The sequence below is a fragment of the Acinetobacter sp. WCHAc010034 genome, from assembly GCF_001696615.3.
Lineage (GTDB): Bacteria > Pseudomonadota > Gammaproteobacteria > Pseudomonadales > Moraxellaceae > Acinetobacter.
In genome coordinates, this window is record NZ_CP032279.1 from 1,254,371 (window position 1) to 1,480,939 (window position 226,569).

General features: G+C 51.2%; 219 protein-coding genes, 4 tRNA genes, 6 rRNA genes and 3 pseudogenes (1 of these 232 running past the window's edge). 95 read left to right on the plus strand and 137 right to left on the minus strand.

Features of this window, described 5'->3' with window-relative positions; genetic code table 11:
• Positions 1-125: 125 nt before the first annotated feature.
• From BEN74_RS07560 to BEN74_RS19810, 3 genes are all read right to left on the minus strand, one after another.
• Positions 126-794, minus strand: a complete 669-nt coding sequence (locus tag BEN74_RS07560) for a lasso peptide biosynthesis B2 protein (RefSeq protein ID WP_068910625.1) — start codon at positions 792-794, stop codon at positions 126-128.
• A 1-nt stretch (position 795) separates the two neighbouring features.
• Entirely contained in the window at positions 796-2,157 is a 1,362-nt protein-coding gene (locus tag BEN74_RS07565) for an asparagine synthase-related protein (RefSeq protein WP_068910626.1), read from the minus strand.
• A 92-nt stretch (positions 2,158-2,249) separates the two neighbouring features.
• The gene (locus BEN74_RS19810; protein WP_265936591.1) at positions 2,250-2,378 is read right to left on the minus strand and encodes a hypothetical protein; all 129 of its coding nucleotides are present in this window, start codon (positions 2,376-2,378) and stop codon (positions 2,250-2,252) included.
• Between the two features lie 427 nt (positions 2,379-2,805).
• Here BEN74_RS19810 and BEN74_RS07570 point away from each other — a divergent pair, with 427 nt between their 5' ends.
• The 6 genes and pseudogenes from BEN74_RS07570 to BEN74_RS19690 form a co-directional block, all read left to right on the plus strand.
• Positions 2,806-4,503 (plus strand): ATP-binding cassette domain-containing protein, encoded by a 1,698-nt coding sequence (locus BEN74_RS07570; RefSeq protein ID WP_068910627.1) that lies wholly within the window; start codon positions 2,806-2,808, stop codon positions 4,501-4,503.
• Positions 4,504-4,596: 93 nt separating this feature from the next.
• Positions 4,597-5,769 carry an efflux RND transporter periplasmic adaptor subunit gene (locus BEN74_RS07575; protein WP_068910628.1) on the plus strand — a complete coding sequence of 391 codons (1,173 nt, stop codon included), beginning with the start codon at positions 4,597-4,599 and terminating at the stop codon, positions 5,767-5,769.
• Positions 5,766-7,703, plus strand: coding sequence for an ABC transporter permease (locus BEN74_RS07580; RefSeq protein WP_086374378.1), 1,938 nt, complete (start codon positions 5,766-5,768; stop codon positions 7,701-7,703). Before BEN74_RS07575 ends, BEN74_RS07580 begins: the two co-directional genes overlap by 4 nt.
• Positions 7,704-8,005: 302 nt before the next feature.
• Positions 8,006-8,708: pseudogene (locus BEN74_RS07585) on the plus strand (integrase core domain-containing protein); the annotation flags it as partial.
• A 227-nt stretch (positions 8,709-8,935) separates the two neighbouring features.
• Positions 8,936-9,232: a helix-turn-helix domain-containing protein gene (locus BEN74_RS07590; RefSeq protein WP_068910629.1), complete on the plus strand. Its 297-nt coding sequence runs from the start codon at positions 8,936-8,938 to the stop codon at positions 9,230-9,232.
• Between the two features lie 296 nt (positions 9,233-9,528).
• Positions 9,529-9,651 (plus strand): annotated as a pseudogene (locus BEN74_RS19690) (IS481 family transposase); the annotation flags it as partial.
• 31 nt (positions 9,652-9,682) lie between these two features.
• Here BEN74_RS19690 and BEN74_RS07595 read toward each other — a convergent pair.
• Together BEN74_RS07595 and BEN74_RS07600 are read right to left on the minus strand one after the other, a co-directional pair.
• Positions 9,683-9,943, minus strand: a complete 261-nt coding sequence (locus BEN74_RS07595) for a helix-turn-helix transcriptional regulator (RefSeq protein ID WP_068910630.1) — start codon at positions 9,941-9,943, stop codon at positions 9,683-9,685.
• A gap of 177 nt (positions 9,944-10,120) precedes the next feature.
• Complete coding sequence (locus BEN74_RS07600; protein WP_265936592.1) at positions 10,121-10,462, minus strand: transposase; 342 nt, start codon at positions 10,460-10,462, stop codon at positions 10,121-10,123.
• 455 nt (positions 10,463-10,917) lie between these two features.
• On the opposite strand from BEN74_RS07600, the gene BEN74_RS07605 reads away from it, so the two are divergent.
• A complete protein-coding gene (locus BEN74_RS07605; protein ID WP_068910631.1) occupies positions 10,918-11,583 on the plus strand; it encodes a TnsA endonuclease N-terminal domain-containing protein in 666 nt (221 codons plus the stop codon).
• Entirely contained in the window at positions 11,576-12,607 is a 1,032-nt protein-coding gene (locus tag BEN74_RS07610; RefSeq protein WP_228200407.1) for a DNA-binding domain-containing protein, read from the plus strand. Before BEN74_RS07605 ends, BEN74_RS07610 begins: the two co-directional genes overlap by 8 nt.
• Here the strand turns inward: BEN74_RS07610 and BEN74_RS07615 are convergent.
• A protein-coding gene (locus tag BEN74_RS07615) for an IS5 family transposase (RefSeq protein ID WP_416240761.1) occupies positions 12,568-13,319 on the minus strand; the annotation gives its coding sequence in 2 pieces (ribosomal slippage) (positions 12,568-13,085 and positions 13,085-13,319; 753 coding nt in all). The genes BEN74_RS07610 and BEN74_RS07615 overlap by 40 nt on opposite strands.
• A gap of 64 nt (positions 13,320-13,383) precedes the next feature.
• Between BEN74_RS07615 and BEN74_RS07620 the strand changes: the two genes are divergently transcribed.
• The 4 genes from BEN74_RS07620 to BEN74_RS07635 all read left to right on the plus strand — a co-directional run bounded on the left by BEN74_RS07620 (position 13,384) and on the right by BEN74_RS07635 (position 19,128).
• Positions 13,384-14,469, plus strand: a complete 1,086-nt coding sequence (locus BEN74_RS07620) for a Mu transposase C-terminal domain-containing protein (protein ID WP_228200408.1) — start codon at positions 13,384-13,386, stop codon at positions 14,467-14,469.
• Positions 14,462-15,475, plus strand: coding sequence for a TniB family NTP-binding protein (locus tag BEN74_RS07625; RefSeq protein ID WP_068910408.1), 1,014 nt, complete (start codon positions 14,462-14,464; stop codon positions 15,473-15,475). Before BEN74_RS07620 ends, BEN74_RS07625 begins: the two co-directional genes overlap by 8 nt.
• A 15-nt stretch (positions 15,476-15,490) precedes the next feature.
• Positions 15,491-17,950: a TniQ family protein gene (locus BEN74_RS07630; protein WP_086374364.1), complete on the plus strand. Its 2,460-nt coding sequence runs from the start codon at positions 15,491-15,493 to the stop codon at positions 17,948-17,950.
• A 566-nt stretch (positions 17,951-18,516) separates the two neighbouring features.
• A complete protein-coding gene (locus BEN74_RS07635; RefSeq protein ID WP_068910407.1) occupies positions 18,517-19,128 on the plus strand; it encodes a DUF805 domain-containing protein in 612 nt (203 codons plus the stop codon).
• Positions 19,129-19,304: 176 nt separating this feature from the next.
• On the opposite strand, the gene BEN74_RS07640 is transcribed toward BEN74_RS07635, so the two are convergent.
• A complete protein-coding gene (locus BEN74_RS07640) occupies positions 19,305-20,285 on the minus strand; it encodes an agmatine deiminase family protein (protein ID WP_416240773.1) in 981 nt (326 codons plus the stop codon).
• Between the two features lie 368 nt (positions 20,286-20,653).
• Between BEN74_RS07640 and BEN74_RS07645 the strand changes: the two genes are divergently transcribed.
• Positions 20,654-21,859 carry an acetyl-CoA C-acetyltransferase gene (locus BEN74_RS07645; protein ID WP_068910406.1) on the plus strand — a complete coding sequence of 402 codons (1,206 nt, stop codon included), beginning with the start codon at positions 20,654-20,656 and terminating at the stop codon, positions 21,857-21,859.
• Between the two features lie 10 nt (positions 21,860-21,869).
• On the plus strand, positions 21,870-24,014 hold the full coding sequence (locus tag BEN74_RS07650; protein WP_068910405.1) for a 3-hydroxyacyl-CoA dehydrogenase NAD-binding domain-containing protein: 2,145 nt from the start codon (positions 21,870-21,872) through the stop codon (positions 24,012-24,014).
• Between the two features lie 63 nt (positions 24,015-24,077).
• Here the strand turns inward: BEN74_RS07650 and BEN74_RS07655 are convergent, their stop codons facing one another.
• Positions 24,078-24,782 (minus strand): transglutaminase-like domain-containing protein, encoded by a 705-nt coding sequence (locus tag BEN74_RS07655; RefSeq protein ID WP_068910404.1) that lies wholly within the window; start codon positions 24,780-24,782, stop codon positions 24,078-24,080.
• Between the two features lie 201 nt (positions 24,783-24,983).
• Here BEN74_RS07655 and BEN74_RS07660 point away from each other — a divergent pair, with 201 nt between their 5' ends.
• Positions 24,984-25,325: a hypothetical protein gene (locus BEN74_RS07660; protein ID WP_068910403.1), complete on the plus strand. Its 342-nt coding sequence runs from the start codon at positions 24,984-24,986 to the stop codon at positions 25,323-25,325.
• A gap of 471 nt (positions 25,326-25,796) precedes the next feature.
• On the opposite strand, the gene BEN74_RS07665 is transcribed toward BEN74_RS07660, so the two are convergent.
• Positions 25,797-26,219: a GNAT family N-acetyltransferase gene (locus BEN74_RS07665; protein WP_068910402.1), complete on the minus strand. Its 423-nt coding sequence runs from the start codon at positions 26,217-26,219 to the stop codon at positions 25,797-25,799.
• A 9-nt stretch (positions 26,220-26,228) separates the two neighbouring features.
• Positions 26,229-27,449, minus strand: a complete 1,221-nt coding sequence (locus BEN74_RS07670) for a class I SAM-dependent methyltransferase (RefSeq protein WP_068910401.1) — start codon at positions 27,447-27,449, stop codon at positions 26,229-26,231.
• 102 nt (positions 27,450-27,551) lie between these two features.
• Here BEN74_RS07670 and trhA point away from each other — a divergent pair, with 102 nt between their 5' ends.
• Together trhA and BEN74_RS07680 are read left to right on the plus strand one after the other, a co-directional pair.
• Entirely contained in the window at positions 27,552-28,199 is a 648-nt protein-coding gene (trhA, locus tag BEN74_RS07675) for a PAQR family membrane homeostasis protein TrhA (RefSeq protein ID WP_068910400.1), read from the plus strand.
• A 20-nt stretch (positions 28,200-28,219) separates the two neighbouring features.
• A pseudogene (locus BEN74_RS07680) lies at positions 28,220-28,663 on the plus strand (MFS transporter); the annotation flags it as partial.
• 64 nt (positions 28,664-28,727) lie between these two features.
• On the opposite strand, the gene BEN74_RS07685 reads toward BEN74_RS07680, so the two are convergent.
• Positions 28,728-29,075 (minus strand): hypothetical protein, encoded by a 348-nt coding sequence (locus BEN74_RS07685; RefSeq protein ID WP_068910399.1) that lies wholly within the window; start codon positions 29,073-29,075, stop codon positions 28,728-28,730.
• Positions 29,076-29,242: 167 nt separating this feature from the next.
• Positions 29,243-30,253 carry a metallophosphoesterase gene (locus BEN74_RS07690; protein ID WP_068910398.1) on the minus strand — a complete coding sequence of 337 codons (1,011 nt, stop codon included), beginning with the start codon at positions 30,251-30,253 and terminating at the stop codon, positions 29,243-29,245.
• 103 nt (positions 30,254-30,356) lie between these two features.
• Here BEN74_RS07690 and BEN74_RS07695 point away from each other — a divergent pair, with 103 nt between their 5' ends.
• The gene (locus tag BEN74_RS07695; protein ID WP_068910397.1) at positions 30,357-31,991 is read left to right on the plus strand and encodes a phospholipase D family protein; all 1,635 of its coding nucleotides are present in this window, start codon (positions 30,357-30,359) and stop codon (positions 31,989-31,991) included.
• Positions 31,992-32,023: 32 nt separating this feature from the next.
• Here BEN74_RS07695 and BEN74_RS07700 read toward each other — a convergent pair whose 3' ends face one another.
• Positions 32,024-32,833, minus strand: coding sequence for a lysophospholipid acyltransferase family protein (locus BEN74_RS07700; RefSeq protein ID WP_068910396.1), 810 nt, complete (start codon positions 32,831-32,833; stop codon positions 32,024-32,026).
• Between the two features lie 424 nt (positions 32,834-33,257).
• Here BEN74_RS07700 and hflX point away from each other — a divergent pair, with 424 nt between their 5' ends.
• The 6 genes from hflX to BEN74_RS07730 all read left to right on the plus strand — a co-directional run bounded on the left by hflX (position 33,258) and on the right by BEN74_RS07730 (position 37,261).
• Positions 33,258-34,526, plus strand: a complete 1,269-nt coding sequence (hflX, locus tag BEN74_RS07705; protein ID WP_416240774.1) for a ribosome rescue GTPase HflX — start codon at positions 33,258-33,260, stop codon at positions 34,524-34,526.
• Between the two features lie 44 nt (positions 34,527-34,570).
• Positions 34,571-34,942 (plus strand): hypothetical protein, encoded by a 372-nt coding sequence (locus tag BEN74_RS07710; protein ID WP_068910394.1) that lies wholly within the window; start codon positions 34,571-34,573, stop codon positions 34,940-34,942.
• Positions 34,943-34,952: 10 nt separating this feature from the next.
• Positions 34,953-35,627, plus strand: coding sequence for an LrgB family protein (locus tag BEN74_RS07715; RefSeq protein WP_068910393.1), 675 nt, complete (start codon positions 34,953-34,955; stop codon positions 35,625-35,627).
• Between the two features lie 89 nt (positions 35,628-35,716).
• Positions 35,717-36,163, plus strand: a complete 447-nt coding sequence (locus BEN74_RS07720; RefSeq protein ID WP_068910392.1) for a DUF2147 domain-containing protein — start codon at positions 35,717-35,719, stop codon at positions 36,161-36,163.
• A gap of 145 nt (positions 36,164-36,308) precedes the next feature.
• The gene (locus BEN74_RS07725) at positions 36,309-36,758 is read left to right on the plus strand and encodes a DUF2147 domain-containing protein (RefSeq protein ID WP_068910391.1); all 450 of its coding nucleotides are present in this window, start codon (positions 36,309-36,311) and stop codon (positions 36,756-36,758) included.
• A 53-nt stretch (positions 36,759-36,811) separates the two neighbouring features.
• On the plus strand, positions 36,812-37,261 hold the full coding sequence (locus BEN74_RS07730; protein ID WP_068910390.1) for a DUF2147 domain-containing protein: 450 nt from the start codon (positions 36,812-36,814) through the stop codon (positions 37,259-37,261).
• Positions 37,262-37,413: 152 nt separating this feature from the next.
• On the opposite strand, the gene BEN74_RS07735 is transcribed toward BEN74_RS07730, so the two are convergent.
• The 11 genes from BEN74_RS07735 to rpe form a co-directional block, all read right to left on the minus strand.
• A complete protein-coding gene (locus BEN74_RS07735) occupies positions 37,414-38,262 on the minus strand; it encodes a symmetrical bis(5'-nucleosyl)-tetraphosphatase (protein WP_068910389.1) in 849 nt (282 codons plus the stop codon).
• A complete protein-coding gene (rsmA, locus tag BEN74_RS07740; RefSeq protein WP_068910388.1) occupies positions 38,263-39,078 on the minus strand; it encodes a 16S rRNA (adenine(1518)-N(6)/adenine(1519)-N(6))-dimethyltransferase RsmA in 816 nt (271 codons plus the stop codon).
• 19 nt (positions 39,079-39,097) lie between these two features.
• Positions 39,098-40,066: a 4-hydroxythreonine-4-phosphate dehydrogenase PdxA gene (gene pdxA, locus BEN74_RS07745; RefSeq protein WP_068910387.1), complete on the minus strand. Its 969-nt coding sequence runs from the start codon at positions 40,064-40,066 to the stop codon at positions 39,098-39,100.
• A gap of 187 nt (positions 40,067-40,253) precedes the next feature.
• Positions 40,254-40,736: a methylated-DNA--[protein]-cysteine S-methyltransferase gene (locus BEN74_RS07750; RefSeq protein ID WP_068910412.1), complete on the minus strand. Its 483-nt coding sequence runs from the start codon at positions 40,734-40,736 to the stop codon at positions 40,254-40,256.
• A 31-nt stretch (positions 40,737-40,767) separates the two neighbouring features.
• Positions 40,768-41,085: a quaternary ammonium compound efflux SMR transporter SugE gene (gene sugE / locus BEN74_RS07755; RefSeq protein ID WP_068910411.1), complete on the minus strand. Its 318-nt coding sequence runs from the start codon at positions 41,083-41,085 to the stop codon at positions 40,768-40,770.
• A 249-nt stretch (positions 41,086-41,334) separates the two neighbouring features.
• Positions 41,335-42,249 (minus strand): copper resistance protein B, encoded by a 915-nt coding sequence (locus tag BEN74_RS07760; RefSeq protein WP_068910386.1) that lies wholly within the window; start codon positions 42,247-42,249, stop codon positions 41,335-41,337.
• On the minus strand, positions 42,236-42,601 hold the full coding sequence (locus BEN74_RS07765; protein WP_068910385.1) for a hypothetical protein: 366 nt from the start codon (positions 42,599-42,601) through the stop codon (positions 42,236-42,238). The genes BEN74_RS07760 and BEN74_RS07765 overlap by 14 nt, the downstream gene beginning before the upstream one ends.
• Positions 42,588-44,462: a copper resistance system multicopper oxidase gene (locus tag BEN74_RS07770; RefSeq protein ID WP_068910384.1), complete on the minus strand. Its 1,875-nt coding sequence runs from the start codon at positions 44,460-44,462 to the stop codon at positions 42,588-42,590. The genes BEN74_RS07765 and BEN74_RS07770 overlap by 14 nt, the downstream gene beginning before the upstream one ends.
• A gap of 42 nt (positions 44,463-44,504) precedes the next feature.
• Positions 44,505-44,978 carry a hypothetical protein gene (locus BEN74_RS07775; protein WP_228200409.1) on the minus strand — a complete coding sequence of 158 codons (474 nt, stop codon included), beginning with the start codon at positions 44,976-44,978 and terminating at the stop codon, positions 44,505-44,507.
• A gap of 2 nt (positions 44,979-44,980) precedes the next feature.
• Positions 44,981-45,205: a hypothetical protein gene (locus BEN74_RS07780; RefSeq protein WP_162898160.1), complete on the minus strand. Its 225-nt coding sequence runs from the start codon at positions 45,203-45,205 to the stop codon at positions 44,981-44,983.
• Positions 45,206-45,401: 196 nt separating this feature from the next.
• Positions 45,402-46,088 carry a ribulose-phosphate 3-epimerase gene (gene rpe, locus BEN74_RS07785; RefSeq protein WP_068910382.1) on the minus strand — a complete coding sequence of 229 codons (687 nt, stop codon included), beginning with the start codon at positions 46,086-46,088 and terminating at the stop codon, positions 45,402-45,404.
• A gap of 184 nt (positions 46,089-46,272) precedes the next feature.
• Here rpe and BEN74_RS07790 point away from each other — a divergent pair, with 184 nt between their 5' ends.
• Positions 46,273-46,563 carry a DUF2218 domain-containing protein gene (locus BEN74_RS07790; RefSeq protein WP_068910381.1) on the plus strand — a complete coding sequence of 97 codons (291 nt, stop codon included), beginning with the start codon at positions 46,273-46,275 and terminating at the stop codon, positions 46,561-46,563.
• A 16-nt stretch (positions 46,564-46,579) separates the two neighbouring features.
• Here the strand turns inward: BEN74_RS07790 and BEN74_RS07795 are convergent, their stop codons facing one another.
• The 9 genes from BEN74_RS07795 to BEN74_RS07835 form a co-directional block, all read right to left on the minus strand.
• Positions 46,580-47,620, minus strand: a complete 1,041-nt coding sequence (locus BEN74_RS07795) for a M48 family metallopeptidase (RefSeq protein WP_068910380.1) — start codon at positions 47,618-47,620, stop codon at positions 46,580-46,582.
• A 15-nt stretch (positions 47,621-47,635) separates the two neighbouring features.
• Positions 47,636-48,745 carry a YjgN family protein gene (locus BEN74_RS07800; RefSeq protein WP_068910379.1) on the minus strand — a complete coding sequence of 370 codons (1,110 nt, stop codon included), beginning with the start codon at positions 48,743-48,745 and terminating at the stop codon, positions 47,636-47,638.
• Positions 48,746-48,846: 101 nt separating this feature from the next.
• A complete protein-coding gene (gene fghA / locus BEN74_RS07805) occupies positions 48,847-49,686 on the minus strand; it encodes an S-formylglutathione hydrolase (protein WP_068910378.1) in 840 nt (279 codons plus the stop codon).
• A gap of 42 nt (positions 49,687-49,728) precedes the next feature.
• A complete protein-coding gene (locus tag BEN74_RS07810; protein ID WP_068910377.1) occupies positions 49,729-51,114 on the minus strand; it encodes a C13 family peptidase in 1,386 nt (461 codons plus the stop codon).
• Positions 51,115-51,238: 124 nt separating this feature from the next.
• Positions 51,239-52,057 (minus strand): class I SAM-dependent methyltransferase, encoded by an 819-nt coding sequence (locus tag BEN74_RS07815; RefSeq protein WP_068910376.1) that lies wholly within the window; start codon positions 52,055-52,057, stop codon positions 51,239-51,241.
• On the minus strand, positions 52,051-52,875 hold the full coding sequence (locus BEN74_RS07820; protein ID WP_068910375.1) for an undecaprenyl-diphosphate phosphatase: 825 nt from the start codon (positions 52,873-52,875) through the stop codon (positions 52,051-52,053). Before BEN74_RS07820 ends, BEN74_RS07815 begins: the two co-directional genes overlap by 7 nt.
• A gap of 12 nt (positions 52,876-52,887) precedes the next feature.
• A complete protein-coding gene (tsaB, locus tag BEN74_RS07825; protein WP_068910373.1) occupies positions 52,888-53,553 on the minus strand; it encodes a tRNA (adenosine(37)-N6)-threonylcarbamoyltransferase complex dimerization subunit type 1 TsaB in 666 nt (221 codons plus the stop codon).
• A gap of 132 nt (positions 53,554-53,685) precedes the next feature.
• Positions 53,686-54,219: a gamma carbonic anhydrase family protein gene (locus tag BEN74_RS07830; RefSeq protein WP_068910371.1), complete on the minus strand. Its 534-nt coding sequence runs from the start codon at positions 54,217-54,219 to the stop codon at positions 53,686-53,688.
• A 47-nt stretch (positions 54,220-54,266) separates the two neighbouring features.
• Entirely contained in the window at positions 54,267-54,866 is a 600-nt protein-coding gene (locus BEN74_RS07835) for a CoA pyrophosphatase (RefSeq protein ID WP_068910409.1), read from the minus strand.
• Between the two features lie 124 nt (positions 54,867-54,990).
• Between BEN74_RS07835 and BEN74_RS07840 the strand changes: the two genes are divergently transcribed.
• Positions 54,991-55,539: an NUDIX hydrolase gene (locus BEN74_RS07840; RefSeq protein ID WP_068910369.1), complete on the plus strand. Its 549-nt coding sequence runs from the start codon at positions 54,991-54,993 to the stop codon at positions 55,537-55,539.
• A gap of 176 nt (positions 55,540-55,715) precedes the next feature.
• Here BEN74_RS07840 and BEN74_RS07845 read toward each other — a convergent pair whose 3' ends face one another.
• The 6 genes from BEN74_RS07845 to BEN74_RS07870 all read right to left on the minus strand — a co-directional run bounded on the left by BEN74_RS07845 (position 55,716) and on the right by BEN74_RS07870 (position 64,011).
• Positions 55,716-57,740 (minus strand): hypothetical protein, encoded by a 2,025-nt coding sequence (locus BEN74_RS07845; protein WP_068910367.1) that lies wholly within the window; start codon positions 57,738-57,740, stop codon positions 55,716-55,718.
• Positions 57,741-57,761: 21 nt separating this feature from the next.
• Positions 57,762-59,072: a putative pilus assembly protein FilE gene (gene filE / locus BEN74_RS07850; RefSeq protein WP_068910364.1), complete on the minus strand. Its 1,311-nt coding sequence runs from the start codon at positions 59,070-59,072 to the stop codon at positions 57,762-57,764.
• Between the two features lie 13 nt (positions 59,073-59,085).
• The gene (locus tag BEN74_RS07855) at positions 59,086-60,750 is read right to left on the minus strand and encodes an OmpP1/FadL family transporter (RefSeq protein WP_068910363.1); all 1,665 of its coding nucleotides are present in this window, start codon (positions 60,748-60,750) and stop codon (positions 59,086-59,088) included.
• A 12-nt stretch (positions 60,751-60,762) separates the two neighbouring features.
• On the minus strand, positions 60,763-61,881 hold the full coding sequence (locus BEN74_RS07860) for a hypothetical protein (RefSeq protein WP_086374366.1): 1,119 nt from the start codon (positions 61,879-61,881) through the stop codon (positions 60,763-60,765).
• Positions 61,882-61,930: 49 nt separating this feature from the next.
• Positions 61,931-62,764 (minus strand): C39 family peptidase, encoded by an 834-nt coding sequence (locus BEN74_RS07865; protein WP_068910359.1) that lies wholly within the window; start codon positions 62,762-62,764, stop codon positions 61,931-61,933.
• Between the two features lie 197 nt (positions 62,765-62,961).
• A complete protein-coding gene (locus tag BEN74_RS07870) occupies positions 62,962-64,011 on the minus strand; it encodes a DUF6160 family protein (protein ID WP_068910357.1) in 1,050 nt (349 codons plus the stop codon).
• A gap of 257 nt (positions 64,012-64,268) precedes the next feature.
• On the opposite strand from BEN74_RS07870, the gene BEN74_RS07875 reads away from it, so the two are divergent.
• A complete protein-coding gene (locus BEN74_RS07875) occupies positions 64,269-65,612 on the plus strand; it encodes an anthranilate synthase component I family protein (protein ID WP_068910356.1) in 1,344 nt (447 codons plus the stop codon).
• Positions 65,613-65,724: 112 nt separating this feature from the next.
• On the opposite strand, the gene hisC is transcribed toward BEN74_RS07875, so the two are convergent.
• Both hisC and hisD read right to left on the minus strand, forming a co-directional pair.
• Positions 65,725-66,816, minus strand: a complete 1,092-nt coding sequence (hisC, locus tag BEN74_RS07880) for a histidinol-phosphate transaminase (protein WP_068910354.1) — start codon at positions 66,814-66,816, stop codon at positions 65,725-65,727.
• A gap of 162 nt (positions 66,817-66,978) precedes the next feature.
• Positions 66,979-68,280, minus strand: a complete 1,302-nt coding sequence (hisD, locus tag BEN74_RS07885) for a histidinol dehydrogenase (protein ID WP_162898161.1) — start codon at positions 68,278-68,280, stop codon at positions 66,979-66,981.
• Positions 68,281-68,462: 182 nt separating this feature from the next.
• Here hisD and BEN74_RS07890 point away from each other — a divergent pair, with 182 nt between their 5' ends.
• Positions 68,463-68,807 (plus strand): nuclear transport factor 2 family protein, encoded by a 345-nt coding sequence (locus BEN74_RS07890; RefSeq protein ID WP_068910350.1) that lies wholly within the window; start codon positions 68,463-68,465, stop codon positions 68,805-68,807.
• Between the two features lie 54 nt (positions 68,808-68,861).
• Here BEN74_RS07890 and hisG read toward each other — a convergent pair whose 3' ends face one another.
• From hisG to BEN74_RS07940, 10 genes are all read right to left on the minus strand, one after another.
• On the minus strand, positions 68,862-69,563 hold the full coding sequence (gene hisG, locus BEN74_RS07895; RefSeq protein WP_068910348.1) for an ATP phosphoribosyltransferase: 702 nt from the start codon (positions 69,561-69,563) through the stop codon (positions 68,862-68,864).
• Positions 69,563-70,819, minus strand: a complete 1,257-nt coding sequence (gene murA, locus BEN74_RS07900) for a UDP-N-acetylglucosamine 1-carboxyvinyltransferase (protein ID WP_068910346.1) — start codon at positions 70,817-70,819, stop codon at positions 69,563-69,565. Before murA ends, hisG begins: the two co-directional genes overlap by 1 nt.
• A 7-nt stretch (positions 70,820-70,826) precedes the next feature.
• Entirely contained in the window at positions 70,827-71,078 is a 252-nt protein-coding gene (ibaG, locus tag BEN74_RS07905) for a BolA family iron metabolism protein IbaG (protein ID WP_067761938.1), read from the minus strand.
• A gap of 136 nt (positions 71,079-71,214) precedes the next feature.
• Positions 71,215-71,547: a ribosome hibernation-promoting factor, HPF/YfiA family gene (gene hpf, locus BEN74_RS07910; protein WP_068910343.1), complete on the minus strand. Its 333-nt coding sequence runs from the start codon at positions 71,545-71,547 to the stop codon at positions 71,215-71,217.
• A 173-nt stretch (positions 71,548-71,720) separates the two neighbouring features.
• Positions 71,721-73,175 carry an RNA polymerase factor sigma-54 gene (locus BEN74_RS07915; RefSeq protein ID WP_068910340.1) on the minus strand — a complete coding sequence of 485 codons (1,455 nt, stop codon included), beginning with the start codon at positions 73,173-73,175 and terminating at the stop codon, positions 71,721-71,723.
• 357 nt (positions 73,176-73,532) lie between these two features.
• Positions 73,533-73,647: ribosomal RNA gene (gene rrf / locus BEN74_RS07920) — 5S ribosomal RNA — on the minus strand.
• Positions 73,648-73,844: 197 nt separating this feature from the next.
• Positions 73,845-76,738 (minus strand): 23S ribosomal RNA (locus BEN74_RS07925).
• Between the two features lie 365 nt (positions 76,739-77,103).
• Positions 77,104-77,179, minus strand: a tRNA-Ala gene (locus BEN74_RS07930).
• A gap of 50 nt (positions 77,180-77,229) precedes the next feature.
• Positions 77,230-77,306 (minus strand) — tRNA-Ile (locus BEN74_RS07935).
• Between the two features lie 61 nt (positions 77,307-77,367).
• Positions 77,368-78,905: ribosomal RNA gene (locus BEN74_RS07940) — 16S ribosomal RNA — on the minus strand.
• The 16S, 23S and 5S rRNA genes sit together here with 2 tRNA genes alongside, the layout of an rRNA operon.
• Before the next feature lie 550 nt (positions 78,906-79,455).
• On the opposite strand from BEN74_RS07940, the gene BEN74_RS07945 reads away from it, so the two are divergent.
• The 5 genes from BEN74_RS07945 (at position 79,456) to BEN74_RS07965 (ending at position 83,493) form a co-directional block, all read left to right on the plus strand.
• Positions 79,456-80,379: a VacJ family lipoprotein gene (locus tag BEN74_RS07945; protein ID WP_068911681.1), complete on the plus strand. Its 924-nt coding sequence runs from the start codon at positions 79,456-79,458 to the stop codon at positions 80,377-80,379.
• 100 nt (positions 80,380-80,479) lie between these two features.
• On the plus strand, positions 80,480-81,448 hold the full coding sequence (gigA, locus tag BEN74_RS07950; protein WP_068911678.1) for an RsbU family protein phosphatase GigA: 969 nt from the start codon (positions 80,480-80,482) through the stop codon (positions 81,446-81,448).
• 112 nt (positions 81,449-81,560) lie between these two features.
• Positions 81,561-82,082: an anti-anti-sigma factor GigB gene (gigB, locus tag BEN74_RS07955; protein ID WP_068911676.1), complete on the plus strand. Its 522-nt coding sequence runs from the start codon at positions 81,561-81,563 to the stop codon at positions 82,080-82,082.
• A 33-nt stretch (positions 82,083-82,115) separates the two neighbouring features.
• Positions 82,116-82,940, plus strand: coding sequence for a carbon-nitrogen hydrolase family protein (locus BEN74_RS07960; protein WP_068911674.1), 825 nt, complete (start codon positions 82,116-82,118; stop codon positions 82,938-82,940).
• Between the two features lie 127 nt (positions 82,941-83,067).
• Positions 83,068-83,493, plus strand: a complete 426-nt coding sequence (locus tag BEN74_RS07965; protein WP_068911671.1) for an organic hydroperoxide resistance protein — start codon at positions 83,068-83,070, stop codon at positions 83,491-83,493.
• 132 nt (positions 83,494-83,625) lie between these two features.
• Here the strand turns inward: BEN74_RS07965 and gspE are convergent, their stop codons facing one another.
• A complete protein-coding gene (gene gspE, locus BEN74_RS07970) occupies positions 83,626-85,119 on the minus strand; it encodes a type II secretion system ATPase GspE (protein WP_068911668.1) in 1,494 nt (497 codons plus the stop codon).
• Between the two features lie 93 nt (positions 85,120-85,212).
• Here gspE and BEN74_RS07975 point away from each other — a divergent pair, with 93 nt between their 5' ends.
• A complete protein-coding gene (locus BEN74_RS07975) occupies positions 85,213-86,040 on the plus strand; it encodes a hypothetical protein (RefSeq protein WP_068911665.1) in 828 nt (275 codons plus the stop codon).
• A gap of 9 nt (positions 86,041-86,049) precedes the next feature.
• Complete coding sequence (locus tag BEN74_RS07980; RefSeq protein WP_068911663.1) at positions 86,050-86,973, plus strand: mechanosensitive ion channel family protein; 924 nt, start codon at positions 86,050-86,052, stop codon at positions 86,971-86,973.
• 84 nt (positions 86,974-87,057) lie between these two features.
• Here the strand turns inward: BEN74_RS07980 and BEN74_RS07985 are convergent, their stop codons facing one another.
• Positions 87,058-89,781: a DUF2339 domain-containing protein gene (locus BEN74_RS07985; protein WP_068911685.1), complete on the minus strand. Its 2,724-nt coding sequence runs from the start codon at positions 89,779-89,781 to the stop codon at positions 87,058-87,060.
• A gap of 162 nt (positions 89,782-89,943) precedes the next feature.
• On the opposite strand from BEN74_RS07985, the gene polA reads away from it, so the two are divergent.
• Positions 89,944-92,709 carry a DNA polymerase I gene (gene polA, locus BEN74_RS07990; RefSeq protein ID WP_068911659.1) on the plus strand — a complete coding sequence of 922 codons (2,766 nt, stop codon included), beginning with the start codon at positions 89,944-89,946 and terminating at the stop codon, positions 92,707-92,709.
• Positions 92,710-92,911: 202 nt separating this feature from the next.
• On the opposite strand, the gene BEN74_RS19555 is transcribed toward polA, so the two are convergent.
• The 6 genes from BEN74_RS19555 to baeS all read right to left on the minus strand — a co-directional run bounded on the left by BEN74_RS19555 (position 92,912) and on the right by baeS (position 99,203).
• Complete coding sequence (locus tag BEN74_RS19555) at positions 92,912-93,925, minus strand: hypothetical protein (RefSeq protein WP_322900141.1); 1,014 nt, start codon at positions 93,923-93,925, stop codon at positions 92,912-92,914.
• A gap of 112 nt (positions 93,926-94,037) precedes the next feature.
• The gene (locus BEN74_RS08000; protein WP_162898162.1) at positions 94,038-94,298 is read right to left on the minus strand and encodes a hypothetical protein; all 261 of its coding nucleotides are present in this window, start codon (positions 94,296-94,298) and stop codon (positions 94,038-94,040) included.
• 47 nt (positions 94,299-94,345) lie between these two features.
• Positions 94,346-95,478 (minus strand): IS3-like element ISAba14 family transposase gene (locus BEN74_RS08005; RefSeq protein WP_223155595.1). Its coding sequence is split into 2 segments (ribosomal slippage): positions 94,346-95,226 and positions 95,226-95,478, totalling 1,134 coding nucleotides; the frame shifts between segments, so codons are not numbered across the junction.
• A gap of 72 nt (positions 95,479-95,550) precedes the next feature.
• Positions 95,551-96,735: a hypothetical protein gene (locus tag BEN74_RS08010; protein ID WP_068907700.1), complete on the minus strand. Its 1,185-nt coding sequence runs from the start codon at positions 96,733-96,735 to the stop codon at positions 95,551-95,553.
• Between the two features lie 94 nt (positions 96,736-96,829).
• Positions 96,830-97,516 carry a response regulator gene (locus tag BEN74_RS08015; protein ID WP_068907702.1) on the minus strand — a complete coding sequence of 229 codons (687 nt, stop codon included), beginning with the start codon at positions 97,514-97,516 and terminating at the stop codon, positions 96,830-96,832.
• Positions 97,517-97,526: 10 nt separating this feature from the next.
• Positions 97,527-99,203, minus strand: a complete 1,677-nt coding sequence (gene baeS, locus BEN74_RS08020; protein WP_068907704.1) for a sensor histidine kinase efflux regulator BaeS — start codon at positions 99,201-99,203, stop codon at positions 97,527-97,529.
• A 132-nt stretch (positions 99,204-99,335) separates the two neighbouring features.
• Here baeS and BEN74_RS08025 point away from each other — a divergent pair, with 132 nt between their 5' ends.
• The 3 genes from BEN74_RS08025 to BEN74_RS08035 all read left to right on the plus strand — a co-directional run bounded on the left by BEN74_RS08025 (position 99,336) and on the right by BEN74_RS08035 (position 104,031).
• A complete protein-coding gene (locus BEN74_RS08025) occupies positions 99,336-99,959 on the plus strand; it encodes a hypothetical protein (protein ID WP_068907890.1) in 624 nt (207 codons plus the stop codon).
• Between the two features lie 306 nt (positions 99,960-100,265).
• Positions 100,266-102,068, plus strand: a complete 1,803-nt coding sequence (locus tag BEN74_RS08030) for an acyl-CoA dehydrogenase C-terminal domain-containing protein (RefSeq protein WP_068907707.1) — start codon at positions 100,266-100,268, stop codon at positions 102,066-102,068.
• 181 nt (positions 102,069-102,249) lie between these two features.
• Positions 102,250-104,031 carry an acyl-CoA dehydrogenase C-terminal domain-containing protein gene (locus BEN74_RS08035; protein WP_068907710.1) on the plus strand — a complete coding sequence of 594 codons (1,782 nt, stop codon included), beginning with the start codon at positions 102,250-102,252 and terminating at the stop codon, positions 104,029-104,031.
• Positions 104,032-104,073: 42 nt separating this feature from the next.
• Here BEN74_RS08035 and BEN74_RS08040 read toward each other — a convergent pair whose 3' ends face one another.
• Positions 104,074-104,703, minus strand: a complete 630-nt coding sequence (locus tag BEN74_RS08040) for an FMN-binding negative transcriptional regulator (protein ID WP_068907892.1) — start codon at positions 104,701-104,703, stop codon at positions 104,074-104,076.
• Positions 104,704-104,843: 140 nt separating this feature from the next.
• On the opposite strand from BEN74_RS08040, the gene BEN74_RS08045 reads away from it, so the two are divergent.
• Entirely contained in the window at positions 104,844-105,341 is a 498-nt protein-coding gene (locus BEN74_RS08045; protein WP_068907712.1) for a phosphate-starvation-inducible protein PsiE, read from the plus strand.
• A gap of 95 nt (positions 105,342-105,436) precedes the next feature.
• Here BEN74_RS08045 and BEN74_RS08050 read toward each other — a convergent pair whose 3' ends face one another.
• The gene (locus BEN74_RS08050; RefSeq protein WP_068907714.1) at positions 105,437-105,877 is read right to left on the minus strand and encodes an RcnB family protein; all 441 of its coding nucleotides are present in this window, start codon (positions 105,875-105,877) and stop codon (positions 105,437-105,439) included.
• 185 nt (positions 105,878-106,062) lie between these two features.
• Here BEN74_RS08050 and BEN74_RS08055 point away from each other — a divergent pair, with 185 nt between their 5' ends.
• Positions 106,063-106,509: a hypothetical protein gene (locus BEN74_RS08055; protein ID WP_068907894.1), complete on the plus strand. Its 447-nt coding sequence runs from the start codon at positions 106,063-106,065 to the stop codon at positions 106,507-106,509.
• Between the two features lie 43 nt (positions 106,510-106,552).
• Here the strand turns inward: BEN74_RS08055 and BEN74_RS08060 are convergent, their stop codons facing one another.
• From BEN74_RS08060 to ppx, 5 genes are read right to left on the minus strand one after another with little or no spacing between them, the layout of a single operon-like run.
• Positions 106,553-107,122 carry a YggT family protein gene (locus BEN74_RS08060; RefSeq protein WP_068907716.1) on the minus strand — a complete coding sequence of 190 codons (570 nt, stop codon included), beginning with the start codon at positions 107,120-107,122 and terminating at the stop codon, positions 106,553-106,555.
• 27 nt (positions 107,123-107,149) lie between these two features.
• Positions 107,150-107,980: a pyrroline-5-carboxylate reductase gene (gene proC, locus BEN74_RS08065; protein WP_068907718.1), complete on the minus strand. Its 831-nt coding sequence runs from the start codon at positions 107,978-107,980 to the stop codon at positions 107,150-107,152.
• Complete coding sequence (gene tilS, locus BEN74_RS08070) at positions 107,977-109,356, minus strand: tRNA lysidine(34) synthetase TilS (RefSeq protein WP_086374325.1); 1,380 nt, start codon at positions 109,354-109,356, stop codon at positions 107,977-107,979. Before tilS ends, proC begins: the two co-directional genes overlap by 4 nt.
• A complete protein-coding gene (locus BEN74_RS08075; RefSeq protein WP_068907720.1) occupies positions 109,293-110,117 on the minus strand; it encodes an acetyl-CoA carboxylase carboxyltransferase subunit alpha in 825 nt (274 codons plus the stop codon). Before BEN74_RS08075 ends, tilS begins: the two co-directional genes overlap by 64 nt.
• Before the next feature lie 33 nt (positions 110,118-110,150).
• A complete protein-coding gene (gene ppx / locus BEN74_RS08080; RefSeq protein ID WP_068907722.1) occupies positions 110,151-111,671 on the minus strand; it encodes an exopolyphosphatase in 1,521 nt (506 codons plus the stop codon).
• A 265-nt stretch (positions 111,672-111,936) separates the two neighbouring features.
• Between ppx and trxA the strand changes: the two genes are divergently transcribed.
• The 3 genes from trxA (at position 111,937) to BEN74_RS08095 (ending at position 114,525) form a co-directional block, all read left to right on the plus strand.
• Positions 111,937-112,263, plus strand: coding sequence for a thioredoxin (gene trxA / locus BEN74_RS08085; protein WP_068907724.1), 327 nt, complete (start codon positions 111,937-111,939; stop codon positions 112,261-112,263).
• Between the two features lie 332 nt (positions 112,264-112,595).
• Positions 112,596-113,864 carry a transcription termination factor Rho gene (gene rho / locus BEN74_RS08090; protein ID WP_068907727.1) on the plus strand — a complete coding sequence of 423 codons (1,269 nt, stop codon included), beginning with the start codon at positions 112,596-112,598 and terminating at the stop codon, positions 113,862-113,864.
• Between the two features lie 406 nt (positions 113,865-114,270).
• Positions 114,271-114,525, plus strand: a complete 255-nt coding sequence (locus BEN74_RS08095; protein ID WP_068907729.1) for a hypothetical protein — start codon at positions 114,271-114,273, stop codon at positions 114,523-114,525.
• Between the two features lie 200 nt (positions 114,526-114,725).
• On the opposite strand, the gene BEN74_RS08100 is transcribed toward BEN74_RS08095, so the two are convergent.
• The 3 genes from BEN74_RS08100 to pheS form a co-directional block, all read right to left on the minus strand.
• Positions 114,726-115,022: an integration host factor subunit alpha gene (locus tag BEN74_RS08100; protein ID WP_004649746.1), complete on the minus strand. Its 297-nt coding sequence runs from the start codon at positions 115,020-115,022 to the stop codon at positions 114,726-114,728.
• Positions 115,019-117,400 carry a phenylalanine--tRNA ligase subunit beta gene (gene pheT / locus BEN74_RS08105; RefSeq protein WP_068907731.1) on the minus strand — a complete coding sequence of 794 codons (2,382 nt, stop codon included), beginning with the start codon at positions 117,398-117,400 and terminating at the stop codon, positions 115,019-115,021. Before pheT ends, BEN74_RS08100 begins: the two co-directional genes overlap by 4 nt.
• Positions 117,401-117,532: 132 nt before the next feature.
• Positions 117,533-118,516, minus strand: coding sequence for a phenylalanine--tRNA ligase subunit alpha (gene pheS / locus BEN74_RS08110; RefSeq protein ID WP_068907734.1), 984 nt, complete (start codon positions 118,514-118,516; stop codon positions 117,533-117,535).
• Positions 118,517-118,673: 157 nt separating this feature from the next.
• Between pheS and BEN74_RS08115 the strand changes: the two genes are divergently transcribed.
• The gene (locus BEN74_RS08115; protein WP_068907736.1) at positions 118,674-119,693 is read left to right on the plus strand and encodes a hypothetical protein; all 1,020 of its coding nucleotides are present in this window, start codon (positions 118,674-118,676) and stop codon (positions 119,691-119,693) included.
• Positions 119,694-119,803: 110 nt separating this feature from the next.
• Here the strand turns inward: BEN74_RS08115 and BEN74_RS08120 are convergent, their stop codons facing one another.
• From BEN74_RS08120 to rpmI, 6 genes are all read right to left on the minus strand, one after another.
• Positions 119,804-120,016, minus strand: a complete 213-nt coding sequence (locus BEN74_RS08120) for a hypothetical protein (RefSeq protein WP_068907738.1) — start codon at positions 120,014-120,016, stop codon at positions 119,804-119,806.
• Between the two features lie 120 nt (positions 120,017-120,136).
• A complete protein-coding gene (locus BEN74_RS08125) occupies positions 120,137-120,673 on the minus strand; it encodes an adenylate kinase (RefSeq protein ID WP_068907898.1) in 537 nt (178 codons plus the stop codon).
• Positions 120,674-120,784: 111 nt separating this feature from the next.
• Positions 120,785-121,165: a hypothetical protein gene (locus BEN74_RS08130; RefSeq protein ID WP_068907740.1), complete on the minus strand. Its 381-nt coding sequence runs from the start codon at positions 121,163-121,165 to the stop codon at positions 120,785-120,787.
• Between the two features lie 18 nt (positions 121,166-121,183).
• Complete coding sequence (locus BEN74_RS08135; protein ID WP_068907900.1) at positions 121,184-121,747, minus strand: NADAR family protein; 564 nt, start codon at positions 121,745-121,747, stop codon at positions 121,184-121,186.
• Positions 121,748-121,839: 92 nt separating this feature from the next.
• A complete protein-coding gene (rplT, locus tag BEN74_RS08140) occupies positions 121,840-122,199 on the minus strand; it encodes a 50S ribosomal protein L20 (RefSeq protein WP_004675688.1) in 360 nt (119 codons plus the stop codon).
• Between the two features lie 11 nt (positions 122,200-122,210).
• Entirely contained in the window at positions 122,211-122,405 is a 195-nt protein-coding gene (gene rpmI / locus BEN74_RS08145) for a 50S ribosomal protein L35 (RefSeq protein WP_086374326.1), read from the minus strand.
• 382 nt (positions 122,406-122,787) lie between these two features.
• Between rpmI and BEN74_RS08150 the strand changes: the two genes are divergently transcribed.
• Positions 122,788-123,528 (plus strand): energy transducer TonB, encoded by a 741-nt coding sequence (locus BEN74_RS08150; protein ID WP_068907743.1) that lies wholly within the window; start codon positions 122,788-122,790, stop codon positions 123,526-123,528.
• Positions 123,529-123,598: 70 nt separating this feature from the next.
• A complete protein-coding gene (locus BEN74_RS08155; protein ID WP_086374323.1) occupies positions 123,599-124,366 on the plus strand; it encodes a TonB family protein in 768 nt (255 codons plus the stop codon).
• 97 nt (positions 124,367-124,463) lie between these two features.
• Here BEN74_RS08155 and BEN74_RS08160 read toward each other — a convergent pair whose 3' ends face one another.
• The 3 genes from BEN74_RS08160 to BEN74_RS08170 form a co-directional block, all read right to left on the minus strand.
• Complete coding sequence (locus tag BEN74_RS08160) at positions 124,464-124,892, minus strand: YqaA family protein (RefSeq protein WP_068907747.1); 429 nt, start codon at positions 124,890-124,892, stop codon at positions 124,464-124,466.
• Positions 124,893-124,899: 7 nt separating this feature from the next.
• Positions 124,900-125,184: a hypothetical protein gene (locus tag BEN74_RS08165; protein ID WP_068907749.1), complete on the minus strand. Its 285-nt coding sequence runs from the start codon at positions 125,182-125,184 to the stop codon at positions 124,900-124,902.
• 89 nt (positions 125,185-125,273) lie between these two features.
• Positions 125,274-125,894: a glutathione S-transferase N-terminal domain-containing protein gene (locus tag BEN74_RS08170; protein WP_068907751.1), complete on the minus strand. Its 621-nt coding sequence runs from the start codon at positions 125,892-125,894 to the stop codon at positions 125,274-125,276.
• A 323-nt stretch (positions 125,895-126,217) separates the two neighbouring features.
• Between BEN74_RS08170 and BEN74_RS08175 the strand changes: the two genes are divergently transcribed.
• Complete coding sequence (locus BEN74_RS08175; protein ID WP_068907753.1) at positions 126,218-126,673, plus strand: Hsp20 family protein; 456 nt, start codon at positions 126,218-126,220, stop codon at positions 126,671-126,673.
• A gap of 72 nt (positions 126,674-126,745) precedes the next feature.
• On the opposite strand, the gene infC is transcribed toward BEN74_RS08175, so the two are convergent.
• Positions 126,746-127,294, minus strand: coding sequence for a translation initiation factor IF-3 (gene infC / locus BEN74_RS08180; RefSeq protein WP_086374322.1), 549 nt, complete (start codon positions 127,292-127,294; stop codon positions 126,746-126,748).
• A gap of 5 nt (positions 127,295-127,299) precedes the next feature.
• Positions 127,300-129,222: a threonine--tRNA ligase gene (gene thrS, locus BEN74_RS08185; protein ID WP_068907755.1), complete on the minus strand. Its 1,923-nt coding sequence runs from the start codon at positions 129,220-129,222 to the stop codon at positions 127,300-127,302.
• 135 nt (positions 129,223-129,357) lie between these two features.
• Here thrS and BEN74_RS08190 point away from each other — a divergent pair, with 135 nt between their 5' ends.
• Together BEN74_RS08190 and BEN74_RS08195 are read left to right on the plus strand one after the other, a co-directional pair.
• On the plus strand, positions 129,358-129,648 hold the full coding sequence (locus tag BEN74_RS08190) for a hypothetical protein (RefSeq protein WP_068907756.1): 291 nt from the start codon (positions 129,358-129,360) through the stop codon (positions 129,646-129,648).
• A 1-nt stretch (position 129,649) separates the two neighbouring features.
• On the plus strand, positions 129,650-131,293 hold the full coding sequence (locus BEN74_RS08195) for an acyl-CoA synthetase (protein WP_068907758.1): 1,644 nt from the start codon (positions 129,650-129,652) through the stop codon (positions 131,291-131,293).
• A gap of 106 nt (positions 131,294-131,399) precedes the next feature.
• Here the strand turns inward: BEN74_RS08195 and yjgA are convergent, their stop codons facing one another.
• The 9 genes from yjgA to mazG form a co-directional block, all read right to left on the minus strand.
• On the minus strand, positions 131,400-131,933 hold the full coding sequence (gene yjgA, locus BEN74_RS08200) for a ribosome biogenesis factor YjgA (protein ID WP_068907760.1): 534 nt from the start codon (positions 131,931-131,933) through the stop codon (positions 131,400-131,402).
• Positions 131,934-131,935: 2 nt separating this feature from the next.
• Complete coding sequence (locus BEN74_RS08205; protein WP_068907763.1) at positions 131,936-132,205, minus strand: HPr family phosphocarrier protein; 270 nt, start codon at positions 132,203-132,205, stop codon at positions 131,936-131,938.
• Positions 132,202-133,053, minus strand: a complete 852-nt coding sequence (gene rapZ, locus BEN74_RS08210) for an RNase adapter RapZ (RefSeq protein ID WP_068907765.1) — start codon at positions 133,051-133,053, stop codon at positions 132,202-132,204. The genes BEN74_RS08205 and rapZ overlap by 4 nt, the downstream gene beginning before the upstream one ends.
• Positions 133,054-133,077: 24 nt before the next feature.
• Positions 133,078-133,926 (minus strand): pantoate--beta-alanine ligase, encoded by an 849-nt coding sequence (gene panC / locus BEN74_RS08215; protein ID WP_068907767.1) that lies wholly within the window; start codon positions 133,924-133,926, stop codon positions 133,078-133,080.
• Positions 133,927-133,929: 3 nt separating this feature from the next.
• The gene (gene panB, locus BEN74_RS08220; RefSeq protein ID WP_068907770.1) at positions 133,930-134,739 is read right to left on the minus strand and encodes a 3-methyl-2-oxobutanoate hydroxymethyltransferase; all 810 of its coding nucleotides are present in this window, start codon (positions 134,737-134,739) and stop codon (positions 133,930-133,932) included.
• 43 nt (positions 134,740-134,782) lie between these two features.
• Complete coding sequence (gene folK, locus BEN74_RS08225; protein WP_068907772.1) at positions 134,783-135,271, minus strand: 2-amino-4-hydroxy-6-hydroxymethyldihydropteridine diphosphokinase; 489 nt, start codon at positions 135,269-135,271, stop codon at positions 134,783-134,785.
• The gene (pcnB, locus tag BEN74_RS08230; protein ID WP_068907774.1) at positions 135,268-136,737 is read right to left on the minus strand and encodes a polynucleotide adenylyltransferase PcnB; all 1,470 of its coding nucleotides are present in this window, start codon (positions 136,735-136,737) and stop codon (positions 135,268-135,270) included. The genes folK and pcnB overlap by 4 nt, the downstream gene beginning before the upstream one ends.
• Positions 136,738-136,870: 133 nt before the next feature.
• A complete protein-coding gene (locus BEN74_RS08235; protein ID WP_068907776.1) occupies positions 136,871-137,290 on the minus strand; it encodes a ComEA family DNA-binding protein in 420 nt (139 codons plus the stop codon).
• Positions 137,268-138,062 carry a nucleoside triphosphate pyrophosphohydrolase gene (gene mazG / locus BEN74_RS08240; RefSeq protein ID WP_068907778.1) on the minus strand — a complete coding sequence of 265 codons (795 nt, stop codon included), beginning with the start codon at positions 138,060-138,062 and terminating at the stop codon, positions 137,268-137,270. Before mazG ends, BEN74_RS08235 begins: the two co-directional genes overlap by 23 nt.
• Before the next feature lie 116 nt (positions 138,063-138,178).
• Here mazG and BEN74_RS08245 point away from each other — a divergent pair, with 116 nt between their 5' ends.
• Positions 138,179-138,952, plus strand: a complete 774-nt coding sequence (locus tag BEN74_RS08245; RefSeq protein WP_068907781.1) for an SDR family oxidoreductase — start codon at positions 138,179-138,181, stop codon at positions 138,950-138,952.
• Positions 138,953-139,184: 232 nt separating this feature from the next.
• Entirely contained in the window at positions 139,185-139,589 is a 405-nt protein-coding gene (locus tag BEN74_RS08250; RefSeq protein WP_162898163.1) for a hypothetical protein, read from the plus strand.
• Positions 139,590-139,689: 100 nt separating this feature from the next.
• Here BEN74_RS08250 and der read toward each other — a convergent pair whose 3' ends face one another.
• The 20 genes from der to BEN74_RS08355 form a co-directional block, all read right to left on the minus strand.
• Entirely contained in the window at positions 139,690-141,099 is a 1,410-nt protein-coding gene (gene der / locus BEN74_RS08255) for a ribosome biogenesis GTPase Der (RefSeq protein ID WP_068907785.1), read from the minus strand.
• 167 nt (positions 141,100-141,266) lie between these two features.
• Positions 141,267-142,415, minus strand: coding sequence for an outer membrane protein assembly factor BamB (gene bamB / locus BEN74_RS08260; protein ID WP_068907787.1), 1,149 nt, complete (start codon positions 142,413-142,415; stop codon positions 141,267-141,269).
• On the minus strand, positions 142,412-143,110 hold the full coding sequence (locus BEN74_RS08265) for a YfgM family protein (protein WP_068907789.1): 699 nt from the start codon (positions 143,108-143,110) through the stop codon (positions 142,412-142,414). Before BEN74_RS08265 ends, bamB begins: the two co-directional genes overlap by 4 nt.
• A gap of 30 nt (positions 143,111-143,140) precedes the next feature.
• On the minus strand, positions 143,141-144,436 hold the full coding sequence (gene hisS / locus BEN74_RS08270) for a histidine--tRNA ligase (protein ID WP_068907791.1): 1,296 nt from the start codon (positions 144,434-144,436) through the stop codon (positions 143,141-143,143).
• Entirely contained in the window at positions 144,433-145,548 is a 1,116-nt protein-coding gene (gene ispG, locus BEN74_RS08275; RefSeq protein ID WP_068907793.1) for a flavodoxin-dependent (E)-4-hydroxy-3-methylbut-2-enyl-diphosphate synthase, read from the minus strand. Before ispG ends, hisS begins: the two co-directional genes overlap by 4 nt.
• A 22-nt stretch (positions 145,549-145,570) precedes the next feature.
• Positions 145,571-146,362 (minus strand): helix-turn-helix domain-containing protein, encoded by a 792-nt coding sequence (locus BEN74_RS08280; protein ID WP_068907795.1) that lies wholly within the window; start codon positions 146,360-146,362, stop codon positions 145,571-145,573.
• Positions 146,353-147,156 carry a type IV pilus biogenesis/stability protein PilW gene (pilW, locus tag BEN74_RS08285; RefSeq protein ID WP_068907797.1) on the minus strand — a complete coding sequence of 268 codons (804 nt, stop codon included), beginning with the start codon at positions 147,154-147,156 and terminating at the stop codon, positions 146,353-146,355. The genes BEN74_RS08280 and pilW overlap by 10 nt, the downstream gene beginning before the upstream one ends.
• 14 nt (positions 147,157-147,170) lie before the next feature.
• A complete protein-coding gene (gene rlmN, locus BEN74_RS08290) occupies positions 147,171-148,403 on the minus strand; it encodes a 23S rRNA (adenine(2503)-C(2))-methyltransferase RlmN (RefSeq protein ID WP_068907799.1) in 1,233 nt (410 codons plus the stop codon).
• A gap of 123 nt (positions 148,404-148,526) precedes the next feature.
• On the minus strand, positions 148,527-148,958 hold the full coding sequence (ndk, locus tag BEN74_RS08295; RefSeq protein ID WP_004647460.1) for a nucleoside-diphosphate kinase: 432 nt from the start codon (positions 148,956-148,958) through the stop codon (positions 148,527-148,529).
• A 112-nt stretch (positions 148,959-149,070) separates the two neighbouring features.
• A complete protein-coding gene (iscX, locus tag BEN74_RS08300; RefSeq protein WP_068907801.1) occupies positions 149,071-149,271 on the minus strand; it encodes a Fe-S cluster assembly protein IscX in 201 nt (66 codons plus the stop codon).
• An 88-nt stretch (positions 149,272-149,359) separates the two neighbouring features.
• Positions 149,360-149,911 (minus strand): phosphatase PAP2 family protein, encoded by a 552-nt coding sequence (locus BEN74_RS08305; RefSeq protein ID WP_068907803.1) that lies wholly within the window; start codon positions 149,909-149,911, stop codon positions 149,360-149,362.
• Positions 149,912-149,947: 36 nt separating this feature from the next.
• Complete coding sequence (locus tag BEN74_RS08310; RefSeq protein WP_068907804.1) at positions 149,948-151,219, minus strand: glycosyltransferase family 4 protein; 1,272 nt, start codon at positions 151,217-151,219, stop codon at positions 149,948-149,950.
• A gap of 143 nt (positions 151,220-151,362) precedes the next feature.
• Positions 151,363-151,779: a hypothetical protein gene (locus BEN74_RS08315; RefSeq protein ID WP_068907806.1), complete on the minus strand. Its 417-nt coding sequence runs from the start codon at positions 151,777-151,779 to the stop codon at positions 151,363-151,365.
• An 11-nt stretch (positions 151,780-151,790) separates the two neighbouring features.
• Positions 151,791-154,049 carry a fimbria/pilus outer membrane usher protein gene (locus BEN74_RS08320; RefSeq protein ID WP_228200410.1) on the minus strand — a complete coding sequence of 753 codons (2,259 nt, stop codon included), beginning with the start codon at positions 154,047-154,049 and terminating at the stop codon, positions 151,791-151,793.
• Between the two features lie 61 nt (positions 154,050-154,110).
• Complete coding sequence (locus BEN74_RS08325) at positions 154,111-154,824, minus strand: molecular chaperone (RefSeq protein ID WP_068907808.1); 714 nt, start codon at positions 154,822-154,824, stop codon at positions 154,111-154,113.
• A gap of 107 nt (positions 154,825-154,931) precedes the next feature.
• On the minus strand, positions 154,932-155,423 hold the full coding sequence (locus tag BEN74_RS08330; RefSeq protein WP_068907810.1) for a hypothetical protein: 492 nt from the start codon (positions 155,421-155,423) through the stop codon (positions 154,932-154,934).
• A 1,012-nt stretch (positions 155,424-156,435) separates the two neighbouring features.
• The gene (locus tag BEN74_RS08340; protein WP_068907814.1) at positions 156,436-157,281 is read right to left on the minus strand and encodes an XAC2610-related protein; all 846 of its coding nucleotides are present in this window, start codon (positions 157,279-157,281) and stop codon (positions 156,436-156,438) included.
• A gap of 431 nt (positions 157,282-157,712) precedes the next feature.
• A complete protein-coding gene (gene ilvC / locus BEN74_RS08345) occupies positions 157,713-158,729 on the minus strand; it encodes a ketol-acid reductoisomerase (protein WP_068907816.1) in 1,017 nt (338 codons plus the stop codon).
• Positions 158,730-158,840: 111 nt separating this feature from the next.
• Positions 158,841-159,332, minus strand: a complete 492-nt coding sequence (gene ilvN / locus BEN74_RS08350) for an acetolactate synthase small subunit (protein WP_068907818.1) — start codon at positions 159,330-159,332, stop codon at positions 158,841-158,843.
• A complete protein-coding gene (locus tag BEN74_RS08355) occupies positions 159,329-161,056 on the minus strand; it encodes an acetolactate synthase 3 large subunit (protein WP_068907819.1) in 1,728 nt (575 codons plus the stop codon). Before BEN74_RS08355 ends, ilvN begins: the two co-directional genes overlap by 4 nt.
• A 684-nt stretch (positions 161,057-161,740) precedes the next feature.
• Here BEN74_RS08355 and BEN74_RS08365 point away from each other — a divergent pair.
• From BEN74_RS08365 to BEN74_RS08395, 7 genes are all read left to right on the plus strand, one after another.
• A complete protein-coding gene (locus tag BEN74_RS08365; protein ID WP_068907823.1) occupies positions 161,741-162,088 on the plus strand; it encodes a DUF4124 domain-containing protein in 348 nt (115 codons plus the stop codon).
• A gap of 119 nt (positions 162,089-162,207) precedes the next feature.
• Positions 162,208-164,844, plus strand: a complete 2,637-nt coding sequence (gene leuS, locus BEN74_RS08370; RefSeq protein ID WP_068907906.1) for a leucine--tRNA ligase — start codon at positions 162,208-162,210, stop codon at positions 164,842-164,844.
• A gap of 179 nt (positions 164,845-165,023) precedes the next feature.
• Positions 165,024-165,554: a hypothetical protein gene (locus BEN74_RS08375; protein ID WP_068907824.1), complete on the plus strand. Its 531-nt coding sequence runs from the start codon at positions 165,024-165,026 to the stop codon at positions 165,552-165,554.
• A 14-nt stretch (positions 165,555-165,568) separates the two neighbouring features.
• Positions 165,569-166,555 carry a DNA polymerase III subunit delta gene (gene holA / locus BEN74_RS08380; protein ID WP_068907826.1) on the plus strand — a complete coding sequence of 329 codons (987 nt, stop codon included), beginning with the start codon at positions 165,569-165,571 and terminating at the stop codon, positions 166,553-166,555.
• 179 nt (positions 166,556-166,734) lie between these two features.
• On the plus strand, positions 166,735-168,054 hold the full coding sequence (locus tag BEN74_RS08385) for a MacA family efflux pump subunit (protein ID WP_068907828.1): 1,320 nt from the start codon (positions 166,735-166,737) through the stop codon (positions 168,052-168,054).
• Positions 168,055-168,056: 2 nt separating this feature from the next.
• Positions 168,057-170,036, plus strand: a complete 1,980-nt coding sequence (locus tag BEN74_RS08390; protein WP_068907830.1) for a MacB family efflux pump subunit — start codon at positions 168,057-168,059, stop codon at positions 170,034-170,036.
• Between the two features lie 10 nt (positions 170,037-170,046).
• Positions 170,047-171,450: an efflux transporter outer membrane subunit gene (locus BEN74_RS08395; RefSeq protein ID WP_068907908.1), complete on the plus strand. Its 1,404-nt coding sequence runs from the start codon at positions 170,047-170,049 to the stop codon at positions 171,448-171,450.
• A 391-nt stretch (positions 171,451-171,841) separates the two neighbouring features.
• On the opposite strand, the gene BEN74_RS08400 is transcribed toward BEN74_RS08395, so the two are convergent.
• The 3 genes from BEN74_RS08400 to orn form a co-directional block, all read right to left on the minus strand.
• Entirely contained in the window at positions 171,842-173,653 is a 1,812-nt protein-coding gene (locus BEN74_RS08400) for a tetratricopeptide repeat protein (RefSeq protein ID WP_068907832.1), read from the minus strand.
• Positions 173,654-173,767: 114 nt separating this feature from the next.
• Complete coding sequence (locus tag BEN74_RS08405) at positions 173,768-174,538, minus strand: ThiF family adenylyltransferase (protein ID WP_068907834.1); 771 nt, start codon at positions 174,536-174,538, stop codon at positions 173,768-173,770.
• Between the two features lie 129 nt (positions 174,539-174,667).
• On the minus strand, positions 174,668-175,225 hold the full coding sequence (gene orn / locus BEN74_RS08410) for an oligoribonuclease (protein ID WP_068907836.1): 558 nt from the start codon (positions 175,223-175,225) through the stop codon (positions 174,668-174,670).
• 124 nt (positions 175,226-175,349) lie between these two features.
• Between orn and rsgA the strand changes: the two genes are divergently transcribed.
• The 5 genes from rsgA (at position 175,350) to dusA (ending at position 179,119) form a co-directional block, all read left to right on the plus strand.
• The gene (gene rsgA / locus BEN74_RS08415; RefSeq protein ID WP_068907838.1) at positions 175,350-176,408 is read left to right on the plus strand and encodes a ribosome small subunit-dependent GTPase A; all 1,059 of its coding nucleotides are present in this window, start codon (positions 175,350-175,352) and stop codon (positions 176,406-176,408) included.
• Between the two features lie 94 nt (positions 176,409-176,502).
• Positions 176,503-176,910, plus strand: a complete 408-nt coding sequence (locus tag BEN74_RS08420; protein ID WP_068907840.1) for a rhodanese-like domain-containing protein — start codon at positions 176,503-176,505, stop codon at positions 176,908-176,910.
• A gap of 20 nt (positions 176,911-176,930) precedes the next feature.
• Positions 176,931-177,185: a glutaredoxin 3 gene (gene grxC, locus BEN74_RS08425; protein ID WP_068907842.1), complete on the plus strand. Its 255-nt coding sequence runs from the start codon at positions 176,931-176,933 to the stop codon at positions 177,183-177,185.
• Between the two features lie 42 nt (positions 177,186-177,227).
• Positions 177,228-177,686, plus strand: coding sequence for a protein-export chaperone SecB (gene secB / locus BEN74_RS08430; RefSeq protein ID WP_068907843.1), 459 nt, complete (start codon positions 177,228-177,230; stop codon positions 177,684-177,686).
• 410 nt (positions 177,687-178,096) lie between these two features.
• Positions 178,097-179,119: a tRNA dihydrouridine(20/20a) synthase DusA gene (dusA, locus tag BEN74_RS08435; protein ID WP_068907845.1), complete on the plus strand. Its 1,023-nt coding sequence runs from the start codon at positions 178,097-178,099 to the stop codon at positions 179,117-179,119.
• 117 nt (positions 179,120-179,236) lie between these two features.
• Here the strand turns inward: dusA and BEN74_RS08440 are convergent, their stop codons facing one another.
• Both BEN74_RS08440 and coaBC read right to left on the minus strand, forming a co-directional pair.
• Positions 179,237-179,614, minus strand: a complete 378-nt coding sequence (locus tag BEN74_RS08440; RefSeq protein ID WP_068907848.1) for a cytochrome b562 — start codon at positions 179,612-179,614, stop codon at positions 179,237-179,239.
• A 152-nt stretch (positions 179,615-179,766) separates the two neighbouring features.
• The gene (coaBC, locus tag BEN74_RS08445; RefSeq protein WP_068907850.1) at positions 179,767-181,032 is read right to left on the minus strand and encodes a bifunctional phosphopantothenoylcysteine decarboxylase/phosphopantothenate--cysteine ligase CoaBC; all 1,266 of its coding nucleotides are present in this window, start codon (positions 181,030-181,032) and stop codon (positions 179,767-179,769) included.
• A gap of 112 nt (positions 181,033-181,144) precedes the next feature.
• Between coaBC and radC the strand changes: the two genes are divergently transcribed.
• Positions 181,145-181,846, plus strand: coding sequence for a RadC family protein (gene radC, locus BEN74_RS08450; protein WP_068907852.1), 702 nt, complete (start codon positions 181,145-181,147; stop codon positions 181,844-181,846).
• A gap of 66 nt (positions 181,847-181,912) precedes the next feature.
• Positions 181,913-182,824 (plus strand): bestrophin family protein, encoded by a 912-nt coding sequence (locus BEN74_RS08455; protein ID WP_068907854.1) that lies wholly within the window; start codon positions 181,913-181,915, stop codon positions 182,822-182,824.
• A 108-nt stretch (positions 182,825-182,932) separates the two neighbouring features.
• Here the strand turns inward: BEN74_RS08455 and BEN74_RS08460 are convergent, their stop codons facing one another.
• On the minus strand, positions 182,933-183,784 hold the full coding sequence (locus BEN74_RS08460; protein WP_068907856.1) for a PHP domain-containing protein: 852 nt from the start codon (positions 183,782-183,784) through the stop codon (positions 182,933-182,935).
• A 46-nt stretch (positions 183,785-183,830) separates the two neighbouring features.
• Between BEN74_RS08460 and BEN74_RS08465 the strand changes: the two genes are divergently transcribed.
• From BEN74_RS08465 to mnmC, 4 genes are read left to right on the plus strand one after another with little or no spacing between them, the layout of a single operon-like run.
• Positions 183,831-184,442, plus strand: coding sequence for an inner membrane-spanning protein YciB (locus BEN74_RS08465; protein ID WP_068907858.1), 612 nt, complete (start codon positions 183,831-183,833; stop codon positions 184,440-184,442).
• Positions 184,443-184,473: 31 nt separating this feature from the next.
• Positions 184,474-184,776 carry a YciI family protein gene (locus BEN74_RS08470; protein ID WP_068907860.1) on the plus strand — a complete coding sequence of 101 codons (303 nt, stop codon included), beginning with the start codon at positions 184,474-184,476 and terminating at the stop codon, positions 184,774-184,776.
• A gap of 4 nt (positions 184,777-184,780) precedes the next feature.
• A complete protein-coding gene (locus BEN74_RS08475) occupies positions 184,781-185,272 on the plus strand; it encodes a hypothetical protein (RefSeq protein ID WP_068907862.1) in 492 nt (163 codons plus the stop codon).
• 35 nt (positions 185,273-185,307) lie between these two features.
• Positions 185,308-187,209 (plus strand): FAD-dependent 5-carboxymethylaminomethyl-2-thiouridine(34) oxidoreductase MnmC, encoded by a 1,902-nt coding sequence (gene mnmC / locus BEN74_RS08480; RefSeq protein WP_068907864.1) that lies wholly within the window; start codon positions 185,308-185,310, stop codon positions 187,207-187,209.
• Between the two features lie 100 nt (positions 187,210-187,309).
• Here the strand turns inward: mnmC and BEN74_RS08485 are convergent, their stop codons facing one another.
• Complete coding sequence (locus BEN74_RS08485; RefSeq protein WP_068907866.1) at positions 187,310-187,624, minus strand: rhodanese-like domain-containing protein; 315 nt, start codon at positions 187,622-187,624, stop codon at positions 187,310-187,312.
• A gap of 91 nt (positions 187,625-187,715) precedes the next feature.
• Here BEN74_RS08485 and BEN74_RS08490 point away from each other — a divergent pair, with 91 nt between their 5' ends.
• The 3 genes from BEN74_RS08490 (at position 187,716) to BEN74_RS08500 (ending at position 189,369) form a co-directional block, all read left to right on the plus strand.
• Positions 187,716-188,204, plus strand: a complete 489-nt coding sequence (locus BEN74_RS08490; protein WP_068907868.1) for a YajQ family cyclic di-GMP-binding protein — start codon at positions 187,716-187,718, stop codon at positions 188,202-188,204.
• Between the two features lie 29 nt (positions 188,205-188,233).
• Positions 188,234-188,734: a DUF4442 domain-containing protein gene (locus BEN74_RS08495; RefSeq protein WP_068907871.1), complete on the plus strand. Its 501-nt coding sequence runs from the start codon at positions 188,234-188,236 to the stop codon at positions 188,732-188,734.
• 149 nt (positions 188,735-188,883) lie between these two features.
• Positions 188,884-189,369 carry a nuclear transport factor 2 family protein gene (locus tag BEN74_RS08500; protein ID WP_068907874.1) on the plus strand — a complete coding sequence of 162 codons (486 nt, stop codon included), beginning with the start codon at positions 188,884-188,886 and terminating at the stop codon, positions 189,367-189,369.
• 71 nt (positions 189,370-189,440) lie between these two features.
• Here the strand turns inward: BEN74_RS08500 and BEN74_RS08505 are convergent, their stop codons facing one another.
• From BEN74_RS08505 to BEN74_RS08515, 3 genes are read right to left on the minus strand one after another with little or no spacing between them, the layout of a single operon-like run.
• Positions 189,441-189,860: an acyl-CoA thioesterase gene (locus tag BEN74_RS08505; protein ID WP_068907876.1), complete on the minus strand. Its 420-nt coding sequence runs from the start codon at positions 189,858-189,860 to the stop codon at positions 189,441-189,443.
• Positions 189,861-189,879: 19 nt separating this feature from the next.
• A complete protein-coding gene (trxC, locus tag BEN74_RS08510) occupies positions 189,880-190,311 on the minus strand; it encodes a thioredoxin TrxC (RefSeq protein ID WP_068907878.1) in 432 nt (143 codons plus the stop codon).
• On the minus strand, positions 190,312-191,208 hold the full coding sequence (locus BEN74_RS08515) for an alpha/beta hydrolase (protein WP_068907880.1): 897 nt from the start codon (positions 191,206-191,208) through the stop codon (positions 190,312-190,314).
• Between the two features lie 123 nt (positions 191,209-191,331).
• On the opposite strand from BEN74_RS08515, the gene BEN74_RS08520 reads away from it, so the two are divergent.
• Together BEN74_RS08520 and BEN74_RS08525 are read left to right on the plus strand one after the other, a co-directional pair.
• Positions 191,332-191,667, plus strand: a complete 336-nt coding sequence (locus tag BEN74_RS08520) for a TIGR01244 family sulfur transferase (protein ID WP_068907882.1) — start codon at positions 191,332-191,334, stop codon at positions 191,665-191,667.
• Positions 191,660-192,082: a beta-lactamase hydrolase domain-containing protein gene (locus BEN74_RS08525; RefSeq protein ID WP_068907884.1), complete on the plus strand. Its 423-nt coding sequence runs from the start codon at positions 191,660-191,662 to the stop codon at positions 192,080-192,082. Before BEN74_RS08520 ends, BEN74_RS08525 begins: the two co-directional genes overlap by 8 nt.
• 142 nt (positions 192,083-192,224) lie before the next feature.
• Here the strand turns inward: BEN74_RS08525 and BEN74_RS08530 are convergent, their stop codons facing one another.
• On the minus strand, positions 192,225-194,129 hold the full coding sequence (locus tag BEN74_RS08530; RefSeq protein ID WP_068907886.1) for a hypothetical protein: 1,905 nt from the start codon (positions 194,127-194,129) through the stop codon (positions 192,225-192,227).
• Positions 194,130-194,282: 153 nt separating this feature from the next.
• Here BEN74_RS08530 and BEN74_RS08535 point away from each other — a divergent pair, with 153 nt between their 5' ends.
• Complete coding sequence (locus BEN74_RS08535) at positions 194,283-195,653, plus strand: dihydrolipoyl dehydrogenase (protein WP_068907888.1); 1,371 nt, start codon at positions 194,283-194,285, stop codon at positions 195,651-195,653.
• A gap of 97 nt (positions 195,654-195,750) precedes the next feature.
• On the opposite strand, the gene rrf (BEN74_RS08540) is transcribed toward BEN74_RS08535, so the two are convergent.
• The 8 genes from rrf (BEN74_RS08540) to BEN74_RS08575 form a co-directional block, all read right to left on the minus strand.
• Positions 195,751-195,865: ribosomal RNA gene (rrf, locus tag BEN74_RS08540) — 5S ribosomal RNA — on the minus strand.
• Positions 195,866-196,062: 197 nt separating this feature from the next.
• Positions 196,063-198,956, minus strand: a 23S ribosomal RNA gene (locus BEN74_RS08545).
• Positions 198,957-199,321: 365 nt separating this feature from the next.
• Positions 199,322-199,397 (minus strand) — tRNA-Ala (locus BEN74_RS08550).
• A gap of 50 nt (positions 199,398-199,447) precedes the next feature.
• Positions 199,448-199,524: transfer RNA gene (locus BEN74_RS08555), tRNA-Ile, on the minus strand.
• Positions 199,525-199,585: 61 nt separating this feature from the next.
• Positions 199,586-201,123, minus strand: a 16S ribosomal RNA gene (locus BEN74_RS08560).
• A gap of 441 nt (positions 201,124-201,564) precedes the next feature.
• Positions 201,565-202,641 carry a DUF6670 family protein gene (locus tag BEN74_RS08565; RefSeq protein ID WP_068909099.1) on the minus strand — a complete coding sequence of 359 codons (1,077 nt, stop codon included), beginning with the start codon at positions 202,639-202,641 and terminating at the stop codon, positions 201,565-201,567.
• A gap of 18 nt (positions 202,642-202,659) precedes the next feature.
• The gene (pssA, locus tag BEN74_RS08570) at positions 202,660-203,487 is read right to left on the minus strand and encodes a CDP-diacylglycerol--serine O-phosphatidyltransferase (RefSeq protein WP_068909102.1); all 828 of its coding nucleotides are present in this window, start codon (positions 203,485-203,487) and stop codon (positions 202,660-202,662) included.
• A gap of 49 nt (positions 203,488-203,536) precedes the next feature.
• Entirely contained in the window at positions 203,537-204,394 is an 858-nt protein-coding gene (locus tag BEN74_RS08575; RefSeq protein ID WP_068909105.1) for a 23S rRNA (adenine(2030)-N(6))-methyltransferase RlmJ, read from the minus strand.
• Between the two features lie 118 nt (positions 204,395-204,512).
• Between BEN74_RS08575 and BEN74_RS08580 the strand changes: the two genes are divergently transcribed.
• Both BEN74_RS08580 and BEN74_RS08585 read left to right on the plus strand, forming a co-directional pair.
• The gene (locus BEN74_RS08580) at positions 204,513-205,115 is read left to right on the plus strand and encodes a 2OG-Fe(II) oxygenase (RefSeq protein ID WP_068909107.1); all 603 of its coding nucleotides are present in this window, start codon (positions 204,513-204,515) and stop codon (positions 205,113-205,115) included.
• Positions 205,116-205,175: 60 nt separating this feature from the next.
• A complete protein-coding gene (locus BEN74_RS08585; RefSeq protein WP_068909109.1) occupies positions 205,176-205,703 on the plus strand; it encodes a hypothetical protein in 528 nt (175 codons plus the stop codon).
• Positions 205,704-205,755: 52 nt separating this feature from the next.
• On the opposite strand, the gene BEN74_RS08590 is transcribed toward BEN74_RS08585, so the two are convergent.
• A complete protein-coding gene (locus BEN74_RS08590; RefSeq protein WP_068909111.1) occupies positions 205,756-206,655 on the minus strand; it encodes a permease in 900 nt (299 codons plus the stop codon).
• Positions 206,656-206,809: 154 nt separating this feature from the next.
• On the opposite strand from BEN74_RS08590, the gene BEN74_RS08595 reads away from it, so the two are divergent.
• From BEN74_RS08595 to BEN74_RS08610, 4 genes are all read left to right on the plus strand, one after another.
• Positions 206,810-207,025 carry a Sec-independent protein translocase subunit TatA gene (locus BEN74_RS08595; RefSeq protein WP_068909114.1) on the plus strand — a complete coding sequence of 72 codons (216 nt, stop codon included), beginning with the start codon at positions 206,810-206,812 and terminating at the stop codon, positions 207,023-207,025.
• Positions 207,026-207,041: 16 nt separating this feature from the next.
• The gene (gene tatB, locus BEN74_RS08600; RefSeq protein ID WP_068909117.1) at positions 207,042-207,476 is read left to right on the plus strand and encodes a Sec-independent protein translocase protein TatB; all 435 of its coding nucleotides are present in this window, start codon (positions 207,042-207,044) and stop codon (positions 207,474-207,476) included.
• Positions 207,473-208,261: a twin-arginine translocase subunit TatC gene (tatC, locus tag BEN74_RS08605; RefSeq protein WP_068909119.1), complete on the plus strand. Its 789-nt coding sequence runs from the start codon at positions 207,473-207,475 to the stop codon at positions 208,259-208,261. The genes tatB and tatC overlap by 4 nt, the downstream gene beginning before the upstream one ends.
• 266 nt (positions 208,262-208,527) lie before the next feature.
• Positions 208,528-210,840 (plus strand): PhoX family protein, encoded by a 2,313-nt coding sequence (locus BEN74_RS08610; protein WP_068909121.1) that lies wholly within the window; start codon positions 208,528-208,530, stop codon positions 210,838-210,840.
• Positions 210,841-210,882: 42 nt separating this feature from the next.
• Here the strand turns inward: BEN74_RS08610 and BEN74_RS08615 are convergent, their stop codons facing one another.
• On the minus strand, positions 210,883-211,665 hold the full coding sequence (locus tag BEN74_RS08615) for an NRDE family protein (protein WP_068909123.1): 783 nt from the start codon (positions 211,663-211,665) through the stop codon (positions 210,883-210,885).
• Positions 211,666-211,758: 93 nt separating this feature from the next.
• On the opposite strand from BEN74_RS08615, the gene lgt reads away from it, so the two are divergent.
• The 3 genes from lgt to BEN74_RS08630 all read left to right on the plus strand — a co-directional run bounded on the left by lgt (position 211,759) and on the right by BEN74_RS08630 (position 213,442).
• A complete protein-coding gene (gene lgt / locus BEN74_RS08620; RefSeq protein ID WP_068909125.1) occupies positions 211,759-212,571 on the plus strand; it encodes a prolipoprotein diacylglyceryl transferase in 813 nt (270 codons plus the stop codon).
• Between the two features lie 113 nt (positions 212,572-212,684).
• Complete coding sequence (locus BEN74_RS08625) at positions 212,685-213,071, plus strand: hypothetical protein (RefSeq protein WP_068909128.1); 387 nt, start codon at positions 212,685-212,687, stop codon at positions 213,069-213,071.
• Positions 213,071-213,442, plus strand: a complete 372-nt coding sequence (locus tag BEN74_RS08630; protein ID WP_068909130.1) for a hypothetical protein — start codon at positions 213,071-213,073, stop codon at positions 213,440-213,442. The genes BEN74_RS08625 and BEN74_RS08630 overlap by 1 nt, the downstream gene beginning before the upstream one ends.
• A gap of 22 nt (positions 213,443-213,464) precedes the next feature.
• Here BEN74_RS08630 and BEN74_RS08635 read toward each other — a convergent pair whose 3' ends face one another.
• Complete coding sequence (locus tag BEN74_RS08635; RefSeq protein WP_068909132.1) at positions 213,465-213,989, minus strand: hypothetical protein; 525 nt, start codon at positions 213,987-213,989, stop codon at positions 213,465-213,467.
• A 370-nt stretch (positions 213,990-214,359) separates the two neighbouring features.
• On the opposite strand from BEN74_RS08635, the gene thyA reads away from it, so the two are divergent.
• The 5 genes from thyA (at position 214,360) to msrA (ending at position 218,102) form a co-directional block, all read left to right on the plus strand.
• Complete coding sequence (gene thyA / locus BEN74_RS08640) at positions 214,360-215,202, plus strand: thymidylate synthase (RefSeq protein WP_068909134.1); 843 nt, start codon at positions 214,360-214,362, stop codon at positions 215,200-215,202.
• 110 nt (positions 215,203-215,312) lie between these two features.
• Positions 215,313-215,825, plus strand: a complete 513-nt coding sequence (locus BEN74_RS08645) for a dihydrofolate reductase (RefSeq protein ID WP_068909137.1) — start codon at positions 215,313-215,315, stop codon at positions 215,823-215,825.
• Between the two features lie 29 nt (positions 215,826-215,854).
• Positions 215,855-216,904: a DUF4105 domain-containing protein gene (locus BEN74_RS08650; protein WP_068909139.1), complete on the plus strand. Its 1,050-nt coding sequence runs from the start codon at positions 215,855-215,857 to the stop codon at positions 216,902-216,904.
• A 106-nt stretch (positions 216,905-217,010) separates the two neighbouring features.
• Positions 217,011-217,466 (plus strand): META domain-containing protein, encoded by a 456-nt coding sequence (locus BEN74_RS08655; protein WP_068909141.1) that lies wholly within the window; start codon positions 217,011-217,013, stop codon positions 217,464-217,466.
• A gap of 111 nt (positions 217,467-217,577) precedes the next feature.
• Positions 217,578-218,102 carry a peptide-methionine (S)-S-oxide reductase MsrA gene (msrA, locus tag BEN74_RS08660; RefSeq protein ID WP_068909143.1) on the plus strand — a complete coding sequence of 175 codons (525 nt, stop codon included), beginning with the start codon at positions 217,578-217,580 and terminating at the stop codon, positions 218,100-218,102.
• A gap of 69 nt (positions 218,103-218,171) precedes the next feature.
• Here msrA and BEN74_RS08665 read toward each other — a convergent pair whose 3' ends face one another.
• The 5 genes from BEN74_RS08665 to BEN74_RS08685 all read right to left on the minus strand — a co-directional run bounded on the left by BEN74_RS08665 (position 218,172) and on the right by BEN74_RS08685 (position 221,882).
• Positions 218,172-218,576, minus strand: a complete 405-nt coding sequence (locus tag BEN74_RS08665) for an ExbD/TolR family protein (protein ID WP_068909145.1) — start codon at positions 218,574-218,576, stop codon at positions 218,172-218,174.
• Entirely contained in the window at positions 218,576-219,196 is a 621-nt protein-coding gene (locus BEN74_RS08670) for a MotA/TolQ/ExbB proton channel family protein (protein ID WP_068909148.1), read from the minus strand. Before BEN74_RS08670 ends, BEN74_RS08665 begins: the two co-directional genes overlap by 1 nt.
• 27 nt (positions 219,197-219,223) lie before the next feature.
• Entirely contained in the window at positions 219,224-219,985 is a 762-nt protein-coding gene (locus BEN74_RS08675) for a TonB-dependent receptor (RefSeq protein ID WP_068909150.1), read from the minus strand.
• 215 nt (positions 219,986-220,200) lie between these two features.
• Positions 220,201-221,067 carry a formyltetrahydrofolate deformylase gene (gene purU, locus BEN74_RS08680; protein ID WP_068909152.1) on the minus strand — a complete coding sequence of 289 codons (867 nt, stop codon included), beginning with the start codon at positions 221,065-221,067 and terminating at the stop codon, positions 220,201-220,203.
• Between the two features lie 113 nt (positions 221,068-221,180).
• Positions 221,181-221,882: a TetR/AcrR family transcriptional regulator gene (locus BEN74_RS08685; protein WP_068909154.1), complete on the minus strand. Its 702-nt coding sequence runs from the start codon at positions 221,880-221,882 to the stop codon at positions 221,181-221,183.
• 115 nt (positions 221,883-221,997) lie between these two features.
• On the opposite strand from BEN74_RS08685, the gene BEN74_RS08690 reads away from it, so the two are divergent.
• The 5 genes from BEN74_RS08690 (at position 221,998) to BEN74_RS08710 (ending at position 226,300) form a co-directional block, all read left to right on the plus strand.
• Positions 221,998-223,446, plus strand: coding sequence for a coniferyl aldehyde dehydrogenase (locus tag BEN74_RS08690; RefSeq protein ID WP_068909156.1), 1,449 nt, complete (start codon positions 221,998-222,000; stop codon positions 223,444-223,446).
• A gap of 162 nt (positions 223,447-223,608) precedes the next feature.
• Complete coding sequence (gene rpmB / locus BEN74_RS08695; protein ID WP_000048256.1) at positions 223,609-223,845, plus strand: 50S ribosomal protein L28; 237 nt, start codon at positions 223,609-223,611, stop codon at positions 223,843-223,845.
• Positions 223,846-223,857: 12 nt separating this feature from the next.
• Positions 223,858-224,013 (plus strand): 50S ribosomal protein L33, encoded by a 156-nt coding sequence (gene rpmG, locus BEN74_RS08700; RefSeq protein ID WP_003654787.1) that lies wholly within the window; start codon positions 223,858-223,860, stop codon positions 224,011-224,013.
• A gap of 141 nt (positions 224,014-224,154) precedes the next feature.
• Positions 224,155-225,873 (plus strand): cation:proton antiporter, encoded by a 1,719-nt coding sequence (locus tag BEN74_RS08705; RefSeq protein ID WP_068909158.1) that lies wholly within the window; start codon positions 224,155-224,157, stop codon positions 225,871-225,873.
• Between the two features lie 202 nt (positions 225,874-226,075).
• On the plus strand, positions 226,076-226,300 hold the full coding sequence (locus tag BEN74_RS08710; RefSeq protein WP_068909160.1) for a hypothetical protein: 225 nt from the start codon (positions 226,076-226,078) through the stop codon (positions 226,298-226,300).
• 72 nt (positions 226,301-226,372) lie between these two features.
• On the opposite strand, the gene BEN74_RS08715 is transcribed toward BEN74_RS08710, so the two are convergent.
• A protein-coding gene (locus BEN74_RS08715; protein WP_068909256.1) for a hypothetical protein crosses the window boundary here: on the minus strand, positions 226,373-226,569 show its 3' portion. It continues 82 nt past the right edge of the window; only the last 197 of its 279 coding nucleotides appear in the window; its start codon lies off the right edge, out of view — the gene reads right to left on this strand; it ends in the stop codon at positions 226,373-226,375.

Sequence of the window (226,569 nt, forward strand, 5' to 3'; positions counted from 1 at the left end):
TCCATGAAGAATTCAAACTTTAAATCCTGTAATAATCCAACTTAGAACTGACAATATCTTGGCTGTTTGACAAACAACCAAGTTTCAATTGAATTTTAGGTTAAAAATCATTAGATGATGAAATTTTAAATTTTTAATATTATAGCAAGCTTATCTGATAAATCTGGCATATCTGAAATCACAACATCATCTACTTCAACCCAAGCATGAGATAAAAAATCATACTTTTGAATTCCAATTTTAAGATTAAAGTCATATTTTTTAAGAGTGAGGAAGTATGCAAGTATCAAGGAATTCTCTAGGCATTTTAAATCAAAAGGGAGTTTAGACGACACTTTATGAATAAAACTGGCAGCTGAATTGACATAGCCAAAATCCTTATTGACACATTTAGAGTTTTTCTTTAGAAACTTTAGTAGATTAATTTTTTGTTTGAAAAAATAATTTTTTCCTGTGAAAAAAATACAGTAAATAATTATTATAAAAATTTTATCATGAAAGCTAATATCTTTATCGTCATTTTTTACGAAATGACTAACATCAGCCCATGAATAGTTATCAATGCCTTCAATATCATTATACCGTACAATCTCAGATGATTTTATATTTTTTTCAAAGAGAAAAAGATAGTCATCTAATTTACTATCAAATGAACTAGAGTCATTAATATATTGATTCATAGCAAAAGATTGTTCTTTATCTAAAAAATGAAAACAATTAGATTCCAAATCTAATATTACTATCTCGCTATCTAAACTAATTGCATAATAATCATTTTTTATCACATTTTTCATACTATTGCTCGCTTAATTCCTTATATATCATTTCAAAAATAATAGAATTCATTAAATGTGTATCAAAGCCACCAACTCCTAATGAAGCAAGCTTTAATTTTTTGCCCAGCAAGTCTATATCTATAATTTTATTTTTATATAAATAGCCATTCTCTAGGATATTAGAAAAAAACTCATAATTTTTTTTGAGTTCCCGTTGATATGCCCCTGTCATGTGACCTTTATTTATTCTAAAAAAATAGTCAGATTTGTACATTTTTTGAAAAGACTTTCTAAAATGTAAACGTGTAAAGTCTTCATTAAATGTTTCAGATATTTCAAAACTTTCAGAACAAGAAATCATTTCAGGAGTAACATATGGGAAAAAAAATTTAATATGTTTGGGCAATCTTATGGAGGCAACAGAGCATGCAAATAAAGCTTCAAAAATATTCTGTTTTCGATAGATGTCCATTTGTACCTTTTTAGAAGGCCGCAGAGTATGGAGCATAATTTTCTTGATTATTTTAAAATAGTTTATCGAATATAACTTTGAATATTCTTTGATTTTTGCCAGAAACTTATAGTCGAGTAACTCATACGGAATGGACTGGAAAAATAAGTGGTCTCCACCATGCCCATCAAGAATGACAAATTGATTCCCTTTAAAGTATTGATTTAATTCTGAAACATAGTGTTCAACAAAACCTAAACTTGTTAAGTAGGTAAAGGGGAAAGGCGAGAAAATAGACGTTTCTTTTTTAAAGTCATTCAATAAAAAACCAGTATCTAAGTCAAATGTTAATAGCTTGACTGACAGTTCATTGCAAATTTTTTGTGAGTACTTTAAATCATTGTTTGATGACCCTTTATTATGCCATGTAAAAGCAATTATATTTTTATCTGGAAATTTATTTTTTACAGAATACAGTATGGCAGTTGAATCTAAGCCACCAGAAAAACTTACAGCAATATTATCTTGGTCACTAATTTTATCCAGAACTGATAATAAGCATGTTGCAGGATCATTATTACTACATGACCTCTCAATCAAATCAATCTCAATTGATGTGCCATTTTTTATCAACTTATACCCATGGTATAGTGGGTAAATATTGTTTATAAATATATCATGCGCAAATATATCCCCCCCAAGACTCCTTGAAAGAACACTTCTATCTATATTATTTTTATCAAAAGATTTAAGATCATAGAAGTTTTCCGATAAATATAGAAACTCCTCATCAAACTCTAAATAAAAACAAATATTTGAGTTATATTGATTGTAAATAATGAGAGTTTCACTATTTTTTTCAATCTTTAGGAAGCCATTAAAAAGAACAACTGTACTGGCTAAATCTTTAATATTTACTTTGTTAATCATGGCTTTAAATGTTATTTAAAAGGTTTTTATTATTAAATTAAAAAAGGTAAAGAAATATTAATTATCTTAATATTTCTTTACCTGTTTAAGTGTTAGTTAAATTTATAAACACCCAAACGAACTTCAATAATAGGACCTACGCCTCTACCATTAATATTCGATGTTGCTTGAAGTGTTGTGGTTTTAGCATTTTTAGAAAATTTCTTAATTAAAGTTTTCATCAGTATTTCCTTTGATTGTTTTGGAGTTTTTTACTGTACATTCTTTAATCTGTTACAATGTATCTGTAATGTTACTTTTTGTATTTATAATCTTGTTAGATAAAATTTATAATAAAAACCAATGGTTAATAAAAATAAAATATGTATAAATATCTTTTAGAGATTAATAGTTTACCAATATTTTAATGACTTATTTTTTTGGGGAAATAGGTTGAAATATATAAAAAGACTCAATGAGTATACAAAAAAAGATTGATTTAGCTCTAGAAGATCAGCATTATTTATTACAGTAAGCATACTTCTATTTGGTTTATTTTTTAAAAAAACTTAATACTAGACTATTGTTATGGAAATAAACTTATTAATTAGAACTATTACATGTTTTAAAACTAACATGTTTACCAGTGATTAAAATTGAGCTTGAACTATGAAAAGTAAAGTGGAACTTTTTTTGTTTTATTTAAATTTAATTAAGGACAGATATGCCAAAATATATCTCCACGCTGCAATTCTTCTTTTTATTACCATCTTAGTTTCAGCACTTACAACATTTTTGCCATATTTAATGAAGTTGATTGTTGATTCCTCAAATAATATTCTGATTACTGATGTTATTGACAAAAATAATCTAATATTGTTACTAGCAATTAGTTTTTCAACTGCGTGGGTAGCACTTAAAGTCCTAACATGGACTACCAATATTTTTTCAGCTTACTTTATGGTTAATATTGAAGCGAATATAATCTTTTCGTCTTTTGCTAATTTTATAAGATCAAAAATTGACTTTGTAAATAAGACGGACACTGGTGTTCTGAACTCGGATGTGCAGCGCGGATCGCTCGCATTTGGGCAGATCATATATACGATTTTCTTAGTTCTTCTTCCTGTTATCATCCAATTCTTACTTATAATTTCAGTAATTTCATTCAAGATTAGCCTTAGTTTTACTTTATTTTTCTCTGTTGCAACGATCTTTATTTTTGTGCTTACACTCATGCTTATAAGGAAGAGTGGGAGCTACTTTAATGAGATTTATGATGCAGACAATAGCCAATCAAAGTTCTTTTTAGAAAAAGTGAACTCTGTCTACAATATTAAATCCCAAGGTTCTGGTGATTTTGAGACAAATAAATTTAGATCAATTTGTCAAAACTATATCGAGAGAGTTTTTCATGGTAATTTGAAAATTGGTATGTTGATGATATATCAAGTGTTTGCTGTTGGTGTGTTCTTAACAGGGTCTATGATTTACTCTGTATACATGTTCAATAGCAATCAATTCACTGCAGGTGATTTTGTTTTAATTAGTTCCTATATCATTGAACTTAGCGCACCATTAGTCCTTGTTTCACAGAACTTGATGCAAACGAATGGCCATTTTGTTTCTATCGAAAAATTAGAAAAATATTTCAAGAGTCCAAAAGACGCTGTTGTCGAAAGCAGCTATCAGCTAGAAGAAACTTACTACCGCTTCCAAGATGTAAATTACAGCGTCAATGATGTAGAAATTTTAAGAAATTTTAACTTTGAAATCACTAAGGGGACATTCTTAGTTATTAAGGGAGAGACAGGTTCTGGAAAATCAACATTCATTAATTTATTGTTAGGTATTAATAAAATCGATAGTGGGAAATTATTTTTTGGTGATCTGGACATATCTAACTCATTTTCTTCAAAAATCCATGATGTAGTATCATTTGTTCCTCAGAAAAGTTTTATTTTTTCAGGAAGTGTTATGGAAAACATATTATATAACAATAATTTACACTACTCTGAAGAAGAACTAATTGCGATACTTAAAGAGTTCAATCTTTATAAAATTTTGGTAAATAATAATATATCTTTGAACTCCCCTATAGATGAACTCTTCAAGTTTTTCTCTGGTGGAGAAGTACAGAGATTTAATCTTGTAAGAGCAATTCTAGCCAAACCAGAAGTCCTTATTCTAGATGAACCTACTTCGGCTTTAGATTCTATAATGGCCAAAAAAGTCTTTGATATTATTAGAAAGAATGTTTCTACACTTATTGTTGTTTCTCATTCGGACTCACTTATTAAGTTAGCTGATGCACAGCTACATTTCCCACTTGTGCAATCACAAAATTTAGTAAAAAGCGGAAGCTGATGTGTTAGTGTAAAAGTAGTAGTAGTCGTTTTACTATCTACAAAATTGTAAAACGACTACATGTTAAAAATAATTCATTCACATGACTAAGTTATGGCTATAAGAAAAAAGTTAAGTTTGTTTTTGATAGTATTTTTCGTATTGCTGTGCGCTGCAGTAATTATCTTTTATTACAGTAAAATCAAGGATACTACTGAGGCTACTCCTAGTATTTCTACTGTGCAAAGAAGCGATATAACAGAAAATGTAAAGGCTGTAGGAGAAATCTATGCAACTGAACTTGTATCTGTCGGAGCGCAAGTATCAGGTCAAATTCTAAAATTGCATATTAAACTAGGTCAATCTGTGAAGAAGGGCGATTTAATTGTAGAGATTGACTCTAAAACACAAGTCGACAAATTAAATACGGCAAAAGCAGAACTTGAATCAGCTAAAGCGGATTTAGCAGCCAAAAGAATGTCGCTGGCCACATCAGAAAAGAGCTTCATAAGAAAAAAGAAACTTTTTGAGGTTGAAGCTGAGTCTAAAGAGTTGCTTGAACAGGCAGAAAATAAATTAAAACAAGATGAAATGGGTGTTGAAAGTGCCAAACTACGCCTAAAGCAGCTTCAAATTAATGTTAATACAGCACAAACTGAATTGGGGTATACTCAAATTAGATCCCCACTTACAGGCACAATTGTTTCACTCCCTGTCGAAGCAGGGCAAACAATTAATTTTGCTCAAACAACTCCATTGATTGCCGTGATTGCAAATTTGGAGCAGATGGAGGTTAGAATGCAAATTGCTGAAGGTGACTATACAAAGCTTAAACCCAACATGCTTGTTATCTTCAGCACACTTGCAGACCCTGCCATAAAATTGAATGGGCAAGTTATAAGCATTGATCCCGCATTAACGACATTAACGAAAGGGACTTATGATAACAAGGCTGAAAATACCGATTCAGCGGTTTACTACTATGCACGTATGATTGTCGAAAATCCGCGCAAAATGTTAAGCATTGGCATGACTACACAAAATGAAATCATAATTAATCAGAAAAAAAACGTACTTGCTATCCCAAAAACAGCAATCTTTGAAAATGGCGATCAAACAACGGTTTCAGTTTATAGTGCTGATAAAAAAATCACTCCAAGGAAAATTAAAACAGGTATATCTGATTTTACGCAGATCGAAGTAGTGCAAGGACTTAAAGACGGTGAAAAAGTATTAACTGAATTTCAGGATGGTGTGAATTCTGAAAGCACAGGAGCTGATCCTTGAGTACAAATTCTAAGGCAAGTTCTGTTTTGATTGAGGTCAAAAATCTGAATAAATTTATGGGGCAAAAAAAGAATCAGCAACATATTCTAAAAGACATTTCCTTCTCGATTGAACAGGGCGAGTTTATTTCTATCATTGGACAGTCTGGCTCTGGTAAATCTACACTTATGCACTTGTTAGGCTGTTTAGATACAGCTACTTCTGGTGAATTTTCTTTCCGCGGGAAACGCATTGATCTTCTAAGTCCTGACGAGTTAGCTGATTTGAGGTTAAAAAGCTTTGGGTTTGTTTTTCAAAAGTACAATTTATTAAACTCAGTCAGTGCGCTTGAAAACGTTGCGTTACCAGCGATCTATTCAAGTCTAAATGCAAGTGCACGCCGGATGCGGGCCATGAAGTTACTTTCTGATTTAGGCCTTGAGGATAAATACGATAGTAAGCCCAATGAGTTGTCGGGTGGTCAGCAACAACGAGTTAGTATAGCTCGCGCGTTAATGAACGGTGGTGAAGTAATTCTGGCGGATGAGCCAACAGGAGCACTGGACTCCAAAAGTGGTGAAATAGTTCTGCAGATATTAGAAAAACTACACCAAGCTGGCCATACAATCATACTTGTTACTCATGATAGTAATATTGCTAAACGGGCGAACCGGGTGATTGAAATTAAGGATGGAGAAATATTATCTGACCGAAAAAATAAGGATACGGTTTCAGTATTAGGTGGAGAAGAATTTGCTGTAGAGACTAAATTTAGTTTGGTTTCTCAAATTTTTGAAGCCTCAAAAATGTCCATTCACTCTATATGGTCTAATAGATTACGATCATTTTTAACAATGCTAGGTATTATTATTGGAATTTGCTCAGTCACAATCATCATTGCAATAGGGCGTGGCGCAAATCAAAAATTTCTAAGTGACTGGAAGGGGCTGAAGGAAGTCACGTTAATGATTTATCCAGGACGAAGTGAGTTAGAAGCATCGTCAAGCCGTTTAAATATTGATGATGTAACAGCGCTTAAAGTCCTTCCTGAAGTGATGCATATATCTCCAAATATAAACGTCTCAGGTAAATTAATATATCTGAATAAAAATTTAAAAGTTACCGCACAAGGATCTGATGATTTTGGCCTCAAAATTTCCAACCTTTCCTTAGTGCAAGGGCGTTTCATTAGTAAAGATGATGTCAAAGAGAATGCCAAAGTGATTGTTATTGATGAACAGACTGCTAAAAAGCTTTTCGTACAGAATAAGGCCGCATTGAATAAAACAGTTCTGTTTAATAAACAATTATATGAAGTGGTGGGAATTGCCAAAAATAATTATGGCAGCAGCTCTCCATCAATGTGGGTGCCAGATACGGCGTTGCAAGCACAAATGTCTAGATCAAGTCCTTTAAATGGGATGACTGTGGTTGTTAAACAAAATTTTGAACCTGAAAAAGTACAAGAAAAGGTAAGAAAAACTTTAATTGCACGCCATCAAATTGAAGATTTCCAGATTTTTAGTAGTGATGAAGCAGCAAAATCCTTAAAGAAATATATAGATACCATCACATATTTTATTTCAGCCGTTGCTTTTATTTCACTACTGGTTGGTGGTATTGGTGTGATGAATATTATGCTTGTTTCAGTCACGGAACGAATTAAAGAAATTGGATTAAGAATGGCAATCGGTGCTAAAAAACGTGATATTAGTATGCAATTCTTGATAGAAGCATCAGTCTTATGCTTAGTGGGTGGCTTGATTGGGGGAAGTATCGCATTTATTTCAAGCCTTCTTTTTAATGCATTCAGTCTTCAATATAAAATGATATTCTCATGGTCGGTGGCATTGTTTGCTTTATTATTTTCATCAATTATTGGATTAGTCTTTGGATACATACCTGCGAATCGTGCTTCAAATCTTAAGCCTATTGAAGCCTTAACGGATGATTAGTTGTGGAAATGAAATGCTATATTAGGCTTGAACTTCCATCCTATCATGCCACTCTAATCTATTACTGCAAATGACACTCACCACGTTCAATACACATCATATAGCTCCGATCAATACCACATTGCAATAAGAATATCTCTTGAATGATATTCTTTTCTAATTTTTTACTGCGAATTCATTGACCGATTGCTAGAGATAACCCTGTCATTTGAGACTGTATTAGTTCAGATTTGATCGGACATAGCTCTTGAAAAAGAGAAAGTTACCCGTTTTGATAAAGGTGTAAACAAAGGTAACTTTTTAATGAATTACGCAAGAAGGGTGTATTTTTTTCAGGTAGTAGTGTTCGCTCTATTTGGCTCCTCCAGATAACTTTCAAAAGCGTTTAAAAGCACTCGAAGCTAAAGTGGCACAGGATGGCATTTAAATGATCATCAGATTGCAACACTTGAACGCATACATGAAGCTGATACAGCATGTGGTGAAATAGAAACAGCTTATCCTGGCTATTTGGGTGAGCAAGATACCTTTTTATGTCAGCAATCTTAAGGGTGTTGGACGGATCTGCCAGCAAACATTTATCGATATTTATAGTAAAGTCGTTTATTGCAAGCTCTATACCGTGGCTGATTTGCTCAATGATCGTGTATTAGCTTTCTATCAATCTCAGGATTTACCAATGCTTCGTATTTTTACAGACAGAAGTATTGCGGGAAGGTAAAACAATATGACTATGAGTTGTATCTAGCCCTCAATGACATTGATCACACCAAGACAAAAGCCGCTTCACCACAAACAAATGGAATATGTGAGCGCTTTCATAAAATGATATTACAGGAATTCTATCAAATTACGTTTAGGAAGAAGCTTTATAGTTCACTGGAAGAATTACAAGTTGACCTAGACGGTTGGCTGAAATTCTATAATACTGAACGGACTCATCAAGGAAAAATGTGCTATGGCCGTACACCATTTGAAACTTTACTTGATGGAAAACGAATTTGAGCTGAGAAGAATTTAGCTCAAATTTAACCTGACAGGCACAATAAAAAATAGGTAACTGTCAGCTCAGGCTTGAGCTAGTACATCTCGTAGTAACAGTATAGTTATCTATATTATTCTATTAAAATAGATATATAGGTAATTAAAATACTATTATTTTTTTATTATAATAGAAAAACATAAGGGGATGGTAAACTGAAAATTATAATCAGCTCATTAATGAGGATCTTATGGATAAACGCTTTAAATCTATTACAACTATTGAGGTACATCTTAATCGATATAAAGTATTAGAGACCATCAATCAAAACCCTGATTGGCCAATTCATATCGTAGCAAAATTCCTGAGAACTGAATGCCATCTAACACTTAAAGATATGTCAAAGCTAACAAAAATCTCCCCACAAGCTATACAAAAACTTGAACAACCCAATGGAAATCCAACTTTGAATACAATTATCAAGCTTTTTACAACATTTGGTTTAAAAATAACTATTATCACAGAAGATCAATTACCTAAGAGGTAAAGGCAAAGTTCACAGATTACACTCTTCAAAATAATAAAAATAATTTTTGGAATAAATGGATCATAAAATTCACTCAATTTAAATGAATATTCAATATTTAGAAGATACAGAATTATGTACTTTATGACCATTTTTAATAAGTAATGTACAAAATATTGTACCCTACGAATATGTTCTTAAGTACTTATTTTATCTAGGTGTTTAGTCCCAGGTTTTAATGGTGCAATATTCTCACATAAATGGAAGGAAGCACTATGGAATAAGCTCTACACAGCAGCGCCACAACGACACAGGCAGTGTGTCGAGCAATACAAAATAGTCAAGAGAGCTTAAGAGTACTAGCCAAGCGCTACAGTATCAATCAAAAGACTGTCCCAAAGTGGAAGAAACTCACTTCAGTAGATGATCTGACAACCGGGTCGTTTGTAGACTATAAAACCAATGTAATTTTTATTCGTCATCTTCTGCAAAGAGTGCTTCAATTTCATCCCATCGTGGGAATACATGCTTTTTTTTACCGACTTCGAATTGTAAGCCAACACCATCAATTACACGTTCAAATATGTCAAATGAACCTGTAAAGCGTCCATTTTCCATCTCAGAGATTGTTGTTTTATTAACTTTAATCTTTTCTGAAAGGGTCTTCTGTGTATAGCCTAAAGCTTTTCTTGCCAAACGTATCTCTTTACCTATTTCACCTCTTGTAGCCATATCAATCTGTAGCTCCTAAGTTTTGTTAGCCATATAGCAAACTTTTAGCTTATTATGGCTAATGTTAGCCATATAGCAAACTTTTAGCTTATTATGGCTAATGTTAGCCATATAGCAAACTTTTAATATTAAAACACCATTCGTTTGACCCAAAGATACCCTCAGAGGTCAAGAGGATTATTGAGAATTGGCGCAATAATTCTCCTGATAAGGCCGCTGATGCTTGAGTACGCAATAACACAGATGAATCAGCTTCCTCATCGCAGCGCCAACCGCCATCATCTTGGTTTTGCCATTCGCCAGCAGCCTGTCATTCATCCCCTTTATGTGGGGATTATGCCGGGTTGCGACAATCGCCACCATATATAAGCCGGCGCGTATTTTCGAAGAGCCGGCTTTGGATAGGCGGCTCCTGCCGTGAATGGAGCTGCCCGACTGCCTTTGAATGGGAACCAGGCCGGCAAAGGCGGCCGCCTGGCTCGCCCTTTCAAAAGCATGGCTGCGCAAGAAGCTGAGCATTAATAAACTGGTCCGGTCCGCAATGGCCGGAATGCTGCTGAGCAGCGCCTTGTCATTTTTTTAATCAGGATTCTGATCAATGTGGTCATCAATCTGCCGGTCGAGATCCTGAATGTGCCTGCTTAACTGCTTAATATTCTTATAAACCAATTGATTTAATTAACAAATAAATTTCACACTATCTATATTCTAACTATATCGTTATGCTCAAAAAACAATAAATTCAATAAATATTTGATAGATGAAAATAAAGGCAAAAAGGCAAAAAGGCAAAAAGGCAAAAAGGCAAAAAGGCAAAAAGGCAAAAAGGCAAAAAGGCAAAAAAACTATTATCTAATAAGTCTAAAAATCTAACATTACAAAAAGTAATCTTTCTTGAACAGAGAGTTATCCAACCATAAGATGAAATCAAGCTATCATTAATTTTCATAAAGAAAATTCTTGGAGTTTTCGAGATGGCTATGCATGGTGTTAGGCGTATTACCAATCGAGGGCGAGACCGAGTAATTGGAAAATTTGCTAGCTTAAAGATGCAGCATATTATCCAATGGGAGTCTCAAATAGAAAGAGACTGTTGCTACTGGCTTGAGTTTGATAGAGATGTAATTGCCTACCGTTCACAACCACTAATTATTTCCTATATCTTTGAAGATAGAAAGCTGCGTCATACTCCAGACTTTGAGGTCATGCGTCACAGCTTACAAACAGGTCAATATCAATATTTAGAAGTTAAGCCATATAAGAAAACAATGGAGGATGAATTCAAACGCAAACATATTGCTCGTGCTGCACACTTTCATCTCCATGGACATATATACGATTTAATAACTGATGAACATCTTCGTAAAGGCAGCTACTTAGATAATATTCGACTTCTATACCGATACGCTCGCTTAATACTTAATCCTGAAATACTTGTAAAAATCAAACGAGCCTTACCAAATCATTCTAAACACACTCTAAAAGTACTACAAAATCATTGTGTTGACTTTGGAGCAGAAATGGAACTTGCGTATCTCTTACTCTACAACGGTAGCGCTCGATTCGATATGGAGAAGCCTCTTCATATTAATACCGAAATAGAGATGACTTGGTATGCTGGAGAGATGATCTATGAGTAGCTATCAATTTTCTTATGGACACTATGTCGCTTATCAAGGTTCAGCATGGGAAATAGAAAGCCTTGATCCCAAAACTAAAATATTAAAACTTTCAAGAACAACGGATGCTCTGAAGATTTCAATACCCTACTCAGAAGCATTAGGTCACCTAGTTAACAATCAACTTCAATTTATTGATCCTGAAATTGCTACCAAACCTTTAATTACGGCAGAACAACGTGCCTTAGCAGATTTTTCAACAAAATCATCAGAACAAAAAAAGGAGGCTGTAAGAAGGTCAACATATCTAAATATTCTAAAGGAACAAAAAGTTCCATCGTTCACAAAAAAATATCTTGATCCACTTATTGCAAATATTGCTCTTCAAATTGGAGACCCCACACCCCCTTCAGCAATTACAGTATATCGTTGGCATAAAAATTATAAGAATGCTAGTGAAGACATACGCTCACTAATTAAAAATGAGCGAAAAAAGGGAAACCGAAGTAAGCGTCTTGATCCAGAAGTCGAACGCATAATTGATTCCGCTATTAAGGATGTTTACCTGAAGGGGCATAAACCATCAATAACAACAGTCTACGAAGAGCTTAAAAGAAATATTTGGAAAGAAAATAAATTCAGGATACCTAGTGAGGCCTTAACAGCACCGAGTTTAACTACTCTAATCAATAAAATTAAAGCACTTGACCCTGTATTAGTTACTCTACATCGAGAAGGAAAACATGCTGCCGAAATGGAATTTAGAGTCTACCAGATGGGTGTCACAACAACTAGACCATTAGAACGGGTTGAAATAGATCACACCCAATTAGATTTATTCGTCATTGATGATCAAACTGGTTTTCCTTTGGGCAAACCGTATATTACTGCCGCAATAGATCACTATACCGGCTCTGTCACAGGATTTTACATTAGTTTTACTCCAGCAAGTGCATTTAGTGTCATGGAGTGTCTAAAAGTAGCTATATTGCCTAGGGCGTGTCCTCATTTGGCTTTGCACCAAATAAACATGCAAGCAATGTAAATCATAGACTGATAATTTCGTGCAAGCTTATCAAATCGGGTTGCAATCGCTCGAAAATGTTTTAACCTCGCAAACGCATTCTCAACTAAATGCCTTAATCGATATAGATATTTATCAAATTCTTTATTTAATCTTTTACTATTTGATCTCATTGGAATAATTGGGATCATATTTTTATTTTTAATAAATATTCTGATGGTCTCAGCATCATATCCCTTATCTGCAATTAAATAATCTGCTTCTTCTACAACCTCTATCAATTGCTCTGCAACTTGGCTATCGTGGACTTGACCCCCAGTGATTTTAAAATCAATCGGTAATCCATTCGCGTCGGTTGCAAGATGTATTTTTGTTGTTCGCCCACCACGTGATTGTCCAATTGCTCTTTCGAAACCATTCCGAGCTCCACTTGCATGCTGATGCACGCGTATGTAGCTTCCGTCAATGAATACCCATTCTTGATCCAAGACGCCTCGTAATCTAAAAAAAATTTATTCCACAATCCCTTACTTGCCCAACGATTAAAACGATTATAAGCAGTTTGCCAAGGACAAAATTCTTGAGGAATATCACGCCATGTCGCGCCTGTACGCAGTTTCCATAAGATAGCTTCCATGATATTTCTACTATTCTTTGAACAGTAGCAACCGTGCAATCGCATTGTATCCTGGATTTGCTGCCAAATATTATCTGTTAAAAGAGTACGTGCCATTGAATAATATTGAAATACAAGTAATTTGGAATATTATTTTAAGTCTTTAAAATCCATTCTTCAAATGAGAACACGCCCTAAAGCTGAAATAAACAAAATCTTTCCTTCTGTTAAAAATATATGGGATGTTTTTGGTGTATTCGAAACTTTAATCGTAGACAACGGTAAAGAATTCTATAGCATTGCGCTCGAAGAAGCATGTATTCAACTAGGGATTAACATTCAATATGCACCTCCGCTCCACCCTTGGTTTAAAGCTTCCATTGAGCGATATTTCTCAATTATAAATCAAAAATTACTCAATGGTATGGAAGGTAAAAGCCTAAAAGATCTCGGGAAATTTGCCGATTACAATCCTATTAAGAATGCAGTAATAGATTTCTCATCATTCGTAGAAATTATGTATATATGGGTGATAGATATTTTTCATCAAACTTTCAAAGAACGCATTGGTGATACACCAGCAGAAAAATGGCGTAAAAGTGTACTGATATATCCACCATTACTCCCCAAGAGTGCATTAGAAGTGAATATTACTCTAGGACTTCATGACAAACGCAAAATTGTGAGGACTGGAATCGCCTATGAAGGTCTAATCTACAACTCTTCAGAACTAGCTTTACTGAGGCAAAAAATTCTAGACAATCCAAATGTGACTATAAAAATAGATCCTTCCAATATTTCTCATATATTTGTTCTTGATCCAATCAAAGAGGAATATTTCAGCGTTCCAGCAATAAACCAGAAATATGCAACGGGTAAAACTTTATTTCAACATCAAGTAATCAGAAGGAATGCCCGTGAATATGCAAAATCTTCTGTAAATATGAGTAATTTAATGGAAGCTGCTGATAGGATTGAAGGAGTTGTTGAAAAAAGTAAACGTACTTCAAGAAATAGGAAAACTCAATTATCTCAAAAAGTTGCACGCTACGAAGATATTTCTCAGAACTCAGTACTATCCTCTAAGTCAAATGAACAACAAAACTCTATTTATGAAGAAATGAATCATTCTCCAGAAAATCAGGCTACCGAGGTTGAGAAAAAAATCGACCCTGTTTCTAGCGATAAAATACCACTCACGTCATTTTATGATGAAGCGGATGACTGGTCTTCTGATTACAGCTTGGGAGGTATTAATAATGAGTGATTTAGCAGAATTTCTTGCAGCTAATACAGATAAAATCAGAAAAATTGAATCTATCTTTATAAAATATCCTAGACTCACAAGCATTCTTGATTGTATTGAGCAATGTCGTGAAATGTCTAAATTTTCAGAAGAGCCTCAGTGTGTGTTTATCACTGGAGGATCAGGTGTAGGAAAAACAAGCCTAATTCGGCAATATTCTAGTCGTTGGCCGCCAATCGAAATGCCTGATGGCGACATCCATCCTGTCTTTAAAACATCTATACCTGCCAGCGCCACAATTAAAAGCGTAGCAACCGCAATGCTAAGTGACCTTGGTGATTTAGCAGCTACCCATGGAAACACTGTAACTCAAAGCAACCGCTTATATGCTTTAGTCCATCAATGTAATGTAGAAGTCATCATTATAGATGAATTCCAGCATCTAATTGATAATAAAACACAAAGAGTTATTGGTTTAGTAGCAGATTGGATCAAGATGTTTATCGAAATTACTAAAATTCCAGTTGTACTAATTGGCATGCCAGAATCGGAAGCCATTTTGCATCAAAGCCCTCAACTACGCCGCCGATTTCTGATCAAGAAACGCCTAACTCCCTTTTTGTGGGATAGTGAAGCCAACCGAAATGAATTTAGAAAATTTTTAGCTGAAGTAGATAAATCACTTCCATTTGATACGTATAGTAATTTAGCTTCAGAGGAAATTGCTTACCGTCTTTTTGTAGCAAGTCAGGGAACGGCAGCAAATATCATGTCATTGATAAAGCACGCTGCCTATGATGCCATTAGGCATAATGATTCATGTTTGACTTTAGCTCATTTAGCCACAGCTTTTGATTCAATTCAATACGACACCACCCTCCCCAATAATCCATTTCTAGTAGAGACTTCTGTAATTTCTTCTTGGAAAGCAACAAGTAGGATTACACACTCAGAAATTGGCACTAATAATCGCGTCAAAGCCAAGCCAAAAGAATTGACAATCAGAGATACCATAACCCGCCGTTAATCGATTGATGAGCGTATGAAAAAACGACTATTAAAGCGTCCAGAACCTAATCTAGATGAAAGTATGATCGGGTACTTACTACGCCTATCGGATGCTAACTGTTATGAATCCTTGAGTCCAATATTATCGCTTTTGGATGACAATGATTGTGAGGTAAAGGCTCATAAAATACGTGCTCTTTGCATGGGTAAATTAAATATAGAACGACTATCTCATCTCACAAATAAACCTCAAAATACTTTGAACAACCTAATTTTTCAGTCGATTACTCTCAATAAAAGCCAATATTTCAGAGTCGGTCATGCAAGTATTTCCGATGAGTTAATGAATTTTAGAAATCCCGCAATCTGTGTACAGTGCTTAACGGAGTCTTCTTATCATCGAAAAATATGGACAGTTGCATCTTATATAGTGTGCCTTAAACACTTATCTCTACTACAGGATACATGCTCGACATGTCATTCAGTATTTAATTGGTCAAGAACAAACTTACTGAAATGTCGCTGTGGTGCTGAAATAAAAGCAGCAGATTCACGGCAAGTTGAAAGCTCTGAAACACTACTAGCAGATATGACTGCACAAGCAGTCACTGGTCATTCGATCAAAGGACATCCACTAATCAAAGATATGCAATCATTTTATGCAGTCATTCATCTTGGCTATATGTTATCCAGCAGGTATTCTTGGTCTAATACAGAATTAGACCTTAGTTCTCAAATTATAAGTAATAGGCACACTGAAGCTCTAAATGCGTTCAAACCATTTGCTAATTGGCCAGAAAGTTTTCATCAGTTTCTAACAGAAATTGTGGTAATAAATCGTGCCATCTATCCAGCATTTAGTAAACCAGCTCTACTTTTTCGCCTAAGTATGGCTTTGGATCGTTCCCCATTACGTAAATTACAGCCTGACATCTATCAAGCGGTAGAGTATGAATTAGAAAATTTTATACGCTCAGAACAAACGCCATCGATATTACTAAAGCCAAAAAACCAGAATCTGATGCAAGAAAAACTATTATCAAAAGAAGAAACTAAAAATATGCTCTCCGTGTCTGATTCTAGCTTTGCTCGGCTTATCAAAATTAATTTGAAATCGCCTTCATCTGATGAGAAGTACTCACTAGATAATGTAACTGAACTAAGAGATATATTATTAAGGCTAGTTACGCTGAATGAAGCAGCTAAAATTTTAAGGCTATCGCTTCACAATACAAAAAACCTGTTAAAGAGTGGGATTATTACTGCGTTTCGTGGTCCTGATGTTGATGGCTACCGTGATATTTTGATTGATACTAAGGTATTAAATGACTTATTAACCGCTATTGGTAACTCAGTAAAACCAAAATCTATACATGAAGTTATTCCCCTTTCGCTTTATTTTAAGAAATATCATTACAATTCAACGCATACATTCGATGAATTAATTCATGCCGCACTTGAAGGACGACTTTCTATAGTGAACTTTGATAAAGAAAATGGTCTATTGGGTGTCAGTTTCTCTAAAGATGAATTGCTACAATTGATTGATATCAAAACAAAAAATAAAGAGACAAATGAATTATTAAGTATCAATGATGTTATTGTCGCATTAAATAGCTACCGTGATGCAATATATCGAATCATGTCAGCAGGCCTTTTAAAGTATCAAATGGCAACAATAAATATAAAATCTGCACAGCGTTTTGTTTCAGCAGAGGAATTAGACCGTTTCAAAACTAAATACATTTTGCCAAGTGAAATTGCAGAAATCTTTCAAACAAATGCTACCAACATTTCTGAGCGTACAATGCACCTTGGAATAAAACCAGTCTCAGGACCAACCATTGATAATGGTTTAGTCTATATCTTTGAGCGTAAGGATATTATCAGCATCAACAAACAAGAATTGGATAAATTGCAAAGTTATAAAACTCGCACTGGAAGACCAAAAAAAGAACAAATGACCCCAAAAAACAAAGCCAAAACAGATTATATGGATGCTCAAACAGTTGCTGAACTCTTGGGAGATAATGCCAATATTCAAAAAGTTTCACGTTTAGTAAAGAAGGGTTTTATACAAGCGGTGCAACATAATGGAGAACTGGGTAACAAACGTTACTTTAAATCAGAAGTAGTACTGCAATACCTTGCCGAATTCCGAAATAATCCGCATCTTATAAAACTACAAGACATACCCACTTGGTTATCAATTAACAAGCGCAGACTTGAAATTGATTGGCTTAAATCAGGTCGATTGAGCTTAATTAATGATGGCTTAGGTCAACGCTATGCCCATGTGGATGACTTGGAAAATATCAAGAAACTCAGGATATCTGCATTAAGTACACAAGAACTGGCTGAATCTACTGGAAAAACACGCCAAGATGTTAACAATGCAATTCGCCTTGGAAAGATTCAACCTATATCAGGACCCAATTATGATAGTTTTCCGAACTTTTTATTTGATCGCACAAGCATTACCAAGCTTCTTTAGATTGCTAATGCAGAGAATTGATGATCTAAATATTTATCAACTTAAATTTCCATTGACGAAATTGAGTAGAAACCATCACTTATGTTAAATTATGTATCTCTAAAATATTATATAGAATGAGGTCTAAGAGAACTAATGAACACCTATATAGCAGTTTTTTAAACTACCTCATCAAGTATAATTTTTCTAATTAAGCATCAACCCATCTTAAAATTCCATTATTAATTAATTGATTTAATAATATTTTTTAGAACAAACAATGAATGTAGTATTTTATTTATTGAATTCATTAAAATTTCATTTTATGGTTTATAAATTGTATTTTATTTCAATTTATTCTTTAAATTTTACTTAAATAAATGTATTTTAAGATTATTCAATCTACTCTATATCGCTAATTATTAAAGTAATTTAGAATTTAAGAAATTTCATTTTATGATTGAATCCACAGCTCCCGCAGCGGGATTTTTTTAACCCATATTCAAAAAAAAAATGAATCACATGATATTATCCAATTGAATAAAATAAATATTTAAAAACTATTAACACAACAGCAGAGGGTAAAAATGAAAGGGGCTATTTTAGATTTCTCTATTCAGACAAATTCAGGCGTTATCAGCGCTGATGATCAGAACCGCTACACTTTCAGCGGTGCGGAATGGCGCGGACAGCGCCCGCCGGCACGCGGCGATAAAGTAGATTTTGCTGTAGATGCTGAAGGCAACGCAGTACAAATCTATATCGCCCTTGGACACAGCTCCAATGCTGTGGAAACCCTTTCCCATCAGCTTGATAAAATTTCCAATCAAAATCAATCTGAAGAAAACTTCAACATGATTGACTGGTTTGTAAAATGCCTCAAGAACTATGCGAATTTTACAGGGCGCGCACGCCGTAAAGAATTCTGGTTTTTCACTCTCGTTCAATTCATCATTCTTGTTGTGGCGCAAATTCTAGATGCTATTGCCGGTACTGAATACCTTGTGTATGCGATTGCTGTATTAGCTCTGCTCGTTCCCGGGCTTGCAGTTGCAGTACGTCGATTGCATGATATTGGCAAATCAGGCTGGTGGTATTTAATTGCATTCATTCCGCTCATTGGCGCAATTCTTTTAATCGTGTGGTTTGCGACAGAAACAAAACGGGAAAACAACCCATGGGGACAGCCTGCTAAATAACGGTTTTCAGCCAATAAAAAAGGGCGTTCACCGCCCTTTTCTTTTACCTTAAGCATTTTATATTTAATAGAAAACTATTCATCAGTCATAAAACAATGAATGCAATAAAAGCCGCATAAGAATCAATTTCAAAGATCAATCCTGACAGCCAGCCTCAGCCTTGCGCCAAAACAACGTTAAAGCTCCCGCGCAGCCAGAATCAGTTTCCTGGCGTTTTCTCCGCTCAGCTGCCATGTCAGGCAGCGCACGCTACCGCCCATCGGGCAAACGCTTTCAGCATTGACCGGAATGACCTGTTGAGAGGTATTTTTCCGGATGATATTCAGCGCCGCCTGATCATGCGGCATATTGAAGGTCGGCACATAAATGTAATTGTAGGTCACGGCAGCATTCAAGTTCACCCCGCAGGCGGACTCAAAGCCCTCCCACTGCCCCCGCGGGTTGGTTTGGTACTGCACGGGCACTTCCACAATTTTTGCTGCCGGGAACGACGCCTTCAGCTCATCCAGCACCAAGGTTCTAAAAGACGGCGTTTGGGAATAATCATTCACCAGCAGCGTATTTTCATCCACCCAGCTGGCCATTCCGTCCGAATGGGCAAGGACTTCCTCGTCCGGCTCTAAAATGGCGACCTGGCTGGCTCCCAGCGCCCGCTTCAGTTCCTGTTTAGCTTGCTTATAGGTCAGCTCATTATCCTGCATAAAGCGCGCCGTGGTGATTATGCGGCCGGCATAATCATCCACAATATTGCCGCCATCCAGCAGCAAGCCGCTATGGCGGCGCTGAATGCCGTAGCGGTCGGCAAAATCATTAAAGCTTTTCTGCACCTGCCGGCTTTGCTTTTCCGTCATCGACGCCCAGGTATAAGTAAACTGCACCGGCTGCGCAGGGTTGACCGTGCTGAAATCCCGCATCCAGATATCGCGAACATCATCAACCAGCAGGATATCTTCCGGCACTTTGCCCGCATAAAACGGCTGGGTGTCTTCATCGGCAATAATCACCACATTGTCATGGCCTAAAATCGACCGGGCATAATCAATCTGAAAATCGACAATCTGCTGAAAAGCCGCTTTGTAATAAGGGTCATGCACCGAAGGCGCTGACAGCACCAGCAGCATTCTTTGCGCGGAAATTTCATTCGCGAACTTTTTCATCTCTGCCTGCTTCCCTGCTTTTTCCGGCAGCTGCGGATCGGATGCGGAACTGCAGCCGGCCAGCAGCATCAGGCCGATTGCTGAAAATACGCTTTTACTGATTTTGCTCAAGATCTTCATCCTTTTTTCTGATTATTTTTCCTTAAATGCAGGCGCTATTCTAACGCCGGCGCTTCCAGATTGTCAGCATTTCCGCAATTGATTCTTAATTTCATTTGCAGCCTCTATCCCCTGAACCGCCGGCACCTCGTTCAGTTTACAGATTGGCAAAAAATCTCAGATGATCTGATCCGTTCTTGTCATTGCGCTTCATCAATTAAGCATTACACTCAAACAGCGCATAAAAATTTTAATGAAAAGGACAGGCTATGAGCGAAGCTTATATTATCGATGCCATCCGCACGCCCCGCGGAAAAGGAAAAAAAGGCGGCGCGCTGCATGAAGTCAAGCCGATCACCCTGCTGACTTCCCTGCTGAATGAACTGAAAGACCGCCATCAGCTGGACACCGCCCAGGTCGATGACATTGTACTCGGCTGCGTGACGCCAGTCGGCGATCAGGGCGCGGACATCGCCAAGACGGCAGCCATTGCGGCCGGCTGGGACAATGCGGCGGCCGGCGTGCAGATTAACCGTTTCTGCGCCTCCGGCCTGGAGGCGGTCAATATGGCGGCGCAGAAAATCCGTTCCGGCTGGGAAGACCTTGTGGTGGCGGGCGGCGTGGAATCGATGTCGCGTGTGCCGATGGGTTCGGACGGCGGGCCGTGGGCGCTCGACCCTGAAACCAATTTAAAAGCCGGCTTCGTGCCGCAAGGCATCGGCGCGGACCTGATTGCCACCTTAGACGGCTATTCGCGCGCCGATGTTGACGCTTTTGCCGAACAGTCGCAGAAAAAAGCCGCCGCCGCGCAGGCCAAGGGCTATTTCGGGCGCTCGGTGATTCCGGTGAAAGACCGTTCAGGCCTGATGATTTTAGCAAAAGATGAATTTATTAAGCCGGACACCACAGCAGAAGGCTTAGCCAGGCTGAATCCGAGCTTTGCCATGATGGGGCAAATGGGCTTTGACGCCGTCGCGCTGCAGAAGTATCCGGAAGCGCAGCAGATTCATCACGTTCATCATGCCGGCAACTCCTCCGGCATTGTCGATGGCGCCGCTGTGGTGCTGCTGGCTTCGGAAACAGCGCTGAAAGCGCAAGGCCTGAAAGCGCGCGCCAAAGTGCTTGCCGCCGCGCTGGCCGGCACTGACCCGACCATCATGCTGGCCGGCCCTGCGCCGGCTGCGCGCAAGGCATTGGCCAAAGCGGGCCTGAGCATTGACGACATTGACCTGTTTGAAGTCAATGAAGCCTTTGCCGCCGTGGTGCTGCGCTTTATCAATGAGCTGAAGATTGATCCGGCCAAAGTCAATGTCAACGGCGGCGCCATTGCGCTGGGGCATCCGCTGGGCGCAACAGGCGCAATGATTTTAGGCACACTGCTGGATGAGCTGGAACGCTGGGGCAAAAAGCGCGGCATGGCGGCCTTATGCGTGGGCGGCGGCATGGGGATCGCCACCATTATTGAGCTGGTCTAAGGAGAATACAATGAGCGCAATTCAATACCATAAAAATGCGGACCAGATTGTGATCCTGACTCTTGATTCTGCGGGGCAGTCTGCCAATACCATGAATGCGGAATTCCGCAGCGCGCTGGATGAAACAGTGCAAAGGCTGAAAGCGGAAACCGGGCTGAACGGCATTATATTCCGCTCCGCCAAAAAAACCTTCTTTGCTGGCGGCGATCTGGATGAACTGATTCAGGTTCAGCCTGAACAGGCCGCCGGATTTTTCAGCATGGTGGAAAAGCTCAAAGCGGACTTGCGCGCGGTTGAAACCTTAGGCGTGCCTGTGGCGGCGGCCTTGAACGGCACTGCGCTGGGCGGCGGCTGGGAGCTGGCTTTAGGCTGCCATTACCGCATTGCTTTAAATGACCCCAAAGCCAAGTTCGGCCTGCCGGAAGTCACCTTGGGCCTGCTGCCGGGCGGCGGCGGCATTGTGCGCATGGTGCGCCTGCTTGGCCTGCAGACTGCCTTGCCCCTGCTGCTGGAAGGCCGGCAGTTCGGCGTTGCGCAAGCCCAGGCGCTGGGGCTGATTCACGATACGGCGGATTCTGAACAGGCGCTGCTGGACAAAGCGATGGCCTGGATTAAAGCCAACCCGCTGTCCGCAAAAGCGTCGCAGCAGCCCTTTGACGCCAAAGGCTATAAAATTCCCGGCGGCGGCCCGGAAAGCCCCGCGGCTGCGCAAATGCTGGCGGTTGCGCCTGCCATGCTGCGCGATAAAACCAAAGGCTGCTACCCGGCGCCTGAAGCGATTCTGGCCGCCGCCGTGGAAGGCGCGCAGGTTGATGTGGAGACCGCGCTGACCATTGAATCACGCTACTTCACCTATCTGGCTACCGGGCAAATTGCCAAGAACATGATTGGCGCATTCTGGCATGGCCTGAACGCCATTAAAGCCGGTGCCAGCCGCCCTCAAGGCATTGCGAAATGGCAGGCAGCCAAAATCGGCGTACTGGGCGCAGGCATGATGGGCGCCGGCATTGCCTACGCCGCGGCCTGCAAAGGCATTGCCGTGGTGCTGAAAGATGTTTCGCTGGAAAATGCCGAAAAAGGCAAAGCTTACAGCCAAACGCTTTTGGACCGGCAGGTTGCTCAAGGGCGCATCAGCGCTGAACAGCGCAGCCGGATTTTAAACCTGATTACTCCGACAGCCTCGGCTGCAGACCTGCAGGGCTGCGGGCTGATCATTGAAGCGGTATTTGAAAATCCGCAGCTGAAAGCTGAAGTGACGCAGGAAGCGGAAGCCTATTTGGCCGGCGGCGGCCTGATGGCGTCCAACACCTCGACTTTGCCGATCAGCGAGTTGGCCAAAGCCTCGAAAAATGCGCAGAACTTCATCGGCCTGCATTTCTTCAGCCCCGTGGATAAAATGCAGCTGGTGGAAATCATCAAAGGGCAAGCCACCTCTGCAGAAGCTTTGGCCAAAGCCTATGACTTCGTGCAGCAGATCGGCAAAATCCCGATTGTGGTGAATGACCGGCGCGGCTTTTTTACCAGCCGCGTCTTCGGCACTTTTGTGCAGGAAGGCCTGCGCCTGCTGGCCGAAGGCGTGCATCCAGCCCGCATTGAAATGGCGGCCTTGAAAGCCGGCATGCCGGTTGGCCCGCTGGCGATTCAGGATGAAGTGTCGCTGAGCCTGTCCGAACATGTCGCGGATGAAACCCGCAAGGCGCTGCGGGCGCAAGGCCAAGAGCTGCCGCTGTCCGGCGCCGATGAAGTCATTCGGCGCATGATTCATGAATTCGGACGCAAAGGCAAAGCTGCCGGCGCGGGCTTTTATGACTATCCGGAAGGCGGCAAAAAGCAGCTGTGGGACGGCTTGAATTGCTGGAAAAAAGACACTGATGTTCCAGAGCAGGAAATGATTGACCGCTTTCTGTTTGTGCAGGCTTTGGATGCCCTGCGCTGCCTGGAGGAAGGCGTGCTGGAATCCGCTGTAGACAGCAATATCGGCTCTATTTTCGGCATCGGATTTGCGCCGTGGACCGGCGGCGCTTTGCAGTTCCTCAATCAGTATGGCTTGGAAAAAGCCCTGCTCCGCGCCAATACGCTGCAGGCCAAATACGGCGAACGCTTTAAAGCGCCGCAGATGCTGCGCGACAAAGCCGCTCAGGGCGGAAAAATCTAAGCCTCCTGAATCCAGCCCAGCGCCGCGCAGGCCTTTGGGCTGAATCTGGCGCATCAGCCGCTGTCATCCTGATGCATTGCGGATTCTGGCAACATTGCGGTTCATCAGATAGCGCACCAGCAGGCGGAAGGTCAGCGCCTGCAGACCGCTCAGCTGCTGCTGATGCTGCCTGAAAAAATCATCCGGCGCATCAAACACGCCGAAATCCTGATTGATGCCTTTATCCTGAATAAATGTATGATTTAAATTCCACTCAACTGGCGGGCTGTCCATGCAGTCGGTAAAGACGCCATAGCCGCAAAAAGCCCCTTTGCGCTCAGGATGGGCTTTCTGCAGCTGCTGCAGATAGGGCAAATCCAGAATCACCCCTTCTAAAATATACCACTGATCATTGACATGCACTTCAGCCCAGCTGTGCAGAATATTCCGCGGCGAAAGCCGGTACCACAGGCCGCGGATTGCCCCGCGCTGCAGCGCCTTATCAATCGTGAATCCGTGAATGCGGCTGGGCAAGCCGGCCGCGCGCAGCAGGGCCATCAGCAATACGGTTTTGGTATTGCACTGCCCATAGCCGTCCCGCAGCACCTCAGAAGCGCGCAGATCATCTGCGCGGTTATAGCCGAACGGAATCTCATCCCGGACAAAGTTATACACTGCCCTGACTCTGGAGATGCTGTCCAGCGCCAGCCATTGGCGCTGCTGAATCAGCTGCTGCAGCGCCTCATTGGAAAAATCCAGCAGCGGTGTTTCATCCAAATAACGCTTCATCTGTTGCCCTTCTTGCCTGTTGATGCTGCAGTACAAACTATGGAGCAGATCCAAGGTCAAGCCTTAAAAATTAAGCACATGCATTAGCCCGGCGGAGGCCGCGCCGGGCTAAAAATGATTTATGGGCTTAGGATTCCTAGATATTTATGTTATAAAGTTGCATGTTTTTAGATTTATTTTTATCCGATTGAGTATGCTGCTATGACTGATCATTCATCTCCTGAAAAATCGCCTTGGGGCTGGAAAGCACTGATTATTTTCTGCATTTTGGGCGGACTGTTCATGCTGTTTTTCTGGCTTGCGGTCAGCAATGAACCGGACTACATGCCAAGCCAGCAAAGCAAGCAGAGTACGCAGCAGCATGCATTTAAAAATGCGCCTGCGATGTCTGAAGAGGCAATGGCTGAAGCGCAAAAGCAGAAAGAAGCCCGTGAAGCCGGCGCGCCTGCGCCTGCCGGAGAGCATCAGATGCTGGCTGCCGAGCACGCAGCGATGGAAGGCATGCAGCATGAGCCTGCATCCGGCAGCGCGCACAGCCGCTGATTGATTTCAGATGATCCGGAAAAAGCGCTGATTCTGATCAGCGCTTTTTTATTGCCGATATGCCGCGCTGAAAGGCTGCCTGCCAAACCAGCTGAATCAACCGCATGACTTGACAGAAAAGCAGGCGGCATAAGATGTAATGCTGATCAGTTAAAGAATTTCGCAATAAAGTCCTTAACTTTTAGGGCTATTCACGGCGGAGTCTTACCGTTTTTAAATTGAATTTTTGGAGCTCGTTTTGTTCTTTTGTTTCGCCAAAAGAACCAAAAACATTTGTCATCCGCAAAACCTGTTCACTTTCTGCACTTACATAACTATATTTGCAAAAACAGTCCATTTAAAAGACCACGCAGGTCGCGGATGACATTTCCGCGTATCAAATACAATCTAGGATTTAAAAAGAAAATACCAGCCAATGTCTTAATTGACAGGCATTATAGATGCGCATTTAAGCCGGCCGTGGCCTAAAGTTTAAAGTTTTATCCGCATATCAATATGCGCAATGCCGCAGTCCAGATATTGCGCGCCTTCGACAGCAAAGCCCAGCCCGGCATAAAACTGCACCGCATGCACCTGCGATGACAGCTTTAAAAATTCACGGCGCTGCAGCCGGGCCTGACGCATGATTTCCAGCATCAGCAGCCGGCCTATGCCCTGCCCGCGGTACGGCTTCAGCACCGCCACCCGGCCTATGCTGTTATTCGGCAGCAGGCGCGCGGCCGCAATGGGCCGGCCTTGATCTAAAACAATAAAATGCTGCGAGATGGCATCCTGCGCATCCCACTCATCTTCAGGCGCAATCTGCTGTTCCTGAATGAATACCTGTTCACGCACCGGCGCAGCCTCCGCCTGCAGCTGCGCCCATGCGCCGGAAATAATCTTAAAGTCCGCCATCACTGCCTCTCAGCACTTGCAGCCGATATTCTGCTGATCCCACTGGTCATTCAGCAGCAGCTCCAAGGAATGCTTTTGAATGCCGTACATTTCCTTCAAAGCCTGTATCTGCGCCAAAACTTCCGGATCAGGCGCGGTAAAACCGCTGCGCTTGGTCGCCAGAATCATCTTGTTTTTGCTGGTATGCTCCAGCGCCACAAATTCAAAAACTTTGGTGTCATAGCCGTAGGCTTTCAGCAGCAGCGCGCGGATGGTATCGGTCAGCATTTCCGCCTGCTGGCCGGCGTGAATGCCGAACTGCAGCATCGGCGCCAGCACTTTCGGGCTGCGCAACTGCGGGCGCAGCTCCTTGTGGCAGCACGGCGCACACATAATCATCTGCGCATTGAGGCGAATGCCGCTGTGTATGGCAAAGTCGGTGGCCACGTCACAGGCATGCAGCGCAATCATCACATCCAGCTGCTTTGGCGCATAGGTGCGCACATCGCCCTGAAAAAAGTCCAGCTGCGCAAAGCCGGATGCCTCGGCAGCCTCCCGGCAGAATTCCACCATTTTCGGATTCAGCTCGACCCCGGTAACAAAAGGCGCCTGCAGCTGCTTGGCCAAATAGTCATACAGGGCAAAAGTCAAATAGCCTTTGCCTGCGCCGAAATCCACCACATGCAGCGGCCGGTCCGCGCCTTGAATCTGCTCCACTGCGCCGGCGCAAATTTCAACAAATTTATTGATCTGCTTCCATTTCCGCGCCATGCTGGGAATAATCTGCGCTTTGGCGTCGGCAATGCCCAGCAGCTGCAGGAACGGGCTGTCCTGATCGACATAGCGGCGCTTGGCGCGGTCATGGCCCTGCTGCTCTTGGCCGGGCTTAGCCTCCGGCTTGAGCTGGCTGACAGTCAGCAGGGCTTTTTTCCGGTTCTTTTTCAGCTGCAGCTCTTCATCTGCGGTAAACAGGTTGGCCTGCCTGCAGCGCTGCAGCAGCTCAGCCGCTTGAGCCGCGGCCTGATTTAAAGGATAATTCTTGGTCACATCCTGCGTTTTATAGCGGTACAGGCAGCTCATAACCTGTTCATTCTGCAGGGAAATGACCCGCAATGTGATTTTCTCCAGCTGTTCAAGCTCGCCCTTGTACTGGCTGAGGATTAGGCGCTCGAAGCGCTGCGCATCAACGGCTTGCTGAAACGCATCTAAGAACTGCTGTTCCTGTGGAAAAAGGGGAGCCGGAGCGGACATAAGTAAAACCTGAAAAGAATTGCATCTGAAGTTTAAATCTTCTTACGCCAAATGCAAAATTGAATTACTATACACCTGTATATTTATATTGAGCGACATTAAATGATAAACAACGCTCCACTAGTTCCCGATTATGACCCGCTGGAAGAGCGCCTGAACTTCCTCAGCCACGGCGCAGGCGCGGCCTTGGCGCTGATTGCCGGCATTTTCTTAATTATTAAAGGCGCTTACCTGCCTGCCGGGCAATGGTTCGGGCTGTGGGTCTATGCGCTGAGCATGGTGCTGCTGTTTTCCGCATCGGCGCTGTACCATATGGCCGTCACCGCAGACCGGCGCTATTTTTATAAAAAACTCGACCACACCGCAATTTATTATTTGATTGCCGGCACCTATACGCCCTTCCTCTCCATCGCCCTGCCGACCGCAAAAGCCCATTACCTGCTGATTGCGCTGTGGGTGATCGCCATTATAGGAACACTGTTCAAGTTAATTTTCATTCATTCTTTCCAGAAAATTTCCCTGTTCGCCTATTTGGCCATGGGCTGGCTGGCGCTATTGGTGATTGACGACATGCAGCGCTTCCTCAGCGCTCAAGCCTTGACCTGGCTGATTGCTGGCGGGATTTCCTACACCGTCGGCGCATTGTTTTATGCATTAAAAAGAGTAAGATATGCTCATGCTATCTGGCATATTTTTGTACTGATAGGTGCAGGATCACATTTTCTGGCCATCTATCTGTACGTGATTTAATCCCCTCATTCTGCATTTCAGCGACCCTGTGCTTTGCCACCTTCATTCTGCTGTCTGCAGTCCTGGCGGAAAAATTCGGGCGCAAAGCCACCTCTATTGCCGTATGCGCAATTTCCGCGCTGTTCGGCTTAGCCTTCGCGCCGCTGCTGGAGTCCGGCCATACCGCAGCTGTGCTGCTGTTCCTGTGCATCGGCTTATCCATCATGGGCCTGACTTACGGCCCGATCGGCACGGTACTGTCCGAAATTTTCCCGATTTCAGTGCGCTACACCGGCTCGGCTTTAACCTTCAATTTGGCCGGCATTTTCGGCGCTTCTTTTGCGCCGCTGATCGCCACCAAGCTGGCGACTGAATACGGCCTGTACGCGGTCGGCTACTACCTGACCGCCGCCTCGCTGCTTTCACTGGCCGCCTTCCTGATGATCCGTGAAACCAAAAACGATGACGTCAACAGCCAGATTTAAGGCGCCGCCATCAAAAAAAGCCGGCGCATTGGCGCCGGCTTTTTCATCTAAAAAACTGCACAGCCTAGCTGGACTGCTGCTGCGCTTCCATCATGAGCTGGTAGGTATCGGCAAAGACTTCGCGGTCGCCGCCGGAATTGTAGTAGCTGGGCACAATATAGCTCACCAGCTGCTGATGGCCCTCATGGAAATACAGCACATTCACGCAGGGCTCAATATCATGCTCAGACAGGCCATTCTGCGCGGCCAGCTGTTCAAATTTCTGATAGAACCGCGCTGCAAATGCGCTGTCCCCTGCATCCGGAGCGGCGGAAAACTCCTGCTCCAGCTGCTTTAACCCCTGCTCCAGCCGCGCAGACTGCTGCTCAGTGAGCCCGAATAGCGTTCCAACTTCTTTATGAAATTCCAGCATATATTTATACTCTTATTCTTAAACATGCAGTGCGTCAAAGCCTTGCGCTCAGAACCAGCATATAGGCGCATATTGAAGAAAATATGACACCGCCGCCGCTTCAAACGCCGCGCTCAGCTGCCTTTTAATATAATGACAGTTTTGCGCAAAAAACAAGCATTTTATCTTTATATCAATTCTATCATGTCAATGGTCGGCGGCACCCGGAAGCGCAGCGGCACGCCGACCATGCCGGTGCCTACGCTGACAAAGACATCGGCATGCTCATGCCGGTACAGGCCTTTTTTATGGCCCAGAATCGATACTTTTTTCATAACATAGTCGGTCAGCCACGGCAGCTCCACCTGCCCGCCGTGGGTATGCCCGGACAGCATCAGCGGGCGCGACGGCAGCGCAGGAACCATGTCCACGGTATCCGGGTTATGCGACAGAATCACCCACGGCTTGTCCTGAGGCAGTTCCGGCATAAAGCGCATATCGGCCTTGCCCGCCCATAAGTCGCCAATGCCGATCAGGCGGAATTCATTGAACTCCACCACCTGGCCTTCAATGTCCATCACATTGTTCAGCGCCAGCGCATTGCGCAGCAGAGCCTGAATCGGCGGGCCGGGATACTGCTCGTCATGATTGCCGTTGACCGAATACACCGGCGCATGAATTTCCTTCAGCACCGCCAGCTCCTGCGCCAGGGTATTTTCCGGCTCATAGGTCCAGTCGCCGGCCACCACCACCAGATCCGGCTGGGCCTGATTCAATTTGCTGACAATCTGCTTCAGCTGGCGCTCATGGCCGGAGAACAGCCCGATATGCAGGTCGGCCACCAAGGCGATTTTGACCGGCTTCAGCAGTCTTTTATCGGCATGCAGCTGATAGCGCGTGGTCTTGACATGCACCAGATGCGGCTCAATAAAGCGCGCATAGCAGAACACCCCTGAAACTAAAAATACGAATGCGGCTTCATGCAGCGAGTAATAGCCGCTCCAGCCGGCATACATGCTGAAGAAAAACAGCGGAATAAGCAGATAGGAAAGGTAAAATGCCAGCAGGTGCACAAAGGCTTTAAAGGGATGGATGGTTTCCGTGCGGGACTGGCTCAGCCACGCCTGGGAAACGCCCCACAGCGCCAGCAGCCCCATGCCCAGGTAAAAATACAACACCACGGAATTCAAATCCCACATACCAATCCCCAACAATTTGACCGGACGGATTTCACCGTCCTGATATTTATCTTTTCATAGCTGGCAATTATACTCAATTCTAATTTTCCGATTTTCCGCACGCATGACCCATTCCCCAAATCTGACGCCTGAAGCCGCCGCCGCTGCAAAGCCGTTTAGCCATTCTAAACTGGCCGCAGCCGCGCTCAGCTGCAGCCTGCTGTTGGGGATTCCAGCCTGCTCCACGCTGCCCAAGCAGGCGGCGCAGCCGGTGGAATATGCCTTCAGCACGCCGACTGAAGGCACGGCGCTGGCCAAAATTGTGCAGCCGCTGCGCGACGCCAACCCCGGCCTGACAGGCTTTCATGTGCTGTACGATCCGCTGGAAGCGCTGGCAGCGCGCCTGCAGCTGATCAACAAGGCGGAAAAATCCTTAGACCTGCAGTACTACATTTGGGACAATGACAAAATTGGCGCCATGGCGCTGCATGCCATTATTCAGGCGGCGGACCGTGGGGTAAAAGTCCGCCTGCTGATAGACGACAACAACGCTAAGCAGATGGAAGGCATTTACCTTGCGCTGGACCAGCATGCCAATATTGAGGTCAAGCTCTACAACCCTTACCGTTTCCGGCATTACCGCCCTGTGGATATGGTGCTGGACCTGAAGCGCATCAACCGGCGCATGCACAACAAAAGCTTTATTGCCGACAACCAGATTGCCCTGATCGGCGGGCGCAACATGAGCAACCAGTACTACAACGTCAGCGACAATTACCAGTTTTCCGATGTTGATGTGATGCTGGCCGGCGCGGCATCCGATGAAATCATTCATTCCTTTGATGAATACTGGAATGATGACTACGCCTTTCCGGTCAGGCAGCTGGTCAATCCGCGCCATTATACCCTGCGCTTTGACGGCCTGAAGCAGCAGCTGCAGGAGCATAATCAGGAAGTCACCGTACAGAACTATTTAGACTTGGCCAACCGCTCGCATGCCTTTGACACATGGCTTAACAGCCGCATTCAGCTGGACTGGGTCAAAGCCGAAGTAGTCAAGGATTCGCCCAGTAAAATCAAAGCCAGAGCCAAAAAAGAAGAGCACCTCAACTTCCAGCTGCTGAAGCATCTGGAGCAGCCGGAGCAAAGCGTCGATATTGTATCGGCCTACTTTGTGCCGCAGAAGGACGGCGTCAAGCAGCTGAAAGAGCTGGCCGACAGCGGCGTGCAGGTCCGCGTGCTGACCAATTCATTTAAAGCCAATGACGTGCCGCTGGTGCATGCGTTTTACGGCAAATACCGGCAGGAGCTGCTGGAAAATGATGTGCAGCTGTATGAATTCCTGTTCAATCCGGATGCGGAAAACCTCAATATCAATACCAATGAGCTGGCCAGCAAGGCCAAAGTCAGCATGAAAGGCCTCAGCCGCTCCAGCCTGCATGCCAAGCTGATGGCTCTGGATGAAAAGCAGGTCTTTATCGGCTCATTCAACCTTGACCCGCGTTCCGCCTACCTGAATACCGAAATCGGCGTGCTGCTGAACAGCCCGCCTTTGGCGCGCGCGGTGCATCACACCATGGATGAAAACCTCAGCAAATACGCCTACAAGCTGATGCTGGACGCCAATCAGCGCATAAACTGGAAAATTAAGCTGGATAACGGCAAAACCCGCATCTACCACAAAGAGCCTAAAATGAAATGGTGGCAGCGGACTGGCATGAAAATGATCTCCTGGCTGCCGATTGAAGGCTTTATGTAAGCCTTGATTTTTTCTGCCGATGAAAGCGGCGCTTAGGCCGAAGGCTTCAGCACCCGCTCATGCAGCTGGGCCAGGCCTTCGGTCATTTTCCGCTGCACTTCCTGCGTCAGGCTTTCCACCGTATGCCCGGCGGAATCAATCGCCGGCAAGGCAATCAAATGCGCCGCGACATTCGGCATTTCCAGCACATTCTGCACATGCTTGGCAAAAGGGGTTTCGCCGATAAACGGCGCGACCATGTCCAGCTCGCCCTGCTGGTTGACATAGCAGATCAGGCAGATCTGCACTGGGCGCTGCGCCTCAATGGCGGCGCCCAGCAGGCGCCCATGCACCTTCTTGATCCGCGTGCCGTCAGAGGTGGTCGCCTCAGGGAAAAACAGAACCGGGCTGTCCTGCTTCAGAAACGCAGTCATCTGTTCACGGATTTTCACCGAATCGCCGGAACCGCGCTTAATGAATAAAGTGCCGCCACCTTTGGCCAGCTTGCCCAGCAGCGGCCAGTTTTCAATTTCAGCTTTGGCCAGAAAGAACACCCGCGCGCCGGAACCCAGCACCGCAACATCCAGCCATGAAATATGATTGCTGACCCACAGCGCCGGCTGGCGCGGAATGTCGCCGTGCACCTGCACCTCAATATTGAAGACTTTGCACAGCTTGCGGCAGAAATACTGCACATAGCGGGTATTGACCGGATTATTGGGGTCTTTATACAGCTGATGGCGGAAAACCAGATAAAAGCCTTCGGTTACAGCGCCAGCCGCCGCGGCGATCTTTTTCAGATACAGCGCAAATCTGGAGAAGCCTTTCAGGCTGGAAGATTTCGGTTTTGCAGGTTGATGCATAGGGTTATCGCTAATCACAAGACGTCTAATTTCCCGGCAGTTATTCTGCACCATACTATACTGAACTGCCGGATTTTGCATTGACCGCACCGGCCGAAGCGCATGCCAGCTTTTCCCATGCCCGGCCGCCATGGCCTTAACTGCTATTTCAGCCTTGTTTTGATTTGATTTTCACTCATCAGCAGCGGCCTAAGCCATGCCGCTTCCGCGGCCGCCCTCCCGCCCTGAACGCGCCTTAAATCCAGCGCAGCCGGGCCGGCCCCGCGCAGCGGAGGCCTTCCCTGACAATTTAAAGCGCCGGCGCATCGTCAGGCTGCGCATTTTCGCCTAGAATAGAACTTTAGACAGGAGTTTTTGCCGCGTGGATCATTTAAATAAACAGCATGGCGGTGAACGGGTCATTTTAGTCAGCGTTGCAGTGCAAATGCTGGAAGACCTGGATGCCGAAGAATTTCACCTGCTGACGCAGTCTGCCGGAGCTGAAATTCTGCAGCATCTGCATGCGCAGCGCATCAAGCCGGATGCCAAGCTGTTTATCGGCTCCGGCAAAGCTGAAGAAATCGCCGCCTTAGCTGCGGAGCAGGAAGCCGACCTGGTCATTTTTGACCATGGCCTCAGCCCGGCTCAGGCGCGCAATTTAGAAAAAATCATCGGCTGCCGCGTGGTGGATCGCACGGAGCTGATTTTAGACATCTTCGCGCAACGCGCCCGCACCTATGAGGGCAAGCTGCAGGTTGAGCTGGCGCAGCTGCAGCATATGTCTTCGCGGCTGATCCGCAGCCACGGCACGCTGGACAGCCAGAAAGGCGGCATCGGCCTGCGCGGCCCCGGCGAAACCATGCTGGAAACCGACCGGCGCCTGCTGCGCATCCGCATGGGCCAGCTCAAGGCCAAAATTGACAAAGTCAGGCAGACCCGCATGCAGGGCCGCCTGGCGCGCCAGAAAGCCGCTGTTCCGACTGTATCTTTAGTCGGCTACACCAATGCCGGAAAATCCACCCTGTTCAATATTCTGGCCGGCAGCGACGTGTATGCCGCCGACCAGCTGTTCGCCACCCTTGACCCGACGCTGCGCCGCCTGACCTGGGACGGCATCGGCAATCTGGTTCTGGCCGATACCGTCGGCTTTGTGCGCAACCTATCGCATTCGCTGGTGGAATCCTTTAAAGCCACGCTGGAAGAAACCGCGGAAGCCACGCTGCTGCTGCATGTGATTGATTCCAGCAGCCCGGACATGCTGGAGCAGATTGAAGCGGTAGAAAAGGTGCTGAAGGAAATCGGCGCGGATGTTCCAGTGCTGCGCGTTTACAATAAAATTGACCGCAGCGGCGAACAGGCCAAAATTGTCTACAAGGCCCCGCATCAGCCAGACCGCGTGTATGTGTCCGCGCACAGCCAGCAGGGGCTGGACCTGCTGCGCCAGGCCGTGCATGAATGCCTGATGGGCAATATTCAGAGTTTTGAGCTGCGCCTGAAGCCGGCCTACGGCAAGCTGCGCAATCAGCTGTATGAGCTGAATGTGATTCAATCCGAAAATTATGATGACCAGGGCAGCCTGCACCTGCATGTGATTATGGCGCCGCACAAGCTCGAGCAACTGATCCGGCAGGCGCATCTGCCTTTGCAGGAAATTTTAGGTGAACGCGCCAGTCTATTCGAAAAACCGCTGGAAGAGTTTGAAATCAAGGACTAAATCGGTTAAAACGTGATAGGTGAAATTTTAATGACAGATCAAAAATGGACTGGATCAAGCGCATCGACTGGAAAGCATGGATAGGCACAGTTGCCCTGATTGTCGTGTTCCGTGAGGCCGCCGTATGGCTCATGGGGAAGTTCAGCCACCCTGAATTAGGCAATTTGGCCGGGCTGATCAGCCTGCTGATTGTGCTGTCGCTTTGGCGGAAATTCAGGAAAATCCCTGCCCGCTTAACCGACACCAACAATAAAATCATGAAGGAAAGCGCTTTTGCATTTTTGCCGATCAGCGCCGGCTCATTGCTGATGATGCTGCATCTGGGCGATGAAATTCCGATGTTTCTGGTGGTACTGTTTGTCAGCACCCTGATTCCGCTGTGGATTTACGCAAAAATGTCGAAAAAGTGGCTGTAGGAGAAAGGATATGCTCGCAATATTTTACGGATTCTTCCTGACTCTGGCCGCCTATCTGCTGGCCAAGCCTGTGAATAAAAAACTGCCGCAGATTCCTGTGATTGTGATTGGCATGTTTTTTGTCATTGCCCTGCTGTACCTGTTCGGCATTCCTTATGAAAGCTACATGGCGCAGGTCAATCCGCTGTTCAATGACCTGCTCGGCTATGTCACCGTGGCCTTGGCCATTCCGCTGGCCGCCATGCGCTACGATGATCTGCCGCTGAAAGCCGTAGCGGGCATTTTAGTCTTTGCCAGCATCAGCGCGGTTGCGCTGCCGATGGGCCTCGCCTACCTGCTGCATCTGTCTGACCCGACCATCATGGCCTTCGCCACCCGCGCAGTGACCACCCCGATCGCCATCAATATTGCAACGCTGCTGCATTCGCCGGTTCCTCTGGTGATTTTGATTGTGATTCTGTCCGGCGTCATCGGCGCAGCATTTTCGCCGCTGATTTTGCGCCACATCAATGACGAGCGCGCCTCCGGGCTGGCGCTGGGGCTGGCCGCGCATGCCATCGGCACGGCGCAGGCATGGCAGCGCGGCAGCGTAGCCGGGCGCTACGCCGCTTTCGGCATGGCGGTGAATGCGGTCTTTACCGCGGTCTGGCTGCCGTCATTTATCTTTTTGCTGCAGAAAATATGACTGGGTAATCATTTTCAACTGATTGTTTTGGATAAAAAACAGGCTTATGATCTAGTTATGTTTTTTCATGCTAAAAAAGGAATGTTTTGATGAGAAAATTTAAACTGATTTCCGCACTGCTGATCAGCGGGCTGCCCTGTTTCGCATATGCCAATGATATTACCGGGCTGTGGAAAAATATTGACGATAAGACCGGCTCATCTAAAGCCGTGCTGGAAATCCGCCAAGAGCCGAATGGAACCTATACGGCCAAAATTATCAAAGTGACGCCGCGCCCCGGCTATACCCCGAAAGAAACCTGCGTCGACTGCCCTGCGCCCTACACCAATAAGCCGATTTTAGGCCTGGATGTGCTGACCGGGCTGAAAGCCAGCGGCAGCAGCAATTTCGTCAGCGGCAAGATTCTTGATCCGCTGTCCGGAAAAATCTACAGCACCAAAGCCAAACTCAGCCCGAACGGCAACCGCATCACGCTGCGCGGCTATATCGGCGTTTCCGCGCTGGGCCGCAGCCAAACCTGGATCCGGCATGACTGATGCCCGCATTGCTGCATAAAGCTGAAGCAGCGCAGTCTTTACGGCGCTTTATTGTTCAGGCCTGAGTTGTGCAATTGCTCAATCTTGCCTAACATAGGACAGATTCAAAGGTTGAATAGTGCATTAAAAAAAAGGAAAAGTTTAGATGCAGAAAAAAATTATATGGGCATCACTTGCCGGCTTGCTTTCCGCCAATTCTGCTGTATTTTCCCAGGATCTTACCGGGACTTGGCAGCAGATTGATGACAAAACCGGATCACCGAAAGCAATTATTGACATCCGTAAGGAAAGCAACGGCACATTTACCGGAAAAATTGCAAAAATCACCCCGCGCCCCGGCTACACGCCGAAGGAAAAATGCATCAACTGCCCCGCGCCTTATACCAATCAGCCGATTTTAGGCCTGGATGTATTTAAAAATTTAAAATTCGAGGGAGAAAACCGCTACGCGGACGGCCAGATTATTGACCCGCTTTCCGGCAAAATATACAGCCTGAAAGGCAAGCAGTCCGCAAACGGCAAGCGCCTGCAGCTGAGGGGCTATGTCGGCATTTCCGCCATTGGGCGCACGCAGACCTGGATTCGCCAAGAATAAGCCTGTGCGCCAACCGAAATTTAAAAATGTCTATACTCCATACAGGAAGATTCATGAAGCGTAATTTAACATTGGGCCTGCTGCTTGGCGCGGCGGTCAGCGGATCTGCGCTGGCGCAGGATTTAACCGGCACTTGGCAGCAAATTGACGATAAATCCGGCTCTCCAAAAGCGATTATTGAAATCAGCAAAGAAAGCAACGGCACCTATACCGGCCAGATTGTGAAAATTACCCCTCGTCCAGGCTATACGCCGCAGAAAACCTGCAATAACTGCCCTGCGCCCTATACCAATCAGCCTATTTTAGGCATGGATATCCTCAAGGGCCTGAAGCATGTTGAAGGCACGGGCAATTATGAGCGCGGCCGGGTGATTGATCCGCTGGCCGGCAAAGTCTACGATGCGAAAATGAAGCTGAACGCCTCAGGCAAGCGCTTGACGCTCAGGGCCTATATGGGCGTTTCGGCGCTGGGCCGCAGCCAGACCTGGATCCGCCTCGACTGATTCTGCAGTCCAGCCCTGAAACAGGCTGGCATGCATTTCAAGCCAATGCCCGGTGAAACTCACCGGGCGTTGGCTTTTTTAAAACCCGGCTACCTGATGTGCTGCGCGCAAGCGCAAGGCGGGATTGTCAAAACTGACAGGCCGGACAAGGCTTAAAACAGCGGATTGTCCGCCTTAAACAGCGCCTGATCTTCCAGGCGGTAGGCAACCAGCTGATTGCCCCAGACGCAGCCGCCGTCAACATTCTGAATGCAGTCCGTAATGGTCTTGCCCTGCAGGGCTGCCCAATGGCCAAACACAATGCGGTGCGTCCGCGCAGCCTGCGAGTCAAACTCAAACCACGGCTGGAAGCCTTCCGGCATCGGCTCATCCAAAGCGTCTTTAAAGCTGAATTCCAGACGGCCCTGCGCATCGGTCAGGCGCATGCGGGTCAGGTAATTGGTGATGCAGCGCAGGCGCGCATTGCCGGATAAGTCATCCGACCACAAATCCGGCTGGGCGCCGTACATCTCCTGCAGGAATGCATCCATCACGGCGAAATCTTCATGCCCGATCACCGCTTCAACTTCCCGGGCCAAAGCCGCGGCCTGTTCGGCTGACCAAATGCCTGGAATCCCGGCATGGGTCAAAATGGTATGCTCATTCGGGAACAGGCACAAAGGCTGCCGGCGCAGCCAGTCAATCAAGTCATCGCTGTCAATCGCGTCAATCACATCGCGGGTGCGGTCTTTTTCCTTAACCGCTTTCAGGCCGCGCGCGCCCGCCAGCAAGGTCAGGTCATGATTGCCCAAAACAGTGGCAGCTGCGCCGCGCTCAACCAGTTTCTTGACAAAGCGCAAGGTGCCGACCGAATTTTCTCCGCGCGCCACCAGATCGCCGGCGAACCAGATGAAATCCTGATCCGGATCAAATTTGATTTCCTTCAGCAGCGCTTTCAGCGCTTCAAAACAGCCCTGCACATCGCCGATGACGTAGTTGTACCTGACAACCGGGCACGTCATTTAAACACCCGCCATTTGATCAGACAAGGCCACAAAGTCGGCCAGTGACAGCGTTTCAGGACGCGCCATCGGGTCAACGCCGGCATGTTCAAAGCCGCCTTCGGCCAGCATGCCTTTCAGGCTGTTGCGCAAGGTTTTGCGGCGCTGGGTAAACACATGCGACACCAGGCGCGCCAGGGCTTTTTCATTTTTCGCCACAATCGGCTTCACCGCATAAGGCTCCAGGCGGAATACCGCGGAGGTCACTTTCGGCGGCGGATTGAATGAGCCCGGCGGCACTTCAAACAGGAAGGTCGGCTTGCAGTAGTACTGAATCATCACCGACAGGCGGCCATATTCCTTGCTGTTTGGCGATGCAGTAATGCGGTCTACCACTTCTTTCTGCAGCATGAAGTGCATGTCTTTGACTTTGTCGCCGAATTCCAAGAGATGAAACAGCAGCGGGGTCGAAATATTGTAAGGCAGGTTGCCGACCACGCGCAGCGGGCGGCCTTCCTGGAACAATTCAGTAAAATCGTACTTCAGCGCGTCGGTTTCCACAATGGTCAGGCGCTCAGGATGCGGCACGCGGCCCGGCAGGCCGGCAGCCAGATCGCGGTCCAGCTCGACCACCGTCAGGGCATCGCATTCGCCGATTAAAGGCGAAGTTAGCGCAGCCAGGCCGGGGCCGATTTCCACAACATTGTCGCCCGCGCGCGGATTGACTGAACGGACAATTTTGGCAATTACACGCTGGTCATGCAAAAAGTTTTGACCAAAACGCTTGCGCGTATGATGCCCTTCATCTTTTGGGTTTAAGGCATTAATTTGATACATAAAAAATTTCCAACGTGAATTAAGTGCGGGCAAGGTCAAGCGCCAGGTCAACAGCAGCGTGCAGGCTTGAACTTTGAGCCAGTCCAGTGCCGGCAAGGGAGAGCGCTGTGCCGTGGTCGACAGAAGTGCGGATAAACGGCAAGCCTAAAGTAATATTAACGGCTTCACCAAACCCTTGAGATTTTAGCACAGGTAGGCCCTGATCGTGATACATCGCCAGAACGGCATCGGCATCTTTCAGGTTTTCAGGGGTAAAAAGCGTATCCGCCGGCAGGCTGAGGCTCATATTGACCCCTTGCGCGCGGTAAGTTTCCAGCACCGGGTTGATCACCTCAATCTCTTCGCGGCCCAGATAGCCGCCTTCACCGGCATGCGGATTCAGCCCGCAGACAAGAATATGCGGATGCTGCTTTTTAAATTTGCTTTTCAGATCATGAATTAAAATATCAATCACCTGATGCAGGCGCTCTGCGGTAATGGCATCGGCCACTTCACGCAAAGGCAGATGCGTCGTCGCCAAAGCCACGCGCAGGGTTTTGGTCGCCAGCATCATCACGACCCGCGGCACGCCGGCAAATTCCTGATAGTATTCGGTATGCCCGCTGAAATGAATGCCAGCATCGTTCATCACCGATTTCTGCACAGGCGCCGTTGCGACGCCCACGCTTTTCCCGGACAGGGCATAATCTGCCGAACGCCGCAGCTGCTCCAGCACATAGGCGGCGTTTCCGGCATCCAGCTGCCCCAAAACGACGTCATTGCTCAGCGCCACATGCTCAACATAAATCCGCCCTTTGCCTGCCGGCGCGGCCTGCCCGGCATAGTCAAGCAGCGCAATATCCAAGCCTAAAATTTCTGCGCGCTTCTGCAGCATGGCCTTATCCGCCAAAACCACAACCGGGCGCTGATCCGCGCGGCTGGCCAGACTCAGGCAAATATCAGGGCCTATACCGGCAGGCTCACCGCTGGTGACATATAAAGGAAGCATGGCTGACCTATTCAGACTGATTTCGGTGCGGCTATTTTACTGAATCTGTCCAGTAAATGCCGTTGATTTTTATCTTTCCTGCTGGCGGAAGCTGTTCAGCAGAATGCGGACGCCGGCTGAGCGGAAAGCGGATTCAGCGCAGCCGGATACGGATTTAAAGCCATTCATTTAGATTATTTTTGCCACATCAATTGCTGCCTTCAATTTCCAGCAGAATGCTTTTATTTTCCAGACCGCCGGCAAAGCCGACCAGTTTACCATTGGCGCCAACCACGCGGTGGCACGGCGCAATAATTGAAATTGGATTTTTGCCGTTGGCGGCGCCGACTGCGCGCATGGCCTTGGCATGGCCAATTTGTTCGGCAATTTGCTTATAGCTGCGGGTTTCGCCAAAAGGAATGCTCAGCAGCGCCTGCCAGACTTTCTGCTGGAAAGCGGTGCCTTCAAAGTCCAGCGGCAGGTCAAACTGCCGGCGCTGCCCTGCAAAATATTCATTCAGCTGCCTGGCGGTTTCCAGCAGAACCGGATGCTGCGCCTCTTCAAGCAATTCCGCCAGCCTCACGCGCTTCGGGTTTTCATTTTCCCACAGCACGGCAACCAGCGCATGCGCATTGGCGACCAGCTTGAGCTGCCCGACCGGAGAACTTAAATGCATATAAGACAGTTTCATCGCCGCTTTCCCAGCTGAAGGCATGGCTTTATTATGACGACGAAAGCTTCATCAGCACAAGGCCGGAAATGATCAAAACCGCGGCCAGCATGCGCATCGCGGTTGCCGGCTCGCCCAGCACCAGAACGCCGACCAGAAATGAGCCGACCGCGCCGATGCCGGTCCAAATGGTATAGGCCGTGCCCAAAGGCAAAGTCCGCATGGCGTAAGCCAGTAGGCCAAAGCTGAGAATCATGAAAAACAGGGTAATGACGCTGGGCGTCAGCTTCGTGAAGCCTTCTGAAAGCTTCATCGAATATGCCCAGACAATTTCGAAAATGCCGGCTAAAACCAGAACAATCCAGGCCATGATGCCTTTCTCCATTTCATTAGAGTCAGGCCGTCCTGACGTTTTTTGTTGATTCAGGCTGACATAGCGCTGCATCAAGGGAGGCCGTTCCCCCGCTTCAATGGCTTTATGATACTTGATTGTTCATCATTTTTTAACCAGAGTTACAAAAAACCGTCCGGCGCCCGCGCTGTATTCCCCTTATTCCAGCCAAAAAAAACTGCTGGCGCGCCAGCAGTTTTTTTAAAGGGTTTAAACTGGCCGGCTTATTTAAAATTTAATGCGCAGGCCTGCGCCATATACCCAGCCGCGTTCAGAGCCGGAAGCGTCCTGCCATGCCGTCTGGGCATTGCCTTTAGAATATTCATAGGCAACATCAATATACGGCATGAACTTTTTGCTGATTTCATAGCGCGTTTCCAGCCCCAGCGATGCGCTGCTTAAGCCGGTTTTTTTCGCGTATTTCGAATCATCATTCAGCACCGCTTCCGCTTCCAGATACGGCTGCAGAATCAGCTTTTGCGTCAGCAGCAGGTCGCGTTCGGTTTTTAAGCTTAAGGCCGCAAAATCATCTGCGCCCAGATACAGATAGGCATCGGTTTCAAAGAAATACTGCGCCATGCCATGCAGGCCGAGCACAGCATCCAGCTTTTCTTCCGCATCTGCAGCATGCTGATCCAATTCCTGTTTTTCATAGCGGTAGCGCAGGCCCGCCTGCGCATCCCAGAAATCGGCAATATTGCGGCTGTACAGGGCTTTCACATCATATGCAGCATCATGCGATTCATGCTTGCTGATATGCGCCTTGATGAAAAGCTTATTTTCATCTGTGCCGATGCGGGTTTCCAGCTCGGACTTCAGCGCGCCGTCACCGTCTTCACCGCGCAGCCATTTGCTGTCCACAGTGGTCATGCTGTAAATCTGCGCGCCGTGCTCTTTGCGGTGATCATGCCTGCCGTGTGAAACAGGCGCAGCTTCGGAAGCTGCAGCCGGAGCCGGATGATGCGCAGCATGCTCGTCCGCTTGCTGTGTTTTGGCCTCAGCCGCCGGCTTGGCGTTCATCTGTACAGGCAGCTCCGCCGGTTCAGGCATTTGATGATGCCCTTCATGCGCCATGGCCAACGCGCTGGCCATCAGCATTGAGCCCGCCAAAACCGACTGAGAAAAAAGATTAATGATCTGCATGAGCATCTCCTTTCATTTCAGCAGCCTGATTCATCATTTTGCAAGGCTGCGCATTGCCGTCCTGCGCCATCTGCGCGTGCTGCTGGGCTGAGTGGCCTGCGCAGCCCTGCATTGAATGCGCGGCCTGCGGATTTTTCTGCTGGCTAGGCTGGGCCGGCTTGGCTTGGGATGCGCCGGCTTTGCCGTTCTGCGCAGCACTTGGCTTGCCATGAGGCATGGCGTGATTCATGGCATGGCGCATTGCATGCTGGGCATGCTCATCCGGCTGCGCCGCAGCCATTGCGGATGAAGCCGAAAGCAGAACAGAACTGAGCAAAACTGCTTTGAGAAAAAGATTATTAATGGTGCGCATGAGCATCCCCCTTCATTTCTGTTTGCGTTCCGGCAGTATCCGCCGCTTTAGTTTCCGCTTGCACTGGCGCGGCAGACAGCTTGCCGTCCGTCACATTGGCGACAATCAGCTTATTCATCATGCCGGCAGACATGTGGTACAGTAGATGGCAGTGGATGGCCCATTCGCCCAGCTCATCCGCAGTCAGCAGCGTGGTCACGGTCTTGCCCGGCGGCACAATCACGGTATGCTTATTCGGCATATCCGCAGGCGCCTGGCCATTTTCCAGCTGCATGAACATGCCGTGCAGATGCATCGGATGCGCCATCATGCTGTCATTGATGAATTTCAGCCGGATGCGCTCGCCGTATTTCACCTTCAGCGGCTCAGCATCGCTGAATTTCTTGCCGTTGATGGTCCAGACATAGCGCTCCATGGTGCCGCCTAAGCGGATCACCAGCTCGCTTTCCGCGCTGCGGGTGTCCGGCTGCGGGGTTAAAGCTTTCAGGTCGCTGTACTGCAGCGCCTTGTCGCCTTGAGGGATCGATGCATTGGCCCAGCCGTAAACCGGGGCTTGCGCCTGAGATGCGCCGGCAGCAGCTGGCTGCGCATGCTGGGAGTGATCCGCAGCTGCCGGGATTGCAGGCGTCTGGCGGTTCATTTTGGAGTGATCCATATTCTGCATCGCGCCATGATTCATCATTGAATGATCCATGCCCTGCCTCGCGTCATGATTCATCTTTGAATGATCCATGCCTTTCATTTCGCCATCATTCATTTTGGAATGGTCCATGCCTTCCATCGAGCCATGCCCCATGTCTTCCATCGTCAGCAGCGAACGCGGGCGCGGCGCAGGCATGCGGATGCCCTGCTGAGGCAGCGCCTGATTCTGCAAGGTGCCCAGCGCATAGCCTGAGCGGTCAATCGACTCGGCTTCAATCTGGTAATGCCCTGCCTTCGGCTCCACCACCACATCATAGGTTTCCGCCGTGCCGATGCGGAATTCATCCACAGCAACCGGCTGCACCGGCTGGCCGTCTGCGCTGACCACCGTCATTTTCAAATCGGGAATGCGCACATCAAAAAATGACATGGCCGAGGCATTGATAAAGCGCAAGCGGATTTTTTCATTCGGCTGGAACATGCCTGTCCAGTTCTGCTGCGGGGTTTTGCCGTTAATCAGGAAGGTATAGCCGGTGACATCCGACATGTCGGTTTTCAGCATGCGCATCTGATTCCACATTTTGCGGTCAGACCATGCCGCCTTCAGGCCGTCACGCTTGACCTGCTTCCACACATCGCCCAGGGTTTCGCGCTGGTCCTGATAATATTCTGCGGAAATCTTCAGATTTTTCTGAATCCGGTCGCTGCTCTGCTCATGGAAATCCGACAGCATCACCACATAGTCGCGCTCAGCCTGCTCATGCGGCGCCAGCGGCTTTTTGCCTTTAGGATAAATCACCAGCGAGCCGTACAGCCCGTCCTGCTCCTGGCCTTTGGAATGCGCGTGATACCAGTAGGTTCCGCTCTGGCGGACTTTGAATTTATAGACAAATTCTTCATCCGGGCTGATGCCGTTAAAGCCGTTGAAGCCCGGCACGCCATCCATGATTCCGGGCAGCAGCAGGCCATGCCAGTGAATGGATGAATCTTTATTTTTAAGCTTGTTCTTGACCCGGATCACCGCATTGTCGCCTTCCTCAAATTCGAGAAGCGGCGCCGGAAACTGGCCGTTGACCGTAATGCGCTTGAGGGCTTTTCCGGTGACATTGACCGGGCCTTCCTCAATGGTAAGCTGATACTCTTTTACCGCGGCGAATACCCACGATGACGATACAAGGCATACGCCTGCAAGCAGGCTTTGACTGAATTTAATAGACATGGCTTAATCCTGTTATTTAAAAATAATGTTTTAAAATAAGGATTAAGCTTTAGGCGGGCGCAGCAGCTCCAGTTTGTGGCCTTGCAGGTGCTGCGCGGTGTAAATGGCGTTCGGCGGTTCTGAAAATGCGCTCAGCGCCGGCAGCTGCAAATGCAGCGGCTGCATTTCCAGAGAGGCAGGCGCCGCCTGGCAATGCCACAGCGCGCAGCCGCCGCATTGCGTGGCGCCGTCCATGCTCTGCATGTCTGAGGCGCAATGCACAGAGGCCTGTCCAGCCTTGATTTTTGCGCCGGGCTGATGGCAGTCCGGCATCTGCATATTGGATGCATCATGCTGCACCGCCTGATGCGCTGAATGCTGCTGATGCTGCGCGGAAGCTGCCGACTGGATTGCAGAAGCGCTTGCCATCATCAGCTGATGCGCCGGTTTTTGCGCTGCAAGGGCAACACTGCTCCATCCGATGACAAATGCCATCAGAAAAGCGAAGCCTGCATGCCGCTGCAAAAATTTCAGCAAAGTTATTCTGCCTTCAACAAATCTATAAATCCCGGCTGGGCAGTGGCGCCCAGTTTTCCGCAGCCATTCAAAAACAGCTGCTGGATTTCTATCATAAAGAACTGCAGGCTTATGCACAACTTTTTAAATTTATTCTGAAATCGGATTAGCCGTCGGCCGCGCCGCTGCTGAAACAAAGCAGCGCTATTTTCAGGCAGCATTATTTTCAACCAAAGATGAATAAACATCCAGCAATTCAGGCGCTTCAGTCAAGAAAAAAAGGACTCAAACGAGTCCTTTTTATACAATTTACGTCTAATTAATAAGCTATTGATGCGTAATCGCTTATTAATTAAACAGATTATCCATGCGGTTATCTACATAGATATCCATACAGTTAACCACAAAGTTATCCACAGACTGCGAGCAACTTATTGCTGAAACTTATGCATCAACTGCGCCGACTTTCGCCAGCTCAGCGCGCATTTCATCAATCACAGCTTTGTAATCCGGCTTGCCGAAAATCGCCGAACCCGCGACAAACATGTCAGCGCCCGCTTCCGCAATGGCGCGGATATTGGCCGGCCCAACGCCGCCGTCCACTTCCAGGCGGATGTCGCGGCCTGAAGCATCAATAATTTTGCGCGCATGGCGCAGCTTTTCCAGCGTCATTGGAATGAATTTCTGGCCGCCAAAGCCCGGGTTGACGCTCATCAGCAGGATCTGATCCACTTTATCCAGCGCATAGTCCAGATAATGCAGCGGCGTAGCCGGGTTGAATACCAGTCCGGCTTTCGCGCCGCCGTCTTTGATCAGCTGCAGCGAGCGGTCAATATGGTGGGTGGCTTCCGGATGAAAGGTGATAATGTCCGCGCCGGCTTCCAGAAAGTCGCCAATCATGCGGTCAACCGGAGAAACCATCAAATGCACATCAATCGGCGCCTGAATGCCATATTTTTTCAGCGCCTTGCAGATGCCCGCGCCAAAGGTCAGATTCGGCACATAGTGGTTGTCCATCACGTCAAAGTGGACAACATCTGCGCCGGCCTGCAGCACATTTTCAACGTCTTCGCCTAAGCGGGCAAAGTCAGCGGACAGGATAGAGGGCGCAATTAAATAAGGCTTGGACATTCGGGAACCTGGCTATCGGGGAGTATGATTTGCCCCATTATAACAAAACCGGCCTGCCGGCGCTTCCCCCGCTACGCTGTTGCGCAGATAAAACGCAGCGTTGCAGATTTTGCCTTTTGCTTATTTTCAGAATCGCTTATGGTCAAGATTATTCTGAAAAATTCTTGCAATACGGATCACTGAAATGGCAGTCAAAACACAGGCGCACATTGCAACCCAGCAGGCCAGCCGCATGGCGAAGCGCCTGCTCAATCACTGGAAGCATAAATTTGAAGTGGCTGAGCATGGGCAGCTGCTGCAGATTTTCATGCCTTCCGCCACGGTGGATTTAAGGCCGCAGGCGGATCATCTGGCGGTGGAAATCACGGCGCAGCAGGCGGATGCAGACCTGCCGATGCTGGAACAGGTGGTGCTGGAGCATTTAATTCGCATGGGGCAGGAGCCGCTGCAGGCGGCATGGCAGCGCTCGGATTAACAGCATTCCGGAAAAATCACCGCTGGGGCTTGGAGGCCTGCTGCGCATGAAAGCGCTTCACCGCTTCAATCCGCTCATAGGTTGCCGGATGTGAACTGAGAAAATCCTGCCAAGAACGCTCCCTGCTGACTTTCTCGCCGGCATTGTCTGCAAGGCGCTGCAGGAAGTTGGCATAGTGGATAGTCTGAATATGATGCTGCTGCATAGTGTTCAAGGCATACAGGTCGGCTTCGGACTCAAAGTCCCGCGAATAGCCCGCGCCAATCAAGGCCACAGGCAGCGTGGTCAGCAGATCCGAGCTGTCGCCGGTAATCATCAGCAGCATAGCGCTGATGCCCAGGCTGGACAGCGCCTGCTGCAGGCTGTGGCGCTGCGCCAGATGCCCCTGCTCATGCGCCAGCACGCCCAGCAGCTCATCATCATTTTGCGCCAGCTGCACCAGTTCATCGGTGACAATAATGGTATTGTTGGGAATCGCCAAGGCATTGGCGCCAATGCTGCCGCCGCTGCGGAAAACCACTTTTGCCGGCTGCGCGCCGGCCGCCAGCTGCCGGTATTTAAGCCGCAGCGCATCGCGCCGCGCCAGCGGCAGCTGCGTGGCCCCGGTGATGTCCATAATATAATCTTCCGCCTGATCGCCCCAGCTGTTCATGGTGTGCGCCGGCAGCTGATGGGCTGCGTAATATGACGCAGCCGGCAGGCCCCATTTGACCGCAGCGAAAGCCGCGGCTGCCGCAAACAGCACGCTGAAAAGAATCAGGCTGGGCGTGCGCTCCAGCTTCCAGATGGAGTGCGCACGCGCCTTGCTGCCCAGATTGAACCATTCCGGCAGCGGCCCCTGAAATTCCAGCCGTGCATCATCCTTCAGTTCAATGATCGGCTGAATTGCGCCCAATGCTCCAATCAAGACCATATCGGCATAGGCATAGCGCCGCTGCTGCTCCAGCTGCAGGCCGTATTTCACCAGCACCGCCTGATTATCCAGCGCCAGCACCTGCGCCGGCTGCGGCCGGGCGCTGATTCCATCGTAAAAAACCGCTTCAGCAGCAGGGTTCATCGGCATCTCCTGCGCTTAGAGCGAAATATCCAGGTCAAAAATATCGCTAAGCTCTTCAGCAATCGCGCTGTGGTCCTGCTGCAGCTGATTGATTAAATGATCCGGATGGTCAATCAGCACCAGCTTTAAGGATTCGGCCTGATACTTGTACAGGCGGATGGCGGCCCACGGCGTCAGCAGCCCCAGCGAAATGATTTTGGCCAGCCAGTTGCTCATGATGATCCAGGCATAGCGCCATTGATTGCAGTCTGTGGTGAACTGGCTGCGGTTCAGCGTGGTGCTGTTCCATGAGGTAATGAAAATCCGCGCCAGCATCAGCGGCCAAATCAGCAGATAGGCCGCTAAATAGCCGGCGCCAAACATCCCTGCATAATGGCTAAGGCTCAGGCCGCTGGTGGTGCTGAACAGCAGCGCCAGCACGGCCGCCAGCAGCGCCACCGCGCCGATGAATAGAAACACCGGCATATACATGGCGCGCATATACGCGGGCCAATCTGCATTCAGCTGGAAGCTCAGCTGCCCGGCATACAGCTGGTTCAGGCACTCGCGCTTATACAGCCAAACCGCAACCGGAAAAAACAGCCCGGTGGTGAAGACGGTGACCAGAACGCATTTCAGAAAGCACCAATATGCGCTTTTATTGCTGCCGGCGAAAAAGAAGCGGCTGTTGCCGAATTTGCTGTTGCGCGCGCGGAAACGGATGCTGGAGCGGACCAGCCACGGCACCGCAAAGAAAATCAGCAGCAGGCCGCCCAGCACCATGCTGGCCGAATGGTTCATGGCGTAGGTAAATGCGCCGTAGACCAGCAGCGCAATAATCCGCCCGGCCAGAATTTTCACGGGCACGCCGGTAAAATCAAAGCGGCGCTGGATAAACCAGGTATTGCCGTAAAAGTAGCGCAGGCGGCGCACTTTGGCCCACGGCGCATAAAAGCCCAGGGTAATGATGGTCAGTAAAATATTGACGATCCATATGCCGAAATATTCAGCGGCGGTGCCCTTGAAGCGGAAAGCGTACTGCCGGCCCAAAGCAAAGGGCGCTGCGACTTCCTGCGCGTCAAAAGCCTCCGCCAGGGCTAAGGATCGATCGGGGTTCTGCGCGGTATACTGTTCTGAATTCTGCATGAATGCGCCTTATCTTTATTTTAATAATAGGTTGCCGGATCTGTTCTTGCAGCGCCGCTGTTCCCCGGCGGAATGCAGCGCTTGAATTGCAGCAGGCTTTTTTATGAATTCTGCAGCTGCAGCGCATGGAACTGCAGGTGGTCATCCATAAAGCTCTGAATGAAATAATAGCCGTGATCATAGCCGGCGTGTTCGCGCAGCGTCAGCGCCTGCCCTGCCTGCTCGCAGGCCTGCTGAAACAGCGCAGGGTTCAGCTGGCTGTAAAACTGGTCATTCAGGCCCTGATCAATCAGGATTTCACTGAAGAGGGCGCCCTTGCTTTGCATCAGCGCCGCGGCGTCATGCGCCAGCCAAGCCTGCTGATCATCCCCCAGATAATTTGAAAAGGCTTTTTCGCCCCACGGGCACTGACTCGGCGCGCAGATTGGCGCAAAAGCCGAAACTGACTTGAATTTTTCCGGATACTTCAGCGCCAGCGTCAATGCGCCGTGGCCGCCCATGCTGTGGCCGAAAATCCCGATGGCGTCCGCCTGAACCGGAAACTCATGGATAACCCTGCGATGCAGCTCGTCCGCGACATAGCTTTCCATTTGATAATGTTCCGCCCACGGCGCCTGCAGCGCATTGATATAAAAGCCTGCGCCCTGGCCAATGTCCCAGTTGTCGCCCTGAGCGGCATGGCTGCCGCGCGGCGAAGTATCCGGCGCAATTAAAATCAGCCCCAGCCGGGCCGCCAGGCGCTGCGCATGCGCCTTAATGGCGAAGGTTTCTTCAGTGCAGGTCAGCCCCGCCAAATAGAACAGCGCCGGGCAGGCGCGGCCGCTTAAAGCCTGCGCAGGAAGGAAAATGCTGAACCGGCTTTCAGACTTTAATGCTTCGGACTGCAGGCGGTAAATCCGCTGCTCGCCGTCAAAACATTTATTGCTTTGCACCAATTCCATATTTTTCCCCTCATCCCTGTTTTCAAAAGCTGATTTTAAATGCTAAGGCGCCTTCTGCGGCGCGGCGCCCGCCGGCGGGAACAGGCGCTGTTCCAGCTGCGGCAGCATCAGCGCCATATTCTTGCCGATAGACCACTGCGGTTCCGAAGGCTCAAAGCCTTGCGCGCTTTCCCATTGGGCAACGGTGTCTTTGCTTTGCGCAAAAGCCGACTGAATTGAGGTCTGCTCGCGCATGGCCTGATCAAAGAAGGCGCGCCCAAAATATGTGTAGTCGGTTTCGCTGGAGCAGCCAAATGACTGGCGGTCGGCCGCCGATGCGGTAATGATCAGGGTATTTTCATCCTGCAGCGCCGGAACAAAGCTGCCGGAATAGCAGGATGAAATCACAATCACCCGCCAGCGGATGCCGGCAGCGTCCAAGGTTTCGCGCAGCCATTTCGGATCGGCCTGCGCCAAATCCAAAGGCGCATTTTCCATTTCAAAGACATTCGGCAGGCCGTGCGAAGTCATGTACAGGAACAGCACATCACTGTCCTTATTCATTTGCTGGCCAATGCGGCGCAGGGCCAATTCCATGCTGGTTTTCGAGGCAATCGGAATTTCAGTGCGCGTCGCCGGGTTGTTCACCAGCGCAATCGAGCGCCCATAGGTGCCGAAGCGCGTATCAAACTGCTCTTTAATCCGCTCAATTTCCAGCTTAAAGACATCCTGATAGCTGGCTCCGGCCACCCCCAGAAAGTACCAGTGCGACTGGGCAAATTCGCCGTATTCAATCGAATCCAGCGATTTGTTCAGCAGCCGGCTTTGCGCATAGAAAGCGTCTTCGGCAAAGGTCGGCGGCATTTCCTCCACTTTCCAGATCGGCTGGTCTTTTACCGAAACCTGCCAAACCACCAAAGTGAATAAAGTCGCCAGCATAATCAGCGCGCGCTCCCACCACGGCCATTTCAGCTCGCGCGAGATGACCCACACCACGGCCAGGCTTTGCCAGACAAACAGGATAATGAATAAGGTGGGAATATAGTCATACAGCACATAAGGCAGGATATCCAGATCGCCCAAATACTGAATCAGGCACTGGAACAGCATAATATGCGTGTCCAGCACCAGCCACAGCAGGGCCGGCACCAGCATCAGGCGCGGGTTGTTGACCCGCTGCGACAGGAAAATGCCGACAATCAGCGCAATGAACGGCCAAAGCGCATAGCTGACCAGGCCCTGCGGGTTGAATTCGCCGGCCTGGCCGCTGCTGAGCCAGCTGAACAGGGTATTGGCGCAGCCGCCCAAAATGCCCCAGAACACCATCTGTACAATAGATGGGCGCACAATCTGCAGCGAACGCCTCGACCCCAAAAACAGCCACATTCCCGCAGTTTGGTTGCTTTTAAAATCATGCCAAAAATTGATGGAAGGTTTGAAGTCGATCATATGAATCTTATAGTAGCCGCTGCTCGCTTAATCGCATCAGCCAGTTTATGCCTGATGCGGGTTTTATCAATGCTGATGATCAACTATATCGCAAATCTTTAAATGTTTTTGAAATAATTGCGCATTAAAGCATAAGATCATGCTGAAAATAGGCGTCAAAGCGGCAGGCATCGCCCTGCCACTGATGCTGCGGCGCCTGCCCGGCTAAAAACACTGCCAGCCTCGGGCGCTTCACCACCACGCGCTTGGCAATAGCCTGCGCCAAGGCCAGCAGGTTATCGCCCAAATCCATTTCACCGTGTTCCGGCAGCAGCAGGTGCAGCAGCTGCATCTGCTTTTTCACCTGCGCCTGCTTTTTCACGGCCTGCTGATGCTGATCACGCTGCGGAAACATCGGGTCCAGATACACCACATCGGCTGCCTGATGCTGCGCAGCCCGCTGCCTTAAATAGTCCGCAGAATCTGAAAAAACCAGCTGGATGCGGGACGCCGCCGCGCTTAAAAACGGGTCCTGCATGGCCTGCCGGTGTGCATCTTCCAGCAGGGTGAACAGCACCGGATGGCGTTCCAGCAGCGTGACCTGGGCGCCTAAATGCGCCATCAGCAGGCTGTCATGGCCCAGGCCCGCCGTCGCGTCAATCAGCTGCGGTTTTTCCGCCAAATTGCAGGCGCGCGCAATCATTTCAGACTTGAGCGAAGCGCGCTTTAAGCGCCCCGCTTCCGCTTTCCAGTCCGGGCGCATTTTCATGCCGCCGGCGCACAGCCACAGGCCGTCCGCGTCCGCGCTTAAAGCCAGTTCCGGGTTCAGGCGGAAAAAGCGCGCATTCAGCTTTTCCACAGCTTCAAGCTGAACCTGCACCCCGCGCGAAGCCAGCGCCGCAGCGAACTGCCGCGCTTGCGGCTCAAATTCAGCTTCGCTATATAGGCGCATGCCGCTTACCATAATGTCCAGCCTGTAAATGCGAACAGCAAAATCACCAGGCCGGATGCGATGCGGTACCATGCGAAGGCCATGAAGTCGCGCTTCGCCACATAGGCCACCAGCGCGCGGATTAAAATCAGTGCAGAAACAAATGACACAATAATGCCGGTCGCCAGCACCGCCCAGTCTTCACTGCTTTTGAACACGTCGTAGCTCTGGTACAGGTCTAGCAGGCCCGCGCCAATAATCACCGGAATGCCGAGGAAAAATGAAAACTCCGTAGCAGCCTTGCGCGATACGCCAAGGAACATGGCGCCAATAATAGTCGCGCCGGAACGCGATGTGCCGGGAATTAACGACAGCACCTGAATCAGGCCAATCCAGACCGCTTCCTTATAGCTGATGTTTTCCACTTCCTGCGCATTGACCTTCGGCGGATGCTTTTCAATCCAGATGATGATCAGGCCGCCGACAATCAGGCCGATGGCAACAGCAATATCATTGAACAGCAGCTCTTTCACCGCCTGGCCAAAAGTCAGGCCAACCAGCACAATCGGAATCGACGCCATGATCAGGCTGAAGCCTAAGCGCCGGCCTTTTTCCTCGCCGGTAAACATGCCGGTGGCGGCGCCCCAAAGCCGCGACCAGTATTCATAAATGACCGCGGCAATCGCGCCCATCTGAATTGCGATGACAAAAACATCGCTTTTTTCCTTGGTCCAGAAGTTCATTAATTCGGACGCTAAAATCAGGTGCCCCGTGCTTGAAATGGGCAAGAACTCTGTAATGCCTTCAACGATGCCCATGATCGCCGCTTTCAGCAGCAGTAAAAGATCCATACAAATTCCTAATTACGGTTTGCCCTGTTCCGGGATTTTTTTCCATGCATTATCGCGCAGATAAACAGGCAAGGCGTACTCCGCTGCCACCCAGCTGCGCTGCTGCGCATGCGCGCGCGCAATGGCCGCGATATCCTGCGCTGTTGCGCTGACAGCTTTGTACTGTAGTTGTTCTGGCTTAACTAAATCTGAACCGGAGCCGATCAGGGTGAATTTCACCGCCTGCTCCGCTTCGCTGTAGCTTAATAATTGTTCTTCGTCTGCGGGCTGCATAATGCCCTGCTCATCCAGCTTGAAGCTGGCGATATACACTTCCTGCATGCGCGCATCCAGCACGGCGGTCACTTCAGTCAGGCCCGCTGTGCGGTAGGCGGCCTGCGCCAGCGCCTGCAGTGTTGAAACAGGGATCACCGGCAGGTCATTCGCCCAGGCCAGCGCCTGCGTCACCGCGGCGTTAATCCGGACGCCGCTGAATGAGCCCGGCCCGCGGCTGAATGCCACCGCAGTCAGGCCCGAAAGCTGAATATTGACTTCAGCCAGGCCCTGCTCAATCAAAGGGAGGATCGTTTGCGTTTGTGCCTTCGCGCGCGCATCGAGTTGGAAATAAAGCTCTTGATTTTCATCTGCAATACAGACGGAACACTGCTCATTGGCAGTTTCCAGTGCCAGCACTTTCATGCACAACCTTAATTAAATCAGTCTAAAAAACGACGGACATGATACTCCACTCGCCGGTGCTGCGCGAGAAGTTCCAACTTTGGATACAAAAAAGCCCGGAAGATTCCAGGCTGAGAAAATCATGATGCTGAATTAATCCAGCTGCGCAGGCTCCAGCTGCATGAACTTCGGAAAATGCGCGGCGTAATGCAGGGCGCTCTGCTGCAGTTTGGCCGCCGCGGCGTCATCCAGCGTTTTCACCACCTTGCCCGGCGAGCCCATGACCACGGAATTGTCCGGAATGACTTTGCCTTCAGGAATCAGCGCATTGGCGCCAATGATGCAGTTTTTGCCAATCACCGCATGATTCAGGACCACCGCATTGATGCCGATCAGGCTGTTGTCGCCGACTGTGCAGCCATGCAGCGTCGCCTGATGGCCGATGGTAACGTAATTGCCGATATGCATTTCAATCCCGGCATCGGTATGCAGCACGGCGTTTTCCTGCACATTGCTGAAATCGCCCAGCTTAATCCGGCTGTTGTCTGCGCGGATCACGGCGCCAAACCAGACGCTGGCCTGCCGCCCCAGTTCAACCTGCCCGATCACTGCGGCGCTGTCCGCTACCCAGCCATCCCAAGGCTGATGCGCGGCTTGCGGCGCATGCCCTTCAAATTTATACAGCATGATTCTTCCCTGAAAAATTGCCCGAAATTAATGATTCCGCCACGGTTTCAGCGCAGCGTGAATGCGGGCGAATTGACTAAAAACGGCCAGTCTTTTTGATAGTCCAGACCGTACTGAAACAGCGAAACCAGCATGCGCGCGGTCAGCCCCCAGACAATTTCATTTTCCACCCGCATGCTGGGGAAATACAGCGACTGATGCGCATAGCGCACCTCATAAGGAACCGGAGGCGCCTGCATCAGCTTTTCCAGCGAGGCAAAAAAAATCCGGTCAATTTCTGACGGCTGCGCAATCAACTCGACCTGCGGCGGTATCAGCCCGACAACCGGCTTGACCAGCATGCCGTTTCTGGCTTTCTGCATCGGCAAATCGCCCAAAAGCTGTACATCAAAGGGGTTCAGCGCGGTTTCTTCCTGCGCTTCACGCAGCGCCGCCACAATGTTGCTGGTGTCATTCGGGTCGCGCTTGCCGCCGGGAAAGGACACTTCGCCGGCATGGTTGGACAGGTAGGCTGAACGGCGCGTCAGCAGGATTTTAGGATCGGCTTCATCGGTCACCGCAATTAACACAGCGGCTTGCGCGTACTGTATGCGCGGGGAGAACCGCAGGCTTTGCTGCAGTTTTTGTGTTAATGAGCGATCATTCATCCGCGCTTCCTTTGCTGTTCCGCTGATTTCATCATAGCTCAATTTTTGCGCCCCTGCTCAGAAATGATGCCAAAGTTCTATTTTTAAGTTATGCTGGCGCTAAGCTAGATCATTGACCTTGAATATGAACTTCTGCACGAACTGCGGCGATAAAACAGCTGAAAAAATTCCTCTTGGCGACCACCAAGTCCGTCGTGTATGCACCCAGTGCGGTTTTATTCATTATGTGAATCCTAAAGTGATTTGCGGCGCTTTAGCGCTTTGGCAGGATAAGGTGCTGCTGTGCCGCCGCGCGATTGAGCCGCGCTACGGCCTGTGGACGCTGCCTGCAGGCTACATGGAGCTGTTTGAAACCATGGAGCAGGGCGCAGCCCGCGAAACCCGCGAAGAGGCGCAGGCCGAGGTCAGCATTCAGCAGCTGTACTGCATGTACAACATTCCGCGCATTGGCCAAATTTACGTGCTGTTTAAGGCCGATTTGCTTGAAGGCAAATTCGGCGCCGGCGAAGAAACCATTGAATCCCGGCTGTTCAGCGAAGATGAAATTCCCTGGGATGAGCTGGCCTTCCCCAGCGTAGAGCGCACGCTGAAGCATTATTTTGCAGACCGCAAAAGCGGCCAATTCAATATGCATTTAGAAACGCTGGGCACGCGCTTAGATCATACAGGCTGACAGCCGCACAGCCCAAAGCCCGCCATCCGCGCCCCGCTATAAAGCATAAAACTTGAAATAAGCGCCCTGATTTTTCGGGTTAGCCGCCGCGGCGCCTTGCGCGCATCAAAAAACAGCCCGGATAAAAAATGCCAGCCAATTACTTGGCTGGCATCAATCACCCGATCAGCCTGCGCTTATCTGGACTGAATTTCATAGCACGGCGCCAGCTCAAAGCCGATTTCACCGCCCGTCAGCTTAGCCAGCGCTTTGGCCTCAGCATCATTCGGGTTCTTCACACTGAACGTCCGGTTAAAGCTGGCGAAGCTGTTGCCCCACTGCGCCGCCCTGCCGGCTGAATCGGTGAAGGCGACTCCGGAAGGGCGCGATCCTGCCTGCGCATTCAGCAGGCTGGCCATCTGCAGCAGCGCGCCGCCGACCACAATATTTTCATTGGTATCAGGCGAAATTTTTATCGTGGTGTTCATGCCGATCAGCGCGCCGTTCAGCGTGCCGAAGGCCTCGCCGCCCAAAATCATGCGCAGTGACAATGCATTTGGCGTCACCTTTGAACCGCTGGTGAATGCCCTGGAAACCGTGCCGATGCGGTACTGCTGGGTGCCTGAATCATCCTGCATCAGCAGCGGATCCAGCACATCGCTGCCGGAACAGCCGTTCGCCGGATCTGTGGACAAATCCGCCAGCGGCGTCATCGGGTCTGTAAAGGCATCGTCCGGCACATTCGGGCGCATATTGGTGCGGATATCGCCATTGCGGTCAATGACGATGCCCAGCTTGACCGGCTTCACCTCTGCATTTTTAAACTTGAACGTCAGGTCGGCATACAGCGGGAAAATGTAATTCTGCGACGCCCTGACATTGCCTTCAGTCTTGAATACTTTTTTATCCAAATAGGTGATCGGGAACTGCTTGTACAGGTCCAGCGTTCCCTTATAGTCTGCGCCGCTGACACGCTGTTCCCAGCGGCCCAGCCGCGCCTCGTCCTGCGCGGTCAGCGCAGCGGAGCTGCTCAGGCCGGCAAGCGCCCTGTACAGTCCGCCGCCGGCGCCTGCAACCATTTTATCCGCCAGCAAAGTCCCCTGCTTAATAATCAGCGGCTCGGTGCCGGCTTCATTGAAGTCAAATTTAAAGCCCAGCTGGCGCTTGCGGTCAATTTCATGAGTCACCGGATCAATCCAGTTGTCCTGCTGCGCGGCGGTCATCTGCTTGGGCTTCGCGGTCAGCATCAGCTCCAAATTGACTCCGCCGATGGTCGTCAGCTCTTTCTCCACTTTGCCGCGCCACTGCACTCCGCTGCCGAATGTCATGCCCTGGCGGTCGGTCATCAGCAGAAAATGGCCGAATGAATTGATTTTTCCGGTGTCTTTCGGCAGGCATTCCGCTTTATCGCAGCCGACTAAGCCGTTTGAGCCGCTGATGCCGGAAACAATCAGCTGCGGCGCAGAAAATAAGGCGAACTCCGGCTGGAAAACCCCGGCAGCTGAAATATTGGCTAATTTAGCCACCACCTTAAAGGCGTCGTCATCACTGACCTGCTGCAGGTTCAGCCAAGGGCTGAAAAGCTGGCTGAATGCAGCCTCATCCGGATTCTTGAAATCCGCCAAGGTGACAGACTTGGCCAGCCCTTCCAGGCCCGTGCGGTTTTCCGCATCCATATATACCGGCTGAATATCCGCAGCGGAATCAATCCGGGCATCTTTCAGGCCAATCGCCTGAATGATTTTAGCCAGGCGCATCGCGGCTTTGACCGTATCATCATTCTTGTTCAGCGCCTGAGCGGCCTGGCCGGTGATGCCGCCGGCAATATCCAGCAGCGTTAGGCGCGGCGGCGACGCGCCGCTGGCGACATTGGAAATCGCGCTTAAATTGACTTTGCCTAAGTCAATTTTGCGCTCCTTGCCCCCCATCAGATAGAAAGTCACGGTATCGCCCATTTTGCAGGCGCCGCTAGATACGCTTTCATTCACATTGAATAAGGTAATGAATTTATTTTTTGCATCGCTTGAGCAGGTGAAATTCAAGCCTTCCAGAGGATAGTCCAGCACAAATTCCATGCAGCCGGCGGTATTGCTGTAGCAGGCGCCATTTTCGGTGCTGGTGTCATAAGCTTCCGGAATAATATTGGCGCTTTCACCGCCGCAGCCGCTTAAAGCGGCGACCAATGCGCCCAAGGCAAACGGCAATATTCTTTTATTTTTCATCCTGACTCTCTAGTTTTGTCCTTAACGGATTGCAATTAATTTAAGCTGCCCATAATTCGCCAATGCGCGCTGCTCCACATCAATGGCTGCAGCTAAGGGCGTAAGTAAAATATATTCAGTTTTATCCGGCACTTGAATTACCCCCTCAATGCGCTCACGGTAGAGGTAGTCCGGGCCAGCGTCATTATTCTTATAGCCGCCGGCGCCTTCCAGCACGCAGCCCTGGCTGTCCAGAAACACCGCAAATGGCCAGTAAAATGCCGGATTGTCCTGTCTGGATGCATAAGAGTTGATCTGGATATTCTGTATGGCGTTTTCCACCCGGACCACTTCAAAATCGAACTCATCATGCAATGGCGTGCGCGGCCAGAGATTCACCTCAGACTGCGGCTTCAGGCTTTTGGCTTTTTTGATTTTTTTATCCTGAAAGCACTGCTGGCCCAGGCCATTTACCGCATCAGCCCTGGACACCCGGTAATAAGAAGCCGACAAAACCACTGGGCCTTGCGCAGCCGGGCGGCTGGCTTTAAATAGAGAATCCAGCACCGATTTACTGACCCCTTTTTCACGCTCCACCATCTGCATCCGGGTTGAACCGGCTTTGGCGTCAATCACGCCTTCAGGCATCGCATAAAAGCGCTTTTTCCCTTCCAGATTGAATTCCTTGCCTTCCAGATACTCGCTGTTGACATACTGCTCGGCGCCCAGCGCGGAAAAACCGGCGCGCTGTTCGGCGCTGCTCCGCGCTGGCGGAGGCGCTTCAGGCCGCTTCTGTACAAGTTCCGGCGGCAAGACCCTGAAGGATGCTTGCGGCTTTTTCCGCGGCTCAGTGTTTTCCGCAACAGCCTTGCCCGGCTGCGCCGGGACAGCAGCCTTTTGAAGCGCTTGCGCTACAGGCTCTTCAGCTGCAGCTTTTTTAGGCGCTGACGCTGCTGCCGGCTGTGCATCGGCTTGGCGGACAGCCTGTTCCGACGGCTGCTTTGCTGACGGTACATTGACTGAGGATTCCAGCAAGGCCTGCGGCGGCATGATGCTTTGCATTTCCTGCTGCCTGGATGAAAGCTCAAGATCTTGGAGCGCCTGCTGAATTTTCTGCGCTTGAGCTGGATTCAAATGCGCTGCAGGCTCCGGCAAGCGCTCTTCCTGCGCCGCGGCTGACGGCGCGTTCTGAACCGCCAATGACACAGCCGGCTTCGCTGCCTGATCCGGCAACTGCACCACCATCGGCCGGCCATCCGGGCCAATAATGGTATGAAATGCGCCTGCATAGGAAACCGGCGCCTGCATCACTGCGCATGCCAGCACCGACTGCATCAATAAATTCCCTTTCATCCTTATTCCTACCCTACCACCGTGTTCTATAGTTCAGTCCCAGAATCGTAATTTTTGTATCGGTCTTAACGTTCAGGCCGGCATAGGGGTTTAATAAAATATTGTTTACCCCGGTCTGGTTCGCCATGCTGCTGCTGTTGGCCGGAATATTGTCTTTGCTGCGCAGGAAGCCAATCGACAAATCCAGATCGGTATCGGCATCAAAGCGGTAGCCGACGCCTAAGCCGAACAGCTGCGCGCCATTGATGGGAATCATGGTGTTGCGCTTGCCGTCAGGAATGGCGCTGGCCCGCGGCTCATAGCCTGCGCGCAGCTTGAGGCGGTCTGTTGCAGAATATTCCAGGCCGATGCCGAAGTTCCACGGCGAGGTAAACTCCAACGGCAGCGCCAAGGAAGCATCGCTTATATTTTCAGACAGCAGTTTCGCAATTTTCAGCGCTGAAATTTGCCGGTCGAACTCAAAGCGGAACTTGTCCCATGCCTTATAGTCGGTCCAGCCCACATCAAAATTGACCTGCAAATCCGGCATCAGCTTGTATTTGACGCCAGCCTGAAAATGCGCCGGATATTCAAAATCCATCGCCACCAGGCCGGATTCGCTGGCGGGAACCGAGCTGGGGAACCCCAGAATCGAAGCCAGGATCTGCCCGGTCGGAGAGGACATCAGCCCTTTGATCATTTCCTGCGGCGCCTTGGCGTTGTCAATATGGTACTTGCCTTTTAAGCGCATTTTGGCTGCGCTCTGATACACCATGCCGAAGCTGAAATCTTCCGTCGGCTCCCACAGCACGCCCAGGTTGTAGCTTGGGCTGAGCGACTGCTCCATCGCCAGCTGCATTTGGCCAAAACGGCCAAAAGGGTTCATGCCTTCGTCTGCATTGCACATGCCCAGCAGCAGGATATCAGTGATAATGTCTGAATTTTCCTTGAACGGCGTGCAGACCACTTCATCAATCATGCGCAGCATGCCGATCAGCTCATTGGGAAAGCGCAGATCGGTTTTCAGGCCAATCGCCTGATAGGACATGCCTATGCCGCCGCCAATCGACAGCTGGTCATTGATCTGATAGCCGATGGACGGCGACAAATAGGTGATGCGCTCCAGCGCAACCTGCTGCCCCATATAGTTTCCGGGATTGCCGTTTTCAGCGCCAAAGCCTGCAATCAATGGCGCATACATTGCCGTGGCAAAAGTGGCCTTGGAACCCGGCGGGTTATAGGCGATGCCTGCAGTCGGCGCCGCCAGCGGCATGCCTTCGCCCAGATCCACCATTTTCTTCAAAACCGGCACATACAGGCTGGCGTATTCGACATCGCCGTGCACTGTGCCTTTAAAATCGGTGCAGATATCCGATGCAACTTCAGGCCCGTCATTGCAGACGATCGGATCATCGGAATAGCCGAAAACGTTATAGCCGGCGGGAACGGAAAACTCGCGCTGAATATCAAAATTTGCAACGATGCCCTGCACATCGGTCTGCAGGCCTTGAATTTTCGTTAAAGCCGCGGGGTTGAAATGCACGGCGCTGATGCCCGGCGGATCTGCGGTTACCGCATTGCCCAGCGCCAGAGCGCGCGTATCTACAGATAAGTTTGTTCCCAGCTGCGCAAACGCCGCGCTGGAACAGCCCGCTAAAATAATCGCGCTAACGAGCGGGCTGAGTCGAATTTGATTCATGCGCCAGCCCTCTTAGCGGATTTTCTTGCCGAAACCTAAAATATCCAGCGGGAAAGACAGGCCGAGCGAAACATCCGGCGCATCTTCCGTTAAGCCTAAGCCGACCGTGCCATTCACAATGGTGTCCGGAGATACGCGCACGCCCAGGGAAATCGCTAAAGTTGAACTGGTCTGGTCAGCCGGCGAATACGATTCGCCCGTGCTGTAGCCGAATTCGGCGCCGGTATTGAAGCTCTGCTGATAGGACATAGTCATGGATACGTCATAGTTGAATGAGTATGCAAAACCGAAGGTGAAACCGCCGCTGATGCCCGGATCAAACTCCTTGATCACCCGGGTGCCGCGGCGCTGATTCAAATCATCCTCTTTCAGGCCGTAATTGGCGGAAACCGAAGCGAAAAGCACCACCGGATCAATATATTTGCGCGTGCTTGCGCCCACGCCCACAGAATAATAGCCCTTGCCTGTCGCCAAATCTGAAGCAGCATTGACTTCATAAGGGCTGTCGCCGGTCTTGGTGGACAGGCTGCCAAACAGGATTAAAGGCATCCGCCCGGCTTTCAGCGGGAAAGGCTCCCAGCGCGCGCCCAGCGAAATATCGCCCAGGCCTGCAGTCGAGGCATCCTTCAGCAAATCTGATTTCGCCACCAAAGGCAGCGATGCGGTAAAGGTCAGGTTATCCAGCACGCCGTACTGCAGCGTGAAAGTGTTAGTGATGGAATGGGTGGCATTTTCCTGAACGCGCAGCTGATAGAGCTGGCCTTTGGCCATTTCCATATCCAGCTGGGTGTCGCGGTAGTAGGTATAGTCAATATCATAATAAGATGAAATATCACCTTTTTTAATCAATGAATACTGGCGCTCATTCGAGGTGAAAACTTCCTGCAGATTCGTTTCCTGACTGGCGTCCCCCGCCTGCTGCTGCAGCGCATCTGATGCCTGAGCCTGTGGCGCATCCGGCTGCTCAACAGCATCATAACCGCCTACAGCCGGCTGTTCCGCAGCGGCTTCCTGCTGCTGGCCTGCCGGCTCATGCTCCCCCAGCGCAGGCTCTTCGGCGGCATAGGCTGCGCCAATAGCCAGCTGAATGCCCATGGCTAATATGGTTCTGTTCATCCATTTACTTTTCATATTCCATCCCACTGCTTTTATTTTTTTAATTTCGCTTTTTTCAAAAAAATCATTTGCTCTTATAGTAGAGCCGCAAATAATTGTATGCCGGCTGCCCGTAAGATTCCGACTCTTCATTCATGTTTTTATCGAGCCGGATTGTAGATGCTTTGTCCGCAATTTTGTCCATGTAAAACTGCGGATACTGAATATCGGCAAATGCGTAGCGGTTGACTGTCGCATCTTCGACATGGCGCATATCGGCATCCTGCAATGCCAGTAAGTTTTTCCGCTGTTCAGGCGCAACATTAATTAAATATAAAGTATTATTTTCCCAAATTTCCTTGAAGCGCGTTTCATCAAAGCTGATATTGCCCAGCGCCGGATCTGCCACATAAACCCGGCCATTTTTGTAGCCTTTAAATACCACAAAATGCTTAAAGCCCGCATAGGAGATCGGAACAATCGCGGGCTGGCCCTGACTGACCAAATCAGCAAACTCGCCTTTGTAGCCGCCGCTTTCCAAGCCGAGGGCGCCGGCAAAGCGCTTCATGTCCAATAATGAAAAACTGCGACGTTCGATGATTTTTTCTGTTTCGCCAAACTTCAGCAAGCCTTTCATGGTTTGCTGTTCGGTCAGCTGCGTGCCCACATAGCCATTGAGCAAAGTGGTTAATGCCGCTGAGCCGCAGCTGTAGTCATAGGCTTGGCGCACAATTCCGCGGAACTGGTCTTCAATGGCAGGCTTGATTTTAACGGTTTCCCGGTGCATCCGCGTATAGGAGTCATTGCGCGAATCCAGAGTTTCAGTGTAATACACTGCCCCTGCCGGCTTTTCTTTTATATCGAAGGACTCTTTGGCAAAGTAATACATCAATGCCGAGCCTAGAGCTATCTCTAACATATGTTCTGACTTTTTTAGTTATCGGCAAATCTATGCCTTTTTATCTTTATTTTAGAGCCGGAGCCCTACATCCATGTACTATGCAAGATACCTTTTTTTTCACAAAAAAACAGTATTTTTTTTATATTTTTGCTGGCTTTCAGCATTTTTATGTAAAAAAAAGCGCGTGAATTTCACGCGCTTTTTCTGCTTAAATCTTAGTGGCCAGAAATGGTAATAACTGCGCCTTTCGTGTATGAGCCCGGAGCGGTTGAGTAGTAGGTTTGCATGCCCTGCACTTCTACATCGCCAATTGAAGCTGCATCGCGGCTGCCCAGATGAATGCCTTTGATATACGTATCTTTCGCGCCTGTGTCATTGCTGACAATGCGGATATGCGCCGCTTTGCCAAGTGTATTGCCGCCGCCGACATAAGCATCGTTGAAGACTTGAATATCAGAATTAATCGATAAATCTGAACCAGCTGCGTCAGCAAGCTTGATGCTTTCAATGAAAATTTCACCCGCTTTCTTCGTTGTTACTGGCGTTGGAGTACCGGCCACTGAAACAGAACCCACAGCTGCGCCATTGGTTGAATTATCCAGAATGCCGAGGTTTTGGATTTCCAAGCCGCCGATCATCTTAGTATTCAGCTTAACCATAGCGCCTTGAGGAGCTGCGCCCACTTGAATATTGGCATCCATTTTGCCTGTTTTCAGCGACAGTCCGCTTAAAATTGCATTGTAGTTGTTGCTGTCACCGCCGCGGCGGATTGTGCCTGCATTGGTGCCTGCACCAGCCGTGCCGGAAGCTGTTACGCCGATTTCACCGATATTGATATCAAGGCCTGAAACTTGCGCAGCAATGTTGATGAATGCAGTGTTGCCTGATCCTGCGCCAGCGTCACTGTCAATTTTCAAGTCAGCCAAGTTGCGTGACGCCAGTAAGTATTTCCCCCCATCGGCATAGTTTGCGCCGATAACAATACCCTTATCCTTCACAACGTTCGTTTCTACGCCGCCGACCATATTGGAAACGCCGTTGCCTTTAATCACAATTGCGCCGGCATTAGCCGCTGTTCCATTTAAGCCGTCATTATCGTGGATTAAAACTTTGTCGATTTCAATTTTGGAGATGCCAATGCCGATATTAATGCCGTCTTGACCAGTGGTTGCGCCCAATGAGGCATCATCCATTGCCTGCATTGCCATTGCATTTGCGCTGATTGCCATAGAAGAAACTAAAACAAGTTTAGTGAACTTTTTCATCTTTTACTCTCCCAAGAGTATTATTTTTTTGATTGTCAACCACTCGATATAAACCGCTGCTTATTTATTTTATGGCAGCCGTTATATCTTTCCTTGAGTAGTCTGCCCGCCTGACTAAAGTATATCTGCGCCATTTTTTGATCAACTGCTGTTGGTCGCAATCTTTCTGTTGCCGATAAACGGTATTTACACCAACAAGCCCTCCGCATTGCGATAAAATAGGCTTATCTCTTTTAAATCCTGCATTTTATTTCAGCATGCAAAACCCGAAAATCCATGAAAAAATTTTGTTTAATCAAAACATTGCGCCCAGCTTAATTTTAAAGTCCTTGGCTGATTTTCCGCATGCTGTGTATCTGCAGAATAACGGGCATCCGGTGATTGCATTTCTGGCGGATGAATATTTCCTGCTGAATGGCCAGCAGTTGACGCATTACGCAAAAAACGGCCTGATGGCCTATGCCGCAGAGGAAGCTGAGCATTTGCCGGAACTGCGCGGCGGCATTTCAGCAAGCGGTTGCAGCCGCAGCTTTCAAGGCGGATTCATGGGCTTCATCAGCTATGACTACGGCGCAGCGCAGCAGATTTCCCTGCGGCAGAAAAGCCAGCCCAGCCTGTTTTTAGGCCGCTTCAGCACTTATCTGGAATGGAGCGCAGCTGGATGGACGCTGCGCTGCCCTGCCGGGGACTTTGCTGAAGTTGAAGCCCTGCTGCAATCGTCAATGCGGGATCTGAACCATGCGGAAAGCTTCCGCCTGACAGCCCCCTGCGCTGCGCGCTGGCCTAAAGCGCAGTATGCCTCTGCATTTCAGCAGGTTCAGGAATACATTAAGGCCGGCGACTGCTATCAGATCAACCTGACGCAGGAATTCACCGCGCAGGCTAATGGAAGGCTGCTAGATACGGCCGAACAGTTCTGGAGCCTGACCGATGCGCCTTATTCAGGCTATCTGCGCATTGATGATTTTGAACTGCTGAGCTGCTCGCCGGAATTATTCATTGATTTTGAAGCTGAACGCAAAATTGTCACCAAGCCGATCAAAGGCACCATGCCGCGCTTCAGTGATCCGGTTTTAGACTTGCAGTCAAAGCAGGCTTTGCAGCAGTCCGAAAAAGATCAGGCGGAAAATGTGATGATTGTTGACCTGCTGCGCAATGACCTGAGCGTCTATGCGGAAACCGGCAGCGTCAAAACGCCAGAACTGTTTGCGATTGAATCTTTCAATCAGGTGCATCATATGGTGAGCGAAGTCACGGCCACCTTGAAAGATGATGTGAATCCTTTTGCAATGCTGCTGTCCGCCCTGCCGGGCGGCTCGATTACCGGCGCGCCGAAAATCCGCGCCATGCAGATTATTGATGAGCTGGAAGGCGCGCCGCGCGGCGCCTACTGCGGCTCCATGGGCTATTTTAATGAGGACGGCACAGGGTCATGGAATATTCTGATCCGCTCCATTCAGAAATATCAGGATCAGGTGTCTTTATGGGCCGGCGGCGGCATCACCATCGCCTCAGATTGCGATGCAGAGTATCAGGAATGCTTTGACAAAGTTTCCGCCATGCTGAATTTGCTGAACACCTGGCGCCAGCCTGAAGGTTAAACTCATTCCCAGCCAGACCCAAAAGCCATTAAAAAAGCGGATCTTCATATCAAATCAAGATCCGCTTTTTATCGCCTGCATTCAGCTTTAGCCTGAACAGGCCAAGGCAAATTTAAGCCAGAATGTCATGCTTTAAAGTGTCAACCAGGCGCTGATTCTGCTCATCCGTTCCAACCGTAATGCGTAAAAACTGATTGATCCGCGGTTTATTGAAATAGCGCACGATCACGCCGCGCCCGCGCAGTTCAGCCGCCAGCTCGCCGGCATCCCTCGCCGGCAGCGAAGCAAAAATAAAGTTGGCTTTGGACGGCAAAACCTTGAAGCCGAGAGCTTCCAGATCCGCAGCCAGCTTGCCGCGGCTGGCGATCACTTTTTGGCACTGCGCTTCAAAATATTCCTGATCTTCAAATGAAGCCACAGCAGCGGCAATCGCAAAGCGGTCAATTGGATAGGAGTTAAAGCTGTTTTTCACCGCTTCAAGCGCCGCAATCAGATGCGGCTGCGCAATCGCGAAACCGACCCGCAAGCCCGCCAGTGAACGCGATTTGGAAGTAGTCTGGCAGACCACCAAATTGTCGTATTTTTCCACCAAACTTACCGCAGACTCTGCGCCGAAATCTACATAAGCTTCATCAATCACCACCACGGAATCCGGATTGGCCTGCAATACTTCTTCAATCGCAGATAAGCCAAGCGCAATGCTGGTCGGCGCATTCGGGTTGGTAATGATGATGCCGCCGTTGGCCTGCTTGTAGTCATTTGGCGCAATTTCGAAATCATCATTCAGCGGCAAGATTTTGGTTCTCACCCCGAAGAACTGGCTGTAAACAGGATAGAAACTGTAAGTGATATCCGGGTACAGCACAGGCAGTTCCTGCACGAAAAATGCCTTGAAAATATGCGCAAGCACTTCATCCGAGCCATTGCCGACAAAGACATGGCTGGCTTCGACATGCTGCTGCTGCGCAATCGCCTGCTTTAAAGCGGATGCATCCGGGTCAGGATATAAGCGCAGCGCATCGGCTGAATCTGCCAATACCGCCTGCACCGCCGCCGCTACTTTAGGCGATGGCGGATACGGATTTTCATTGGTATTGAGCTTTAATAAATTCTGGATTTTCGGCTGTTCGCCCGGCACATAAGGCTCCAGCTCGCGCACGGCCGGACTCCAAAAGCGCATCTGTTCTGTGGTAATGCTAGACATTTTATATTCTCTGAATTCCCTCTCCTTTCAGAAGATAAGGAACATTGCTCCGCAAGGGAGAAGTGATTAAAACATTCGCCTGACAAAATAACCCTAATCCAAGCCTTCTCCCTGAGGGAGAAGGCACTTTTTTTGAGAATCAGGTTTAAGGCAGGATTTAAATTACTGATAGCGGTAGCGCGCCGAACGCGCATGCGCATCCAGATTTTCCTGCTGCGCCAGAATATCAGCGGTTTTCGCCAAGCTTTTCACGCCGTCCTGCGAACACATGATCAGGCTGGAGCGCTTCTGGAAATCATATACGCCCAGCGGCGATGAAAAGCGCGCGGTGCCTGATGTCGGCAGGACGTGATTTGGCCCTGCGCAGTAGTCGCCAATCGCTTCCGGAGTATAGCGCCCCATGAAAATCGCCCCGGCATGGCGGATGCTTTCCGACATTTCCTGCGCCTCATCCAGGCACAGCTCCAAATGCTCAGGCGCCACCTGATTAATCAGCTCAACCGCTTCCTGGCGGTCTTTCACCAGCACCAAGGCGCCGCGGTTGGCAATTGACGTGCGGGCAATTTTCGCCTTAGGCAATGCCGCCAAATGCTGTTCCACCGCCTGCGCAACTTCATTCAGCAGCTGCTCATCCGGCGTGATGAAAATCGCCTGCGCAACGGTGTCATGCTCCGCCTGCGACAGGATATCCATCGCCAGCCATTCGGCATTGTTTGCGCCTTCCGCATACACCAGAATTTCAGAAGGGCCCGCAATCATATCAATGCCGACTTGGCCGAATACCGCGCGCTTGGCGGCCGCTACGAAACGGTTGCCCGGCCCGGTAATTTTATCTACAGATGGAACTGTTTCCGTCCCGTAAGCCAGGGCTGCTACCGCCTGCGCGCCGCCAATAGTAAATACGCGGTGAACGCCAGCCAAATAAGCTGCCGCCAGAACCAGAGGATTCAGCTCGCCGTTCGGCGCAGGCACCACCATGATGATTTCCGGCACGCCGGCCACCTGCGCAGGCACCGCATTCATCAGCACTGAAGACGGATAAGACGCTAAGCCGCCCGGCACATAAATGCCGACGCGGTCCAGCGGGGTGACTTTCTGGCCCAAAGTGTTGCCCAGGGCATCGACATAAGTCCAGCCTTCCTGCTTTTGCGCCTGATGGAATTCACGGATGCGGCCGGCGGCCAGTTCCAGAGCCTCACGGACTTCAGTATTTAAACTGTCAAAGGCGGCTTTGAGCTGCTCTTGGCTCAGTTCTAGGTCTGAAAATTGATGCGCTGGATGCCGATCGAACTGTTGAGTGAGCTTAAGAACATGAGCATCGCCATGCTGGCGCACATCCGCGATGATCTGGTCTACGGTTTTTAAAAGTTCAGGATCACTGACAGTCTCAAAAGCCAGCAGGTCAGCAAAAGCCTGCTTGAAGTTTTGATCTTGAGTCGATAAACGTCGCATCAATTTACCCACAAGGTTGATGTAGAAAACTTTAGTTTACCTTGTTTCCGCTATTTTGTGGGCATCAATCAGCCGCCCAGCCTGCGTATTTTATGGGAAATTCCTTTGGCTTGAATTGGCAATCCTGCTGGCCGGCCGCTTTCCTTTAAGGCTAAAATGCATATTATTTAAGCAGCACAATAAATGGACGGCCTATGAAAATGACTGAAATTGCGCGCCTGTTTTCCACCGGCCAATTCAGCCGAATTGAAGATGCTTTGGCTGAAGCCGCGGTTTGGGAGATCATCGGTGAGCAGCGGATTGAAGGCGCCGCTGCGGTTTTAAAGCATGGCCGCGCCATTGAAGCTTATTTCAGTACAGTGGCGCATGAGTTTACAGTTCAGGCGGTTCATCAATGCGGAAATACCGTTATTGTTCAGGGACAGGCGCTGTTCCGCAAGCCGGATCAGGACAGCCGCATCGCCGCATGCGATATTTATGCTTTTGATGATGCGCGCAAACTGATGCATATTCAGTCTTACTGCATAGCCGAAGCATGATCTGCAGCGCTAAAAAAGCCGCCTCAAAAGGCGGCTTCTTCCAGTCAGCATCCGTTAAGCCTGCTTTGCCTGCTGGCGCTCCTCAACAGCCGTTTCCAGCTGCGCCAGAATCGGGTTCAGCAGCTGCTGCTTGCGCTTAAAGCTGGCTTTGTTGACGATTAGGCGCGAAGACACGGTGCAGATTTCTTCCAATGGCTCAAGGCCGTTGGCGCGCAGCGTATTGCCTGTATCGACCACATCGACAATGTAGTCGCCCAAGCCGACCAATGGCGCCAACTCCATTGAGCCGTAGAGCTTAATCACATCCACCTGCTCGCCGAGGCTCGCATAGTACTGGCGGGTGAGGTTCACATATTTGGTGGCAATTTTTAAGCGGCCTTTCGGACGCGACATGCCGACTTTGCCTGCCGTCATCAGCCTGCAGTTGGCGATTTTCAAATCCAGCGGCTCATAAACGTTTTGCGCGCCATGCTCCATCAGCACATCTTTGCCTGCCACGCCCAAGTCCGCAGCGCCGTTTTCAACATAGGTCGGCACATCAGACGCGCGCAAAATTAAAATGCGCACCTGCTTATGCGTGGTCGGAAAAATCAGCTTGCGGGATTTATCCGGATCTTCCAGCAGATTGATGCCTGCTGTTTCCAGCAGCGGCAAAGTTTCCTTTAAGATGCGTCCCTTGCTTAATGCTAAAGTTAAACCATGATCAAAATTGCCCATAACGTCAAAGTTTGGATCATCGTTTCTCATATCGCTCATCAACTTACTCGCTTAATTTGGGCGCCTAAACCTTGTAATTTTGCTTCAATCTCTTCATAACCGCGGTCAATATGATAAATGCGGTCAATCAGCGTTTCCCCTTCAGCCGCCAAGGCAGCCAGAACCAGGGAGAATGAAGCGCGCAAATCTGTCGCCATCACAGGCGCCGCCGACAGTTTGTCTACGCCAGTTACTACGGCATCATTGCCTTCAACCTGAATGTTGGCGCCCATGCGGGCCAGTTCAGGCACATGCATGAAACGGTTTTCAAAAATCGTTTCAGAAATTGTCGCAAAGCCGCGGCCAATTGCATTTACCGCCATCAGCTGCGCCTGCATATCGGTTGGAAATTCCGGATGCGGCAAGGTCTGAAAGCTGACTGCCTTCGGGCGCTTGCCCAGCATGTCCAGTTCAATCCAGTCATCGCCGCGGGTCACTTCCGCGCCCATTTCCTCAAACTTGTCCAGCACTGATTCCAGCAGGTTCGGGTCAGTATGGGTGGTTTTTACCCGGCCTCCGGTAATGGCCGCAGCCGCCAGGTATGAGCCGGTTTCAATGCGGTCTGCAACCACGGCATATTCACAGCCATGCAGGCTTTCAACGCCGGTCACCACCAGAGTATCGGTGTCCAGGCCTTCAATTTTGGCGCCCATTTTAATCAGCATTTGCGCCAGATCGGTAATTTCCGGCTCACGGGCTGCATTGCGGATTGTCGTCACGCCGTCTGCCAGCACCGCCGCGGTTAAAATATTTTCAGTGCCGCCTACGGTCACCATGTCAAAAACCACTTCGCCGCCTTTTAAGCGGCCATCGACTTTGGCATGTACATAACCATTTTCAACTTCAATATGCGCGCCCAGAGCTTCCAATGCTTTTAAATGCTGATCCACAGGGCGCGAACCGATTGCGCAGCCGCCCGGCAATGAAACTTGCGCACTGCCGTAGCGCGCCAATAGCGGGCCAAGCACCAAAATAGAGGCGCGCATGGTTTTAACCAGCTCATACGGGGCAAACTGATTGTCCAGCGTCGATGTATCCGCTTTGACCGTATCGCCTTCATAGGAAATCTGAACACCCAGCCCGGCGATTAATTTTACCAATGTATTCACATCTTTAAGATTCGGCACATTGGTTAAGGTAATTGGGGAGTCGGCTAAAATCATCGCCGCCAGCAGCGGAAGCGCTGCATTTTTTGCGCCGGAAATCCGCACTTCACCTTCGAGCTTAACACCGCCCTGAATTAAAAATTTATCCATTTAATTATTAAGCTCCGAACAGGCTTGCTTTACGCCATTCTTCTTTGGTCATTGCGCGAATAGTGACTGCGTGAACTTCACCGCTGGCAATATAGGAATTAAGCGGCGCGTAAACGGACTGCTGGCGCGCAACCGGACGCTTGCCTTCAAACTGGTCGTCCACAATGCGCAGATCAAATTTGCCGCCTTGCCCACTTACTGCAACTTCAGCCTCTGGAAAAGCAGCTTTCAAAATATCAGTGAGCTGTTCACTATTCATCACAAGACCTCTTATAGGACTAAGGGTGTAAAACGTGCCATTTTACTATAAATCAAAAAAATAATTCATTAATCACGCACAATATATACATAAAAAAAGAGGTTGATGAAAACCTCTTTTTGGCGCAAATTCAGCGCTAAACTGCCAGCGGCAGATAGGTCAATTGCATTTTCCGGTGCTTATGCAGCTGCCTTTTTAATTTTTCTGTCAGCTTCCTGATGGAAGTATACATATCATCCGCAGTCGCCTGCGCAAACAGTTCCGCCCCCGGCAAGCGGATAATCGCTTCCGCAATATGGTTTGAGCTGCCTTTTCTTGAGCGCTTGTCAATCTGATGGTCTTTGGTCAGCTTGACCTGCATGCTGCTGACTTGATCCAGATGCTTGGTCATCTGCGCAAACTTAAAACGAATATCTTCTTCAATAGCAGGTGTAACAGTTAAATGATGGCCGCGAATTGTAATTTGCATAAATCTATCCCTCACCTTCTTTTAGGATTAGCAAGAACTGGCCAAAAGCTTCGGATAACTGCAAATTGCTGGAGCTATGCATTTCACATCAAGTCATTCCGGCCATTCCTTAAATAAAAAAGAGATTCATTATTTCGTCATAATGAACCTCTAGAATAGTCAGATTTCAAAAATCAGATCAAGACTTTTCGTTCAGAAGATGACGGAATATGTAACGATTCGCGATATTTTGCGACCGTGCGCCGCGCCACATCAATGCCCTCATCTTTCAGCATGTTTGCAATTGCGTTATCAGACAATGGCTTGCGTATATTTTCATCGGCAATCATTTTCTTGATTTTGGCCCGGATGGCCGTAGACGAGGCTTCGCCGCCGGAAGTGGTTCCGACATGGCTGGAAAAGAAATACTTCAGCTCATACAGGCCGCGCGGCGTCAGCATATACTTGCTGGTGGTCACCCGCGATACCGTGGATTCATGCAGCTCCACTTCTTCCGCAATGTCCCGCAGCACCAAGGGCTTCATGCCTTCCGGGCCAATCTCGAAGAACGCGCGCTGATGCTCAACAATGCAGGTGGCGACTTTAAGCAGTGTTTTATGCCGCTCATCAATGCTTTTAATGAAATTCTTCGCCTCCAGCATCTGATTGCGCAGATACTGGTTATCATCACTCTGGTCTGCGCGCTTGATCATGCCGGCATAAAATGAATTTACGCGCAGCTTCGGCATCACATCCTGATTCAGCTGTACATGCCAGCAGCCGTTTTTTTTCGAAACCACCACGTCAGGAATTTGATAATCGGAATCCCGGTCCTCAAACTCAATACCGGGATGGGCTTTCAGCGTTTTCAGCAGCTCCACAGCCGCTTTCAGCTGCTCGGCATTCAAGCCCGTCTGCTTCACCAGCTTAGGCAGCTCATTGCTGATCAGCAGCTCATAATGCTGCAGCAGCAGCATCGCCTCTCTGCGGTTCACGGTATTTAAAGGCAAGTTTTCCAGCTGCACCGTCAGGCATTCAGCTAAATTCCGCGCGCCGATTCCGATGGGGTCTAAGCGCTGTATATGCTTCAGCACAACCAGCGCTTCATCATCTTCCACCAGCTCATCATAATCCATGCTTTGCAGCAGATGCTGAACGGACTGCGTAATCTCTGACAGCTCACAGTCTAAAAAGCCCTTGTCATCAAGTGAGTCAATGATGCAGTGCGCAATCAGCTTATCCACCGCGGAAAAATGCAGCAGATTGACCTGCTCCAGCATATGCGCTTTAAGGCTTAAATGCCCTTGGCGGTTGTCTTCCCGTTCTTCAAATTCGGCTGCGCCCAAACTGGTCGGCTGATGAGTATAGACATCATCCCAATCGGTATCCACCGGCAGATCATCCGGCAAGTGGTCCGCATTCAGCTCACTGGTTAAATCCTTGCGCTCCTGCTCCAGCTCGTTCAGCGCAGACAGGCTTTCAATGCTCGCCTGCTCTTCAGCTTTCTCCAACAGCGGATTGCTGTCCAGCTGCGCCTGAATCTCCTGCTCCAGCTCGAGGCTGGAAAGCTGAAGCAAACGAATGGCCTGTTGCAGCTGCGGCGTTAAAGACAGCGAATTTGCAACTTTTAATCCAACCGATAGCTTCATAGATGATTTTCCCTCGCCTGATGGCGCAACTTATAAGCAATTATTGTGCCGTTTTAATTATTTATAGCACAATTTTATTAAAATAATACAGATTATTTAAACTAAGGCGTTCAGCCTTTTAAACAGCTTAGCTGATTACGCAAACTTACTGCATTTTCATTATCAGCAGTAATGGCTTGCAAAATATGAATGAACAGCATGTGGCATTTTCAATAGTAATAAATTCTTTAGGATCAATATATTAAAATCAATGACTGATCAGATTTATACAGATTTTCATAATCAGCTTATCAATTATAATTTTTATATGCATAAAAAAACCCCCTCCGATTTTATCGGAGGGGGTTTTGAATAATGAGCTGGCGATGACTTACTCTCACATGGGTAACCCCACACTACCATCAGCGCAAAGAGGTTTCACTTCTGAGTTCGGGAAGGGATCAGGTGGTTCACTCTCGCTATTGTCGCCAGCACAACTGTTATGGATACTCGCTTGGTCTTATCTGTTCACTTTTCAGTGCATGCCAAGGTTTTTTCCAAATGAGTTATTAACAGGTATATCTGAGTTTATGCAATTTGTTCAATTTTACTTAGCTTTTCAACTAAATCAAGTTTGATCGTTTGATTTCGAATCAATTGATGCTTCGTATACAACTGCTTGGGCGTTGTATAGTCAAGCCTCACGAGCAATTAGTACTGGTCAGCTTCATGCGTCGCCGCACTTCCACATCCAGCCTATCAACGTCGTAGTCTTCAACGGCTCTTTAGAGGAATAAATTCCTAGGGAAATCTTATCTTGAGGTAGGCTTCCCGCTTAGATGCTTTCAGCGGTTATCCCTTCCGAACATAGCTACCCGGCGATGCGACTGGCGTCACAACCGGTACACCAGAGGTTCGTCCACTCTGGTCCTCTCGTACTAGGAGCAGATCCTCTCAAATTTCCAGCGCCCACGGTAGATAGGGACCGAACTGTCTCACGACGTTCTAAACCCAGCTCGCGTACCTCTTTAAATGGCGAACAGCCATACCCTTGGGACCTGCTTCAGCCCCAGGATGAGATGAGCCGACATCGAGGTGCCAAACACCGCCGTCGATATGAACTCTTGGGCGGTATCAGCCTGTTATCCCCAGAGTACCTTTTATCCGTTGAGCGATGGCCCTTCCATACAGAACCACCGGATCACTAAGACCTACTTTCGTACCTGCTCGACTTGTGGGTCTCGCAGTTAAGCGCGCTTTTGCCTTTATACTCTACGCGTGATTTCCGACCACGCTGAGCGCACCTTCGTACTCCTCCGTTACTCTTTAGGAGGAGACCGCCCCAGTCAAACTACCCACCAGACATGGTCCTCGTCCCGGATAACGGGACAGAGTTAGAACCTCAATATTACCAGGGTGGTATTTCAAGATTGGCTCCACCGGGACTAGCGTCCCGGCTTCAAAGCCTCCCACCTATCCTACACAAGTAAGATCAAAGTTCAATGTCAAGCTGCAGTAAAGGTTCACGGGGTCTTTCCGTCTAGCCGCGGGTACACCGCATCTTCACGGCGAATTCGATTTCACTGAGCCTCTGCTGGAGACAGCGCCCCCATCATTATGCCATTCGTGCAGGTCGGAACTTACCCGACAAGGAATTTCGCTACCTTAGGACCGTTATAGTTACGGCCGCCGTTTACTGGGGCTTCGATCAAGAGCTTCGCTTACGCTAACCCCATCAATTAACCTTCCAGCACCGGGCAGGCATCACACCCTATACGTCCACTTTCGTGTTTGCAGAGTGCTATGTTTTTAATAAACAGTTGCAGGGGCCTGGTTTCTGTGGCTGCCGGCAGCTCAGGAAGCAAGTTCCATCACCGCCAGCAGCGTACCTTCTCCCGAAGTTACGGTACCATTTTGCCTAGTTCCTTCAGCAGAGTTCTCTCAAGCGCTTTGGTCTACTCGACCTGACCACCTGTGTCGGTTTAGGGTACGATTCCAGTATAACTGAAGCTTAGAGACTTTTCCTGGAAGCATGGTATCAGCCACTTCACTGCACAAGTGCAGCTTGCTGTCAGTTCTCAGCATAGAGTACCCCGGATTTGCCTAAGATACATGCCTACAACCTTTCACCTGGACAACCAACGCCAGGCTGACTTAACCTTCTCCGTCCTCTCATCGCATTATACTGAAGTATTGGAATATTAACCAATTTCCCATCGACTACGCCTCTCGGCCTCGCCTTAGGGGTCGACTCACCCAGCCCCGATTAACGTTGGACTGGAACCCTTGGTCTTTCAGCGAACGGGTTTTTCACCCGTTTTGTCGTTACTCACGTCAGCATTCGCACTTCTGATACCTCCAGCAGACTTCTCAATCCACCTTCATCGGCTTACAGAACGCTCCCCTACCACTTGCAATAAATTGCAAATCCGCAGCTTCGGCATATAGTTTTAGCCCCGTTACATCTTCCGCGCAGGCCGACTCGACTAGTGAGCTATTACGCTTTCTTTAAAGGGTGGCTGCTTCTAAGCCAACCTCCTAGCTGTCTATGCCTTCCCACATCGTTTCCCACTTAACTATAATTTTGGGGCCTTAGCTGGCGGTCTGGATTGTTTTCCTCTTGACTACGGACGTTAGCACCCGCAGTCTGTCTCCCGGATAGTACTCATCGGTATTCGGAGTTTGCATCGGTTTGGTAAGTCGGGATGACCCCCTAGCCGAAACAGTGCTCTACCCCCAATGGTATTCGTCCGAGGCGCTACCTAAATAGCTTTCGGGGAGAACCAGCTATCACCAAGTTTGATTAGCCTTTCACCCCTATCCACAAGTCATCCCCTGGCTTTTCAACGACAGTGGGTTCGGTCCTCCAGTTAGTGTTACCCAACCTTCAACCTGCTCATGGATAGATCACCTGGTTTCGGGTCTACACCCAGCAACTAAGCGCCCTATTAAGACTCGGTTTCCCTACGGCTCCCCTATGCGGTTAACCTTGCTACTGAATGTAAGTCGCTGACCCATTATACAAAAGGTACGCAGTCACCGGACTAAGCCGGCTCCCACTGCTTGTATGCATGCGGTTTCAGGATCTATTTCACTCCCCTCACAGGGGTTCTTTTCGCCTTTCCCTCACGGTACTGGTTCACTATCGGTCAGTCAGGAGTATTTAGCCTTGGAGGATGGTCCCCCCATATTCAGACAAGGTTTCACGTGCCCCGCCCTACTCGACATCATCATATAAGCCCTTTCGCGTACAGGACTATCACCTACTGCGGTTGCGCTTCCCAGAGCATTCCGCTAGAACTTATATGACTTAATGGGCTGTTCCCCGTTCGCTCGCCGCTACTGAGGGAATCTCAATTGATTTCTTTTCCTAAGGGTACTGAGATGTTTCACTTCCCCTCGTTCGCCTCGCAACACTATGTATTCATGTTGCGATACCTGCCTTATGGCAAGTGGGTTTCCCCATTCAGAAATCTCCGGATCACAGGATATTTGCCGCCTCCCCGGAGCTTATCGCAGGCTATTACGTCTTTCATCGCCTCTGACTGCCAAGGCATCCACCACATGCACTTAATTACTTGACTATACAACCCCAAACAGTCGCTAATACTTACAAGTAGTATTTCGCGTCGCAAACTTAATTGCCACAGTTAGAGTTTCGTGAACTTAATCACTGTACAGCTTCAATTAGATTCATATACCAAAACGCTTGATTCAGTTAATTTCGCTAGTAACTCATTTCATTCAGCATTAACAATTGCTTGTTAAGCTGGCTAAAACGAGTATGAACAAATTATTTCAACTCAAATATATTCTGTTAATGATTCACTGCATCCTCGTCGGACTGCAGTCAACTGTGATAAATCACAGAACTTAATAAACTAAAATCAAATGATCTTATTTACTAAATTCTATAATCTAACTTCTCAGCTTAATCACTCTAAAGTGATGGTGGAGACTAGGAGAGTCGAACTCCTGACCTCCTGCGTGCAAAGCAGGCGCTCTACCAACTAAGCTAAGTCCCCAGCTTATCATAAGGCCAATGTTTCTGATTCTCTGTTTCAGTTTGCAGATTTGGTGGGTCTGACAAGACTTGAACTTGTGACCCCACGCTTATCAAGCGTGTGCTCTAACCAACTGAGCTACAGACCCTCAGATACATCGTCATGAAGAACAACTTGTTGTGGATTCTTACCGATCGTCAATCTTTCGTTAAGGAGGTGATCCAGCCGCAGGTTCCCCTACGGCTACCTTGTTACGACTTCACCCCAGTCGTCGGCCACACCGTGGTAAGCGTCCTCCTTGCGGTTAGACTACCTACTTCTGGTGCAACAAACTCCCATGGTGTGACGGGCGGTGTGTACAAGGCCCGGGAACGTATTCACCGCGGCATTCTGATCCGCGATTACTAGCGATTCCGACTTCATGGAGTCGAGTTGCAGACTCCAATCCGGACTACGATCGGCTTTTTGAGATTAGCATCCTATCGCTAGGTAGCAACCCTTTGTACCGACCATTGTAGCACGTGTGTAGCCCTGGCCGTAAGGGCCATGATGACTTGACGTCGTCCCCGCCTTCCTCCAGTTTGTCACTGGCAGTATCCTTAAAGTTCCCGGCTTAACCCGCTGGCAAATAAGGAAAAGGGTTGCGCTCGTTGCGGGACTTAACCCAACATCTCACGACACGAGCTGACGACAGCCATGCAGCACCTGTATGTAAGTTCCCGAAGGCACCAATCCATCTCTGGAAAGTTCTTACTATGTCAAGGCCAGGTAAGGTTCTTCGCGTTGCATCGAATTAAACCACATGCTCCACCGCTTGTGCGGGCCCCCGTCAATTCATTTGAGTTTTAGTCTTGCGACCGTACTCCCCAGGCGGTCTACTTATCGCGTTAGCTGCGCCACTAAAGCCTCAAAGGCCCCAACGGCTAGTAGACATCGTTTACGGCATGGACTACCAGGGTATCTAATCCTGTTTGCTCCCCATGCTTTCGTACCTCAGCGTCAGTATTAGGCCAGATGGCTGCCTTCGCCATCGGTATTCCTCCAGATCTCTACGCATTTCACCGCTACACCTGGAATTCTACCATCCTCTCCCATACTCTAGCTTCCCAGTATCGAATGCAATTCCTAAGTTAAGCTCAGGGATTTCACATCCGACTTAAAAAGCCGCCTACGTACGCTTTACGCCCAGTAAATCCGATTAACGCTCGCACCCTCTGTATTACCGCGGCTGCTGGCACAGAGTTAGCCGGTGCTTATTCTGCGGGTAACGTCCACTCATCCTAGGTATTAACTAGAAGAGCCTCCTCCCCGCTTAAAGTGCTTTACAACCAAAAGGCCTTCTTCACACACGCGGCATGGCTGGATCAGGGTTCCCCCCATTGTCCAATATTCCCCACTGCTGCCTCCCGTAGGAGTCTGGGCCGTGTCTCAGTCCCAGTGTGGCGGATCATCCTCTCAGACCCGCTACAGATCGTCGCCTTGGTAGGCCTTTACCCCACCAACTAGCTAATCTGGCTTAGGCTCATCTATTAGCGCAAGGTCCGAAGATCCCCTGCTTTCCCCCGTAGGGCGTATGCGGTATTAGCGTTCCTTTCGAAACGTTGTCCCCCACTAATAGGCAGATTCCTAAGCATTACTCACCCGTCCGCCGCTAGGTTATGTAGCAAGCTACATTTCCCCGCTCGACTTGCATGTGTTAAGCCTGCCGCCAGCGTTCAATCTGAGCCATGATCAAACTCTTCAGTTTAAAATCAATAGTGCTTTATTCAAAACACCAAATCTGGCTCATCAATTTTCTGACATTAATTTCTCAAATAAACTTCGAGTAATTTCTACCATCAATCAATGAAAATTATTTCGATCGATCAACCGGTAAAAATCCACACAAGTTGTTCTTCATATTCTCTTAATGATCTTCTCAATGCTTCGTCAGCATCAAGCTAGGTCGGCTATATTACTCTCTTTCAAAAGAAAGTCAACTGGTTTTGATGATTATTTTTAAACTCATTCAAGATTCAGAAATTTAACCAATCTAGCTAAATTCTTGTTTCTCAACAAGTTTTAATCAACATCACCGCCGATGGATATGCATTATAGGGGAAAAAATTACAGACGCAAGGCCTTTTTTTAAATATTTCAGAAAATTCGCTCCGGACGGGTATTTTTTATGCATTTTGCATTTTTTTATTCATAATTTGATCAAATTTGCTTTAATAGCAATTATTAAAGCTTATTGGAACGTTTTTACTTATTATTAGGTGAACACTTTTGCTGAGTAAAAAGCGTCAGGACTATATATGCGTCATTCTTTTTATTTTTATGCAGGCCTGCTGTGTTTTGCCGGCATTGCTCCAGCTTTTGCCAATCAGCCGGCTGAAGAAGCTGCAGCTGCGGAGGCAGCCAGCCTATCAAAAACGCAGCAGCTGGCCCAAGCTGCGCTGACTAAATCGTCTGAAGTTGCTAAAAAGCTATCAGTCAATGCCAATGCAGCGCAGGCTGATGAGGAAAAAGACCCTTTTGAAGCGTTCAACCGCAAGATGTATGCTTTCAATGAGGCTTTGGATAACGGCATTGCGCGCCCGCTTGCAATTCAGTATGTAGAAAAAGTGCCTGATGAGGTCCGCAGCTCATACCGCCAGTTCCGCAAAAATTTAAATGAGCCGTGGAATGCGGTCAATCAGCTGATACAGGGCCGACCGGCGCGCGCCGCCAAGTCTTTAGGCCGCTTTACTGTAAATACGCTGACCACTTTGGGTTTTGCTGATCCTGCGCGCCGCCTGAACTTAACTTCTGAAGCGGAAGGCTTCGGCATTACTTTAGGCTACTACGGCGTGCCTTCCGGCCCTTATCTGGTGCTGCCGGTTTTTGGCCCAAGCACCATCCGCGAAGGCGCAGGCCTTGCGGTAGACAGCCAGGCGCGCCCGCAGAAATACCTGCTTGAAGATCATGATGGCGCATACTGGTCCGAACAGGCCCTGCGCGGCATTGATGCGCGCTCGCAGCTTTTAGACCTGGAAAGCACCTTGCAGGGCGACAAATACGCGCAAATCCGCGATTTTTATCTGCAGCGCATCAGCTTTGCCGTCAGCGAGAAAAAAGGCATTGCGGAAGACAGCCTGTTTTTTGATGATGATGCGGAACTGGATGAAGATGCAGATCCTGCTGCCGATGCGCCGGAGAACTCTTCAGAAGATGATTCCGGCAATGCCGCCACAGAATAAGCGTGTTTTTCATCCAGCTGGAGGCGATTTTTTCCTCCAGCAATGATTTGCTTGCTATAGTAGTTGAACAATGCCAGCCCAAGGGCCATCCTATTTCTTTATGTATTTCATTCAGCCGACGCGTGATATTCCCTATTTAGATCAGGTTATCGCAGCACTGCCCAGTGTTCAGATGATTAATATTGAAGATCTCGATTTGTATGATCCAACGATTATCGCGATTGCAGATGCCGCCGACTATTTAGCGCATAAATGGGCGCTGCCGACCATTGTGCTGGCTTTTGAAAATGAAGGCGCCGCGCTGGCGCTGGCATGGGAACAGGGCGCCTTGGCCGGCTGGCTGTGGAATCAGCTGCCGGCAAATCCGCAGCAGGCTTTAATTAAGATTGATGCGCAGTACAAGCGCAACCAGGACAGCCGCGACCTGCCTTCGGCTGCCGAACTGCAAAAGAAGCTGCTGCCCAATCCTATCGAACTGACCAACTATAAAGTTGAAACTTTTTTCCAGCCCTCCGCCTACCTGTCCGGCGACTGGTACGATTACTGGAAAATCAGCGATAAGGAAATCATCTTTTATTTGGCCGATGTTTCCGGCCACGGCGTCACCAGCAGCCTGCTGACGTCATGGATGGCGGCCTTTCACGGGCGCTCCAAAACCCCGCGCGAACTGATTAAAAAGCTGAACGGCATGCTGGTGCAGGAAAATATTGAAAAGCACATTACCATGCTTGCGGGCATCCTGAATCTGGAAACGCATCTGCTGCGCTGGTCCAGCGCAGGGCATTATCCGCCCGCCATTTTATTTGAGCCGAATCAGGAGCCGAAGATTTTAACCACCAGCAGCTTTCCGCTGGGCTTAACCGAAGATTTGGAAGTAGAAGAATTCGAGTGTATTTTAAATAAGCACGCAAAATTCATTATTTGCTCAGACGGCGCGCTGGAGCCTTTTGACGGCGGCTTGAATGAGCAGCTGGGGCAATTGGTGCATCATTTGCAAAATCAATCATTTCAAGCGCCTGACCACGTTGCGGACGATATTGCCATCTTAAGTTTATGCCGAATGAATTAATTGATTAATCAGCTATTTAGACTTTTTACCCAGCTTATAAGACTGTTGGCTACTTGAGTAAGCAGTGGCCCTATGGGATAATTTTCTATCCTTCTCTGCAAATGGCATTTATATGTCAACCGGTCATGTTGAATATGCAAGCTTGAATGGAACGCATATTTTTAAGCTTATTGGCGAAGTGCGTGCTCAATCCTGCATTAGTTTAGACAAGTTACTCAATAAGATTGAACAGCAAGAAAATGTCATCGGCGCGATCGTAGATTTAACCCAAGCGACATTTATTGACAGTACAGTTTTAGGTGTTTTGGCTAAACTGGGCTTAAAGCTCAAGCAAATCCACCACATTCAGGCAGTCATGCTGTCTACAAACTCAGATATCACAACACTGGCCAACAGCATGGGCCTGGGGCAGGTATTTGTGATTCTTGATTACTGCGGCGATCCGAAAGTCTGCACGCGCGCCTTAATGGAAGAGCATATTACCCACGGCGGCATGCTGAATACCGTTTTAGATGCGCACAAAACCCTGATGAAGCTCAATGAAAGCAATCAGAATATGTTTGAGCCGCTGGTCAAGCAGCTGCAGAAAGAACAGGACAGCCTGGACAAAAAAGCTGTGCAGCAGAACGCCTAGCCGGTTCAGCAACTTCAGAGACCTTCAGCGATTATGACTTTCCTTTCCGCAGCCCAGATGAATTCCCAAAATGATATTGAAGCGAACTTCACTGTCATTGAATCGCTGATCCGGCAGAGCAAAGCGCAGGGCGCAAGCCTGATCGTCTTTCCTGAAAACTTCGCCTGCTTCGCTGCCGGCAAGCAGCGTGAAACCGCCACCCAGTTTGAAGCGATTCAGCAGCGCCTGGAACAGCTGGCGCATCAGCATCAGATATGGATTGTTGCCGGCACGCTGCCCTGCCCGTTCCGCCCGGACGGCTCCGTCATTCAGGACGGCCGCGTGCGCACCGCCAGCCTCTGCATCAGCCCGGAAAAAACCGAAGCGCGCTACGACAAAATCCATTTGTTTGATGTGCAGGTCGGCGATGCGGTTGGCGGCTATCAGGAATCCAGATTCTTTGAACCGGGCACAGATGCGGTTGTGGCCAAAACGCCATTTGGCAATATTGGCCTGATGGTCTGCTACGACCTGCGCTTTCCCGAACTGGCGCTGACGCTGCGCGCGCAGGGCGCGGATATTCTCACGGCGCCGGCAGCGTTCACCCACACCACCGGCGAACAGCACTGGCAGCTGTTGCTTCAGGCGCGCGCCATGGACAGCCAGTGCGCGGTGCTGGGCGCTGCGCAGCAGGGCTGGCACGGCGAAAAGCGCCAAACCTGGGGCCATACCGGCGCAGCCGGCTGCCGCGGCCAGCTGCTGGATATTCACCATGCCGAAGGCGCTGGACTGATTACCGTGCCGTTTGATGCCGCCGAACAGGCCAAGCTCCGCGAGTCCATGCCGCTAATCCAGCACCGGGTGCTGCTGCAGTATTAATCCTCCCGCGCTTTTAGCGCCTGCCCTGATACAGTCCCGCTGCCGATAAAAATTACAAAATCACTGCTTATTATTCCAGCAAAATATTCCACGATAACAGCTCGCATTTAATCCGCAGGGAACAAACATGGCTTTAGAAAAAGCAGTATATACCGCAAAAGCGAAAGCAACGGGCGGCCGCGACGGCAGGGCAACCTCTTCGGACGGCATTTTAGATGTGCAGCTGGCCGTGCCTAAGGAAATGGGCGGCGCCGGCGGCGGCACCAACCCTGAGCAGCTTTTCGCCGCCGGCTATTCAGCCTGTTTTTTAGGCGCAATGAAATTTGTAGCAGGCCGGGATAAATTGAACATCGCCAAAGATGCGTATATTGAAGGCGAAATCGGCATTGGCCCTATTCCAACCGGCTTCGGCATAGAAGCCACCTTAAATATTCACCTGGAAGGCATGGACCCGGCCGAAGCGCGCCAGCTGGTAGACGCAGCGCATATTGTCTGCCCTTATTCCAATGCGACCCGCAATAATATCAATGTCACATTGAATGTGATTACTTAAGCGCTGGCTGCATCTATCCTGAAATTGAAGCAGCTGTTTCAGGATAGAACGCTTCCGCATTTTGAAGGCGTTTAGCACGCATTAAGCATAAAAAAATCAGGCAAATGCCTGATTTTTTTATTATGGGCGCAATCATGCTGCTGCTTCGGCTTCATTGGTCACGCGCAGCACTTCTTCCAGCGTGGTTTTGCCGGCCAGCACCTTGCGCAGGCCATCGTCGCGGATTGAGCCGGAGTGCTTGCGCGCATAGGCTTCAACTTCAAACTCAGGCGCATTGCCGTGAATCAGGCGGCGCATCTGCTCATCGACCGGCACAATTTCATAAATGGCGGTACGGCCGTTAAAACCGCTATGCGAACAGTGATCGCAGCCTTTCGGCTTCGGCAATTGCAGTTCAGCCTCATGCTCAATATGGGCAAACAGCTGCTGTTCAAAATCATCGGCGGCATGCCAAGTGGCGCAATGCGCGCACAGGGTGCGCACCAGGCGCTGCGCAATCACGCCGATTAATGAGCTGGACAGCAGGAACGGCTCAATGCCCATGTCCTTGAGGCGGGTCACGGCGCCAATCGCGGTATTGGTATGCAGGGTCGAAAGCACCAGATGGCCGGTCAAAGACGCCTGCACGGCAATTTCCGCAGTTTCCAGATCGCGGATTTCGCCGACCATCACCACATCCGGGTCTTGGCGGAGCATGGCTTTCAGCGCGCGGGCAAAAGTCATATCCACTTTGCTGTTGACCTGCGTCTGGCCGATGCCTTCCAGCTGATATTCAATCGGGTCTTCGGCAGTCAAAATGTTTTTTGAGCCGTCATTCAGGTCAGACAGTGCCGCATACAAGGTAGTGGTTTTACCTGAACCGGTCGGGCCGGTAACCAAAATAATGCCGTGCGGACGGTGCACCAGCACTTTCAGGCGCTCATAGTCATTATTCATCAGGCCCAGATGGGTCATGTTCAGGCGCCCCGCCTGCTTGTCCAGCAAGCGCATCACCACGCGCTCACCGTAGGACGACGGCAGGGTCGACACGCGGACATCCACTTCGCGCCCAGCCAGGCGCAGCGAAATGCGCCCATCCTGCGGCACGCGCTTTTCAGCAATATCCAGCTTGGCCATGACCTTGATCCGCGACACCAGCAAGGGCGCCAGCTCGCGGCGCGGCTGCACGATTTCACGCAGCTGGCCGTCCACCCGCAGGCGCACGGATAATTTCTTTTCAAAAGATTCAATATGGATGTCGGATGCGCCCACGCGGATGGCTTCCGACAGCAGGGCGTTAATCAGGCGCACAATCGGCGCATCATCTTCCTGATCCATCAGGTCTTCGGCTTCCGGCACCGAGTCCGCCAAACTGAGCAGATCCGGATGGTCTTCCAGACCGGCAGCCACCTGCTGCGACTCACCGGTATCGCCGGCAAAGCTGGAACTGAGCAGCTGATTGAATTCCTGATCGGTGCATAACTGGTGCTGCGCGGCGTGCCCCAAAAAGCGGCGCGCTTCCTGCAGCGCCGGCAAAGGCGTGCTGCTGCGGCGCACAATAACCGCCTGATCGCCCTCATAGCGGAGCAGAACGCCGTGGCGCTTGGCAAAACTGTAGGGTATTTGTAATTGTTTGAGCATTTGCATCACAGTTTATAATGATGAAAAAATTGATTTGAGTGTACTCTAAGCGCATGACAGCGTGAAGTCTGTTTTTTCAGGTTTTATTACAGAGGGAAAATGCCATTGTCTTTACAGAATGACGGACTGGAAACGGAAGCGCCTAAGCTGAAATGGTGGGGAGAGCATCACTTTGAGCTGAACCGGCCAAAATCATGGCAGTTCGGCTCCCTGCTGTTCCGGCTGACCCGCGGCCTGCAGGAATGGCGCCTGGAATATCACCGCCCGGCTGTGCAGTATGACTATGAGCAGCAGTGGCATCAGATCAATGATCCTGAATTCGCCTTTCCGCAGCCGGTCAAGGTCGAGCGCTACATGTTTAAAAATACCCATGAAAGCATTCAGCTCATGCCGCGGCTGGCTGACCGCTCGGTGGTGATTAAGCCGGTTGATCCGATTTATATTCCCGCCGGACAGCGCGGCACCCTGTACATCAGCACCCCGCTGTGGATTGCCGGTTTTGCTGACGGGCAAAGGGAGCCTTTATTTGAACTGCCGGTGATTCTGCCGAAAGACACCTGGTTCGGCCCGAATATGTGCGTGGGGGAAATCTGCTACGCGACCGCTGTAGACGGCAGGACAGAGCTGCATCAGCTGAAAACCCGCGCCTTCCGCGCCGTGACGCCGATTGAATTCCACAACATCAGCCATCAGCAGCTGCGCTTTGACCGCATGAATGTGCCGATTCCCGCCCTGCCTTTATTTTACAGCGAGAGCACCGGCCGCCTGTGGACTTCGCAGATTAAAGTGCTGCATGAAGCTTCAGACAGGCCGCCGCGCATCCGGATTGAAAACCGCACCCCGCCGCTGGCCGGCGAAGTGACTTATGTGCATCCGCCTAGAGAGCCGGCGGGCGCCCTGTTCAACATGTTCGATTCATTTTTCTAAGGGGCAATCATGGCTGATACTAATATTCCCGCAGAAATCGCCAGCAGCCTGAAAGGCATTTTCGGCAGCATCAATGCCGACCGCCTGACCGAACTGCTGGTTGCCCTGATGCTGAGCCTGATTGGCTTTTTAATTGCGCGCTTTGTTTCCAATACTTTTATCCGCACCATCGGCAGCCGCTTCAACGCGCATCAGCAGCTGGTCTGGCGCCGCGGCATTTTCTATTTCATTTTTCTGATTTTTGTGATGGCCAGCTTAAAGGAAGCCGGCTTTAAGCTCAGCGTATTTTTAGGCGCGGCCGGCATCCTGACTGTGGCCTTGGGTTTCGCTTCGCAGACGTCCGCCTCCAACCTGATCAGCGGCATGTTCCTGATTGGCGAAGGCTCATTTGAGATTGGCGATACTATTCAAATCACCCTGATCCGCGGCAACAGCATTGAAGGCGAAGTGATTTCGATTGACCTGCTGTCGGTAAAGCTGCTGACCCAAGACAATGTCTATGTGCGCCTGCCGAATGAGCAGCTGATCCGCGCGCCGGTGCATAACCTGTCCAAGTTTCCGATCCGGCGCATTCCGATTACGCTGGCGATTAATTTTCACGAAGACATTATCAAGGTGCGCGAAGTGCTGCTGGATGTGGCCCAGAAATATCCGCTGGTGCTGGCTGACCCGAAGCCGGCCGTAACGGTAACGGCATTCCGCGAATCGTCGATTGAACTGCTGTTTGCGGTCTGGTGCCAGCAGGAAAACTTCCTGAAAGTGCGCGATGAGATGCAGGAGCGCATCCGCAACGGCTTTCTGGAAAACCAGATTGAGATTCCTGTGCCGAAGATGGGCTTTGTCGACCATCCGCTATCGCGCCCTGTGCAGCCAGATGAAGTTGACCGCTATGCCAATGCGCAGGAAATCAAGCGTGAACCGAATTTGAAATAAAGCATTGCGGCGCGGAATGCCTGCGGATGAACAATCCAGCATTCAGCTGAAGGGGCAGCGCAGCCGCATCTATAACAGCGCCGGTCAAAGCTGCGGCTTATCCAATGCTTTCCGCTCCCCTTCCGGCATCGGCGCAATATAGGCAATGATCAGCATGGCAAAGCCTGCGCCCATAAATGAAATCACCCGGGTTAAGGTGCCGGTATGCGACAGGTCAAACAGCACCAGTTTCAGCGTCACCAGCACCAGAATGCTGCCGCCGAGAATCCATACCGAGCGCAAGCCGCGCTTGGCCGCTGCCAGCATGCAGATAAAAGCCAGGCTGACCCACAGCAGGGTAAAGCTAAGCTGCACCGCGGCATTCTGCCACATCTGCCATTCATTATAGGGCGTGCCCAGATAGACATGCAGCGCGCGCAGCGCCACATAGCTGCTGAGCCACAGCAGGCCCAGCACTGTCAGCACCGCACCCATGCTCCGGTCCAGGCCGGCTTTCATCTGCAGGTTCAGCATCCAGAGGAAAACCGCCAGCATGGCCAGGCTAACGGCATCAAAAGGATTCAGCAGCGGCAGCAGGTACAGCTGGAATGCCTGCCGGCTGAAGAGCTGCGAGCAGATGATCCACAGCAGCATCAGCGCCAGCGCATTGCGGCTTTGCCAGAACATGCGCCACTCCGGCTGCGCGGATTTCCAGCACCATGCGCCGAAAATCAACGGCAAAATCACCACGCTTAAATACGGCATGCCCGGAATTAGAGTCAGGCTGGCCAGCGCCAGACTGGAGAAAACGCCTAGGCTCACCCATTCTTTTTCTTCCTTAATGCCCAGCAGCGGGCGAAGCCACAGCCCCGTCAACAGCAGACCGCTCAGCATAAACAGCAGGCGCTCTGCAGCGGAATGCCACATCACCATGCCCTCATGGCTTAAATCCAGCACCAGCGCCAAAGCCGCAATATAGACTGGCATCAGGCCAATCCATTTCGGCAGCAGCCATGACCATGCCGCCTTACGGCGCAGCAGCCACTCATTCATCAGGCTGTACAGCGCAGCGGTAATCAGCAGGCTGAGCGCCGTCTGGATTGGGCCGTCAATTTCATCCAGCAGCAGAAGCAGCAGCAGCGCCGTGGCAGACAGCATCTGCAGGCACTGAAAGGCAACCGTGCCATTGCTCAGCTGCTTTTGAAATGCCGGCGCGCTGTTGGCGATCAGCACCGCGGCGAAATAGCTGATGCACAGCACCCAGTAGACCTTATTCGGAAATGCATGCTGCATAGTAAAGTGATACAGCCCGGATAAGCCGGCCACAGCCAGCAGCCCCATGCCCAAATAGCGGCTGAGGTCTGAGCGGCGGTACAGCGCGCCGGTAAAAATAACTGCGCCTTCCACAGCCCAGCCGGCTGCGCTCCACGGCTCCGGCAGCAGAATGGGCGGAATAAGCGCCAGAAAAATCAGCATCAGGCTGAAATAGCTTTGCGAAATCATGCCGACCGCCCGGTTGCGCTTCGACAGCTGATGCAGGCCCAGATACAGGGCGGCAAAGGCCAGGCTGAACCCGGCCTGCTGCCGGGTTTCTTCAAAATACATCAGGTACAGAAAAATATAGCCGGCAAGCGGCGCGCCGAAAATCAGCGCAATATCCAGAACCGGCTTCAGCTGAAAGCCGCTTAGATCATCTTTGGCCAGCAGCTGGCTGAAGCGGAAGCTCAGCCAGACAAACACCGCGGTATGCGCCAGCGTCAATCCGGCCAGCGCGGCCCTCTCCTGCTCATGGCCCTGATAGAAAGCGTAGCCGCCGCCAATCAGCACGGTCATTAAAAAGGCAATCTGATTGAGGATTTTCCACGGCCTTAAGGTGCTGAGCACCGCCGCCGCTGCGTTAATCAGCAGGTAATAGGCAATGAATTCGACCGCGGTGGCATTGCGCACCGGCAAGGTGAACGGCGCAATATAGGCGATCAGCAGGGCCATCAGCGCCAGCTCTATGCTTTGCTGCTTTAAGCTGAGCCAGACCGTCAGCGCCATAATGGCGGCGAAGCAGGCGCTGGCGCTCCAGATATCCGGGATAACCTGATTGTAGTAAGCGAAAAATAAGGTCAGGCACAGCACCGCCAGCCCCAGCCCTTCCAAGGCCAAAGCAAAGCCGCGGTTGCGGCGCTGCAGCCCATAGCCGAGAACCGTCACGGCGCCGCTGGCGCCGGCAACCAAGGCCAGCTTCAGCGCCAGGCTGAGCTGCCAATGCTCGGTGGCGAAGCGCAGCAGCAGCACTACGCCAATCACCAGCACCGCAACTGCGGCTTTCAGCACCGGATTGCCCTGCAGCAGCCAGACTTTCAGCTGCCCGCTTAAGCCGGCTTCAGGCGAAGCAGGCGCTGATGCTGCCGGCGCCGCCAAAGCCTGCGCGGCGGGCGGCATTTCCGCGCTGCCTGCATGCATCGGCCGGCGCTGAAGCTGCAGCTGGATTGAAAATAAATTGCGCTCCAGCCGCTTCAGCCAGCGCAGGAAAAAGAAAATCCATGCGGTGATGCCCAAAGCCGTCAGAAAGCCAATCTGGCCGAGGCTGCCCGCCAGCGCCATGACCGAAGAAATATACAGCGGCAGCTTCGAGGTCGGCTCCAGCGGCAGGCCGGCTTCAGCGGCCAGCTGATCAGCGGGCTTCTGCAGGTCATCGACATAGTGCATGACGCTGATGGCGAACGCCAAAGCGCACAAATAGCTGAACTGGCGGACTTCCGCATACCACATGCCGATGCCGGCGATAATCAGCGCCATCAGCCAGATCATTCTGATTTCATTCTGCCCTTTCAGCATACCTGCTTCGCCCTGCCCTTTTACTGCTGATGATACCGCAGCTGAGCGCTTAAATTCCTCGTCTTTATCAGATATTCGGTAAGCGGCCGGGATCATCAAGCTTCAGCGCGGGCTGAAAAAATCACGTACAATGAAAGGGTTTTTTGGATGAGGAATTTTTCGATGCCGCCATTTGTCCTGGTCGACGGGTCATACTTTTTATTTCGCGCGTTTCACGCTTTACCCCCTTTAACCACGTCAACAGGGCTGCATACCAATGCCATCCGCGGCGCGATTTCCGCCATTCAGAAATTGATGCGCCGCACTCAGCCCACGCATATGGCGGTGATTTTTGATACGCCGGAACCGACCTTCCGCCATGAGCTGTCGCCGATTTACAAAGGCGACCGCCCAAGCATGCCGGAAGAACTGGCTGAGCAGATTCCCTACCTGCATGCGCTGATCCGCGCTTTAGGCATTCCGCTGTATATGCTGCCGGGCGCCGAAGCCGACGACATTATCGGCACATTGGCCAAGCGCGCTGAAGCCGCCGGCCAGCAGGTGCTGATTTCCACCGGCGATAAAGACATGGCGCAGCTGGTGACGGAGCGCGTGACTTTAGAAGACAGCTTCAAAGACAAGCCGATGGACGTGAACGGCGTATTTGAAAAATTTGGCGTCTGGCCGCATCAGATCATTGATTACCTGACCCTGATGGGCGATGCCTCTGACGGCATTATGGGCGTGCCCGGCGTCGGGGCAAAAACCGCGGCCAAGCTGCTGACCGAATACGGCTGCATCGGCAGCATTTTAGAAAATGCCGACAAAATTAAAGGCAAAGTCGGCCAGAACATTAAAGCGCATGCGGACGGCATTGCGCTGGATCACCAGCTGGCCAGCATTGTCTGCGATCTGGATATCGGCCTGGGCTATGATGACCTGAAGCTGCTCGACCCGAATACTGAACAGCTGCGCAGCCTGTACACTGAACTGGAGTTCCGCAACCAGCTGCAGTCGCTGGATCATCCAAATAATCCGAACGGCTCGGCCTATAAGCAGAACTCCAAAGCCATCATCAAGAATGCGCAGGCTGAAGAGCAAGTCATTACGGAAGATCAGGCTTCAATTACCAGCACTGATGATGTTTTAGGACAGGCCAGCTACCACACCGTGCTTTCTCAGGACGCATGGGACAGGCTGCTGCAGCGCCTCAATACAGAAAAGCGCTTCGCCTTTGACACTGAGACCACCAGCCTGGATTACCGCGTTGCGCAAATTGTCGGCTTTTCTATCGCCTTTGACGCGCAGGATGCCTATTATGTGCCGCTGGCGCATGACTATGAAGACGCGCCGCAGCAGCTGAACCGGGACCTTGTTCTGGCGCAAATCAAGCCGGTTTTGGAAGATGCCTCGGTGCAGAAAATCGGCCATCATCTCAAATATGATGCGCATGTGCTGGAAAATCAAGGCATTGAGCTGCGCGGCTGGTATTTTGACACCATGCTGGCGTCTTATGTCCTGAATTCGGTCGCGACCCGCCACGGCATGGATGATGTCGCGCGCTTATACCTCAGCCATTTAACCACCACCTTTGAACAGCTGGCCGGCAAAGGCGCCAAGCAGAAGACCTTCAATCAGATTGAAATCGCCGCAGCGGCCCACTATGCCGCCGAAGACGCGCATGTGACCTACCGCCTGTATGAAGTGCTGGATGCCAAGCTGCGCAAGCATCCTGAACTGATCAATATTCTGCACAATGTTGAAATGCCAGTGGCCCGCGTGCTGACCATGATGGAAGAAAACGGCATTGAGCTGAACCTGGAGTTTCTGGATCAGCTGGGCGCAGAATTCGCCAAGACCATGCAGGACTTGGAAAACCGGATTGCCGAACTCGCCGGCGAAGCCTTCAATGTCAGCTCGCCGAAGCAGGTCGGCGAAGTGCTGTTTGAAAAGCTGGGCCTGAAAGGTGGCAAAAAAACTGCGACTGGGCAATACAGCACCAGCGAAAGCGTGCTGGAAAAACTCGAGCATCCGATTGCCGGGCTGATTCTGGAATACCGCGGGCTGTCCAAGCTGAAAAGCACCTATACCGACGGCCTGCTGAAACAGGCCAACAATGACACCCGCCGCGTGCACACCAGCTACCATCAGGCTTTAACCGCAACTGGGCGTCTGTCATCGACCGACCCGAACCTGCAGAACATTCCCGTGCGCGAAGACATTGGCCGCCAGATCCGCAAAGCCTTCGTTGCGCCCAAAGGCCGAGTTCTGCTGGCAGCCGACTATTCGCAAATTGAGCTGCGCTTGATGGCGCATTTCTCGCAGGATGAGGCGCTGGTTGACGCCTTCAAGCATGGCCAGGACGTGCACCGGCGCACCGCTGCTGAAGTTCTGGGCATTCCGCTGGATGAGGTCAGCAGCAATCAGCGCCGCCAGGCCAAAGCTGTCAACTTCGGCCTGCTCTACGGCATGTCTGAATTTGGCCTGACCCGCCAGCTCGGCTTCAGCCGCGAAGAATCGCGCAGCTACATCGGCAAGTACTTCCAGCGCTATCCTGGAGTTTTGGAATATATGGAACGCACCCGCCAGGTGGCGCGCGAGCAGGGCTTTGTCGAAACCATTTTAGGCCGCCGCCTGTACACGCCGGACATTATGGCCAGCAATAAAATGGTCAAGCAAGGCGCTGAGCGGGCCGCCATTAATGCGCCGCTGCAGGGTTCGGCTGCCGACATCATTAAAATGGCGATGATTGAAGTGGATAAAATCCTGCCGCAAGATCAAGCCAAAATGCTGCTGCAGGTGCACGATGAACTGGTTTTTGAAGCCGATGAAGCGATTGCCGATGAACTGGCGGTGAAACTGCAGGAGGTGATGCAGTCCGTGCTGCCGATCTCAGTGCCTTTGGTGGTTGAAGTCGGCAAAGGCAGCAACTGGGATGAAGCGCATTAATTAAGCTTCAGCCTGTTTAGCCATGCAGGCATCTGCGGATGCCTGCATCAGCTCAGAAACCGGCCTGCAGGCCAGCTGAAAAAAGCTCAAGCCAGCGCATAAGAAAGAATCTCCCGCTGACGCAATGAGTCCGATATTTCAGATTTTTCATACCGGCTACATTAATTCCGCACTTTTACTGCAATGCATCCTGCAAAACTTCTTACCATACATATTGAGCATACAGGCTTGCCCCCATCCTTTTAGCCTGATTGGTATTTAAGGCATCCGCCATATACTTGAATCCAACATTCTGATGCTGCAGTGACACGCCATAAGCTTGAGTCTGCGGTTCTGTGTGCACGCCTAATTTGACAAAATCATTTTCCCAGTAGCTGTTCAGCTGAAAGAGCGTCAAATAAGGATTAGAAAAGCTGGATAAAGTGAAGCTGAGCGGCTGAATCGGGCGGTATTCAATTTCAGACCGGATTTTATAAGGAAGTTCCTGCTTATACTGCTGTCTGGTATCCACCCGGCCGGATAAATCCATCCGCGGGCGATTATCCTTATCGTAGTGAATTTCATAGCGCGAATAAGGCGCCTGATCCCAGTACAGGTAACTGAAAACATCTTCCAGCTGTAAATTCACTTTCCACTGCTCATTAATTTTCCCATTTACGGTGAAATCCAAAGCATAGCCATAGCCTTGCTTCACGCGCAAATCGCCCAAGCCCAATTCGTCTTCTTTTAAGGCCGGCACATCATAGCTATAGTCCAATTGGCCATTCAGCCAAGAAACACGGTCCATCAGATTAATCTGATCTGTGGTTTGGCCATAAGCATTAAACTGACCATCGACATAATGGCGGCCGATTAATGCGGTAACGCCCGCAGTCACAGTCCAGTCCGGATTTAATGCCCAGTCATAAGCCAGCCTCGCCCCGATGCTATCGACATGCTGCGCTTCTAGAAAAAGGTCATAGGAAGAGTTAGCATCAATGGGCAAATCATTTTCGATTTGATAATACAGCTTTGCCATATCTGGACTGAAATTTAACGCGTAGTCATAGCTCCACACCCAGCCTGTATTCCATGGCCCCTGCTGCACGCTCAGTTTCATTTTTCCATGGGCAAAAGCATTTTCACCCGATTTAAAATTCGGGTCTTGCCAGTCATCCAAAAAAGCATGAATCGGCAACGGTTCACTGTACATGTCAGCATTGACGGAATACCTCACTGCTGCAGCCTGCACGGCAATAGGAAATAAACTGATTAAAAACAAATATTTTTTCATAAAAAAGTCAAACAAGAAAAAGGACAGCGAGAAGCTGTCCTTTTTGCTCAAAAGTTTAAGGGGTAATATATACAAGCGTTTTATCAGTAAATGACGCTACATATCTGCCTGCGTTATTCGTCACTTTACCTTGCGATTTTCCATTTACCATAATGTCAGCCTGCGTAAAGTTATCAATATCTGCAATGCTGACCGATGCTCCCGTTTTATTTTTAATCACTGCGGATACTGCAGCTTCAGAATTAAGCTGCTGAGCCGCTAATTGAATATCCAACACTGATTTATCTACAGCAACCTCAATAAGAGGTGGTCCCACTTGTTTGAACAACTAAAAGCGTATTTATAAGTGATATTCCGCTCTAGTTAAGCCACCTTGTTTTGTTGGGGTAGCTGATCATAGTAAAACTCATTTGGTGTCATTTTGTCTAGACTCGAATGAGGTCGTTTCAAATTATAAAACTCAAAATATGCACTTAATTGCTTTTTCGCATCTGTGACACTGCTATAAGCTTTGAGATACACCTCTTCATATTTAACGCTCCGCCATAATCGTTCAACCATCACATTATCTACCCATCGACCTTTACCATCCATACTGATTTGAATGCCATTTGATTTCAATACATCAATAAATGCATCACTGGTAAACTGGCTGCCTTGGTCTGTATTAAATATTTCAGGTCGACCATATTTTTCAATCGCTTCATTTAAAGCCGAAATACAAAAATCCACCTCCATACTAATCGATACTCTATGCGCAAGTACCTTGCGGCTATGCCAATCAATCACAGCACATAAATAAACAAAGCCTTTTGCCATAGGGATATACGTTATATCCGTAGACCACACTTGATTACTGCGCTGAATAGCCAATCCTTTGAGCAGATATGGATATTTACGGTGAGCTTGATTAGCCTGGCTTAAATTTGGTTTGCAATATAACGCCTGAATACCCATTTTCTTCATTAAAGTACGTGTATGACGTCGTCCTATATGATGTCCTTGACGATTCAACAAATCACGCATCATACGACTGCCTGCAAAAGGATATTGCATATGTAATTCATCAATACATCGCATCAGCTTCAGATCTGATGCACTCACAGGTTTTGGGCGATAGTAATAACAACCACGGGAGACTTTCAGCAGCTTAGCTTGCTTAGATACTGAAATCTGAAGTGAGTCGTCGATTAACTTTTGTGGTTGAAGCGGCCCAGTTTCTTCAACACACCTTCTAAAAAATCAATTTCTAATGCCTGCTCACCGATTTTTGCATGTAGTTTTTTTAGATCGATGGGTGGTTCTGTTGGAGCTTTTGATTGATCGAAAGCTTGCGAGGAAGCTGAGATCAATTGATTTTTCCAGTCAATAATTTGGTTTTGATGAACATCAAACTCAGCACTCAATTCAGCAAGTGTTTTTTCTGCTTTAATCGCAGCAAGTGCTACCTTAGCTTTAAAATCATTTGAATGATTTCTTCTTGGTCTACGTGCCATAAAATACTCCATATATTGATGTTTATAACATCATTTGAGGAGCAGAATATCACTTATAGGAGTTGTTCAAATTTACGGATCCATCTCTATATCTGCCGTTCCTTTACTTAGCTCGGCGCGTTTTGCATTTACGCTCAAGAAGAATGGCGTTACGATATTTCCCGCACCTTTCAAATTACCTGTTAACTTAATGCTCAACCCTGCATTAATAAAGCTCTCAGGCGTTTCTGTACGCACATCAAAAACTTTATTAAAATCATTATAAAGACTTAATTTTGCATCTAAATTCAGCAGCTCTTTATCTAGCGCAAGATTTCCTTTTAATACAATTTCAGAAGGGATTAACTGATTATAAGTTCGCACGCCATCGGTCAACCGAGCCGCTTTTGCTTGAGTTGAAAACTCTGCCAATACTGCAGTCAACCCCTCACTTTCAAACTTAACATTTGAAAGTTTTAATTGAGCATTTTGCGGAACTTCATCTTCAGCACGATCATCCATTTTGGCTGCATTGGCATAAGTCACGGAAAGCGTGCTTGCATCTGCAAAGCTGAATTTTGCAGTTTTATTGCTCACTAAGTTTTTACTTTCTAAACTGCTGCCTGCGCCAATTTTAGCATTAAGAGTTAAAGCAACTTGATCAGTAATCGGCTCTTCGAAAGTAAAATTATTGACGCTAATGGCAATTTCATCTCCATAAATATGATATTTAGAATCCTCATACCATCTGCTAGGCCAGCCGTCTTGCGCAACAGCAGATAAATTGAAGCTTTGAAAAGCTTTTGCCGTCACTGTGCCTGCAACTTTAACACTGTTCGCGCTTACTGCTATCTGCAGCGTATTATTTTTTAAAATATAAGATGGAGTGCCTCGTTCACCCTCCAGTAAACGCTCTAAATCCTGAGCGGTATAATTTTTTGTCTGCCCCTGCGCATCCTCTTGCGCTAAACGCGTCAATGTCACAACGACATCGGCAGCATCTTTAATATCACCAGCTGTATCGCTAACGGCCTGTATTGGCGCCTTATAACGTTCCTCAATATCTGCAAAACCATCATAATAAGCAATAATATTGTTCAGTGACTGGATAAGATTCTTTGCATTTGCCAGATCATTTTCCGGCTGCTGAATAACGCTGCCATCCGTCGGGTTTTTCGGCTGAGCTGCTGTTCCACCGCTGCTGTCGCCTCCCCCGCCGCCGCAGGCAGCTAAAACAAATGAACAGCTTATTGCTAATATAGTTTTTTTGAAAATCATTTACCCCACCCTCTTAAAATTATAAATAAAAAAAAGCCCATAAAAAATAAAGACTTTTTATGGACTTTACAATGGCTTTAAAATTATATTTATATTATTCCTCAGGATATTCAAAGCGGTAGCCCACACCGTACACCGCCTGAATCCACTCATGGCGGTTTCCGGTTTCAGCAGCGTCAGAAATTTTGCGGCGCAGGTTTTTAATGTGGCTGTCAATCACCCGGTCCGCTACATCAAAGCTGTCCGGATTAATATGATCCAGCAGCTGCGCGCGCGAATACACCTGACCGACATGCTCTAAAAACAGTTCCAGCAGGCGGAATTCGGTCGGGGTTAAATTCAGGGACTTCTGCTGATACCAGATGCGCTGCTGCGCCTTGTCCATGCGGAACAGGCCGCTGCTTTCAGGCTCCGCCTTGCGCTCAAGGCGGCGCAGCACCGCCTGCACGCGGGCAACCAGCTCTTTCGGGCTGAACGGCTTGCAGACATAGTCATCCGCGCCCATGTTCAGGCCCAGCACGCGGTCAATTTCTTCGGTGCGCGCAGTCACCATAATAATCGGCAGATCAGACTGTTCGCGCACTTTGCGGCAAATGGTCAAGCCGTCCATGCGCGGCACCATCAAATCAAGAATCATCAGGCTGGGCTTGCGCTGCATAAAGCTTTCATACGCCTCCTGCCCGTCATGAAACATGCTGACTGCAAAACCAGCTGCCTCCAGATAATCGCGCACCAGCTGCGCAAGTTCCGTTTCATCTTCAACCAGCATGATATGCTTCATGTTTCTGTCCTTATTGTTTCATCTGTTTGGGAAAAGTCAGCCTGCAGCGCAAGCCGCCTAAGGGCGAATGCTCAAAACTGAGCTCGCCGCCCAGGGCTTTGGCCATTTTCACCGACAGCGCCAGGCCTAAGCCTGTGCCGCCGGTGGCGCGGGTGCGCGAATCATCCGCGCGGTAAAAGCGTTCGCCCAGCTGCGCCAGCTGCGCATCCGTCAAGCCGTAGGGGCTGTCATCGACATACAGCGTCCACTGCGAAGCATCCTGCTCAGCATGCACATGCACCTGCCCGCCCGCTTCAGTATAGCGGATGCTGTTGCCCAGCAGGTTCAGCATAATCTGCTTAAAGCGGTCGATGTCCAGCTGCAGCAGGCAGCCTTCGCCCTGCGCGGTGACCGTCAAGCCGGCCTGATCCAACTTCGGCCTGAAATTTTCAATTTCCTGCAGCGCGGCTTCCCACGGATCGACCTCCGTCAGATAGCACTGCAGCTGCTGCGCTTCAGCCTGCGCCAAATCGGCCAAATCCTGCGTCAGCTTTTTCAAGCTGTTGACCTGCCCCAGCATTGAGGCAAAATGCTCCGGCGTCGGCTTGCGGATGCCGTCCTGCATCGCTTCAATCTGCGCCTGCAACACCGCCAGCGGGGTTTTCAGTTCATGCGATGTATCAGCCACCCATTGCCTGCGCGAAGTTTCATGCTGATCCAGAATCACCGCCAGCTGATTCAGCTCATTGGATAAATCGCCCAGCTCATCATTGCGGTTGACCTTCACCTGATGCTGATAGTTGCCTTTGGTCAGCTCGCGCGTGCCGTTCAGCAGGCGCTGGATCGGCTTCCTGAAATACGCCGCCAGCAGCAGCGAGGCGATCAGGCTGGCGATAAAGCTCAAGCCGTAGACCAGCAGCAGGTAGCGCTTCTGCTTGCTGAAGAAGTTGATGCTCAAGGCGTCATCCTGATCCAGCACCGGCTTCAGCCCCAGATAGCCGACCACTTGATTTTTCACAATAATTGGCCGGTAGGAAATCTGATCTTCCGAAGGTTCGCCCACCACAAACTGCCGCTTTGCATCGTATAGGGACAGGCGCGAACTGAGGCCCAGGCGGTCCGGCATTTGAATAAACTGCTTTTTGCCGCTGCTGTTCGGCATAGCCGGCGGAAGCGGCGGCTTCTTGCCGTCTTTGGTTTCTTTCGGTTCAGCCGGGCGGAACACATGCTGATTGGCGCTGAGCGGAAATTTTAAGCCCTCAAAAGGCTGAAATTCTGAAGGCAGATTCAGCTCCAGCAGCCTCAGCTCATCCAGATCGACCGGCTGCTTGCTGGGCTGCTGCATGCCGGTGACATTAAACATGGTATTAGTATTGTCCTGAAAATAGCGCTGCTGCAGGGCAATGTCGTATTGGCGGCGCAGCCACCAGCGCGACAGGCGGTCATAGTCATCCGGCCCCGCCTTGCCTTCCATCTGCAGAATCTGCGCCTGAATCGCATTGCCCCAGTCATGGTAGATATCATAAACTTCGGCCAGATTGCCAATCAGCTGATCCAGCTTCTGCATTTCCACATCGGACACATACTTGGTGAAGTTGCGCTGCATATTCCAGTGCAGCACGCCTAAGCTGACTGTGGTAATGACGAGCGTCGTCAGCAGCACGGTCAGGAATAAGCGCAAGGCAATGGGCACACGGCGGATTTTCAATAGCGCAGCTCAGTTTTTTCGATACCGCTTATTGTAGCGAACACGGCCTCAAAAAGCCCTCCATTGTTTCTTCATCATTATTATTTAATCTTAAGCGCATCAGATAAAGCTTTTCCGGCGTTGGAGATCAGCATGCATAACATCACAAAAACAGCTTTAATCGGTGCAGGGATTTTATCCATGGGCGCGCTGGCGGCGTGCCAGTCCCCCAATGCGGCAAAAGAAATGCAGCATCCGCAAAACATGCACGGCGCGCAGCATCAGCGCGGCATGACGCCGGAACAGCACGAGCAGATGCAGCGGATGCGCGCGGAACGCCATGACATGATGAAGCAGATCCGCCAGGCCTGCGGCGGCAAAACGCCGGGCGCTGCGGTTCAAGTTTCAGCCGGCGGCAGAACGGTGGACGGCACCTGCATTATGGGCTTTAAAGCGGATAAGCCGGCGCGCGGAGAGCATGCAATGCCTGACGGGCACCGCCCAATGCACGGCAGCATGCATGGCTCGATGCACATGCAGCGCGGCGAAGCGCTGACCGACGCCAAGCGCGCGGAACTCACCCGGCAGTTTGACCAGCGCCTGGCGCAGCGCCAAGCCATGCAGCAGGCGGTGCAAAAAGCCTGCCTAGGCAAGGCGGACGGTGCTGCGGTTCAAATCAAGGCCGGCGCGCAAACCATTGACGGCAAGTGCGAAGTGCGCTTCCAGCCGAAAATGCCGATGCACCCGGCAGCCCCTGCGCCCGCCAAGGCAATGTAGGGCCGCAGGCTCGGCCAAAGACCCGAAGGCGCTTTATGCGCCTTTTTTGCTGGACATAACTTTTTACGCTTTTTGACTATTTGTGTCATTCCAATTCGCACAAAACCATTTACACTCAATGCACTTAGCATTTTCAAGCCATAAATCTTTGACTTTACAGTCACTAAGAAAACCCTTAGAAAAGCTTGTACCTAATTAGAAGATGTTGCAGGATTAAGCCATTCATATACGCGTCAGCGAAGATGCGTCTAATCTCAATTTACAGGATAATAACGCTGGTTCCACACCAGTATTGAGGAAACCGATATGCCACAATACAAAGCGCCCTTACGTGATATGCAATTCGTTTTGCATGAATTATTAAATGCTGAAGAACATTACGCAAAACTGCCTGCATTCCAAGAAACCGTAAGCCGTGAATTGGTTGACCAGTATTTAGAAGCCGCTGCGGACTTCTGCGAAAACGAACTGTCTCCGCTGAACCAAGTCGGCGACCGCGAAGGCTGCACATGGAACGACGGCGTGGTGACTACGCCTACCGGCTTTAAAGAAGCCTATAAAAAATACATCGAGCTGGGCTTCCCGTCGCTTTCTGCGGAAGAGCAGTACGGCGGCCAAGGCCTGCCGGTTTCCCTGGGCAACGTCATTTCTGAAATGGTCGGCACGGCAAACTGGGCATGGGGCATGTACCCGGGCCTGTCGCACGGCGCTGTGCGCACTTTAGAGCACCACGGCTCTCAGGAGCAGAAAGACACTTACCTGCCGAATCTGGTTTCAGGCGTCTGGACCGGCACCATGTGCCTGACCGAATCGCATGCCGGTTCTGACCTGGGCATCATCCGCACCAAGGCTGAACCGAATGCTGACGGCAGCTATGCAATCACCGGCGAGAAGATCTTCATCTCCGCAGGCGAACACGACATGGCGGACAACATCGTTCACATCGTGCTTGCCCGCCTTCCGGGCGCGCCGAAAGGCACCAAAGGCATTTCCCTGTTCATTGTGCCTAAATTCAGCGTCAATGCTGACGGTTCTCTAGGCGAGCGCAATGCTGTGCGCTGCGGCTCCATCGAGCACAAAATGGGGATCCACGGCAACTCAACCTGCGTCATCAACTTTGACAACGCTCAAGGCTTCCTGATCGGGCCGGAAAACCGCGGCCTGAACTGCATGTTCACTTTCATGAACACTGCGCGCATCGGCACGGCCATTCAAGGCCTGTCTGCATCTGAAGGCGCTTTCCAGGGCGCATTGGCCTACGCGAAAGACCGCCTGGCAATGCGCGCGCTGTCTGGCCCGAAAGCGCCGGAAAAAGAAGCCGATCCTATCATCGTGCACCCAGCTGTGCGCAACATGCTGCTGACGCAAAAATCATTTGCTGAAGCGGGCCGCGCGCTGGTTTACCTGCTGTCCCTGCATGCGGACACCGTAGAGCAAGGCGCGACTGAAGAAGAGCGCAAGGCTTCCGACAACATCCTGTCGCTGCTGACGCCTATCGCCAAAGCGTTCCTGACCGAAACCGGTTCTGAGTCCGCCAAGCACGGCGTGCAGGTATTCGGCGGCCACGGCTTCATTTCTGAACACGGCATGGAGCAGATTGTCCGCGATACGCGCATTTCCTGCCTGTACGAAGGCACCACTGAAATTCAGGCGCTGGACTTGCTGGGCCGCAAAGTGCTGGGCACGCAAGGCGCAATGCTGAAAGACTTCACCAAGATCATTCATAAATTTGCTGAAGCGAATAAAGACAATGAGGCGATGAAGGAATTTGTTGAGCCGCTGGCTGCGCTGAACAAAGAATGGGGCGACTTGACCATGCAGATCGGCATGCGCGCCATGCAGAACCCTGAAGAAGTCGGCGCTGCTGCGGTAGACTACCTGTACTTCTCCGGCTATGTAACACTGGCTTACCTGTGGGCACGCATGGCGCTGACAGCTCAGGAAGCTTTAGCTGCCGGCACGACCGAGGTTGATTTCTACAACGCCAAAGTCACCACTGCCCGCTTCTACTTCAAGAAAATCCTGCCGCGCGTCCGCTCTCATGTAGAAGTTATCGCAGGCGGTTTGGAGCCGTTGATGTCTTTGGATGCTGAACACTTTGCTTTCTAATACGGCATTCTAAAAAACTGTACTCATGAGTACACAAAAGAAAAAGGACTGCCAAAGTAATGACGGTCCTTTTTCTTTATAAATACAGATAAATGTTAATCCTTAGTCCTATAACATGCGCAAAATACAGCGTTTAGACTGACGGTTTCCCCCAATTTAAACAAAAACAGGTGTCCGAATCATGCCAATTTATAACGCGCCGCTCGCAGATATGAAATTCATCCTCAATGATGTATTCAATGCAGAACAATTCTGGCAAGCCAATGAAAATCTGGCGCATGTTGATGCTGCGACAGCAGAAGCCATTCTGGAAGAAATGGCCAAGTTCGCGCAAAACGTCACGCATCCGCTGAACCGCACCGGCGATGAAGAAGGCGCAAAATATGAAAACGGCAAGGTCACCACGCCTGCCGGCTTTAAAGAAGCCTTCAAGCAGTATGCGGAAGGCGGCTGGATCGGCTTAGCGGCTGATGAAGAATGGGGCGGCCAAGGCATGCCGAAAATGCTGACGGTGCTTGCAGATGAAATGCTGTTCGCCACCAACCCGTCCTTCATGCTTTACCCGCTGCTGTCTGTCGGCGCCGGCATGGCCTTAAGCAGCTATGCATCGCAGGAGCAGAAAGAAACCTATCTGCCTAAAATCTATTCCGGCGAATGGTCAGGCACCATGTGCCTGACTGAACCGCATGCAGGCACAGACTTAGGCATTATCAAAACCAAAGCGGAACGCAATGCCGACGGCAGCTACAGCATCACCGGCACGAAAATCTTCATTACCGGCGGCGACCACGATCTGGCTGAAAACATCATCCACTTAGTCTTGGCGAAAACGCCGGATGCGCCGGCAGGCTCGCGCGGCATTTCCCTGTTCATCGTGCCGAAATTCCTGGTCAATGCGGACGGCTCTTTGGGTGAGCGCAATGCGGCTGGCCCGGGCTCAATCGAGCACAAGATGGGCATTAAGGCTTCCGCCACCTGCGTGATGAACTTTGACGGCGCGGAAGGCTACCTGGTAGGCAAAGAAAATGAAGGCCTGGCTGCCATGTTCGTAATGATGAACTATGAGCGCCTATCGATGGGCATTCAGGGCTTAGGCGCGTCCGAATTCGCCTACCAGAATGCCGCGCAGTACGCCACTGACCGCATTCAAGGCCGCAGCGCTTCCGGCGTGAAGTCGCCGAACAAAGCCGCCGACAGCATTCTGGTGCACGGCGATGTGCGCCGCATGCTGCTGAATGCGCGCGCCAATAACGAAGCATCGCGCGCATTTGCGGTATATGTCGGCCAGCAGCTGGACATCACCAAATTCTCTACCGATGCCGAAGCGGTGAAAAAGGCCAATGACCGCGTTGCCCTGCTGACGCCAATTGCCAAAGCCTACTTAACCGACACCGCATTCCAGGCGACGCTGGATGCGCAGATGGTCTTCGGCGGCCACGGCTTTATCCGCGAATGGGGCATGGAGCAGTGCGTGCGCGACTTGCGCATCGCGCAAATTTACGAAGGCACCAACGGCGTGCAGTCGCAAGACTTGATTGGCCGCAAAACCATTAAATGCAAGGGTGAATTCATTGCAGAATACATTCAGGAAATCCGCGATTTCGCCAATGGCCTGGATGCGGATCTGAATTTCATCAAAGACGCCACTTTGGATGCAGCCACTGAAGTCGAAGCCGTAACCCAGTACGTTCTGGAAGCTGCCCGTGAAAATGCGGAATTTTCCAATTCGGCAGCAGTAGATTACCTGCATGCGGTTGGCCTGCTGAGCTTCTCTTATATGTTTGCGCGCATTGCCAATGCAGCCAAAGCCAAAGACGGCGCGTTCTATCAGAACAAGCTGGCGCTGGCCCTGTACTTCGTGCAGCGCATCCTGCCTGAACTGGCGCTGCGCATTGCGAAAGTCAAAGCGGGCGCTGAAGTAGTGATGAACTTCAGCGAAGATTACTTTACAAATCAAGCTTAATTAAGTTCAAGCCTAAAAAGCCTGCATCAGCAGGCTTTTTTATTATTCAGGAAAATGCCTGCGGATCGATTGGGACATTTCCGGATGGCTCTGCTCCAATGCCTTGGCCACACCTTCCGCATCGGGTTTGGTCCGATTTTGACTGACTTTAAACTTGCCGACCATAGAGATGATTTCAATCTCTACAGCTGCAATTTTACTCAGCTGATCCCGCATAAAATCCTGCGGCGCATCGCCCATCTTCCACGGCACTGGCTGCTGAGCTTCATGCTGCCGCGTCAGCCGCGCCAAAATACCCCGCAGATATTTTTCATCCGCTACGCAGCGGATCCGGCCTTTTACATGAACCGCGCGGTAATTCCACGTTGGCACAGCCCGGTGATCCGCCAGTTTGGAGGGATACCCGTTTGGCGAGATATAGGCCTGATCTGCATGAAAAACAGCATAAACGCTGCGCGGCTTTTCCAGCAGCTGAGCCAAAGGATTCGCTTTTGCAATATGCCCTCTGAGCACGCCGCATTGCCCATCCGCATGCGCATACTCCAGCGGAATATGATTGACCTCAAGTTCGCCGTCATCACCAGCCGCAATCAGCGTGGCTAAAGGATAGCGCTGCATCAGCGCCGCCAGCTCTGCGCAGTCTTCTTCTTTAAAATGTTCGGGTAAATACATCGGGCAGGCCTCAGCAGAATTAATCGCCAGCAGGCAATTTAGCACCATTTATTTCAGCGGAAAACAGAAAAATTCCGTCATGTGCATGAAATTTGCATAGTTTTTAATGGTATAAAATCAGCATAGATCAGGAGGAAAGCATGAGCAATAAAGATCCCCGGGTTGAGAAAATTGAAATCCTCCTCGACAAATTCGGCAACATCGCCGTAGAAAGCTTTCACTATATCGCGCTGTTTATTATCGGCTGTATGGTCATCTGGTCGGCCGGGCATACCGTTTTTGAAATTCTGGCCGTCAAGCAGTTCGCCACCATTGACGATATTCTTTTGCTGTTCATTTACCTTGAACTGGGCGCCATGGTCGGGATTTATTTCAAAACCAACCACATGCCTGTGCGCTTCCTGATTTACATCGCCATTACCGCCCTGACCCGCCTGCTGATCTCGGATATTCAGCATGACCATAAAGCGGACATGGATCTGGTGATTATCACCGGTTCAATTCTGATTCTGGCTTTTGCGATTTTAGTGGTGCGCTTCGCCTCATGGAATTTTCCGTCGGTCATCCGCGAAAAGCGCAGTGAAAAGCCCCTGCCCGAAGGCAAAACCCCGCGCCCGCAGGATGATGAGCTGGCTTAATTCATCAGAAAATCCCCGCTTGACCACAGCGGGGCTTGCGCGCAGATTTCCGGGCTTGAAAACAGCCCCCATCCTTCAAAGCAGCCGCAATCGCCCTACCTATTCGGCACCAGCACATAGCGCCCGTTCTCATAAATCCAGTACATGCCGTTTGGCGGCGCCGGCAGGCCCAGGCGGCGCCAGTCGGTAATAACGGTTTGCGTAGAGCTTTCTATATGCGCCGCATTCGGATCGCCATTTACCCAGCTGTAGCTTTGCGAGTTCTGAGTGATGGTTGTCGGCGCCTGATACTGAATGCTGATGCCGTTCTGAATCACCGGCGGATGATGATAATGCGGTCGGTTCGGATAAGGGCGCTGCGGGTAATGCGGACGGTAGTCCGGATAGCCGGGCTGATGCACCGGCGGATGCGGGCGGTGCTGCGGTTTTGAACTTTCTACGCCGCGGTAATTGCCCCATTGGTTTTCGGCCATTGCCGGAGCTGAGGCGCCTAAGAGCATCAGGCTTCCAGCTGCACATGCGGTTAATGCTTTCATGCGGGACTCCACGCCTATTCTTTCATTCCATATTACCTCCCAGTTTAGGATAAAAAATGGATAAAAATCCAGCAAACGCAAAGATTTGTAAAGCAGGCCGCCGCCCCGCGCCGCATCAGGATAATCAGGCGGGAAATGCAGAAGGCTTATGCTAGAATATAATTTTGGTTACTGAGTCATTGATTGTGGCAGAGCTAAATTTTGACCGGCTGTATGAATATTTCTGTAAAATCCCAAGCGTTCAGAAGGATATGATTGACGCTTACGGCACAGACGGCAAGCAGGCATGGTGGTTCAAATTTCAGATTAATATTGAGCATCCGCTGGCTTGGCAAACGGTTCAGGAACTGGGCCATGTTCTGAATTACATCTCCAGAAATGAGCGCCTGCCGACGCAGTTTTTGCCGGTATCGCCGCCGCCGTATATGAACGGCGAAGCCAAGGAATTCCTCGCCTGGGTGATTCAGTGCAATCACGCCGACTTTCCGCCGGATATAGTCTGCGACTGGCTGGAGGCGCGCCTGCCGAACCCTGTAGATGATGAAGGAGCATGGCGCATCAAAACCGATATTGCTGAACTGGATAAAATCAACGACAAGGATTTAGACAATCTGATTCCGCCGAACCCATAAAGAAAAAGGACTCAATCGAGTCCTTTTTTACGGCTGCCTGCGCTTACAGGCCTGTCAGCATGGCAATCGCCACTTCGCGCATAATGGTTTCCGCAACCAGCAGCGCTAAAATTGCCACAATTGGCGACAGGTCAATCATCCCCATATTCGGCAAAATACGGCGGAATGGCGCCAGCAATGGCTCCGCCAATTCCTGAATCACTTCAATATACGGAGAGCGCGACTGCGTGAACATCACCACCCAGCTCAGAATAATTGAAGCGAAAATCAAATAGCGGCAGAAGCGGATCAAATCCTGAATCATGGTGACAAAAGTCATGATGATGAGGTGCACCGGACTGTTTACCGCAGCCCCGGACAAATGCATCACGCCGTAAATTTTCAGAATGTACAGCACCACCAGCAGAATCAGCGCCGCGGTATTCACCCGGCCCTTTCCGACAGTTGGAAAAATCCGGCTGAATACATCCACAATTTTGGTGGCCTTGGCCGTAGAAAGCACCACAGGGTTATACGGGCTGACTGCAGCCAATTGCATTAAAAACCGGAAAAATACGAGCAAAATTGCAACGTTAATGATAATGCCAAAAATTAGCGCAGAATTTGCACCCATATGAGAACGTTCCTAAATTAAATCAAGTTATTTGATGCTGTCACTCAGTTCTTGCGCCAGCTCTTGGCTGCGCTTTTGCGCCGCTGCCAAAGCCGCCTGAATGTTTTGCGAAATATGCGCATGATCAAACACTTCTATCGCCGCCTGAGTTGTGCCGTTTGGCGAAGTGACATTCCTGCGCAGTTCTGCAGGGCTGTTTGCGCTGGTAATCGCCATTTGCGCCGCGCCTAAAGCGGTTTGCAGGGTTAAGGCTGTAGCAACTTTTTCATCCAGCCCCAGATTTTTGCCTGCGCGGATCATGCTTTCCATCATATAGAAGAAATATGCAGGGCCGGAGCCGGAAACCGCGGTGACCGCATCAATCTGCGCTTCAGAGTTTACCCAAATTGTCAGGCCAGTTGAAGCCAAAACCTGGCTTGCCAGCTCACGGTCCTGCGCCGTCACGGCTTCATTGGCAAACAGGCCATGCGCGCCGGTCTGCACCAGCGCCGGTGTATTCGGCATTACGCGCACAATGCGGCCGGTTTCTAAAATGCTGGCAATGGTGGAAATTTCCGCGCCGGCGACAATCGAAATCACCAGCTTGCCTTCCAGCTGACCCTTCAGCGGCTTTAAAATGCCGGCAAAAACCTGCGGTTTTACCGCAAATACAACAATATCCGCATCGCGGATGGCGGCGGCGTTGTCATCGGTCACATGCACATCTTTTTCAGCCAGCATCAAACGGACTTTTTCGACAGGATCTGAAACTGTAATGCGCGTTGCAGGCAAGCCGCGGGCAAGCAGGCCGCCAATCAGGGCCTGCGCCATATTGCCGCCGCCAATAAAAGTGATATTGCAATTGAGAACTGCGCTCATGATGAAGATCCGATCTTGCTGTTATCTGAAGAAATTATTTGCGGCAGCCACCCCGCTGCAGCGCAATAGGGCGAGTCCGCCAGCCAAAAGCCATTGGGCGTAAAAACACCTAGCATAACATTATCTATGCTTAATATTTGAATTCTATGACGCAGCCAGGGAAAAATTTGCGCCTGCTGAATGGCCTTTTTCAACGGCCATGCGCCCGCCCGGCCATGCAGATGGATTTTTTCTCCGCCCTGGCGCTGGGTTAGCGCCAGCTCCTGCCCCAGCAAAGCGGAAGATAGGCCTAGCCCCTGCACAGGCTGAATCAAAAAATTACCTGCAAGCACCTGAGTAAATTCGTTTAATTGAAAATCAAGCCACTGAGTCGCCGCCTGCTCATGAGCCGCCGCCAAATATTCCGCCTTCGGCAGGCGGTGCAGCTGCTGCGCAAAGCGCGCATAGTAGAAGCCGTTCCAGTGCAGCGCTGCCTGCGCATCGGCTTTGGAATGAATAACTTCATGAATCAGGCGCTGCACCATCTCAAAAGGCGGGCGGTACTGGCCCTGCCCCCTCATCCACGCCGATAAAAGCTGGCGCTGCCGGGGCGGCGGCAGGGCTGCCAGCTGCTTCAGCTGCAGCGCATGCGGCGTTCCGCATGCAGCCATGTCCTGCGCCAAAACCTCGGCCAGAATCTGTTCCGCATCCTGCATTAAGCTGCTGCTGCGGCTCAGCGCCTGCTGCATTTTCGGAAAGCGCGACTGCAGCAGCGGCCAGAGCGCTTCACGGCACCATGCCCGGTCATAATGAATGTCGGAATTGGTCGGGTCCTGAATATTTTGCACATTCAGCTCCGCTGCCCATTGGCAAATCTGCTCACGCGCCAGGTGCAGCATTGGGCGCCAAATGGTCAGCGGGCCGCGCTGATCAACCTGGCGCATGGCCGCCAGACCGTGAATTCCTGCGCCGGACAGCAGCCGGAGCATCAGGGTTTCCGCCTGATCCTGCTGATGATGCGCTAAAACCAGTATGTCATCCGGCGCCAAATGCTGCTGATAGGCCTGATAGCGGGCCGCGCGCGCCTGATTTTCCAGATTGCCGCCCTGCACCTGAACCGCCTGCACTATGCAGGGCACATTCAGCGCTTCGCAGGCGGAAGCGACAAACCGCCCCCAAGCCGCGCTTTCCGGCTGCAGCTGGTGGTCAATATAAATGGCGCGGATATTCTGCGGGCGCAGTAAAGACATTAAATGCAGCAGCAGCATGGAATCCATGCCGCCGCTGCATCCAATTAAGAAAGAAGCCTGTTCGGGAAAAGCTTCCAGCTGGCTTAAGCAGTCAGACCTGAATTGCTGCTGCCAAATTTCATTAAACGCTGATAGCGTGCTTCGCATCGTTCTTTTGCATCCATCGGCATCAATTCATCCAGAGCCTGCTTCAGCACAGCTTTTAAATTCTGCATCACCTGTTCAGGATTCAGATGCGCGCCTTCGCCTTCATCTACCACATATTCCACAATGCCGATTTTCTGCAGCTTGTCTGCCGTTAAAGCCAAAGCTTCGCTGGCCTGCTCGGCTTTTTCTGCTGTTTTCCACAGAATAGATGCGCAGCCTTCAGGCGAAATCACCGAATAAATGCTGTGCGACAGCATCACCACGCGGTCCGCCACGCCAATGCCCAGCGCGCCGCCTGAACCGCCCTCACCCAGCACGGTGGCAATGACCGGCACTTTCAGGCTGGACATTTGCGCAAGGCTGGTCGCAATCGCTTCGGCCTGGCCGCGCTCTTCTGCGCCAACGCCCGGATATGCGCCCATGGTGTCAATAAAGGTAAATACCGGCAGGTTAAAGCGTTCCGCCATATCCATCAGGCGCTGCGCCTTGCGGTAGCCTTCCGGATTGCTCATGCCGAAGTTATGCTGCAGTTTCTCGCGCGTGCTGCGCCCGCGGTGCTGTCCAACCACCATCACCGGCTGGCCTTCAAAGCGCGCAAGGCCGCCGACCATCGCGCCGTCATCACCGAATAAGCGATCACCATGCAAAGCATCAAACTCAGTAAAAATTTCACCCACATAATCCAAGTATTGCGGACGCTCTGGATGACGTGCAATTTGAACTGTAGCCCATGCCTTAGATTGCGCTGCTTTATTTCTCATAGGTCGACCATTATCCCTGAATTAACCCATCTGTTAATCGATAAACTGTTCCGACTGAATATTCAATTCAATATCCCAATGCTTGAACTGCACTTGTTCATCATGCAAGTCCGCAACAAGCAGAGGCCATTGCTTGGCATCGCCAGAAACACTGAGCTGCCATTGTTGCGCATTGCCGGCGCTTAATTCAATGGCAGGAAGCATCTCATCGCTGCGGCTGTGATTCAGCAAAACTGCTAAACGCAGCAATAGACATAAGTAAACAAGTTTGCTACCGCCGACTTTCATCACATCGGCGCGGGCATCGCTGCGCAGCTTGCGGCGGTGGTGCGCTACCAGATGCGACAGGTGATTCTGATCAATCTGCGAAAAGCCCGGAATATCTGAATGCTGCAGCAGATAGGCGCCATGGCGGTGATAGCTGCTGTGGCTGATCGCCAAGCCAATTTCGTGCAGATAGGCAGCGCGGCGCAGCAGGTCGCTGTCATCGCTACTTAATTCCAGCTGCAGCGCGACATTGTCAAACAGCTGCTGCGCGGTAGCCACCACGCGCTCGGCCTGCTTGGCGTCGGCATTGTAGCGCCCGATCAGCGCATGCACGGAGCGGTCACGGATGTCTTCGTGCTGAAAGCGCCCAAGCAGGTCATACATCACGCCTTCGCGCAAAGCGCCGTCTGAATACACCAGCTTATCAATGCCCAGCACCTCAAATACGGCATATAAAATGGCAATCCCGGCTGGCAAAACTGCCCGGCGGTCTTCCTTCAGCCCGTCAAACTCCATTTCTGCAACGTGCTTGTACTTCAGCAGCTTGTCTTTTAATTTTTCCAGCCCTTCGCGGGTCAGCTCTTCGCGCTCGTTGCTCCAGCCCATGTTGACGGTAATCTGGCGGCAGGCCTTAATGGTTCCGCTGGAGCCGACCACGGTATCCCAGCCGGCGGCTTTATAGGTATTGGCGATGCCGGATAATTCCTTGCGGGCAGCGGTCACGGCCTTATCAAAGCTCTTCTGATTGACTTCGCCTTCGGCAAAATAGGCCTTGGTAAATGCCACGCAGCCCATCTGCACAGATTCGGTGTGAATCGGCTCAAATTCTTCGCCGATAATCAGTTCGGTCGAGCCGCCGCCGATATCAATCACCAGGCGCCGGCCGCTGTTGGCCATGGTATGCGATACGCCCAGGTAAATCAGCCGGGCTTCTTCACGGCCGGCAATAATTTCGATGGGCTTCGGCAAAATTTCAGCGGCTTTCTGAATAAATTCATGGCCATTTTTGGCCTGGCGCAAGGCATTGGTGGCTACAATCCGCAGGCGGTTCGGCTGCACCGAGCTTAAGCGCCCGACAAAGCGCGCCAGGCAAGCCAAGCCCCGCTGCTGCGCGGCTTCGGTTAAGTTTTTATTTTCATCCAAACCGGCTGCCAGCTGCACTTTTTCTGACATTGAAGCAACTTTTTTTACTTCACCGTGATCAACGCGCGCAATCGCCAGGTGAAAGCTGTTTGACCCCATATCAATAGCAGCAAGTAATTCTTCATCAATCAAAAAATCAGACATGACTTAAAACAAACCTAGACAGAATTGTGCCTAGAGTAATTCACCAGCCTGCAATTTAAAAGCCATTTATGCGCCGCTTGAAACGGGAAGCTTATTTTCCCGCAGTTATGACAATTGTGTTACACGATCAGCGCAATCGTGAGCATCAATTAGACAAACTGACCATAAAATCCGAAAATTTACATAACCCCCTACACTGTTATAGACGGCTATGTAATACTAATATTCATAAAGCCATCTTAAAAATTATTCCGGAGCAGAATCCATGTCAGGCAATATTGTAAACACAACTGATGAAAACTTTGACGCAGACGTACTGAAATCTGATGTGCCGGTGCTGGTCGATTTCTGGGCGGGCTGGTGCGCGCCATGCAAAGCGATTGCGCCGGTCTTAGAAGTGCTGGCTTCTGAATACGAAGGCAAAGTGAAAGTTGTAAAAGTCGATGTGACTGCATGCGAAGCGACTGCTGTAAACTACAATATCCGCAACATTCCGGCTTTGCTGATGTTTAAAAACGGTGAAGTAGTTGCGCAGCAGGTAGGCGCTGCGCCAAAATCCAAACTGGCTGCGTTTATTGACGAAAACATCTGATTTCAAGCGGACGCAGACTGCAGAAAATACGCTATTTCCAATAGCGTATTTTTTTTGCCGATAAATTGACAAAACCCTGTTTCTCTCTTATATTGCTAAGTCAAGAAATAAAGGATCTTCAATCCTGTCATTTTCTTACAAGACACAACACATAAGATCGCCGCCCGGCAATAGAAATTGTTTTTACACATTTTTCTCCAAACAATGAATCAGTCCTCTGAATTGTTATTATTGTGCAAATACAATTGCGTAATTTAATCGCATGCATGCGGCTGAATGTTGCTTCCTTTCCATCCTGTACCCTAGAATTTTTGATTCTTATCTGACCTCCTATGAATTTAACTGAACTCAAGAAAAAACCGATTGGCGAACTCATCAAAATTGCCGAGTTTATGGGCCTTGAAGGAATGGCGCGTAACCGCAAGCAAGACATCATTTTTGCCATCTTAAAGCGCCATGCAATGAACGGCGAAGAGATCTTTGGTGACGGCGTTCTCGAAATTCTGTCGGACGGCTTCGGCTTCCTGCGCTCAGCAGCAGGCTCTTATCTTGCAGGGCCGGACGACATCTATGTCAGCCCTTCACAAATCCGCCGCTTCAACCTGCGTACGGGCGACACCATTACCGGCACAATCCGTCCGCCTAAAGAAGGCGAGCGCTATTTTGCATTATTAAAAGTTAATCAAATTAACTACGACACCCCTGAAAATTCACGCAATAAAATTTTGTTTGAAAACTTGACCCCTCTGTTCCCGACCGAGCAGCTGGTGATGGAACTGGGCAACGGCACCACTGAGGACTTAACCGCGCGTGTGGTGGATCTGGTTGCGCCAATCGGCAAAGGCCAGCGTTCAATTATCGTGGCGCCGCCAAAAGCCGGCAAAACCATGCTGCTGCAGAACATCGCGCAGTCGATTGTCCGCAACAATCCGGAGTGCTTCTTAATTGTGCTGCTGATTGACGAGCGTCCTGAAGAAGTAACAGAGATGGAGCGCACAGTCCGCGGCGAAGTGATTGCATCGACATTTGATGAATCGCCTGCCCGCCACGTTCAGGTTGCGGAAATGGTCATTGAAAAAGCCAAGCGCCTGGTCGAGCACAAAAAAGACGTGGTGATCCTGCTGGATTCGATCACCCGCCTGGCGCGCGCCTACAACACAGTGATTCCGTCTTCAGGCAAAGTGCTGACCGGCGGTGTCGACGCGCATGCCCTGGAGCGCCCGAAGCGCTTCTTCGGCGCAGCCCGGAACATTGAAGAAGGCGGCTCACTGACCATCATTTCTACGGCCTTAATTGAAACCGGCAGCAAAATGGATGAAGTGATCTATGAAGAATTCAAAGGCACGGGCAACCAGGAAATTACCCTGGACCGCCGCATTGCGGAAAAACGCGTGTTCCCGGCCATGAACATCAAGAAATCCGGCACGCGCCGCGAAGAACGCCTGATGTCTGAAGACAACCTGCGCAAAGTCTGGATCCTGCGCAAGCTGCTGCATACTCAGGATGAGCTGGCGGCCATGGAATTCCTGCTGGACCGCATGAAGGAAACCAAAACCAATGATGAATTTTTCGATCAAATGAAGCGCAAAGCGTCAAATTAAGCGGAAAAATCTGAAAAGGCTATCTATAACGATAGCCTTTTTATTTGGTTGACTTTGCTTACACAAAGACACAATTGCCCCGCACTTATGTAAACTTATTTTCAAGCAAATGATTCTAAAAATAATATTCAAAAAAACCTGATGCTTTTTAGGAGCTTATTTAGCATTTATCCAATATAAACCTTTCTCTTGATTGTTATTTTCTGTTAATAAATTGCGCATTTTTGCCATTTTTTTGCTCTTTTTTCAGCAGCAGCAGTAGCAATTCAAAATGCTCAGTGATAGCATATTTGCATACCAGTTAGGCTGCTCCGCATTGTTAATACCTAAGAATAAATTAGGCATAAAAAAGCGCACAACAGGCTAACTAAGGTTTTTTTTAATCTCATATTTAGAGAGTGATGCCATGTTATTCAAAAAAATCGCTATTGCTGCTGCAGTTGCTACTACTTTAGCTTTCGTTGGCTGTGCTAAAAAAACTGAAGAAGCTCCTGCTGCTGAAGCTGCTGCTTCTGAAGCTACTGTAGCTGCATCTGAAGCTGAAGCTGCTGCTTCTGCTGCTGCTGTTGAAGCTGCTCCTGCTTCTGAAGCTGCTGCTTCTGAAGCTGCTCCAGCTGCTGCGTCTGAAGCTGCTCCAGCTGCTTCTGAAGCTGCTCACTAATCCCTTACGATTAGTCAGTAAAAAAGAGAGCCATTGGCTCTCTTTTTTTACGCCTGAAACTAAGCAAAGCCCGCCGGCAACAGCCTTAAATACAATCACCGTTTCCAGCCTTTGGCTTATCCCAGCTTAGCGCTCAGCGCGCTTAGCCTTCAGGCCGCCGCTGCAAAGCAGGCCCTGCGGATCTGCATAAAAAAAGCAGATCAATCGATCTGCTCATTTCCCACACGCTGCCTGAATTTCTGGCCGGCGCGGAAGGTGACTACACGGCGGGCGGAAATCGGAATTTCCTCACCCGTTTTCGGATTGCGGCCCGGGCGCTGGCGCTTGTCGCGCAGCTCGAAGTTGCCGAAACCAGATAGCTTGACTTGTTCTCCGGAGATGAGCGCCTGGCTGATCTCGTCGAAGAATAACTCGACCATTTGCTTTGCTTCACGACGGTTTAAACTCGTGAGCTCACTTAAATGATCAGCCATTTCTGCTTTTGTTAATGCTGTCATGAAGCCCTCAATGTCGCTTGATAAGTATTTTCCAATACTTGCAGTATGTTATCCATACCCGATTTAATTTCAGCATCCTCAAGGGTGCGTGACGGATGCTGCCAAAGCAGGGCAAATGCCAGCGAACGCTTGCCCTCTTCAACACCTTGTCCAGTGTACACATCAAACAGCCAGGCAGAATCTAAAAGTTCGCCGCCTGTTTTTTCGATAAGCTGCTGAATTTCGCTAACATTAATCTTATCACTAATTAAAAGCGCAATATCACGTCTAACCGATGGAAAACGTGATAATTCTGTAAAATTAGATACATAAGTTTGCAAAATAGCCTGCTGATCCAATTCAGCCACCCAAGTGGCGCTTAAATCCAGCTCAGCTTCCAAAGACGGGTGCAGGCGGCCCAAATAGCCGATGGACTGGCCATTGAGCAGAATCTCAGCCGATTGGCCAGGATGCAGCCAGGCGCGCTCTGAGCGCACATATTCCACCTTCAGGCGCGCCGCTGCTAAAATCTCTTCCACATCGCCTTTGAAGTCAAAGAAATCCATCTCTGCAGGCTTGCCATGCCAGGATTCTGCAGTGCGCGGGCCGGCAGCGATCAGGGCAAATGCCGGCACCTGCTTCAGGTCATGAATGCTGGATGCGCCCTGATAGTCAAAACGCAGGCCCAGCTCAAAGAAGCGCACGCGGCTTTGCTGGCGGTTCAGGTTGTATTGAACGCATGGAATCAGGCTGGACAGCAGAGTTGAGCGCATCACCGCCAGATCGCTGGAAATCGGATTAGCCAAGGCCAGCGGCTGAACTTGCGGATTCAGCTGTTTTTCCAGCTTGGCATCGGCAAAGCTGAAGCTGATGGCTTCCTGATAGCCTAGAGTCACTGCAGTCTGGCGCAGCTGCCCCAGTTCAAACTGGTCTGCATATTTAGCCAGTTTCACAGCCATCACAGGCAGGCTGATTTGAATGTTGTCATAGCCGTGGATGCGCGCCACTTCTTCAATCAAGTCCTGATAGATCGCCATGTCGTAGCGGTGCGAAGGAGGCACAACCGTCCATTCACCTTCAGCCTTCACGGTAACAGCGCAGCCTAGGCGGCTCAGCGCATCACTGATGAATGCAGATTCAACCGCATAGCCCAGCAGCTGATCGACCTGCGCCTGATTCAGCGCAATCGCTTCGCGCTTCGGCAAAAGCGCAGCCTGCTCTACCGCAGTAATCGGGCCAAATTCGCCGCCGGCCAATTCAGCAATCAGCTGTGATGCGCGGTGCATTGCCGCCATCGGCAGTTCAAAGTCCACGCCGCGCTCATAGCGCTGCGAAGCGTCGGTATGCAGGCCAAAACGGCGCGCGCGGCCGGCAATATGCAGCGGCGCAAAGAAAGCGGATTCCAGGAAAATTTCTGCGGTTTCATCGGTAACGGAAGATGACAGGCCGCCCATGATGCCGGCGATGGCCAATGCTTTCGCATCATCCGCAATCACCATCACATCTTCCTGCAGCTCAACTTCCTGCTCATTCAGCAGCACCAGCTTTTCACCGGCAGCCGCCTGGCGCACATGCACCGCGCCTTCAACCTTGCCGCCGTCAAAGGCATGCAGGGGCTGGCCCAGCTCAATCAGCACATAGTTGGTGATATCCACCAGAATGCTGTGCTGGCGGATGCCTGAACGCGCCAATGCGCGCTCCATCCATGCCGGCGTCGGCGCTTTGGTGTTGACGTTTTTAATGACGCGGCCCAGGTAGCGCGGGCAGCCGTCGGTATCGACAATCACAGTTTTCTGATCTGCGATCGCCGCCGCCACTTCCTTAATTTCAGGCGCAGCCACCGGCAGCTGGTTGATCACGCCAATTTCGCGCGCCACGCCGCGGATGCTGAAGCAGTCGCCGCGGTTCGGCGTAATGCTGATGTCAATCACATGATCATCAAGCTCGAGATATTCACGGATGTCCATGCCCACAGGCGCATCTGCCGGAAGCTCCAGCAGGCCGTCAATTTTATCTTCAAGGTCAATTTCAGACGCGCCGCAAAGCATGCCCTGCGATTCAACGCCGCGCAGCTTGCCTTTCTTGATTTTGAAATCGCCCGGCAGGACAGCGCCGATGGTCGCTACCGGCGCCTTCATGCCCGCGCGCACATTCGGCGCGCCGCAGACAATCTGCAAAGGCTCGCCGCTGCCGATATTGACTGTTGTTACACGCAGGCGGTCCGCATCCGGATGCTGCTCCACCGTCAGCACTTCGCCGACTACAACGCCGCTGAACGGCTTGGCGGCAGGCACCATGTCATCCACTTCCAGGCCAAGCATGGTCAGCTGGTCAGATAAAGTGCCGCTGTCAATTGCCGGGTTAACCCATGCGCGCAGCCAATTTTCGCTAATTTTCATTTCGTTAAAAACCTGTAAATCTGAATTCCTGAATCCTCCTCTCACTCCCTCTTTTTCAAGGGGGGAGAACCCTAAGTCACGCATGGACAGCCCCTCTCCTTTCAGGAGAGGTTAGGGAGAGGTCTAAATTTTTTAAGCAAACTGGCGCAGGAAGCGCACATCATTCTGGTAGAACATGCGCAAGTCATTGATGCCGTAGCGCAGCATGGCGAAACGCTCTACGCCTAAGCCGAAAGCAAAGCCTTTGTATTTTTCAGGGTCAATGCCGGCAGCCTGCAGCACATTCGGATGCACCATGCCGCAGCCCAGAACTTCCAGCCATTTGCCGCGCTCATCCATAATGTCCACTTCCGCGCTTGGCTCAGTAAATGGGAAATAAGACGGGCGGAAACGCACTTTCAAGTCTTTTTCGAAGAATTCATTCAATAAGCTCACCAGCAGGCCTTTCAGTTCAGCGAAGCTGGTATTTTCAGCCACGTACAGGCCTTCAATCTGATGGAACATCGGCGAATGCGTCTGGTCAGAGTCGCAGCGGTAGACCCGGCCCGGGCAGACAATGCGGATCGGCGGCTGGCTGTTTTCCATGGTGCGGATCTGCACGCCGGAAGTATGGGTACGGAGCAAATGATTGGCATCGAAATAGAAAGTGTCGTGCATGGCGCGCGCAGGGTGATGGCCCGGAATGTTCAGCGCTTCAAAGTTGTGATAGTCATCTTCAACTTCAGGGCCAGTCGCCACGCTAAAGCCAGCTTTGGTAAAGAACTGGCAAATGCGCTCCTGCACCTGGGTCACAGGATGAATGCTGCCGATGCTCTGGCCGCGCCCCGGCAGGGTAATGTCAATCGTTTCGCTGGCCAGCTGCTGTTCCAGCGCCGCCTGCTGCAGTTCAGCTTGACGCGCAGTCAGCGCAGCATTGATGGCTTCACGAACCGCATGAATGGCAGCCCCTTGAACTTTGCGCGCTTCCGGGTCCATTTTACCCAGTGCTTTAGACTGTTCCGCGAGCTGGCTTTTCTTGCCCGTAAATTGCACTCGAACTTGATCAAGTGCAGCAAGGTCTTGAGCTGCTGCAATCGCAGCGAGCGCTTCAGCGGTCAGGGCTTCCAGTGACGACATAGTAACTCTCAAAGCAACAATTTAGAAATATATAAAAAACCCGTTATTCTAACAGTTTTTAGCCATGATGATGAAGCGCATTCGCAAGTAAAATTCGCATAGCATCCGGAATTAAAAAAAGTATAAGATAAGCGCAATATCAATGAGATCAATCATTATGGCGCTCGATCAAATTTGGAAACGGCAGCTGGCTTTAGTTGCCTACGGAAATGAATACCTGGGGCAGGATCTGAGTTTCCAGCGCTGGGTGCAGCACGCCATCTTTGATCAGCACAGCTTTCTGTTCCGCGACCTGATTTCACAGCACCTGCTGGCGCAGCATTTTCAGATTTGGCTGGAAGGCCTGAAAAAGCGCGGAGTTTCCCGCATCAGCCTGCACAGCTCCAGCCTGCTGAATGAGGAAAAAAATCCGAACGGCAATGTTGAGCTGCTGCCTTTTGCGCATTTTATTGTCAGCCATGAAGCGCATAAAAAGCAGGCGTGGATTTTCGGCAAGGAGCTGGCGGAATGGTACACCGCCGACAATGACTATGAAGCCCCGCCGGCGCAGCGGCCTGCGCTGCGCCAGGAAACCTTCTGGCGCTTTGAGCTGAATTCTAAATTATCCAAGCTGATTGATGCCGACCTGCAGCAGCCGAACTGGAACGATATTCAAGTTTATACCGATAATGAGCTGTTCAGCAGCAAATTCGCTGCCGGCTTTGCAGAACCGGCGCAGGCTGAGCTGCCTTATTACGGCACAGCCTTGCAGAATATTGAATCTGCAGATGCGCCGCCGCTGTCTTTGCTGCCGACCGATTATCAGGCGGATTATGCGCACCGCACGCTGTACCGGCTGGAAGCGCTCTCTGATTTCATTCAAGCCAAAATTCAGCATCCCTATGATGAGGATGGCGCAGTGCTCAGCCCGGAAGAGCAGCTGAATATCCGCCATTTTTCCCAAAAGCTGGATGATTTAAGCGCAAAATTTATTGTCAAAGCCGCCAATCACTATAAAACCGCGCGCCTCACAGCAAAAGAAATAACTTCGCCGCTGGAAAGCCATGCCGCCCCTGCTGCCGGCTCCTCTCCGGCAAAGCCCGGCCCTGCAGAGCATAAATCTGGAAAAACCGGGGTCTTCGCCTTAATTTTAATTACGGTGATTATCTGTATTTTCGCCTATTATTTTGGGCTTTAATTGCAGGCTTCAGTAAAGGCCAGCCTATGCATGGCCAATAAAAAGCGCCTTTCCGGGTTAATGCCAGTCAGTTAAGCATTACCCTTCCGGGCGCTTTTTTAAGCGCCAATTTAAGCCGTAATCAAATAATTAAAAGGCCTGATTTCTATCTGCACTTTATGCTCATCGGCATGCTGATTAATATAATGCTGCACCGCCACCACTTCCCCTTCCAATTGAGCATCAGGCCCGTACATAATTTTGACCGACTCGCCAATTCGCGGAATCATTTCCAGCTTCACGCTGATCCGCGCCTGATTTACACCTGTAATTTCCGCAAGCATCTTATCGTGTCCTTATGATTGATCTTTTTATTTATTAAGCAGATAGACTTCACAGAATTAAAGCCGATTTATGTAACCAAGAAAACTTGCCGCCGGCGGATTCAATGCATTCTATCCAGTTCAGGCATTAAGCTGCTGCAGGAATGCATCGATCTGTTTTTGACTCTTTAAATGAATCCAGCGGATATGCTGATATTCAGGCGCATTCATCATCCGCAAATACTTTTGCCGGTTTCTCCGGTGTGTTGTGATCATCCACCAGACAATAGAATCGCGCCCAAACATGCGCTGCAGGCTTTCCTGATTATTGGAGTTTTCCCATAAATTCTGCTTCGACCAGGCCCGCTGCACAGCGCGCTTGATGGAACGGTATAAATTTACCGGAAAGGGCAAGTCCAGCCAAATAACCGTATCAATTTCCGCCCATTTCACCGGAATGGCGCGGGTATAATTGCCATCTATCACATAGCCGGCTGCAGCCTTTGCCGCCTCAGACTCAATTTTGGCAAAAAACACCTCATCCGGGCATTCCTGCCAGTCATCCAGCCAAAACAGATTATCCAGCTCGATATAATGCAGGCCGAGCTTCGCCGCCAAGCTTCTGGAGAATGTTGATTTTCCTGTGGCAGAAGTTCCCACAACATTGATTCTTTTCATTTCAGCCATCCGCAATACTGCCCTCAGAACGGGTTATCTTTATATCCGCATAATATGCATTATCGGCAATTTCCGTCATGCGCAATAGCAGCCATTCGCCCTGATCAAGGATCAGCCATCTGCATAGTCCAGCTCATCCTCTGCGGTATTGATGAAATCAGGCGCCGGTGTGTGCTCAAACTGCACTGCCAGAATATCTGCCCGCTTGAGCAAGCTGGCCTTGGCAGCGCGGTGCATCCCATCCATCACCCGGCCTTCTGCGCAGAGGATAATCGGATAGCTTAAATCTGCATTCTGAACCAGCTGAAAATGCGCAATAATCTGCTGTGTTGTTGGATGCTGGTCTGGAAACCAATAGGCTTCGTTCAGCTCTTGAATGCCTGCAAGCGCAACTTTCTTCACCGGAAAAGCCCGCGTCAGCTCAACGAGGCGGTGCACATCCCAAATATGGGTATCATCCCCGGTTTTTCTAAAATGATATTGCCGGCGCATATCCCCCCCTTTAAAAGCTCAATGCGGCTGCGCCAAAAGCTGCGCTCTAACCTGCATTAGCGCAAAACCGAGCAGATTCAAGCCATGCCACTGCGCCGGGTCTTGAATATGCTCATGATCCTGCGCCATGCCGATGCCCCAAACCCGGTCTACCGGCGATGCCTCAACCAGAATGCGGTCATGCGTCGCCAGCAGAACAGCGCTTAATTCCAGATGCTGGGAAAATTTAGCAAGGTTCGCCTGCACTACAATTTCAAAGCGCTTTTCCCGCCACAGCTGTTCATCATAATTCCGCACTTTCCGGCCGAGCTGCTTCGCATCGTTCGGATGCTTCACCTGCAGGATTTGCGCAAAAGCCTCTTCATCATTAAACAGCCTGGCTTTCTGCGCCATCATATAATGTTCTGCCGTAAGATACTTAGCACCATCCTGTTTAAATGGCGATGGAAACCACTGGCTAAAACAACTTTTATCCACATGATTGTTTTGCTTTGGCGTATGTCCCCAGAAATATAAATATTTAAATTGATGACCTTGTTGGACTTGTTGAATTAAATCATTTAAAAATTGTTCGTCTTGCATCATCTATCTCTGATTATTATCTATTATTGAAAATCCAATTCACTAAAAATAAAAAAGACCGCTAAAAAGCGGCCTTCTTTGAATCTCTAAGCTTATGCAGCTAATGCGCCTTTAGCTTTTTCAGCTAAAGCAGCAAATGCAACTGCATCATGCATAGCGATGTCAGCAAGTACGCGACGGTCGATGATCACTTGAGCTTTTTTCAAGCCATCGATCATGCGGCTGTACGACAAACCGTTTAAGCGTGCACCGGCATTGATACGTGCAATCCACAGAGCGCGGAATTGACGTTTCTTTTGACGGCGGTCACGGTAAGCGTATTGACCTGCTTTGATTACCGCTTGGAACGCTACGCGATATACGCGTGAACGCGCGCCGTAGTAACCTTTAGCACGGGCAAGAATTTTTTTATGACGGCGATGAGCCTGTACACCACGTTTTACACGAGCCATTTATAATCTCCTTAGATGTATGGGCACATACGGCGAACTGCAGCAACGTCACTTACGTGAACCATTACACAGCCGCGTAATTGACGGATACGCTTAGCAGATTTTTTGGTCAAAATGTGGCGTTTGAACGCTTGTTTACGCTTGAAACCGTTTGCAGTCGCTTTGAAACGTTTAGCTGCACCACGGCGAGTTTTTAACTTAGCCATAACAACCTCTTTAAACACCTGTTCGGAACGTCTGCACCATTGCAAAAACGACCTGCAGGTAAGGGAGCCGGTATTCTAATCCATCTCCGGTTAAAACAAAAGCATCATCGGAAATTAAAATCCAGCCGTGGCCGCTTCAGCGCTGTTTCCTATAGCCGCCGCACAATGATCCGGTCCGCGGCAGCGCCGGGGCCAATGCAAAGCATTGCTGCCGGCCATATCCGTGTCAGGCCAGCACAGCGCATTTGGCGCAGGCGCCGCCAAAGCTGCAGAAAAATAAGCATTATTTGCAGATTTAGACTTGCCAGTATTTTCAATTCAGGAAATACTGCGCTTCAATATTGGCCAATGCTCCTCTTCGAGTGATTGAAGACCCTGCCCTATGAAAAAAATTCTGTGCCTATCTGTTCTGCTTGGCTTTCCGCTGAGCGCAGCCTACAGCGCACCGCCGAAAAAAGTCCATCAGCTGCCGGCGCAGAGCATTGATGTGCTGCCCGCGCATTTAACCACCCGCATTCAATGGGCCAAGTTTCCGCAGCCGAATTACAGCAATGAAGACCTGAATCAAAAGAGCCGCGCAGCCATTATCCGCGTATTTGCCGATGAAAACGGCAATGTGCAGGAAGCCACGGTCGAAGAAAGCACCGGCATTCAGAGGCTGGATCAGATGTTAGTGCGCGCGGTGGAAAAAGCCGAAGTGAAGCCGCATATTGAAGGCGGCAAGCCCGCGCCGCAAATCGGCTATCAGGCATTCAACCTGAAATTGACGGATAAAAATGCCGGAAACTGCGCCTATGAATTCAATTCAAAAGTTTGGCAGGCGCAGCAGAATGAAAAGCGGACAGCATTTCAGTATCTGCAGCAGCCTGCGCTTCAGCTTGATGCTGAACAGCTGAATGGCCACGACCGCACGGTGAAATTCAGCTTTAAGGCGGACAAGCATGGCGGCGTCAAAAAAATCAAGATCCGGCAGGGTTCAGGCATCTACGCGCTGGACCAGACAGTTGCGCAAGCGCTGTCCGGCAGCCAAATTTCGGTAAAACGCACAGCCCGCACCTTATGGCTGTATAAACAGTCCAGCTTTAAGGATGAAATTCAGTTCAAGCTGAACCGCTGCCCATAAGCCTTAAAATCCGCAAGATTGGCGCTGGGGATTTGATTCTTCCAGCGCACCTCCTCTTAAAAGAATAAGCATGATGATAAATTGTATAAAAAAACAGCTTCTGACCGCATTGATCTTAGGCGCCGGCGCGCAGCTGCAGGCAGCTTCAGATCAGGCTGCGGCCGCCCAGCCTCAGCCTAAGCAGGTCAATATCGGCACTTCGGCGGGCCTCAGCTGGAGCCGGCCGCCCCGCGTGCGCATTATGCCGGGCGATCTGGAAGGCAAGCCAAGAAACGTGATTGCCGCAATTGAAGCCGATACTGCGGGCCAAATCACCAATGTGCGCATCCAGCAAAGTTCCGGCTTGCCGGACTTGGATGAAATGGTCATCAGGGCCATAAAGCTGGCCCGCTTTAGGCCTTATGCTGAAAATGGCGTGCGCTATCCGGTGAAAGTTAGCCAGCCTTTCTTATTTGAAGCCAATGATTATTCCAGTACGCAAAAATCCAGAAAGCCGCAGCCTTATGTCTGCCGCTACATCTTTAAATCGGAAAATATCAAGAAACAACTGGCCCATCAGCCCGTTCCGTTCCAATATCAGCAGCTGCCGAAGCTTGCCTTGGCCATGCCCCTGCTGGAGGGTGCAGACCGTGAAGTGCGCTTTGCATTTAAAGTGGCCAGAAATGCGCAGATTTCCGGCATAAGAATCAGCCAAAGCTCCGGCATTGCAGAGATCGATCAAATGGTCATCGGCGCCCTGCAGGATGCGCGGATTGATGCGCCCCGGCATTTCCTGCAGTGGGGGAAATTAAGCTTTGAAGACCGCATTATTTTTAAATTATCGGATTGCCCGCAATGAATGCCTGCAGAGCGCCCGTCCTGGACAGCGCTTCAGCAGAAAACCGCTGCGCCGGCCGGGAGCGCCCATAAAGCGATTATTTTGACGGCGCGAAGCCTTAAATCAGCCCAAGAAACAGCAGGTAAATGCAAAGATAGCGCCCGATTTTCGCAATGCTCACCATCAGCAGAAAGCGCGGAAAATTTTCTTTCAGCAGGCCGGCAATCAGGGTAATCGGGTCGCCGATAACCGGAACCCAGCTCAGCAAGAGTGACCAGAAGCCGTATTTCCGGTAAATCCCCTGCGCCTGCTGCATTTTGCCCGCCGAAACGGGAAACCACTTTTTATCCTTATAGTGTTCTACTTTCAGGCCCAGCCACCAGTTCACGCAGGAGCCGAGAATATTGCCCAAACTGGCGGCCGCAATCAGCATCCCCGCCGCATGGCTGCCCTGCATCAGCAGGCCCAGCAATACCGCTTCCGACTGCAAAGGCAGCAGGGTGGCCGCGCCGAATGCAGACAGGAACAGCAGCAGAAGCGCGGTCATTTAAAGGTTACAGCCCCAGCTGCTTTTTGGTCTTGCGGTATTCTGTACTCGACCAGAAAATCATCACGGCAAGGGCTAAAATGCGCGACCAGGTATAGCGCGAAGCAACCGGCTGCAGGATTTCCCGCAGCGCCGCCTGATCCTGAGTCTGGGCTGCTTCCGCAAGCTTTTGAATATGCACCGCCTCCACAATAAACAGCATCAGGCATGCAGCGATGCCGGCAATCAGCGCAAAATACACGCGCGGGTTATTTTCGACAATTCTGGTTAAATTTAAAAAAAATGCTTTCATCCATCCCATCCAATAAAAAACCACCGCAGCATTGGGTGGTTTTCATTCATTCTTGCCCGCATCTTAGCATAACTGGGCAGCGGCGCAATTCATCCGACCTTTATCGCTAAAGCTTTCTGCACGGCAGGGCGCGCCGTCAGGCGCTCCACATATTCTTTGACATAAGGATAGTCTTCCAGCTGAATCTGCTGCCATTCATAGCGCAGGATCCACGGCAGAATCGCCATATCGGCAATCGAATAGCCACCCGCCACATACTTTTGCCCGATCAGCTGATTGTTCAGTACTTTATACAGGCGCTTGGTTTCATTGACATAGCGTTCGGTGGCATAAGGAATGCGTTCCGGCGCAAAGCGGCTGAAATGATGATTCTGCCCCAGCATTGGCCCCAAGCCGCCCATTTGCCACATCAGCCACTGCTCAACCTCAACCCGCTCAAACTCATCCTCAGGATAAAACAGGCCGGTCTTGCGCCCCAGATACTGCAGGATGGCGCCCGACTCAAAAACCGAAATCGGCTCGCCGCGCGGGCCGTCCTGATCAACAATGGCGGGAATTTTATTGTTCGGCGATATTCTTAAAAAATCCGGCTGAAACTGATCATTTTCTAAAATATTGACCGGAAAAATCTGGTAATCCAGGCTCATTTCTTCCAGGGCAATGGTAATTTTATGCCCGTTGGGCGTGCCCCAATAATACAAATCAATCATGTGGAGATCCTGCTGCTTTTCTCGTTTTAGTGCACATTGCCGAGTTTTATTACCGTTTATAGCATGATTTCAGCGAGGAAACATTAAGTTAAGCTGAAATTGCACTGCTGAAACCTGAATGGCAGCTCTTGTATTTTCAGCATAATTATCGTTATGGGATAATTTCAACTGAAATGCATTTTATCTCTTGAATTTTTCCCCAGCATACCGATATTAAAAGTACAGCAATGATCAGCCGGTCTTGCTGCAGCTGCCGTCAATGCAAAGATGGCAGCCTAAGTTTCTTATTTATACAACTTTGCTGAACGCAGGAGGTTCTATCAATGAGTAATTTAAGCTTAAGCCCGCTATTCCGCCGCAGCATCGGCTTTGACCGTTTAAACGATCTGTTTGACTACGCCATGCAGAGCGAAACGCCGAACTATCCGGCATACAATATTGAAAAAACCGGCGACAATGAATACCGCATTGTGGTTTCCGCCGCCGGCTTTGCGGAAGATGAGCTGGCGATTAATCTGGAAAATCAGCTGCTGACAATTTCCGGCAAGCACGCCGAGCAGGCCGATGACAGCACCGCCGAATATCTGCATAAAGGCATTGCGCGCCGTTCATTCAAACTGTCGCTGCGCCTGGATGAGCATATTGAAGTGCAGCGCGCCGACTACACCAACGGCTTATTGAAAATTGAGCTGCAGCGGATTGTTCCGGAAGAAAAGCTGCCACGCCAGATTCCAATTGGCCGCAAGGCGGAGCCGGCTGAATCTTCTCAGGCTGAATAGCCGGCCGGCAGAAATCTCAGGCATAAAAAAGCGCTGCCAATGCAGCGCTTTTTTTCATCAAGCGGGAGATGCTTACTTGCGTTTTTTAGGACCCAGCAGCATGCCCATTTGACGGCCTTCCATTTTCGGCGTCTGTTCAACTACGCCGCATTCAGCCACATCTGCTTCAATCTTCTGCAATTGAGCCAGACCCAGCTGCTGGTGAGCCATTTCACGACCGCGGAAACGCAGGGTGATTTTCACCTTGTTGCCTTCTTCAAGGAACTTGATGATGGCGCGCAGCTTCACGTTGTAGTCACCGACATCTGTACCCGGGCGCAGCTTGATTTCCTTCACCTGTACTTGATGCTGTTTTTTCTTCGCTTCCTTCTGCTTTTGCTTCAGATCAAACAAATGCTTATTGAAGTCCATGATTTTACAAACCGGCGGCTCAGCATTGGCTACAATCTCAACCAGGTCAAGTTCAACCTGCTCAGCTGCGCGCAAGGCATCAGTTAAGCTTACAATGCCTTTCTGCTCGCCATTTTCGTCAACAAGACGGACTTCTTTTGCACGAATTTCATCATTCAAGGCAGGACGGTTAGATTTTCCGCCCTGTTGATTACGGTCAGGCTGTTTAATCGCTTTTACTCCACAATGTACCGGCCGCGTTCGGCTACGGCTGCTTTCACTAGGTCAACGAAAGCGTCGATTGACATAGTACCTAAATTTTTTCCAGAGCGGGTACGGACGTTCACTGTACCTTCCTCGACTTCACGGTCCCCAAGCACCAGCAAGTAAGGAATGCGCTCTAATGTGCGTTCACGAATCTTAAAGCCGATTTTCTCATTTCTCAAGTCTGAAATCGCGCGGATGCCGCTTTCTTTAAGTTTTGCGACCACTGACCCGCATGCTTGCGCCTGCGAATCGGTAATGTTCATCACACATGCCTGCACTGGCGCCAGCCAAGGCGGCATAAAGCCTGCATAGTGTTCAATTAGTATACCAATAAAACGCTCGAAGCTGCCAAGAATTGCGCGGTGAAGCATAACCGGCTGATCGCGGTCATTGTCTTCAGTCACATAAGATGCGTCCAGGCGTTCCGGCAGGTTGAAGTCGCACTGAATTGTACCACATTGCCATACCCGGCCTAAGCAGTCTTTCAGGGAGAATTCAATCTTCGGACCGTAGAATGCGCCTTCGCCCGGCTGCAGATCCCATGCCAGGCCTGCTGCGTCCAAGGCATCCGCCAAGGATTTTTCCGCCATATCCCAAAGCTTGTCATCGCCTACGCGCTTTTCCGGACGCGTAGACAGCTTCATTTGCACTTCTTCAAAGCCGAAGTCTTTGTAGACATCCAAAGTCAGCTTGATGAAGTCTGCAACCTCAGGGCCAATCTGCTCTGTGGTGCAGAAAATGTGCGCATCATCCTGAGTAAAGCCGCGCACGCGCATAATGCCGTGCAGTGAGCCTGACGGCTCGTTGCGGTGGCATGAACCGAATTCCGCCAAACGGATTGGCAGGTCACGGTAAGACTTCAGGCCTTGATTGAAGACTTGCACATGGCATGGACAGTTCATCGGCTTCACCGCATAGTTGCGGTTTTCAGAATGCGTCGTGAACATGTTGTCGGCATAGTTGGCTGCATGGCCGGACTTTTCCCACAGCGTGAAATCGACCACCTGCGGCGTGCGGATTTCCTGATAGCCGTTGTCTTCCTGCACTTTGCGCATGTACTGTTCAAGCACTTGGTAAATGGTCCAGCCGTTCGGATGCCAGAACACCATGCCCGGCGCTTCTTCCTGCATATGGAACAAGTCCAGCGCTTTGCCGATTTTGCGGTGGTCGCGCTTTTCCGCTTCTTCAATGCGCTTGACATAAGCAGCCAGCTGCTTCTTGTCCGCCCATGCCGTGCCGTAAATGCGCTGCAGCTGTTCATTTTTAGCATCGCCGCGCCAGTACGCGCCGGAGATTTTAGTCAGCTTGAAGGATTTTAAGAATTTGGTATTCGGCACATGCGGGCCGCGGCACATATCCAGATAGTCCTGATGGTAATACAGGCCCATCTGGGTTTCTTCAGGCATGTCCGCAATCAGGCGCAGCTTGTATTCTTCGCCGCGCGCGGTGAATTCTGCAATCACTTCATCACGCGGGGTCATTTTCTTAACGACTTCATAATCCTGATCGATGAGCTTTTTCATGCGCTCTTCGATGGCCGCCATGTCGTCTAAAGTAAACGGGCGCGGCATCCAGATGTCATAGTAGAAGCCTTCTTCAATGACCGGGCCAATGACCATCTTTGCTTCCGGGAACAGCTGCTTCACTGCATGGCCGACTAAATGCGCGCAGGAATGGCGGATAATTTCAACGCCTTCGTCATCTTTCGGGGTAATAATTTGGAGGCTGGCGTCCGCGCTGATCAGGTCAGATGCATCAACCAAGCGTCCATCGACTTTCCCTGCAACGGTATTTTTTGCAAGGCCGGGGCCGATGCTTTGAGCAACTTCCATGACGGATACGGCGTGATCAAATTCTTTCTGATCGCCATTTGGCAAAGTGATAATTGGCATAATAGGAAATCCTTAAGGAGTGATGCCCCGTACAATGGAGCATATCACCGCGAGATTATGATCGAGGGCTGCGCCTCAAAAGATAAAAACGGTGGATAGATGAAAATCGACTGAAATTTTACACGCCTTAGCCGAATGATTAAACCTTTTCCGGCTAAAAATCTTTTTTATCCTGATCATGCCTGCTTTCCAGCAGCCGGGCTGCGCAGCGCTCAAGCGCTTTTCCGGGCTAAATTATTTGCATGCAAAAATCAAACGGCAGAACCGCAGGGTTCATTTTCAGCCTTTAACGCGGTTTTTAATCCAGTATTTTCAATAAGCTGCATATTCAAGCGCAGCACTCCGACTAAAGCATTAATGCAAGACCGCCGAAGACTGCATATTGTTGCTGCAATGACAAAAATACTGCAGACAGGGAGTTTCTGAAATGGTGAGCGCATATGATGAATTGCCACGGACACCGGCCAACTTTGTGGCTTTATCGCCGCTGCGCTATCTAGAGCGCGCGGCCTATATTTACCCGCATCAAGACGCCATCATTCACGGCTCCCGCCATATCAGCTGGCGTGAAACCTACCAGCGCTGCTGCCAGTTCGCGCATCAGCTGCAGGCGCTGGGCATTGGCAAGAATGACACCGTTTCAGTGCTGCTGCCGAATATCCCGGCCATGATTGAGGCGCATTTCGCGGTGCCGATGGCCGGCGCGGTGCTGAACACCCTGAACACCCGGCTGGATGCCAAAACCATCGCTTTCATGCTGGAGCACGCGGAAACCAAAGTGCTGCTGGTTGACCCTGAATTTGCAGCCGTGGCGCAGGAAGCGCTGGCTTTAGTCCAGCAGGATATTTTTGTCATTGATGTGGATGATTCCGAATATCTGGACGGCTTTTCCACGCCGATCGGCCAGATTGAATATGAAGACTGGCTCGCGGAAGGCGATCCGGATTTTGCCTGGCACCTGCCGCAGGATGAATGGGACGCCATCAGCCTGAGCTACACTTCCGGCACCACCGGCAACCCGAAAGGCGTGGTTTACCACCACCGCGGCGCCTATATCAACGCCGCCAGCAATATCATCGCCTGCGGCATGACGCCGCGCGCCACCTATTTATGGACCCTGCCGCTGTTCCACTGCAACGGCTGGTGCTTCGCCTGGACCATGGCGGCCAACGGCGGCACCAATATCTGCCTGCGCAGAGTCGATGCGGAGCAGATTTTCAAGCTGATTGCGCGCCATAAAGTGGATTATTTCTGCGGCGCGCCGATTGTGCTTTCCATGATGATCAACACCCCGGAAGACAAGAAAACCGCATTCGATCACCGCGTGGAAGTCATGGTCGCCGGCGCGGCGCCTCCGGCAGCCATTATTGAAGGCATGCGCAATATCGGCATTAACGTCACGCATGTTTACGGCCTGACCGAAACCTATGGCCCTTCCGCGCTGTGCGCGTCGCAGGCCGGCTGGAGCGAGCTGTCTATTCAGGAACAGGCGCAGCTGCATTCGCGCCAAGGCGTGCCTTATCCGTTGCAGGACGGCATGAAGGTGATTGACCCGGAAACCATGCAGCCGGTGCCGCATGACGGCCAGACCATGGGGGAAATAATGTTCCGCGGCAATATTGTCATGAAAGGCTATCTGAAAAATCCGCAAGCCACCGCCGAAGCTTTTGCCGGCGGCTGGTTCCATACCGGCGATTTGGCGGTATGCCAGCCGGACGGCTATGCAAAAATCACTGACCGCTCCAAGGATGTGATCATTTCCGGCGGCGAAAACATTTCATCGCTGGAAGTGGAAGAGGTGCTGTATCAGCACCCGGCCATTCTGACCGCTGCCGTTGTGGCCAAGCCTGACCCGCGCTGGCAGGAAGTGCCTTGCGCCTTTGTTGAGCTGAAAGCCGGCAAGCAGGCGGCGCCGGAAGAAATCATTGAATTCTGCAGGCAGCATTTAGCGCGCTTTAAAGTGCCTAAAGAGGTGGTGATTGCCGAGATTCCGAAAACCTCAACCGGCAAGCTGCAGAAATTCATTCTGCGCGACTGGGCAAAAGAGCGCGCTGAACGCGAGTTCAGCTGAGCTGCCCCCCTTTTTTCAAAAATGCGCCCTGCAGGGCGCAAAACAGCAATAAAAAAGCGGCTCAAAAAGAGCCGCTTTTCAGCATTCAACACTGCAGTGATGCAGATCAGTTATCTGAAATCAGCGCCACCTGCTGCACATAGTTGAACATTTTCAGCTTAGACGCTTCAATTTCAGCTTCAGGCAGCTCCTGCTTCATGTCGCGCAGAACCCGCAGCAGATGCTGGCGCAGCGTATGGCGTTCAGTCGCGTTATACACCTTGCTGAATTCATTAATGGCGGGGTCGCCCTCTTTAATGATCCGGTCTACCCAGCGCTGCAGCTGTGCGGTTTTCTTCAAGCCCTGCTTCGGGGTCAAATACGACAGGATCACGGTTTCATTTTCATTGCGCAGCAGCTTGCCCACCCGCTGGAACTGGCGGCGGCGCGCTTCAAAAGAAGTAATCGCCTGCGCATCCAGCAGGGCGTCAATCAGGCGCTCTTCCACCGGAAGGTTCTTAATCTGCTTGGGACTGAGCTGCGCCAGCTGTTCACCTAAAGCGGCCATACGCTGTACAGCCTTCTTCTGTTCAGTTTTGCTTGCACGTCCTTCTAGAGAATCAAAGTCATCTTCAGTAAAACGGTTCGGTCGACGTGCCACGGTTAATCTGCCTCGTAAAATTTCGCTGCGAACAGCGCCTGAATCTCAGATAAAGCTTTTTCTTCATCTGCGCCATCAATCACTATTCTTAAAGTTGTGCCTTTGCCCGCGCCAAGCATGAGCAAAGACATAATATTTTTTGCATCCACTAATTTATCACCTTTGCCGATCTGAATCGACGAGCGGAATTTCGCAGTGACTTCAATCAGTTTTCCAGACGCACGCGCATGTAAACCCAGTTTATTAATTACGTCAACAGTTGTGTCAATCATGACCAGTGCTTCATTTCTCGATGTAGGACCTGAATAGACCATTTTGCCTCAAGGGCCTTTTTCAGTCTATCCACAATATAAACAGAGCGGTGCTGTCCGCCGGTGCAGCCGATGGAGACCGTCATATAGTGACGGTGCCCTTCGGCAAAGGCAGGCAGCCATTTGTCCAGAAAATGGTAAATGTCGCTGAACATTTCCTCAGTTTGCGGACTCTGCTCTAAAAATTTCTGTACTGGCTGATCCAGGCCGGAATATTTCCTTAATTCCAAATCCCAGTGCGGGTTCGGCAAATGCCTGACATCAAACACATAGTCAGCATCCAGCGGAATGCCGTGCTTAAAGCCGAAAGACTGCAGAATTAAAATCAGATTATTGGCCTGCCCAAGCTTGGACAGCAGTATATGCTTTAAATCATGCACGCTTTTGTCTGTAGTATCAATATGCACCGTTGAGCGCATCTGAATCGGCAGCAGCAGCGATTTTTCTTCCTGAATGCAGGCGTTCAGGCTTTTAAAGCGGCCGGACAGCGGATGCGGGCGGCGCGAGGCGCTGAAGCGTGAAATCAGCTCCTGATCGCGGGTGGTCAGATAAATGATATCGACCGAGCCGTGCTGCTGCAGCTGCTGAAAAACGTGGTCAAATTCCTGCAGGTCTTCCCGCGTGCTGCGGACATCCACCCCCAGCGCCAGCTGCTCAAGGTTATTTTCCCGGTCCAGCTTTGCGACAATCTCCGGCAGCAGAGCCAAAGGCAAATTATCAATACAGTAATAACCCAAATCTTCAAGCACCTGCAAAGCGGAGCTTTTGCCTGAACCTGACTGGCCTGTAACAATTAAAATGCGTTTCATTGCACTGCTGCCCTTCCTATAGCGTTATGAAGCAGGATATTTCACCTGCAGGTTGTCAATCAGGCGGGTCGCGCCCAGCTTGGCGGCTGCGAACAGCACGATATCCTGATTAAACTGCTCAATTTTCTGCAGGTCCGGAGCGCGCGCCTCTACATAGTCCACAGCAAAGCCCGCCTCTGTCAAGGCTGCTTTCATGTTCTGCAGCGCATCAGGCAAGGCGGCGCCAGCCTGCAGCTGCTGCTCGGCGGCTTTCAGGCTCTGGTAGATTTTCGGCGCAACCGCGCGGTTTTCTGGGCTTAAATAGCCGTTGCGCGAGCTGAGCGCCAAGCCGTCGGCTGCGCGGGCAATCGGCACGCCAATCACTTCCAGCGGAATATTCAGGTCGCGCACAAACTGGCGGATCACCGCCAGCTGCTGGTAGTCTTTCTGGCCAAAGAAAGCGTAATTCGGCTGCACAATGTTGAACAGCTTTGTAACAACGACCGCAACGCCGTCAAAATGCCCCGGACGCTGCAGGCCGCATAAGTCATCGGTAATGCCGCCGACTGTAATATTGGTCAGGCGCGGCTTATTGCCGTACATCTGCTCGACTGAAGGCGCAAAAACAATATCGCAGCCCGCTTCAGCCAGCAAGCGCTGGTCCTGCTCCAGCGTGCGCGGATAGCTGTCAAAATCTTCATTCGGGCCAAACTGAATCGGGTTCACGAAAATGCTGACCACCACCACATCGCATAATTTGCGCGCTTCGCGCACTAGATTCAAATGGCCTTCATGCAGATTGCCCATCGTCGGCACAAAGCCGATAATTTTGCGCGCTGAACGCGCCGGGCTGAGTGACGCAGCTAAGCCTTGAATGGTTATTTCAGTTTTCATGATTTACAGCTCAATTTGGAAAGTATGTTCTTTGGCTGGGAATGATCCTTCCTGCACCGCAGCATGGTACGCCTTGAACGCATCGGCAATCGCAGCTGCGCCGGCCTGTTCTTTCATAAAGTTGCGGACGAATTTAGCCACATGGCCGAAGTTCAGGCCAAGCATGTCCTGAACCACCAGCACCTGCCCGTCTGTATCCGCGCCCGCGCCAATGCCGATGACCGGGGTATCCGGGAACAATTCGCTGATTTCCCGGCCGACCTGCGCAGGAACGCATTCCAGCAGCAGCGCCGCGGCGCCGGCTTCAACCACAGCCTTGCAGTCCGCAATCAGCTGATCGGCAGCCTCGCGGGTGCGCGCCTGCACCTTATAGCCGCCAAAAACATGCACCGACTGCGGGGTCAGGCCCAAATGCACGCAGACCGGGATGCCGTTGCGGGTCAATGCCGTAACCGTTTCACTGAGCCAGGCGCCGCCTTCCAGCTTCACCATATGCGCGCCGGCCTGCATTACCGTTCTGGAACTGATCAAGGCGTCATGCAGCGTGGCATAGCTCATGAACGGCAGATCGGTCAGAATGAATGCATGGCTGTTGCCGCGGCGCACGGCGGCCGTGTGGTAAGCCATGTCATTGACCGTCACCGGCAAGGTTGAGTCGCAGCCCTGAATGGTCATTCCTAAAGAATCACCGATCAAAATAGTATCAATTTCAGCGACTTCCATTGCCTTCGCCATGCTTGCGTCATAGCAAGTCAGGCAGGAGAATTTGCGGCCTTGCGCTTTAAATTTTCTTAAGTCACTTAAACTAATCATCTGGATGTTCCTCTTATGGCCATGCATTGCAGCCATTCAAAATCTAAATATTTGCCCAGTTTCCGGCATCCAGCACATCCAGCGATGGATGCTCCAGAATCGGCAGATTTTTTAATAATTGCCCTTTCAGCTGCAGCTCAGCATCCAAGTCCAGCAGGGGGATCAGCACAAAGTCGCGCTCCATGACGCCGGCATGCGGCACCGTCAGGCGTTCATGCTGAATCTGCTCCTGGCCATACAGCAGCAGGTCCAGGTCCAGCGTGCGCTCGCCCCAATGGCGCAGGCGCACGCGGCCGGATTCCTGCTCAAAGCGCTGCAGCTCATCCAGCAAAGCCAGCGGCGCCAAATCTGTCAGCAGCTGCACGGCCGCGTTTAAATAATTCGGCTGATCCTGCGGCCCCATCGGCGGGCTTTGATACAGCTTGGAGGCTTTGACCTGCCCCAGCGATGCCAGCTTATGCACCGCCTCGGTCAGGATCTGGCGCGAATCGCCCAGGTTGCTGCCGAGGCCGATATAAGTGACTGCGCTCACCGGGTGGGCCCGAAAATCACTTGGCTTAAGTCGCGCTGAACCCGCTTGCGCTTCAGGATCGGATGATCCGCGCTGATGCCGCCGGATGCCTCAGGCGCTGCAGGATGGCGCCGCGGTTCCGCCGGGCTTTTCGCCTTGCGGGAACGGCGGCTGCGCGGTTCCGGCTCATTCACCAAAGGCTCAATTTCAGCCTGCTGCACCGCGCCAGACAGCTTGATTTCTTCAGCCGGCGCCTGCGAAGCCTTGCGCCGGCTCTTGGCGCGCTGGCGGTTATAGTCAGCAATTGCGCGCTCTTTTTCATCGGCGGACAGCGTTTGGTAGGCATCCCACCATGCGCCCATGCCCTGTGTGGCTTTATCGCCGGATTTTTCACGGATCAGCAGGAAGTCAAAGCCGGCGCGGAAACGCGCATGGCTCGACAAAGCCTCAATCTGCTGCGGTTTCGGGTTCAGCAGGCGGGTCTGCATTTCCCAGACTTCGCGGATAAAGGTTTCAGCAAAGCGCGGAATCACGGTGCGCGTGGCCTGGCGCTTCAACACATCCAAGCCGGCTTGGGCGCGCGCTTCGGCAGCTACCACGCCTTTGCCTGCATAGAACTCGCAGCGCTCCAGAAACGGCTTCCACAGCAAAACAGCATAGAAAAATGCCGGATTGATGGTCTTGCCGATTGAAATGCGCTGATCGGTATTTTTGGCCGCGCGCTCGATGAAAGGCGTAATCTCCGGCTGAATTTCGGCAAACAGCTGGCGCCAGATGCCGAAATCAATCAGCATCGGCAGGACGCGGTTCAAATGCCCCATGGTGAACAGCTTCTGAGATTCATCATACAGGCGGTGCGGCGACACATCGCGCAGCAGCTGGGTAATTTCCGGCGTAAAGATGTCCAGAATTTTTTCATCAATGCTGAAATTCAGCTTGGCGGCGAAGCGCAGCGTGCGCAGCATGCGCACCGGATCTTCTTCAAAGCGCTGCAGCGGATCGCCCAGCAGGCGCAGGGTTTTATGCTTAATGTCATCAACCGCATTGCAGAAATCCAGCACTTCGTTTTTGCGCGGCTGATAATACAGCGCATTGATGGAGAAATCGCGGCGCGCGAAGTCCTGCTCAATGCTGCCCCAGTTGTTGTCGCGCAGAATCATGCCGGAGGCCGAGGTTACTTCTTTTTTCGGCGGCGCGCGGAACGTCGCCACTTCAATCAGTTCGCGGCCTGAATAGACATGAGCCAGCTCGAAGCGGCGGCCGATGATGCGGCAGCGGCGGCCGAAGACTTCCCGCACCTGAGAGGGGGTGGCATTGGTGACCGCATCATAATCCTTCGGATTTAGACCCAGCATCAGGTCGCGTACACCGCCGCCGACGATATAGGCTTCATAGCCCGCCTTGGTTAAGGCATCAATCACATCCAAGATGGAAGAAGGTAATTGTGCAGCGGATAAGCCGCATTTTGACGCGCGCAAAGTTTGCAAAAGACGCTGTCTCCTACGCCTGAACGTAAAATTTTAAGATGTCGCTAATCATATCTCTAACACAATCAAAGGGCAATTTGATTCTCTCGATACTGCGCTGCAGCTTCAGGCGCATTTTCCGCAGATTCAGGCCTTACAACCCCAGGCGGGCTTTATTTTTCGCAAAGATGGCCGGCCCGATGCCTTTAACCTGCTGAATTTCCTCAATGCTTTTAAATTTTCCATTTTTTGCACGGTACGCCACAATCGCTTCGGCTTTTTTCAGGCCAATGCCGCTCAATTGCTGAAACTGCTCAGAATTTGCGCTGTTCAGCTTGATTTTCGGGCTGCTGGACGGCGCAACTAAAGCCGGCCTGGACAGGTAATAGTTCTGCTGGACAGCGCCGGAAGCAGGCGCTTTCTGCAGCCGGCTGTCCTGCGCCTGCTGTTCCGATTTCCACTGCGCATAGGACGCATTCTGCGCCGTTTCCGCATTTGCCCAGGAAATGCTGATGCCGATCAATGCCATCAGCAGAATTAAAAGCTGAATCTTATTCAAGCTGCGGTTTTTCATGTAAAGCCTGCTGTTTTAATAATTGTTTGGCCTGTTCCCACAGCTGATCCATTTCAGCCAGTGACAGGTCTTCTATGCTTTGATTGCGCAGCGCAGCCTGCGCTTCGATATGCGCAAAACGGGCGCGGAATTTATGCACGGTGCCCAATAGGGCTGTTTCGCTGCAGATGCTCATTTTACGCCCAACATTCACCAGAGAAAACAAGCAGTCGCCGAATTCTTCGGCAATTTCGTCGGAATTTCCGCCGGCAAGCGCCTGCCTGAATTCCGCCAGCTCTTCCTCCAGCTTGCCGTAAGCTTCTGCAGCATCCGGAAAATCAAAGCCGATTTGGGCTGCATTTTTCTGAATACCTTCCGCCTGCTGCAGCGCCGGCCCATGCTTGACCTGATCCAGCCGCGACACCGCCTTGCCCTGCTTTTCCTGGCGCTTGATTTCCTGCCACAGCTCCGCCACATCTTCCGGCGTCAGCTGCGCAAACTGCTCAGCCTGAAACACATGCGGATGGCGGCGGATCAATTTGGCGCAAACCGCCTGCACCACATCCTGAAAATTGAAGGCGCCCTGCTCGCTGTACATCTGCGACTGGAACACCACCTGCAGCAGCAGGTCGCCCAGCTCATCGCGCACCTCTTCAGCGCTGCCCGAGCGCACCGCAGCCTCCACCTCATAGGCTTCTTCAATGGCGTAGCGCGTCAGCGACTGCGGGGTCTGCTGCTGGTCCCAGGGGCACTTTTCGCGCAGCTCGCGCATGATGTTCAACAGCTGTTCCATGGTGCACCTCTATCGTTTAAACGGCATTATTTAAGCTGCAGCGTATTCTTTCAGCCGCAGAATTTGCTATGCTCAAAATACGCTCAGCAATAAAAAATCATAAGGAGAAGAATAGCATGCAAAGCGTCTTGATCAGCGGCGCCGCTCAGGGCATTGGCGCCGCGGCGGCCAAATTATTTTACCTGCACGGCTTTAAAGTCGGCATTTACGACATTAATGCGGCGCAGGCGCAGCAGCTGGCCCAGCAGCTCGGCCCGAACGCCAAAGCCGGCCTGCTGGATGCAGCCGATATCCAGCACTGGCGCAGCGCCCTGCAGGAGTTCAGCCAATGGGCCGGCGGACTGAATATTCTGGTGAATAATGCCGGCATTCTGCATTCAGGCCCTTTTGAGCAGACCAGCATTGAAGCCCATCACAGCACCATTGACATCAACGTCAAGGGCGTAATCAACGGCTGCCACGCCGCCTTTCCCTACCTGAAAGCCGCGGCTTTTGCGCGGGTCATCAACCTGTCTTCAGCATCGGCAATTTACGGCCAGGCCGATCTGGCCTCTTATTCCGCCAGCAAGTTCGCCGTGCGCGGGCTGACCGAAAGCCTGGATACCGAATGGCAGAAATACGGCATTCGCGTGCTGGACGTGATGCCGTTGTTTGTGCAAACCGCGATGGTGAAAGACATGAATGCCGAAAGCATTCATAAGATCGGCGTGCATCTGACGCCGGAAGATGTGGCGGCGCAAATCTTCAGCCTGGCTACGGCCCATGCCGGCGCATTCACGCCCACGCACCGCCCGGTGGGAATGCAGACTAAGATCCTGTTTAGCCTGACAAAAATCAGCCCGCAGTTTGTCAGCCGGCTGGGCAATCTGTTTTTGGCCAAAAGGCCGTAAAAGCCCGTTACAGCCTGAAAACAAATAGTGTTTTTCAGGCTTTTTCAGATGCTGTATTATAAAATGACTTTGCCGCCGCACCTATTAATGAGCTCACACACCAACAGCTAAATGCTCATTCAGTCAATAAAATCAATTTAAGCCGATATAAAAACTGCGGCCCGTAAAGCGCTTTCATCCGCACCCACCGAGCAGCCCCGCCAAGGACTGTGCAGATAAAAAGGGCTTGATTATGAAAAAATTAATCTGTGTTTTAGCCGGAAGCCTAAGCTTAATCGCGTGCTCTTCCATGCCGCTGTCATCAGGCCAAAAGGCCGCATCTTCAAAACCTGCACTTCAGGCAGCCTCCCTTGACGGCAGCTTCAACGGAGAAATCATCGGCGACTATCAGAATTCGCCGTTTTCAGCGCTGAAAATCGGCATGTCCAAGCGCCAGGTTGAAGATCTGGTCGGCATACCGGCCGACCATAAAATCCGCCAGACCAGCAGGGCCTGGATTCCGATTGCCGGCGCTTTTTCGCAGGATCAGTACCGTTTTGAAGCCTACTACAAAGGCGCCGGCCGCTTGGTGTATGCGCGCAACGGCAGCAGGCTGTTCAGAATTGAAGTCGATAAAAATGAAGACGGCTTCAGGTAGCAGCTGAATGCGCCGGCGTTCCGGCTGGGCATGAAAAAGCCCGCTTTCAGGAAGCAGGCTTTTCTTTCAGTTCAGCGGCTGAACTGAGGATTCAGGCCGATCAGCGCTTAAATTTCTTCTCGGCTTTCTTGAATTTCTGCACATAGCGGCGCTTGCGCGCTGCCGTGCGCTCATCCATTTGCGACTTGCGCCCTTCAAACGGGTTCTCAGAGGTTCTGAATTCAATTTTTACCGGCGTGCCTTCCAGCTTGTACACTTTACGGAAGACATTTTCCAAATAGCGGCGGTAATCCGCAGGCGTTTTGTCGACCTTGTTGCCGTGAATGACAATTGTCGGCGGATTCTGCCCGCCCATGTGCGCATAGCGCATCTTGATGCGGCGGCCGCCCACCATTGGCGGCTGATGCGCATCGGTCGCATCGCTTAAAATCTGGGTGATTTTTGCCGGCGACACCTTCAGATGCGAAGAGTCATAAGCGCGGTGAATTGAAGGATACAGGTCGCCGACGCCGGTGCCGTGCAGCGCGGAAATCAGGTGAATTTTCGCCCACGGAATGAAGTCAAAGCGGCGGTCTACATCCAGCTTGCACTGCTTGCGGTCATAGTCGGACATGTTGTCCCATTTGTTTATCGCAATCACCATGGCGCGGCCGGCTTCCAGCGCATAGCCGATCAGGTGCAGGTCCTGCTCGACAATGCCGTCGCGCGCATCAACCACAATCACCACCACATGCGCGTCTTTCATCGCCTGCAGGGTTTTCACAATTGAGAACTTCTCAATCATTTCATCGACTTTGCCTTTGCGGCGCACGCCGGCGGTATCAATCAGGGTATATTTGCGGCCGTCGCGCTCAAACGGAATATAGACCGAGTCGCGCGTTGTGCCCGGCTGGTCAAACGCCACCACGCGGTCTTCGCCCAGCAGGCGGTTGACCAGCGTCGATTTTCCGACGTTTGGACGGCCAATAATCGCCAGGCGCAGGCCGGTGTCTTTGTCATGCTCATCCGGATTTTCATCTTCAGGCACATCCTGCAGCACGTCTTCCAGCATCTGCTGCACGCCGCGGCCGTGGCTGGCAGCCACTTGCATCGGCTCGCCCATGCCCAGCTTGTAGAACTCCACCAGCGCAGCTTCGGCATGCACGCCGTCCACCTTGTTGGCGGCCAAGTAGACTTTCTTGCCTAGGGTGCGCAGCTCGCGGGCGATCTGCTCATCTGAAGCCAGCAGGCCGGCGCGGGCGTCCACCACAAAAATAATGATATCCGCTTCGTGAATCGCGGTTTTCGACTGCTCCGCCATGTAGGAGTCAATGCCGCCTTCGCTTTCGCCGATGCCGCCGGTATCCACTACAATGAAGGATTTGTTCTGGAATGTCGCATCGCCGTACTTGCGGTCACGGGTCAGGCCGGCAAAGTCAGCAACGAGAGCGTCGCGGCTCTTGGTGATTTGGTTAAACAGCGTTGATTTTCCGACGTTCGGACGACCAATGAGCGCAATTACGGGTTTCATAGATTAACCTTTATTCAAGATCAGCCAGCTAGGTCTGGTCTGAACATCAGAAAGTATTGGAAGAATAAGAATTAGGACAAATGCCTGAATAAAAACACGGGGCATTGACTGCGCAATCCCCCGCGTTGAAAAATACAGTTTGCCTATTTTAGCATAAGCTGCAAAAATTAACGATTCTGCCAGACACTCATTGCGCCTTTGCGCGTCGCAGCGTACAGCTGGCCGTCAATGACGCGCAAGGTGCGCACTTCGCCGCTGGTTTTTGAGCGCCCGACAATTTCGCCGGTCGCCGGGTTCAGCAGGTGCAGCACGCCGTCCATATCGCCGACCACCAGGACATTGCCCAGCATCACCGGGTTGCTCAGCTGGCGGTTCAGCAGCTGGTCATTTTCCCACAGCTTGCTGCCGGTAGTAATTTCATAGGCGGTGATTTTGCCATCGGTCTGCGCGACAAATACGCCGTTGCCCTGTACTTCAGGGCGCTGAATGCTGCTGGCGTCTTCGCTCCACACCACCTGCTGCGAAACCAGATCCAGCACAGTGACCTGGCCCTGATAGCTTGTGGTCACCACAAACTGGCCGGCAACGGCCGGGTCGCCGTCAATGTCAATCAGGCGCTGAATGTCTGAACGGCCTTCAGTTACGGCAACACGGCGCTGCATTTTCGGCGCGCCGCTGACGGCATCGAGGGCATAAATATAGGCATTGGCTGAAGCAATCAGCACATTGCGCGCATCCAGCGGCACAGGCGCAGCCTGGCCGCGCAGGCTGAACTGCACATTCGGCAGATTGTAGGTCCAGGCCTGCTTGCCGGTGGCCGCTTCATGCGCATATACCGTGCCGTCATTGGCGATGCTGATCACCCGGCCGGCATGAATCAGCGAAGGCGCAAGAATCGCGCCGGACAGCTGCGCACTCCATTTTTCCTCGCCGGTGGCCTGATCCAGCGCGTACAGCTGGCCCTTGCTGCTGCCGACAACAACCAGCCCGTCAGCCGCTTCAACGCCTGAGCTTAAGCCCTGCTTGGAGACTTTTTTCTGCCACAGGCGCTGCTTGCCCCGGTAGGCTTCAACTTCGCCGTTCGGATTGATGACAAAAATTACGCCATTATCGACATCTAAACGCAAGCGCAGCGGGTCGGCTTCACTTGCGGAAGCGACATTTGTAGAAAATACAGGAACCAGCGTTTTAGCCTGTACAAGTTTCGGCAGAGGATTCGGCTTCGCTTCCTCAACTTTAGCGCCTTTGCTGGCGCAGCCTGCAAGCGCAAGCGTTAAAACAGTCAGCGCACAGGCAATTTTGTATTTTCTATTCATTCAGCTGCTTCCATTTGTGTCTCTAAAATCGGGCGTTCGATTTCAGGATCATCGACTAAAACGCCTACGCTTTCGAGTTTAATTTGTAAAATCTGACGCTCTTCTTTGCGCTCAAGCAGCGCATCCCATGCACTTTGATATACTTTTTTGGCATTTTCAATATCATTTTTGGCAACATACACATCGCCGCGCGCTTCGTCGGCAGTGGCTTTAAATGCCGGATCATTGACCGCAGCCAGAGTTTTCAGCGCTTCATCATATTTCTTCTGCGCCAGCTGCGCATAGGCCAGGCGCAGCTTCACTACCTGAAGCAGGCCGGCATCGCTGTCTTTGGCATTTTCAACTTTTTTCAGCGCTTTTTCCGCACCGGCATAATCCGCCTTGTCATACGCCAGCTTGGCCATGACCAGCTGCGCCTGAACCGCCTGCGGCGAATCCGGAGAAGCCTTCATGATGCTGTCAGCCGCTGTAGACAGCTGCGTAAAAGCATCGCCCTGCGCGCTTCTTGCGCTGTCCATCAGCTGCTGCACCTTAGCTGTTTCAATTTGCGAAGCAGCTAAATTTTTCTTTTGCCAGTATTCCCAGCCGAAAAAGGCAATCAACGCAATTAAAATCCCGCTAATCATGGCAGAGCCATACTTCTTAGTGAAAGACTTTAAATTATCAAGTTGTTCATCATCACTTAACGCGTTCATTTGACGACCCTTTTCCTTATGTTTTATGGCTTATTTTGAAGAAAGCTGTTCAATAATAAATGGCACAAAGCCGGCTGCTGCAACCTCAGTCTGCTGCGCTGTCGCCAGCTCCTTGACTAACACCTGCTGCGCGGCCTGCTCACGCTCACCGAAAATCACCGCATACAGCGCGCCGGCCTGATCGGCTTTTTTCATCTGGCTCTTCATTGAACCCTGCGAGCCGACTTTCAGGCGGACAGCGCTGCCGGCCGCTTCCAGCTGGTCGCGGATTTGCTCAGCCAGCACCAGAGCCTTGCCCTGCACCGCAGCGTCGGAAACCAGGAAGATTTCGCAGTCGCGCACAGGCGCATTGTCTTCGACCTGCTCCAGCAGCAGCAATAAGCGCTCCATGCCCATGGCGAAGCCCACAGCCGGAACGGTCTGATCCGGCTTGCCTTTCAGCTGGCCCACCAGGCCGTCATAGCGGCCGCCGGCGCAGACTGTGCCCTGCGAGCCTAAATGCGCAGTTGTCCATTCAAAGACGGTCTTGTTGTAATAGTCCAGGCCGCGCACCAGTTTCTGGTTAATCACAAACGCAATGCCGGCATCGGTCAAATACTGCTGCAGCTGCGCAAAATGCTGCATGGTGTCTTCACCCATGAAGTCATGCAGCTTCGGCGCATTTTCCAGAATCTGCTGCGTGCGCGCGTCTTTTGAGTCCAGAATGCGCAATGGATTGGTCGTCAGGCGGCGCTGCGAGTCTTCGTCCAGCGCATCCTTATGCGCGTTCAAAAACTCCACCAGCGCTGCGCGGTAAGCTGCGCGCTCTTCAGATTCACCCAGGGTATTCAGCTCCAGCTGCACTTTGTCCGCAACGCCCATGCGCTTCCACAGGCGCGCCGTCATCAGAATCAGCTCTGCATCCTGATCCGGCGTCGCCACGCCGAAAGTTTCCACGCCGAACTGGTGGAACTGGCGGTAGCGGCCTTTCTGCGGCTTTTCATAGCGGAACATTGGCCCGACATACCATACCCGCGGCGCAGCGCCGCGCAGCAGGTTATGCTCCAGCATGGCGCGCACACAGCCCGCCGTGCCTTCAGGACGCAAAGTCAGGGACTCCGGCGGATTGCCTTTGTCCAGAAAAGTGTACATTTCCTTTTCGACAATATCCGTCGCATCGCCGATCGAACGCTTGAACAGCGTGGTCTGCTCCACAATCGGCAGGCGGATCTGCTGGTAGCCGTAGGCATCCATTAAGGACGCTAAATGCTGCTCAAGACGCCTCCACGCTGGTGTTTGCGTAGGAAGAATGTCATTAAAACCTTTAATTGCGACAATTGAACTCATGATTTACTGCGTATAATTTCTTTAGATTTAGCTTCTTCAAGCGCTTGAACCCGCTGGCGGACCATCGTTTCGATTTCATCAACCAGCTGATTTGTATCAATTAAATGGCTTTTTTCACCATTTCTGTACACCAGTGAGCGCGGACTTGCGCCAACGATGCCGATATCGGCCTCTTTAGCTTCACCCGGGCCATTCACCTTGCAGCCAATGACCGATACATCCATCGGCGTGCGAATATCCTCCAGGCGCTCTTCCAGCGACTGCATCACTTTAATCACGTTGAATTCCTGACGCGAGCAGCTCGGGCAGGCAATAAAGTTGATGCCGTTGGAGCGCAGCCCCAGTGACTTTAAAATATCAAAGCCGATTTTCACTTCTTCTTCAGGCTCAGCCGCCAGCGAAATGCGCATGGTGTCGCCGATGCCTTCCATCAGCAGGCCGCCTAAGGCGATAGCCGATTTGACCGAGCCAGTGCGGTAAATGCCCGCTTCCGTAACGCCCAAGTGCAGCGGATTGTCAATCTGTTTCGACAGCAGGCGGTAAGCATCCATGGTCAAAAACACATTGGAGGCCTTGACCGAAATCTTGAACTCCTGAAAATTCAGGCGGTCCAGAATATCAATATGGCGCATTGCCGATTCCAGCAGCGCTTCGCCGGTCGGCTCGCCGTATTTCTTCTGAATGTCTTTTTCCAGCGAGCCGGCATTTACGCCAATCCGCATGGAAATGTCATGATGGCGCGCCGCAGCCACCACTTCGCGGATTTTCGCTTCAGAGCCGATATTGCCCGGGTTGATCCGCAGGCAGTCAGCGCCCATGTCGGCAGCTTTCAGCGCAATTTTATAGTCAAAATGAATATCTGCAACCAAAGGCACCTGCACGCGCTTGCGGATTTCCCCGAACGCTTCAGCGGCTTCCATGCTCGGCACAGAAACCCGCATGATGTCCGCGCCGGCATCGGCGCAGCGCTGAATCTGCGCCACGGTCGCTTCCACATCGCAGGTTTCAGTATTGGTCATGCTTTGAATGCTGATCGGCGCATCGCCGCCCACATGCACCGAACCGACGCGGATTTTGCGGGTCGGACGGCGCTGAATTGGATTTGCAATCATGTTTTCGCTCTACCCCTGTCCATTAGCGTGATAAACGGAATTCTGCCTTGCCGTTTACCGTATATGGCGACAATGAAACCGCTTCATTATTTAAGCTGAGTGACACGGCAGCAGCATCATCCAGGCGGATCTGGAATGGCGCTTCGCCGGATAAATCTAAAGTGGAAGCCTGGCGGCCAGTCGCCAGCACCTTGCCTGCTGAGTCAACAATATGCACAGAGGTCGGGCGGTTGAACTGCAGGCTCAGCTGGTCGCCGGATACGGCGCCACTGCTGCCAGAACTCAGCACCTGCACATCAGACGCTTCCGGCGCCAAGGCCTGCGCATCGCTGTCCGCGCCGCTGGACATATTCTGAATCACGGCGGCCAGAATGCCCAGAACCGCAAGCGCAAGCAGGGCGATCAGGCCGCGCTTGATCCATTTGCGGTTGCGGTCGCGGTTTGAACCCGGCAGCTTGCCCATGATTTTAATCGGCGAATTGTTCAGGGCGTGATTCGGCAGCAGGCCGGTATCATTGGCGTAAATCTCATCAAAACGCTGAATAATGCTGGTCGCGTCCACATTCAGGAGTTTGGCGTAAATGCGGTAATAGCCCTTGATGAAGGTCGCTTCAGGCAAAGACGTATACTCATCCTGCTCCAGCGCGGTCAGCGTTTTCACCGGAATATTCAGCTCGGCAGCGGCGTCGCTGAGCTCGCGCTTCTGGGTAATGCGGATTTGGCGCAAGTACTCGCCCGGGCGCTGTACATTTCCTAACGCATTTGGAGCAGCGCTCGAACCATTCGATTGCGGTGAATTAGGATTTACTTCCATACGGCCTCAGTACTGTACTGTAATTGCAAATAACGTTGGTATTCGGGACTTTCAGGGAACAGCGCCCGCAGCTGGTTGACCAGCGCCTGCATGCCCAGACTGTCCCCATTCGCACGCGCAGTGCGGATGCCAATCCAGAGCGCGCGGGCGCTCTGGTTTTTCTGCCCGACTGCGCGCACAAACTGTTCATACATTTGCGTCGCGGCAGCGGTTTGCTGGTTTAAATAAAAAATTTCCGCCAACTCTAACATTGAAATGAAGGAATCTCGATTGGCCTGCAGGGCCTGCTTGAATGATTTTTCAGCATTCGCGGCATCGCCCAGCTTCAGGTAAATCCGGCCGGCATTTTCCAGCGCGCGCGCGCGCTGATCATAGCCCAGTGTCGCGCCGGCGATGTTCAGCTGTTCAAGCGCGTCATTATAGCGCTCAATTTGATACAAATACGTACCATAGTTGTTACGCGCCTGCGCATTTTTCGGTTCTGCGGAAATGGCGCGCCGGAAATAGCTGTCGGCTTTTTCCATATTCAGCGGGCTGCCTTCCTGCTGCAGCAGCACGCCCATCATCATATTGGCTTGGGCGTCGCGCGGCTGCGTTTCCAGCGCCTGATCCAGCGCGCGCTTGGCCGCGTCCAGGTCGCCGGCCTTAATGTATTCAACCGCCAATTGAGTGCGCACTTTGGCTGCCTTCTCCGGATCTTTTTTGCCGAGATCTGGGGTCTGGCAGGCCGTCAGCGCCAAAGCTGCAAGGCTTAAAGATGAAATGAAAGCAAGTTTATACCTTAAGGTTCTCAATTGGCCGCCTCTTATTATCCTTGTGTGCGCAGGATTTCGTTCTGCTGCGCAACTTTCTGTTTCCACTGCTCTGCGCGCCGGGTGCGGTCAGCAACCTGCCCGACCAGCTGCCCGCAGGCGGCGTCAATATCATCGCCGCGGGTCTGACGAATCGTACACACAAATCCGGCATCAGACAAAGTTTTTTGGAAAGAAATAATCCGGTTGCGGCTGGAACGCCCGTAGGGCGCATGCGGGAACGGATTAAAAGGAATTAAATTAATTTTGCTCGGCAGGTTCTTCAGCAGGCGGATCATCTGCTGCGCATGCCCCGGCTTGTCGTTTACGCCGTCCAGCATGACATATTCAATCGTCACATGCTTGCGCGAGCTTTCATTGCCGTCTTTGCCGATATAGCGCTGGCAGGCGGCGATCAGCTGCTCCAGCGGGTATTTTTTATTGATCGGCACCAGCTCATTGCGCAGCGCATCATTCGGCGCGTGCAGCGAAATGGCGAGCGCAACGTCAATATCCTGCGCCAGCTGGTCAATTTTCGGCACCACGCCGGAGGTGGACAGCGTCACACGGCGCTTGGACATGCCGTAGGCGAAGTCATCCAGCATGATGCGCATGGAATTCAGCACGGCGTCATAATTCAGCAGCGGCTCGCCCATGCCCATCATCACCACATTGGTCACCGAACGCTCGCGCTCAGCCACCGGCACATCTTCCATATAGGACAGATTGGCCATCCACAGCTGGCCGATGATTTCCGCCTGGCTCAAGTCGCGCTGGAAGCCCTGCTTGCCGGTTGAGCAGAATGAGCAGTCGAGCGCGCAGCCGACCTGCGAAGAAATGCACAGGGTCTTGCGCGAACCTGTTTTGTCTTCGGCTGGAATCAGCACGGTTTCCACCAGAGAGCCGGCGCCTTCGCCGACGCGGAATACCCATTTGCGCGTGCCGTCTTTGGAATAGTTGCGGTGCACCACTTCAGGCGCTTTAATTTCAGAGATTTTTTCTAATTTTTCACGCAGCTTGCCTGAAATATTGGTCATTTCGGCAAAGTCGGTGACAAAAAACTGGTGAATCCATTTCATCACTTGCCCGGCGCGGAACTTCTTCTCCCCCATATCTTCGAAGAATTTTTCCATTTGCGGGCGCGACATGCCGAGTAAGTTCACTTTCGGCGCAGCAGGCTGTGCCGGAGCGGACGGAGATTGTTGCTGCACATCAGAAATTGCCGATACAGCGGCCACTTCATTACTCATGTGTAATTACCTAAACCATGTCTATAGATGAAAGGAGAAGCTCAATAAACGAGCAAAGCTTTATTCAGGGAATAAAAAAACCAGATAAGCATAATAGCACTTATCTGGCTTGAATACTGCGAATTAACGAGTACGCGGAGCAATCTCAGTCTGAGCGAAGAAGTAGTTCACTTCACGGTCAGCAGATGCTACAGAGTCAGAACCGTGAGCAGCGTTTTCGTCGATGCTTACAGCGAAGTCAGCGCGGATAGTGCCTGGAGCCGCTTCTTTAGGGTTAGTCGCGCCAAGGATGTCGCGGTGAGCAAGAACTGCGTTTTCGCCTTCAAGCACTGAAACAACTACCGGGCCAGAAGTCATGAATGCAACCAGGTCAGCAAAGAAACCGCGTTCTTTATGCTCAGCGTAGAAGCCTTCAGCTTCAGCTTGAGTCAGGTGCTTCATTTTAGTTGCAACGATTTGCAGGCCAGCTTTTTCAAAACGGGCAAAGATGTCGCCGATGTGGTTTTTAGCAACTGCGTCTGGTTTTACGATAGATAAAGTACGTTCAATAGCCATGATTGGCTCCTTAAGTCACAATGTTGACAGGAAAATTTGGCGCATTATACCGAATAATGCGCTATTTTCCGCTTTTGAGATGTAAAAAAAATTGCTTTTTTCAGCGCAGGGATCAGCTGGCTTCGTCAATCCACGCCATTTGAATGGCTTCCAGCAGGCCTTCGGTGGATTTTGCCGGATCGTCAGCAAATTCCGGCAAGGCGCAAACCCAGGCATGCAGGTCGGTGAAGCGGATCCACTGCGGATCGACATCTGGATGCGCTTCATACAGCTCAATTGCGATATCAATAGTATCTGTCCAGCGTAAGCCCATGAGTCTTCCTAAAATTGTTTGAATAATGCCGTACTTTAGCAAATTTCCCAAAAGCTGCGTGCGTTTTGCCGGATCCGGCAGTGAAAATTTACAGCACAATATTCAGCAGCGGCGCGCCGCATACAATTCCGCCGGCCACCGCCCCGCCAATCATTGCCCCGACCGCCACATCGCTGGGATAATGCAGCCCCAGCACCATGCGCGACAGCGCCACCAGCACGGTAAACGGCAGCATCAGGATCAGCAGCAGCGGCTGCACATAGCCTAAAATCGCCGTCACCATCACCGCATGCAGGGTATGCCCTGAAGGAAAGCTGAAGTGGTCCAGCGGGCGCTCGCCCAGGCGGATCACCTGATGCACCTGATAGGGGCGCGGGCGCACGGTTTTCTTTTTCAGCACTTTATAGATGCCGGTGCCCGCCAGGCTGCTGATGATCAGGTACAGCATCTGCAGCCCGTACAGCAGCCCCTGCAGCAGCCAGACCGCCGCCAGCATGGCATACCAGAACACGCCGTCGCCCAGGCGGCTGACCAGCTTGAAAAAATGCGCCACCCGCTTTGAGCGGGAAAAAGTATTGAGGTAGATGCAGCCTTTTAAATCGAGATCGAGCATTCTTATTTTTGCATTCTTGAATTTCATTGTTCTGTCCTCGAGCGCCCGGGCCGGCTTAAGCCATCATGCGATGGCCTCCGCTGCCGAATAAAGCGCCTGTTCGAATTGCTGAACTGGATACTGCCAGCCAATATCCTGAATATCTTCCCGCGCACCCAGCCCCATGCGCTTCAGCACGCTGCGCTGCGGCAGCTGGCACATCAGGCGCAGGAATTCGGCGCTGCTGCCTAAGGCGCACAGCCAGCCTGACTGCTGATGCCTCACATGCTGCTGCGCGCAGGCATTGTCATAGGCCAGCACCGGCAAGCCGCTGGCCATGGCTTCCAGCACCACATTGCCGAAAGTTTCCACCTGGCTAGCAAAAACAAATACATCCGCGCTGGCATAAGCCTCTGACAGCCGCGCCCCGCTTAAGCTGCCGGTAAATATCACGCCGCTCCCGCTTAAGCGCTGCAGCTTTTCCCTGTCCGGCCCATCTCCGACAATCACCAGCAAAGTCTTCTGCCTGCTGATTTTCTGCAAGGCTGAAAATGCCTTAATAATAGCATGCACTTCTTTTTCCGGCGAAAGCCTCCCGACATACAGCAGCACGGCGGTCTGCTCATCCGCCCCCCACTGCCGGCGCAGCTGCGCCGATGCATGCTTAGGATGAAAGCATTCCACATCGACCCCGCGGCCCACTACAGCCATCGGGCAGTCCACCCCTAAGGCCTGCAAGGAACGTGCCGTATCTTTGCTTGGCACGCAGGTCAGCTGGGTATTGTTGTGAAACCAGCACAGATAGCGCTGAATCGGCTTCAGCAGAAAGGCCAAGTCGAAAAAGCGGCTGAAATCCTGAAAGGCCGAATGAAAGCCGCTGGAAACCGGGATCTTGCGGTTTTTCGCCGCCTGCAGGGCAGCCAGCCCCAGCGGGCCTTCGGTGACAATATGCACCACGTCAGGCTCAAAATCTTCAATTGCGCCGGAAACTTTCAGAAACTGCGGCCAGCCGAATTTCAGGCTCGGGTAGCGCGGAATAGCCTGCGCCAGCACCAGGCATTCCTTATTCGGCGAAAACTGGCTGCAGCCCTGCTTCTGTTCAGGACGGATCAGCAGGATTTTATGCCCCTGCCGCTGCAGGCCCCTGCAAAGCTGCAAAAGCGACAAAGCCACGCCGTTGATTTCCGGCGGCCAGGTTTCTGTCACCAGCGCAATCTTCAGCCTCGGGCGCACCAGGTCATTCAGCACCCGGATATCATTCTGCACATTCTGCGCGCTTTTATTCTTAAAATAAAATTTAAAGCTTTCCGGAAAATCTTGTTGTTTTAAATGACCGAATGCAGATACCTGTTCCATATCTTACCTATCATTTGAGTTTTAGCCCAAGCATAGGCTGCAATTCTTGCAGTTTCATGATGCTGCCGTGACAGTTTAAAGTTAAAGATGAAAAATGCGCTTCAAGGCAGTATATGCCGCCTTAAAGCGCAGCGCCAAGCGGATTAAAAGGCCAGGCTGACATACACCACATCGCGGTAAATGCCGGCCGGCGTGCTGACGCTTGGGGTTTCTTCCAGCTCCACCACAACCGCGAATTTATTGTCGCGGCCAGCGGTCCGCGGCGACAGCAGCGCATTCCATTCATTTTTATTGGCGCCTTCAATGCGCATGCGCGTGGCCAGCCTGAATGCGCCGTTGCGCACATAGCTGTCGCCGTTTGAACTGGTCAAGTTCATGCTGCTGAAGCGGATATTGTAGGCTTGGTCGCAGCGCACCCTGAAGCTGGACGCCGCCTGACTGCGCAAGTAGCCGGCAAGGCGCATGCTGCTTTCAGTGACCGCGGCCATCGCGCACTGCTCCGCATGCGCCAGCGGGCTGCCGGCCGCCATGCACAGCAGCAGCGGAATAAGGCTTTTCATGATTCCTCTCCTTATTTGCATAATAAGTCCAGCGGTTTTGCAGCGGACTGCTCTGAAGCTTCCGCAGGCACCGCCAGCACCGCACTGCAGCTTTTTCCGCCCGCAGTTTTCACCGTGACGGCATAAACATCCGGCTTCAAGCCGTATAAATAGACCTTGCCTTCGCCATCGACCGGGAAGAACTCGCTTTTGCTCTGATTCAGGTACACTTCGCTGGCGCGGGCCAGAATCTGCCCCTGCTCATCCAGCAGGCGCGCCACAATCAGGCGGGTCTGGTAGACCGGGAAATTCAGCGCATAGCCACGCTTATCCAGCACAATGATGCGCTTGCTGGAATAATCAATCTTGTCATCAATCATCAGCTGGTCTTGATTGAAGGAAATGTCATAGGTGACATAGGGCACAATATTGTGCACAAAGAAGCTGCCGTCCTTGCGGGTTGCGCCCATCGGCGACAGCGAGCGGTAAATATCCACATCGGCATAGTCGCCAACCTGAACCAGGGCAAAGGCATTGTCCACATAGCGGGTCAGCGCGGCTTTTTTGCCCAGCACCACCAGGGCGCCGCGGTACGACAGCATGCTGGAGTCATAATCCGGCGACTGCAGGTACTGCGCGCTCAGGTCGCCGAATCGGGTGCCGTAGGCGCCATAGGCCTGATAAGTCACATCGCCCTCGCGCTGATAGGCGCCCAGGGTATAGTCCAGGCCGGTTTCCGCGACATTGTTCTGCACAAACTGCAGGCGGCTGAAATCTTCCGTAGAATGGCTGGCATACAGGCTGCGGCTGCTGTCGAAATTGTAGTTCAGCGAAAAGTACAGGCCCTGATCGCCCTCAGGGGCAAAATCATTGAAATAAGTCAGGCCTAAAGTCAGGCTGCTGCTGAAGCTTCTGGAAATGCCCAGATTCAGCATCTTGCTGTCTACCGAATAGCCTTCCGCATCATCATAATATTCGCGCTGCACATAGTTGGCGTTCACGCTGCCCACCCTAGGCACGTCATAAACATTCAGATACGCCAGAATGTCGTATTTCGGCACGCTCAGGCTGTCCTGATAGCCGAGAATCCGGTAGCCATGCGATGCATACGCGATGGATGCGCCTGCAGACACCTTGCGCCAGGAGCGGGTCAGCGCTGTCCCGGCGGAATAGCCGTCTTCCTGCGCTGAACGGCTGCCGGCGGCGTACATATCCAGCACCGCGATTTTGCCTGCGGACTGCGTCCACATCAGGCCCAGATTCTGCACCTCTTCGCTGTAGGCCGCATTGAAGCCCAGCGTTGTCGCATGGCTGACGCCGCGCCGGAAGTACAGATTGCTGAAGAATTCGCGGTAATCATCATTTTCAATATTGTAGTTATAGCGCAGCTTGCCCAGGCTGATATTGTATTCATTCAGCTCCGGCAGCAGCAGCCGGTTGTTGATCATCAGCGGAAAGGTCTGCACCGTCCGGTTGCCCAAAACATCTTCCACCACCACCTGCGCATCTCCCCCCTGCTGAATGCTGGCGCCGGTCTGCAGCACATAATCGCCCGGGGTCACTTGCTGCTGGTAAATGCTGACGCCGTTCAGCAGCAGGTCAACTTTGGAAGGCAGGGCCGCGCTGCCCCTCAAAGTCGGCGCATTCCAGTAAATGAAATCCGGGCGCTCGGTATAGCTGGTGCCAAAGCTCAGGCCGCCGAAGCGCAGGGAATTCATAAACGGGTTCATGACCGTGGTGCTGTCGCCCAGCATCAGGCGCGTGTAGTTTTGCGGAAAATCGATGCTGAAGGTGCTGTTCAGGCGCAGCATTTCACTGCGCTTGCCTTCGCCGCCTTCCACATGCTTGGCCAGCATGGCGTGATCCAGCAGCCAGTAATCCCGGAACAGGCCAATCTCAGACAGCGCGCTGTATTCCCGGCTGCCCTGCGCATCTTCAAAATAAAGGTCATAATTGACAAAACCGCCCAGCGAGGCCTTATCCGGCATCAGCAGCGGGCTTTCCGACAGGCTTTGCGCCTCAAAATAATTCCCCGGCAATTCAATTTTCACCGCCTGCAGGCTGCTGTCCAGTTCAGACTTGATGCCCGTCGCCGTCAGCAGGCAAAATTCCGGCTTGCGCCCGCTTCGGCTCATTAATTCAACTTTGACTTTCAACTGCTTTAAAACACTGCATTCCGCATACAGCTGCTGATCCTGCTCAAAGACCAGAACCTCTGTGTCCCGGTCAACTTGGTTTAGCCAGACATTGCTTAAAATCAAATTATCTTCAGCAGCATGAAGCAGCGTCATACAGAATGCGCCCGTTATTATGCAAGGCATTACTGCAATGATTCTGATCATGACGGTCACCTCATAAGGCAATCTCCAAAGGCGCTTCGCCTTTGTCCGTTTTTATTATCACTTTGTACGCTTCCGCGCTGGCCAGCTTGACCTGGCCTAAATCAAACTCGCCCCGCTGGTTTGCCAGCAAATATTTCATTTCAGGAAAAGAAGCAACCGCATTGCCTCTGCTGTCCACAAGGGAAATTTCTTTAATCTGAATATGTGAATTGGCGTTGTTGGCTAAGGTCAGAATCAGACTGTTGGCGCGGTACTTGACGCTGGGGCGCAGATCCGCCTGATTCTGCGCGCCGATAAACAGCGGCAGTGAAATTGTAAACAGGAAGCTGACTGAGTTTTCCTGCTCCACCGGCGGAATTTCATTGAATAAAACCCGCCAGGCCCCTTCCTCTTTAAGGTTCATCTCGCCTACCGGCTGCTGGAACCCCACACGGACCAGCTGCCTGGAATCCGGCTGCAGCACAAAGTTTTTAGGATTAATCAGCACATCCGGGTCCGGCGTGTAAACATCTTCCCCTTTTTCATTCTGCGTCCATCTGACTGCTGTGGCTTCAAAAATTTTAGCCGCGCTCACTTCGGTATAGTCAAGCGTAACTGTGGCGCTGCGCTGATTGCTTTTGTCGCCAATATACAGCTGGATGGGAGTAATTTTCAGTCCGGCCTGCGTCAGGGCTGACACTGCGGCCAGTGAGGCAAATACCGCATTCAGTAATAATTTACGCATATCCTTGTCCTTATTTTTATTTTAAGCAGCCCGCCGCTGCGGATATTCTGCTGCAGAAGCAGGCCTGCCGATGACAAGCCTGCCTGCGGTCAAAGCCTTGCCGGAACTTAGAAATACACTTTAATTTTGTATTGCTCGGTATATGTTCCGACCGGATAGCTGACGCCGACTTCGTCAATGCTGGCTTTCACGCTGTAGCTTGCCCAGCCGCCGCCAGTGGCAGGATGGCCTGTGGAAACGCCCATAGGAATGGTTGTTCCGCCGCGTTTAGTCTCGAATGTCACCGGAATGGCGTTGGAGCCATTTTTCAGCTTGCCGCCGTTTGCTGTGCTCAAGTCCAGCTTATAGACCGCATTTGCGCCCACTTTGAAATATCCGGTTTCACTGTCGCCGCCCGATCTGTCCTTAAGTACAAGTTTCGGCGTCAATACCTTGATATCGCAGTGCGGTTCAACTTTCAGCTCAATATCAATTTTGTCATGACACTCAACGCCGCATCCTTTAGGCGGCCGTTTTGAGTCTGTCTCGCCTGCATAGATTGCTGTTGAGCATAAACCTAAAACCAGTGCAGATATTCCTGCTGCGATTAATTTAGCCATGATGTTTTCTCCATTTGTGAATTATTATCTAGCAGCCATTTTCCCAGATCGGACTGTTTAGCTTTGGAGTGATTAATCTAATCAATCGTCATTTCTTCTGATGGCATAACCATTGTTCAACAAATTTCATTAAAAATAATTTATGCGGCATTTTTCACACAAAATATGAAATCAATCACACTTATATAAATAAACCATAAATACATCATTGTTTAAGGTGCGTTTTCCCAGCCGATGCGCATTCCGGCCTGAGCGGAATTTTTTTTGAACAGAAAATGCAAAAAGCTGCGCCGCGCGTTTTTCATGCACTAAATTTATGTATTTCCATGAGTATATTTTTATAAGAAACTTACATTAATTTACACTTCGGCTCTGTTTTGCCTAATTCAGCGCAGCTGCAGCGCAATTTTAATTGAACATTCACGCAGTGTTTTTGGAAACGTCTATCACTGCTTTAAGGCTGATCAATTTAACAAATAAAAACATCCCCAAATAGGGATTGTTTCTGCAATAAATGCCGTAATTTCCGCAGAAATTTTTACATAACCGGTCACAGAATTACAAAAAAAATAAATCTTGATCAAGCTTTATTGCAAAAGCACACTGTTCCGCAGCATTGCCGGATTTTCTGAATTTAAATGATTTTTCCCTTTTGCCATGTGAAATTCACTGCCGGCTGAAAGGCTTAGCGCTGCGTTTCCTCCGCCGCGCTAATCCCGCGCGGCGCGGTTTTGGCCAGTGCTTATTGCCGGCTATTTCCGGCCTTAACACAATCGCGCTTGACCCCAGTCCTGCCAGCAGGACTGCTTCGGGCCAGCCGCACTTTTGCTTCAGGCGGCATTCCGCAGCGTCAGGCGGAAAAAATAGGGAAATTAGATAGCTGCCCGCCCGGAAAAAACCGGCACGGCTGCGCTGAAATGCCGGCAATTGCTGCAGGCATTTTAAAGATTCTTCCGCTGCTTTCAGCCGGCGCGGATCAGGCTTTCCAGCAATGCTGAAGCTGGCGCATGCATCATTCCCCCTGCGGCATGCGGTTCAGCAGTCCATTCTGCACCTGATACAGCTGGCCGCCGCCGAAATCAATTTGCTGATTTTCGCCCTGCAGGGCCGGAAAGCCAGTTATTTTTTCCAGCTGCGGGGAACGCTGGAACTGCTGCGTTTTCGGATTGTACATCCAGTAAATAAAGCGCTTGTCTTCCACTTTGCGGTTCTCCGATGTATCCGCAAGCACCACATCGTAATAGCCGTCAAAATTGATGTCCAGAAAGCCGATGCTGCCGGCAAATGCGGTAAATCCAGTCAGGCTCTGCATCACGGCATTATTGTTTTTATTGATGATATCCACGCGCTTCAGCGCTTTGCCGTAGGGCTGCTGCTCGCCGTCCAGGCCGTAAAATTTAAATACAATAACCGGCTTATCCGCCGCCTTGAATGCAGGCTCAAATGCAATCTCAGCATTTACCGCTTTATCCGCAGACGTCAGCAGCGACGGCATCTGCCCAGTATTGGCGTTCAATTTTCCTTCCAAGGCATACTGCGTGGCGGTTTCATCCATGCTGTCCACGCTGACCGATTTCAGGTTCAGCTGATCGCCCTTCTGAATGCCTTTAAAGGCTATGCTTTTTTGATTTTTGAGGTCTTTTAAGGTGCCGTGCGGATTCCATATGCCGGCGTATAAATCCAGAAAATACTGGCCGTCTGCGGAACGCAGCATGCGCTGCATGGAAACGCGGACATTATGGAAGTGCTTCAGGCCATTATTTTCCATGGATGGGGCTGCTTCAGCCGGCGCGGTTTCCGCAAAGCTGAAACCGGAGAGCGTTAATGCAGCGATACAAAGGAGATTTTTAATATTCATTGTCAGGCTACACTCAGAATAAAGAATGGATTCTGAATACTCTATCACAGAATTATTAAACGCAGATGCAAGCCGGCAGCCTGCAGATTGGTTAAGCTGCATGCTTTATGCGGCCCATCTCCAAAGGGTCACCCTTTTAAAGAAGGGCGTTCCAAAGCTGAATGCTCATGCCTCACCCTGCCCCCGCACCGGCATGGAGCTGTAATTGCAGCCCATAAAAAAACCCTGCTTACGCAGGGTTTTTACAGCATAAAAATCAATCAGATCAGAAAATCAGTTCTTTTCTTTGTCTACGATTTTGTTCGCTTGAATCCAAGGTATGAGCAAGGTTAAAGCACTGCTTTAACCGAAGCGCAAGGCTACGTAACAACAATTATTTCACAATAAAAAACCCTTGTAAAAACAAGGGTTTTTAAAGATTCAACTAAAGCTTAGTTCTTTTCTTTGTCTACGATTTTGTTGGCTTGAATCCAAGGCATCATAGAGCGCAGCTTGTTGCCTGTCACTTCAATGCCGTGCGCAGCGTTTTGACGGCGGCGGGCAGTCATAGACGGATAGTTCAACGCGCCTTCGTTAATGAACATCTTCGCATATTCGCCAGACTGAATGCGTTTCAGCGCATTGCGCATCGCTTCGCGAGACTGTTCGTTGATTACTTCAGTACCTGTTACATATTCGCCGTATTCAGCATTGTTCGATACTGAATAGTTCATGTCCGCGATGCCGCCTTCGAACATCAAGTCAACGATCAGCTTAAGCTCGTGCAGGCATTCGAAGTAAGCCATTTCCGGCGCATAACCGGCTTCAACCAAAGTTTCATAGCCCATTTTAACCAGCTCAACCGCGCCGCCGCAAAGCACAGCCTGTTCACCGAACAGGTCAGTTTCAGTTTCTTCGCGGAAAGATGTTTCGATAATGCCGGTGCGGCCGCCGCCTACGCCTGAAGCGTAAGAAAGCGCAACATTGCGGGCATTGCCTGAAGCGTCCTGATGAATCGCGATTAAGTCAGGCACGCCTGAACCGCGCTGGAATTCTGAACGCACTGTGTGGCCCGGCGCTTTAGGCGCAACCATGATCACGTCTAAATCGGCGCGCGGAACAACCTGGTTGTAAAGAACAGCAAAACCGTGAGCAAATGCTAAAGTTGCGCCTTCCTTGATGTTCGGCTCAATCACGTCGCGGTAAAGCTGTGACTGGAATTCATCCGGAGTCAGAATCATCACCAGGTCAGCCTGAGCAACGGCAGCTGGAACTTCAGCAACTTTAAGGCCTGCGTTTTCAGCTTTCTTCCAGGAAGCGGAGCCTGCGCGCAGGCCCACAGTTACGTCAACGCCAGAGTCTTTCAGGTTTTGCGCATGCGCATGGCCTTGTGAACCGTAACCGATGATCGCTACTTTCTTAGATTGGATGATAGATAAGTCGCAGTCTTTATCATAAAAAATTTGCATTGCTGTCTCCGCTAAAATGCTGTGTTTCCTTACCCTAAGTTAGTGATTTCTTGTTTTTCACTAAATTAAGCCCCTCTCCTGAATAAATGAAGAGAGTGTATTTGTTTAAAATCAGATGGTTAAAACTTTTTCGCCGCGCGCGATACCCGATACGCCGGAACGCACAACTTCAAGGATGGTATTTTCCGCCAGCGCGTCAATAAAGCCATCCAGCTTGTCTGTTGTGCCCGCCAGCTGAATGGTATAAGTCGTCGGCGTTACATCCACAATCTGTCCGCGGAAAATGTCAGCGGTGCGCTTGATTTCCGCGCGCGCTGCGCCTAAAGCCTTCACTTTAATCAGCATCAGCTCACGCTCAATATGCGCGCCTTCTGACAAATCCACCACTTTAACCACTTCAACCAGCTTGTTCAGCTGCTTGGTAATCTGCTCAATCTTATGGTCATCGCCATAGGTGGTCAGCGTCAGGCGCGACAGTGTCGGATCTTCAGTCGGCGCCACATTCAGGGTTTCAATGTTGTAGCCGCGCTGCGAAAACAGGCCCACTAAACGGGAAAGCGCGCCCGCTTCGTTTTCAACGAGTACAGAAATAATATGCCTCATTTTGTGCGCTCCCCTTTGCCTAACCACATGTCCTGCATGGACTGGCCCGCAATCAGCATCGGATAAACGTGCTCGGTGCGGTCAACCATAACGTTAATAAATACGCACTTGTCGTTAATCGCCATTGCTTCCGCCAGCTTGGATTCAAGCTCATCGGCATGGTCAATCTGAATGCCGACATGGCCATACGCTTCCATCAGCTTGGCGAAGTCCGGCAAGGACTCGACATAAGAGCTGGAATGGCGGCCTTCATAGTTCATATCCTGCCACTGCTTCACCATGCCCAATGCGCGGTTGTTCAGACAGAGGATTTTCACATTCAAGCCGTACTGCTTGCAGGTCGAAAGCTCCTGAATGCACATCTGGATGGATGCTTCGCCGGTAATGCACACCACCTGCTGATCCGGGAAAGCCAGCTTGGCAGCCATAGCATACGGCAAGCCTACGCCCATGGTGCCCAAGCCGCCGGAGTTGATCCATTGGCGCGGGCGCTTGTAGCGGTAGTACAGCGCGCCGAACATTTGATGCTGGCCAACGTCAGAGGTAATGATCGCTTCGCTGTTGGTGAGTTTATCCAAAGCTGCAACCACCTGCTGCGGCTTCATGGTGCCGTCCGCCGGGATCTCATATTTCAGGCCATGAACTTTGCGCCATTCATTGATTTGCGACCACCAGGCAGCCATAGCTTCAGGATTCGGCTTGGACACGTTCAGCTGCTTCAGCTGCGCCAGCATTTCCTGCAATACCGGCTCCACCGCGCCGACAATCGGAATATGCGCCATGATGGTTTTTGAAATCGCCGCAGGGTCGATGTCAATATGGATCACTTTGGCATTTTTGCAGAATTTCGCAGGGTTATTGGTCACGCGGTCATCAAAACGCGCGCCGATGGCCAGAATCACGTCTGCATTATGCATGGTCATGTTGGCTTCATAAGTGCCGTGCATGCCCAGCATGCCGACAAACTGCGGATCATCGCCCGGGAATGCGCCTAAGCCCATCAAGGTATTGGTTACCGGAAAGCCTAAAGTATGCGCCAGCTCGGTCAGCAGTTCAGAGGCATTGCCCTGCACCACGCCGCCGCCCGAGTAAATGACTGGACGCTTGGCATGCAGCAGCTCATCAATCGCCTTGCGGATCTGGCCGGAGTGGCCGCGGTGCGGCGGCTGGTAAGAGCGCATTTTCACTTTTTCAGGATATTCGTAAGCGAATTTTTCCGCCGGATTGGTCGCATCTTTAGGAATATCGACCACCACCGGTCCCGGACGGCCGGAAGACGCAATATAAAAGGCTTTCTTAATGATGGCCGGAATTTCGCTGGCATGGCGCACCTGGAAGCTGTGCTTCACGATTGGGCGGGAAATGCCCACCATGTCGGTTTCCTGAAACGCGTCTTCGCCAATCAGATGCGAAGCAACCTGGCCGGACAAAATCACCATCGGGATGGAGTCCATATAGGCTGTTGCGATTGGAGTAACGGTATTGGTTGCGCCCGGGCCGGATGTGACCAGCACAACACCGGTTTTGCCTGTTACGCGCGAATAGGCATCGGCCATATGGCCGGCCGCCTGCTCATGGCGCACGAGGTAATGGTTAATTCTGTCTTGTTGAAATAGCGCGTCGTAAATATGCAGTACTGCGCCGCCTGGGTACCCAAAAACATGTTCAACGCCTTCGTCCGCTAATGCGCGAACAAGCATTTCACCACCAGATAAAAGTTCCAACGTGATTCACCCTAATCTTTTTTTAGCCGCAAAATGGGAGACACTTGCGACGCTTCGTTCATTGACTGCCTGCACTGTTATAGCACACATATTTCATAGTTTTCATGGCAATAGGAAAAAATTCCGACCCGACTGCTGTTTGAGCAGTATGAGATCCAAAACGCGCTGGGATAAGCCCGTTTTATCCGCTTTGTTCAGCTTCTCGGCTAGAGCAGCTGCCCATTGCATGACATGACACTTATTCGAAGGGTGATCGGCTAAGGCATATAAAACTAAAACAGCATTTTTGTTGTTTAAACTATTAATGTCAAGTTTAAAAATTGGCTTTTTCCTGTTTATTTACAGACCGTTTATTTTTTAAGCTTGGCGCAGTTCCCGGCGGCCGGCATCAGCGCCTGCATTTTTTTCCATTTTCGCCCAACTTATTCATTTCTTTTATATATTGGATAAATAATTTTAATCAATTCAGCCTGAACCCTGCCGCTGCCTGCCGGCCGCGGCGCAGCACACGCCCCCGGAAGAGTCATGAAATCTGCGCAAATTTACGGCAGCGGGCGCGCATGGCGCCGGCCAGCCAGCCCGGCATAAAAAGGGATGGCATCGGCGCAAAAAAAGGCGCAAAATTTCAGCTTATTGCGCAGCTGAAAACTGCGCTTCTGACCGGATCAAGGAACTGAATTCATCATGAAAATGCCTTTTGCTAAATTGGGAAGCGCAGCCGCGGCTTTGGCGCTGGCTGTGAGCGCGCAAAGCAGCTTTGCGCAAAATTTCTATAAGTGGGTCGATGCCAAAGGCTCGACGCATTATACCGCTACGCCGCCGCCGAAAAGCGCCAAGAAAAAAGGCAAGGTGGAAACCTACGGCTGGAAAAATTCCGCTGCGCCGGCGCCGGCAGCAGGCGGACAGGCGCATCCTGAGGCCAAGGCCGCCGCGCAAGAAGCGCAGCAGGCTGCAGCTGAAAAAGAGCAGGTGCATCAGGAAGCCCAGGCGGCATTGCGCCAAGGGCAAGCGCTTTCCTCAGAGGCAAAATAATCGCCTGATCTGCGGTTCAGGATTATTCCTGCAGAATAGCCGCGCAAAATTCACTTTTAGGTGTATTTTGCGCTATGCTGTGCAACAAACTTTTTAACCATTGTTCTTATATTACGTTTATGACTACTCACATTGACCCTGAATATCAAGCCAGTGCGATTGAACCTGCCGTCCAGCAGGATTGGGAAACTCGCAAAGCCTTTAAAGTTGCCGACACTGCAGAAGGTCCGCGCCGCTACATCCTCTCGATGTTCCCTTATCCAAGCGGCAAACTGCATATGGGTCATGTGCGCAACTATACCATTGGCGACGTCATCAGCCGTTTCCACCGCTTAAAAGGCGAAACCGTGCTGCAGCCGATGGGCTGGGATGCATTCGGCCTGCCTGCTGAAAACGCAGCCATTGCGCATCAGGTTGCTCCGGCAAAATGGACCTTTGAAAATATCGCCTATATGCGTGACCAGCTGAAAAAGCTGGGCCTTTCAGTGGATTGGGACCGCGAGTTCGCCACCTGCACGCCGGAATACTATCACTGGGAACAATGGTTATTTGTGCAGCTGTATAAAAAGGGCCTGATCTACCGCAAGCTTTCCACCGTGAACTGGGATCCGGTGGATCAGACTGTGCTGGCCAATGAGCAGGTTGAAAACGGCCGCGGCTGGCGTTCCGGCGCACTGGTGGAAAAGCGCGATATTCCAATGTACTACTTCCGCATTACCGACTATGCGCAGGAACTGCTGGATGATTTAGACACCCTGAAAGACGGCTGGCCGCAGCAGGTTCTGACCATGCAGCGCAACTGGATTGGCCGCTCGCAGGGCATGGAAATCACCTTCCCTTCAGCCCGCCCTGAAGTGTATGCAGACGGCTTAACAGTCTTCACCACGCGCGCCGACACCTTAATGGGCGTGACTTATGTGGCTGTAGCTGCGGAACACCCGATGGCGCTGAAAGCGGCTGCTATCCAGTCAGAAGCAGGCAATCCTGAACTGCAAGCGTTCATTGAAGAATGCCGCATGGGTTCAGTCGCGGAAGCGGACTTAGCGACTGCTGAGAAAAAAGGCATGGCGACCGGCCTGTCTGTGAAGCATCCTGTGACTGGCGAAGAAGTGCCGGTTTGGATTGCCAACTATGTACTGATGTCTTACGGTTCTGGCGCGGTGATGGCGGTTCCGGCGCATGATGAGCGCGACTTTGAATTTGCCGGAAAATTCGGCCTGAGCATTAAGCAGGTGATTGACGCCAAAGGCGCAGATGATGCGGACTTTGATGCAGCCCTTTGGCAGGAATGGTACGGCTCTAAAGAAGGCAAGCTGGTTAATTCCGGCGAATTTGACGGCCTGGATTTGCAGGGCGCCTACGATGCTTTCCTGGCAAAATTAGAACCGCAAGCTCTGGCTAATTCTAAAGTCCAGTTCCGCCTGCGCGACTGGGGCGTATCGCGCCAGCGCTACTGGGGCTGCCCAATTCCAATGATCAACTGTGACACGTGCGGCCAGGTGCCGGTGCCTGAAGAACAGCTTCCGGTTGTGCTTCCGACGGACGTGGTTCCGGACGGTTCAGGCAACCCATTGAATAAAATGCCTGAATTCTATGAAACCCAGTGCCCGTGCTGCGGCGGCGATGCGCGCCGTGAAACCGACACGCTGGATACTTTCGTAGAATCTTCCTGGTACTATGCGCGCTATGCATCTCCTGATTTTACTGGTGGTTTAGTTAAGCCTGAAGCGGCGCAAACCTGGCTGCCGGTGAACCAGTACATCGGCGGTGTCGAGCACGCAATTTTGCACTTATTGTATGCGCGTTTCTTCCATAAACTGATGCGCGATGAAGGCGTGGTGCAAGGCAATGAGCCGTTCACCAATCTGCTCACTCAAGGCATGGTGCTGGCGGATACTTTCTACCGTGAAGCGGAGTCAGGCAAGAAAACCTGGTTCAATCCGGCGGACATCGAACTTGAAAAAGACGAAAAAGGCCGCGTGCTTTCCGCTAAATACAGCGGCGACGGCCAGGAAGTTGTGGTTGGCGGCCAGGAAAAAATGTCCAAGTCGAAAAACAACGGCATTGACCCGCAGGCGATCATTGACCAGTACGGCGCAGATACAGCGCGCGTATTCATGATGTTCGCGGCTCCGCCTGACCAGTCGCTTGAATGGTCGGATGCCGGTGTTGAAGGCTCTAACCGCTTCCTGAAGCGCGTTTGGCGCCTGGCTGCCGGCTTCCTTGAAAAAGGCAACCCTGCATCAGCCATTGACGCTGCCCAGCTTTCAACTGCCGCCCAAGACCTGCGCCGCAAGACGCACGAAACCATTCAGAAAGTCGGTGACGACATTGAGCGCCGCCATGCATTCAACACGGCGATTGCCGCCATGATGGAACTGCTGAATGCGAACAATAGATTTGAAGCCCAGAATGACAATGATGTGGCTGTGGCGCGCGAATCCATCACGGCGCTGCTGACTCTGCTGGCGCCATTTGCGCCGCATTTGAGCCAGACTTTACTGACCCAGTTCGGCATTGATTTGACGGCAGCGCTGTTCCCTGCTGTGGATGAGTCTGCGCTGGCCCGCAATACGCAGATCATTGTGGTTCAGATCAACGGCAAGCTGCGCGGCAAGCTGGAAGTGCCGGTAGATGCATCTAAAGATGACATCTTGGCGCAGGCGAAAGCCCTGCCTGAAGTGCAGCAGTTCCTGACTGGCCCAACCAAGAAAGAAATTGTTGTGCCGAATAAGCTGGTGAATTTGGTGGTTTAAAACCTTTAGAGTTCCTTCTCCCTCAGGGAGAAGGAACTTCCCAAAAGAGCTTAAAAACAAATCCTAAACAAAGCCCGTTGCCAGTCAGCGGGCTTTGACTTTACAATCCCATGCATTGAACGAAACAATATCCGTCTCATGCCCGCATACGCCGGGAAATATTTTACAGAGGACACCGCATGCATCTGGTTCAGCGCGCTGCAGCAATTGTATTAACCCTGGGCCTGGGTGCAGGCTTAACCGGCTGCGGCTTCCACTTAAAAGGCACCAGTCCGAATGTTGCGCCGGTGACTTATGCCAACATGAGCCTGGCTTTGCCGCAGAATACCGAAGAGCTTGAAGAAAAACTGAATATCTACCTTGGCGCAGCCGGAGTCAGAATCAGCAATAACCCGAATAACTATGTATTGCGCGTTCTGGATTACAGCCCGCGCCGCCTTGAGCTGAACGGCAAGCTGGTCGAAACTTTGCTGCGCTTAAATGTGACTTTCCGCATTGAAGATGCGCAGGGCAACCCTGTGACCGAACCGCGCACCGTGATGGCCTCCCGTTCATACCAGTATGATGTCGCTACGGTCAACACTGATGATCAGGAGCAGAAATTCCTGAATCAGGTGATTATTGATGATGTGGCGCAGCAGATTGCCCGCCAGATTTCCTCCAACCGCCTGCCGCTGGCTGTTCAGCGCGCTGCCCCTGCTGCCGAATAGGCTGAACGCGATTTATGAAGCTCGATTACCTGCAGGCGCTGAAGCGTGTTGATGAGGCCCGCGGCGCCTGGGTGCTGCACGGCCAGGAACCGCTGCTGGAACAGAATCTGCTGGATGCGTTCCGCGCCAGCTGGCAAAAGCAGGAGATTGAGCGCCAGCGCTATGACATCAGCAGCGTCAGTGACTGGAAAACCGTATTTAACGCCTTGAACAGCCTGTCGCTGTTTTCCAGCCAGCTGGCGGTTGAAGTGCACGGCAATATCAAGCCGGATGCCGGCGGGCTGAAAGAGCTGAAAAGCTATCTGCAGCACAATGAGCAGAATCTGCTGCTGGTGGTGATGCCCAAGCAGGACAGCAGCAGCCTGAAAACCGCGTTCTTTCAAGTAATTGACGCCAATGGCGTGAATGTTGCTCTCAGCGCAAATTACCCGAAAGACCGCCAGCAGATTTTAGCGGCCGAAGCGCAGAAGCTCGGCATTCAGCTGGCCAGCGACGCCTGGCAATGGCTGGAGCAGCATCATGAGCATAACCTGCTGGCGGCCAAAAACAGCTTAATGCGCGTCAGCGACACTTTTGCTGAGGCCGGCGTCATTCAGGTTGAGCATCTGCATTCCTGCCTGCAGGACCAGTCCAGATACAGCACCTTTGATTTAAGCGATGCCCTGCTGCAGGCCAATCTCGGCCAAGCGGTTAAAATTTTCCAGTACCTGACCGCCTCCGGCGAACCGATGCCGCTGATTCTGTGGAGCATCAGCAAGGAAATGCGCCTGCTGATGCAGCTGTTTGAACAGCCGCAGAATGCGCTGCAGCTGGGCATCTGGAAAAGCAAAGTCAGCCAGTATCAGCAGGCTTTGCGCCGGCTTGATCCCGGCAGCTTTGTGACCTGGCCGGCGCTGCTGCTGCGCATTGACGCCTCGATTAAGGGCCTGGGCTGCGAAAATCCTGAGCATCTGGCGCAGCAGGCGATTGCCAGCATGTGCGGCCGGCAGCTGTTCAATTAATCTGAAAAACTCAGGCTGCGGAAAATCATCATTGGGCATTTTTCCCGCAAATGCCCTGTTCTCAGCCTTCAGCGCATCGAATTAATAATTCTCATTTGCAGTATCTTCTCAAATATTCACGCTTTATCCTTAATTAACTTTTATAATTTGAGCAATTTTTTTTCTGCGCGCCCAAAATCATGCCAAAAATAAAACCCGCTAAAATCCTGATGATAGCAGTCTGCATACTGGCAGCTGCGGTTACCGCATGGTACTTCTTCAAGCCGAAAGCGCAGCAGGCGGAATACATCAGCGCGGAAGTCAGCCGCGGCGACATTGAAAATTCCGTGCTGGCGACCGGCGTGCTGGAAGCCACCAAAATGGTCAGCGTCGGCGCGCAGGTGTCCGGCCAGGTGAAAAAGATGCATGTGGCGCTGGGCGATCAGGTCAAGCAGGGCCAGCTGATTGCGCAAATTGATTCAGTGCGCCAGGAAAATGATTTAAAAACCGCTGAAGCCAGCATTAAAAACCAGCAGGCGCAGCTGACCGTCAAGCAGGCGAATTTATCTAAAGTTGAGGCGGAATATAAGCGCCAGCAAGCCATGTACGCGCAGGACGCCACTTCCCGCGCCGAGCTGGAAGCGGCCTTGGCCGGCTATAAAACAGCGCAGGCTGAAATCGCCTCGATCAATGCGCAAATTGAACAGTCGCGCCTGACCCTGGCCACCGCCAAAGAAGACTTAGGCTATACCCGGATTATTGCGCCAATGGACGGCACCATTGTGGCGATTGTGACTGAAGAAGGCCAAACCGTGAACGCCAATCAAAGCGCGCCGACCATTGTGAAGCTGGCCAAGCTGAATACCATGACCGTCAAGGCGGAAATTTCCGAAGCCGATGTGATGAAAGTTTCCGAAGGGCAAACAGTGTACTTCACCACCTTGGGCAACAGCGAGAAAAAGCACTATGCGAAGCTGCGCCAGGTGGAGCCGGCGCCCTCTTCCATCAATAATGAAACCAGCAGCAACACCTCTTCATCCTCCAGCACGGCGGTATACTACAACGCGCTGTTTGATGTGCCGAATGAAGACGGCAAGCTGCGCATTGATATGACCGCGCAGGTGTATATTATTCTGGATGAAGCGCGGAATGTGCTGACTGTTCCCGCAGCCGCGGTTCAAGCGTCGAACCGCCGCAGCAAGTCTGGCGCAAATGCCGGTGCCGGCAGCGCTGAACAGCAGCCGCGCAGCGAAGGCGATGCAGCGCCGGCCAGCCGCCTGCAGCTGACCGCAGCTGAAAAAGCGCTGGTTGAGCAGGGCAAAGCTTCTGTGGCAACAGTCCGCGTGGTTCAGGCCGACGGCACAGCCAAGCCGCAGCCGGTGCTGCTTGGGCTGAATAACCGCGTTACCGTGCAGGTGCTGCGCGGCTTGAAACAGGGCGAAAAAGTAGTGATTGCGGACGGTTCAGACACCAGCAATGACGCGGCCAAGCGCAGCAGCCGCGGCCCGATGAGAATGTAATCATGAGCCAGAATCAGCAGCCTCTGCTTGCCGTCAAGAATCTGACCCGTGAATTCCCTGCCGGCGAAAGCACCGTTCAGATTTTAAAAGGCATTGATCTTGAAATTTACCCCGGCGAACTGATCGCGATTGTCGGCCAGTCCGGTTCGGGAAAATCCACCCTGATGAACATTCTGGGCTGCCTGGATCAGCCCAGCGGCGGCAGCTACCAAGTCAAAGGCCGCGAAACCCGCGAGCTGGAGCCGGATGAGCTGGCCCAGCTGCGGCGCGAATATTTCGGCTTCATCTTCCAGCGCTATCATCTGCTGGGCGATTTAACCGCGGCCGGCAACGTTGAGGTTCCGGCAATTTATGCCGGCGCAGACGCATCTTCCCGGCAGGCGCGCGCCAAAGAGCTGCTGGCAGGACTGGGCTTGGGCGATAAAACCCAGAACCGCCCCAGCCAGCTTTCCGGCGGGCAGCAGCAGCGGGTTTCAATTTCCCGTGCCCTGATGAATGGCGGCGATGTGATTCTGGCCGATGAGCCGACCGGCGCCTTGGATAAGAACAGTGGCATTGAGGTGATACGCATCCTGCGCGAACTGAACGCCAAAGGCCATACCATTATTCTGGTCACGCATGACCATAACGTGGCTAAAAACGCCACGCGCATTATTGAAATCAGCGACGGCAGCATTGTTTCCGACCTGCCGAATACCCCGGAAAATGCGGATGAGCCCTTGGCAAGGCAGGCGCTGATCCATCCGGAGCAGAAGCGGATTTCGTCCTGGCGCTCGGCTGCCGACCGCTTAGGCGAAGCCTTCCGCATGGCCCTGCTGGCGATGAACGCGCACCGCATGCGCACCTTCCTGACCATGCTGGGCATCATCATCGGCATTGCCTCGGTGGTTTCGGTGGTAGCGCTGGGCAACGGCTCGCAAAAGCAGATTCTGGATAACATCAGCAGCTTAGGCACCAACACCATTACCGTGTATCAGGGCCGGGGCTTTGGCGACAACTCAAGGTCATCGCAGGTGAAGACCCTGATTCCGGCCGATGCCGCGGCGCTGGCTGAACAGCCCTATGTAGACGGCGTCAGCCCGACGGTCAGCAGCAGCGTAACGGTGCGCTTCAAAGACACCGAAGCCTCAGCCACCGTCAACGGCGTCAGTGAAGACTACTTCTATGTCAGAGGCATGACCTTCGCATCAGGCCAGCCTTTCGACAAGGAAAGCGTGACTGAGCAGACTCAGAATGTGGTGATTGACAGTAACACCAAAAACGCCTTTTTCAGCGACGGCGCCGACCCGCTGGGGCAGGTGATTCTGCTGGGCAGCGTGCCGAGCCGGATCATTGGCGTGACCGACGCGCAGAAAGGCATGATGGGCAGCTCGGACAGCCTGAACGTTTATCTGCCCTATTCAACCGTCATGAGCCGCATGCTGGGCCAGGCCAATGTGCGCAGCATTATTGTGCGCGTTAAGGATGAATACCCGAGCGCGGCCGCCGAAAATGCGATTTTAAGCCTGCTGGAACAGCGCCACGGCGCGCAGGATGTATTTACCCAGAACTCCGACAGCATCCGCGAAACCATTCAGCAGACCACGCAGACCATGACGCTGCTGGTGTCCGCGATTGCGGTGATTTCGCTGGTGGTCGGCGGCATTGGGGTAATGAACATCATGCTGGTTTCAGTCACTGAGCGCACGCAGGAAATCGGCGTGCGCATGGCGGTTGGCGCGCGCCAAAGCGACATTCTGCAGCAGTTCCTGATTGAAGCCGTGCTGGTCTGCATTTTGGGCGGCATTTTAGGCGTGCTGCTGTCTTTAGGCATTGGGCAGATTATCAGCCATTTTGCCGGCGATACCTTCCAGATGGCCTATTCAACCACCTCGATCGTGGCGGCTTTTGCCTGCTCCAGCATGATCGGCATTGTGTTCGGCTTTATTCCCGCCCGCAACGCCGCGCGCTTAAACCCCGTCGACGCCCTGTCCAGAGAATAAGGAAATGAACATGCAGATGAATTTAACCCGGCTGGCAGGCGCCCTAATCTTAGCCAGCGCACTGGCCGGCTGCGCAGCCGTTGTCAAATCGCCTTATCAGGCGCCGGCGCTGCAGATGCCGGCGGACTTTCAAAACAGCCAAGCGCTGAGCCGGCAGGTGCAGGCTGACGCTTATGCGGACCAGTGGTGGACGCTGTTTGGCGATGCGCAGCTGAACCAGCTGATTCAGCAGGCCTTTAATGCCAATTCAGACTTGGCTGTAGCCGGAATCAACTTGCAGACAGCCCGCCTAAAAGCAGGGCTAGCTCAGAATAAGCAGGGCCTGCGCGCCAGCTCCAGCGCTTCTGCCGGACATAATATAGACCTGCATTCTGGCGACGATGCATCGCGCGGCTTATCGCTCAGCGCCGGGGTCAGCTACGAGCTGGATTTATTCGGCAAACTGGCGCGCCAGACTGAAGCGGCCAAATGGGAAGCGCTCGCAAGCGAACAGGATCTGCAGGCCACTGCGCAAAGCCTGGTGGGCACAGCGGCCAGCCTGTACTGGCAGCTGGGCTATTTAAATGAACGCAGCGCCATTGCGGCGCAGAATCTGGCCACGGCGCAAAAAACCTATGAACTGGTGCGCGCGCAATACCGCGCCGGCGCAGTCTCAGGCTTGGACCTTACGCAGGCGGAGCAGTCTGTGCAGAGCCAGAAGTCGGCATTAAGCCAGACCGCGCAGCTGCAAGTCCAAGCCCGCACTGCTCTTGCCACGCTGCTGAATCAGCCGGTGCAGCAGCTGAATATTGCCGAACCGCAGCGCCTGCCGCGCATTGCGCTGCCGGAGATTGCATCCGGCTTGCCGGCAGAACTGCTGTCGCGCCGCCCCGACCTGCAGGCCAGCGAGCTGCGCCTGCGCAAGGCGCTGGCGGCTAAAGATGCGGTCAAAGCCGGCTATTATCCATCCATCAGCTTGACCGGAAATCTGGGCGCGTCCAGCACCTCATTGAGCAGTCTGCTGCAGAACCCGGCGCTGACTCTAGGCACCAGCCTGAGCCTGCCTTTCCTGCAGTATAATGATATGAAGAAGGATTTGGCGGTCAGTGACCTGGAGTATGAAAAAGCCATTATTCAGCACCGTCAAACGCTGTACCAAGCCTTTGCCGATGTGGAAAACGCCCTGTCCAGCCGCACTGAGCTGAATAAGCAGGCGGCGCTGCAGGAGCGCAATCTGCAGCTGGCGGAAAAAACCGAACGCCTGACGGAAGTGCGCTACCGCAACGGCGCGGTGGCGCTGAAAAACCTGCTGGATGCGCAGGAGACCACGCGCAATGCGCGCCTGACTTTGGCGCAGACCAAGCAAAGCCAGTACAATGCCTATGTCACCTTAATGCAGGCATTGGGCGGCAGCCCGGTGCGGCAGCTGCCTTAAGAGTAACTGGCAGGAGTTGCCAACAGAAAAAAACCGAAGCTGAAGCATTAATGCCAGTCAGTTAAGAAACTGACTGGCTTTTTCTTTTTAAATTCTAGAGCTACTCAAATAGATCTGTTTCATAAATCAATAAATGATCATTTATTGGCAGTAAAATTAATATTGAAATCTCCTTCTCTTGCGCCATACATGGCTCAGGGAGAAGGTTGGGATGAAGGGTTTTTTTTAATAAAATCCTCTCCCTAGCCCTCTCCTTGAAAAGGAGAGGGAATTTCCATTGTGAATTAAATGCTGTTTAAAAAACAATTGTATAGCTTGTATTTTTGGTAAAAGTCTTTTATTGCAAAACTCCTTAACTGATCAGCATTAAGCTGAAGCCTCAGTTTTTTGATTAAAACTTTGATTCCTGATTGAAATACGCTTCAATGTTTTTCAGCAGTTCAGCGCAGCGCGCATGCCCCATGGCGCGGCCTTTTTCCAGCCATTCCTGAGCCGCAGCCAAATTGCGCTCAACGCCCTGCCCATACAGATGCATTTGGCCTAAATGGCTGTATGCATCGGCATCGGCCTGTGCAGCCGCCTGCCGGTAATATTCAAGCGCAAGCTCTAAGTCTGCTTCTACACCTAAGCCCTGCGCATGAATTTCACCCAGGCGGTTCAGGGCAGCGCCATTGCCCTGCTGGGCCGCCTGCTTTAAATAGTGCAGCGCCAAGGCTGAGCTCTGATGCAGGCTGTTTTCCTGAGCGTAAAACCGGCCTAATTCCGCCTGCGCTAAAGCATGGCCGGCGTCTGCAGCTTGCTGCAGGCAGTTATGGGCTTGCGCTGGATCATGCAGTTCCGCAAAAAGCTGCCCTGCATGCAGCCGGTAGAGCATCCATAAGGCCTCTTTAGAGCCAAGTTCAGACGCCTGCTGCAAATAAGCTGCGGCCTTTGTCCGGTCCGGCACAGGATAAGACGGCAGGCAGTAAAACAGGCCAATCACATAGTGCTGATCCGCACTGCTGCTGACCTCATAACGCCAGCCCTGCACAGCCGCCTGCCGGATCAGCGCCTCCGCCTTCCCGGCGTCCTGCGCCGTGCCGGTACCGTGCAGATAGCACAGCCCCAGCCCCATAAGGCTGATATGGCTTGGCCTGCATTGATGCGCATGCTGATACAGCGCAAAGGCTTTCTGCGGATTGTGAGCTACCAGATATTCCTCATAATACAGGGCCGCGAGCGCGCACAGCGCCTCAGGATTCTTTTCCTGCGCGGCTTCTGACCAGTAGCGGAAAGCCAAAGTTTCATTCTTGCCGGCATGCCAGCCGTGAAAATAGGCATCGCCCAGCTGCGCCTTCGCCTGAGGGCTTTTATGCTCTTTGGCCTGAATCATTAAGTCTGACCAGACCCGCTGGCGCTGGCCGGCGTCATATTTCCCCATCAGCACCGCCTGCCGGTAAGCCGGCAGCTGGCGCTGATCCCCCAGTGCAATACAGGCTTTCATATGCTGCAAAGCGCGCATTTCATCGGGCGGCAGAAATAAGCCGAATTGCCAGCATTCGTAAAGCTGCTGATGGGCAGGCAAATGCCCCTGCTCCGCCGCCTGAAACAGCGCATGCAGGCCGGCGCTGATCTGCTGCGCTTCCCCCGGAGCTAAGTAATGCTGCGCCAGCTGATGCTGCGAGCTGGCATGGCCATTTTCCGCATTGCGCTGCAGCAGCGCCAAATGCTGTTCAGCCAGCCCATCGCCCTGATGCGACAAGGCGTTTATGCGGTATTGCGCATCCAGATGCCCTAATGCGGCCGCGCGGCGGTGCCAGTACAGCGCTTTTTCCACATCCTGAAGCGCATCTTCATAGAATAGGCCCAGCTGATACGCCGCATCGTCGCCGCCTGAGCGGAACGCCTTTTCAAGAAAGCTGACCGCATTCTGCTGATTTTTCTCGCGCCCCAGCCCATGCAGATGCATCAGCCCCATTTGCGTATAGGCCTGCGGCAGTTCATGCTGCTTAGCCAAGCCGTCATAAATTTGATAAGCCTGCTGATAATCCGGCTGGCTGGCGCCGCTTAAGCGCGCGGCATGCTGCAGCTGCGCATCAATATGGTCCAGCCATAAATCATGCTGCGCCGCGCCGGACTGATCGCGCTTTACCGGATCTGGACGCTTCCACATCCAGAATGCCAGCCCAGAAATCCCCAGTATCAATACCAGCATGAACCACATAGCAACCCCATACCGTCAAATTTTTTATTTAGAATACTGCGGCTTATTCTAAGTCCTGCGCTGAAAAAAAGCACCGGAACCGGCGCTTTTGTTTTTCAGAAAATGCATGCTGCTTCAAATTTTCACGCGCTTTGCATCCAGCTTTTTCAGCGCTTCCGATACCGCAATCATAGCGAAGCTGGACGTCACCACTACCGCAGAGCCGTAGCCGCCGCAGCGCAGGCCGGCGCTGGCGCAAACCTCCGCGCTGGAAAATGGATTATCCGTTGAATACACGCAGGTGATGCCGAATTTTTCTTTGGGCTTTTTGCAGATGCCCTTGCTGCGCAGCTGCGCGCGCAGTTTCGCCAGCATCGGGTCCTGTTCAGTTTTTGATAGGTCCGCCACGCGGATTTTCAGCGGATCGAGCTTGCCGCCTGCCCCGCCGGACACAATCAGCGGAATTTTATTGAAGCGGCAATGCAGCATCAGCGCCAGCTTGGCTTTGACGTCATCAATGCAGTCTAAAATCAGGTCAGGCGCGCCGGCCAGCAGTTCCTTGAGATTTTCCGGCGTTAAATAGTCATCAATCAGATTGAGCTTAATTCTGGGGTTGATCTCGCGGCAGCGTTCCGCCATGACCTCAATTTTTTCCCGGCCCAGCGTTGCCGTCATGGCCGGCAGCTGGCGGTTGATATTCGAGGCCGCCACCACATCCATGTCAATCAGGGTCAATTCGCCAATGCCGGTGCGGGCCAAGGCTTCCGCCGCCCAGGAGCCGACGCCGCCGATGCCGATCACCATGACATGGCTTTGCTCATAATGCTGAAAGCTGCCCTCGCCGTAAATTTTGGCTGCGCCGGAAAAGCGGCGTTCATATTCATCATCTTGGAGCAGTTCAGTCATTCTTCGGCTTAATCTTCAGCAGGGAGAGCGCGCTATTTTAGCAAATTCAGCGCCGAAGTGTATGCCCTGCCGGCCTCAGCGCAGGCAATAAAAAAGAGGCTGTGCGCCTCTTCCTTATGCTGCCGGAACTCAGTCTTTATTCATAATAAAGAAATACTGGCGGTAATATTTCAGCTCTGCGATTGAATCGCGGATGTCATCCATCGCCAAGTGCGAGGCGTTTTTCTTCAGGCCGCTCATGATTTCCGGGCGCCAGCGCTTCGCCAGCTCTTTCACCGAAGACACATCCAGATTGCGGTAATGGAAATACTGCTCCATTTCCGGCATTAAGCGGTGCAGGAAGCGGCGGTCCTGGCAGATCGAGTTGCCGCACATCGGTGAAGATTTCGGGTTGACCCATTTCTTCAGGAAGTCCAGCGTCTGCTGCTCGGCGTCCTGCGCGGTCAGCTTGCTGCGGCGCACGCGCTCAATCAGGCCGGACTGGCCGTGCTGGCGGGTGTTCCATTCGTCCATGGCGTTCAGTACGCGGTCCGATTGATGCACAGCCAAAACAGGGCCTTCCGCCAGAATATTCAAGTTGTCGTCCGTCACAATGGTCGCAACTTCAATAATCTGATCGTTATCGGTATCCAGACCTGTCATTTCAAGGTCAATCCAAATCAGGCGGGTATCCGGCGTGCTGCTCATAAATGTGCAATCTTATTAGGCTGAAAAACCGCTATAGTAGCAAATTTATTGGCCGCGCGCTGTAAATAGGCCCGGCTTCATGCTATTTTTGCCATCTGGTTTCCATGGTTTTTTTAGGATATGAATGGCCCTCATCCGTAAGCGCCGCCTGACCGAACAGCAGCAGCGCCGCATTCAGCAACAGCACAAATCCCGTCAGGAAGAAATTGATACCTCCAATGATCTTGAAGGGCTGGTCGTGCAGCATTACGGCCGCCAGCTGGAAGTTCAGGCCCTGTCCGTTCCGCATCCCCATCCGGAAAAGCCTGAGGTTTGCGCAGGCGAGCCTGAACCGTTTTGGAAGCCAGTTGAGCTGGGCAGCATCTGGCGCTGCCATACCCGCACCAATCTGGAAGCCTTAGTGACCGGCGACCGGGTCAAATGGCAGGCCGACCCGAATACCGGCCTGGGCATTATTACCGCCATCCATCCGCGCCAGTCTTTGCTGACCCGCCCCGACCGCTACCACAAGGTCAAGCCGGTGGCGGCCAATGTCAGCCTGATTGTAATTGTCTTCGCCTCCTTTCCTGAAGTTGCGCCAAGCCTGATTGACCGCTATCTGGTGGCCTGCGCCAATGCCGAGATTCCCGCCCTGCTGGTGCTGAACAAAATGGATCTGGTTCAGGAAAATGATCCGATTCTGACCCTTATTCAGGAATATAAAGACCTGGGCTATGAAGTCATGCAGACCCAGTCCAGCGGCGATGTTTCCGCGCTGGCGCAGCGCCTGGCCGGCGAAACCGTGGCCTTTGTCGGCCAGTCCGGCGTGGGCAAAAGCTCGCTGATCAATACCATCGTTCCGGAAGCCGCGCAGAAAACCAATGTGATTTCTGAAAACTCGGCACTGGGCCAGCACACCACCACCTCAACCCGCTTAATTGCTTTCGGCGACAACGCCGCCCTGATTGACTCGCCCGGCATCCGCGAATTCGGCCTGTGGCATTTGAATACTGAAAGCGTGCAGCACGGCTTTCCGGAAATTTTCAATCTGCTCGGCTGCTGCCAGTTCAGGAACTGCACGCATAAGCATGAAAAGCAGTGCGCCTTGCGCGAAGCCGCCGCTAAAGGCGAGATTTTGCCCCGGCGCCTGGAAAGCTATTTGCGCCTGATTGATGAAATTGCCGAGGCGCAGCAAAAAAATTAGTTTTTATTCCGCCCCTGCCCTTGAAGCAGTGATTTTGATCACCATATTTATCAGCTATACTCTTGGCAGTTTTTGAATTGTGATTAGGTGACTTGTGGAACGTTGGTTCGAGTTTATGGGGAATCACCCCTTTTTATTTGGCTCACTTGCTGTATTAGTGGTGCTGTTCTTCCTTTTAGAAGGCCAGCGCAATGGCCGCAAAATTTCACCGCAGTCGCTGGGGATTCTGGTTAAAGCGAAAAACGCCATGCTGATTGACCTGCGCGATGCGAAAGATTTCCGCGAAGGCCACATCAGCGGCAGCCGCAACATTCCGTACAGCCAAATTACAAAGCATGTTGAAGAACTGAAAACTTCTGACCGCCCACTGGTCTTTGTCTGCAACTTAGGCCAAGTGGCCGGTTCAGCGCTGCAGCAGGTCGGCCATGCCGATGCCTACCGCCTGGACGGCGGCATCAGCAACTGGAAAGCGCAAGGCTTGCCACTGGTAAAAAGCAAATAATACGCTAAAGGAGAAACAACATGGCTGAAGTTACGATTTATTCAACCACCGTATGCCCATACTGCATCCGCGCAAAACAGCTCCTTGAGCGCAAAGGCGTCGCCTATAAAGAAATTAATTTATCCAACGAAGCGCCTGAAGCGCGCGTTGAATTGATGCAGCGCACCAATCACCGCACCGTGCCGCAAATCTTTATCGGCGAGCAGTTTATTGGCGGCTTTGACCAGCTTTACGCTTTAGAGCGCGAAGGCAAGCTCGATGAATTACTGGCTTAACCGCCGCAATAACATTACATCTTCATAATTAAGGATTTAAGAATGAGTGAAGAACAACAAGCTCAACCGCAATTGGCATTAGAGCGCATTTATACTAAAGATATTTCTTTTGAAGTGCCTGGGGCGCAAGTATTTACCAAAGAATGGCAGCCTGAGCTGAACATCAACCTTTCATCTTCGGCTGAAAAGATTGATCCAACGCATTTTGAAGTGTCTTTGAAAGTTGTGGTGCAGGCCAACAATGCCGGCGATACGGCTTTTATTGTTGATGTCACTCAGTCCGGCATTTTCCTGATTGACGGTGTTGAGGAAGAGCGCCTGCCGTACATTCTTGGCGCATACTGCCCGAACATCCTGTTCCCGTTCCTGCGCGAAGCGGTGAACGATATGGTCACTAAAGGCAGCTTCCCGCAGCTGCTGCTGACGCCAATCAACTTTGATGCTGAATTTGAAGCGAACCTTGAGCGCGCTCAAGCGGCTGCTGCCGAAGGCCAGGCTTAACCGCTGCGCTTTCAGGCCATACAGAAGCCGCTTGCGGCCCGCTGATCAGTTAAGGAGCTTAGCAATAAGTTCCTTAATTTTTTGGCCCCTTTCCGCCAAATGTGCGGATTTTATTTTTGTGATACTATTGCGCGCGATTGGCGGCGGCCGGATCAGCGCTGCGCCCGTGCATGCCCGCTCCCGGCTGCGCCCGAATATTGATTATGGCGCCTGTCCCAGACAAGGCCCCTTGCCCGCTTCATTCAGATTGCAGCATGGTTCACACAGCCATCAGCGCCGTTGCAGGCTGTAATTTACACCGCAAACTATTTTGTGCTTATGGTGTAAATCCAAACCGATTAACCCGCCTAAACACAGGTTTACACAGCTTCGCGCAGGCTGCGAAATGCAGATTAAAGGTATGATTTTTAATGACCATTAGCAAAACCATTGAAACCCCTCAATCTCCGCGGATCAGCGTTGCGCCGATGATGGATTGGACAACCAAAGACTACCGTTTTTTTGCGCGCCTGTTTAATCCGAATGTGATTCTGTATACCGAAATGGTGACGACCGGCGCGATTTTATTCGGCGACGCCAAGCGCCATCTGGATTTCAACCAGCAGGAACAGCCGATTATATTGCAGCTGGGCGGTTCCAATCCTAAAGATTTGGCGCTGTGCAGCAAAATGGCGCAGGACTGGGGCTATGATGAAGTCAATTTAAACGTCGGCTGCCCGAGCGACCGCGTGCAGAACAATAAAATCGGCGCCTGCCTGATGGCTGAGCCGGACTTGGTTGCGGAATGCATTGCCGAAATGCGCAATGCGGTGGATATTCCTGTAACGGTGAAGCACCGCATCGGGATTGACGACATGCAGTCTTATGAAGAAATGCTGCATTTTGTCGATACTGTCACCAAAACCGGCTGCAGCAATTTCATCGTGCATGCGCGGATTGCCCTGCTGAAAGGCCTATCGCCGAAAGAAAACCGCGATGTGCCGCCGCTGCGCTATGAAGATGTCTACCGCTTAAAGCGCGAACGCCCGGAACTGCTGATTGAACTTAACGGCGGCGTGAAGACCTTTGCCGAAACTCAGGCGCATCTGCAGCATGTTGACGGCGTGATGATTGGCCGCGAAGCCTATCACAATCCGTATTTGCTGGCCGAGCTCGGCCAGCTCTGGCAGCTGGACATGCCGGACCGCTTTGAAATCATCGAGCAGATGCTACCGTATATTGCGCAGCGCATGGCGCAAGGCGCGCCACTGTCAATTATCACCCGGCATATTTTAGGCCTGTTTCAAAACCTGCCGGGCGCGCGCAAATGGCGCCAGGCGCTCAGCGGCGGCAATGCCAAAACTTTTGCCGATCTTGAAAGCGCGATTCAGCAGATCAAGGACGCCATGCAGCGCACTGAAGACGAAGCCCGGGAATATCAGGCTTCGCACTGATGCCCCAGCCAGCAGAGCTGCGTATTGGCAGTAAAAAGCCAGCCAATTGCTTGGCTGGCTTTTCTTTATGTTCCGGCTTGAGCTGCGCATTTACAGCTCAGCAGGCTGCGCATAGCCTCAGTGATGATTATAAACCGCATGGCCGCGTTCTTTCACCGCAGCGATTTTTTTGCCTTCCACTTTGGCCTGATCCAGCTTTCCGGCCTGAACCAGCGCCCGGGTGCTGTCAATCTGCGCCGTCAGCTGGTCATATAAAGCGTCTGAGGTCGGCGCTTTTGGATCTTTGGTTTTCAGCTTGATTTTTTTGGCGTCTAAAGCCGCCGCCTTCATATTGTCCAGCGCTTTCAGCGCATCTTTCTGGTTCTCCGCCTTGTTGAAGGCTTTAAAGTTTTTGGCCAGGGTTTCCATATTATGCTCAAGATTTCCTGCAAAACTCAGGCTGCTGAACGACAAAGCTGCGGAAAAGATAAAGGTGGCTAAAGTTTTTTTGATCATGCTGCTGTCCTTTTAAAGATCCATTTAAAAACTGTGGCTATTGCTGCGGTTTAATTGCGCTGAAATTTTAATTTTACGCATTAAACATAGTGTAAATCCTATAAAAAATGCAACGGATCCGCTGCATTTTAATGACCGGGGAACAGATTTTTTTAAACAGGCGCCATTTCATGATGCAGGGCATCGTGAATCGCCTCCACCAGCTGCTGCGCAATCTCCTGCTTCGGGGCTTTATCCAGATCCCGTTTCTGCATCTGATACTGCTCCGCAAAGAACACAATCATGGCATTTTCATCGGAAGCAAAACCTATGTCTGCGCGCGATACGTCATTGCAGGCGATCATGTCGAGCTTTTTCGCCACCAGCTTGCCGGCAGCGTATTCCTCAACATTACGGGTTTCGGCGGCAAAGCCGACCATAAACGGGCGCTTGGCCTGCTGCGCAATGGTGGCGACAATATCCGGATTTTTCACCAAAGCAACATTCAGCTCATCGCCGGCTTTCTTAATTTTATGCTCCGCCACCTGCGCCACGCGGTAATCCGCAACGGCTGCCGTAGCAATGAAGATGTCACAGCCCTGATCCAGCAGCGCCATGCTTTGATCCAGCATCTGCACCGCAGACTGCACATTGATGCGGCGCACGCCATTCGGCGTTTCCAGGCTGACCGGCCCGGCAATCAAGGTGACTTTCGCGCCGGCTGCGTAGCAGGCGGCGGCCAGGGCAAAGCCCATCTTGCCTGTGCTGTGGTTGGAAATATAGCGCACAGGGTCAATCGCTTCGCGGGTTGGGCCTGCGGTAATCACCACATGCTTGCCGGCCAGCAGACCAAATTTTTCCGCAATCGCGCGCTGCGCGCGGTGGAAATACTGCGTGACCTGGCTGGCTAAATCTTCCGGCTCCGGCATGCGGCCCAAGCCGACATCGCCGCAGGCCTGCGCGCCTGCATCCGGCATAATCACATGCACGCCATCTTCCACCAGCGTATTCAGATTGCGCTGCGTGGCTTTGGCGGCCCACATCTGCTGGTTCATGGCGGGCGCTACCCAAACCGGCGCCTTCGCCGCCAGATACAGCGTCGACAATAAATCATCGGCCAAACCGGCCGCAAACTTGGCCAGAGTGTCGCAGCTTGCCGGCGCAATCAAGACCAAATCCGCCCAGCGCGCCAGCTCAATATGCCCCATGCCGGCTTCCGCTTCCGGGTCGAGCAGCTTGGTATGCACCGGGTTGCCTGAAAGCGCCTGAAAAGTCAGCGGGGTAATAAAGGCTTGCGCGCCTTCGGTCATCACCACGCGCACATTGAATCCGGCATCTTTCAGGCGCCGGACCAGAATCGCGCTTTTATAGGCCGCAATGCCGCCGGAAACACCCAATATAATGTTTTTGTTTGGAATTACACTTAAATCAAAACTCACGAACAGGCTACCTATCTGTTGCAGTGGCGCTCACAATAGCATTAAATATGGCCAGACCCAAGATTCAACTTGGGAAAACCAAACGCGCAGATAATAAAAAAGCCTAAAAATAATGAATTTTTCAATCAAACATTGGCCGGAACAGGAACGGCCGCGCGAGCGCCTGCTGGCGCAGGGCGCGCAAAGCCTGTCTGACGCTGAACTGCTGGCGATTTTCCTGCGTTCAGGCTCGCAGCAGCATTCCGCAGTTGAACTGGGCCGCCTGCTGATTCAGCATTTCGGCAGCCTGAACCCGATTTTAGATGCGCAGCTGGATGACTTAAGCCAGTTCCACGGCATAGGCGCGAGCAAATACGCGCAGCTGATGGCGGTCAAAGAGCTGGGCCGGCGCTATGTCACGCAGCAGCTGCGGCAGACCGCGCTGCCGCTGGGCACTTCCCGGCAGCTGCTGGACTTTCTGCGCTTTGAATTTCTGGGTGAAACGCAGGAAATATTCGGCGCGCTGTGCCTGGATGCGCATTTAAGGAAAATCAGCTTTAAAAAGCTGTTTTTCGGCTCACTGAATGCCTGCGGAATTTCCATCAACCAGCTGCTGCGCCACGCCATTTCCCAGCACGCCACATCGCTGGTGATTGCGCATAACCACCCCTTCGGCAGGCCGGAGCCTTCGCCGGCCGACCTGCAGCTGACAGCGCAGATCCAGCAGGCCTGCAGCCTGGTGGAAATCCGCCTGATTGACCACTGCATTGTTTCTGCCGAAGGCTGCTTTTCCTTTGCCGAGCACCGCCTGATCAGCGCGGTAAAATCAGAATAAAACACATATTGACAAAGGCTTGAACGCATATGAAGATCAGTCAAAATCCGTGAAGATTCTAATAACATGATTGTGCGTGACCAACCCAGTGTATTTAAGCTGCTCTTTTCTTGGCGCGGCACGATTTTACCGAAAGTGCTGCCGCCTTTGGGCGTGGTCATGCTGCTCTCCGCCATTATCGGCGGCTTATCCTATGTCGGCCTGTTTCATTTTCCGGAACTGCCTTTGGTCGGCTTCACCTTAATCGGCGTGGTGCTGTCAATTTTCCTGGGCTTCAAGAATTCGGCCTGCTATGACCGCTGGTGGGAAGCGCGCAAGCTCTGGGGCATTTTAATCGCCAATGCGCGGCATTTTGACCGCGACTGCCGCGTGCTCAGCCAGGGCCGCCGCGAGCGCGTGATTCAGCATGTGATTGTGTTTGCCAATGTGCTGCGGGACCGCCTGCGCCACCAGACCGCCAATCCGACTGAACTGGTGGAAACCAGCGGCATGAGCCCTCAGGCCATTTCGCAGCTGTATCAGCAGGCCAATGCGCCGCAGTACACGCTGAGCCTGATTCAATGGGAGCTGATGCAGGCGATGAAGGATGGGGAAATTTCAGACATTCTGTATACCCAGATGAATCAGCATGTCATGGAGCTGAGCACGGTGCTGACCGGCTGCGACCGGATTGCCACCACGCCGCTGCCTTTCGCCTATTCCGTGCTGCTGAACCGCACCGTGTATTTTTTCTGCTTTATCCTGCCGTTCAGCCTCGGTTCCACGCTGGGCCTGGCCACTCCGCTGCTGGTGGGCATTTTGGCCTATACCTTCTTAGGCCTGGATGCGCTCAGCTCGGAAATTGAAGAGCCTTTCGGCACGCAGAGCAATGACTTGCCGCTGGATTCAATGGTGCGCACCATTGAAATTGAGCTGCTGGGAACGCTGGGCAAACCGACCCCGCCGCCGATTCAGGCGCAGGATAATAATCTTTTATAATCCCTCCTAACCCCCCTTCCTTGCATTTCGTTTTAAAGCAGTGCTTAAAACTCATTCAGGGAGGAGCAAAGCCCTCTTTCACCAAAGGGGAAGCAGAAAGATTAAAAATTAACGGAAGCTCTCCCAAATCCCCGCCTGCCCTTCCTTGATTTGCGGAATATTGCCCAGCTTGATCCACGGCATGTTGCCGCCGTGAAAATCGCTGCCTACAGACACTTTCAGGCCATGCGCAGCAATCATCCGGTCAACCATCTGGCGCGTAGACAACGGCTCAAGCGCCGGCGGCAGCTCCACGGCATCGCCGCCGGACTGCGCGAAAAGTTCAATTAAATAGCGGATATTGGTTGCCGACAAGTCATAGCGGGTCGGATGCGCCAGCACCGCAAAGCCGGCGCTGGCATGAATCACCTGAATGGTTTCCTGCAGCCCCGGGCCGTCAAACTTGACATAGGCCTTCTTGCCTTCCTTGATGTATTTGTCAAAGGCCTGCTGCGGCCGGCTGACCAAGCCTTTTTCCACCAGGGTTTTGGCAATGTGGGTGCGGGTAATCCGGTCCGCAATGCCGTCCACTTTGGCGGTCACATCGACATAAATGTCCTGCCCGGTCAGCGGGATCAGCAAATCGCAGATCTGCCGGGCGCGCGCGGCGCGGATCTGCTTCTGCTGCGCCAGCAGCGCCAGCAGCGGCGCGGGATGCTGCATATTCAGCGCCACAATATGCACGCCGTAGCTTTTTTTGGTGGCCGGGCGCGACCATTGGCTGGAGATTTCCACCCCGGAAATTAAGGCAATGCCTGACTTTACGGCTTCCGCTTCAGCTGCAGCCAAGCCGTCCATGGTATCGTGATCGGTCAGCGCCAGCGTATGAATGCCTATGGCTGAGGCAGCCTGCACCAGCTGTTCCGGTGACAAAGTTCCATCAGAAATATTGCTGTGTGTATGTAAATCTACGCCATGCATCACTTATACTATGTCATTTATTTGATCAGAGATTAGATACTCTAACATGAAAGCACTTTTAGACTTTGTGCCGCTCATTATTTTCTTTTACTTATATAAAACTGTAGATCCGAAAGATACCGAGCATCCCCTGTTGCAATTGATCGGCTCCACCGGCGGTATCGACAATAATAATATTCTGGCGGCAACCACAGGTCTGATTATTTCCATGTTGGCGGTATACGGCGCCATGTTCGTCATGCAGAAGTTCCGCCTGGACAAGCAGCAGTGGATTGTGCTGTTCATGACCGTGATCTTCGGCGGCATCACCCTGATGCTCAGCGATGACTTCTATATCCGCCTGAAAGCGGTGCTGCTGAATCTGGTCTTTGCCGGCGCATTCCTGCTTTCGCCCTGGTTCAGCAAAGAGCGCAAGCCGCTGATTGAACGCCTGTTCGGCCCGGTGCTGAACCTGACTGAAAACGGCTGGAAGAAACTCAATTTCGCCTGGGCCTGCATGTTCGTGGTGATGTCCTGCCTGCATATCTTCTTTGCCTATTTGTACATGGGCGGAAAATACTGGGGCGAATTCACCGCATTCGGCGACATGATCGTCATGTTTTCCTTTATCATTATTCAGTTTATCGTATTGCGCAGATACTTTAAGACCTCTGAATAGCCCCTCCGCTTTAAAATTCGGGAAATCCCACATGCCATTATTCGTTGTGACCTGTACAGATAATGAAGGTACAGTAGAAAAGCGCCTTGCGGTGCGCCCTCAGCACCTTGCACGCCTGGAAAAATTAGATGCCGAAGGCCGCCTGATTGCAGCCGGCGCTATGCCTAAAGACCCGGCCAATCCGCAGGCGGGCTTTTACGGCAGCACAATCATTGCCGATTTTGACTCGCGCGAAGCGCTGGACGCCTGGCTGCAGGATGAGCCTTTCCTTCAGGCAGGCATCTACGGCCAGATTGATGTAAAGCCTTTCAACAAAGCTTTCCCTAAAGGATAAGTTCATGCGCGCTGCTGTTTCCGGCTTACTGGGCCTCTCCATACTTTGCACTTCCGCATGGGCAGTCGAAACTGCTCCGGCAGCGGCCCCGGCTGCGCCAGCAGCTGCCGCAGCGCCTCCGCCGCAAACCCTGCCGGCCAGCAAGCCGAAGGCTGCACCGGCGGCAGCCAATCCGGCCGCGCCTGTTCTGGAAAATAAAGCGCTGACTGCAGAGCAGCAGGCCCAGAACAAAGCCATGCAGGAAGCCAAAATCAAGGCGCTGGTCAAAGACCAGCATTCGCGCCTGCAGCAGCTGGAAAAAGCCAATTTGGAAGCCTTGGCGCAGAATCAGGAGCTGCAGCTGAAAAATGACAGCCTGGGCGTGCAGGTTCAGGTGCTGCAAAGCGAGCGCAGCGCGCAAATGTTCCTGTACGGCGCAGCCACGATTGCTGTCGGCGTGCTGCTGGGCTTCCTGATTGCCGGCTATGTGCATACCAAGCGCCGCCGCCAGTGGTAAGGCGCCCTCTTCAATTTTCTGTGAAAGGCTGAGCTGTGTCTGACGCGATTCAAACCGCCGATCTTGATTGGCAAACTGTGGACGGAATAGATATTCCTGTTTCCAGGCAATTCGGCGATGTGTACTTTTCCAAAGACAATGGCCTGCTGGAAACCCGCCATGTTTTCTTAAACGGCAATGACTTGCCAGAACGCCTTGCGCAGCTGCAGGATTTTGAATATTTCAGCGTGGGCGAAACCGGCTTTGGCACCGGGCTGAATATTCTGGCCCTGTGGCAGCTGTGGCGGCAGGTCCGGCCGGACAACCGCAGCCGGCTGCATGCCGTTTCCGTTGAAAAATTTCCGCTGTCCAAGGCCGACTTAATCCGCGCGCTGCAGGCCTGGCCGGAACTGCAGCCTTTGGCGCAGCAATTGATCGCGCAGTATCCGCTGCCGCTGGCCGGCTGCCACCGCCTGTCTTTTCCGGATGAGCGCTTTTCTTTGGACCTGTGGCTGGGCGACGCGCACGATGTGTTTCCGGCCATGGAGCGGACCCGGCAGGTCAATGCCTGGTTTCTGGACGGCTTTGCGCCCTCCTGCAACCCCGACATGTGGGAAGAGCATGTTCTAAGCCATATTGTGCGCCTGTCCGGCTATGGCACCAGCTTCTCCTCATTCAGCGTGGCTGGGGTGCTGAAGCGCGGCCTGAGGCAGCATGGCATTGCCATCCGCCGCCCGCGCGGCTTTGGCCATAAGCGCGAGATGCTGAAAGGCATCTGGAACCCGGCTCCTCCAGATGATCAGGCTGCGCAAGCCGCCGGCGCGCTGGAAAACACCGGCCTCAGCCCTCAGCCTGCCCTGAAGCAGCGCCAGATTGCGGTGATTGGCGCCGGCATCGCCGGATTAAGCTGCGCCTGGGCATTCGCGCAGCGCGGGCATCAGGTGACCGTTTACGACCAGTCAGCGCCTTTGGCCGGCGGTTCCGGCAACCCGCTGGCGCTGCTGAATCCCAAACTGCCCGCCATCGGGAAAAGCCATGCCCATCTGATGAGCCTGTCCTGGCGGCACGCGATTGCGCACTATGCGCAGTTCAGCGCCTTCCGCCCGATCCGCGTGCGCCAGCTGGCGCTAAAGCATGAGGAAGCGCTGCCGGACTTGGCCGAACAGTACCCGGCAGCGGTTCTCCGCGCGGAAAGCGCGGCCGGCAGCGAAATCGCAACAGCGTTTTCCAGCTTGAACCTGCTACAGGCCGGCGCAGTTTCGCCGCATCAATTGCGCGACCAGATTCTGCAGCATCCGCTGATTCAGTTCCGGCAGGCGGAAATCACGCAAATTCAGCAGGCTGGCGCAGTGCAGGTTTTCAGCCAGCATCAGCTGCTGGCGGAATATGACCATGCCATTGTCTGCGCAGCGCGGCACAGTGGCCGGCTTTTTGCCGATTATCCGCTGCTGAAGCCAATCCGCGGCCAGGTCAGCTGGGTCAAAAATTCTGAAACCCCTTTAGATGCGGAGCAGGCCTACAGCTACGGCGGCTACTGCATGCAGCTGGATGCAGGCCATTTGATACTTGGCGCATCATTCCATCCCAACCGCGAGGATGACGCGGTGCTGCAGGAAGACCATGTGCATAACTATCAGCTTATCCACAGCGTCTTTCCCCAGTACGCGCAGTCCTTGGCGCCAGTGGAAAGCTGGCAGGGCCGCGCGTCTGTGCGCGCGCAGACTCAGGACTATTTTCCGCTGCTGGGCAAGCTGCGGGAGGATCAGGAAATTTACAGCTTTGCCGGCTTAGGCTCAAAAGGCTTCTTATATGCGCCGCTGTGCAGCGAAGTGCTGGCTGCGCTGATGCTGGGCGAAGCCTGCCCGCTTTCCGCCCCCCTTCTGCAAAAGCTCAGCGCAGCGCGCTTTCAGAAAAAAGCCAAGCAGAAAAAGCCTTACTTCAGGAACAGCGCCGGCTAAGCCCTTCCGTCCATGCTCTCTTCTTTTGCAGGGAAAAGGGCCGGCCGGTCAAAACGGAAGCCATAAAAAAGCGCCTTGCGGCGCTTTTTTCTGTTCCAGCTCAGCTGCCCTGTTCTAAAGGCAGGCCGGCATCGCGGGCGGCGCGTGTGCCGCCCATTAAAATCACATATTCGCGCGAGCTGTCAAAACCCTCCAGCTTTTCAGCTGCGCGCGGCGCTTTGCTTCCGCCGCCGCATAAAATATAAATCGGCTGATCCGTTGACACCTGAGTTAGGCTGCTTTCTGAAAGACCGCCAATCGGCTGGTTCACAGCGCCTTTAACGTGCGCTTCAGCATAAGCGCTTGAATCGCGTACATCCCAGATCACGGCATTTTCTGGGAACTCAAATGTTGTAATTTCTTGCTTACGGATCATTGTGCACTCCTTTGATGTAAACAACACTTGGCAAATGAAGAAAACATCCCTAGCATCTCAGATATTCTTTCCATTTGTAAAGGTTTAATCCATGCCATCTTTTGATATTGTTTCAGAATTAGAAATTTTTGAGGTAAATCATGCGGTTCAAAACACGCAAAAAGAAATTGCGACCCGTTTTGACTTCCGCGGCCAAGATGTTTCTATCGAACTGAATGAAAAAAACAAGGAAGTCAAAATCAGCACTGAAAGCGACTTCCAATGCGAGCAAGTGTACAGCATGCTGGAAAACCACTTCTATAAGCGCAAAGTCGATGTGCAGGCGCTGGACCCGCAGAAAATGACCGCTTCCGGCAAAAATGTCATTCAGGTGATCAAGCTGAAGGACGGCCTTGACTCAGATACCGCGAAAAAAATTAATAAAGCCATTAAAGAAAGCGGCATTAAAGTGCAATCTTCCATTCAGGGCGACAAAATCCGCATCACTGATAAAAAACGCGATACCTTGCAGCAAGTTATGGCGTTTTTGAAGGAACAGCAATTTGGCGTGCCTTTACAGTTCAACAATTTCAAAGACTAAGGCAGATACTCTGCCAAGCAGGGGGACACATGGCGCAGCGCAACCGCTTATCCAAACTGGTTCAGAGCACATCTAAATTTCCGCAGGGCATCCGCACCGCCCTGTGGTCTAAAGCTTTTGGACGCATTGTGCCGATGGTCGGCACGGCAAAAATCCGCTATGAGGAAGTCACGGCTTCACGCGTAACGGTGAGCCTGGCCAATCATAAAGCCATGCAGAATCATATTGGGCAAGCGCATGCCTGCGCCATGGCGCTGATTGCGGAAACCGCAACCGGCTTTGCGGCCGCGATGAATGTGCCGGACAGCGCAGTCGTGCTGATCAAAAGCTTAAAAGCTGATTATAAGCGCCCGAGCAAAGGCGCGATCAGAGCGGTTGCCACATTGACGCCGGAACAGCAGCAGCAGATGCAGAGCACCGACAAAGGTGAAACGCTGGTTGCCGTCACGGTTACCGATGAATCCGGCGCAGAGCCTGTGCAGTGCGAAATGGTCTGGGCCTGGGTGTCCAAATCCCGCCTGAAAAAATAGTTCATGAAAAATTAATAAATGTAAATAAAACTTACCTTTAGGTAAGTTTTATTGTTACAAAACCCGCACCGGCGCATAACATAATTTTGCTGTCAAAAGCGGCCGTTTCAGCTCAGGATAAGCAAGCATTCCCATCTTTGAGCCGAATAATGAAAAAACTCCTGCCCGCGTCCGCCTTGCTGCTGGCGCTTCCGCTCTTCTCCGCCTGCAGCCACCTGCCTGCGCAGTCCGCCGCCGCATCAGCCTCCGCTGTTTCTCAGGCGGAACAGAACAAGAAAATTGTTGCGGATTTTTATGAAGGCGTATTCCTCAAGCATCAGGTCAAACGCTATGCGGACCGCTATATCGGCGCTGAATACATTCAGCACAATCCGGACGTGCCTGACGGCAAAGCGCCTTTCGTGAACTTTTTCACCCAGTATTTTAAAGACAATCCGCAAGCGCAAAGCGTGATCAAGCGCGCCGCTGCTGAAGGCGATCTGGTCTTCCTGCATGTGCATTCCACTCAGAATGCCCAAGACCGCGGCACAGCCGTGGTGGATATTTTCCGGGTAGAAAACGGCAAAATCGTGGAACACTGGGATGTGCAGCAGGCGGTGCCGGAACCCGGCGCCAACAGCAACACTATGTTCTGAAGGCTGCGCGCTGCGCATAAAAAAAATCCCGGCATAATGGCTGGGATTTTTTCTGGCGCAAAGCCGGCAGCTTAAGCCGGCCGGGCGGCGAACAGCTGCTTGGCTTCTTCAGGAATCTGGCGCTTGGCGCCTTTCACATCAACCGCGACAAAAGTAAAGACCCCTTCGGTGACGCGCACCGGCTCGCGCGAGCTGTCATGGCTGTCCCACACTTCAATCTGCATTTGAATGGATGTATTGCCGACTTTCAGAATCTTGGTATAGCAGCTGATCACATCGCCGACTTTCACCGGCACCAGAAAGGTCATCTGATTGATGGAAATGGTGGCGCAGCGGCCCTTGCTGAAGCGCTCCGCGTGAATTGCGCCGGCCAAGTCCATCTGCGACACAATCCATCCGCCAAAGACATCGCCGCTCCAGTTGGTATCCGCCGGCATGGCGATGGTTTGCAGGGAAAGGGTTCCTTCCGGCTTTACATAAGAATCTGACACTTTAACTCCGGGCTCTTGCCTATTTCTGAGCAGTTAATTGTTGATCTAGCCACCGCTGCAGCTCGCTAGACCGCAGCGCGCCGCTTATTCTAGCAATTTCACTGGTTTTATTCATCAGCACCAGCGTCGGAATGCTGCGGACATTGAAAGCGCTGCTGAGGCGGGGATTTTCTTCCGTATTGATTTTCGCGAAAACCACATTCGGGTACTGCTTTGCCGCTTGGGCAAAATGCGGCGCCATCATCTTGCATGGCCCGCACCAGTCCGCCCATAAATCAATTAAAATAGGCAGATCGCTGCCGGAAATATAGCTGCTGAAATTGCGCTCATTCAGCTCTATAGGGGCCAGCGGAATCAGCGCCTGATGGCATTGCCCGCATGCGGGGCCTGCTGCAAGCTTTTCTTCAGGCACGCGGTTTTTGGCGCTGCAGCCTGGGCAAACGATGATCATTTAGCCAACTCCAATATGTTTATTTAAAAAGTCTAATTGAACCGACACTGCTTTTTCAAACCATTTTCCGTGATAAATGTCGAAATGCTGCATTTCCCACTCATGGTATTCGGCATAGGGCGCAATGTTGGTGGCCGCTTCACGGCTGGTTTCTATCGGAATCAAGCCGTCATTTTTTGATGCGATATACAGCACCGGCACGGCTATGCGCCGCAGATTCTGAATCGGCCGGTAGCGGATCAGGTTAAAGAACACACGCGCCGGAATTTCCCCGCTCCAGTAATAATCCGGATGAATGATGGACTGGTAGCCTTGGCAGGCGTCTGCAGACGGCGCAAAGCACAGGCCCTGCTCATCCGCTACCGGCAAAGTCCGCGGCGACATGCCGACTTTCGCCCCCATATAGTCCTGGCTGGAGATTTTCAGCGCCTTGGTCAGCTGCTGCAGCGGATACAGCTTGGCGCTCTCGGCGCCATCCACAAATGGATTCTGCGCAATCACCGCCTGTATGTTCTTATTTTCTGAAGCGATATCCAGCGCATAGCCGGCGCTTAAGGAAATGCCCCACAGCACGATTTTGCGGCTGTCTATCGACTTGCGCTGCCCCACATGCATCAGCATGGTGCGCCAGTCCTCCAGCTGCGACTTCAGCGACACCAGCTCCCTTGGGCGCCCTGTGCTGCCGCCCCAGTAGCGGTAATCAAACAGCACGACCGCATAGCCGGCCTGCGCAAAGCGCTTGGCGAACTGCACCAGCTTAAACTGGCGCAGGCAGGCCAGCCCATGCGCCATAATAATGACACCCGGCTTATGTTCTGTCTGCGGGCGGTAGAAATCGGCAGCAATCACTTCCTGACCGCTTTTCACATACAGCGGTTCAACCGTATAAGCGTGCATACGCACTCCATGCATTATTTTATGGCTGTTGTCATTTATAAAAATTTCAATACATCAAGCTGATATTAATGCTTAATGCTATCATAAAGAATAATTGTATTATTTAAATTATGGAGTGACAGAATGAGCGAAAATGTCGGCTTTGCAGGTCAAATTGGCCCTGAACATGTGGCGCAAGTGGTTGAAAAAGGCTTTAAATCGATTATCAATAACCGCCCGGACATGGAAGGCGGCCCGGCGCAGCCGACAAGCGCGCAAATTGAAGACGCTGCCCGCGCTGCCGGCCTCGACTATGTCTATCAGCCTGTCGTAGCCGGCCAGATCACCGAAGTTGATGTCCGCGCTTTTGCCAATCATTTCAACGAACTGCCTAAGCCGGTGCTGATGTTCTGCCGCACAGGCAACCGCTCAAACAATCTGTACCAGCTGGCCAAGCAGATGGATCTGCTGGATGACTAAGCTTTCCCTCCAAAGCTTGCTTCTGAGTTTATTATTCTTCTGCGCTGCGCCTGCCATGGCGCAGGACAGCAACATTGTCCTGAATGAAAAAGTCAGCGCCGCGGGGCAAATGACTGCCGAAAAGTTCGCCCTGCTGTTAAAGCAGCAAGGCTTTAAATCGGTGATTGTGAACCGGCCTGATCAGGAACAGGGCAACAGCGTGACTGTAGGCCAGCTCCGCAGCATTGCGGAAAAGGCGCAGGTCAGCGTGATTTACCAGCCTGTAACAGGCGGTAAAATTTCTCAAACAGACGTAGCTGAATTCGCCAAATACTATAATGAGCTTCCTAAACCGATCCTGATGGTATGCAGAAGCGGCGCGCGCTCTTCAGCATTATTCAATCAGGCGAAAGCTCAAGGCTTGCTGAATGAATAAATTTCTAGTTGTACTGGTTTGCGCTCTTGCCTTCACCGGCTGCAGTTCTATGAATGTCAGGCCTACAGTTGGCGTGAGCGTGGGGACTGCAATTTAGGGCTCCAAGCACAAAAAACAGCGCCGAAGCGCTGTTTTTTTATTGTCAGTTCGGGCAAGTAAATGTATTAAATGGGCTATTTTTATTTGCCGGCGTACCTTCATTTTTAACATCTTCTAATGCCATAGGTGCATCAAACTCAACAGACTGGTTGTAAATGCGTGTTGAAACTGTTGCTGAAGCAATAACATGCGCCTCACTCCACCAAGCATAGTTTTTACCATAGCGGACTTTAAAGTTTAAGTTTCCAGATTCATCAGTCGTGCCAGTAATTGACTGCTGGCCAGACTGAGTGACATTATTGGTCAATAAAATAGCGCCAGTGCTGAATTCACTGCATGCATAACGCGTTTTATAATCAATTTCCCATTTTTCATCAACTTTATTCCAGCGTAACGTGCCTTTATTATACGCTACTGGTTTAATTGCAAGACTGATGATTTGCCCTTTCAATGGCCGCTGCAAACTATCCACTACGTTAACTGAATAGCTCTTAGTATAATATGTAAGTTCAGATGTATCTAAACTTGCGCTTTCAGCAATTGAAATATATGCGGACTGATTTGCCACCGTCAAATTTAAGATATTTGAAATTATTGAGCCTGAAGTTGCTTGCAATGCCACAGCATTAGACTGTGTTGCAGAAGGACCTGCCGTATAATCAATGGTGGCGATGCCTTGATCATTTGTTACAGCGCTTACACGGGATAATATGCCAAGTGATGGATCTGTAATAATTTTGAAGCTTACTTTTGCTCCTTTCACTAAGTATCCCTGTGAGTCTTTGGCAGTTACATAAAGTTTTGTTGTTGTATTTACACCGACGGTAGTAGCCAATGCCTGCATACTTAAATTTGCTATTGCTAGTGCATTAATTGACTGTTGCGTTGTAATTGTACTACCGTTAAATGTTGCTGCTATGGTAGCATTCCCAATTACATTTCCAGTACCAGTATTGGTACTTAAAACCGCTTTAGCTGTACCCTGCCATTGGCCATTTGCATTTTGCTGTATATTAGCAACCGGCGCTGAAGATGTAATAGCACCTAGACTTGTTTCAAAAACAACACTTTTTCCTGCCAGTTCTGCCTGAGTAGCAGCATAAACCGTTACTTCAACATCTTTTGTCTGACCCGATTTAATATCAGATGGATTGTGCGTAAATGCAAGAACGGATGTATCTTCAACTGTAGCAGTAAAGCCTAAAGCACTTGAGCTTAATGTTCTGGTCTCACTCGCCTTAGCTGTAACAAATACAGCATATAAATCTAAATGATGATCTGAACCATATTTCAAAACATCATTATAGCTTATTGTTGCTACTCCCTCTCCTTTTGCATCAGTAGAAGTAACTGTTGAAATTACATCATTATTCTTATTGCGAAGCTCAACTTTTCCAATCAATGGCTGTTGCAGCGCATCAACAGCACGCACTTTAACAGAAGCTGTACCGCCATTTTTCACAGAAGTCATTTGAGAATCAATATCAACAACTCCTCCAGCAACGGGAACCGTTACTTCTTGAGTCACACCATCAGCTGTTAATTCTAATATCACATCATGCGGCATTCTGTCAAAAGCATCTTTAGAAGCAGCAATAGTAAGTTTATATGATGTCCAACCTGAATCATTAGTACCAAGCTTACTGATTGTTGCTGTTGTGCTTGATAAATTTTTCACTTTGACATTAGTTACTTTATCAGCGATCACATTACCTGATTGATCAATCGCTACAAGATCTATATTTAGATTCCCGCCAATAATTAATGAATCCTTATCTAAGCTGTAACGTAAAGCAGTAGCTGTAGCGCCCGTAACTGTAGAAGAGCCATTATTTGAACTGCTGCCTCCCTGATTATAATATCCCTCACTGCCGCCGCCGCCACAGCTTGCCAATAAAGTGGCTAAGGCAACTGCTGAAAGTTTTAAACTCATTTGTTTCTTATTCATTAAAATTCCCCAAAAACCTCTGGATCAAAAAGTTATAGTCTAATTTCGCAAACTTCGATATGTAACCATAGAAGCAGCTTTATGTAAACAAAAGCATCCTAAATGTTTTACTATGTTAGCCTGAGATTATTTTCATATTTATAATTACTTTATATGTACGACATTATTATTATCGGTGCAGGCACAGCAGGCATCGCAGCTTATAAAGAAGCGCTAAAGCATACGCAAAATATTCTGATTATTAATGACGGCCCTTGGGACACCACCTGCGCCCGCGTAGGATGCATGCCAAGCAAAGTGCTGATTTCGGCAGCAAACCGCATGCATGACATTCAGCATGCATCAGAAACCGCGCTTCAGGTCACTGCTCAAATTGACACCTCCGGAGTGATGCAGCATGTCAGGGGCCTGCGTGACCGCTTTACCGCCGCCACACTCAAAGACGTCAGCAGCTGGAAAGCTTCGCATAAAATATCAGGCCATGCCGCATTTGTGAATGCAAATACCGTAGAGGTCAATCAGCAGCACTATCAGGCCAAAGCCTTTATTCTTGCCGTCGGCTCCAGCCCTGCATTCAACCCGCAGTGGAAAGCCGAGCTGCAAGACAAACTCATTACCTCAGATGACATTTTTGAACTGCCGCATTTGCCCCGCTCTATTGCCGTGATCGGCAGCGGCGTGATTGCAGTCGAATTAGCGCAGGCTATGCACCGGCTAAACGTTAAAACAGCAATATTCGCGCGCAGCCGCAGAATCGGCACACTCAGCAGCCCTGGTCTGCAGCAGCTGGCGCAAAATGAGCTGCAGAAAGAATTAGATATTAAATTTGAAGTTCTTCCGCAAACTGTTAAAAGCACAGCAAAAGGCGTCGAAATCAGCTATACGGAAAATGGCGAGCATAAAGTTCTGCATGCAGACTTCCTGCTTTCAGCAACAGGACGCAGCAGCAACTTAACACAGCTCAAATTAGAAAAGATTAATCCAGCTTTTAATGATGCAAAGCGCTTGCCTGTTGATGCTGAAACGAAACAATTAGCCGATTATCCAATTTTTATTGCAGGAGATGCGCATACAGCTACGCCAATTCAGCATGAAGCAGCCCATGAAGGCAGAACAGCTGTCCAGAATTGCTTAAATTTTCCAAATGTTCAAAGCATGAAAACACTTACCTCTTTAGGAATCGTGTTCAGCTCGCCTGAAATGGCTATAGCTGGAAAAAGCTTTAAACAGCTGGCGGACAGCAATGCCGAGTTTGTGACAGGAACTGCCTCATATGAAAAGCAAGGCCGCGCGATTGTTTTGGGCAAAAACCGAGGCGCTGCTGAAATCTATGTGGATAAAATTTCGCGGAAAATTTTAGGCGCTGAACTTTTTACCGAATCTGCAGAACACCTTGCGCATTTGCTGGCCTGGATGATTGCAGAAGACCTGACGGTCGATGAAGTTCTGAATAAGCCATTCTACCATCCAGCACTGGAAGAAGGCCTGCGCACAGCGCTGAAGCATGCGCGCCGGCAGCTTTAGGCTTTGCGGACTCCCGGGATGCCCGGCTGGGCGTTTTTATTTTTTCCACGCATAAAAAAACCCCCTCCGATTTTATCGGAGGGGGTTTTGAATAATGAGCTGGCGATGACTTACTCTCACATGGGTAACCCCACACTACCATCAGCGCAAAGAGGTTTCACTTCTGAGTTCGGGAAGGGATCAGGTGGTTCACTCTCGCTATTGTCGCCAGCACAACTGTTATGGATACTCGCTTGGTCTTATCTGTTCACTTTTCAGTGCATGCCAAGGTTTTTTCCAAATGAGTTATTAACAGGTATATCTGAGTTTATGCAATTTGTTCAATTTTACTTAGCTTTTCAACTAAATCAAGTTTGATCGTTTGATTTCGAATCAATTGATGCTTCGTATACAACTGCTTGGGCGTTGTATAGTCAAGCCTCACGAGCAATTAGTACTGGTCAGCTTCATGCGTCGCCGCACTTCCACATCCAGCCTATCAACGTCGTAGTCTTCAACGGCTCTTTAGAGGAATAAATTCCTAGGGAAATCTTATCTTGAGGTAGGCTTCCCGCTTAGATGCTTTCAGCGGTTATCCCTTCCGAACATAGCTACCCGGCGATGCGACTGGCGTCACAACCGGTACACCAGAGGTTCGTCCACTCTGGTCCTCTCGTACTAGGAGCAGATCCTCTCAAATTTCCAGCGCCCACGGTAGATAGGGACCGAACTGTCTCACGACGTTCTAAACCCAGCTCGCGTACCTCTTTAAATGGCGAACAGCCATACCCTTGGGACCTGCTTCAGCCCCAGGATGAGATGAGCCGACATCGAGGTGCCAAACACCGCCGTCGATATGAACTCTTGGGCGGTATCAGCCTGTTATCCCCAGAGTACCTTTTATCCGTTGAGCGATGGCCCTTCCATACAGAACCACCGGATCACTAAGACCTACTTTCGTACCTGCTCGACTTGTGGGTCTCGCAGTTAAGCGCGCTTTTGCCTTTATACTCTACGCGTGATTTCCGACCACGCTGAGCGCACCTTCGTACTCCTCCGTTACTCTTTAGGAGGAGACCGCCCCAGTCAAACTACCCACCAGACATGGTCCTCGTCCCGGATAACGGGACAGAGTTAGAACCTCAATATTACCAGGGTGGTATTTCAAGATTGGCTCCACCGGGACTAGCGTCCCGGCTTCAAAGCCTCCCACCTATCCTACACAAGTAAGATCAAAGTTCAATGTCAAGCTGCAGTAAAGGTTCACGGGGTCTTTCCGTCTAGCCGCGGGTACACCGCATCTTCACGGCGAATTCGATTTCACTGAGCCTCTGCTGGAGACAGCGCCCCCATCATTATGCCATTCGTGCAGGTCGGAACTTACCCGACAAGGAATTTCGCTACCTTAGGACCGTTATAGTTACGGCCGCCGTTTACTGGGGCTTCGATCAAGAGCTTCGCTTACGCTAACCCCATCAATTAACCTTCCAGCACCGGGCAGGCATCACACCCTATACGTCCACTTTCGTGTTTGCAGAGTGCTATGTTTTTAATAAACAGTTGCAGGGGCCTGGTTTCTGTGGCTGCCGGCAGCTCAGGAAGCAAGTTCCATCACCGCCAGCAGCGTACCTTCTCCCGAAGTTACGGTACCATTTTGCCTAGTTCCTTCAGCAGAGTTCTCTCAAGCGCTTTGGTCTACTCGACCTGACCACCTGTGTCGGTTTAGGGTACGATTCCAGTATAACTGAAGCTTAGAGACTTTTCCTGGAAGCATGGTATCAGCCACTTCACTGCACAAGTGCAGCTTGCTGTCAGTTCTCAGCATAGAGTACCCCGGATTTGCCTAAGATACATGCCTACAACCTTTCACCTGGACAACCAACGCCAGGCTGACTTAACCTTCTCCGTCCTCTCATCGCATTATACTGAAGTATTGGAATATTAACCAATTTCCCATCGACTACGCCTCTCGGCCTCGCCTTAGGGGTCGACTCACCCAGCCCCGATTAACGTTGGACTGGAACCCTTGGTCTTTCAGCGAACGGGTTTTTCACCCGTTTTGTCGTTACTCACGTCAGCATTCGCACTTCTGATACCTCCAGCAGACTTCTCAATCCACCTTCATCGGCTTACAGAACGCTCCCCTACCACTTGCAATAAATTGCAAATCCGCAGCTTCGGCATATAGTTTTAGCCCCGTTACATCTTCCGCGCAGGCCGACTCGACTAGTGAGCTATTACGCTTTCTTTAAAGGGTGGCTGCTTCTAAGCCAACCTCCTAGCTGTCTATGCCTTCCCACATCGTTTCCCACTTAACTATAATTTTGGGGCCTTAGCTGGCGGTCTGGATTGTTTTCCTCTTGACTACGGACGTTAGCACCCGCAGTCTGTCTCCCGGATAGTACTCATCGGTATTCGGAGTTTGCATCGGTTTGGTAAGTCGGGATGACCCCCTAGCCGAAACAGTGCTCTACCCCCAATGGTATTCGTCCGAGGCGCTACCTAAATAGCTTTCGGGGAGAACCAGCTATCACCAAGTTTGATTAGCCTTTCACCCCTATCCACAAGTCATCCCCTGGCTTTTCAACGACAGTGGGTTCGGTCCTCCAGTTAGTGTTACCCAACCTTCAACCTGCTCATGGATAGATCACCTGGTTTCGGGTCTACACCCAGCAACTAAGCGCCCTATTAAGACTCGGTTTCCCTACGGCTCCCCTATGCGGTTAACCTTGCTACTGAATGTAAGTCGCTGACCCATTATACAAAAGGTACGCAGTCACCGGACTAAGCCGGCTCCCACTGCTTGTATGCATGCGGTTTCAGGATCTATTTCACTCCCCTCACAGGGGTTCTTTTCGCCTTTCCCTCACGGTACTGGTTCACTATCGGTCAGTCAGGAGTATTTAGCCTTGGAGGATGGTCCCCCCATATTCAGACAAGGTTTCACGTGCCCCGCCCTACTCGACATCATCATATAAGCCCTTTCGCGTACAGGACTATCACCTACTGCGGTTGCGCTTCCCAGAGCATTCCGCTAGAACTTATATGACTTAATGGGCTGTTCCCCGTTCGCTCGCCGCTACTGAGGGAATCTCAATTGATTTCTTTTCCTAAGGGTACTGAGATGTTTCACTTCCCCTCGTTCGCCTCGCAACACTATGTATTCATGTTGCGATACCTGCCTTATGGCAAGTGGGTTTCCCCATTCAGAAATCTCCGGATCACAGGATATTTGCCGCCTCCCCGGAGCTTATCGCAGGCTATTACGTCTTTCATCGCCTCTGACTGCCAAGGCATCCACCACATGCACTTAATTACTTGACTATACAACCCCAAACAGTCGCTAATACTTACAAGTAGTATTTCGCGTCGCAAACTTAATTGCCACAGTTAGAGTTTCGTGAACTTAATCACTGTACAGCTTCAATTAGATTCATATACCAAAACGCTTGATTCAGTTAATTTCGCTAGTAACTCATTTCATTCAGCATTAACAATTGCTTGTTAAGCTGGCTAAAACGAGTATGAACAAATTATTTCAACTCAAATATATTCTGTTAATGATTCACTGCATCCTCGTCGGACTGCAGTCAACTGTGATAAATCACAGAACTTAATAAACTAAAATCAAATGATCTTATTTACTAAATTCTATAATCTAACTTCTCAGCTTAATCACTCTAAAGTGATGGTGGAGACTAGGAGAGTCGAACTCCTGACCTCCTGCGTGCAAAGCAGGCGCTCTACCAACTAAGCTAAGTCCCCAGCTTATCATAAGGCCAATGTTTCTGATTCTCTGTTTCAGTTTGCAGATTTGGTGGGTCTGACAAGACTTGAACTTGTGACCCCACGCTTATCAAGCGTGTGCTCTAACCAACTGAGCTACAGACCCTCAGATACATCGTCATGAAGAACAACTTGTTGTGGATTCTTACCGATCGTCAATCTTTCGTTAAGGAGGTGATCCAGCCGCAGGTTCCCCTACGGCTACCTTGTTACGACTTCACCCCAGTCGTCGGCCACACCGTGGTAAGCGTCCTCCTTGCGGTTAGACTACCTACTTCTGGTGCAACAAACTCCCATGGTGTGACGGGCGGTGTGTACAAGGCCCGGGAACGTATTCACCGCGGCATTCTGATCCGCGATTACTAGCGATTCCGACTTCATGGAGTCGAGTTGCAGACTCCAATCCGGACTACGATCGGCTTTTTGAGATTAGCATCCTATCGCTAGGTAGCAACCCTTTGTACCGACCATTGTAGCACGTGTGTAGCCCTGGCCGTAAGGGCCATGATGACTTGACGTCGTCCCCGCCTTCCTCCAGTTTGTCACTGGCAGTATCCTTAAAGTTCCCGGCTTAACCCGCTGGCAAATAAGGAAAAGGGTTGCGCTCGTTGCGGGACTTAACCCAACATCTCACGACACGAGCTGACGACAGCCATGCAGCACCTGTATGTAAGTTCCCGAAGGCACCAATCCATCTCTGGAAAGTTCTTACTATGTCAAGGCCAGGTAAGGTTCTTCGCGTTGCATCGAATTAAACCACATGCTCCACCGCTTGTGCGGGCCCCCGTCAATTCATTTGAGTTTTAGTCTTGCGACCGTACTCCCCAGGCGGTCTACTTATCGCGTTAGCTGCGCCACTAAAGCCTCAAAGGCCCCAACGGCTAGTAGACATCGTTTACGGCATGGACTACCAGGGTATCTAATCCTGTTTGCTCCCCATGCTTTCGTACCTCAGCGTCAGTATTAGGCCAGATGGCTGCCTTCGCCATCGGTATTCCTCCAGATCTCTACGCATTTCACCGCTACACCTGGAATTCTACCATCCTCTCCCATACTCTAGCTTCCCAGTATCGAATGCAATTCCTAAGTTAAGCTCAGGGATTTCACATCCGACTTAAAAAGCCGCCTACGTACGCTTTACGCCCAGTAAATCCGATTAACGCTCGCACCCTCTGTATTACCGCGGCTGCTGGCACAGAGTTAGCCGGTGCTTATTCTGCGGGTAACGTCCACTCATCCTAGGTATTAACTAGAAGAGCCTCCTCCCCGCTTAAAGTGCTTTACAACCAAAAGGCCTTCTTCACACACGCGGCATGGCTGGATCAGGGTTCCCCCCATTGTCCAATATTCCCCACTGCTGCCTCCCGTAGGAGTCTGGGCCGTGTCTCAGTCCCAGTGTGGCGGATCATCCTCTCAGACCCGCTACAGATCGTCGCCTTGGTAGGCCTTTACCCCACCAACTAGCTAATCTGGCTTAGGCTCATCTATTAGCGCAAGGTCCGAAGATCCCCTGCTTTCCCCCGTAGGGCGTATGCGGTATTAGCGTTCCTTTCGAAACGTTGTCCCCCACTAATAGGCAGATTCCTAAGCATTACTCACCCGTCCGCCGCTAGGTTATGTAGCAAGCTACATTTCCCCGCTCGACTTGCATGTGTTAAGCCTGCCGCCAGCGTTCAATCTGAGCCATGATCAAACTCTTCAGTTTAAAATCAATAGTGCTTTATTCAAAACACCAAATCTGGCTCATCAATTTTCTGACATTAATTTCTCAAATAAACTTCGAGTAATTTCTACCATCAATCAATGAAAATTATTTCGATCGATCAACCGGTAAAAATCCACACAAGTTGTTCTTCATATTCTCTTAATGATCTTCTCAATGCTTCGTCAGCATCAAGCTAGGTCGGCTATATTACTCTCTTTCAAAAGAAAGTCAACTGGTTTTGATGATTATTTTTAAACTCATTCAAGATTCAGAAATTTAACCAATCTAGCTAAATCCTTGTTTCTCAACAAGTTTTAATCAACATCACCGCCGATGGATATGCATTATAGGGGAAAAAATTACAGACGCAAGGCCTTTTTTTAAATATTTCGGAATATGCGCTTTGAGTGCTTATTTATTCCGCAAAATGCGCGTTTTTTTCTATTTTTTCAATAAAACCGGCACTGCGCCCGCCAGCTTATCCAGCAGTTTTTCTTTTTTACTCTTCTCCTGCCAGTTTAAAGGGCGGCAATCGATGTATTCGCAGTAGCCGCTTTCACCGCTTTCTTCCGCATCGCCTATTTTCACCTGATAGCTGAAACTGCCTGCATAGCCTGCCCCGGCGCCGAATTTGAAGTCGCCGCGGCTTTGCGCCTGAATCCGGATAGGCACAGCGCCGCTGGATGCCGTCCATTCAAATTCCCGCGGCAGATACATTTTACGGTGATCCGGCGTAGTCACTGCCGGATAAACGCGGTGCACTTTCAGGCATACACCTTCATCCAGCATTTGCACCTGCGCTGAATTGAAATCCTTAAGATACAGCCTGGACTGCAGAATGCGGTTCAGGCGGTCGCGGGCCTGCATCACAATCAGCTGGCGCCGCCGGCTGAGATTAATGGTTTGCGCGGTATAAAAGGCGATAGGCAAAAACGGGAAATTGACGGCGCGGGCGAATTCCAGCGAGCCTAATTGCTGAATCCGGTACTTTTGACCTTTATAGCCAATTTCCCCTGTGCATTCGCACAGCTGTGACCAGTATTCTGCCAGCCCCATTCTCAGCTTGCTGAAATAGCACGGCGCTTCGGCAGTTTTAATTTCCAGATCAAAGCTGAGTTCGCGGTCAAGGCGCCGCAGCTGAAATTCAGGAAAGGCGCCGCTGAAGTTTTCCCGGTCCAGAAACTGAAAGGAGCCGGGCTTAAAAATGCAGTCGCTGTGCACAGAATAGCGGCTGAACTGGCCAGCCATATGCGGGCTGATGCTGGACATCACCGTTGCGGTATTTTGCGCAGCATGCCGCATGGCGGCGCCATTGCGCAAAACCGCCGCATTCGGCTGGCCAATCATGCTGATGAAATTGAGATAATGCAGCGGCGCAGGGAGATTGGGGATTTTCAGCGCCAGCAGTATGGCTTTGTATTGCCGGGTTTGCGCATGCAAAGGAAGATTATGCTGAAGCTGCGCCGGAGTCTGATTCAGCTGTTTGGATTGATCTAAAAAATCTGGAAACAACTGCATATCAGACTCCTTACATGATTATGCTGCCGTATTTTTCCGCGCCAGGAATGTAGTGACAAATCCGGACAGCGCGTAAATCAGCGAAATCACTAAAATGCCGACCGGAATGTTATAGGTCACGGCAGCCATGACAAAGACGATGATCGGCAGGACCGCAAAAGGAACGCGCTTGCGGTCTACAGTTTTAAATGAATAGTATTTAATGTTTGAAATCATCAGCAGGCCGACTGAAACAATAACGGCAGCATTCAGAACCTGAACGCCGGTTTCACGCAGGTCAAAGACTTCCGGAAAATCACGCGCCACCAGCACCAGTGAAATAACCATCACCGCGGCCAATGGGCTGGCCACGCCAATAAAGTAGCGCTTATCGACCACGCCGATCTGCACATTGAAGCGCGCCAGGCGGAACGCGGCGCAGGCGGTATAGACAAAGCAGGCCGCCAAGCCGATGCGCCCCAGATCATTCAGGCTCCAGCTGTACATCAGGATAGCTGGAGCCACGCCGAAGGCCAGCAAGTCAGACAAAGAGTCAAACTGCTCGCCGAACGGGCTTTGCGCGCCGATTGCGCGGGCCACCCGGCCATCCAGGCCGTCAAATAAAGCCGCAATGAAAATGGCGTACACCGCCTGGGTATATTCGCCGTTCATGCTGGCGATAATTGAATAGAAGCCCGACAGCAGCGCTGCCGTGGTGATTAAGTTAGGCCACAGGTAGATGCCGCGACGTTTGACCTTCTGCCCTTCGTGGGTGTGCTCTTCCTCTTCCACCTCAAAAGTAATGCCGTCAAAAGCGCTTTCTTCTTTGGCGGAAATTTCCCGTTCAGGTTTATTTATATTTGTCATTCTTCGATCCTAACTGTGACCTTGCAACTTGCTTCAGCTTAAACTTGTATTACTCGCCAACCAGCCAGCGCACCGCCGCGTGGCCGCCATTTTCGTTCATGCGCAGGTGCGGGAACAGCCACTGCAGCGCTTCATCGGCATCCTGAGAGAACTTCCAAGGCGGGTTGATCACCAGCAGGCCGCAGCCGTTCAAGCCGACCGGAGTATCGTCCGGCCATACGCAGATTTCGCAAACCAGCTGGCGGCGGATGCCGGTCTTGTACATTTTCTTTTCAAAACGCTCGATCATCGCGCGGTCTTTGATTGGGTACCAGACCGCAAATACGCCTGTCGGCCATTTTTTATAGGCTGCCACCAGCAATTCCACCAGCTGCGGGAAATCTTTGCGCTCTAATTCATAAGGCGGGTCAATCATCACCAAGCCGCGCTTTTCCTTTGGCGGAATAACGCCCAGCAGGCCTTCATAGGCATCGCGCTCATGCAGGCCGGCGCGCTTGTCAAAAATATTGTGGCGCAGCTGCTGGAAGACATCGCGCTGCATTTCAAAAATTGTGGCTTTATCAATTTCACGCATGCCTTCCAGCGCAAACCACGGCGAGCCCGGATAAGCGCCTTTGCCGAAATTCGAGCGCATTTTTTCCACAATTTTCAAATACTGCTGCACGCCTTCAGGCGCAGTGCGCTTGACCGAATCATCCAGCTTAACCAGGCGATGAATACCGTTTAAGAACTCACCCGATTTTTGCGCTTCCGATGTCGATAAATCATATTTGCCCGCGCCGCCATGCGTATCGACATAGCGGTATGGCTTATCTTTAGCATTCAGCCGGGCCAGCAGCTGAAGCAGCAGCACGTGCTTCATAACATCGGCAAAGTTGCCTGCATGGAAATGGTGACGGTAATTCATGTTTCTACAATTCCTGATATCAACGGCTATTTTAGCATGAAAAATAGTTTCATTCCGATGCTTATCTTGCTCTAGAATGGTTCACCCTTTTTCTCACCACTTTTGCGGTTTTTTGCTTATGGAAACAGTTCTTCTCCCAAAGTCCTGGAATGTTGATCAAGTCTTAGATGATTTGGATCAGCATGGATTCGCCCTGATTGATGACGCCTATTCCCCTGAATATGTGCATGCGCTGGCTGAGGAATGCGCCTCGCGCCTGAACCAGTTCCGGGAGGCCGCCATTCAAAATGGCGTGGTCAGCAAAATCCGCAGCGACCATATTTTATGGATCAATGAAGAATTGCAAACCGCGCAGCAGCACATCCGCTATTTAAACGCCCTTTCAGATCAGCTGAATCAGGCGTTTTTTTTGGGCATTCAGGAAGTGGAAGCGCATTTCGCCTGCTATAACGCGGGGGAGTTTTACGCCCTGCACCGCGACAACCCGCAGCGCAAAAATGACCGGGTGATTTCCACGGTATATTACCTGCATGAAGACTGGCAGGACGGCTGGGGCGGCGAGCTGCGCCTGCAGGATAAGTATGATCAGTGGCATATCATTCAGCCGAAACCGAACCGCATTGCGATATTTCAAAGTGACTTACTGCATGAAGTGATTCAGGCCAAGCATCAGCGCCTGTCCATCACCGCCTGGCTGCGCAGCGGCAATTCCATCTGGTAAAGCTTTAAATTGCGCTGTCCGCCCTCATATAGCTGTTATTGACAGATGAGGAAAACGCCAATGCCTGAGCACACCAAACATATCATTCAACGTATTGGTGAAACAGATCAATTGTATTTGCAGGGAAACAGCGCCGAGCTTGCGCTGGAGCGCGCGGATTTGCGCCTGCAGCTGGTCATGCTCAGCCGGATGCGCCAGGAGCAGATCCACTTCCTGCAGGAAGCCGTGGTGCTGCTGGAGCAGAGCCGGATTGAGTTTGCGGAAATGCCGCTCAGCCTGTATGTCAATTTGTCGCTGCATTTGGCCAAAGCCTACATGCTGTATTTTGAAATTACCCGTGAGCCGCGTTTTGCGCTGATTACCCAGCAGATTTTAAAGCCGATGACGCATGATGACTACGGCGACATTTATTTCTTCCTGGCTTATGCCTCGGTGGCGAAAAACGAGCCGTCACTCTCCCGGCACTGGCTGAAAAAATATGTAAAAACCCAGGCATTTGATCTGGAGCTGATGCGCGGGCATTCCGCTTTTGACGCCTTCCGCTCAGAGCTTTGGTTTGAGCAGCTGATTCAAAGCCGGCTGCACTGACCCGCTGAATTGAACCGGCGCCTGAGCCGGGGCAATGCAGCTGTTCAGATGCCTATCCCAGCAGCCAGAAAGAGACTGGCATAAAATGCAGCGCCAGCCCGTATAAGCCCACCAGCGCGCAGCTGACTATTGTGCCTGAAGCGATGTATTGGGCCGATGTGCCCGTACCCTGATAATGCGTTTCCAAAGCCACAATATTGGCTGCCGGCGGCAGGCAGAACAGCAGGAACATCACGCCGATATAGCGCTCAACCTGCGGGATGGGCGCAAAGGCGTACGCCAAGCTGCAGACCGCCGCGCCGCAAAGCAGCTTCAGCGCGAATATCCGACTGCTGCGCAGAATATCCTGCCCGGATACGCGGGTACGGCGCATCCACATGCCCAGCACGCACATGCCGCTAAAGCTCATGCCTATTTTGGCGCACTGATAAATCAGATCAATCCAGTGATGCTCCTGCAGATACTGCAGGCCCAGCAGCCGGAAAACTCCCGCCAGCAGCAGCGCCAGAACCGGCGGAGACAATGCCACTTTTTGGGCAGCCGATGTCCAAGGCTGTCCAGCTGCGCTGACTGCCGTGACCGCCCAGATATTGCCGAAAATTGAACCGCCGACATACAGCGCGACCATCGGCGCGCTGACTTCCTGGCCAAACAGCGCCAGGGCAAAGGGAAAGCCCAGCCATGCCAGATTGACATAGCTGACGCATAAAGCACGCAATCTGTCTTTTAAAATAAGCAGGAAAAAATAAAACAGCAGCACGGCGGACGCAAAGCTGAACAGCATTAAGCTGAGGCTGCTGGGCTGATAAAACACCATGTTGTAAATAATGACAATTGGAATAAAGCAACGCGCCAGTCCGCTGGCCAGCAGCGCCTTTAAAGACGCGGCGGCTGAAATTGAGGCCAGCCCAAGCCCGCACAGAAAGCCAAAAACCGGAAGAAGCAAAGCCACCGTTACCGTCCTGCAGATCAGTCCCGCCCATGCTATCACTATTCAGCGCCTGAGCGCGCTGAAAACTAGCATGTCTTCAAACTGCAATCTGGATGTCACATCCCTGTCATGCGCAGCTGTTGAAATCGTCTGAAAATGAAAAGAGGAAAAAATCATGGCAGGACTATCAATTTGGCATGTGCTGATTTTTGCAATTGTCGTCATTCTGCTGTTCGGCACATCAAAGCTGAAAAATCTGGGCAAAGATGTTGGCGGCGCAGTCAAAGACTTTAAAAAATCCATTAAAGATGATGAAGCAGCTGCAGCCTTGAAAGAACCGCGCACCATCGACGCCCAAGTCAAAAGCGCTGAAAGCTCAGTGAAAAGCTAAGTGTGAGTGCTGATTCATGCTGAATATTGGAATGACTGAACTGCTGTGTTTTGCCATTATTGCTCTGCTGGTGCTTGGCCCGGAGAAATTGCCTGAAGCCGCGCGCTTTGCCGGAAAATGGTATGCAAAGATCAAGAGAACCATCAGCAATGTGCAAAACGACATAGACCGCGAGCTGCGGCTGTCTGAGCTGCGCGAGCAAATGCAAAATGAAATGAAGCGCATACAGGAGCTTGAAGAAAAAATGCAGGCTCAAATGAATGCGCTGCAGCAGCAGAAAATATCCGCTGCGGAAAATCAGCCCGAACCCGCCCATCCGGACCATAAAAACACCCCGTTGCGCTATACCCCTGCAGAACGGCCTCAGGCGCCTTTGCTTGCCATTTCAAAACAGCCGGCCTGCGGCGCCGCCATGCCGCTGCAGCTGAATAACTATAAGGTGGCGGTATGACGCAAACCTCACAGCCGCAGCTGCCGAATACTGTGGACAGCCGCGAACAGGAAATGCTGCAGGAAATGCCGATCACCAAGCACCTGGTGGTGCTGCGCAAGCATCTCTTTAAAATTGTCAGCCTGCTGATTGGCCTGTTTTTCTGCCTGCTGCCCTTTGCCAACCGCACCTACCAAATACTGTCTGAACCGCTGCGCGCCCAGCTGCCGGCAACATCGACCATGATTGCTACAGATGTGACTGCAACTTTCATGGCGCCCTTTAAGCTGAACTTCTTTATTGCCCTGATGCTGGCCATGCCGTACATCATTTATCAGCTGTGGGCCTATGTAAAGCCAGCGCTGTACGCCAAAGAAAAAGCGCTGGCCCTGCCGATGCTGATCGGCAGCATCGGCCTGTTCTACCTCGGCATTTCTTTTGCCTATTACATTGCGCTGCCGTCCATTCTGCACTTTTTCATCAGCGTTTCGCCTGAAACGGTCGCGCCGATGACCGACATCAACAGCTACTTAGCCTTCTGCCTGAAGCTGTTTCTGGTATTCGGCATTACCTTTGAAATTCCAATTATTACCCTGCTGCTGATTTTAATTGGCGTGGTTACAACGCAGCAGCTGGTTGAAAAACGGCGCTTCATTGTGGTCGGCTGCTTTTTTGTCGCGATGTTTGTCACCCCGCCCGATGCGCTGTCCATGATCATGCTGGCCGTTCCGATGTGGATGCTGTTTGAACTGGGACTGCTGGCCGGCAAGCTGCTGGAAAAAAGAAGAAACGCCGAAAGCTCTTAAGTTCAGGCAGGCTCCGGCCTGCTTTTTTATGCGCAGCCTAAACCCATCCTCAGTCCCTTCAAAATAATTCGCTCCTCGAAGCCTTCAGCTGGATAGCGCATTCAGCATGAAGTGCAAGCTTAAACCCTGTTTTTTCATCATTTTGTCTTATTTTTTTCACCAGACTGTCATCCCTCAGTCAAGCGGTCGTCATACTTCCGCCTTAAGTTAGAGAGGACTTTAGAAAAACATGCCTTTTCAACTGACTCTACTTAGGAATTACTTCGATGACCGAGCTGTCGCCATATCATGAAGATCAGGAACTTGATAACAACGCCTCAAATAATGAACATTTCCGTGACATTCTTGAGCAGCGCATCTCCCGCCGCAGCCTGATCACGAAAACAGCCAGCGGAGCAGTTGCTCTGGCGCTGGCTTCCTCCTTAACCGGCTGCGGCAGCGATGATGACGGCAATGCATCTACAACACCGCCTGCAGACCCTGCGGAAAAGCCGAAAAAACTGACGTTCAAGCCGGTTTCTAAAAATTTAGATGACATTGTGACTGTTCCGGAAGGCTATCAGGCCAGCATCCTTTATGCCATGGGCGATCCAATTAACCCGGCATATGCAGCATGGGATGACAATAACGTGCCTAAAGGCCCAAGCTTCATGTACCGTTCAGGCGACTGCCACGACGGCATGAGCTATTTCGGCTTGAACAGCAACGCTCTGAACTATGATGCCAATGCATCTGAGCGCGGCCTGCTGGTCATGAACCATGAATACATCAATCCGACCTTCCTGCACCCAGAAGGGCCGACCAAGGTAAATGGACGCCGCCCGGAAGAAGAAGTCATCCGTGAAGTCAATGCTCACGGCGTTTCAGTCATCGAGCTGAAAAAAGACAAAGCGACGCAGAAAGTTGAAATTGTCAAAAACTCGCTGTTCAACCGCCGCATCACGGCATCGACAGTCATGGAGTTTGCCGGCCCGGCGGCAGGCAGTGCTCTGCTGTGCACCCGCTTCTCTCCTGCTGGACGCCAGACGCGCGGCACGCACAACAACTGCGGCAACGGCTATACGCCATGGGGAACCTACTTAACCACGGAAGAAAACTTCATTGGCTATTTCCAGCGCTCAGGAAGCGATGAATACGAACGTACGCCTGAAGAGAAAAAAGCACTAAAACGCTATGGCTTAAGCTTAAGCATTGATTATCTTTATGAGAAAAACCCTGATGGCTCGCCTAAAAAGAATGCGAAAGGCGAGATTATTTACGTTCTGGATCAGCAAGGGAAAAAAATCCCTAATCTGGACGATCAGGACCGTGTTGCCTATCTGGACAAGAACTCCCGCTATGCCTGGGAAACGGCTCAGGGCAGCTATTACGCTCAGGACATGTACGACCGCTGGACTGCGGACGTCACTGCAGATGAGGCAGATCAGGACTACCGCAACGGCCCGAATACCTTCGGCTGGATTGTAGAAATCGATCCTTTTGACAGCCGTTCAAACCCGGTAAAGCGCACCGCTTTAGGCCGCTTTGCGCATGAAGACTGCCGCGCCAGCCGCCTGCGCGCAGATGACAACCTCGCCTTCTATATGGGCGATGATTCACGCGGCGAATATATCTACAAATTTGTATCCGACCAGAAGTGGGATGCCAAAGACGTTAACGGCGGATATGCTGCCGGCGATAAATACATGAACTCTGGCAAGCTGTATGTCGCCGAATTCAACAATGACGGCACAGGCCAATGGATTGAGCTTGCATACGGCAAAAATGGCTTAGATGAAGGCAGCAGCGCCTATCCTTTCGAGTCGCAGGCAGATATCGTCACCTTTGCCCGCCTGGCTGCGGATGAAGTCGGCGCAACCCGAATGGACCGCCCGGAATGGGTTGCTGTCAATCCGGAAAATGGCGAAGTCTATGTAACCTTAACCAACAACTCAAACCGCGGAACAGCGCATGCGCTTGATGCAGCCAATCCGCGCAATTATTCTGACCCTGAAGGCGGCAAAGGCAACGTCAACGGCCATATTATCCGCTTCCGCGAAACGGGCGACACAACAACAGCTGAAAGCTTCACTTGGGATATCTACCTGTTTGGCGCTGAAGCCAGCATGGCTGAAAACATCAACCTGTCAGGCCTGAATGACAATAACGACCTGTCCTCTCCGGACGGCATGTGGTTTGACCCGCGCGGCGTACTGTGGATTCAGACCGATGACGGCGCATATACCGACACCACCAACTGCATGATGCTGGCAGCATTGCCCGGCCAAGTCGGTGATGGCGGCCAAGTCAAGACTTCGTCGAATATCGATACCTTTGCAGGCGCGCAAGTCAATGATGAAAACCTGCGCCGCTTCCTCACTGGGCCTAAAGAATGTGAAATTACCGGCGTGACCATGACGCCGGATTACAAAGCAATCTTTATCAATGTGCAGCATCCGGGTGAAGATTCAGAATCTTACGATGCGCCGACCAGCCACTGGCCTGCCACACAAACAGATTCGGGCAATACAACGGCCCGCCCGCGCTCTGCAACTGTTGTGATTACCCGCAAAGACGGCGGCGTGATTGCAGGCGCATAAACCCTGACCCCATAAAAAATGCCAGCATCACGCTGGCATTTTTTATGGCTGAAGCGGCAGCTGCAGCTCAATGACTTTGCCCTGCGCCGCGCCCTGCTGCTGCTTTTCCTGCCACAGCCACTGCCGGTCCTGCATTCTCAGAAAATTCGAGCAGCGCGTGCCGTAAGCAGGGCTTTGAATAAAGGTCGAAGACAGCAGCTCTTCCATCTCAGCGCTGATGCCGGTAAACGGCAGCAGCTGCGGAATAATCTTGCGCTCATCCTCCAGAATATCCCACACCGCGAATTCCAAATCCGCCGGCGGCGTATCCGCATGCTGCAGCATCGGCAGCAGTTCCTGGGTAAATCGCTTGCGCAAATGCCGGGTTTTCTCCCAATGCTCCGTCATCAGGCCGTTGGACGCCACATAAACGCCCTTGGCCAGCACCTGCGGCGCTTCGCCGCGGTTGCTCATATACACCGCCTGATGCTGATCGCCGATAAACAAGTTGAAGCCGGCATACTCGCGCTGCTGCTGTTCTAAGGCCTGCGCAAAGCGGATCGGCGCCAAGTCTGACTCTAAAAAGTGCTGAATCAGATGCCCGCGCGAGGTCGGATAGCTCCGCCTGTCCTGAGCGTCGCGGAAATTGGTGACAATCGCCCAGCGCCCCGCCGGCGTCACGCCCATCCACGACCCGCCGGACTGCAGATCGCGGCCGGCCGCAATCGGGCTGTTCTCCCACCGCTGCAGTTCGGCCGCGGGCCGGTGATAGAATTCATCACGGTTGGAAATCAGGCACAGCGGGGTGCCTTCCAGAACCTGCCAAGCAAAAGCCACAATGCACATAAACGCCACTCAATATCTTTACACATTGAATGTACAACATTTTTCATCACATTCAGCTAAAATCTGTGCAAAACATAATGACAAGGAGCAGCGATGCTGACCTATCCGAATATAGACCCTGTTGCGCTGTCGCTGGGCCCGCTGCAAGTCCACTGGTACGGGCTGATGTATCTGCTGGCATTTTTATTCGCCTGGGGGCTGGCCACTCACCGCGCCAAGCAGCGTGACGGCTGGACGCCGGAAATGGTTTCCGACCTGATCTTCTACGGCGCTTTGGGCGTTGTGGTCGGCGGGCGCTTCGGCTATGTATTCTTTTACGGCTTTGAGCAGTTTCTGGCGAATCCGCTGTGGCTGTTCCAGGTCTGGACTGGCGGCATGAGTTTCCACGGCGGTTTCCTGGGCGTGATGATCGCCATGCTGCTGTGGTGCAGAAAATATAAAATGACCTGGTTCCAGACGCTGGACTTCATTGCGCCCTGCGTGCCGACCGGCCTGATGTTCGGGCGCATCGGCAACTTCATCGGCGGTGAGCTGTACGGCCGCCCGGTGGCTGACCCGAACTTCGCCTTCGGCATGATCTTCCCGACCGACCCGCTGCAGCTGGTGCGCCATCCTTCGCAAATTTATCAGGCGCTGTGCGAAGGGCTGGTCCTGTTTATTGTCTTATGGTGGTTCAGCTCCAAGCCGCGCCCGCGCTTCGCCGTGTCTGCCCTGTTCCTGATCGGCTACGGCATTGCCCGCTTTGTTGTGGAGTTCTTCCGCGAGCCGGACAATGGCCAGCTGTTTATCGGCTGGATGAGCAAAGGGCAATTCCTGACTGTGCCGATGATTCTGATTGGCCTGTGGATGATGTGGTATGCCTACCAGAAAAAAACCTACGACTGGGGCCCGCTCAAAAACAGCTGAGCGGCGTCTGCGCTCTTCTTCTGCGGGGCAGCTGCCCCGCTTTTTTCCGGCTGTGATTTTTCCGCGCGTTCTGTGCTAAAGTTTCAGCTTTCTGCTTATTGACGCCTGACCGCATGCTCGAATTCTGGTTTAATCCTCAAGTTCCAGTCCTGAAAAAAATCCTGCTTTTTGCCCTGATTGCAGCCGCCACCGCGGCGCTGTACTGGATTGAGCCCTTAGCGCCCGATGCGGTTTTGATGTTTGCAGGCGCCGGGCTGGTGTTTCTGATCTGCCGCTACTGCAAGGTGCATTTTGCCGCTAAAAAGCCCGCTGGACTGCTGTACCGCCTGCTGACCTGGATTCCGATCGCCTTGCTGCTGGCGCTGATTTTCATGCAGATGAAGGACGGCGGGATTCTGCTTCCGGGCGCGCAGGGCATCGGCTTTATGGCGCTGGCGATCTGCCTTTTCTCGCCGCTGTCGCTGCTGAACCGCAATCAGCCGCCGGAAGCGCAGCCCTAATGCTGGAATTTTGGTATTCGGCGCGCTGCACGCGTGAAATCCGGCTCGTCATCTGCATTGCGGTCTGCACGGTGATTTATTACTGCGCCGGCATTCAGCAGCTGCCTGCGCTGTTTGCAGGCCTGAGCCTAGCGCTTGGCGCGGCTGTGCATCTGCTGCGCCAAGCGCATTTGAAAATTGCGGATGAAAATTCCTATAAGCAGGCCATTCAGGCTGTTTTTGCCATTCTGCCCATCGCCGGGCTGCTTGGCCTGATCCTGTATGTGCCGCCAGGCCATAAAGCCGCACTCAGCATTCAATGCATCGGCTTCAGCGCAGTTGGGCTGTTTTTAGTTTCACTGCATGAACGCCGCGCCAAGCGCTGCGCATAAAGCTGCCCGGCGCTGACCAGCCTCAGTCGCCCAGGCGGTAATACTCATAGCGCACATTCGGATCCTTATACACCGCATAGTCGCGCTGCTTGAAGTCTGACACCCAGCCTGAGCCGGAATAGGCCGCAATATGGCCATACACATGCTTCTGCGTGCGGTTGATGATATAGATGTCGCCTTTTTGCGGACGGTCAAAAGCCAGATTGATTTTCTGATAGCCGATTTTCTGCAGCGTATGCCCCCAGTCGGCTGCGGCCACCGGATGGCTGTTGAATTTCGCGCCGGCGGATTCCAGCGCCAGGCGCACGCTCTTGGCGCATTTCTGCGAACTGCTTAAGGCGGTAACCCCGCGCAGGCGCTGGGTAAATTTATCAATATTGATTCTTTGGCCGTTGTCCGCGCCAAAGACGCTCTGCGGCTTGGCAGCGCGCTTTTCCTGCGCCATGCCGGACAGCCTGCCGGGATTCCGGCCTTGCTGCGAACGGATCACGATTTCCGCTTTCGGGGCGTAGACACTGTTAATATCCGCGCTTTGATCATAAGCCATCCTGCAGCAACCTCCTCTTCAATCAGTCCTGATCGAGCTTTACCTATCTTTGAACGCAGGGGATGGTACGATGGAATAGGCAGGCTTTCATATAAAAAAATGTAATAAAATTTATATTTCCGCCCTGCAGCAGGCTTAACTGGCTATTTTTCAGTTATTTTTTAATTCAGATTTTTTTCATTTCCCGGATAAGGCGCAGCCGCGCCGTCCCCCAGATTCCCGGCCCGGCGCCGGGCAGCCTGCGTGTTTTAAGATTTGATCCATCGCAGCGGGATGCAGCCCACGCCTGCGCGGGCTTGGCCGGAGTTTCATCGCTGCCAAAAAGAAGCTAAAATGCAGTTCAAGACATTATTCAGATTATGCGGAAGCTATGCGCCAGTATTTAGACCTATTGCAACACATCCTCGACAACGGCGGCGATAAAGGCGACCGCACAGGCACAGGAACGCGTTCTGTATTCGGTCATCAAATGCGCTTTGACCTTTCCAAAGGCTTCCCTTTGCTGACCACTAAAAAAGTCCACTTCCGCTCGATTGCGATTGAGCTGCTGTGGTTTTTAAAGGGCGACACCAACGTTAAATACCTGCAGGACAACAAGGTTTCAATCTGGGATGAATGGTCGACCGCAGCGCAGACTGCGCGCTTCGGCCGCCCGGAAGGCGAGCTTGGCCCAGTCTACGGCCACCAGTGGCGCAATTTCGGCGCGGCTAAAAAAGCCGATGGCCTGTATGAACAGGACGGCTTTGACCAGATTCAATGGCTGGTAAATGAAATCAAGGCCAATCCGGATTCACGGCGCCTGATCGTTTCCGGCTGGAACCCGAAGGAAGCCGGCCAAGTGGCGCTGCCGCCTTGCCATACCCTGTTCCAGTTTTTTGTGCAGAACGGCAAGCTGTCCTGCCAGCTGTACCAGCGCAGCGCCGACGTATTCCTCGGCGTGCCGTTCAACATCGCCAGCTATGCCCTGCTGACCCATATGGTTGCGCAAGTCTGCGGCCTTGGGGTTGGCGACTTTGTCTGGACCGGCGGCGATACCCATCTGTACGCCAACCACTTTGAGCAGGCGCAGCTGCAGCTGAGCCGCGAGCCTTTGGCCCTGTGCCAGCTGCGCCTGAACCCGGATATTCAGGATATTTTCGATTTTAAATTTGAAGATATTGAAATTATTGGCTATGAATCGCATCCGGGCATTAAAGCGCCTGTGGCGGTATAAGCGGTTCTTCACCCTATTCAACCATCAGAAATCCCCCCTAAGCCCCCTCTTTTTCAGGCGGGGCTTGCCAGCTGAGCTCAAGGGAAGGGTTTAAGCAAGCAGAGTCCGATATGGCATTTCAAAATTTAGAAGTTGTACACGTGGTGGCTATGGATCAGCGCAGCTGCATCGGCAAAGGCAATGACCTGCCGTGGCATATCTCAGCAGACCTCAAGCACTTCAAGGCAATTACCCAAGGCGGCGTGGTGGTGATGGGGCGCAAAACGCTGGAATCGATGGGCCGCGCCCTGCCCAACCGCGTCAACTGGGTCATTACCCGCGATGCGGACTGGTCTTTTTCCGGCACCAAAGTTGCGCACAGCATTGAAGAAGCGCTGACGCAGGCGGCGGCCGATGTGCAGGCCTCTGAAAAGCCGGAGAGCATCTTCATTATCGGCGGCGGCGAAATTTTCGCGCAAACTATGGATATTGCCGACCGGCTGGAACTGACCCATGTAGAGCTGGATGTGCAGGGCGATGCGCACTACCCTTCCATTCCTGACAGCTTTAAAAAAGCGGCCGCCGAGCAGCATATTGACGACAAAACCGGCATTGCTTTTGAGTTCGCAACTTACCGAAAATAAAGCAGAATAATTTGCAGCATTAGGCGGCTATGCAGAAGCTCGGCGCAGCGGAATGGGTGAAAAAACTGGGAAGCGGCGCGCTGCATTCCCTGTTCAGCCTGTTTGTGGTTTTGTCCTCGGTGTGGCTGTGCATGGCGCTGTGGGTGCAGCAGCCGCTGGGCTGGCTGGCCAGCCGGGTTTTAATCGGCGCGTGGGCCGCCTTCGCGCTGAGCATCCTGGGCATATACGCCACGCAGCATTTTTTCAGCCGGCGCAAAGACGCCATGATTTACCTGCTGGGCTTCATCTGCAGCCTGTTCTGGTATTTCGGCCTGGAGGCCCGGCAAGACCGCGAATGGGCGCCCGAGGTGTCCAGAATCCTGCGGTATGAACAGCGAGGCAATGCCGTTACCCTGCACAATGTCCGCAACTTTGACTGGCGCCCTGACGGCAGCTATGCCGAACACTGGGAAACGCGGCATTACGACCTGAATCAGATTACCGGAGTGAATATCATCACCTCCTACTGGATGGGGCCGCAGATTGCCCACACTCTGGTCAGCTTCGATTTCGCCAATGCCCCGCCCCTGACCTTCTCCATTGAAATCCGCAAGGAAAAGCATGAAGAGTTTTCGGCGGTAGGCGGCTTTTTCCGCAAATATGAACTCAGCCTGGTGGCTTCGGATGAAAAAGACATTGTCTATACCCGCAGCAATATCCGCGGCGAACAGGTCTATTTTTTCCCGGTCAATATGCCGGAAAGCGCACGCATTAAGCTGTTTCAGGAATACCTGCGCAAAGCCGATGAACTGGCCCGGCATCCGAAATGGTACAACACCCTCAGCAGCAACTGCACGACGCTGGTTTTTGATATGGCGCAGGCGGTTTCCCCGCAGCCGCTGCCGGCGGATTACCGCCTGTTCGCTTCGGGCTACCTGCCGAATTATCTGCATGACCTGAATGCCATCAGCGGGCAATGGGATATGCAGACCTGGTATCAGCGCGCGCACGTCAACCCCAAAGTACGCGGCATGGCGCACATCAGCAGCGCCGAATATTCACAGCGCGCGCGCCAGGGCCTGCCGCGGCCGGCCGAATAGCCGGTCATCCGCAGTTTTTAAAACAAAGATACAATTCCCTATGGAGCTGAAGCTAAATATTTGTTTATATAAAACTCAGCCTATTCAAAAACAAGAGAATCCCGCAATGTTAAAACCGCTTTTTTTGGCCGCAGCGCTTGCTTCGGCTGCCGCCCTGACCGGATGCCAAAGCATGCAGGCCCCGCCGCAAATGACTGAAAACCTGCAGCAGCTGCAGAACCGCAGCTGGATTGCCACGCACATCGGCAATACCGAAATTAAGGCCTCGCCGGCGGCGCGCAGCGTTCCCAGCATTCAGTTTGATGAAGCCAGCAAGCGCGTATCGGGATCAGACGGCTGCAACCGCATTATGGGCGCCTACACAGCTGGCCATGACACGCTGCAGCTCAGCCAGATGGCCAGTACCCGCATGGCCTGCATGAACAGCGGCGGCATTGAGCAGCAATACAATGAAGCCTTGGCCAAGGTGACGCATTATCAGGTTTTCGGCAAAACCCTGAAGCTGCTGGACCGCCACGGCAACCTGCTGATTCAGTTTGAAAGCGCAGTCCAGCCGCGCTGAAGCCTAAAGCCTGCAGATCTGCAGGCTTTTTCTTTGCTTAGCGCAGGCGGGACATTGCAGCTTCACAATTTGCCCCTATATTAAAATCAATACAGCAAACAGGAAGAAATTATGCAGCAGGCTTTATTTGGCGGCGGCTGCTTCTGGTGCACAGAAGCGGTTTTTCTGCAGCTCAAAGGCGTAGATAAAGTTATCAGCGGCTATGCCGGCGGGCGCACCCAGCAGCCCAGCTATGAAGATATATGCACCGGCGAAACCCAGCATGCGGAAGTGATCCGGATTGACTTTGATGAAGCGCAGATCAGCTTTGCCCAGCTGCTGGATGTATTCTTCGCCACACACGACCCGACCACCTTAAACCGCCAAGGCAATGATGTCGGGACGCAGTACCGCTCGGTCATCTACTATTTCAATGCAGAGCAGCAGCAGCAGGCGCAGCACGCCATAGAAGCGCTGCAGGCCGATGGCTTGCAGATCGTCACAGAACTCAGCCCGGCGCCGGTTTTTTACCCGGCCGAAGACTACCATCAGAATTTCTTTGCGCGCAACCCGTCACAGGGCTACTGCAACTTCGCCATTCCGCCGAAACTGATGAAGCTGCGCAGCAAATTTCAGGACTTGCTCAAGCCGGACTGAAAGCAGCCTGCGCTTTTTCTACAGGCATAAAAAAATGGCTCCAGGGCCGTTTTTTTATGCTTGCGCAAATCAGTTATCTGTTGCAAAAGCAATATCACTGAGGCCGGCTTCGCTCGCGCGTGACATCACTTGCGCTACAGTGTCATAGCGTGATTCTTTGTCCGCCTTTAAAATCACTGTCGGCTGGCGCGGCGCCTTGCCCGCTTCCGCAAAGCGCTGTTCCAGCTCCTGCAGGCTGATGACTTGGTCATCCCAGGCCACATCGCCATTGGCATTGATGCTGACCTGCACCTTTTGCGGCGGCAGATCTATAATTTCCGCAGTGGTTTTCGGCAAGGTTAATGGAATTGATGGGTTGGCAACGGTCGCTGTCACCAGAAAGATGATCATCAATACCAGCATAATATCGATGAGCGGAATGAGGTTCATCTCATTCATGCCTGCATCGTTGTCTTCACCCAATTGAAAAGCCATTAAGCTTGACCTCCGACTAAACTTTCATGCGCTGTTTTAACTTCAGCCTTCTTTGCAGATTCCTGCTGCAGCATGGTGTCAATCAGCAGGCCGTGCGCCTGATCCTGCAGCTCATTCGACAGCGTGCGGTTAAAGCGCACCGCAATGTTGTACGCCAGCACCGCCGGAATAGCGACCGCCAAGCCTAAGCCGGTCATGATCAAGGCTTCGCCGACTGGAGTCGCCACTTGCGCCAAGCCAGCCTGACCGCTTTTGCCGACCGCAACTAAAGCATGGAAAATGCCCCATACCGTGCCGAACAGGCCGACAAACGGCGAAAGAGAAGCGATGGTGCCCAGCACCGAAACGCCTTTTTCAGCATTGGCTTTTTCAGCAGCAATCTGGCGCAGCAGCGCCTGCTCTGCAACAGCTTTGCGCTGGTCAAAGCTTAACGGCGCAAATTTCGCTTTCAGCGCAGACAGCGCATCGGCAAGCCGGGCAAAAGCCACTTGTTTCAGCTGGCGCGTGCCCATAATGCGCAGTGCAAAAATGGTCCACGTCGCAATCGACATTGCCAATAACACGAAATACAGCGTCTTGCTTACTGCATCAGCATGTTGCCAATAAACTGAAAAGTTCATACTCGAACTCCTAAAAGGGTTAGCCGGTTATTTAAGCTGAAAATCGAATGGCTGTTCCACTCGGGTTGGATAAGCCACGCCATTTTCAATATATTTAGTCAGCTGTCCACGCTTGGCGGCGGCAGCCACTTTTCTGTTGACGGCAGGCCCGCAGCTGGAATTTTTCGCTTCAGCTGAAATGACCTTGCCGCTTTCATTGGCTGAAATAGCAATCACCAATGAACACGAAGATTTTAATTCGCCCGGCGCAAAGCTTACCTTAGGCGCTTTCAGCCATGACACCCCGCCGCCAATCGAAACGCTTCTCGGCGCTGGAGGCGACACAGGCGCAGGCTGGGCAGGAGGATCGGCTTTGACAACCGGCGCTGGAGCCGGCGTTTTGTTTTCTGAAACTGCAGGCGCTATCACTGGACTTGGCTTCGCTGGCGCTTCCACCGGCTTCACCGCAGGCTTAGGCGTATCGGCCTTTTTCACCTGCTGCACCTTCTCGACTTTCTTCGGCGGAGGCGGCAGCGGCTTGTCTACAATCTTAACCTCTTTCGGCTTCGGCGGCTCTTTCTTAGGTTCCGGCGGCTTCGGCTTTGGAGGCAAAGGCTTCGGCGCTTCCTGCAGCTTCACAAAGCGCACTTGAATGGGATCTTTTTCTATCGGCTTGAGCTCAGGGGTCTTCATCTGGCTGACCGCCCACAACACGCCCATATGCCCAATGACCGCAGCGGTTAAAGCAGCGATAACTTTCTTTTTCATCGGATTCGGAGCTGGCATCATGGGAGCGGAAGAATGACTCATTAAAATCAGTTACCTTGAAGAAGCGATTGCATTCTGAATAGGAATTTGCAATCAGGCTCATCTGTTAGCACAATAAAGTAGCATAATGATAAATGAGAAGTGTTTTCATTTGCAACTATTAATTTGCCTATTTTTATGGCTTTTTCAAATGCTCAGCATAGAGCCAAAAAAGGCATACTCAAAGCATGCCTTTTTTAAAAATAAGATTCAAAGCCTTACTGGAATACGACCGTTTTGTTGCCGTCGACAATAATGCGGTCTTCCAGATGCCACTTGACTGCGCGCGCCAGCACATTGCGCTCGACGTCCTGGCCCAGCTCGCGCAGCTGCTCTACGGTAAAGTCATGATTGACCCGCTCTACGTCCTGCTCAATGATCGGGCCCTGGTCCAAATCCGCCGTCACATAGTGCGCCGTCGCGCCAATCAGCTTCACGCCTTTTTCATAGGCCTGCTTGTACGGATTGGCGCCGACAAAGGCCGGCAGGAAGGAATGATGGATATTGATGATCTTCATTTCCCACTGATGCACAAATTCTTCATCCAGAATCTGCATATAGCGCGCCAGCACCAGCAGATCATTGCCCTGCATCAGCTCATTGATTTTGGCATAAGCTTCGCGCTTGTTTTCCTTGGTCACCGGCACCACTTCAAACGGAATGCCGAAATTTTCCACCGCTTCGCGCAGCGTTTCATGGTTGGAAACCACTTTGGTGATTTCGCACGGCAGGCCGCCGCGCGCATGGCGCCACAGCAGCTCCAGCAGCGCATGGTCAACCTTGGACACCAGAATGCCGACTTTCTTCACATCGCTGACCAGCGCCAAGCGCCAGTTCATGTGGTAGCGCGCAGCCACATTGCTTTCAAAAGTCTGCAGCAGGCTTTCCCTGCGGCTTTGCAGGCTGTCCAATTCAAATTCAACACGCATGAAATAGCGCCCGCCCTGAGCTTCAGTCGCGTATTGATCAAGTGCGGTAATATTTGCTCCATGATGATACAAAAAGCTCGATACAGCTTGCACAATACCCGGCTTATCTTCACAGGTAATGAGCAGGCGTGCAGTGTTTGCAGTCGACATATTCATTTTGGTGTGTATCGCTAAATAGAATTAATTAAAAATAAGCCGGGTATTCTAGCGCGTTTTGGGGGCAGACTGAATAGGCCCTGCCGAACATTCGGCCCCTCAGGGCTGCGGTTTTATTCCATGCCCTGCGTTTTAGGCGATGACAGGCTGGCGAACAGCTCAGATTCACCCATGGTTTCCAGCAGGCGCTCATAGGTCTGGCGGCTTTCCCCGCGCAGGTACGCCCCTTCCAGAAACACCATCTGGCGCAAAGCCTGCCACACCCATTTCTCTTCCAGATGGTTGGAATCGACAATGTGGCCGGACATGTACAGGAAGTTGGTCCAGTTGGTCAGCACAATCCACAGGTTGATGATCAGCGCCTCAATTTCCGAGTTGGTCATTTCCATCAGGCCGGCATCGACAAAGGCCTTATAGATTTTCTGGCCCTGCTGCATCACCTGGCCGGCAAAGCGCGGATACATCTTGCGGAAATCTTCGTTGTTTTCCACCAAATGATAGACATCGCGGTGCAGGAAGCGGTAAGCCCAAAGCTGGCTGCTGAGCACCTGAAAATAGCGGATCTTGTCATTGGCATCCAGCAGGCGGTCATCCGGCAGCGCAAGCATTTCCAGCGTTTCTTTCTGGTACTGCTCCATCAGCTCTTTAATGATTTCGTTCTTGTTGCGGAAATGATAATACAGGTTCCCTGGGCTCATCCCCAGCTCGGCTGCAATATGATTGGTCGTCACGGAACGTTCGCCGCGCTCATTAAACAGCTGCAGGCTAAGCTGCAGAATGCGTTCTTTGGTTTTCAGCGTTTTGGTTTGGGACATCCTAAAATAACCATGAGTTCAATGCATTAGCAGGCTAATACATAAAGTAGCTTGACTATTTAGAGCATTTACTCTAAAAAATAATGAATCGCTTATTTTAAATTGGCAGCGCGGCATGAACAGTCAGACAAAAACAGCATCAATGACAGCACATTCTTTTGAAATCCCGCACCTGCACGATGTGCTGGAACAGCAAAAGCGCGCGTATCTGCGCTATCCGCTGCCGACAGCGCAAGAGCGCATTGACCGTTTAGCACGGCTTAAGCGTATCTTAGTTAAGTACCAAGATCAATTTGCCGAGGCAATTAATCAGGACTACGGCAACCGCTCGGTCAGCGAAACCAAAATCGGCGAGCTGCTGACCTGCCTTGAACACATTAAATACTACAGCAGGAATTTAACCGAATGGATGAAGCCGTCCAAGCGCCATGTCGGGATCATCCATCAGCCGGCCAAGGCCTGGGTGCAGTATCAGCCGCTGGGCGTGATCGGCATCATTGCGCCCTGGAACTACCCGCTGCTGCTGTCAGTTGGCCCGCTGATCTGCGCTCTGGCCGCCGGCAACCATGCCATGATTAAAATTTCCAGCTCCTCGGCCGCCTTTGGCGCCGTGCTGGAACAGGCCCTGGCCGAAGCCTTCCCGCAGGAACTGGTGGCGGTGATTAACGGCGGCGGCGCAGTTTCTGACGCCTTCAGCCATCTGGCCTTTGACAAAATGATTTTCACCGGCTCAACTGCCGTCGGCAAAACCGTGATGGCCGCGGCTGCTGAAAATCTGGTGCCGGTGATTTTAGAGCTGGGCGGCAAGTCGCCGGTTCTGGTGCATCCGTCCATCGACCTGCAGGATGTGGCCGAGCGCGTGGCGGTCGGCAAGCTGTGGAATGCCGGCCAAACCTGCGTTGCGCCGGATTACCTGTTCCTGCCGCGCGGCAAGGCGCAGGAGTTCATTGAGCGCTTTAAAGCCTGCGCCGAAGCCATGTACCCTGAGCTTGCCGGCAATCAGGATTACACCTCCATTATCAATGACAAGCAGTACCGCCGCCTGCAGGGCTATTTGGACAATGCCCGCGCGCAAGGCGCGCAGATTACCGAAATCAACCCGAAGCATGAAGAGCTGGCCGCCGCGCGCAAAATTGCGCCAACCCTGCTGACCGGCGTCACGCCGGAGATGGCCATTATGCAGCATGAAATCTTCGGGCCGATCCTGCCGATCATGGAATATGATCAAATTGACGATGTTATTGACTTTATTAATAGCCGTCCGCGCCCACTTGCATTATACTATTTCGACTTTGATCAGGCGCGTGCCGACTATGTCGCGCAGCGTACCCATTCAGGGCATTTCGGGCAAAATACGGTACTCACCCATGTCGCACAGGACGACCTGCCATTCGGCGGCGTCGGCGCATCTGGGATGGGGAAATATCATGGCCCAGAAGGTTTTTTCAGTTTGTCGCATGAACGTTCCGTAATGTCGAATCCAAAGCTGTACAGCTTGAAATTCATCCTGCCGCCGTTCAACAAGCCGATTCACACGCTGATTTCCAAGACTCTTCTCCGCTAACTGATCAAGGCATGATCTATCACACGCGATCATGCCGCGTTTTTCAGAAATTCGCTTGTCTTTTAAGCGTATTTTTGATATAAAACGCCCCTTGAATGATTTCATCCGTTTACTTTTAATGACTAGCCGCACAATCGGTGCTGTCTAGCAATGGAGTTCACCATGTCTAAGGTTTGCCAAGTTACCGGCAAGCGTCCAGTCGTTGGCAACAACGTCTCGCACGCCAATAACAAAACCAAACGCCGGTTCGAGCCGAACCTGCACCACCACCGTTTCTGGTTAGAAAGCGAAAAGCGTTTCGTACGCCTGCGCCTAACCACTAAAGGTATGCGTATCATCGATAAATTGGGCATTGAGAAGGTTGTTGCTGACCTGCGTGCTCAAGGTCAAAAGATCTAAGGAGTCAGGACAATGCGTGATAAAATTCGCCTAGTTTCTACTGCTGGTACAGGTTATTTCTATACCACCACTAAGAACAAACGTACTATGCCGGAAAAAATGGAAATCAAAAAATTTGATCCAAAAATCCGCCAGCACGTAATCTTCAAAGAAGCTAAAATTAAGTAATTTCAGCTTTTTGAAAAAAAACGGCCTCTTCAGGCCGTTTTTTTTGCATTTTTTTTACCCGGCTTGCTAAAATTTCCCGGCCTTTTGGCACTTTTTGTGCTTATTTTGATTTCCCCTTAACCTTGGCTTAAGGAGCTGTTAGTGCCCCATGACGTAGAACTCATCATCCTGCTGGCTGCCGGCTTCGGCTTAGCCTTAGTTTTCGGCTATGGCGCCGCCCGCCTGCGCCTGCCACCCCTGATCGGCTATTTGGTTGCAGGCATCATCCTCAGCCCGAATACGCCGGGCATTGTCGCCGATATCCACCTGGCCAATCAGCTGGCCGAACTGGGCGTCATGTTCCTGATGTTCGGCGTCGGCATGCATTTTTCGCTCAATGACTTGATGCAGGTGCGGCGCATCGCCCTGCCGGGCGCGGTGCTGCAGATTGCGGTTGCCACCCTGCTGGGCATGGGCGTGTCGATGATGTGGGGCTGGAACTTCGGCGCTGCGCTGATTTTCGGCCTCAGCCTGTCCTGCGCCAGCACAGTGGTTTTACTGAAGGCGCTTGGCGACCGCGGCCTGCTGGACTCCGTCAACGGCAAAATTGCGGTCGGCTGGCTGCTGGTCGAAGATTTGGTGATGGTGCTGGCCCTGGTGCTGCTGCCCGCCACCGCCGTGCTTCTGGGCGGGCAGGCGCTGGAAGGCGCGGCCGGCAGCAGCGGCATCTGGCTGACGCTGGGCGCAACCCTGCTGAAAGTTGCCGGCTTTATCGCCTTCATGCTGATTATCGGCAAGCGCCTGGTACCGATGATCATGCAGATTGTGGCGCGCTTAGGCTCACGCGAGCTGTTCACCTTAACCGTTGTGGCCGCCGCGGTTTCAATCGCCTTTGGCGCCTATAAAGTGTTTGGCGTTTCCATGGCTTTGGGCGCGTTCTTTGCCGGCATGGTGGTGAAAGAGTCCGACTTCAGCCACCGCGCTGAAGAAGAAACCCTGCCGCTGCGCGAGATTTTCTCAATCCTGTTCTTTGTTGCGGTGGGCATGCTGTTTGACCCGCGCATTTTGATCGAACAGCCGCTGCATGTCCTATCGGTCGTGGCCATCATCATGATCGGCAAAACCATCGCCGCCATGGCGCTGGTGCTGTTCTTCCGCTATCCGCTCAATACCGCGCTCACGGTCGGCGCCAGCCTGGCGCAAATCGGCGAGTTCTCCTTTATTCTGGCCGCTTTGGGCGTTTCCCTGAACCTGCTGTCGCTGGAAGGGCAAAACCTGATTCTGGCCGGGGCTTTAATCTCCATCACCCTGAACTCTTTTGTCTTTTCCGCAATTGAGCCGATTCAGAACTGGATCCGCGAGCGCTCAAGCCTGGCCCGCCTGCTGGAGCGCAGCGGCGACCCGCTGGCCATGCTGCCGGATGAAGTGCCGCAGGATTACCTGCGCGATCAGGTGGTGATTGTCGGCCACGGCGAAGTCGGCCGGCGCATTGCCCGCAGCTTAATGGATAAAGGCATTAAAGTGGTGATTGCGGAAGAAAACCGCGAAATTGTGGAAAAGCTGCGCGGAAAAGGCATTGCAGCCGTGTCCGGCGTGGCCACCGAAGCCGGCGTGCTGATTCAGGCGCACATCCAGCATGCGCGCCTGCTGGTGCTGTCCCCTATGGATATTTTGGATATTCATAAAATTGTCGATATCGCCAAAACCTTGAATCCGCAGATTCAGGTGCTGGTCTGCGCAGAAAGCAAGGAAGAGGCGGAAGTAATCCGCAGCGAGAACATTGGCGAAGTGTATTTCGCCAAAGAGGAAATGGCGAAGAATATGAGCAATCATATTCTGAACCAGATTCAGATCGCGCATCAGGAAGCACCGACGCATTAACCGCCTTCATTCCGCCCCGCCCTGCGCAGCAAGCCGTGATTGATTCACGGCTTTTTCATCTGCGCGCGTCAATCCGCCCGCGCAGCCATGCCCGGCATTGAATATTCCCGGCCTTCGGTTAAAATACGCCCGGGCTTAATAATATCAAATTTAATCAATACTTTATTTAAATATTCTTAACAATAAGGCAAAGAGGGAAATCATGCTGCTGATCTATTTGGGCTGCGCCATCATCATTATTGGCGCCATCGGCTTTTTAATCGCCGCATTCAGAAACAGCATTTTATGGGGGCTGGGCTGCTTATTATTTTCCCCTATCTCCATCGTGTTTTTAATCCTGTACTGGCAGCAGGCTAAAAATCCTTTTTTCCTGCAGCTGATTGGCCTAGGCGTGGTCTTTTTAGGCTCAATGACGATTTCGGCTTAACCCGCAGCAAGCATTGAGGCAGAAATAAAAAGCGCGCCATTTGGCGCGCTTCCGCTTCGGCACACAGGCCTGTCAGCTCATAAACTGCGGCTTTTCATCCACGATTTCGGCCTGCCACTCGCTGACCTGCTTTTCCAGCAGGCTGAACAGCGCAGCCTGAACCATATGCTGCGCCACCACAGGGGTCTGGTCGCCCAGCAGGGCTTTCACTTCATCATTAAAATGAATGGTCACCAGAGGCTCTTTTTCTGACCCAGCATTGCGCAATG

Excerpts from the sequence above, each read along its gene's own strand:
- tatB (WP_068909117.1), top strand. The coding sequence starts at position 207,042 with ATGCTGAATATTGGAATGACTGAACTGCTGTGTTTTGCCATTATTGCT.
- polA (WP_068911659.1), top strand. The coding sequence starts at position 89,944 with ATGCCGCCATTTGTCCTGGTCGACGGGTCATACTTTTTATTTCGCGCG.
- BEN74_RS07645 (WP_068910406.1), top strand. The coding sequence starts at position 20,654 with ATGAGCGAAGCTTATATTATCGATGCCATCCGCACGCCCCGCGGAAAA.
- ispG (WP_068907793.1), bottom strand. The coding sequence starts at position 145,548 with ATGATTGCAAATCCAATTCAGCGCCGTCCGACCCGCAAAATCCGCGTC.
- BEN74_RS08535 (WP_068907888.1), top strand. The coding sequence starts at position 194,283 with ATGTACGACATTATTATTATCGGTGCAGGCACAGCAGGCATCGCAGCT.
- BEN74_RS07630 (WP_086374364.1), top strand. The coding sequence starts at position 15,491 with ATGAAAAAACGACTATTAAAGCGTCCAGAACCTAATCTAGATGAAAGT.
- BEN74_RS08470 (WP_068907860.1), top strand. The coding sequence starts at position 184,474 with ATGCCATTATTCGTTGTGACCTGTACAGATAATGAAGGTACAGTAGAA.
- rplT (WP_004675688.1), bottom strand. The coding sequence starts at position 122,199 with ATGGCTCGTGTAAAACGTGGTGTACAGGCTCATCGCCGTCATAAAAAA.
- BEN74_RS08490 (WP_068907868.1), top strand. The coding sequence starts at position 187,716 with ATGCCATCTTTTGATATTGTTTCAGAATTAGAAATTTTTGAGGTAAAT.
- BEN74_RS08325 (WP_068907808.1), bottom strand. The coding sequence starts at position 154,824 with ATGCGTAAATTATTACTGAATGCGGTATTTGCCTCACTGGCCGCAGTG.
- BEN74_RS08460 (WP_068907856.1), bottom strand. The coding sequence starts at position 183,784 with ATGCATGGCGTAGATTTACATACACACAGCAATATTTCTGATGGAACT.
- BEN74_RS07945 (WP_068911681.1), top strand. The coding sequence starts at position 79,456 with ATGCGTCATTCTTTTTATTTTTATGCAGGCCTGCTGTGTTTTGCCGGC.
- BEN74_RS07815 (WP_068910376.1), bottom strand. The coding sequence starts at position 52,057 with ATGGTAAGCGGCATGCGCCTATATAGCGAAGCTGAATTTGAGCCGCAA.
- BEN74_RS07660 (WP_068910403.1), top strand. The coding sequence starts at position 24,984 with ATGACTGATCATTCATCTCCTGAAAAATCGCCTTGGGGCTGGAAAGCA.
- BEN74_RS08440 (WP_068907848.1), bottom strand. The coding sequence starts at position 179,614 with ATGATCAAAAAAACTTTAGCCACCTTTATCTTTTCCGCAGCTTTGTCG.
- BEN74_RS08625 (WP_068909128.1), top strand. The coding sequence starts at position 212,685 with ATGCTCGAATTCTGGTTTAATCCTCAAGTTCCAGTCCTGAAAAAAATC.
- BEN74_RS08245 (WP_068907781.1), top strand. The coding sequence starts at position 138,179 with ATGCAAAGCGTCTTGATCAGCGGCGCCGCTCAGGGCATTGGCGCCGCG.
- radC (WP_068907852.1), top strand. The coding sequence starts at position 181,145 with ATGAATTTTTCAATCAAACATTGGCCGGAACAGGAACGGCCGCGCGAG.
- BEN74_RS08585 (WP_068909109.1), top strand. The coding sequence starts at position 205,176 with ATGCCTGAGCACACCAAACATATCATTCAACGTATTGGTGAAACAGAT.
- BEN74_RS07610 (WP_228200407.1), top strand. The coding sequence starts at position 11,576 with ATGAGTAGCTATCAATTTTCTTATGGACACTATGTCGCTTATCAAGGT.
- BEN74_RS08565 (WP_068909099.1), bottom strand. The coding sequence starts at position 202,641 with ATGCAGTTGTTTCCAGATTTTTTAGATCAATCCAAACAGCTGAATCAG.
- tilS (WP_086374325.1), bottom strand. The coding sequence starts at position 109,356 with ATGCGAAGCACGCTATCAGCGTTTAATGAAATTTGGCAGCAGCAATTC.
- gigA (WP_068911678.1), top strand. The coding sequence starts at position 80,480 with ATGTATTTCATTCAGCCGACGCGTGATATTCCCTATTTAGATCAGGTT.
- BEN74_RS08670 (WP_068909148.1), bottom strand. The coding sequence starts at position 219,196 with ATGAACTTTTCAGTTTATTGGCAACATGCTGATGCAGTAAGCAAGACG.
- orn (WP_068907836.1), bottom strand. The coding sequence starts at position 175,225 with ATGAGCAGCACGCCGGATACCCGCCTGATTTGGATTGACCTTGAAATG.
- BEN74_RS08395 (WP_068907908.1), top strand. The coding sequence starts at position 170,047 with ATGCAGATGAATTTAACCCGGCTGGCAGGCGCCCTAATCTTAGCCAGC.
- BEN74_RS08170 (WP_068907751.1), bottom strand. The coding sequence starts at position 125,894 with ATGATTGATTTGTATTATTGGGGCACGCCCAACGGGCATAAAATTACC.
- BEN74_RS07665 (WP_068910402.1), bottom strand. The coding sequence starts at position 26,219 with ATGGCGGACTTTAAGATTATTTCCGGCGCATGGGCGCAGCTGCAGGCG.
- hisS (WP_068907791.1), bottom strand. The coding sequence starts at position 144,436 with ATGAGTTCAATTGTCGCAATTAAAGGTTTTAATGACATTCTTCCTACG.
- BEN74_RS08305 (WP_068907803.1), bottom strand. The coding sequence starts at position 149,911 with ATGAAATTCAAGAATGCAAAAATAAGAATGCTCGATCTCGATTTAAAA.
- BEN74_RS07855 (WP_068910363.1), bottom strand. The coding sequence starts at position 60,750 with ATGAATCAAATTCGACTCAGCCCGCTCGTTAGCGCGATTATTTTAGCG.
- BEN74_RS08655 (WP_068909141.1), top strand. The coding sequence starts at position 217,011 with ATGTTAAAACCGCTTTTTTTGGCCGCAGCGCTTGCTTCGGCTGCCGCC.
- BEN74_RS08125 (WP_068907898.1), bottom strand. The coding sequence starts at position 120,673 with ATGAAAAGAATCAATGTTGTGGGAACTTCTGCCACAGGAAAATCAACA.
- BEN74_RS08320 (WP_228200410.1), bottom strand. The coding sequence starts at position 154,049 with ATGACGCTGCTTCATGCTGCTGAAGATAATTTGATTTTAAGCAATGTC.
- BEN74_RS08580 (WP_068909107.1), top strand. The coding sequence starts at position 204,513 with ATGGAAACAGTTCTTCTCCCAAAGTCCTGGAATGTTGATCAAGTCTTA.
- gspE (WP_068911668.1), bottom strand. The coding sequence starts at position 85,119 with ATGCAAATGCTCAAACAATTACAAATACCCTACAGTTTTGCCAAGCGC.
- BEN74_RS07695 (WP_068910397.1), top strand. The coding sequence starts at position 30,357 with ATGACCCATTCCCCAAATCTGACGCCTGAAGCCGCCGCCGCTGCAAAG.
- BEN74_RS08315 (WP_068907806.1), bottom strand. The coding sequence starts at position 151,779 with ATGAAAAGCCTTATTCCGCTGCTGCTGTGCATGGCGGCCGGCAGCCCG.
- BEN74_RS07715 (WP_068910393.1), top strand. The coding sequence starts at position 34,953 with ATGCTCGCAATATTTTACGGATTCTTCCTGACTCTGGCCGCCTATCTG.
- BEN74_RS08155 (WP_086374323.1), top strand. The coding sequence starts at position 123,599 with ATGATGATAAATTGTATAAAAAAACAGCTTCTGACCGCATTGATCTTA.
- panB (WP_068907770.1), bottom strand. The coding sequence starts at position 134,739 with ATGATTAGTTTAAGTGACTTAAGAAAATTTAAAGCGCAAGGCCGCAAA.
- BEN74_RS08250 (WP_162898163.1), top strand. The coding sequence starts at position 139,185 with ATGAAAAAATTAATCTGTGTTTTAGCCGGAAGCCTAAGCTTAATCGCG.
- BEN74_RS08340 (WP_068907814.1), bottom strand. The coding sequence starts at position 157,281 with ATGAATATTAAAAATCTCCTTTGTATCGCTGCATTAACGCTCTCCGGT.
- msrA (WP_068909143.1), top strand. The coding sequence starts at position 217,578 with ATGCAGCAGGCTTTATTTGGCGGCGGCTGCTTCTGGTGCACAGAAGCG.
- BEN74_RS08405 (WP_068907834.1), bottom strand. The coding sequence starts at position 174,538 with ATGACTGAACTGCTCCAAGATGATGAATATGAACGCCGCTTTTCCGGC.
- BEN74_RS08130 (WP_068907740.1), bottom strand. The coding sequence starts at position 121,165 with ATGCGCCGGCAATATCATTTTAGAAAAACCGGGGATGATACCCATATT.
- BEN74_RS08280 (WP_068907795.1), bottom strand. The coding sequence starts at position 146,362 with ATGGAAGTAAATCCTAATTCACCGCAATCGAATGGTTCGAGCGCTGCT.
- BEN74_RS08500 (WP_068907874.1), top strand. The coding sequence starts at position 188,884 with ATGAAAAAACTCCTGCCCGCGTCCGCCTTGCTGCTGGCGCTTCCGCTC.
- gigB (WP_068911676.1), top strand. The coding sequence starts at position 81,561 with ATGTCAACCGGTCATGTTGAATATGCAAGCTTGAATGGAACGCATATT.
- BEN74_RS07760 (WP_068910386.1), bottom strand. The coding sequence starts at position 42,249 with ATGCAGATCATTAATCTTTTTTCTCAGTCGGTTTTGGCGGGCTCAATG.
- BEN74_RS08135 (WP_068907900.1), bottom strand. The coding sequence starts at position 121,747 with ATGCAAGACGAACAATTTTTAAATGATTTAATTCAACAAGTCCAACAA.
- BEN74_RS07865 (WP_068910359.1), bottom strand. The coding sequence starts at position 62,764 with ATGTTAGAGATAGCTCTAGGCTCGGCATTGATGTATTACTTTGCCAAA.
- BEN74_RS07730 (WP_068910390.1), top strand. The coding sequence starts at position 36,812 with ATGAAGCGTAATTTAACATTGGGCCTGCTGCTTGGCGCGGCGGTCAGC.
- BEN74_RS08375 (WP_068907824.1), top strand. The coding sequence starts at position 165,024 with ATGCATCTGGTTCAGCGCGCTGCAGCAATTGTATTAACCCTGGGCCTG.
- BEN74_RS08035 (WP_068907710.1), top strand. The coding sequence starts at position 102,250 with ATGCCAATTTATAACGCGCCGCTCGCAGATATGAAATTCATCCTCAAT.
- BEN74_RS08675 (WP_068909150.1), bottom strand. The coding sequence starts at position 219,985 with ATGAGTCATTCTTCCGCTCCCATGATGCCAGCTCCGAATCCGATGAAA.
- BEN74_RS08645 (WP_068909137.1), top strand. The coding sequence starts at position 215,313 with ATGGCATTTCAAAATTTAGAAGTTGTACACGTGGTGGCTATGGATCAG.
- BEN74_RS08400 (WP_068907832.1), bottom strand. The coding sequence starts at position 173,653 with ATGTGGTTCATGCTGGTATTGATACTGGGGATTTCTGGGCTGGCATTC.
- ilvN (WP_068907818.1), bottom strand. The coding sequence starts at position 159,332 with ATGAGGCATATTATTTCTGTACTCGTTGAAAACGAAGCGGGCGCGCTT.
- BEN74_RS07605 (WP_068910631.1), top strand. The coding sequence starts at position 10,918 with ATGGCTATGCATGGTGTTAGGCGTATTACCAATCGAGGGCGAGACCGA.
- trxC (WP_068907878.1), bottom strand. The coding sequence starts at position 190,311 with ATGATCATCGTTTGCCCAGGCTGCAGCGCCAAAAACCGCGTGCCTGAA.
- BEN74_RS08050 (WP_068907714.1), bottom strand. The coding sequence starts at position 105,877 with ATGAAAGCATTAACCGCATGTGCAGCTGGAAGCCTGATGCTCTTAGGC.
- BEN74_RS08665 (WP_068909145.1), bottom strand. The coding sequence starts at position 218,576 with ATGGCTTTTCAATTGGGTGAAGACAACGATGCAGGCATGAATGAGATG.
- BEN74_RS08150 (WP_068907743.1), top strand. The coding sequence starts at position 122,788 with ATGAAAAAAATTCTGTGCCTATCTGTTCTGCTTGGCTTTCCGCTGAGC.
- BEN74_RS08485 (WP_068907866.1), bottom strand. The coding sequence starts at position 187,624 with ATGATCCGTAAGCAAGAAATTACAACATTTGAGTTCCCAGAAAATGCC.
- trhA (WP_068910400.1), top strand. The coding sequence starts at position 27,552 with ATGATAAACAACGCTCCACTAGTTCCCGATTATGACCCGCTGGAAGAG.
- ndk (WP_004647460.1), bottom strand. The coding sequence starts at position 148,958 with ATGGCTATTGAACGTACTTTATCTATCGTAAAACCAGACGCAGTTGCT.
- BEN74_RS07655 (WP_068910404.1), bottom strand. The coding sequence starts at position 24,782 with ATGAAGCGTTATTTGGATGAAACACCGCTGCTGGATTTTTCCAATGAG.
- BEN74_RS08015 (WP_068907702.1), bottom strand. The coding sequence starts at position 97,516 with ATGAAGCATATCATGCTGGTTGAAGATGAAACGGAACTTGCGCAGCTG.
- BEN74_RS08030 (WP_068907707.1), top strand. The coding sequence starts at position 100,266 with ATGCCACAATACAAAGCGCCCTTACGTGATATGCAATTCGTTTTGCAT.
- BEN74_RS08235 (WP_068907776.1), bottom strand. The coding sequence starts at position 137,290 with ATGAAAAACCGCAGCTTGAATAAGATTCAGCTTTTAATTCTGCTGATG.
- rho (WP_068907727.1), top strand. The coding sequence starts at position 112,596 with ATGAATTTAACTGAACTCAAGAAAAAACCGATTGGCGAACTCATCAAA.
- BEN74_RS07800 (WP_068910379.1), bottom strand. The coding sequence starts at position 48,745 with ATGCAGAATTCAGAACAGTATACCGCGCAGAACCCCGATCGATCCTTA.
- BEN74_RS07735 (WP_068910389.1), bottom strand. The coding sequence starts at position 38,262 with ATGACGTGCCCGGTTGTCAGGTACAACTACGTCATCGGCGATGTGCAG.
- BEN74_RS08710 (WP_068909160.1), top strand. The coding sequence starts at position 226,076 with ATGCTGCTGATCTATTTGGGCTGCGCCATCATCATTATTGGCGCCATC.
- BEN74_RS08195 (WP_068907758.1), top strand. The coding sequence starts at position 129,650 with ATGGTGAGCGCATATGATGAATTGCCACGGACACCGGCCAACTTTGTG.
- BEN74_RS07870 (WP_068910357.1), bottom strand. The coding sequence starts at position 64,011 with ATGAAAAAGTTCACTAAACTTGTTTTAGTTTCTTCTATGGCAATCAGC.
- pssA (WP_068909102.1), bottom strand. The coding sequence starts at position 203,487 with ATGACAAATATAAATAAACCTGAACGGGAAATTTCCGCCAAAGAAGAA.
- BEN74_RS07640 (WP_416240773.1), bottom strand. The coding sequence starts at position 20,285 with ATGAAAAAGTTCGCGAATGAAATTTCCGCGCAAAGAATGCTGCTGGTG.
- BEN74_RS07765 (WP_068910385.1), bottom strand. The coding sequence starts at position 42,601 with ATGCGCACCATTAATAATCTTTTTCTCAAAGCAGTTTTGCTCAGTTCT.
- BEN74_RS08615 (WP_068909123.1), bottom strand. The coding sequence starts at position 211,665 with ATGTGCATTGTGGCTTTTGCTTGGCAGGTTCTGGAAGGCACCCCGCTG.
- BEN74_RS07860 (WP_086374366.1), bottom strand. The coding sequence starts at position 61,881 with ATGAAAAGTAAATGGATGAACAGAACCATATTAGCCATGGGCATTCAG.
- BEN74_RS08175 (WP_068907753.1), top strand. The coding sequence starts at position 126,218 with ATGAGTAATTTAAGCTTAAGCCCGCTATTCCGCCGCAGCATCGGCTTT.
- panC (WP_068907767.1), bottom strand. The coding sequence starts at position 133,926 with ATGAAAACTGAAATAACCATTCAAGGCTTAGCTGCGTCACTCAGCCCG.
- mazG (WP_068907778.1), bottom strand. The coding sequence starts at position 138,062 with ATGGAACAGCTGTTGAACATCATGCGCGAGCTGCGCGAAAAGTGCCCC.
- BEN74_RS08115 (WP_068907736.1), top strand. The coding sequence starts at position 118,674 with ATGGCGCTCGATCAAATTTGGAAACGGCAGCTGGCTTTAGTTGCCTAC.
- BEN74_RS07975 (WP_068911665.1), top strand. The coding sequence starts at position 85,213 with ATGCCATTGTCTTTACAGAATGACGGACTGGAAACGGAAGCGCCTAAG.
- BEN74_RS07650 (WP_068910405.1), top strand. The coding sequence starts at position 21,870 with ATGAGCGCAATTCAATACCATAAAAATGCGGACCAGATTGTGATCCTG.
- BEN74_RS07700 (WP_068910396.1), bottom strand. The coding sequence starts at position 32,833 with ATGCATCAACCTGCAAAACCGAAATCTTCCAGCCTGAAAGGCTTCTCC.
- BEN74_RS08465 (WP_068907858.1), top strand. The coding sequence starts at position 183,831 with ATGAAAGCACTTTTAGACTTTGTGCCGCTCATTATTTTCTTTTACTTA.
- BEN74_RS07620 (WP_228200408.1), top strand. The coding sequence starts at position 13,384 with ATGAGAACACGCCCTAAAGCTGAAATAAACAAAATCTTTCCTTCTGTT.
- BEN74_RS08475 (WP_068907862.1), top strand. The coding sequence starts at position 184,781 with ATGCGCGCTGCTGTTTCCGGCTTACTGGGCCTCTCCATACTTTGCACT.
- BEN74_RS07750 (WP_068910412.1), bottom strand. The coding sequence starts at position 40,736 with ATGAAACTGTCTTATATGCATTTAAGTTCTCCGGTCGGGCAGCTCAAG.
- BEN74_RS08530 (WP_068907886.1), bottom strand. The coding sequence starts at position 194,129 with ATGAATAAGAAACAAATGAGTTTAAAACTTTCAGCAGTTGCCTTAGCC.
- purU (WP_068909152.1), bottom strand. The coding sequence starts at position 221,067 with ATGAATATGTCGACTGCAAACACTGCACGCCTGCTCATTACCTGTGAA.
- hisG (WP_068910348.1), bottom strand. The coding sequence starts at position 69,563 with ATGAGCGATATGAGAAACGATGATCCAAACTTTGACGTTATGGGCAAT.
- rpmI (WP_086374326.1), bottom strand. The coding sequence starts at position 122,405 with ATGGCTAAGTTAAAAACTCGCCGTGGTGCAGCTAAACGTTTCAAAGCG.
- tsaB (WP_068910373.1), bottom strand. The coding sequence starts at position 53,553 with ATGAAAGTGCTGGCACTGGAAACTGCCAATGAGCAGTGTTCCGTCTGT.
- BEN74_RS08205 (WP_068907763.1), bottom strand. The coding sequence starts at position 132,205 with ATGATTGACACAACTGTTGACGTAATTAATAAACTGGGTTTACATGCG.
- BEN74_RS08525 (WP_068907884.1), top strand. The coding sequence starts at position 191,660 with ATGACTAAGCTTTCCCTCCAAAGCTTGCTTCTGAGTTTATTATTCTTC.
- BEN74_RS07690 (WP_068910398.1), bottom strand. The coding sequence starts at position 30,253 with ATGTGGGATTTGAATTCCGTGGTGTTGTATTTTTACCTGGGCATGGGG.
- BEN74_RS08385 (WP_068907828.1), top strand. The coding sequence starts at position 166,735 with ATGCCAAAAATAAAACCCGCTAAAATCCTGATGATAGCAGTCTGCATA.
- BEN74_RS08365 (WP_068907823.1), top strand. The coding sequence starts at position 161,741 with ATGAAAATGCCTTTTGCTAAATTGGGAAGCGCAGCCGCGGCTTTGGCG.
- pheS (WP_068907734.1), bottom strand. The coding sequence starts at position 118,516 with ATGTCGTCACTGGAAGCCCTGACCGCTGAAGCGCTCGCTGCGATTGCA.
- BEN74_RS08165 (WP_068907749.1), bottom strand. The coding sequence starts at position 125,184 with ATGAAAGCATTTTTTTTAAATTTAACCAGAATTGTCGAAAATAACCCG.
- BEN74_RS08575 (WP_068909105.1), bottom strand. The coding sequence starts at position 204,394 with ATGAATTACCGTCACCATTTCCATGCAGGCAACTTTGCCGATGTTATG.
- murA (WP_068910346.1), bottom strand. The coding sequence starts at position 70,819 with ATGGATAAATTTTTAATTCAGGGCGGTGTTAAGCTCGAAGGTGAAGTG.
- tatC (WP_068909119.1), top strand. The coding sequence starts at position 207,473 with ATGACGCAAACCTCACAGCCGCAGCTGCCGAATACTGTGGACAGCCGC.
- BEN74_RS07780 (WP_162898160.1), bottom strand. The coding sequence starts at position 45,205 with ATGTTTATTCATCTTTGGTTGAAAATAATGCTGCCTGAAAATAGCGCT.
- BEN74_RS08190 (WP_068907756.1), top strand. The coding sequence starts at position 129,358 with ATGATTAAACCTTTTCCGGCTAAAAATCTTTTTTATCCTGATCATGCC.
- BEN74_RS07575 (WP_068910628.1), top strand. The coding sequence starts at position 4,597 with ATGGCTATAAGAAAAAAGTTAAGTTTGTTTTTGATAGTATTTTTCGTA.
- BEN74_RS07590 (WP_068910629.1), top strand. The coding sequence starts at position 8,936 with ATGGATAAACGCTTTAAATCTATTACAACTATTGAGGTACATCTTAAT.
- BEN74_RS07965 (WP_068911671.1), top strand. The coding sequence starts at position 83,068 with ATGGCTTTAGAAAAAGCAGTATATACCGCAAAAGCGAAAGCAACGGGC.
- BEN74_RS07560 (WP_068910625.1), bottom strand. The coding sequence starts at position 794 with ATGAAAAATGTGATAAAAAATGATTATTATGCAATTAGTTTAGATAGC.
- BEN74_RS08100 (WP_004649746.1), bottom strand. The coding sequence starts at position 115,022 with ATGACAGCATTAACAAAAGCAGAAATGGCTGATCATTTAAGTGAGCTC.
- BEN74_RS08685 (WP_068909154.1), bottom strand. The coding sequence starts at position 221,882 with ATGTCCCAAACCAAAACGCTGAAAACCAAAGAACGCATTCTGCAGCTT.
- BEN74_RS07960 (WP_068911674.1), top strand. The coding sequence starts at position 82,116 with ATGACTTTCCTTTCCGCAGCCCAGATGAATTCCCAAAATGATATTGAA.
- BEN74_RS08075 (WP_068907720.1), bottom strand. The coding sequence starts at position 110,117 with ATGAGAAATAAAGCAGCGCAATCTAAGGCATGGGCTACAGTTCAAATT.
- BEN74_RS07595 (WP_068910630.1), bottom strand. The coding sequence starts at position 9,943 with ATGGCTACAAGAGGTGAAATAGGTAAAGAGATACGTTTGGCAAGAAAA.
- proC (WP_068907718.1), bottom strand. The coding sequence starts at position 107,980 with ATGAGCGCAGTTCTCAATTGCAATATCACTTTTATTGGCGGCGGCAAT.
- iscX (WP_068907801.1), bottom strand. The coding sequence starts at position 149,271 with ATGGGCTTACGCTGGACAGATACTATTGATATCGCAATTGAGCTGTAT.
- BEN74_RS08160 (WP_068907747.1), bottom strand. The coding sequence starts at position 124,892 with ATGACCGCGCTTCTGCTGCTGTTCCTGTCTGCATTCGGCGCGGCCACC.
- BEN74_RS07820 (WP_068910375.1), bottom strand. The coding sequence starts at position 52,875 with ATGGATCTTTTACTGCTGCTGAAAGCGGCGATCATGGGCATCGTTGAA.
- BEN74_RS07985 (WP_068911685.1), bottom strand. The coding sequence starts at position 89,781 with ATGCTGAAAGGGCAGAATGAAATCAGAATGATCTGGCTGATGGCGCTG.
- BEN74_RS07685 (WP_068910399.1), bottom strand. The coding sequence starts at position 29,075 with ATGCTGGAATTTCATAAAGAAGTTGGAACGCTATTCGGGCTCACTGAG.
- BEN74_RS08310 (WP_068907804.1), bottom strand. The coding sequence starts at position 151,219 with ATGGAACAGGTATCTGCATTCGGTCATTTAAAACAACAAGATTTTCCG.
- rpe (WP_068910382.1), bottom strand. The coding sequence starts at position 46,088 with ATGTCCAAGCCTTATTTAATTGCGCCCTCTATCCTGTCCGCTGACTTT.
- ppx (WP_068907722.1), bottom strand. The coding sequence starts at position 111,671 with ATGTCTGATTTTTTGATTGATGAAGAATTACTTGCTGCTATTGATATG.
- bamB (WP_068907787.1), bottom strand. The coding sequence starts at position 142,415 with ATGAATAGAAAATACAAAATTGCCTGTGCGCTGACTGTTTTAACGCTT.
- leuS (WP_068907906.1), top strand. The coding sequence starts at position 162,208 with ATGACTACTCACATTGACCCTGAATATCAAGCCAGTGCGATTGAACCT.
- BEN74_RS07570 (WP_068910627.1), top strand. The coding sequence starts at position 2,806 with ATGAAAAGTAAAGTGGAACTTTTTTTGTTTTATTTAAATTTAATTAAG.
- grxC (WP_068907842.1), top strand. The coding sequence starts at position 176,931 with ATGGCTGAAGTTACGATTTATTCAACCACCGTATGCCCATACTGCATC.
- BEN74_RS08515 (WP_068907880.1), bottom strand. The coding sequence starts at position 191,208 with ATGCACGCTTATACGGTTGAACCGCTGTATGTGAAAAGCGGTCAGGAA.
- BEN74_RS08630 (WP_068909130.1), top strand. The coding sequence starts at position 213,071 with ATGCTGGAATTTTGGTATTCGGCGCGCTGCACGCGTGAAATCCGGCTC.
- BEN74_RS08010 (WP_068907700.1), bottom strand. The coding sequence starts at position 96,735 with ATGATTTTCAAAAAAACTATATTAGCAATAAGCTGTTCATTTGTTTTA.
- BEN74_RS07795 (WP_068910380.1), bottom strand. The coding sequence starts at position 47,620 with ATGAACCCTGCTGCTGAAGCGGTTTTTTACGATGGAATCAGCGCCCGG.
- BEN74_RS07890 (WP_068910350.1), top strand. The coding sequence starts at position 68,463 with ATGAAAATGACTGAAATTGCGCGCCTGTTTTCCACCGGCCAATTCAGC.
- BEN74_RS08265 (WP_068907789.1), bottom strand. The coding sequence starts at position 143,110 with ATGAACGCGTTAAGTGATGATGAACAACTTGATAATTTAAAGTCTTTC.
- BEN74_RS07720 (WP_068910392.1), top strand. The coding sequence starts at position 35,717 with ATGAGAAAATTTAAACTGATTTCCGCACTGCTGATCAGCGGGCTGCCC.
- ilvC (WP_068907816.1), bottom strand. The coding sequence starts at position 158,729 with ATGCAAATTTTTTATGATAAAGACTGCGACTTATCTATCATCCAATCT.
- hflX (WP_416240774.1), top strand. The coding sequence starts at position 33,258 with ATGCTGGAAGACCTGGATGCCGAAGAATTTCACCTGCTGACGCAGTCT.
- BEN74_RS08595 (WP_068909114.1), top strand. The coding sequence starts at position 206,810 with ATGGCAGGACTATCAATTTGGCATGTGCTGATTTTTGCAATTGTCGTC.
- filE (WP_068910364.1), bottom strand. The coding sequence starts at position 59,072 with ATGAAAGGGAATTTATTGATGCAGTCGGTGCTGGCATGCGCAGTGATG.
- lgt (WP_068909125.1), top strand. The coding sequence starts at position 211,759 with ATGCTGACCTATCCGAATATAGACCCTGTTGCGCTGTCGCTGGGCCCG.
- BEN74_RS07915 (WP_068910340.1), bottom strand. The coding sequence starts at position 73,175 with ATGAAGCTATCGGTTGGATTAAAAGTTGCAAATTCGCTGTCTTTAACG.
- pdxA (WP_068910387.1), bottom strand. The coding sequence starts at position 40,066 with ATGCTTCCTTTATATGTCACCAGCGGTGAGCCTGCCGGTATAGGCCCT.
- thrS (WP_068907755.1), bottom strand. The coding sequence starts at position 129,222 with ATGCCAATTATCACTTTGCCAAATGGCGATCAGAAAGAATTTGATCAC.
- rpmG (WP_003654787.1), top strand. The coding sequence starts at position 223,858 with ATGCGTGATAAAATTCGCCTAGTTTCTACTGCTGGTACAGGTTATTTC.
- BEN74_RS08520 (WP_068907882.1), top strand. The coding sequence starts at position 191,332 with ATGAGCGAAAATGTCGGCTTTGCAGGTCAAATTGGCCCTGAACATGTG.
- BEN74_RS08120 (WP_068907738.1), bottom strand. The coding sequence starts at position 120,016 with ATGCTTGCGGAAATTACAGGTGTAAATCAGGCGCGGATCAGCGTGAAG.
- rpmB (WP_000048256.1), top strand. The coding sequence starts at position 223,609 with ATGTCTAAGGTTTGCCAAGTTACCGGCAAGCGTCCAGTCGTTGGCAAC.
- der (WP_068907785.1), bottom strand. The coding sequence starts at position 141,099 with ATGAAACCCGTAATTGCGCTCATTGGTCGTCCGAACGTCGGAAAATCA.
- trxA (WP_068907724.1), top strand. The coding sequence starts at position 111,937 with ATGTCAGGCAATATTGTAAACACAACTGATGAAAACTTTGACGCAGAC.
- BEN74_RS07710 (WP_068910394.1), top strand. The coding sequence starts at position 34,571 with ATGGACTGGATCAAGCGCATCGACTGGAAAGCATGGATAGGCACAGTT.
- BEN74_RS08650 (WP_068909139.1), top strand. The coding sequence starts at position 215,855 with ATGCAGAAGCTCGGCGCAGCGGAATGGGTGAAAAAACTGGGAAGCGGC.
- BEN74_RS07770 (WP_068910384.1), bottom strand. The coding sequence starts at position 44,462 with ATGTCTATTAAATTCAGTCAAAGCCTGCTTGCAGGCGTATGCCTTGTA.
- sugE (WP_068910411.1), bottom strand. The coding sequence starts at position 41,085 with ATGGCCTGGATTGTTCTGGTTTTAGCCGGCATTTTCGAAATTGTCTGG.
- BEN74_RS07565 (WP_068910626.1), bottom strand. The coding sequence starts at position 2,157 with ATGATTAACAAAGTAAATATTAAAGATTTAGCCAGTACAGTTGTTCTT.
- BEN74_RS08095 (WP_068907729.1), top strand. The coding sequence starts at position 114,271 with ATGTTATTCAAAAAAATCGCTATTGCTGCTGCAGTTGCTACTACTTTA.
- BEN74_RS07980 (WP_068911663.1), top strand. The coding sequence starts at position 86,050 with ATGGCTGATACTAATATTCCCGCAGAAATCGCCAGCAGCCTGAAAGGC.
- pheT (WP_068907731.1), bottom strand. The coding sequence starts at position 117,400 with ATGAAAATTAGCGAAAATTGGCTGCGCGCATGGGTTAACCCGGCAATT.
- ibaG (WP_067761938.1), bottom strand. The coding sequence starts at position 71,078 with ATGAATAGTGAACAGCTCACTGATATTTTGAAAGCTGCTTTTCCAGAG.
- BEN74_RS07840 (WP_068910369.1), top strand. The coding sequence starts at position 54,991 with ATGAACTTCTGCACGAACTGCGGCGATAAAACAGCTGAAAAAATTCCT.
- thyA (WP_068909134.1), top strand. The coding sequence starts at position 214,360 with ATGCGCCAGTATTTAGACCTATTGCAACACATCCTCGACAACGGCGGC.
- BEN74_RS07725 (WP_068910391.1), top strand. The coding sequence starts at position 36,309 with ATGCAGAAAAAAATTATATGGGCATCACTTGCCGGCTTGCTTTCCGCC.
- BEN74_RS08635 (WP_068909132.1), bottom strand. The coding sequence starts at position 213,989 with ATGGCTTATGATCAAAGCGCGGATATTAACAGTGTCTACGCCCCGAAA.
- rsgA (WP_068907838.1), top strand. The coding sequence starts at position 175,350 with ATGGCCCTCATCCGTAAGCGCCGCCTGACCGAACAGCAGCAGCGCCGC.
- BEN74_RS08045 (WP_068907712.1), top strand. The coding sequence starts at position 104,844 with ATGAGCAATAAAGATCCCCGGGTTGAGAAAATTGAAATCCTCCTCGAC.
- BEN74_RS08610 (WP_068909121.1), top strand. The coding sequence starts at position 208,528 with ATGACCGAGCTGTCGCCATATCATGAAGATCAGGAACTTGATAACAAC.
- BEN74_RS07875 (WP_068910356.1), top strand. The coding sequence starts at position 64,269 with ATGCAAAACCCGAAAATCCATGAAAAAATTTTGTTTAATCAAAACATT.
- BEN74_RS07830 (WP_068910371.1), bottom strand. The coding sequence starts at position 54,219 with ATGCTGTATAAATTTGAAGGGCATGCGCCGCAAGCCGCGCATCAGCCT.
- BEN74_RS07845 (WP_068910367.1), bottom strand. The coding sequence starts at position 57,740 with ATGAAAAATAAAAGAATATTGCCGTTTGCCTTGGGCGCATTGGTCGCC.
- BEN74_RS19810 (WP_265936591.1), bottom strand. The coding sequence starts at position 2,378 with ATGAAAACTTTAATTAAGAAATTTTCTAAAAATGCTAAAACCACAACA.
- dusA (WP_068907845.1), top strand. The coding sequence starts at position 178,097 with ATGACCATTAGCAAAACCATTGAAACCCCTCAATCTCCGCGGATCAGC.
- fghA (WP_068910378.1), bottom strand. The coding sequence starts at position 49,686 with ATGGAATTGGTGCAAAGCAATAAATGTTTTGACGGCGAGCAGCGGATT.
- BEN74_RS08330 (WP_068907810.1), bottom strand. The coding sequence starts at position 155,423 with ATGGCTAAATTAATCGCAGCAGGAATATCTGCACTGGTTTTAGGTTTA.
- rsmA (WP_068910388.1), bottom strand. The coding sequence starts at position 39,078 with ATGTATCAAATTAATGCCTTAAACCCAAAAGATGAAGGGCATCATACG.
- BEN74_RS08040 (WP_068907892.1), bottom strand. The coding sequence starts at position 104,703 with ATGTATTTACCCGAACATTTTAAAGAAGAAGACTGCGCAGAGCTGGCG.
- BEN74_RS07670 (WP_068910401.1), bottom strand. The coding sequence starts at position 27,449 with ATGTCCGCTCCGGCTCCCCTTTTTCCACAGGAACAGCAGTTCTTAGAT.
- BEN74_RS08025 (WP_068907890.1), top strand. The coding sequence starts at position 99,336 with ATGCATAACATCACAAAAACAGCTTTAATCGGTGCAGGGATTTTATCC.
- hisC (WP_068910354.1), bottom strand. The coding sequence starts at position 66,816 with ATGTCTAGCATTACCACAGAACAGATGCGCTTTTGGAGTCCGGCCGTG.
- secB (WP_068907843.1), top strand. The coding sequence starts at position 177,228 with ATGAGTGAAGAACAACAAGCTCAACCGCAATTGGCATTAGAGCGCATT.
- BEN74_RS07810 (WP_068910377.1), bottom strand. The coding sequence starts at position 51,114 with ATGATCGACTTCAAACCTTCCATCAATTTTTGGCATGATTTTAAAAGC.
- rapZ (WP_068907765.1), bottom strand. The coding sequence starts at position 133,053 with ATGAAACGCATTTTAATTGTTACAGGCCAGTCAGGTTCAGGCAAAAGC.
- BEN74_RS07835 (WP_068910409.1), bottom strand. The coding sequence starts at position 54,866 with ATGAATGATCGCTCATTAACACAAAAACTGCAGCAAAGCCTGCGGTTC.
- BEN74_RS07790 (WP_068910381.1), top strand. The coding sequence starts at position 46,273 with ATGGCAGTCAAAACACAGGCGCACATTGCAACCCAGCAGGCCAGCCGC.
- rlmN (WP_068907799.1), bottom strand. The coding sequence starts at position 148,403 with ATGAGTAATGAAGTGGCCGCTGTATCGGCAATTTCTGATGTGCAGCAA.
- BEN74_RS08690 (WP_068909156.1), top strand. The coding sequence starts at position 221,998 with ATGAACAGTCAGACAAAAACAGCATCAATGACAGCACATTCTTTTGAA.
- BEN74_RS07635 (WP_068910407.1), top strand. The coding sequence starts at position 18,517 with ATGAAAGGGGCTATTTTAGATTTCTCTATTCAGACAAATTCAGGCGTT.
- BEN74_RS08060 (WP_068907716.1), bottom strand. The coding sequence starts at position 107,122 with ATGGGTGCAAATTCTGCGCTAATTTTTGGCATTATCATTAACGTTGCA.
- BEN74_RS08455 (WP_068907854.1), top strand. The coding sequence starts at position 181,913 with ATGATTGTGCGTGACCAACCCAGTGTATTTAAGCTGCTCTTTTCTTGG.
- hpf (WP_068910343.1), bottom strand. The coding sequence starts at position 71,547 with ATGCAAATTACAATTCGCGGCCATCATTTAACTGTTACACCTGCTATT.
- BEN74_RS07600 (WP_265936592.1), bottom strand. The coding sequence starts at position 10,462 with ATGCTCAGCTTCTTGCGCAGCCATGCTTTTGAAAGGGCGAGCCAGGCG.
- BEN74_RS07625 (WP_068910408.1), top strand. The coding sequence starts at position 14,462 with ATGAGTGATTTAGCAGAATTTCTTGCAGCTAATACAGATAAAATCAGA.
- BEN74_RS08390 (WP_068907830.1), top strand. The coding sequence starts at position 168,057 with ATGAGCCAGAATCAGCAGCCTCTGCTTGCCGTCAAGAATCTGACCCGT.
- holA (WP_068907826.1), top strand. The coding sequence starts at position 165,569 with ATGAAGCTCGATTACCTGCAGGCGCTGAAGCGTGTTGATGAGGCCCGC.
- BEN74_RS08495 (WP_068907871.1), top strand. The coding sequence starts at position 188,234 with ATGGCGCAGCGCAACCGCTTATCCAAACTGGTTCAGAGCACATCTAAA.